Below are 230,686 nucleotides of genomic sequence, written 5' to 3' on the forward strand. Positions count from 1 at the left end.
TGAAAGAGTGCTTTCCCTATAAAACGTATTGGTTTAGCAGAAACACCAAAAACAAGAAAAATAAAAACTAAAGAAAGAATGCCAACAATAATAATTGTAGAATTCATTTTTTCCTCCTTATGAATGACCTATACATATCCATTTGTATGGGACAAGACAAGAAAAAAGAACATCTATAACATAACTCCTACCACTTCATCTTCATAACCTTTAATCAGTAATCTTTCTTCTAAGCACTAGCAATTAGATACAACTAATTCCATTCCCATTTTTTCTTTCTCCTCTTTATATCCCAAAAATAAAGTAGCCCTATTACTCACAAATAAATCGATAAAAAGTAAAAGGTCCCGCTTTAAAGCGGGACCTTTTACCATTGTTCCATTTTCACAGGACGACGTTTTGCTTCTTTTAACAAGAAAAAATATTTCGCCTCTGCTATTTTTAAAGAACAAAGTACATCTTGAGACGGCTCAACACTTTGTTCAACCAGTCTCTTCTGACGTAGCCATTCATTCTTTACCTTTTCTAATAATACAATTAACTTATCGTCATACTCTTTACGCAACTTACCCTTTTTTTGAAAGAACATTTTCCCTTCTCCTCTTATATCTCTCTACGGCCTTCTAAAGCTTTCGATAGTGTTACTTCATCTGCATATTCTAAATCTCCACCAACTGGCAGACCATGTGCAATACGAGTTACTTTAATTCCTGTTGGCTTTAAGAGGCGGGATATGTACATCGCTGTGGCTTCCCCTTCAATATTAGGGTTTGTTGCTAATATCACTTCTTGTACTGTTTCATCTTGCAGTCTCTTTAATAACTGCGGGATATTAATATCCTCTGGTCCAATTCCCTCCATTGGAGAAATGGCACCTCGCAAAACATGATATACACCTTGATATTCTTTCATTTTTTCCATCGCAATTACATCTTTCGGCTCTTGTACTACACAAACAACCGATTGATCCCTATGCGAATCGTCACAAATATAACAAGGATCGCGGTCAGTGATATGTCCGCACACAGAACAATACGCTAAATCTCGCTTTGCATTCACAAGTGCTTTCGCAAAACCTAGTACATCATCCTCTTTCATATCTAACACGAAGAATGCCAATCGAACCGCTGTTTTCGGTCCAATTCCTGGCAACTTCATAAAACTATCGATTAATTTTGATATCGGTTCTGGATAATGCATATATCAATATCCTCCTAGAACATTCCACCTGGTAAGTTCATGCCTTTTGTAAATTTGCCCATTGTAGAGTTTGAAAGTTCATCAACCTTTTTAAGTGCATCATTCGTTGCAGCTAATACTAAGTCTTGTAACATTTCGATATCTTCTGGATCTACAACTTCTTCTTTAATTTTCACTTCAAGAACTTGCTTATGACCATTTGCAATAACAGTAACCATTCCGCCGCCAGCTGTACCTTCAACTGTTTTTTCGCCAAGCTCTTCTTGCGCCTTCGCCATGTCCTTTTGCATCTTTTGCATTTGTTTCATCATATTATTCATATTTCCCATTCCGCCACGCATCATAATTAATTCCTCCTCATTATTATTACTCTTTTATTTCAATAAGTTCTTGCCCTACTAATTTTACAGCCTCTTCTATAAGAGGATCTTCTTTTTGTTCAGGGCTTTCTTCAGAATCCCCGCCTTCGCGTTGTAAAAAGTCTTCACGAATTTTACCCCATTCACTTTTTGGGATAGCAATCATATTTAACCTTTTACTTAACAATTCAAAAAGAGTTTGTTCCAATGTATCCATCGCTTCTCGATTTTCACTAGCCATTTTGCAATGAATCTCATATTGAAATGCTAACACATAGGTATCATCCGAAGCCGCAACTGGTTCACTATTTTCTAATAAAACAGCAAATGCTACTTTGTTATGTGACTTGAGCCTTCCTAATAATTCGCCCCATACAGCTTTTAACTGTTCTAAATCTTGACGCTTCGCTTGCTTTAACACTTCATTCACACGTCCAACAGGAATTTTCATACTTCCTGTTCGTACTGGTTTTGGTGTTGCCCGCGTCTCTCTTACTTCCTGCTGCACACCAGCTTGCACGCCATTCTTTTTAACTTGCTCTAACTCTTTCTCCAACTGCTGCATCCTGTTCATAATCGCTTGTAAACGATCTGCGCCGTTTGCTTGCATCATAAACTGCTGACACAGTTGCACCATAACAACTTCCAAGAATATTCTTGGATGGTTTGTCCACTTCATCTCCTGTTGTCCCTTACTAAGGGTATGAATAATTTCATAGATTACTTCCGGTTGCATTTCTTCACTTAACGTACGGAATTGATCATCTACAATTACCCGTTCCAACATATGTTCTAATTTTGGTGAAGTTTGATATAAAAGCATATCACGATAGTAGTAAATGAAATCCTCCATAAAGCGAACTGGATCTTTCCCTTTACTCATCATCTCATCTATAATACGTAACGCTCTTGATACATCATTTTCACGTATACATTCTACCAGGTCACCCAAATATCGCTGAGATACAGATCCTGTTACAGCTAAAACATCTTCACTCGTCACCGTCTCATCACTATAAGAAATAGCTTGATCAATAAGACTGAGCGCATCACGCATACCACCTTCGGCGGCACGCGCTACGATTTGTAACGCTTCATCTTCTACTTGCGTACCTTCATTTGTCACGACCGTCGATAATCTCTCAACGATATCATTTACTGATATCTTTCGAAACTCAAAACGCTGACAACGTGAAATAATTGTAGCTGGAATTTTATGCGGTTCTGTTGTCGCCAGAATAAAAATAACATGTCCTGGCGGCTCTTCTAAAGTTTTCAAAAGCGCATTAAAGGCACCCATAGAAAGCATGTGAACTTCATCAATAATGTATACTTTATATCCTACAGCACTTGGAGCATATTTTACTTTATCTCTTATATCTCGAATTTCATCTACACCGTTATTTGAAGCCGCATCAATTTCTAATACATCTGAAATAGACCCTTGTGTAATTCCTAAACAAGAAGGACATTCATTACAAGGTTCAGCTACCGGGGCGTGTTCACAGTTAATTGCCTTTGCAAATACTTTTGCAATTGTCGTTTTCCCTGTTCCCCTCGGACCCGAAAACAAATAAGCATGTGAAGCTTTCTCTTGAAGAAGGGCATTTTGCAACGTTTTTGTCACGTGCTTTTGACCGACTACATCTTCGAATTTTTGCGGTCTCCATGTTCGGTATAACGCTTGGTATGACACGAAAATACGGCCTCCCTCAAAGGTTATTATCTCATTTATTATAACCCATTCTGTTTATAGATTCCAAAAGTTATTTTCCATACAAAAAACTCACCTTTATATAAAGGTGAGTTTTGTATACATATATAACTGCCGTGCACCTTCTGTCGATTACGTACCATAAGCGTTACTCAAGCAGTTAGCTCGGTTCAGGCACTCCTGCGGCACACGAGAAAACCCGCTTATTGCTGCTTCCTTCCGGACCTGACAAGGTTCACGGGGTCCCGTTGCGCAGGACCCAAACGTCAACACCACTTACTTAAGGCAGACCTTACAGCAACATAACCTCGAGAAGGGATTCAGCCTCGCTAGAGCGGATTGCGAGTATAGGGCACCGCTACCTCCCCGCTTAGCACGGCAAAGTTAAAACCAATATTCGGTTGCCTTGGATAAGGCATTATCAGTATAACTTGTTTTTTTACAAAATGCAAATACGTTAGTTACCATTACTTTTCTCTAGTTTTTTCACTTCTTTTCTTTTCTTACGAAGCTCCCTAAAAAAAATCGTTAACAACGTACCACATTCTTCTTCAAGTACACCAGGCACTACTTCACACTGATGATTAAAACGCTCATCAGTTAAAAGATTCATCAACGTACCTGCACATCCACCTTTCGGATCGCTCGCACCATATACAACCCGTTTTATACGCGATAAAACAATTCCCCCTGCACACATTGGGCAAGGTTCTAATGTTACATATAACGTTGCATCTTCTAAACGCCATGTCCCTAATTTTTTGCAAGCTTCATCAATAGCCAAGAGTTCGGCGTGAGCTATTGATCTCTGTTCAGTTTCTCTTAAGTTATGTGCGACACTAATCACTTCACCATCTAGCACAATTACAGCACCAATTGGTACCTCTTGTATCGCCTCCGCCTTCTTCGCTTCCTCTATTGCTAACTGCATAAAATATATATCTCGCTCCATATTATAGTCCTTTCACCAAAAATAAAATACACTTTTTCATTTCTTGCAGGTGGGATAACTTTTACAAATTCAATCCAACCTAAAGAAGAAAGAGAGGGAATTACATATGAAAAATACTGCCTTACTCATTATCGATATGATTAATGATTTTCAATTCTCCCACGGACCCATCCTGGCACAGAAATGTGAAATTATAAAGAACCCCATTTTACAATTAAAGGACACCATGAAGTCATTGGGCTATCCAATAATTTATATCAATGATCACTATCAACTTTGGAGATCTGATATTGATCAACTTATCACCCATTGTACAAATGAGTATAGTAAAAATATTATCGAGGCCATTGCTCCGCATACTGACGATTACATTTTTATTAAACCACATTACTCTGCTTTTTATGAAACACCTTTGAATTCTTTATTAGGTTATTTAAAAATCGAAAATCTCATTTTAACCGGAATTGCCGGGAACATATGCATCCTTTTTACAGCTAATGATGCCCATATGAGAAATTATACACTTTATGTACCACGGGATTGTATCGCTTCTAATAACGAGCAAGATAATGAACATGCTTTAAAAATAATGGAAGCCACATTAAAGGCAAATATTGTACCGTCATCCCAAATAAAATTTAATTAATACATATCTATTTTCTAACTTTTTATATCAAATTAGTCCGCTCGCTCCCCTCTTGTGCTACAATAATTCTGTTTTGTGTTTTTAGTAGTCACGGTAAATCACTGATTGAAAGGAGGAAACAGCGTGACCGGAGTACCATTTATCACGGTTGAAGGACCAATTGGTGTTGGAAAAACTTCACTTGCGAAGGAACTTTCAACTCACATGCAACTCCACTTACTAAAAGAGATTGTTGATGAAAATCCTTTTTTAGGAAAATTCTACGAAGACATCGACGAATGGAGTTTTCAAACAGAGATGTTCTTTCTTTGTAATAGATACAAACAACTAGAGGATATTAACATAAAGTATTTGAATCAAAGAAAGCCTGTAGTAGCAGATTATCATATATTTAAAAATTTAATTTTTGCATCCCGTACATTAAAAGATTCTCAATATGACAAGTACATGCAAATTTATCGCATTCTTACGCAAGATATGCCTGTGCCAAATGTCATCGTTTATTTAACAGCGAGCCTAGAAACATTACAAAAACGAATTGCCATGCGCGGAAGAGAATTCGAAAAAAATATGGATCCAAATTACTTGCTACAGCTTACAAAAGATTACGAAACAGCAATGGATGCTTTCAAAAAGGACCATCCAGATATTCCAGTATTGAAATTTAATGGAGACGATATGGATTTTGTAAGAAATCCTGATGATTTAAATGTCATCTTATCAGCTCTTCAAAATACTCTCTTGAAGGAGTCGAAATAACAATGAATTTAAGGCAAAAATATGATATACCAAATGATGCAGTTATCACTATTGCTGGAACAGTAGGTGTCGGTAAATCAACTATGACAACTGCATTGGCTAACGCTTTAGGTTATCGTACATCTTTTGAAAAAGTAGATTCCAACCCATATTTGGACAAGTTCTATGCTGATTTCACACGCTGGAGCTTTCACTTACAAGTGTACTTTTTAGCAGAACGATTTAAAGAACAAAAAAGAATTTTCGAATATGGTGGCGGTTTTGTTCAAGACCGTTCTATATATGAGGACACTGGTATTTTCGCAAAAATGCATTACGAAAAGGGTACAATGACTGAAACTGATTATGAGACATACAAAGGGTTATTTGATGCTATGGTCATGACTCCTTACTTCCCTCATCCAGACTTATTAATTTACCTAGAAGGTTCTTTTGATGATATTGTCGATCGTATTCAAGAACGAGGACGTCCCATGGAGCAGCAAACACCAATTGAATATTGGAAAGAGATGCATGGACGTTACGATAACTGGATTAATAACTTTAATTCATGCCCTGTTTTACGATTAAACATTAATGAATACGATATTTTAAAAGATGGCGATTCAATCGAACCAATCATTAAAAAAATTGGACATTTTTTAAAACAAACACGTAAACTTGTAAAATAAAAAACCCGTGCATATGCACGGGTTTTCCTATGAAATTACTTTTTCTTTTTTGTCGGAGCAATAATTTCACTCTCTGGCTTTCCAGCATTAATACGCTGACGAACAGTACTCGTACTAATATCATATGTTTCAGCAATCTCTTTAACAGTCAATTCTTTCCCATTAATTACTGCTGTTAGTAATTTCCCTGTACGTTTTGAAGTTACTTCTTTTTGCACAGCTGGTTTTTCAGCTTCTTTTGGTACCTCTACTTTTTTTGCAACCTGTTTTACATCACAAGTGCAACCACAAAGTTTACGGAATGTATCATCACTTATAATGCGCGACACATTTGCACCACTGTTTAAAATTCTATTGTTCTTACAGACAGGACATTGTACATAATATAAAGTTTTTCCATCTAAAGGAAACGTTTGTATAATAAGATCCATGTTAACTCCTTTCATATCTATGAAGATAATCATCGGAATATGAGTGTGTAATAAGGACACTATATCCTTACATCATACTTTATGATTGGTTTTAAAATAAAAACTCGTTACGTGTTGGTAACGAGTTCTCCAATCTCCACTTATATGCGCTGTTGTCAATTATATCTGGAGGAGGTAGAGGGATTCGAACCCCCGCGCGACTCTCGCCGCCTGTCGGTTTTCAAGACCGATCCCTTCAGCCAGACTTGGGTATACCTCCATATTGACATCAAATATAATATCAAAAGAAAAACAGTTAGTCAACCCTACTATAATAAATTATGAGGAAAGGGAAATTTTACTTCCCCTCTCCTTTATGACACTGCTGACAACGTCCATAATTACCAATCACTCATACCGATGAATGTTTTAACTTATTTAATAACTGTTTTTCCTCCCATATAAGGGCGAAGAACTTCTGGAATTATAATTGTACCATCTTCTTGTTGGTAGTTCTCTAAAATAGCTGCCACTGTACGTCCAATTGCAAGACCAGATCCATTTAGTGTATGAACATGTTCCGGTTTACCATTTGGCTCACGACGGAAACGGATATTCGCGCGTCTCGCTTGGAACGCCTCAAAATTACTACAAGAAGAAATTTCACGATATGTACCATAGCTTGGAATCCATACTTCAATATCGTATTTCTTCGCTGCTGTAAATCCTAAATCTCCTGTACACATGCTCATAACGCGATATGGCAACTCTAATAATTGTAACACGCGCTCTGCATCATTTGTTAATTTTTCTAACTCTTCGTAAGAATCTTCTGGTTTCACGAACTTCACAAGTTCAACTTTATTAAATTGGTGTTGACGAATTAAACCACGTGTATCACGACCAGCTGAACCTGCTTCAGAACGGAAGCATGAGCTAAACGCAGCATATCGTATCGGCAATTGCTCTTTACTCACAATCTCATCACGATGCATATTCGTTACAGGTACTTCAGCTGTTGGGATTAGGAAATAATCTTCACTTTCAATACGGAATGCATCTTCTTCAAACTTTGGAAGTTGTCCTGTTCCTGTCATACTTGCACGGTTTACCATATAAGGAGGCAATACTTCCTCATATCCATGCTCATCAGTATGAAGGTCAAGCATAAAGCTAATCAAAGCACGTTCTAATCTTGCACCAGCACCTTTGTAAAATACAAATCGGCTTCCTGTTACTTTCCCAGCACGTTCAAAATCTAAAATCCCTAAATCAGTAGCAAGGTCCCAATGTGGTTTTGGCTCATAAGTAAATTCTTTCACTTCTCCCCAAGTACGTGCTACTACGTTATCATCCTCTGTTTCGCCTATTGGGGCAGATTCATGAGGGATATTTGGGATAGATAGCATTAATCTTTCTAAATCTTCTTCAACTGTACGAAGCTCATTATCAAGATCTTTTACTTTTTCCCCAACTTCACGCATTTCTAGAATTAGAGCTTCCGCATCTTTCTTTTCACGCTTTAATACTGAAATTTGTTGAGATACTTCGTTACGTTTACTTTTTAGTTCTTCTGTTTGAACAAGTAGCTCTCTTCTTCTCGTATCAAGTTCTTCAAAGCGACCAAAATCCGTTAAATCTTCGCCTCTATGCTGTAATTTTGCTTTTACTTCTTCAAAATTCGTACGTAAAAATTTAATATCAAGCATTATATACTCCTCCTTTTATTTTATAAAACACAAAAAACTCCCGTCCCTATACAAAGGGACGGGAGTTAACCCGCGTTGCCACCCTAGTTGAAAGCATTACCGCTTTCCTCTCAAGTAGAAATAACGGCTCTTCACCGGGAATGTTTACTAATCAAAAGATATTCCACATTCCATTCCAGGATGGATTCACAAACTGTTTCTATCGATTTCCACCAACCATCGACTCTCTATAAGAAACAACATTTGTTACTACTTCCTATCAACACGCTTATTTTATAAAATTGTTATCATCAATTTACTATAATCTTATACAAGTTGCAAGTTACTTATACAACTTTTTTCATTTTCGCTTCTTTTACCATTTCTACAAAGTATGCTGTTACACGATGATCATCCGTTAATTCCGGATGGAAAGAAGCAGCTAAAAACGGCCCTTGCCTTACCGCTACCATTCGCTCGCCATGCATAGAAAGTACTTCAACATCATCAGCTACATTTACAACATACGGAGCACGGATAAATACACCAACAAAGTCTTCTCCCACACCTTTAATTGAAAGTGCAGCTTCAAAACTATCTTTTTGGCGTCCGAACGCATTGCGCTCAACCGTAATATCCATAGCACCAATATGTGCTTCTTCATAGCCAATAAGTGTTTTCGCAAGAAGAATCATTCCTGCACATGTACCAAACATTGGTTTACCAGACTTCGCAAATGTACGAAGAGGCTCCATGAAAGCATACTTATCAATAAGACGGCGCATTGTTGTACTTTCACCGCCTGGTAAAATAAGACCATTAATCTCTTCAAGTTGCTCTATACGCTTTACAACAACAGCTTCTGCACCACTTGCCTCAACTGATTTTACATGCTCACGAACTGCACCTTGAAGACCTAGTACACCGATTTTCACCATTTTAAAGATCTCCTTTAATTACCATCCACGCTCTTGCATGCGTTGTTCTGGTAATAACGTTGAAATTTCGATACCTTTCATTGCATTACCTAATCCTTTAGAAAGGCTTGCAATTAGTTCGTAATCTTCATAATGAGTCGTTGCTTCAACGATTGCACGTGCAAATTTCTCTGGGTTCTCTGATTTGAAGATACCAGATCCAACAAATACACCATCAGCACCAAGTTGCATCATTAACGCTGCATCTGCTGGTGTTGCTACACCACCTGCTGCAAAGTTTACAACTGGCAGGCGACCAAGGCGTTTAATTTCAAGTAGTACTTCATAAGGAGCACCAGTATTTTTTGCATATGTCATTAACTCATCTTCACGTAGACTTGCAACTTGACGGATTTCTGCATTGACTTGGCGCATATGACGCACTGCCTCTACAATGTTTCCTGTTCCAGGTTCACCTTTTGTACGAAGCATAGCTGCACCTTCTGCAATACGACGTGCAGCTTCTCCGATATCGCGGCAACCACATACAAACGGAACTGTGTAATCACGTTTATTTAAATGGTATACTTCATCAGCAGGAGTCAATACTTCACTCTCATCGATATAGTCTACCCCTAATGATTCTAATACACGTGCTTCTACAAGGTGACCGATACGACATTTTGCCATAACCGGAATTGATACAGCACCCATAACTTCTTCAACAATTGTTGGATCTGCCATACGAGAAACGCCACCTGCTGCACGAATATCTGCAGGTACACGCTCTAATGCCATAACAGCAACTGCGCCTGCCTCTTCTGCAATCCTTGCTTGCTCAGCGTTAACTACGTCCATAATAACGCCGCCTTTTTGCATTTCTGCCATTCCACGTTTTACACGTTCTGTCCCTGTTACATTTGTCATGTACAAAAACCCCCCTAGGTGAATTGCTTTCCCCGTTAAAGAAGAAAATTAAGAATACTCTTACATTCTACCACTAACTATCTGATGCTTGTCTACTACTTTTTCATAAAGTCGGTATGAAAAATAGGAATAAGAAAAAGCTCCTACGATGAGGAGCTTTTAAAACCAACCTTTTACTGTATCAATAGCACCATTCCACATACCACTAAAGAAAGAACCAATTCCGCGCATAGAACGTGTAAACCAGCTTGCCTCTTCTACTTCAGATTTTGTTACAAGGTCTACTTGTAATGATTTTCCTGATAAAAATCCAGGATCATTACTATCTTTAGACGTTACAACCATTTGTCCAAGTGCAACTCCCTTTTTCAGAGGTGCTTCTTGTCCCTTATTTCCTTCTTTAAATTCTGTTTTATAAACGTCTTTACTTCCCTTTGGTACCGGAAGTGAAACAGCTTGCTTCGTTTGAACTGCTACATCTTTATCTTTCGCATTTTCAACTCTTACTGTTTCTTTTCCTTTGACCGAAGAACCTTTTTCATACATTTTCTTCATTTCAAAGTTAGCAAAGCCATAATCATATAATTTCTTCGTCTCATCGAAACGCGCTGTATGAGAACTTGTTTTAATAACTACAGAAATAAAACGCATACCGTTTCGTTCAACAGTACCAGTGAAGCAGTCCCCTGCTTCTGGAGTTGATCCTGTTTTTAGACCATCTACTCCGTCATATTCTTTAACTAAACCCTTTAACATCCAGTTCCAGTTCGACATCCCAAATTTCTCTTTTTCTGGACGGAAAACTTTTTTCGGGATTTTTGCTGTATCTAACACTTTTGGATAATCTTTAATTAAATGTTGCGCTAAAGTTGCAACATCCTTCGCAGACATTTTATTTTCTTCATCCGGTGTTGTACCTTCAGGATGCATCCCTTTTAAATCTTTGTTCGTTAAACCCGTAGAATTAACAAATTTATAATTTTTCAATCCTAGTTCTTTCGCTTTATCATTCATCATTTTTACGAAATCTACTTCTTTACCTGCAATTGCTTCTGCTAATGCAATTGTTGCACCATTTGCAGAAAAGATTGCCATTGCCTCGTATAACTCTTTTACTGTATACAGGCCACCATTTTCTAATGCAACATTTGATAATGAAGCATCTTGTGAAATCTTATATGCATATTCGGAAACCTTAATTTTTTGATCCCACTTAAGTTTTCCTTTATCCACTGCTTCATGAACTAAATATTCACTCATCATCTTTGTCATACTAGCAATTGATAATAATTCATCTGCATTCTTTTGATATACAATTTTTCCAGAATTCGCTTCAACTAAAATCGCTGCACCTGCTTCAATGTTTAAAGCAGCTCCTGTTTCTGCTGATGCATTGCTATATGGTGCAAACACGCCAAAAGCTAGTGTAAGCACTGTTACCAACGCAATGAATCTTTTGCAAAACATACCTTTCACTTTTGCTACCCCCAATATCTATGTACTCACATAACCGTTATTCTAACATAATCAAAAAAAAATAGACAGAGATATCAAATCTCTGTCTATTTGTATATAAGACATTACAATGAGTAGTTTGGGGCCTCTTTTGTAATCTGTACGTGATGAGGATGGCTTTCACGTAAACCTGCACCTGACATACGAATGAACTGTGCATTCTCACGTAAGAATTCTAAATTCTGCGCTCCGCAATATCCCATACCTGCACGTAATCCACCAACTAATTGATGAACTGTATCTGCTAAAGGTCCTTTATATGGTACGCGTCCTTCAATACCTTCAGGAACAAGTTTTTTGTTTCCTTCTTGGAAGTAACGATCTTTACTTCCTTTTTCCATCGCTCCAACAGAACCCATACCACGATATACTTTAAATTGGCGACCTTGGTAAATTTCAGTTTCTCCAGGGCTTTCAGCAACACCAGCAAACATACTACCTAGCATAACAACGTGTGCTCCTGCTGCTAAAGCTTTAACCATATCACCAGAGTACTTAACACCGCCATCAGCAATAACTGGAATACCGTGTTTACGAGCTTCTGTTGCACAATCATAAACTGCTGTTAATTGTGGTACACCAACACCAGCTACAACACGCGTTGTACAAATAGAACCTGGTCCAATACCAACTTTAACTACGTTTGCACCAGCCTCAATTAATGCTTTCGTTGCTTCAGCTGTAGCAACATTTCCAGCGATAATATTTAGTGCTGGATATTTCGCACGAACTTCTTTTACTTTTTCCATAACACCTTTAGAATGCCCATGAGCTGTATCAAGTACAATTGCATCTACGCTAGCTTTTACTAATGCATCGATACGAAGCATAGCATCAGCCGTTACACCAACAGCTGCTCCAACTAATAAGCGTCCTTGCTTATCTTTGGCAGAGTTTGGGAATTCAATTACTTTTTCAATATCTTTTATTGTAATAAGCCCTTGTAATACACCGTTATTATCAACAAGAGGGAGCTTTTCAATTTTATACTTTTGTAGGATTTTTTCAGCTTCTTCCAGTGTAGTACCAACTGGAGCTGTAATTAACTGTTCTTTTGTCATTACGTCAGAAATTTTGATTGAGTAGTCTTGGATGAAACGCATATCACGGTTTGTAATAATACCAACTAATTTTCGCTCATCTAAATTATTTACAACTGGTACACCTGAGATACGATATTTTCCCATAAGATGTTCTGCATCATATACTTGATGTTCTGGAGTTAAGAAGAAAGGATCTGAAATAACGCCGCTTTCAGAGCGCTTTACTTTATCAACTTGCTCTGCTTGTTGCTCAATAGACATATTCTTATGAATAATTCCTAAACCGCCTTGGCGAGCCATTGCAATAGCCATGTCAGCTTCTGTTACTGTATCCATTCCTGCACTAATTAACGGGATGTTTAGCTGTAAGCTTTCAGATAAAACTGTTTTAACACTTACTTCTCTTGGTAATATATCTGACCTCGCTGGTACAAGTAATACATCATCAAAAGTCAAACCTTCTTTAACAAATTTAGATTCCCACATAATTGTTCCCCCCATGATACCAGAAATTATTATTAGTAGCTTATCAATTGGTTAAAATACTGTCAAGGACGTATATATATGTTAGAATTTTTAGACAATAAAAGGAGCGTAATATATGCATCAAACACATTGTACTTGGCAGCAATTAAGTTTCTTTTTTTCATCTCAAAATGTACAACGTTATCTTGCCCGTTGTTATGAAAAATCCTCCATACAAGATGCTGAAAAAAAAAGTTTTGAAAACTGTTATCCCTTTATTTACTACTTAGAACACGGGAGAAATTATTATGAATTATATAAGGTGGCCCCCTTTTCGATTCAGCCGATGTTGTTATTTTATGGAATTAGCCAACTATTTAAAGCTTGCTTGTTAACTATTGATCCTAACTACCCAGAATCAACTACTGTTTTAGCTCATGGCGTTACGACTCGTAAACGGAAAAAACAGGGGTATCAATTTTTAGAAGATGAGGTGAAAATACAGAAAAACGGATTGTTTACTCACGTTGCAGAACAACTGTTTCACATGAAACACTTAGAAGCGGAGAAGTTTAATATGTTAGAGCTAATGGGGAATATTCCTGAATTACAAAATTTGTTGCGCTATAGTCAAAAAGTATCAACTTTATATAAGATCGATTCAACAAATAAAAATGAGCTCTCCTTTTCAGTCAATATATTAGATCGACTACATATGACTAAAGAGCGATTTTCTCGTTACATCGAAACAACTTGTAAGCATTTATCAATACAACACGTACCTGAGAAAAATAATGAATTAAATTTGTTTTTTTCGGCACCTATTCAATCATGGAATCCTATGTATAGTACACCTTTATACTATGAGCATCTTACTGACACTTATTATTTACCACTTACGACTGACCCTAGAAACTCTAAGCCAGTGTTGCCTGAGCTTCTTGTTCATTATTTATTACTCTATAATTTAAGTATGATTTCTAGGTATGAAACGGATTGGTGGTATGACTTACTTGGAAGTTATGGATCTGAAGATTATCCGTTTATTTATCAATTTCTCAATATTTCTGCTCAAAAAATCCCTTACTATATTTCAGCATTTTTACTAACGGAATCCAACCTATTTCATGGGAAATAAAAAAACACGAGTCAAATGACTCGTGTTTTTATCTTGCTTGGCGACGTCCTACTCTCACAGGGACAAGGTCCCAACTACCATCGGCGCTAGAGAGCTTAACTTCCGTGTTCGGTATGGGAACGGGTGTGACCTCTCTGCCATCATCACCAAACTATGAAGGTATATTCCTTCAAAACTAGATAACATTTGCTTCATATTATATGGTTAAGTCCTCGATCTATTAGTATTCGTCAGCTCCACATGTCACCATGCTTCCACCTCGAACCTATCAACCTGATCATCTTTCAGGGATCTTACTAGCTTACGCTATGGGAAATCTCATCTTGAGGGGGGCTTCATGCTTAGATGCTTTCAGCACTTATCCCTTCCGCACATAGCTACCCAGCTATGCCCTTGGCAGAACAACTGGTACACCAGCGGTGCGTCCATCCCGGTCCTCTCGTACTAAGGACAGCTCCTCTCAAATTTCCTGCGCCCACGACGGATAGGGACCGAACTGTCTCACGACGTTCTGAACCCAGCTCGCGTACCGCTTTAATGGGCGAACAGCCCAACCCTTGGGACCGACTACAGCCCCAGGATGCGATGAGCCGACATCGAGGTGCCAAACCTCCCCGTCGATGTGGACTCTTGGGGGAGATAAGCCTGTTATCCCCGGGGTAGCTTTTATCCGTTGAGCGATGGCCCTTCCATGCGGAACCACCGGATCACTAAGCCCGACTTTCGTCCCTGCTCGACTTGTAGGTCTCGCAGTCAAGCTCCCTTATGCCTTTGCACTCTACGAATGATTTCCAACCATTCTGAGGGAACCTTTGGGCGCCTCCGTTACACTTTAGGAGGCGACCGCCCCAGTCAAACTGCCCACCTGACACTGTCTCCCGGGTCGATAAGACCCGTAGGTTAGAATTTCAATACAGTCAGGGCGGTATCCCACCAGCGCCTCCACCGAAGCTAGCGCTCCGGTTTCAATGGCTCCCGCCTATCCTGTACAAACTGTACCAAAATTCAATATCAGGCTACAGTAAAGCTCCACGGGGTCTTTCCGTCCTGTCGCGGGTAACCTGCATCTTCACAGGTACTATAATTTCACCGAGTCTCTGGTTGAGACAGTGCCCAAATCGTTACACCTTTCGTGCGGGTCGGAACTTACCCGACAAGGAATTTCGCTACCTTAGGACCGTTATAGTTACGGCCGCCGTTTACTGGGGCTTCAGTTCAGAGCTTCGCTTACGCTAACCCCTCTCCTTAACCTTCCAGCACCGGGCAGGTGTCAGCCCCTATACTTCGCCTTACGGCTTCGCAGAGACCTGTGTTTTTGCTAAACAGTCGCTTGGGCCTATTCACTGCGGCTTTCCGTTAAGAAAGCACCCCTTCTCCCGAAGTTACGGGGTCATTTTGCCGAGTTCCTTAACCAGAGTTCTCTCGCACACCTTAGGATTCTCTCCTCGCCTACCTGTGTCGGTTTGCGGTACAGGCACCTTTTATCTCGCTAGAAGCTTTTCTTGGCAGCGGGGAATCAAAGACTTCGCTCCATAAGGAGCTTCCCCATCACAGCTCAGCCTTCACGATAAGCGGATTTGCCTACTTATCAGCCTAACTGCTTGGACGTGCACAACCAATCGCACGCTTCTTCTATCCTTCTGCGTCCCTCCATTGCTCAAACGATAAAGAGGTGGTACAGGAATATCAACCTGTTGTCCATCGCCTACGCCTGTCGGCCTCGGCTTAGGTCCTGACTAACCCTGAGCGGACGAGCCTTCCTCAGGAAACCTTAGGCATTCGGTGGACGGGATTCTCACCCGTCTTTCGCTACTCATACCGGCATTCTCACTTCTAAGCGCTCCACCAGTCCTTCCGGTCTGACTTCACTGCACTTAGAACGCTCCCCTACCACTGATACCATTGGTATCAATTCGCAGCTTCGGTGGTGTATTTAGCCCCGGTACATTTTCGGCGCAGAGTCACTCGACTAGTGAGCTATTACGCACTCTTTAAATGGTGGCTGCTTCTGAGCCAACATCCTAGTTGTCTAAGCAACTCCACATCCTTTTCCACTTAATACACACTTTGGGACCTTAGCTGGCGATCTGGGCTGTTTCCCTCTTGACTACGGATCTTATCACTCGCAGTCTGACTCCTAAGGATAAGTCATTGGCATTCGGAGTTTGACTGAATTCGGTAATCCGATGAGGACCCCTAGTTCAATCAGTGCTCTACCTCCAAGACTCTTACACTTAAGGCTAGCCCTAAAGCTATTTCGGGGAGAACCAGCTATCTCCAGGTTCGATTGGAATTTCTCCGCTACCCACACCTCATCCCCGCACTTTTCAACGTGCGTGGGTTCGGGCCTCCATTCAGTGTTACCTGAACTTCACCCTGGACATGGGTAGATCACCTGGTTTCGGGTCTACGACCACGTACTAAACGCCCTATTCAGACTCGCTTTCGCTGCGGCTCCGCCTCTTCAGCTTAACCTCGCACGGGATCGTAACTCGCCGGTTCATTCTACAAAAGGCACGCCATCACCCATTAACGGGCTCTGACTATTTGTAGGCACACGGTTTCAGGATCTCTTTCACTCCCCTTCCGGGGTGCTTTTCACCTTTCCCTCACGGTACTGGTTCACTATCGATCACTAGGGAGTATTTAGCCTTGGGAGATGGTCCTCCCAGATTCCGACGGAATTTCACGTGTTCCGCCGTACTCAGGATACATTCAAGAGAGAACGAAGTTTCGACTACGGGGTTATTACCCTCTGTGACGGACCTTTCCAGGTCGCTTCGTCTACCTCGTTCCTTTGTAACTCCGTATAGAATGTCCTACAACCCCAAGAGGCAAGCCTCTTGGTTTGGGCTAGATTCCGTTTCGCTCGCCGCTACTCAGGAAATCGCATTTGCTTTCTCTTCCTCCAGGTACTTAGATGTTTCAGTTCCCTGGGTCTGTCTTCCATACCCTATGTATTCAGGTAAGGATACCATACCATTACGTATAGTGGGTTTCCCCATTCGGAAATCTTCGGATCAAAGCTTACTTACAGCTCCCCGAAGCATATCGGCGTTAGTCCCGTCCTTCATCGACTCCTAGTGTCAAGGCATCCACCGTGCGCCCTTTCTAACTTAACCAAACTAAAATTAAAAAATATGAGCTACACTGTTATCTAGTTTTCAAAGAACATACCATTTGCTATATAAAATAGCTTTTTGGTGGAGCCTAGCGGGATCGAACCGCTGACCTCCTGCGTGCAAGGCAGGCGCTCTCCCAGCTGAGCTAAGGCCCCGTAAAATGTATGGTGGGCCTAAATGGACTCGAACCATCGACCTCACGCTTATCAGGCGTGCGCTCTAACCAGCTGAGCTATAGGCCCATACAAATTGCGGAATTTATTTATATCATATTCCTATTTAAGAGTCAATACTTATATTGAACTCTCAAAACTAAACGAAAACGAAACACGGAAACTTATATTGATGAACTGCGTTCATCAATTCTCCATAGAAAGGAGGTGATCCAGCCGCACCTTCCGATACGGCTACCTTGTTACGACTTCACCCCAATCATCTGTCCCACCTTAGGCGGCTGGCTCCATAAAGGTTACCCCACCGACTTCGGGTGTTACAAACTCTCGTGGTGTGACGGGCGGTGTGTACAAGGCCCGGGAACGTATTCACCGCGGCATGCTGATCCGCGATTACTAGCGATTCCAGCTTCATGTAGGCGAGTTGCAGCCTACAATCCGAACTGAGAACGGTTTTATGAGATTAGCTCCACCTCGCGGTCTTGCAGCTCTTTGTACCGTCCATTGTAGCACGTGTGTAGCCCAGGTCATAAGGGGCATGATGATTTGACGTCATCCCCACCTTCCTCCGGTTTGTCACCGGCAGTCACCTTAGAGTGCCCAACTTAATGATGGCAACTAAGATCAAGGGTTGCGCTCGTTGCGGGACTTAACCCAACATCTCACGACACGAGCTGACGACAACCATGCACCACCTGTCACTCTGCTCCCGAAGGAGAAGCTCTATCTCTAGAGTTTTCAGAGGATGTCAAGACCTGGTAAGGTTCTTCGCGTTGCTTCGAATTAAACCACATGCTCCACCGCTTGTGCGGGCCCCCGTCAATTCCTTTGAGTTTCAGCCTTGCGGCCGTACTCCCCAGGCGGAGTGCTTAATGCGTTAACTTCAGCACTAAAGGGCGGAAACCCTCTAACACTTAGCACTCATCGTTTACGGCGTGGACTACCAGGGTATCTAATCCTGTTTGCTCCCCACGCTTTCGCGCCTCAGTGTCAGTTACAGACCAGAAAGTCGCCTTCGCCACTGGTGTTCCTCCATATCTCTACGCATTTCACCGCTACACATGGAATTCCACTTTCCTCTTCTGCACTCAAGTCTCCCAGTTTCCAATGACCCTCCACGGTTGAGCCGTGGGCTTTCACATCAGACTTAAGAAACCACCTGCGCGCGCTTTACGCCCAATAATTCCGGATAACGCTTGCCACCTACGTATTACCGCGGCTGCTGGCACGTAGTTAGCCGTGGCTTTCTGGTTAGGTACCGTCAAGGTGCCAGCTTATTCAACTAGCACTTGTTCTTCCCTAACAACAGAGTTTTACGACCCGAAAGCCTTCATCACTCACGCGGCGTTGCTCCGTCAGACTTTCGTCCATTGCGGAAGATTCCCTACTGCTGCCTCCCGTAGGAGTCTGGGCCGTGTCTCAGTCCCAGTGTGGCCGATCACCCTCTCAGGTCGGCTACGCATCGTCGCCTTGGTGAGCCGTTACCTCACCAACTAGCTAATGCGACGCGGGTCCATCCATAAGTGACAGCCGAAGCCGCCTTTCAATTTCGAACTATGCAGTTCAAAATATTATCCGGTATTAGCCCCGGTTTCCCGGAGTTATCCCAGTCTTATGGGTAGGTTACCCACGTGTTACTCACCCGTCCGCCGCTAACTTCATAAGAGCAAGCTCTTAATCCATTCGCTCGACTTGCATGTATTAGGCACGCCGCCAGCGTTCATCCTGAGCCAGGATCAAACTCTCCAATAAAGTTAGTTTGTCTAGCATCTAAAAATAAAAATTGACGTTTCACGTTGTTTGTTTCGTTTAGTTTTCAAAGTTCAACATCGCGTTTCAGCGACTTTCATAATATATCATAGTATATTATTTTCGTCAACAAGTTTTTTTCGATAACTTGTATCTCTCATTTGCTGACTTTTCCTATTATATACACTTTCCTATTGCTATGCAAGTATTATTATAAAAAAATAAGAGGGGGAGAAATCCCCACTCTTACTCTTCAGAAGAATCCTCTTCATTAGATTCTTCTTCTTCATCTTTTTGCGCTTTTGCTACTGTCGCTACCTCTTGCTCATCTTCTAATCGAATTAGACGAACACCTTGTGTATTACGTCCCATTTGAGAGATTTGATCAACCGGCATACGAATAATAACGCCTGCTGCTGTAATTAACATAATGTCTTCTTCGCCTGTTACAGACTTAACCGCTACTAACTTACCGTTTTTATCTGTAATATTACAAGTCTTCAGACCTTTACCACCACGACTTTGCAGACGGTATTCATCAATCGGTGTACGCTTTCCATAACCATTTTTGGTTACAATTAGAACATTTACATCCTCTTCGACAATTTCCATACCTACAACTTGATCTTCATCACCTAATGTAATTGCTTTTACACCAGCCGCATTACGTCCCATTGAACGCACATCTTGCTCATTGAAACGAATTAACATACCGTTACTTGTCCCAACGATAATATCCTTATCACCAGATGTTAAGCGTACAGAGATTAATTCATCCTCTTCACGAAGAGAAATTGCAATTAAACCATTTGTACGTATATTGGCAAATGATGAAAGTGGTGTTCTCTTAGAGATACCTTGTTTCGTTGTAAAGAATAAGAACTGGTCGTCACCAAATTCACGAATTGGAATAATAGCGTTGATCCACTCACCCTTATCTACCCCTAATAGATTAATAATCGGTATACCTTTTGCTGTACGACTATACTCTGGAATTTCATATCCTTTTGTACGGTATACTTTACCCTTGTTTGTGAAGAATAAAATATGATCATGAGTAGACGTTGTTAATAAATGTTCGACAAAGTCATCATCATTCGTACCCATTCCTTGTACACCACGTCCCCCACGGTTCTGTGTTTTGTACGTAGAAGCCGGTAACCTCTTAATATAACCATTATGAGTAAGTGTAATTGCGATATTTTGTTCTGGGATTAAATCTTCATCCTCTATAGCTTCCATACCGCCAATTGTAATTTCTGTTCTTCTCTTATCATTAAAACGCTCTTTTACTTCAGCTAATTCCTCGCGAATAATTTCAAGAACTTTTTCTTCGTCTGCTAAAATTGCTTTTAACTCTGCAATTATCTTCATTAAATCTTGATATTCTTGTTCGATTTTTTCGCGTTCTAATCCAGTTAAACGTTGCAAACGCATATCTAAAATCGCCTGCGCTTGTTTCTCACTTAAGCCGAAACGTTCCATTAAACCTTGTTTTGCAATATCAGCTGTTTTTGAACTACGGATTAAAGTAATAACCTCATCAAGATGATCTAAGGCAATTCGTAAGCCTTCTAAAATATGAGCACGCGCTTCTGCTTTCTCTAATTCATAAGCAGTACGTCTACGAATCACTACCTTTTGATGCTCTAAATAATAATATAGATTTTGTTTTAAATTTAAGACTTGTGGCTCTCCATTTACAAGAGACAACATATTAATACCGAAGCTAGTTTGGAGTGCTGTATGTTTATATAGATTATTTAATAGTACATTGGCATTGGCATCACGACGTACTTCCATAACAATACGCATACCATTTCGATCTGATTCATCACGTAAATCTGTAATACCTTCAATTTTCTTATCACGAACTAGTTCTGCGATCTTTTCAATTAATCGCGCCTTATTAACTTGATAAGGTAGTTCTGTTACGATAATAGTTTGTTTACCATTTGCTTTCTCTTCAATTTCAACTTTAGCACGAAGTATAATAGAACCGCGACCTGTTTCGTAAGCTCTTCGAATTCCACTTCGCCCTAAGATTAAACCTGAAGTTGGGAAGTCTGGCCCAGGAATATATTCCATTAATTCCGCGATAGTGATATCAGGGTTATGACTTAATGCCAACACACCATCAATTACTTCTCCAAGTTGATGCGGTGGAATGTTTGTTGCCATACCAACCGCAATACCCGTCGTACCATTGACTAATAAGTTAGGGAAACGCGCTGGTAATACAACTGGCTCTCTTTCAGAACCATCGTAGTTATCTTGATAATCAATTGTATTCTTTGTAATATCGCGTATTAATTCCATAGAAATCTTAGACATTCTTGCTTCTGTATAACGCATTGCTGCCGCTGAATCTCCATCAACAGAACCGAAATTACCATGTCCATCAACAAGCATGTAACGTTGACTAAAATCTTGTGCCATACGTACCATTGTTTCATAAACAGCTGAATCACCGTGCGGGTGATACTTACCAATTACTTCGCCGACAATACGCGCCGACTTCTTATATGCTTTATCAGCTGTAATTCCTAAATCATTCATCGCATATAAAACCCTACGATGAACTGGTTTTAATCCATCACGAACATCTGGTAATGCACGAGACACGATAACACTCATTGCGTAATCTAAAAATGAGGTACGCATTTCATGACTAATATTAATTTCTCGAATTCGTGCTTGTTGTTGATTGTCTGACATCAACGAGCACCTCCTCTTACATTTCCGTTACACATACATTGATTTATATGTAGAAGACAGGAATACTTAGATTCCTGTCATTACTCACTTAAATATCAAGGTTTTTCACGTATTTTGCATTTTCTTGGATAAAGTTACGACGCGGCTCTACTTTATCACCCATCAAAATTTCAAATGTTTCATCCGCTTCAATTGCATCTTGAAGGGAAACTTGAAGTAACGAACGTACTTCTGGGTCCATTGTCGTCTCCCACAGCTGAGTTGGATTCATTTCCCCTAGACCTTTATAACGCTGAATCCCAGGCTTAGGTTGAGCTGGTAATTCAGCTAGTATTTTTTCAAGTTCTTTATTGTTATAAGCATATTGAATTTTTTTACCTTGTTGTACTTTAAACAACGGTGGCTGTGCGATATATATATATCCACACTCAATGATTTGACGCATATAACGATAGAAGAACGTTAATAATAGGGTACGAATATGTGCACCATCAACATCGGCATCTGTCATAATAATAACTTTATGATAGCGAGCTTTTTCAATAGCAAAATCCCCACCAATATTTGTACCAATTGCTGTAATAATTGTACGAACTTCATCATTTGATAAAATCTTATCTAAACGTGCCTTTTCAACGTTAATAATTTTACCCTTCAGTGGTAAAATCGCTTGAAAATGACGATCGCGTCCTTGTTTTGCAGATCCGCCCGCAGAGTCACCCTCCACGATATAAATTTCGCTAATTGCTGGATCTTTAGAAGAACAATCAGCTAGCTTCCCTGGTAAACTTGAAACTTCTAGAGCACTCTTTCGGCGCGTTAGTTCACGAGCCTTTTTAGCCGCTACACGTGCACGCGCTGCCATAGTCCCTTTATCTATAATTTTACGTGCAACATTGGGGTTTTCTAGTAAGAACTTTTCAAACGCCTCTGAGAATACAGACTCTGTAATCGTTCTCGCTTCACTATTTCCAAGTTTCGTCTTTGTTTGTCCTTCAAATTGTGGATTTGGATGCTTAATTGACACGATTGCTGTTAAGCCTTCACGAACATCTTCACCAGTTAAATTACTATCCGCATCTTTTAAAATATTATTTTTACGACCATAATCGTTAATTACACGCGTTAGAGCAGTCTTAAAACCTACCTCATGTGTACCGCCTTCATACGTATGAATATTATTTGTAAATGAATAAATATGATTTGTATAGCCTTCGTTATATTGAAGAGCAACCTCAACCTGAATCCCATCTTTTGAACCGTCAACATATACAGGTTCTTCATGAATCGGTTGTTTTGAACGATTTAAATGTTCAACATATGATTTAATTCCACCTTCATAATGGAATTCTTTCTTTTGCTTATGTTCACGCTTATCTTCAATTGTTAATTTAATATTACGATTTAAAAACGCCAACTCACGCATACGAGTCGCTAATGTATCAAATTCGTATTCTGTCGTCTCTGTAAAAATTTCTGAATCTGGCTTAAAGCGTGTGATCGTTCCTGTACGATCAGTTTCACCTATTACTTTTAAATCCGCAGCCGGGACCCCGCGTTCATATTTTTGATAGTGTATTTTTCCATCTCGATGTACAAATACCTCTAATTCTGTTGATAAAGCATTTACAACAGATGCACCTACACCATGCAAACCACCAGAAACTTTATAACCACCACCGCCAAATTTACCACCGGCATGTAGTACCGTCATAATAACTTCTACAGCAGGACGTCCCATTTTTTCTTGTATACCAACAGGGATACCGCGACCATCATCTGTTACAACAATACTATTATCTTCTTCAATACTGACATTAATTTCATCACAATATCCTGCTAAAGCTTCATCAATACTGTTATCAACAATTTCCCACACGAGGTGATGAAGACCTTTTCCACTTGTAGAACCAATATACATACCAGGACGCTTTCGAACTGCCTCCAGTCCTTCTAACACCTGAATCTGACTTTCATCATATGCATTTTCCTGCATTTGCTTTTGTTCCATTGACACAAAGATCACCTACTTTTCCATTTAAACAGAAATTATTTTCTGTCTATTTCACAATCTACCGTGCCGTTCGTTACATGAATTGTTTTCGCTTCTTTCAATGTTTCGTGTTCAATTCCCTCGACACTCGTCGTTGTCACAAAGGTTTGTACTTTTCCTTGAATTGTATTTAGCAGATGCGATTGACGATAATCATCTAATTCTGATAACACATCATCTAGTAAAAGAATTGGATATTCCTTAACCTCTGAGTATATCAATTCAATTTCAGCCAATTTTAGGGATAGTGCGGTTGTTCGTTGTTGTCCTTGTGAACCAAAGACTTGAACATTTTTACTATTAACGAAGAATTGTAAATCATCACGATGAGGACCAAGTAAAGTTGTACCCCGAAAAATTTCACGTTGTTTCACAGATTGAAAACTTTCATAGTATACTTCTTTTATTTTCGACAAATCCATTGATTCTGATACATCTACACTTGGTTTATAAACGATTTCTAACTCCTCTAATCCCCTGCTAATTCCGCGATGAATTGGAGCAGCCCATTCTTGTAGTAAATGCAAAAACTCAAAACGTTTTCGCAAAATTTTTGCACCATGCTCAATAAGTTGAAGTGTAAATACATCCAACATCGTTTCCTCATTTTTACTATTCCCTTGCATCTTCTTAAGTAAATGATTTCGTTGCGTGAGTACCTTTTGATATTGACTTAATTCATACAAATAGACCGGAGCTATTTGTCCAAGTTCCATATCCAAAAAGCGTCTTCGTACTTGAGGGCTTCCTTTTACAAGATTTAAATCTTCTGGGGCAAACATAACAACATTCATTTCACCAATATACTGGCTCAATTTTTGTTGTTCTAACTGATTTAACTTTGCCTTTTTACCTTTTTTTGAAATATTTAATTCTAAGGATACTGAACTATTTCGCCTTTGTAATCTACCTTTTATATTACCATAATCCTCATCCCAACGAATGAGTTCACGATCGTTCGAAGTTCTATGAGATTTCGCCATCGCCAATACATAAATAGCTTCCATCAAATTCGTTTTCCCTTGCGCATTTTCACCAATAATTACATTGACTTTATCCTCAAAGGAAAGCTCTAAATGCTCATAATTGCGATAGTTTTTTAATTGTATTTCTGTAATAAACAAAGGGATCCCCCTTTATGCCTGAACTTGGAAAGTTCCGCTTCCCGGAATTTCAACAATATCATTTGCATATAACTTTCGGCCTCTTCTATTTTCAAGTTCTTGATTCACGTATACTTCATATTCTTGTAAGAACCATTTCACAGCGCCACCTGTATCAATTACATCAGCTAACTTTAAAAATTGTCCTAGTGTAATGTATTCTGTTGAAATCTTAATAAGTTTCATAAAATCGCTCACTTTCTGAAAGTGTTCATTCTTTCATTGTACTAAATAAACTAGCATTAGGAAAGTAATACCCCACAAATCAAATAAGGGTCACTAGTACCTTTACACTAGCAACCCTTAATCCTTACTTAGTAAGTACGGACTGGTAAAATTAATTGGATAATGGAATCATCATTTACTGTGCGAATTAAAAACGGTCTCATCGCTCCAGTAAAACTAACTTTAATTTCTGTACTATCTAAAGCCTTTAATGCGTCCATCATATATTTTGCACTAAAAGATATTTTTAATTCTTCTCCATCTACATTTTCACATTGAACCTCTTCTACTACTTTTCCGATTTCTGGTGCATTCGAAGAAATCTCTAACATCTGTTGTTCTAATGTCGATAATTTAACAACGTTGTTACGACCATCTCTTGCTAACAGCGACGCACGATCAATCGCTTGTAAAAATTCCTTTGTATTTACAAATATATCAGTTTTACTTTCAGCTGGAATTAAACGCGTTGTATCTGGATAATTTCCTTCTAATAATCTTGAGAAGAATAATAAATGTTTTGTACGGAATAATACTTGATACTCCGTAATAACGATATCTACCATTTCTTCAGATTCATCTAGAATTTTACTTAATTCACTTAAGCTCTTACCAGGAATAACGACATTCGCTTGAAATTCATCGGCAATATTATACCCTTCGATTTTTGCTTTACGAAGTGCTAGTCTGTGACTATCTGTTGCAATACAAGTTAGCTCGCTGTTATATACCTTCCAGTTTACACCTGTCAAGATCGGTCTTGTTTCAGAACTTGAAACTGCAAATACTGTTTGACGAATCATGTGCTTTAGTAAATCTGTTGGAATCTTAAATACATGATGTTCTTCGATTTGTGGTAATAACGGATATTCAGCAGCATCTAAACCATTTAAGTTGAACTCTGATTTTCCAGATTTTATTTTTGTCATAAAATGATTTTCCACAGAAATTTCGACAGTTTCTTTAGGTAATTTTTTTACGATCTCACTAAAATATTTTGCTTGTAAAATAATACTTCCTGATTGTTTAATTTCCACAATTTCTTTTCCAGCATCTTCGACTGGGATAAATGATTCGATAGAGATGTCTGCATCACTACCTGTTAAAGTAACTCCTTCTTCAGTTGCTACAACTTTAATCCCTGTAAGAATTGGAATTGTTGTACGAGAAGAAACTGCCTTCATTACATCTTGTACACTTCTTACAAGATAGTCTTTTTGTATTGTAAAACGCATAACGAAAAACCTCCGGTAAGTATAAGATTTTATTTATTTAATAAAGATAAAAAAGTAGTAGTAATAGTACTAGGGCTTGTGGATATGTGGATAACCCTGTTTAAAGATGTAAAAACAGTCTATCTACATGTGGATAGACTGTGCGTAAAATAAGCTAAGTTATTCACACTATTCAGCTACTACTATTTTAAAATATCCTTAACTTCTTCAACGTGTTTTTGTAATTGAGTATCCGTTTTTAATAGCTTCGAAATTTTTTCGTGAGCATGGATTACTGTTGTATGATCGCGGCCACCAAATTCTTCACCTATTTTTGGCAAAGATGAGTCCGTAAGTTCACGTGATAAATACATCGCAATTTGGCGAGGGAATGCAACGGATTTTGTCCGTTTTTTTGCTTTGAAATCTTCTAATTTTACTTGATAGACGCCCCCAACAGCCTTTTGAATATCAGAAATAGAAATAATTCTAGGTATAGAGTTTGGAATAATATTTTTAAGCGCTTCAGCCGCTAAATCAGCATTCATATCTTTATTAATTAAAGATGAATAAGCTACAACTCGAATAAGTGCACCCTCTAGTTCACGAATATTTGAATCGATTTGATTTGCGATATAAAGCATAACTTCATTTGGTATATCAAGACCTTCTGCTTTTGCTTTTTTACGTAAAATTGCGATTCTAGTTTCTAAATCTGGTGGCGTAATGTCCGTAATTAACCCCCATTCAAAGCGAGAACGAAGGCGATCTTCTAAAGTTGGGATTTCTTTTGGTGGTCTATCGCTTGAAATCACAATTTGTTTACTTTCTTCATGTAACGCATTAAATGTATGGAAAAACTCTTCCTGTGTTTGTTCTTTTCCAGCAAGAAATTGAATATCATCTATCAATAAGACATCTACATTACGATATTTATTACGAAAATCGACAGCTTTATTATCACGAATTGAATTAATAAATTCATTTGTAAATTTTTCAGATGATAAATATACAACTTTTGCATTTGGGTTGTGTTCAATTACATAATGCCCAATTGCGTGCATTAAATGTGTTTTTCCAAGTCCAACGCCCCCGTAAATAAAGAGCGGATTATAGGCTTTAGCTGGTGCTTCAGCTACAGCTAAAGAAGCAGCATGTGCAAAACGATTACCAGAGCCAATAACAAATGTATCAAATGTATATTTTGGGTTTAACATACTCTGTGGTAAGTGATTAGACTCATCATGTGCGTGTTTTTGCTTAACAGAAGGGAGATCTATATCCTCTTCTGCCTGACTTTGGGGAATGATAAAACGAATAGCTAGTTTTGCCCCTGTTAAATCATAAAGTGTTTCGGAGATTAGTTCCGAATAATGAGATTCTAGCCAGTCACGAGCGAATTCATTTGGAGCTGTAATAGTTAATACATCTTTTTTTAAGTTATGAGCAGTTGTTGATTTTAACCAGGTTTCATAACTTGGCTTGCTTACCTTTTTTTCTAATTCTTTTAAGGCACTATTCCATAAATCAGAGATATTTTCCAAAGGTGTCCCTCCTTTACAAAGATGGTAAAAGAATAAGGTTGCGCAACAATTGTACAACCTGTAAATATTTCTAATGCATATTTATACGAAACGTATTTTAAAATATAAAAACGTCGTTAGTATCCGAGATAGAGTTTTCGACAAAATAACACATGTGGACAACTATTTACTCACATGTGATTTAAACTATCCACATGTTATACACAAATTGTGGATAAAATAAAGGTGTGAAAAACTTATTCAAAGTGAAAACACAACTATAATATCAAAAAAAAGCAGCTATAGCAATGAATTTAAGAAAGTTATCCACAAAATCAATACCTTGTGGAATAAACTTGTCCACAACACGATATACTGTGTAAAAGTAAAAAAAGAGTTTGTGGATACAAAAAAGAGAAAATATATTTATCCACAAGGAAATATAGGTACTGTGAAAAAGTTTGTGAATAGGTTAAAAATGAATATTTGATGAAAATTTCGAGAACCATTGACATTTTCCTATTTGATTTACTATAATTTATTAGACTGTCTTTAACAGATATTCCTCAGGGAGGTGTCATATAATGAAAAGAACTTACCAACCAAATAAACGTAAGCGCAGCAAAGTACATGGTTTCCGCAGCCGTATGAGCACAGCAAACGGACGTAAAGTGCTAGCAGCTCGTCGTCGTAAAGGAAGAAAAGTATTATCTGCGTAGACCACTGATCGTTCAGTGGTCTTTTTTTCTAATAATAATGAGTTTCCGCTGATGAAATACAGGAGTGTCAAATGATATGAAGAAAAAAAACCGTATAAAAAAGAATGATGAATTCCAGGCTGTTTTCCAAAAAGGACAATCGAATGCCAATCGCCAGTTTGTTGTATACAAATTAGATAAAGAAAAACAGCCGCATTTTCGCATTGGTCTTTCTGTTAGTAAGAAAATAGGCAATGCAGTAGTGCGTAATCGAATTAAGCGTATGATTCGCCAATCGATTATAGAATTAAAAGATGAGATAGATTCTGGAAAAGATTTTGTTATAATAGCAAGGAAGCCTTGTGCAGAGATGACATATGAAGAGTTAAAGAAAAGCTTAATTCATGTCTTTAAACGCTCTGGTATGAAAAGAATAAAAAAGTAGCGTAAGGAAATGAATTACACTATATACATACCGAAACAAGGAGGAGCAGGCTTTGAAAAAGAAAATAGGTTTATTAGCCATGGTTATTATGCTAATGGCAATTGCTACCGGCTGTAGTGAAACAAATCAACCGATTACACCGAAAAGCACTGGGATTTGGAATGAATATTTCGTATACCCGCTTTCTCAGTTAATCACGTATTTTGCAGAATTATTTGGTAGTAATTACGGTTTAGCAATCGTTGTTACAACTCTTATCATTCGTTTTGCATTATTACCATTAATGATTAAACAAACGAAGAGTACGAAAGCAATGCAGGCGTTACAACCAGAAATGGTGAAATTAAAAGAGAAATATAGTTCTAAAGATCAAGCAACACAGCAAAAACTACAACAAGAAATGATGCAGTTATATCAAAAGAATGGTGTAAACCCATTAGCAGGATGTTTACCAATATTTGTTCAGATGCCTATTTTATTCGCGTTTTATCATGCGATTATGAGAACAACAGCAATTAGTGAACATACATTTTTATGGTTCGATTTAGGACAGGCGGATCCGTTCTATATCCTTCCAATTGTTGCAGCTATTACGACGTTTATTCAGCAAAAGCTTGCAATGGCAGGAACGGCTGGACAAAATCCGCAAATGGCAATGATGATTTGGCTTATGCCAATTATGATTTTAGTCTTTGCAATTAACTTCCCAGCAGCACTATCATTGTACTGGGTAGTTGGTAATATCTTTGGTATCGCTCAAATGTATATGATCAAAGGGCCTGACATTAAGGCTAGTAAGGCAGGAGGATCAAGCAAGTGAGTATGATTACTGCTAAAGGACAAACAGTCGAGCTGGCAGTACAAGATGCTTTAAGACAATTAAATGCTTCGAAAGATCGAGTAGATATAAATATTATCGATGAGGGTAAGAGGGGGTTCCTAGGTTTATTTGGGAATCGCCCCGCTGTTGTAGAAGTTGTATTGAAAAAAGATCCAATCCAAGAATGTGAAGAATATTTAAAAAATGTTATTCAAAATATGGGTGTGGAAGTTGAGATTAGAAAAATTGTAAAAGGACGCGAAGTTGAATTTACAATTTCTGGTGAAAATATCGGTGTTTTAATTGGTAAAAGAGGGAATACGTTGAATTCTTTACAGTATTTAACAAAACTTGTTGCGAACCGTAATACAAAGCAATATATTGGTATTACACTGGATGCTGAAAACTATCGTAGTAAAAGAAAAAATACGTTAGAATCTCTTTCCTATCGATTAGCAAAACAAGTAGTGAGTACTAAAAAAAGAGTTGTTCTAGAACCAATGCCTTCTTTCGAACGAAAAATTATTCACCAAGCATTATCTAATCATCAAAATATCATTACAACTTCTGAAGGAAAAGAACCACATCGGTATGTTGTAATATCTTCCAAGTGACCGGTTACTCAATTGAGTGCCGGTTTTTTTGAGGAGAAAATAAATGTGGATAACTAAAAAACACTAAACTTATCCACTGTGAATAAGTTTAGTGTTTTTTACATAAGGACATAATAAAATGAGTTATTATTCTTTTGTAGATAGGTTCGTTATGGTATCCTAATAATTTAGTGACGGAAAAAATTCATGTTGAAATAGAGATAAATAAGCAAGTGAGGTGAAAGGACATGGAATTTGATACAATTGCCGCAATTTCCACAGCACTTGGGGAAGGTGCAATTGCCATTGTTCGAGTAAGTGGGGATGATGCGATTGAGAAAGTCGATCGTATTTTTAAAGGGAAGGATTTAACACAGGTTTCTTCTCATACAATTCATTATGGTCATATTGTCGATTTAGATACAAATCAAGTTATTGAAGAAGTTATGGTGTCCATTATGCGTGCACCAAGGACTTTTACGCGTGAAAATATAGTAGAAATTAACTGTCATGGTGGACTTGTTTCGGTAAATAAAGTATTACAGCTTATTTTAGCGCAAGGAGTACGACTGGCAGAGCCTGGTGAATTTACAAAACGTGCTTTTTTAAATGGACGTATTGATTTGTCACAAGCAGAAGCTGTTATGGACTTAATCCGTGCGAAAACAGATCGTGCTATGAATGTAGCGATTAACCAAATGGAAGGACGATTATCTAAATTAATCGGCCATCTGCGTCAAGAAATATTAGAAACATTAGCTCATATTGAAGTGAATATAGATTACCCAGAATATGATGATGTAGAAGAGATGACGCATAATATTTTAATTGAGAAAGCTACACATGTCCGTGCTGAAATTGCAAAGATATTAGAAACATCGAAGCAAGGAAAGATTTTACGTGAAGGCATTTCTACCGCAATTATCGGTAGACCTAACGTTGGGAAATCATCGCTATTAAATAGTCTTGTTCAGGAGAAAAAGGCAATTGTAACTGATATTGCAGGAACAACTCGTGATGTTATTGAAGAGTACGTTAATGTGCGTGGTGTACCACTTAAACTTATAGATACAGCCGGAATTCGTGAAACGGAAGATATTGTTGAACGAATTGGTGTAGAGCGTTCGAAGGAAATGATGAGCCAAGCAGACTTAGTGTTAATTGTAGTGAATTATAGCGAGGCTTTAACAAATGAAGATGAGGATCTATTCCGTGCCGTACAAGGAAAAGATTTCATTGTTATTGTAAATAAGACAGATTTACCGCAAGAAATTGATATGGAACGTGTTACAGATTTAGCGGTAGGAAATCGTGTTATTACAACATCTTTAATTGAGGAGCAAGGAATAGATGAGCTTGAAAAGGCGATAGCTGATTTATTCTTTGAAGGAACAATTGATTCTGCGGATATGACATACGTGTCTAATGCGAGACATATCGGATTATTAACACAAGCAGGAAGAACAATTAACGATGCAATTGAAGCGATAGAAAATGGTGTTCCGATTGATATGGTTCAAATTGATTTAACAAGAGCGTGGGAAATACTTGGTGAAATTACTGGTGATACTGTCCATGAAAGTTTAATTGACCAATTGTTCTCTCAATTTTGTTTAGGAAAATAAAGTAAAACTTTAATCAGAGATGATTTAGTAAGATAGAGGTTATTAGGAGGAATAAACAATGGGATACAATGCCGGTTCATATGATGTCATAGTAATCGGTGCAGGTCATGCAGGATGTGAAGCTGGTCTTGCGGCAGCACGAATGGGCTCAAAAACATTAATGTTAACAATTAACTTAGATATGGTAGCGTTCATGCCATGTAACCCTTCTGTTGGTGGACCAGCAAAAGGGATTGTTGTTCGTGAAATTGATGCATTAGGCGGAGAAATGGGACGCAATATTGATAAAACACATATTCAAATGCGTATGTTAAATACGGGTAAAGGACCAGCTGTACGCGCGCTTCGTGCACAAGCTGATAAATTCGCTTACCAGCATGAATTAAAGAAAACAATTGAAGAAACACCAAACTTAACGTTGTTTCAAGGTCTGGTAGAGCGTTTAATTATTGAAGATGGTGTATGTAAAGGGGTAATTACGCAAGCTGGTGCTGAATACACAGCGAAAACAGTTGTAATTACAACGGGAACATTTTTACGTGGTGAGATTATTATGGGAGATTTAAAATATTCAAGTGGTCCAAATAATCAGCAACCATCTATTACATTATCTGAACACTTAGAGGAACTTGGTTTTGATCTTGTTAGATTTAAAACAGGTACACCTCCGCGTGTAAACAGTAATACGATTGATTATAGTAAAACAGAAATTCAACCAGGTGATGATAAGCCACGTTCTTTCTCTTTTGAAACGACAAAATTTATTATGGATCAAATTCCATGTTGGTTAACGTATACAAGTACAGAAACACATCGTTTAATAGATGAAAACTTACATCGCTCAGCTATGTATTCTGGTATGATTAAAGGAACAGGGCCTAGATATTGCCCTTCAATTGAAGACAAGGTAGTAAGATTTAATGATAAACCACGTCATCAAATTTTCTTAGAGCCAGAAGGACGTAATACACAAGAAGTATATGTACAGGGCTTATCGACGAGCTTACCAGAAGATGTACAGCGTGCAATGCTTAGAACAATTCCTGGCCTGGAAAATGTTGAAATGATGCGTACGGGTTATGCAATTGAATATGATGCGATCGTACCAACTCAACTATGGCCAACACTTGAAACGAAAAAAATTAAAAATTTATATACAGCAGGACAAATTAACGGAACTTCTGGTTACGAAGAAGCAGCAGGACAAGGGCTTATGGCTGGGATTAATGCAGCGTGTCGTTCTTTAGGTAAAAAAGAAGTTATTTTAGGTCGTGCTGATGCTTATATTGGTGTCTTAATTGATGACCTTGTAACGAAAGGTACAAATGAACCATATCGTTTATTAACGTCTCGTGCAGAATATCGCCTATTATTACGCCATGATAATGCTGACCTTCGTTTAACTGAAGTTGGTCGTGAAATTGGCTTAATTAAAGAAGATCGCTATGAGCGATTTACAAATAAAAAGTTACAAATTGAACAGGAGAAGGAACGGTTAGAGAGTATTTTTATTAAACCGCGTCCTGAAGTTCAAGAATTAATTCGTAGTATTGGTGGAAGTGAATTGAAAGATGGAATACGTGCAAGTGACTTATTACGTCGTCCAGAGGTGACATATGAGCATATTCATCTTTTAGTACCAAGTGAAGTAGCATTAAGTGATGAAATTACGGAACAAGTTGAAATTCAGACCAAGTACGAAGGATACATTGAAAAATCTTTACAGCAAGTAGAACGTATGAAGAAAATGGAAAACAAAAAAATTCCTGTGGATATTGATTATGATGCGATTTCTAGCCTTGCCTCAGAAGCGAGACAGAAATTGAAAGATGTTCGTCCGCTTTCAATGGGGCAAGCTTCACGTATTTCTGGCGTAAATCCAGCTGATGTTTCCATTTTGCTTATTTACATTGAACAAGGAAAAATTGCACGAGTATCGAACCAATAACATAGTAAGGAGATATTGCTAGATGAACATAGAACAATTTCAATCTATGCTAGAAGAGAAGGGTATTTCCCTCTCTTCTAGACAGTTAGAGCAGTTCGGAATCTATTTTGAAACATTAGTAGAGTGGAATGAAAAAATGAACTTAACGGCTATTACGGAGAAAGAAGAAGTATACTTAAAACACTTTTTTGATTCTGTTACAGCGGCTTTTTATTATGATTTTTCGAAACCATTTTCTATTTGTGATGTTGGGGCAGGAGCTGGATTCCCAAGTATCCCTTTAAAAATCTGTTTCCCGCACTTAAAAGTAACAATTGTAGATTCATTACAAAAACGTATTAATTTCTTAAATCACTTAGCGCAAAAGTTAGAATTAAGTGATGTTGCATTTTGTCATGATCGTGCTGAAACATTTGGAAAAAAAGAAGGTGTACGTGAAGCATACGATATTGTAATGGCACGTGCAGTTGCACGTCTTTCTGTATTAAGTGAGCTATGTTTACCACTTGTAAAAGTAGGGGGAACATTCATTGCAATGAAAGGTGCAGCGGCGAACGAAGAAATCGAAAATGGCAAATATGCTTTAGAGGTACTTGGCGGAGAATTGAAAGAAATGTCTACGTTCCAATTACCGTTTGAAGAAAGCGAGCGTAATATTTTATTAATCGAGAAAAAGCGCAAGACACCAAAGAAATATCCACGCAAACCGGGAACGCCCAATAAATTACCTATTGAAAAATAAATCTTATTAGACGTAAGATTAAATTATATAAATGAAAACGTAAATGTTTCATAGGAAACATTTTATGTAGAACAGTCAATAGGCCTAAAAGGTGGTGGAATATGTATGAAAAATACGTTTTCTCGTTTATTTGGCTTTGGAGATAAAGAGAGCGAATTCGAATTACAAGACGAAAGCCATGAAGAAATAGCTAAAAAGGTATATGAAGAAATACAGGAAATTCCGATAGTAAACATTACCCCTAACCGTTATCAACCACGAACAGTTTTTGACGATGCACGTATTGAGGAGCTAGCATTAACGATTCGTACACATGGGCTTATCCAGCCGATTGTTGTGAGACAGTATGAGGATGATAAGTACGAGATTATTGCCGGGGAAAGGCGTTTCCGCGCAGCAACAAAGTTAGGGTGGGAAAAAGTTCCTGCAATAATAAAGAATTTAAATGATACTGAGACAGCTTCTGTAGCGTTAATTGAAAATTTGCAACGTGAGGAATTAACAGCAATTGAGGAAGCTGTGGCATATCAAAAGCTGATTGAGTTACATAATTTAACACAAGAAGCATTGGCACAACGACTTGGAAAAGGACAATCGACAGTCGCAAATAAATTGCGATTATTAAAATTGCCTGAAGAAATCAAAAGTGCATTATTAGAAAAAAGTATTACAGAACGGCATGCTCGCGCCCTTATTCCTTTGAAGAATGAGGAATTACAACTGAAGGTTTTACAAGAGATTGTGGAGAAGCAATTGAATGTAAAGCAAACAGAAGAACGAATTGCAAAGTTATTAGAAGAAGTAAAACCAAAGCGTAAAGCGAAGCAAAAAGCAGTAAGTCGAGATGCGAGAATTGCTATGAACACGATTAGACAATCATTACAAATGGTTGCTAATAGTGGTTTGAATGTTAATTCTGCGGAAGAAGAGTTTGATGAATACTATCAAATTACGATTAAAATTCCGAAGAAAAAATAATTACGTGCTAGAGACCTTATCCTATTGGAGAGGTCTCTTTTACTATATTTTCTTGTTAAAGCAAGAAGGAGTTTAGAAATAAATTTTGAAGTTTAATAAGGACGTAAAAGAAAAACTTTTATTTCATGTTACAATAAACGTAATTGTTTCTAGAATAAGAAAGAAAGGTTGAAAGTAGGTGACATCATGGGAAAAATCATTGCTATTGCTAATCAAAAAGGCGGTGTTGGAAAAACAACAACATCCGTTAATTTAGGGGCTGGATTGGCACAAGTAGGAAAAAAAGTCCTTCTCGTAGATATTGATGCTCAAGGAAATGCAACGACTGGTGTAGGGATTGAAAAGTCTGAATTAGATCAATGTATTTATAATGTTCTTGTAGAAGATGCAGATGTTCAAGGTGCCATACGGAAAACCGCAACTGAAAACTTAGATGTTCTACCCGCTACAATTCAATTGGCTGGTGCTGAAATTGAATTGGTACCAACCATTTCCCGGGAAGTACGCTTGCAAAGAGCGTTACAGCCGATTCGTGATGAATATGAGTATATTATTATTGACTGTCCCCCATCCTTAGGGTTATTAACGATTAATGCATTAACAGCAGCAGATTCTGTTATTATTCCTGTACAGTGTGAATATTACGCGCTGGAAGGGTTAAGTCAGCTATTAAATACAGTTCGACTTGTGCAAAAGCATTTAAATAAAAATTTAGCAATTCAAGGTGTATTGTTAACGATGTTGGATGCTCGTACAAATTTAGGAATTCAAGTTATAGATGAAGTGAAAAAATACTTTAGAGATAAAGTATATCGTTCGATTATTCCTCGTAATGTTCGCTTAAGTGAGGCACCAAGTCATGGAAAACCAATTATGCAGTATGACGCTAAATCAAGAGGAGCAGAAGTATATTTAGATTTAGCAGAGGAAGTGATTGCAGGTGGCTAAGGGATTAGGAAGAGGAATCAACGTGTTTTTTCCAGATTTAGATGTGAAAGAAGAAGAAACAATTCAGGAGATTATAGTAACTGAATTAAGGCCGAATCCATATCAACCACGTAAATATTTCAATAAAGAAGCGATTCAGGAATTAGCGGCTTCTATTAAAGAGCACGGTATATTGCAACCTTTAATTGCTCGAAAGAGTATTAAAGGATATGAAATAGTTGCAGGTGAAAGAAGATATCGTGCTGCTAAAGAGGCCGGACTTGAGAAAGTGCCTGCTGTCGTAAGGCAATTAAATGAGCAGCAAATGATGGAATTTGCTTTGCTTGAAAACTTACAACGAGAAGATTTAAATCCTATGGAAGAGGCAATGGCATATCAGATGTTAATGAACGAGCTAAATGTAACACAAGAACAATTAGCAAAACGTCTTGGTAAAAGCAGGCCTTATATCGCAAATTATACTCGTTTGTTAAGCCTCCCTTCATTCGTTCAAGATATGATTGCAAACGGTCAACTTTCAATGGCTCATGGAAGAACTTTACTTACAATAAAAGATGAAGAACAGTTGAAATCTTTATTGAAGCGAATTGAAAAAGAGGGACTGAACGTTCGCCAATTGGAACAAATTGTCCAGGAAATTAATCAACGTGTTTCACGTGAAACACAACAAGTGAAAAAAGAAAGAAATATATTTTTTGTAGAGCGCGAAACGTTTTTAAGAGAAAAGTTTGGTACGGATGTAAAAATTAAAGAAACGAAAAAAGAAAAAGGTAAAATCGAAATCGAATTTTTTAATAAAGAAGATTTAAATCGAATTTTAGAATTATTATCAAAGGGAAATTAAAAAGCAAACCATCTTATTGTTTATAGATGGTTTGCTTTTTTTAATGCAGATAATTTTTGATCGGTTTCTTTTATACTTTGTGCAATTACATCGGCCATCTTCATAACTAAACTTAGTCTTGTATTTTGAAGTACGAAAAACTCCATGAAACCATTTAAATTTACGATGCCATGAATATGCAAATCACCAATTTCAGGTAATTTCTTATTCATCGCAGCTCCAGGTTTACTGGGACCCTTTCCGGTAGTTATAGAACCGATACTTTGAGATTTTCCTAAACATGCATCAACAGCAATAATAAATGAAGTAGGGTTTTCTTTCTGTATATTCTGAATTTTTTCCTCTAGATTTAGTGCATGTATTGGTTCGTCTAGTGTGCCGAATACTTGAAGGTTTTTGATTTCAATTTGTTCTAGTTTAGTACCAACTAATGGACCAAGTGCATCACCGGTGGAACGGTCTGTTCCGATACAAACGAGAATGAGTGGCATATTAGTCTTAATGGGAATATGGGAAAGTAAGAAATTACTGATTGTCTCAGAGGCTTCTAAGTCATGATGCATAACATTTTGAGTTTCTTTTTCAAAAAAAGGTAAGCGAAAACTTCTAATATTCATGAAGCACCCATCCTTTTAATAAATTTTCACAATATGTTATATGGTGTGTGAAATGGAAAATTATAAGTGCATACTTTCTACAAACTGTGAATGAAAATGGAAATAATAGTACTAGTATATATATATTCGTTTCATTTTATACCTGAATGGAAGTTAACAAATGGAATTAAAGTCATAAATTTTTTTCAGAAATCAGAGAGAGTTCTGATACAATAATAAGGATAACTAAAAAGAAATTTTAGCTAGAGAGGTAGAGGGACATGGATTTAGCGTTGAAATGGTTTGAGTCCATTGATTGGACGAATATAGGTGTGAAGTCACTAAAAATAATCGTTATTTTAATACTTGGTGCAATCGTTGTGCGAGTTGCAAGGGCAATTGTACGAAATGCGTTTCGTATGGGAAGCCGTTCGCCGATTCAAATTTCAGAACGTCGTACAGTTACGGTAGCGAAGTTGCTTGAAAATATTGTGGCATACGTTGTTATGTTCATTATGTTAATTGCGATTTTAGGTGTGTTTGATATTAATGCATCAGGTCTATTAGCCGGTGCTGGGGTAATTGGTTTAGCAGTCGGTTTTGGTGCACAAAGTTTAGTTAAAGATGTTATTACAGGATTATTTATTTTGTTAGAGGATCAATTTTCAGTAGGTGATTATGTAAGAATAGGGCAATTTGAAGGAACTGTTTTGGAAATTGGACTACGTACAACGAAGATGAAAAGCTGGACAGGTGAAATTCATATAATACCAAATGGTAGCATTGTACAAGTAACGAACTTTTCCGTTAGTAATAGTGTAGCATTTGTTGATGTATCTATTTCTTATGAAAGTGATATAGTACGAGCGGAGCAAGTTATTGAAGATTTATTAGTAGAATTACCAGGAAAATATGAGAAAATGGTAACAACACCTCAATTGCTAGGTGTTCAAACATTGGCAGCGTCTGAAGTTGTATTACGTGTTATTGCTGAAGTTGAGCCGATGCAGCATGCAGTTATTGCGAGGGCTCTTCGCAAAGAGATTAAAAATCGTCTTGATTTACATGGGATTGAAATTCCATACCCACGTATGGTTTTATATAGTCGCGAAGAATTAGTTAGTGAAAAAGCAATTTAATAGTGGGAGGGATTTAGAGAATGGAGCAAAAGCAATATAACTTGTACGATGTTGTGGAAATGAAGAAAGCCCATCCATGTGGTGAAAATCGCTGGAAGATTATTCGTATGGGAATGGATATCCGCGTTAAGTGCGAGGGGTGTGACCATTCGGTAATGATTCCTCGAAGAGAGTTTGATCGCAAGGTGAAAAAAATACTTGTGAAGCACGAAGAATAGTGAAAAAGCAACGGCTGCAGTAGACAGCCGTTGCTTTTTTTCATTTGGTGGAAACTTGTCATTTTTTTCGTTACTATCTATAATGATGAAAGATTGAGACATAGGAGTGAAAAATATGGGATTAACGGCTGGGATTGTTGGATTACCTAACGTAGGTAAGTCCACTTTATTTAATGCAATTACACAAGCAGGAGCAGAATCTGCGAACTATCCATTCTGTACAATCGATCCAAACGTAGGGATTGTAGAAGTACCAGATGAGCGTTTAAATAAATTAACGGAATTAGTAGAACCGAAAAAAACTGTTCCGACTGTATTTGAATTTACTGATATTGCAGGTATCGTAAAAGGTGCGAGTAAAGGTGAAGGGTTAGGAAATAAATTCTTATCTCACATTCGTCAAGTAGATGCAATTTGCCAAGTTGTTCGTTGTTTTGAAGATGAAAATATTACGCACGTTTCAGGAAAAGTAGATCCAATTGATGACATTGAAACAATTAACTTAGAACTAATCTTAGCGGATTTGGAATCTGTTGATAAGCGTATCGAACGAGTTGCGAAGTTAGCAAGACAAAAAGATAAAGAAGCTGTATATGAGCATGAAATTTTAGTTCGTTTAAAAGAAGCTTTTGAAGAGGGAAAACCAGCTCGTACTGTTGAATTTACAGAAGAGCAAATGAAGATTGTTAAAGGCCTTCATTTACTTACAACGAAAGAAATGCTATATGTAGCAAACGTAAGTGAAGATGATATTATGGATCCTTCTGACAATAAATATGTACAAATGGTAAAAGAATTTGCAGCAAATGAAAATTCTCAAGTAATCGTTGTATGTGCAAAAATCGAAGAAGAAATCGCTGAGCTAGACGAGGAAGAGAAAAAAGTATTCCTTGAAGAACTAGGCATTGAAGAATCTGGTTTAGATCAATTAATTCGTGCTGCATATGATTTATTAGGACTTGCTACTTACTTCACAGCTGGTGTGCAAGAAGTACGTGCATGGACGTTTAAACAAGGTATGAAGGCACCACAATGTGCTGGCGTAATTCATACAGACTTTGAGCGTGGATTTATTCGCGCAGAAACAGTTTCTTATGATGATTTAATGACAAACGGTTCTATGACAGCTGCAAAAGAAGCTGGAAAAGTACGTTTAGAAGGAAAAGAGTATATCGTAAAAGACGGAGATGTTATGCACTTCCGCTTCAACGTTTAATTTAATATTTCCTAGGAAAAATAAAGATATGAGCTTGGCAAATATATTATGTGTTTGCCAAGTTTTTTACGTATTGGTGAGTTGATTCATATAACTTACTATGATATAATCTAAACTCGTGAGTAATTACTATAAATTAATTGCTCCTTGCCCATTATGGGCCGTTTAGACCAAAAGGAGGTGAAAGTGTAATGAGAAAGTACGAAATTATGTACATCATTCGTCCTGGCGTTGAAGAAGAAGCTCAAAAAGCTTTAGTTGAACGTTTTGCAGGTGTTTTAACAAACAATGGTGCAGAAATCATTAACACGAAAGAGTGGGGTAAGCGTCGTTTAGCTTACGAAATCAACGACTTACGTGAAGGTTTCTACATGATCTTAAACGTGAACTCTAACTCAGAGGCGATTAACGAATTCGACCGTTTAGCTAAGATCAACGAAGATATCCTTCGTCATATCGTTGTTAAAGAAGAAGAAAAATAATTGATATATAAGGGAGAGTGGTTCGATTGATGAATCGTGTTATCCTCGTTGGTCGTTTAACTAAGGACCCTGACTTACGTTACACGCCCAATGGTGTTGCAGTAGCTACTTTTACGTTAGCTGTGAATCGCGCATTTGCGAATCAACAAGGTGAGCGTGAAGCTGACTTTATTAATTGTGTAATATGGCGTAAACAAGCAGAAAACGTGGCAAATTATTTGAAAAAAGGTAGCTTAGCAGGCGTAGACGGACGTCTTCAAACTCGTAATTACGATGGACAAGATGGTAAACGTGTATATGTAACAGAAGTTCTTGCGGAGAGCGTACAATTTTTAGAGCCGCGTAATGGCGGTGGGGAGCAACGTGGTTCATTCAATCAGCAACCATCAGGAGCTGGTTTCGGTAACCAAAGCTCTAACCCATTTGGTCAATCTAGTAATTCAGGTAACCAAGGTAATCAAGGTAACTCTGGATTTACGAAGAATGACGATCCATTTTCGAATGTTGGTCAACCGATTGACATTTCGGACGACGATTTACCATTTTAATGGTGTGAATCGGCTATTTTTAACAAAGAATGGAGGGAATAGACATGGCAGGACGCAAAGGTGGACGTGCGAAGCGTCGTAAGGTGTGTTTCTTCACATCTAACGGCATCACTCGCATTGACTATAAAGATGTTGATTTATTAAAACGTTTCGTTTCTGAGCGCGGTAAAATTTTACCTCGTCGTGTAACAGGAACAAGCGCGAAATACCAACGCAAACTTACAGTTGCAATTAAACGTGCTCGTCAAATGGCACTTTTACCATATGTTGGTGAATAATAGCGTATGAAATGCACAGTAGAGTCGGACTCTACTGTGCATTTTGCTATGCTTTTCTTTTTTTGAAAGAGAGGTTAGATGATGAAGAATACGAAATTTATTACTGAGGGTGCAGCACTGTTAGCGATATATGCAATGTTATTGCTTATATCTATGTATGTTCCACTTTTAGGTACAGTTGTAACGTTTGCGTTGCCATTGCCATTTATATTGCTAACGATAAGATATAGATTATCTAACGCCTTTATAGTTTTTACTGCGGCGCTTTTTATTACTGTTATTGTCAGTCAGCCGATGAACCTAGTAAAGACAACTATGTTTGGATTGATAGGTATCGTTTTAGGATATATGTATAAAAAACGAAAAAAGCCGGTAGAAACTTTAATGGCGGGGACGCTTGTGTACTTAATTGGTATTATGCTCATTTATGTTGCGAGTATAAAGTTTTTTAACATAGATTTAATGAAGCAAATGCAAAATATGTTTAATGAAAGTATGGCGCAAAGTGAAAAGATAGTTACTGCTGCGGGTATGCCTATTAGTAAAGAGCAAAAAGAATTATTTACACAATTTAATGATGTGTTACAAACGTTATTCCCAAGTTTGCTTGTAATGGTTTCTGTATGTTTTTCTTGGATTACAGTTATGATATCAGGTAGTGTTTTGAGAAAACTAAAGCATGACGTTATACCATGGCCTAAATTTAAAGATATACAATTACCAAAGAGTATTGTTTGGTATTACGTTATATTTATTTTGCTATCAACTTTTATAAAAGTAGAACCGACATCATATTTACATATGGTATTTTCTAATTTATATGTCATATTTGCTTTACTACTAGTACTGCAAGGTCTGACATTTATCGCTTTTATAGCGCATAGCAAAGGTTTTACGAAAGGTGTTCCTATTATTAGTTTTATTGTCTGCATGTTTATTCCGATGATGTTTCCTCTTGTAACAATCTTAGGTATAATTGATTTAGGGATTTCATTACGTTCTAAAATAGGGGAATAAAATAATATTCCTTACACTATTTTAATTTGTTTAACTAACTGGAAAGTGAGTTAGTTTTACTTTATAGGAGTTGTATACATGCCTGAATTTTATAAGAAACAGTGGTTTTTATATCCTGTTTACGTATTGGCATTTTTTGTATTCGTGCTAATTTCACTCCTCTGTTACTTTCATTTAATTATGGGGATATCAGCCTTCTTTATCTTTTGTATTGTACTTTTTTTCGTTATACGATTCGAACTTACTTTTCAAAGGAATTTTGAAAAACATACGACAGATATGATTACAAGGGTAAAGAAAGTGAGTAATGAAGCATTTAACCAAATGCCAATTGGTATTTTGTTATACAATAAGGATTATGGGATTGATTGGGCGAATCCTTATTTATCATCATGTTTGGGGCAGCATGCATTAGCTGGTTGGCACCTTTACGATGTATCAGAAACATTACTCCTTTTTATTAAGGGGGAAACTTCTGACGATATAGTTTCTTTAAATAATCGTAAGTTTCGTGTTTTTGTAAGGAAAGAAGAAAAACTAATTTATTTCTTTGATGTAACGGAACAAACAGAAATTGAAAAGATGTATGAAGATCAACGCACTGTTTTAGCTGTTATTTATTTAGATAACTATGATGAAGTTACACAAGGATTAGATGACCAATTACGTACGAATATAACAAGTCTTGTGACGTCACGTCTAAATGAATGGGCTGTTAAGTATGGTGCATATTTGAAACGTGCATCTTCAGAAAGATTCTTCGTTGTACTAAATGAAAGTATTTTAGCGCAAATGGAGAAAGGGAAATTTAGTATTTTGGATCAAGTGCGTGAAGAAACATCAAAAAGGAATATACCACTTACATTAAGTGTTGGTGTTGGCTCAGGTGATTTACCTTTATCAGAGCTTGGAGCGATGGCCCAATCTGGTTTAGACCTTGCATTAGGACGAGGAGGAGACCAAGTAGCTATTAAACAAGCAACGGGTAAAGTTAAGTTTTACGGTGGTAAGACGAATCCGGTTGAAAAGCGTACTCGTGTACGTGCTAGGGTTATTTCGCATGCATTAAAGGATTTAGTATTAGAAAGCAGTAATGTCATTATAATGGGGCATAGAGCTCCTGATATGGATGCGATTGGTGCAGCGATTGGTATTTTAAAGGTAGCTCAATTAAATGAGCGCAAAGGATATATTGTATTAGATGAAAATGATTCTGATAAAGGAATCAAACGTTTGATGGATAAAGTGAAACAAAATGAAGAGTTATGGTCACATTTTATTACACCAGGGCAAGCGATGGAATTTGCAAATGATGATTCATTACTTGTTGTTGTTGACACGCATAAACCTTCAATGGTGATGGAGGAAAAACTGTTACACAAGATTGAAAATGTAGTAGTTATTGACCATCATCGCCGCGGGGAAGATTTCATTGAAGATCCATTACTTGTTTATATGGAGCCATACGCTTCTTCAACGGCAGAGCTTGTTACAGAATTACTTGAGTATCAACCGAAAAATTTAAAGATGACAATGTTAGAAGCAACGGCATTGTTAGCTGGTATTATTGTTGATACAAAAAGTTTTACATTCCGTACAGGCGCTCGTACATTTGATGCCGCTTCTTATTTACGCTCGCATGGCGCAGACACTGTACTTGTACAAGAGCTTTTAAAAGAAGATATGGGTCAGTATTTACGAGTTGCAAAAGCCATTAAAAATGCGTACATTTATAAAAATGGAATTGCGATTGCTAAAGTTGATGGTGATGAATATTATGACCAAGTACTTATTGCACAATCAGCAGACACATTATTGACAATGACAGGTATCATTGCAACGTTTGTTATTGCAAAACGTGGAGAAAATTTCATTGGAATTAGTGGTAGATCTTTAGGTGAATTGAATGTACAGCTAATTATGGAGAATTTAGGAGGTGGCGGGCACTTAACAAATGCAGCCACACAAATGAAAAATGTTACAGTAGATGAAGCGGAGGAGAAGCTTCGATTTGTTATTGATGACTATTTACAGGGAGGCACACAATCATGAAAGTAATTTTTCTAAAAGACGTAAAAGGTAAAGGTAAAAAAGGAGAAATAAAAAACGTACCAGACGGTTATGCAAATAATTTCTTACTAAAACAGGGGTTAGCTGCCGAAGCGACAAACAGCAGTATGAAAACTTTAGATGCTCAAAAGCGCAAAGAGGAAAAAGATGCAGCAGCAGAAGTTGAGAATGCAAAAGAGCTGAAAGAAACATTAGAGAAATTAACTGTAGAAGTAAAGGTGAAATCTGGAGAAGGTGGCCGCTTATTTGGTTCTATCACGAGTAAACAAATTGTAGATGTAATGCAAAAGTCACACAAGATTAAACTTGATAAACGTAAATTTGAAATGGATGATGCAATCCGTGCATTAGGTTATACAAACGTCAATGTGAAATTGCATCCGCAAGTAACAGCAACAGTAAAAGTTCATGTTAGTGAACAATAAAAATAAATTAAGCAAGGAGGATTGCGCATGAGTGATGTAATGGCTGATCGTACCCCTCCGCATAATATAGAAGCTGAGCAGGCAGTCTTAGGTGCCATATTAATTGATCAGGATGCGTTAACGTCAGCATCGGAACTATTGGTACCTGACTCATTTTATCGAACGAAACATCAAAAGATTTTTGAAGTCATGCTTGGGTTGTCTGATAAGGGAGAACCAATCGACTTAGTAATAATGACATCAGCGATGGCTGATCAAGGATTACTAGAAGAAGTTGGTGGGGTTTCTTATCTAGCAGAGTTAGCAGAAGTTGTTCCAACAGCTGCTAACGTAGAATATTATGCACGCATCATCGCTGAAAAGGCACTTTTACGTCGTTTAATTCGAACGGCGACTCATATTGTATCGGATGGATACGAGCGAGAAGATGATGTGGATGGCCTTTTAAATGAGGCTGAGAAAAAAATATTAGAAGTATCTCACCAAACAAATGCAAAAGCATTCCAAAACATTAAAGATGTTCTTGTAGATGCTTATGATAAAATTGAACTTTTGCATAATCAAAAGGGTGAAGTTACCGGGATACCAACTGGATTTACTGAATTAGATAAGATGACCGCAGGTTTCCAGCGAAATGATTTAATCATCGTGGCGGCGCGTCCATCGGTAGGGAAAACTGCATTTTCACTAAATATCGCACAAAACGTAGCGACGAAAACTGATGAAAATGTAGCGATTTTTAGTTTAGAGATGGGCTCTGATCAGCTTGTTATGCGTATGCTTTGTGCAGAAGGAAATATTGATGCACAAAGACTTCGTACCGGTTCATTAACTTCTGATGATTGGGCGAAATTAACAATGGCGATGGGTAGCCTTTCTAATGCTGGTATATATATTGATGATACACCAGGGATTAAAGTAAATGAGATTCGAGCAAAATGTCGTAGATTAAAGCAAGAGCAAGGTCTTGGGATGGTTTTGATTGACTATTTACAGCTTATTCAAGGAAGTGGGAAATCAGGAGAAAACCGTCAGCAGGAAGTATCTGAGATTTCTCGTACATTAAAAGGGATTGCACGTGAATTGCAAGTACCTGTTATTGCCTTGTCGCAGTTATCTCGTGGTGTAGAATCTCGTCAAGATAAACGTCCGATGATGTCTGACATTCGTGAATCAGGAAGTATCGAGCAGGATGCTGACATTGTAGCCTTCCTATATCGTGAAGATTACTATGATCGTGAAACAGAAAATAAAAATACAATTGAAATTATCATTGCAAAGCAACGTAATGGTCCGGTAGGTTCAGTAGAGCTTGCGTTTGTTAAGGAATTTAATAAATTCGTCAACTTAGAACGCCGCTTTGAGGATGGACATGCACCGCACGCATAAAGGCAGTATAAAAAAGAAACACATTTCTTATAATAAGATGTGTTTCTTTTTTTTTATATGAAAGATAGGGCTTTCATAAGGTGAATATGTAATTCTTACGAACGAAAACGTTTTTCGATAAAAAAATGTTCGCTTTTTGGTTGACTTCTCTTTCTGTTTTGGTACAATTATATTGTTTGAATAGATCGTTTGAAAATTGCGGAGGTGCTTTAATAATGTCTTCAGTAGTAGTTGTAGGAACACAATGGGGCGACGAAGGAAAAGGTAAAATCACTGATTTTCTTTCTGAGCATGCGGAAGTAGTTGCAAGATATCAAGGTGGAAATAACGCGGGACATACAATTGTTTTCGGCGGAGTTAAATATAAATTACACTTAATTCCATCTGGTATTTTCTATAAAGAGAAAATTTGTGTAATCGGAAATGGCTTAGTAGTAGATCCGAAAGCATTACTTGAAGAGTTGAAATACTTACACGATCGTGGTGTAAGTACTGATAATTTACGTGTAAGTAACCGTGCGCACGTTATTTTACCTTATCACTTAAAACAAGATGAATTAGAAGAAGCGAGTAAAGGTGATAACAAGATTGGTACAACGAAAAAAGGTATCGGTCCTGCATATATGGATAAAGCTGCTCGTATTGGTATCCGTATGGCTGATCTTTTAGACCGTGAAGCATTTAAAGAGAAGCTTGAGCGTAATTTAGTGGAGAAAAATCGTTTGTTTGAAAAAATGTACGATACAGAAGGTTTCAGCGTAGAAGAAATCTTTGAAGAGTACTTCGAATACGGACAACAAATCGCACATTACGTATGCGATACATCTGTCGTATTAAATGATGCACTAGATAACAATAATCGTGTATTATTTGAAGGTGCACAAGGTGTTATGCTTGATATCGACCACGGTACGTACCCGTTCGTTACATCTTCTAACCCAATTGCTGGTGGTGTAACAGTTGGAACTGGAGTTGGTCCTGCGAAAGTTACTCGCGTTGTAGGTGTATGTAAAGCATATACAAGCCGTGTTGGTGATGGTCCATTCCCTACTGAACTTAATGATGAAATCGGTCACCAAATTCGTGAAGTTGGTCGGGAATACGGAACAACAACGGGTCGTCCACGCCGTGTAGGTTGGTTCGATAGCGTTGTTGTAAGACATGCACGTCGTGTTAGTGGTTTAACAGATTTATCATTAAACTCTATCGATGTATTAACAGGTATTCCAACTGTTAAAATTTGTGTTGCTTACAAATGCAATGGCGAAGTTATCGATGAAGTTCCAGCTAACTTAAACATTTTAGCGAAATGTGAGCCTGTATATGAAGAGCTTCCAGGTTGGACAGAAGATGTTACTGCTGTGAAATCACTGGATGAGCTTCCTGAAAATGCAAGAAAATACGTAGAGCGTGTTTCTGAATTAACAGGAATCCAATTATCTATGTTCTCGGTTGGACCAGATCGTAATCAAACAAATATCGTTCGTAACGTATACGAAGCTTAATTGATATAAAAAATTGATTTTTTTAAGAAAAAACTCATATTTTTATGAGTTTTTTCTTATTTTTTATAAAAAAATAAAAAAAGGTATTGCAAAAATGAAAGATAGCATGTTATGATATGTCTTGTCGTCACGAAAATATGACGTTGGTGAGTATGAGCCATTAGCTCAGTTGGTAGAGCATCTGACTTTTAATCAGAGGGTCGAAGGTTCGAATCCTTCATGGCTCACCATTTTATTTTTCGTGGCCCGTTGGTCAAGTGGTTAAGACACCGCCCTTTCACGGCGGTAACACGGGTTCGAATCCCGTACGGGTCATGTTTTTTTATGTTCATTTTTGGTCCCGTGGTGTAGTGGTTAACATGCCTGCCTGTCACGCAGGAGATCGCCGGTTCGACCCCGGTCGGGACCGCCACTTTTGTTTATACCACCATTAGTGGTTTTATATATAGTTTTGGCTCGGTAGCTCAGTCGGTAGAGCAGAGGACTGAAAATCCTCGTGTCGGCGGTTCGATTCCGTCCCGAGCCACTCTCAGGATATTAAGTGGGCCCACTTAATATCCTTTTTATTTTGTCCAGTTTTACAAATGTGGGTAGTTATTTTACAATAGAATGAGGAGCCTCTAGCAGTTGAAGCTAGAGGTTTTTCTATAGATCGTATAGGATTCCGTGTAAAAGTGGATGATACATGAGTCTATGAGAATAGAGGAGAAATACTTAGACTAAGATTGTTGTCATATAGGAACATACTATAGAAACACCAATATGTTTGAGGATTATTGATCATATTTTTATAAGGAGGAAATAGACGATGATGGGAAAGAAAATTTTAGTAGTTGATGATGAAAAGCCAATTGCGGATATTTTGAAGTTCAACCTAGAAAAAGAAGGTTTTGAAATTGTAATGGCGCATGATGGTGATGAGGCGATTGAAAAAGCAAATGAAGAACAGCCAGATATGGTTTTATTAGATATTATGTTACCGGGAAAAGACGGTTTAGAGGTATGTCGTGAAATACGTAAAAGCTCAGAAATGCCAATTATTATGCTTACAGCAAAAGACTCTGAAATTGATAAAGTATTAGGGCTTGAGCTTGGGGCAGATGATTATGTAACGAAGCCATTTAGTACGAGGGAGTTACTTGCTCGTGTGAAAGCGAATTTACGTCGCCATCAGCAGGGTGGTGCTGCAGAGAAAGAAGAAAATACCGAAATGGTTATTGGACCAATCGTTATCAATTCGAACGCTTATAGTGTAACAAAGCGTGAAGAAAGCATTGAGCTTACACATCGTGAATTTGAATTACTACATTATTTAGCGAAGCATTTAGGTCAAGTTATGACTCGTGAACATTTATTACAAACAGTTTGGGGTTATGATTATTTTGGAGATGTACGTACAGTAGACGTAACAGTACGTCGTTTACGCGAAAAAATTGAAGATAATCCAAGTCATCCTACTTTAATTGTAACTAGACGTGGGGTAGGGTATTACTTGCGTGACCCAGAACAGGAATAGTATATGAAGAAAGTTGGTTTTTTTCAATCTATTCATTTAAAATTTGTGCTCATATATATGCTGTTAATATTAATAGCAATGCAAGTAATTGGTGTATATTTCGTCAGGGAATTAGAAAAAAGCCTTGTAAAAGGCTTTCAAGATTCCTTAACGCAGCAAACAAATCTACTTTCTTATAACCTGAAGCAAGAGTTTGTAAAAGAACGTCCTAAAACAGAATCAGTAGATAAAGCTATTAATGATTCGATTCAAAAATTCGCATCAGATCGTAAGAAAGATATTCAAGAAGTAAGTGTAATTGATTCTACTAAAAAATTAATGGCAATTTCAGACGGGTCTAAGCAAAATAAGGTAGGAAGAACGTCAGCAGATACAGCTGTACAACGGGTAATGGTACAAAAGAAACCAGAGTCAAAGATTGAGAAAGATGGAAATACAGGTCATCGAGTTCAAGTTATGATTACCCCTATTCTAAAAGATCCAGGCGGAGAGGTACTTGGTGTCATTCATATCGTTGCATCTATGGAAGATGTGTATAAACAAATGAAGGACATCAACCAAATCTTCGCAACGGGTACAGTAATTGCTTTATTAGTAACAGCTGTACTTGGAATTTTATTGGCTCAAACAATTACGAGACCAATTTCAGATATGCGAAGACAAGCAATTGAAATGGCGAAAGGAAATTATTCGCGAAAAGTAAAGGTGCATAGTCACGATGAGATTGGACAATTAGCATTATCTTTTAACAATTTATCTAAAAAATTACAACAAGCTCGTTCCTCCACAGAAAGTGAAAGACGAAAATTATCATCCGTTTTATCACATATGACAGATGGAGTAATTGCTACTGATCGAAAAGGGGATATCATTTTATTAAATGATCCTGCGGAAAAGATGTTAAATGTTTCGCGTGAAACGGCGCTAGATCAATCAGTGTTAGAAGTGCTAGGAATACAAGAAGAATTTACACTGGATCATTTATATGAAGAGCCTGATTCAGTTTTATTAGATTTTAGTACGAGAAATGAACCATATATTTTACGTGCTAGTTTCTCTGTTATTCAAAAAGAAACAGGGAAGGCAAATGGTTTAATTGCTGTATTATATGATGTAACAGAGCAGGAGCGGATAGAACAAGAGCGCCGTGAGTTTGTTGCGAACGTATCTCATGAGTTAAGAACGCCGTTAACAACGATGCGCAGTTACTTAGAAGCACTTACTGATGGAGCATGGCAAGATCCCAATATTGCACCGCAATTTTTAACAGTTACACAAGAAGAAACGGAAAGAATGATCAGGCTTGTAAATGCATTGTTACAACTATCTAAACTAGATAGTACAGAACATCGCCTAATGAAGGAATGGGTCGACTTTACTGATTTCTTTAATAACGTTATCGATCGTTTTGAAATGTCTAAAGAGCAAAATGTAAGCTTCAAACGATCTTTCTCTAAAAAATCTCGATTTATTGATATGGATACAGACAAAATTACACAAGTTTTATATAACATTATTTCCAATGCACTAAAATATTCGCCAGAAGGTGGTACAGTAACATATCGCCTACGTGACCGCGGGGAGTTATTAGAGATTAGTGTGAGTGATCAAGGAATGGGAATTCCGAAAGAAAATGTAGATAAAATATTTGAACGTTTTTATCGTGTAGATAAAGCGCGTTCGAGACAAATGGGTGGTACAGGTCTTGGGTTAGCCATTGCGAAAGAAATGATTGAGGCACATGGCGGCTCGGTTTGGGCGAAAAGTGAGGAAGGAAAAGGGACAACTATTTATTTCACATTGCCAATGGCGACAGATGAAGAGGACGATTGGGAATGAGTATGGAAAACTTTAAAACGATAGTTCTAATTAATTTGGTTGTCATTAGTCTATTTCTTACTTTTAACTTGTGGACATATGTTCCTGATTCTACTTCTATGCAAAATACAAAGTTCGTTCAAGGTAACGAAGAGATAAATACGATAAAGATTTCGGAGGTTGTTCGCCCATCCTCTGTCGTTATTCATAAAGAGAAAAATCATTATGTAAGCGAAAAAAAGGAAAATGTGGATTCGATCTATAAAATTCTTGAAAACGGAGAATTACATAATTTCGAGGAAATAACGGGGACAGTCCCTAAAGGTGATTTTCTGTCTTATGTACACGGAGAAGAAAAAATTGAATTTGTTTTTCCTACAAATATCCCATTAGATACGATTAAAAATATGTTTAATATTAAAGATAAAAACATAGAAAGTAACAGAAGTTTTAATCGTATTATAATTGATCCTTCTAGAAGTAAGGACCAAGAAATTAAAGTTAGCTTTGTTTCCTATGATACTCCTCATAAAATATATCAAGCAACATTGAGTGGTGCTTATATAAAGGATATTATAAATGCTCAAAATCAACTTATAACAGTAGCAAGACCATATTTTGAGTATCAAATAAATGATACAAAAAAACTTTTTTTACCAGAGGGGATTACGGAATTAAGTAAGGCAGAGTATATTACAGCTAAACTAGAAGTGGATCCATTTAAAAATGCTTTATTTAGTGATCCACGTTATTTAAGTCCTATTTCTGAGAAAACAAAGGAAACATTTACAGATGGCATCCGTTCTATGGAAATTGATAAGTCGGATGCAATGTTGAAATATAAAAATTCCGCTGTACATGGTGATAAATCTACGGATAATGCGGTAATTTTACAAAAAAGTTTTGACTTTGTAAGTGGGCATAGTGGGTCCTTGAAGTCCTATCGTTTTGATTATATTAATGGGAGGAAAACTTCATTCCGTTTATATGAGGATGGTTTGCCTGTATTTAATGCAAATGGAATAGCGGAATTAAAACAAGTATGGGGTTCAGGTGAAATTATGCAGTATGAAAGACCCTTTTTTGAGTTCAGTATTACTTTGCCTAGTAAACAACAAACAACTTCTCTCGCATCAGGTCGTACAGTGATGACATCATTAGAGAATAATCCAGAAATTGATAAAAAATCAATTCAGGATGTTGGTATTGGTTATAAAATGTCATTGGAACCGTCCATCAGTGATGTGAGAATCGCTGTCTTACAGCCGATATGGTATGTAAAATGTGAAGAAGATGGTAAGCAACAAATATATGAGTGGAGTGAGGGGGGACTAAATGGATTGGGATCGAATTAAAACCATATTTATTGTGACCTTTTTTGTTTTAGACCTCTTTCTTATCTTTCAGTTCATTCAGAAGCAAGATAGTAATCAATTAGAACTTGTGACGGAAACGAAAATCGATCAACAATTAAAAGCTGAAAAAATTACTATGGGAAATTTCCCTAAAGAACCGAAAAAAGAGTCATTTATAATGGCAAAAAATAAGGGTTTCAAAGAAGAAGATGTGCAATCTTTAAAAAATCAGACAGCGCATGTGCAAGAGGAATATCAAATAGAGGGTAAATTAAAAGAGCCTTTTTTAAATACAAAATCATTGTCAAAAGATAAGTATAATGAGTTTTTGAAAAATTATGTGCTGGATGGACAAAAATATGAGTTTGGAGCAATAAAGGACTCAAAAATTTACTTCTTTCAAAAGTATAAAGATAAACCAATCTTCTACAATAATCGTGCGATGATTGTTGTAGATTTAAATGAAAAAAATGAGCTTATTTCATATACACAAACAATGTTAACGGATTTGAAGGAAATGGGCGAAAGCGAAAAGACGAAAGAACAAGAAATTATTACTGCTCAAACAGCTTTAGAAAATATATATTTGAAAAATAAAATTGCAGAAAATACGCACGTGAAAGAGGCGCAGATTGGATATGCGACTCTTGCGGAGTCTTCTTCTAATATACAAGTGCTTGCTCCAACATGGAACTTAAAGACAGAACAAAAAAAGGATTTTTTTGTGAATGCAATTGAAGGACAAGTTATGGAATTAGGGGAAACTCAAGTGCCGGAAGAACATAATGGAGTGAGAAAGAATGAGCATGCATTTTAGTGTACTTGCAAGTGGAAGTACAGGGAATATGCTATATGTAGGAACAGATGAAAAAAAACTGCTTGTCGATGCAGGTTTAAGTGGTAAAGCGACAGAGGCTTTATTTAAACAAGCTGAACTGAATATAAATGACATATCAGGTATTCTTGTAACACATGAGCATAGTGATCACATTAAAGGATTAGGTGTATTGGCGCGTAAATATGATTTACCTGTTTATGCGAACGAGAAAACATGGACTGCAATGGAACATTTAATAGGTAATATCCCAACTGATCAAAAATTCATTTTCTCAATAGGAGACGTGAAAACATTTGGGGATATTGAAGTTGAATCATTTGGTGTTTCTCATGATGCGGCGGAACCGATGTTTTACGCTTTTCATAACAATAATAGAAAGTTAGCTCTTATTACAGATACGGGCTACGTAAGTGACCGTATGAAAGGTGTTATTAAGGGAGCAAATGCTTTCGTGTTTGAAAGTAATCATGATGTGGAAATGCTTCGTATGGGACGCTATCCATGGAGCATTAAGCGACGTATTTTAAGCGACGTTGGCCACGTTTGTAATGAGGACGCTGCATTAGCGATGGCTGATGTTATTACAGATGAGACAAAACACATTTATTTAGCACATTTAAGCTTAGATAATAACATGAAAGAATTAGCGCGTATGTCTGTATCACAAGTATTAGAAGAAAAAGGTTTTGGGGTTGGAGAATCCTTTGAAATACATGATACGGATCAAAAAATGCCTACGAAAATTCAATACGTATAATTCTTCATTTTAGTAAACAATAAAGGTGAATATAGTTGTTTTCAGGAAGATAGGTGAACAAATATGTCCTTTATTGATGAAGAAAAATATCGTATTAAACGTGCAGGAAAAAAGAAACATAAAGGTATTGTCATTTCTAGCATAGCGGGGACAATTGTAGGGGCTTCATTATTTGCATTTGGAGCTCCTTTATTTTCAAATCATGCAGGTAAGCTTCCGCAAGCTGAAGCAAGTGAAAAAAATATGGCTGAAGCTCAAAGTGGAAATGTTCCTGTTAAACAGATTAGCTTTGTAGACGCTGTTGATCGTGCTTCAGAGGCTGTTGTTGGTGTTATTAATATTCAACGAGACAATTTTTCGGAGGCTGATTCGGAAGCTGGTACAGGCTCTGGTGTGATTTATAAGAGAACAGATGGACATGCGTATATTGTAACGAATAACCACGTTGTTACTGGGGCGAATCGTATTGAAGTGAGCTTAAGTGACGGTAAGAAAATTCCAGGTAAAGTATTAGGAACCGATGTAGTCACGGACTTAGCTGTACTAGAAATAGATGCGAAGCATGTGAAGAAAGTGATTGAAATTGGCGATTCTAATACCGTTCGTAGAGGAGAACCAGTTATTGCGATTGGAAATCCACTGGGGTTACAATTTTCCGGAACTGTCACACAAGGTATTATTTCGGCTAATGAGCGTATTGTTCCTGTAGATTTAGATCAAGATGGACATTACGATTGGCAAGTAGAAGTATTGCAAACAGATGCGGCAATTAATCCAGGTAATAGTGGTGGAGCGCTTGTAAATGTAGCGGGACAATTAATAGGTATTAACTCAATGAAAATTGCAGCAAAAGAAGTAGAAGGAATTGGATTAGCTATTCCAGTTACGAGAGCTGTTCCTATTATGAATGAACTAGAAAAGTACGGTAAAGTAAGAAGACCTTACGTTGGGATTGAACTAAGATCATTAAATGAGATTCCGAGTTACTATTGGTCAAAAACATTACACTTACCAGGTAACGTAACAGAAGGAGTCTGCATTTTAGATGTGAAAAGTCCTTCGCCAGGTACGGATGCGGGTCTTAGAGAACATGATGTTATTGTGGCGGTAGATGGAAAAGCGGTGCACGATATTATTGGGTTCCGCACGGCCTTATATAATAAAAAAATTAATGATAAAATGACTCTTACGTTTTATCGTGGTACAAAACGAGCGACAACAACGGTGAAATTAGGCATTCAAAAGTATTAAAAACAGGAGGGCCTACCTCCTGTTTTCTATTGTAGAAAAGTGAGGTGAGGAATATGAATTTACCTTGTTGTTTAGAACATGTTGAATTAGCATTAGATATCATTGTGGATGAGTGTGAAGTCGCACCGGTTATTAACAATGTGGATAACTCTAAAGAAGAGAAAAAAACATGTGAATTTTGTCAAAATGAGGCGACATATGTTGTATCGAACACAGATTCTCACACAATATGTGGGTAACATTTGTGGATATGTGGATAAGTCCTGTGGATAACGTGTTTGTAAGGTGGGGAATAAATGTGAATATCTCGATTATTTCAATCGGAAAATTAAAAGAAAAATACTTAAAACAAGGTATAGCAGAATACTTAAAACGATTATCTTCTTACGCAAAAGTAGAAGTAATTGAATTGCCAGATGAAAAGGCACCAGAAAATTTAAGTGCAGCAGAAATGTTAATTGTAAAAGAAAAAGAAGGTATTCGTATACTGGATAAAATTTCTGATGATACGCATGTCATTGCGTTAGCTATAGAAGGAAAACAAAAATCATCAGAAGAATTTGCGGTAAGTATAGATCGCCTTGCTACATATGGAAAGAGCAAGATCACATTTGTAATTGGTGGATCACTGGGGCTTAGTTCTGAAGTAATGAAGCGTTCAAACGAATCTCTTTCTTTCTCAAAGATGACATTACCACATCAATTAATGCGTCTAGTATTGCTTGAGCAGGTGTATAGAGCGTTTCGGATTAATCGTGGTGAACCGTACCATAAATAAATTTTTCATTTGTATATAAAGAGTAAAAAAGACCATTGGACAAAAATCACCGATGGTCTTTTAAACATTAATAGATGGTATGTAGATTTCCTAAAATAAGTATGTTTCTATTTCTAAAAAAATATGCTGTAATATGAAGAGGGAAAAAGTATAAGTAGTCATAGAAGTGAGGAATTAAAGGTGAAGAAGTTTAAGAAGTTTTACTTGGAGATTACGAGTGTATGTAATCTTGCGTGCAGCTTTTGTCCGCCGACGGAAAGGCAGAAGCAATTCATTTCTGTAGAGGATTTTGCTAAAAGATTAGACCAAATTAAACCTCACACAGACTACATTTATTTGCACGTGAAGGGTGAGCCGTTGCTCCATCCGAAAATAGATCAACTATTAGATTTAAGCCATGAAAAAGGGTTTAAAGTTAATATTACAACGAACGGAACGTTAATTAATAAGAGAAGGCATAGACTGTTAAATAAGCCTGCGTTAAGACAAATGAATTTTTCACTGCACAGTTTTGATGGACACCCAGGTTCGCAAGATAAAGAGGGCTATGTAAGGAGTATACTTTCTTTCATTAGAGAGGCAACAAGTCAATCGGACTTAATCGTTTCACTAAGATTATGGAATTTAACTCAGGATAATAAAACAAATGCTGAAATCCAAAAAAATAGGGATTTATTATCTATAATTGAAAATGAGTTTGATCTATCTTATCAAATTGAAGAGAAGCTTACACCGGGAAAAGGTATAAAAATTGCGGAACGTGTCTTTATTAATCAAGACTATGAATTCCAGTGGCCGGCATTGCATGAAGAAGAGGATGATGGAAAAGGATTCTGTCATGGTCTTCGAAATCAGGCTGGAATCTTAGCGAACGGAACGGTTATTCCTTGTTGTCTAGATGGTGAGGGAATTATTAATCTTGGAAATATTAATAATGATTCATTCTCTAATATTATTGAAGGCGAAAGAGCGAACAATATTGTAGATGGATTTTCAAAAAGGGTTGCAGTAGAAGAACTATGTAGAAAGTGCGGATACCGCAAAAGATTTGGAAAGTAAATATAGAATAAGCCCTCATAAAGCGAGGGCTTATTTTTATTCTTGATAAGAACGTTCTAATTCATCAATTAAGGAGCCTACGTAAGAAACAGCTTTACGGATTGCATCTGGTTTTGACATGTCTACTCCAGCGTGTTTCATTAATTCAAGTGGTTTCATTGTACCGCCTGCACGGAGTACATCAAGCCAGCGATCAACAGCAGGTTGTCCCTCTTCTTTAATCATTTGAGCTACAGCGGTAGAAGCAGTTAGTCCCGCAGAATATGTGTAAGAATATAAGCCCATATAATAGTGAGGTTGACGCATCCATGTTAAACCGGCGCCTTCATCAATTTCTACGGAATCTCCCCAGAATGTCGAAAGGACCTTCGTTTTTATTTCAGTTAAAGTTGTAGCTGTGAGTGCTTGCCCTTCTTCTGCTAGAGCGTATACTCTTCTTTGATATTCTCCCTCAAGTAGATGGGTAACGAAGTTGTGGTAATATGTGCCGAGTAGTTGCAGAATAACCCATCTGCGCATTCTCTTATCTTCAGTAGTCGCAAGTAAATGCTGGGCTAATAGTAATTCATTCATCGTTGATGGAGCTTCAATGAAGTACATAGATGGACGCACATTCATAATACGCTGATTTTTATTTGCTAAATAAAAATGACCAGCATGTCCAAATTCATGAGCTAATGTGAAACACCCGCGCATCGTACCCTGCCATGTAATTAAAATATAAGGGTGAGAACCGTATGGGCTAGAGCAGAAGGCACCTGTTGATTTTCCTACGTTATCTGCAAGGTCTACCCATCTTTCTTTGAAGCCCTTTTCGATAATGGAACTATATTCATTTCCTAATACTTTTAAAGAATCTTGAATGAGTTTGCCAGCTTCTTCGTAAGTGATTGTTGGATTAAATTCAGGATCTAACGGTGCATGTAAGTCACAGAAAAGCATTTGATCAAGCCCTAATACATTCTTTTTTAAATCTGCAAAACGGCGCATATGAGGCGCTAATTCGTTATAAATAATATCTAGTTGGTTGTTATACATTTCAAGTGGAACCTTTTGAGGTTCTAAAAGCATATCGGTAACGGACTCGTACTTGCGCAAACGAGAAAGCGCCACTTGTTTTTTTACTTCAGTAGCATATGTTGTTGCAACTGTATTTTTATATCGTTTCAATGTGGAAACAAATGATGAATATGCTTTTTTACGTATATATGCGCTTGGAGAAAATTCATATTTGCTTTCGAATAATGCAAACGATACAGGCAAATCATTTCCCTGTTCATCTTGTATAGAAGGGAAATCCATATCGGCTAATTTAGTCATGCCGTAAATTTTGTAGGGTGAACTATGAACTTCGCCGAGTGCAGCAAGAGCTTCTTCTGTTTCAGGAGAGAGTGTGTGCTGCCTCTTTTTGAGTATCTCTAGTAATGATTTACGGAAAGGTTCAAGTTTTATTTCCTCAGTTAAATATTTTTCAATTGTTCCCTCCTCAAATGAGAGAATTTCGTTATGAATAAAGGATAGTGCGGTATGTACATTCGTTCCTAGAGCGGAAATTTTGGAAGAGTTCGCTTGAATAACTGAATCTGTACGATCAGCGGATTCTTTTAAATTTGCATATGCGCCGAGTTTTGTTAGCTTCATTAAAAGTTCTTCTTCTAAAAGTAGGCAATTTAATAAGGTAGCGGGGCTAGTGTGTAATTGTCCTTTAAATGCATCAAGTTTTTTTATATCGTCTGTTAATACACGTAATGCAGTTTCCCACTCTTTATCAGATTCGTATAAATCAGAAAGGTCCCATGTCAATTCAGTAGAGACTTCCGCGCGAATAAGGCGTTTCTCAATTACATTTTTCATTTGTTATATCCCCCTTATTATAAGTATCTAAAAACATGATACTAGAAAATTCAGTGAAATGAAAATATTTTACATTTTTATACATGAAAAAGAAGGACAATCATAAAAAATGCTTGTCCTTCTAGTTAAATTTATAAATTAATATACTTTGTCCCCGTTGAAAATAGAGTTTTTCACGACTACATAATCTACAGTACGAATTGCGTCTAATTTTGTTCCACCAGCGTAAGAGATAGAAGATTGAAGATCTTGTTCCATTTCGATTAAAGTGTCTTCTAAAGAACCTTTATGCTCAACGAACATTTTCTTACCTTCAACGTTTTTCTTCTCACCTTTTTGGAATTCAGAAGCTGAACCGAAGTACTCTTTATAAAGTTTGCCATCTTTTTCGATTGTTTCCCCTGGAGACTCTTCATGACCTGCGAATAGAGAACCGACCATAACCATAGTTGCTCCAAATCGAATTGATTTAGCCACGTCGCCATGTGTACGAATACCACCGTCAGCGATAATTGGCTTACTTGCAGCTTTTGCACACCAGCGAAGTGCAGCTAGCTGCCAACCGCCAGTTCCAAAGCCTGTTTTAATTTTAGTAATACAAACTTTACCAGGTCCAATGCCAACTTTTGTTGCATCAGCGCCAGCGTTTTCTAATTCTCTTACCGCTTCTGGAGTTCCAACGTTTCCAGCGATAACGAAGCTTTCTGGTAAATGTTTTTTAATATGTTGAATCATGTTGATCACAGCGTTAGAGTGACCATGTGCGATATCGATTGTAATGTATTCAGGTGAAAGTTGCTCAGCAGCTAATTGTTGTACGAATTCGTACTCGTCTTCTTTAACACCAACGCTGATTGAAGCAATTAATCCACGTGATTGCATATCTCTAATGAATGAAATTCGTTTCTCTGGTTGGAAACGATGCATGATATAGAAGTAATTATTTTCAGCTAAATAAGTTGCGATTCTTTCATCAATAATCGTTTGCATATTTGCAGGTACGACAGGTAATTTAAATTTATGTTTTCCTAAAGTGACAGTTGTATCACATTCAGATCGGCTATTTACAATGCATTTTGCAGGAATTAATTGAATATCTTCATAGTCAAATACGTTTTCCATCATTTACACCCCTAAAATACGAATATTTTATTTTTATTAATTGAAAATGTTCGCCTATAGGATAATTTACATCATTTTCAGTAAGAAGTCAAAGATTTTCTTAACGTTTTTTTGAAAAGAAGCCAATACATTTTAAAAATAACGTTAAAAACGAATTTAAATAGATTTATTATGCATAATGTTCGTTTATAAAAAAGTAAGGAAAGTTGCGATAATTGCATAAGATTGTATGTATGCTTCTTATTTTGAGCGAGGGAGCTGGGGAAATACTATGAAAAAGTTAATACTAATAATAGGAATAACTTTGTTGGTTACTGCCGGATGTAGCAATAATGATGCATTTGATAAGGCAGAGAAACAAGGAGATTTAGCATTGGAAAATGAAGAATACGATAGAGCAGTCGTATCTTTTGAATTAGCGTTAAAAGAAAAGAAGGATGATCGGGAAATAAGGTTGAAGGTGAATCAAACAAATAAATAAAATGATTGAAGCATTACAGGAAAGTAATATAGACCGAGCAATTTCGTTATTGAGGGAAATTGAAAATGATTCTGCTAGTTCAGTTATATTAGCCAAACAAGCAAAAGAAAAACGAGAAGTTTTAGCTAATCAAAAAGATGAGGAAGAAAAATATAAGCAAATGCTAGTTAAAGTAGAGGAGTCGAAAAACGAGCAGAAGTTTGCGGATGTAAAAGAGCAACTTAACGTAATTATTAGGGAAACGAAAGGGAAAGAACAGTTTAAAATATATTATCAAAATGCGAATGAACAAATTATACAGAGTGTGCCGAGGGAAGTAGATGTAGATAAAACAAAAGATGAGAACCGTAAGGAAGAAAAAGTAATAGAAGAGAAGCCGAAGAAAGAAAGTGTTATTACCGGTCAGAAGGCAGAATAATATGGAATAATATTTTTAAAAAGTTTTTAAAATAGAAGATCCTTTTGTTTAGTCAGGCGAATCACGAATGATTCGCCTTTTTATGTGAGCTTTCAAGTATAATGAATAAGGTGATAATAAGGTATATGATGATTCATTGATAGAAAAAGCGAAAAAAGAAAATAATACAGAATAAAAAGAGGTTAATATATGAGTAAAAAAAGTTTTACCGATTATGCATTAAGTAAAGAAATTGTAAGAGCACTTACTGGTTTAGGATATGAACATCCAACGGAAGTGCAAGGAGAGGTTATTCCAGTTGCCTTGCAAAAGAAAGACCTTGTCGTGAAATCACAGACTGGAAGTGGAAAAACCGCTTCATTTGGCATACCACTTTGTGAAATGGTGGAGTGGGAAGAGAATAAGCCACAAGCTTTAGTTTTAACACCGACGAGAGAGCTTGCGGTGCAAGTAAAAGAAGATATTACGAATATAGGTCGTTTCAAAAGAATTAAGGCCGCTGCAGTTTATGGTAAATCTCCATTTGCACGTCAAAAATTAGAGTTAAAGCAAAAAACACATATTGTAGTTGGGACTCCTGGCCGTGTGTTAGATCATATTGAAAAAGGTACCCTTTCTTTAGAGTGTTTGAAGTATTTAGTTATTGATGAAGCGGATGAAATGCTGAATATGGGTTTTATCGATCAAGTAGAGGCAATTATTGACGAATTACCTAAAAAACGAATGACAATGCTATTTTCAGCAACACTTCCAAAAGATGTTGAAAAGTTATCTCGTACGTATATGGATTCGCCAACGCATATTGAAATTAAGGCTACCGGGATTACAACAGATAAAATTGAACATACACTTTTTGAGATGAGAGAAGAGGAGAAGCTTTCACTTCTTAAAGATGTAACAACGATTGAGAATCCAGATAGTTGTATTATTTTTTGCCGTACGCAAGAAAATGTAGATCACGTATTTCAGCAGTTAAAGCGGGTTAACTATCCTTGTGACAAAATACATGGTGGTATGGTACAAGAAGATCGTTTTGAAGTTATGGACGATTTTAGAAAAGGAAAGTTCCGTTATTTAGTAGCGACAGACGTAGCTGCTAGAGGAATTGATATTGATAATATTACACATGTTATTAACTATGATATTCCATTAGAAAAAGAAAGTTATGTACATCGTACGGGAAGAACGGGACGAGCTGGTAATAACGGGAAAGCTATTACATTCATGACGCCGTATGAAAATAGATTTTTAGAAGAGATTGAGGAGTACATTGGCTTTGAAATTCCAAAGGCACTTGCACCTTCAAAAGAAGAAGTTATGAAAGGGAAAGCAGTATTTGAGGAAAAGATACATGCTAAACCAATTATAAAGAAAGATAAAAATGCAGACCTAAACAAAGGAATTATGAAATTGTACTTTAATGGCGGGAAGAAAAAGAAAATTAGGGCGGTAGATTTCGTCGGTACAATTGCTAAAATTAAAGGTGTTACAGCAGAAGATATAGGAATTATTACAATACAAGACAATGTTTCTTACGTTGAAATATTAAATGGAAAAGGACCACTTGTTTTAAAAAATATGAAAAACACAACGATTAAAGGGAAACAATTAAAGGTTCATGAAGCAATTAAGTAAACAAAAAACTATCCACCTCTAACAGGTGGATAGTTTTTTTGTTTAAGTTTCTTTGAGGTCATCAACTAGTTTCTCTGCTAAACGTCTATACATATTACTCATAGTCACGAAGGATGTTAGTAATAAAAACTTTTCTAGCTTTGGATCTTCTAAGGAAGAAACCTCGTTTACTTCCTTAACACGGTTATTCACGTCTTGCTTAAAGCTTTCCACATTGGTGTCAGTAAGAGAAAGGTAATCTTTATATAGAGTATTTAATTCGAATGTATCGTCGTTTATTAACGGTGCATTTATATTTTCTAAGGAGCTTTTTATATCATTAATGGAAAGAGCTCCTTTTAATTGATAAATTAAGCTGATTAAAATCATATGTTCTTTTGAATACTTTTTATTTTTGATAGGGATGAATACTTTCCCTTTTGCGTAATTGTTAATCATTGTTTTTGTTAATACTTTTTCATCATCAGTTCTTGTTGTATCCGCATAAGTATTCTCAAATAGTTGGACAACTTGGTCTACATATAAGTCGACATTTGGGATATCCTCAAGTTTAATACTTTTTTCTAAATGTAATGATTCAAGTAATTTATTTATATTTTCCACGTAGAACCCCTCACTTTTATAACTTAGTGGAACTTAATGTTTAGTATATCTTTAAATATGGTATTACGAAACAAATGAATTGTAAATGTTGACCCGCAAGGATAATATGTATATAATTACATGTAGTTATGAAAACTACATGTAATTATATGAGGGGTGTTTATATGAATGTTTATGTAAGAGAACCGGTTAATGCATTTACTCACTTAGGAGGAGCTGTATTATCATTTATTGCATTATTAGCTATGCTTGTGAAAGTTTCTGTTAAGATGCCATCTGTTGCTGCAATTACAGCTGTTATTTTATTCGGTATCGGGATGATGGTCCTTTATATGGCATCAGCTGTGTATCATAGTGTCGTAGCCAGTGAACGTGTTATTTATTTCTTTAGGAAGCTAGATCATTCTATGATTTTCATATTAATTGCAGGTACATATGCACCCTTTTGCTTAATTACATTAAATTCGGCAAATGGTTTACTATTATTTTGTTTAGTTTATGCAACGGCAATTTGTGGTATTGCTTTTAAAATGTTTTGGTTTAATTGTCCAAGATGGTTATCGACAGCAATTTATCTTCTGATGGGTTGGTTAATTGTTCTATTCTTTGCACCGCTAGCTGAGAATCTAAGTACAGGAGGTATTATTTTCTTAGTACTTGGAGGCATTTTTTATACAATTGGTGGGTTTATTTACGGTGCGAAGCCAAAATGGTTGGAGTTTAAATATATGGGACACCATGAAATTTTTCATGTTTTTGTATTGTTAGGTAGTCTTGCGCATTTTCTAAGTGTATATTGTTACGTAATTTGATCAAAAAACGCCACGCGATGTCTGTTATGTGGCGTTTTTTTATTACCTGATTTGAATCGTGTATTGTACAAAAAATCATGGGATAAAATGTAAGTTTCTGTGTTCGCATAATAAACATATGATAAGAAATATGTGATATACTTTGAGAAGTTTATAATGAATGAAATATGGAGGACTATAATTATGGCAATACTTGTAACAGGTGGAGCAGGATATATTGGTAGTCATACATGCGTAGAATTACTAAAAAACGGTTACGAAATTATAGTAGTAGATAATCTTTCGAATAGCTCAGTAGAGTCTATAAATCGAGTGACAGAGATAACAGGAAAACAGTTTAAATTTTATAAAGAAGATATTTTAAATCGAGAAGCACTTGATACGATTTTTGAAGAAAATACAATTGAAGCTGTTATTCACTTTGCAGGCTTTAAGGCTGTAGGGGAATCAGTAGAAATTCCGTTAACGTATTATCATAACAACATTACAAGCACATTAGTGCTATGTGAAGTGATGCAGAAGCATAATGTGAAGAAGATGATCTTCAGTTCATCTGCAACAGTGTATGGTATCCCAGAAACATCACCAATTACGGAGGAGTTTCCATTAAGTGCAACAAATCCATATGGTCAAACGAAATTAATGATTGAGCAAATTATGCGTGACGTAGCATTTGCGGATGCAGAATGGAGTATTGCATTACTTCGTTATTTCAACCCATTTGGTGCACATGAAAGTGGACGTATTGGAGAAGATCCAAACGGAATTCCAAATAACTTAATGCCATATGTAACACAAGTAGCAGTAGGGAAGTTAAAGGAATTAAGTGTATTTGGAAATGACTATCCAACAAAAGATGGCACGGGTGTCCGTGATTATATTCATGTTGTAGACTTAGCAAATGGCCATGTAAAGGCGCTTGAAAAGGTACTTGGCACTACTGGGATAGATGCATACAATCTCGGTACAGGTACTGGTTATAGTGTGTTGGAAATGGTTGAAGCATTTGAAAAGGTTTCGGGCAAAGAAGTTCCTTATAAAATTACGGAGCGTCGACCTGGTGATGTGGCAGTATGTTTTGCAGATGCATCGAAAGCGAAGCGTGAATTAGGATGGGAAGCAAAACGCGGATTAGAAGAGATGTGTGCAGACTCTTGGAGATGGCAATCAAATAACAAAAATGGCTATCTAGAAGTTTAATAACCAGATAAAAAAATGACCTTTTGCGGGAGCAAAAGGTCATTTTTATTTATTTATTTATTTCCATTAAGTTTATTAGCAAATTTAGTAAAGAAAGTTCGCCGTTTTATAGGAGTATTTGACTGACAAAACGTATAGTAATCAATATCTTTAATGTAAGTAAAGAGTCTAGAAATAGCATATAAGAATGTAATAGAAGATCCAAGTGCAAAACTAATACCGTAACCATTGAACCCAAATGGAAGTAGAAGAAGACTTAATAACAAATTTGCAGAAAAGAACAGGGCTGATGTTCGAAATGCCCCTTTACGATCTTCAAAATATAAGAGTAGTAACGTGATAACAAGGACCATCCCGTTTGCATAAGCACCAATTATAGTCAGCTGCAAAATAGAGTATTCAAGTGTTACGTTTCCAGATTGTGAACTAAACATCCATATTATAAAAATAATAAGTAAAGAAAAAATACCTTGATTACGAAGTATTCGTTCCATTTCTTGCTTTAGGACAAAGTTCATTGATTCTTTTAATTGTAAAATTGTATTTAATGTCGCCCCATTGTTAACTGAACCGAAGAATTTCTTATACCGTTCATAAAACCTTGTTTCAATGGATACTACGAAGAAAATATAGGTTGGGATAATGCTTAAATAAGCCCAGAAAACAGATGTATCATAAATTTGATGATAAATAAACGTGTTTTCAATATTTCCTCGCCCTTCTCCGAACCAAATAACAAAGTTACATACCCAAATGCCAATATTGTAAAGTAAGCTTGACCAAAATAGTTCTGGATATTTATCTAAATAAGAAAGAAAGGTAAATTGTTCAGTAGCATCACTATTTGGAAACATTCGTACAATAACTATACTTAACCACACTAATGTAATGAAAGTCCCGATTGTAAAAGAAATTAAAAGTAATAGGGCCAATCCGTGTTCTATTCCAAGTGTTGGATGCCAGTAAGCGATAAGCGCAATTCCAGATAAGGAGAAAATGGAACCAATTAAAAATGCAAGAGCGATGGACTGATAATCTTTAGCTGCTGTTAAATAAATGGATTGAATCCAAATGATGTTTAAAGCTAAAAATAAAAATAGCATCACAATTTTATAATACAAGGCTAATGGTTGTCCTTCAGATATACTTGTTAATACGAGAATATCTGTTTGTTTTAAGTAATCTTTAATATTTACTTTGCCGGTCATTATTACATGCTCTTCTAATCCTAATTGTTGAATTAAATCACGACATTCCTGAGCATATTCTGCTTCTTCTGTATCAGGACCTAGTAAGTAAAATATAAATGGAATATTTTTTTCTAATAATAATTTAGCTGCATAAATCATTGTTTTTACATCTTTAATTGGCACAACTCGTATAATAGCGGAAATGATGAGTTTATCCGAATTGTATTTTGGTTTACGTAACCCTTTATAGTCAGATAAAGTAACGCCATTTGGAACGATTTTTAGTTTATGGGCCGGAGCACCTAATTCTTTTTGATATGCACTATTTCGGCCGAACAACGTAATTACATCAGCGGCTTGTTCATATGCTTGATGAGACAAGTGATGAAAGAAAGAAACCCATCTTTTTTTATATTCAATTGGTATCCAAGTAGATTGTAGTATTTCTTCTTCACGCTCCCGAGAATAAATACCGTGTTCAGTTAGAATAAATGGTATATCGGACTTGGCACTAATTGCAGCACCAAGCAATCCACCATACCCTGTCGATACAGAATGAATAAGATCTAATTCAGGAAAATCAATTTGTAAAATTTGAATTATTGGTGTGAACATAGATCTCCACATCCAAAAGTAATTTAAGAAGGATCCACTACTTTCTTCATATAAATAGCAAGTGTTCAAAATGAGAAACTATCAAGATTGACTATCACGCTTTAGGTCAGTAATAAGATTATCTTATAAAGATAAATGTATTACTGACCAGCCCCTTTCACATAATAGGGGGAGATTTAATGAATTCGAACGAGTTGTTTATGGTATACTGTATTACCTTCTTGGCTTGTATATGGCGGGATACTTCGCCCAAAACAATTTGCAACAATATTGGAGTGGCCAGGATAAGAAATACGAATTTCATACAAATCAATAGAGTCATCTAAATCAGCATAAAAAACTGCTAAGTGGTTGCCTTGTAAAATATATGGGAATGCTACTTCCGTATTTTCACCAAGTAGTACAGGTAATTTTATAGGATTAGAATAGTTAGACCAATCCCAAACCTCTATAGTTACATGGTGTGTGTAATATGCATCTAAATTTACAATGTTTACTACTGCTGAAACAGTTGCGGGCTCTCTTGTTAATACACCTGTGGAGTGAAAAACAAAATGATTTGGATAATGAAGAGGCATAAATATCAAACCTTTCTAAATTAATATGAGTGTACGATATTCTATGCAAAAAATTAATAGAATGAGATAGGGAAAATGTATCATTCTACTAATTTTTTATAGAAATTCAAAACGTAGTATTGAAAAGTATTCCAACACTTGTATCATTGTTAGAGTACGTTTATAATCAAGGAATCCTATTTCATGTTTTGATAGGGTTATTTATTATTGAAAGCGTTTTAAATTTGTTGTTTTTTAAGGTAGGAAGTCTAACTTATTCAGATTAAAAATTATGTATGTAGTTTTAAATAGGAAGAAAAATAATAAAGTGAAACTTTAATCAGTGGGTGGGGGTTGTTCATCCACACTGATTATTAGCTTTCACCAATCGGGCTTTACGGGCAGTTGATCTCCCACTTAACTTCTTTGCTCTAGCTGAATTTTGAGGTGGGGGTTTTACTGCTCGTTAATGCAGGATAAAGTATCACTTTATATTGTGGGGAGGTTAAAAGTGTGAAAGGGAAAGATTTTCACACGAATATATATGGGTTACGTAGGATTATTACTTTCAGGTGCAGCTTTATTTTTAAATAGTCTTGTCATATTAGGCAAAGTAGAGATGAAAAGTGCAGGTGTTTTTAATTTATTTGTAGGAGCGTTACAAATTATTATACCGTTTTATTTAATTATGATTTCTGATCAAAGTAATTGGACGGTATATTCATATGCAGCTACTTTTTTATTTGGTTTAACTTATTTATATGTAGGCGTTACTTTTATTAAAGGAATGGATAGTAGTGGACTAGGCTGGTTCTGTATTTGGGTAGCAATTATTGCTTTATTCTATATGGTTGTTTCATTTGTTCAATTCCACGATGTTGTTAATGCGTTAACATGGTTTATGTGGGCATTACTTTGGTATTTATTCTTTGTATTAAATGCACAAAAAAAGAATATCAATCAATATCTTGGCAGAATTGCTTTTGTACAATCGTGGGTAACATTGACGTTGCCTTCACTCTTTTATTTTATGGGAGTATGGGGCGAGGGATTCATATATGAACTATGGGTTTATGTATCAGTAATTTCTATTTTATATTGCTGCTATTGTATTTTTAAATATCGAGTACGTTAATGTATCGTGTGTAGAAAAAACATGGAATCGTTAAACTGATTCCATGTTTTTTTATTTTAGCGTTTATAATAATAGAGGTAGTATTTTACAATTTGTAAAAACGGGGATGATGAAGGTGAAAAAAGTATTGGTGCTAGGGGGAACAAGATTTTTTGGTAAACATTTAGTAGAAGTACTGTTGCAAGCTGGACATGATGTAACGATTGCGACGAGGGGAGTTACTGAAGATCCCTTTGGAAGTGCAGTAAAAAGACTGATTGTAGATAGAGAAGATGAGAGGCTACTAGAAGAGCGTTTTGAAGGTAAAAGTTATGATATCGTATACGATAATTTATGCTATAGCTCGAATGCAGCGAAGATAATATGTGAAGTGCTAAAAGGAAAAACGAAGAAATACATTATGACATCTTCAATGGCTGTCTATGAGCCTGCGCTAGGCCTGTTAGAAGAAAACTTCAATCCGTACGAGTATACAATTACGTATGGAGGTAGGAATGATTTCAATTATAGTGAAGGTAAGCGATTAGCTGAAGCAGTTTTATTTCAACATGCAACATTCCCAGTCGTTGCGGTAAGATTTCCCGTCGTTATTGGAGAAAACGATTATACGAAAAGATTACAATTTTACGTTGAACATGTTGTGAAACAAGAGTCTATCGTTGTGGATCATGTAGATGGAGAGTTGTCATTTATACATGAAAAAGAAGCAGGGGAATTTTTAGCTTGGTGCGGGATGAAGGACATAGAAGGGCCAATTAATGCTTGTAGTAACGGGGTGGTTTCTACCAGAGAAGTTATTCGTTTCATAGAAGAGAATACCGGGATAAAAGCGCTCATTCAAGAAGTAGGAGATAATATAGCTCCTTATAATGGAGTGATTAATTGTACGTTACATAATGGAAAGGCTCGTGAATTAGGATTCCCGTTCCGAGAGTTGAAATTAGAGACGGAAAAAGTTTTACTTTATTACATAAATACAATGAAATAATCATAAATCCCCCGGTGGCAATCCGGGGGATTCTGGAGGATTTCGACAATACTAATTTTACATTACCAAATTTACCTTATACGCACGACTAATGTGTTTGTGATTGAATTGCTTGTAAATACTTTTCATTTACCCGGTCCCAGTTCACCGTATGCCACCAGTTGGTAACAAATTCTGGACGCCGATTTTGATACTTTAAATAATAGGCGTGTTCCCATACATCGATGACGAGTAATGGAATTTTACCTTCTTGCAAAGGTGTATCTTGATTGGGTGTACTCATAACGGAAAGTTCCTCACCGTCCAGAACAAGCCATCCATAGCCACTTCCAAAACGACTAATAGCTGCTTTGGAAAGTTGATCTTTTAAGTTGTCAAAGGTATTGAAATAATAATCAATTACTTTTGCAACGTCTCCATTAGGCTCACCGCCACCTCGCGGGCTCATTAATTCCCAAAAAAGACTATGACAATAATGTCCACCACCGTTATTTCTGACAGCTGTAACAATTTCTTTTGGTAAAGTTTTTAAATTACATAGTAACTCTTCTAAAGATTTATTATGTAATTCCGTATAGTTTTCTAAAGCGGCATTCAAGTTATTTACGTATGTCGCATGGTGCTTTCCATGATGAATAGAAAGCGTGTTGCCATCGATATATGGCTCTAGTTCATCATAGTCATATGAAAGCTTTGGCAATTGAAATGAAGACATAACATTCCCTCCTTTCTTATTAAAAAAGTTGGTCTAGGTAAAAATAATTTACCTGAGTCAAAAATACACCTATTTTTTATACAAGTCAATAGTAATCTCTTTAATTTTCTGAAAAATATTACAATAAAAGTAACACTTCGACTTTCATTTGTGACTCTTATTCTTTTTGCTTATACTGTAAAGTAGTAACGTTTTGTTGAAATAGAAGGAGATCGTTTATGAGTAAAACGAAACAATTAATAGAGGAAGCGAGTCATTTTATTACGGTTTGCTATAAAGAGCTTAATAAAGAACAATTCATGGAAGAGAGAATAAAAGAAATTCAAATTGAAATAGAGAAGACGGGGACGTATGAGCATACATTTGAAGAACTTGTTCATGGATCACGAATGGCATGGCGCAATAGTAATCGATGTATCGGAAGACTATTTTGGAGTAAGATGCACATATTAGATGCACGTGAAGTAAATGATGAGGAAGGTGTATACAATGCATTAATTCATCATATTAAATATGCAACGAACGATGGGAAAGTTAAACCGACAATTACAATTTTTAAGCAATATCAAGGTGAAGAAAATAATATACGAATTTATAATCACCAATTGATTCGGTATGCAGGATATAAAACAGAAATGGGAGTGATTGGTGACTCTCATTCCACTGCGTTTACAGATTTTTGTCAGGAACTTGGCTGGCAAGGAGAAGGTACGAATTTCGATGTATTGCCACTTGTGTTTTCTATAAACGGGAAGGCACCTATATATAAAGAAATTCCGAGAGAAGAAGTAAAAGAAGTGCCAATTGAACACCCAGAATACCCGATTTCGTCACTTGGAGCAAAATGGTATGGGGTTCCAATGATTTCAGATATGCGCTTAGAAATTGGCGGTATTTCTTATACGGCAGCCCCGTTCAATGGATGGTATATGGGAACGGAGATTGGGGCTCGTAACTTAGCGGATCATGATCGCTATAATTTACTTCCGGCTGTTGCGGAGATGATGAAGCTCGATACATCGAGAAACGGTACGTTATGGAAAGACAAGGCGCTAATTGAATTAAACGTGGCTGTTTTACATTCTTTTAAAAAACAAGGAGTTAGTATTGTGGATCACCATACAGCTGCACAACAATTTCAACAATTTGAGAAGCAGGAAGCGGCATGTGGACGGGTTGTAACAGGTAATTGGGTGTGGCTCATTCCACCGTTGTCGCCAGCTACCACTCATATTTATCATAAACCGTATCCAAATGAAATTTTGAAGCCGAATTTCTTTCATAAATAATAGCTAGTATAGTTTTTTTTTCTGCAAAATATAATTTTTTTTAATTACTGTTACGTAGCAAATGGAAGCCTTTACTATCGGTTATTTTTGGAAAGGACTTTTTGAACCAAGGAGTTCCTTATGTTATAATCAAATTTCTGTTTCGAAGACCTTATAGAAATATAAGGTCTTTTGTTTTGCTTTTTTATGTAATAGGAATAGAAATTTTCTTTTAAATAAGGGATTTAGCATATTTTTAGGGACAACATAAGTGTGTAGGAAATTGATGAATTATTATTCTTATATAATCATTGTGTTTTGGGTGTAAACAAGAAAACATAATAAAGTTGTTTTTTTAGATTGCTGAGGAAGGAGGAAGTGTAAATGAGGATGAAGAGTCGAAAAACGGATTGGCCTGTATTTCTTATTAGTGGTGGCTCACTTTTATTATTTGTAATTGCAGTTATTTTAAATAAAAGTTACGTAGAGGGAGCCATTAATAGCAGTTTTGCAGCTTCAATTAAATATTTTGGTGCCTTTTGGCAGGTTTTATTAATTGGTACATTTGTTGTTGCAATGTGTATGGCGTTTTCAAAATATGGGAGAGTTAAACTTGGGGGGCTAGAAAAACCTGAGATTAGTACGACAAAATGGCTCGCTATTATTATGTCTACATTACTTGCTGGAGGTGGCGTTTTTTGGGCAGCCGCAGAGCCGATGTACCATTTGATGACGGTGCCACCAATACATGAAGGTATAACTGCTGGAACGCAAGAAGCAGTCATGCCTGCTTTAGCACAAAGTTATATGCACTGGGGTTTCCTGGCTTGGACGATTTTAGGTACAATTAGTGCGGTAGTTATGATGTACGGACATTATCATAAAGGTATGCCGTTAAAGCCTCGAACGCTTTTATATCCTATTTTTGGAGAGAAGTTGCGAAAGAGTTGGCTTGGAACGATGATTGATGTATTTGCCATTATTGCAGTAGCTGCAGGGACGATTGGTCCAATCGGATTTTTAGGACTACAAGCAAGTTATGGGTTACAAGCATTGTTTAACATTCCTGATGTGTTTACTACTCAATTAGCCATTATTGTTTGTGTAGTAGCTGTTTCTACTATATCTGCGGTAACAGGAATTGATAAAGGGATTCAAATTATAAGTAATTTAAATGTTAGGTTAGCAGTTCTATTAATGGTATTTGTATTACTATTTGGACCAGGTGGATTTATTATCGATTCATTTGTTTCTTCGTTTGGATTTTATATAAATGAATTTATTCCAATGAGCACATATCGTGGTGATACAGCTTGGTTAGGATCGTGGACAATCTTTTTCTGGGGATGGTTTATTGGATATGGACCGATGATGGCAATTTTAGTGAGCCGAATTTCAAGAGGAAGAACAATCCGAGAAATCATCGTTGCAATTGGAATTATTGCACCTATTATTACAACGTTTTGGTTTACTATACTAGGGGGATCAGGTGTGTTTTATGAGTTAATGAATCCTGGTTCTATCTCGACCGCATTAAGTGAATCAGGTATGCCAGCGGCTATGATTGCAATTACGCAGCAGTTGCCATTATCTAATATTATTGGACCTGCATTTCTTTTATTAACAATTTTATTTGTAGTGACAACAGGAGATTCAATGGCTTATTCGATTTCAATGGCAGTGACTGGAGATGGAGATCCTAGAATTAGTTTGCGAGTTTTTTGGTCGCTTATTATGGGCGCAGTTGCGGCAATTCTTTTATATATGGGTGAGGGAAGTATTAACGCCTTACAATCCTTCATTGTAGTGACGGCTGTTCCGGTATCTATTCTGTTATTCCCAATGCTATGGCTAGCGCCTAAAGTCGCAGGGGAATTAGCGTTAAAACAAGGTATTGTAAAAGAAGAAGATAAAACTAGCTTCTTGTTCCAAAAAGCTAGTAAATCAAAATAAATAATTGTATGTATATAAGAAGAGGAAGCATTTCATTTGAGATGCTTCCTCTTTGCTATTTATCCAAATACTTTTCCTGAGGGGACAGTATTTGGATAAGCATTTCGTACAGTTTCAATCTATTCTAATACTTTATCTTTCGTCTCTGGGACACATAATAGCATTGTAACTAAACCTATTGGATAGATAATGAAGATGAGAGATAATGCTCCCATTAAATTACCACCTGCAGCAAGTAAGCCGATAATAACAGGTCCAAATCCAGCTAACCCACGTCCTGTACCGAAAATAAAGTTCTCTGCTGTCGAGCGAGCTTCAGCAGGATAGTTTTCAGCTAAAACTGCTCCGAATCCCCCCATCATGCCATTGGCAAAGAATCCAAGCAGTGCACTTCCCCATAACAATGATGTTGAGTCTGTGAATAAGAAGAAGTAAATGAGACAGTATATAGTACCACCGACATAATAGATTGTAAAAGTTTTACGGCGGCCAATTTTATCGGCTAGAATACCAAAAGTTGCAATTCCAATTAGCATGCCGATTGTAGAGATGAACATCCAACCGCTCGCTTTTGCTAATGTGTAGTTATATTTATTCGCTAAAATAGTTGGCATCCATGTGAAAATTCCATAATATCCGAAGTTTTGGATGAATGACATAATAATAAGACCAATTGTTGTTATCGTTACTTTTTTATTGGCAAATAACTTTCGAAGTGGGAACTTTTTCATTTGCTTTAGTTGTTCTGCCTCAGTAGTTGTTAAATTACCTTTAGCTTCTTTTTGTAACAATTCTTTTTTGTATCGTTGTTTTTGTTCCCATATTTTCGGTTCACTTAAACTTTTGCGGACGTAAACAGCTAGTAGAGCGGGAATGAGTCCAAATAAGAAAACAGCTCTCCATCCGAAATGTGGGACGATAAATGCCGGAAGGAGTGAAGCGACTAGTACGCCAAATTGCCATCCAAGTGCAACAACGGATGTCGCCTTAGCGCGCATTTCTTTAGACCATGTTTCAGTTACGATGGCCATACCAATCCCGAATTCACCACCAACTCCCATTCCAACTAAAAAGCGAAGAATTAATAATTGCCAATAATCTGTTGCGAAATAAATAAGTGCTGTTGCTAGTGAGAATAGTAAGATTGTGAAGGCCATCGTACGGATACGCCCAAATAAATCAGCAATAAATCCAAATAAATAAGACCCGATTAGCATTCCTATTGTGGTAGCTAATGTTAAGTTTCCACCTTCAACAGGGCTTAAATGAAATTCTTTTAAAATGTAGACGAGTACGAAAGATAAGAGCAACATGTCTAAACCTTCTGCTGCATATCCTAGCGCAGAACCAAACAATGTTTTATATCTTTTCTCTTTCGTCTCCTCTGTTGTTGATTGTACATCAGTAGTGACGTTCATCATTAATCCTCCTTATTTTCTTCTACAGTCGCTATGGAAGAATAACAAAAGGCCTTCTCACCTGATATGATGAGAAGGCCAAAAAAGCATACGTATCCCTAAAAAAGATCATACGTATAGTATATTCCGACTTCCTTCTCAACCTCACGGGGTTGGGTTAAAGGACTGTATTATATTACTTTATTTTTAGCACTCTTCTGTTAGATTGTCAAATAAAGAGGGGATAGTTATGTGTAAAATATTTCAAAAAACATTTCATTCTCCTTGACGCACGCTTCATTATTTTCCCATAATAAAACTAACTACTAATATAAAAAGGAATGAATCACAGATGCTAAATTTAGTACTTATGATGATTGAACGCGTCGGGCTTATTGTTATTTTAGGATTTTTACTCTCTCATATTAAAACGTTCCGGCGTCTTCTTCATAAGCAAGACGGATATGTAGATAAGTTTAAGCTTATTTGTATTTTTTCAGTGTTTACAATTGTAAGCAATTACACAGGGATTGAAATAGCAGGAAATACTATTATGAATGAAAATTGGTTACAAGGTGTTTCATCATCCAGCACAATTGCGAATACACGAATCATGGGTGTTGGAATTAGTGGATTGCTTGGCGGTCCTATTGTCGGAATTGGAGTAGGTTCTATTGCGGGTATTCATCGTTATATGCTTGGTGGGACGACGGCAGTAAGTTGTGCAATTTCATCAATTTTGGCTGGGATTATAACAGGTTATATTGGATACATTTTCAAAAAATATAACCGTACTATTACTCCTAAATTTTCTGCGATTTTAAGTGTTTTTATCGTTACTTTAGAAATGCTTATGATTCTATTAATTATAGAAGATGGACTTAGTGTTGTGAAAACAATTGCGCTACCGATGATTCTTGTAAATAGTTTTGGCAGTTTCATTTTACTTTCGATGATACTAGCTATTTTACGACAAGAAGAAAACGCAAAAGCTTTGCAAACGCATAAAGTATTACGAATTGCTGATAAGACGTTACCATATTTCCGCCAAGGGCTAACAGAAGAGTCTTGTAAACATGTGGCACAAATTATTCACCGCTTTACGGGAACAGATGCGGTATCCTTAACAGATACAGAGGAAATCTTAGCTCACGTTGGATTAGCATCAGATCATCATATTCCTTCACACAGTTTAATAACAGGTTTATCAAAAGAAGTATTAAAAACAGGGAAAATAATGAAGGCAAAATCACGTGAGATTATTAATTGTCAACATGAAGGGTGTCCATTACAAGCGGCAGTTGTTATTCCATTAACTTCACATGGAAATACGATAGGAACATTAAAACTTTATTTTAAAAACCCTAATCAATTAAGTCGTGTTGAAGAAGAGTTAGCGGAAGGGCTAGCGAAAATATTCTCCACACAGCTTGAGTTAGGTGAAGCTGAGTTACAAAGTAAGTTATTGCAAGATGCCGAAATAAAAGCGTTGCAAGCACAAATCAATCCGCATTTTTTATTTAATGCAATTAATACAGTATCAGCTTTATGCCGAACAGATGTAGAGAAAGCGAGAAAATTATTATTGCAGCTTAGCGTTTATTTTCGTTGTAATTTGCAAGGGGCACGACAATTACTTATTCCATTAGAACAAGAGTTGAATCATGTACATGCATATTTATCGTTAGAGCAAGCGAGGTTTCCGAATAAGTATGAAGTGAAGATGTACATTGAAGAGGCACTAAAGGTGACTTTAGTTCCACCATTTGTGCTTCAGCTATTAGTTGAAAATGCATTGCGCCATGCTTTTCCGAAAAAGCAGCCAGTGTGCCAAGTCGAGGTACATGTGTTTGAAAAAGAAGGGATGGTTCACTTTGAAGTAAAGGATAATGGACAAGGGATTGAGAGTGAACGTCTAGAGCAATTAGGAAAAATGGTAGTTCCATCAAAGAAAGGGACGGGAACAGCCTTATATAATATTAATGAACGACTTATCGGGTTATTTGGGAAAGAGACAATGCTTCAAGTTGAAAGTGAATTAGAGCAAGGGACAAAGATCCTCTTTGTGATTCCGAAAAAAGTAGAGGAGGAAAAACGGAGTGTTAAAAGTATTAGTAGTTGATGATGAAATGTTAGCACGGGATGAATTGAAATATTTATTAGAGAAAACAAAAGAAGTAGAGATAATTGGTGAGGCGGATTGTGTAGAGGATGCATTAGAAGAATTAATGAAAAACAAACCAGATATTGTTTTTCTAGATATTCAGTTATCTGATGATAATGGATTTGAAATCGCAAATATATTAAAGAAAATGAAAAATCCACCTTCAATTGTGTTTGCTACTGCATATGATCAATATGCGTTGCAAGCATTTGAAGTAGATGCGTTAGACTACATTTTAAAGCCATTTGATGAAGAACGTATCGTACAGACATTAAAAAAATATAAAAAACAAAAGCAAATAAAGTTAGAAACAAAGCAAGATGTAAAGAGTGTAGATGTAACGGCCGAGATGCATAAATTAGCATTACCAATTGAGGAATCAATTGTACTTGTTAACATTGAAGATATTATTTATGTAGGGCTTGTAGATGGGAAAGTAACTGTAAAAACAATGAAAGAAACATATGTAACACATGATACGCTTGTCATTTTGGAAAAGAAATTACCACAAACAATTTTTATGCGTGTTCATCGTAGTTTCGTTGCTAATATTAATCATATTTCTGAGATACAGCCGTGGTTTAATTCGACTTATAACTTAATTATGAAAGAGGGATCCAAAGTCCCGGTTAGCCGTACATATGCAAAAGAACTTAAAAAGCTGCTTCGTATTTAAGAAGTAGCTTTTTGTATTTCGTCTTCCTATTTTTGTAACTAATTTTGTATATTTGACGTTCTGTTATGTAAACGCTTACAGTTTTGTTTTTATCTTATACAATAAAGGTACCAAATCGAAAGAGGTGGCCAAAATGAGTACGAAAAAAGTATATAGTTTCTTATCACAAGCATTCATATTTTCAGCTATTATGTTAGTTTCTAATATTATTGCAACGCATTTACCAATTCCAATGCCTTCATCGGTAATCGGATTAGTTATTTTATTTAGCCTATTATGTTTAAAAGTTATTAAATTGGAACAAGTTGAATCACTCGGAACGGCTTTAACAGGTATTATCGGATTCCTTTTCGTTCCATCAGGTATTTCGGTTATTAATTCTCTCGGTGTAATGGGACAATATTTTGTACAAATTTTAACTGTAATTGTTGTCGCAACAATTATTTTACTCGCTGTAACAGGATTATTTGCACAATTTATTTTAGGAAAAGACGATAAAGAAATAGAAGATACGAAAGAATTGAAAGTAGTAAATAAAGGACGCAAGCACGGAAAAGTTGCGTAACCAATTTAGTATATATTGTTAGGAGGGAATGAACATGGCAAGCACAATGACTCCATATTTCGGAATCGTCGTTTCATTAATCGCATACGGAATCGGAACATTATTATTTAAGCATTCAAAAGGATTCTTCTTATTCACACCATTATTCGTAGCGATGGTATTAGGGATTGTCTTTCTAAAAGTAGGTAACTTTACTTTTGAAGAATATAATACTGGCGGAAAAATGATTAGCTTCTTCTTAGAACCAGCAACAATCGCGTTTGCAATTCCATTATATAAACAAGTTGATAAGTTAAAAAAATATTGGTGGCAAATTTTATCGGCTATTGTGGTTGGATCTATTTGTTCAGTGGTTGTTGTGTACATTGTCGCAAAAGCAATTGGTCTAGACACAGCTGTAATGAACTCAATGTTACCGCAGGCAGCAACAACAGCAATTGCATTACCAATCTCTGAAAGTATCGGTGGTATTCCAGCAATTACATCATTTGCAGTTATCTTTAATGCTGTTATCGTATACGCATTAGGAGCTTTATTCTTAAAAACATTTAGAGTTAAACATCCGATTGCTAAAGGTTTAGCGCTTGGAACAGCAGGACATGCGTTAGGGGTTGCAGTAGGTATCGAAATGGGTGAAGTAGAAGCAGCTATGGCCAGTATCGCTGTGACAGTGGTTGGTGTCGTAACAGTGGTGGTTATTCCAATGTTCATGCCGTTTATTGGATGATAAAACTTACTAAAAAAAATATAAAAGCAAGTTATTTGTAGGACGGATTTCTACTGATAGCTTGCTTTTTATGTTACAGTAGTGGTAAGACCTATTGAAGGATAAAAGTTTCCTTAAATCTTCATTAATACTACGTATAATGCGTTCTGAAATAGGTCATTGTATTGTAAAATAAGAAGTAACATAATATATAGCACAATTAACGGGTGGTTAGGGTTGAATATAAATTGCTCGCAATGGCTTTAATATTAAAGGATAATTATAAGTAGAGGATAGAGAGAGATCTACTTGTTAACGTTTTACTTTATAGGACAGGAGAGAGTACTCGTCGATTATGCAAATAAAAAACCTGTTTCAAAGCAAAGGATTTCAGAGGTTAATCGTATTAGTATTACTTGCTCTCATATTGTATGGGATGCAAAGTATGTTAAATTTAATTTTAATTACGTTTATGTTGACGTATTTAATGGATCGATTCCAAAAGTTTATTTCTCGTAAATTAGATCATTTCATGCCAATTAATCGAAAAATTATTATAGCGCTTTTATATGTAATGTTGGTGGCAGGAATTGCCATTACGCTATTTAAATATTTACCGGTATTAACAATACAAATTTCACAATTGATTTATCAATTTAATGTATTTTTAAGAAATCCACCTGATAGTGAATTAATTAAGTATGCAGTTAATGCTGTTAATCATATGGAGCTTTCTAAATATGTGGGGCAAGGCGTAGACATTTTGTATAAATCTATTACGAATGTTGGGAAATTTGGCCTTCAAGTTTTACTTTCTGTAATTTTAAGCTTATTTTTCTTACTTGAAAAAGCACGTATCGTTGCTTTTACTTCGAAATTTAAAGAAAGCCGACTTGCAATTTTCTATAACGAAATAGAGTATTTCGGAAAGAAATTTGCACGTTCATTCGGAAAAGTAATCGAAGCACAATTTTTAATTGCAATTGTTAACTGTGTTTTATCTGTTATTGCATTATGGATATTAGGATTCCCGCAATTACTAGGTTTAGCGTTAATGATTTTCTTGCTTGGTTTAATTCCAGTGGCGGGTGTTATTATCTCGTTATTCCCACTTTGTATGATTGCTTACAATATTGGCGGTATTATGTATGTCGTTTATATTGTAGTTATCGTAACAGTAATTCATGCACTTGAGAGCTATGTATTAAATCCGAAGTTTATGTCTCAAAAAACAAACTTACCAATCTTCTACACATTTATGATATTAATTTTCTCTGAGCATTTCTTAGGTGTGTGGGGACTTATTATCGGTATTCCAATCTTCATTTTCTTATTAGATGTCTTAGATGTGACAAGTGATGAAATGGAGAAGGACGTTGGAAAAAAATAAAGTGAAGTAAAGAAAAAGCATCGATGTTCGATGCTTTTTCTTTTATAACATGACGTTCCTTATGCCATACTGTAAGGAGAAGATAGAATAGGGGTGAAATAATGGCTGTAAATGAAAAGATAGAGTTAGCTACGTTTGCCGGAGGGTGTTTCTGGTGTATGGTTTCGCCATTTGAAGAGATGGAAGGGATTATACAGGTTGTTTCAGGCTATACAGGTGGCCATCAAGAGGATCCAACGTATAAAGAAGTGTGCTCGGAAACAACTGGGCATTATGAAGCAGTACAAATTACATTTGATGCAAATAAAATGCCGTATGAAGAGTTGTTAAATATATATTGGAGACAAATTGACCCGACTGATATAGGGGGACAATTCCACGACCGTGGACAGTCTTATGAAACGGTGATTTTTTATCATAATGAAGAACAACATAAAAAGGCAGAGGCTTCAAAAGAAGAGCTCGAGAAAAGTGGGCATTTTTCGAAGCCAATTGCGACAAAAATATTGCCAGCTGCTACGTTTTATCCAGCTGAAGAATATCACCAAGGATATTATAAGAAGAATACATTTCGCTATGAGTTATATCGTAAAGGCTCAGGTCGAGATGCTTTTATTAAACAACATTGGCCAAAGAATAATGCTCATTTAAAAGAAAGATTAAACGAGATGCAGTTTTATGTAACACAGGAAAATGGGACAGAACCGCCTTTTCAAAATGAGTATTGGAATCATAAAGAAGAAGGGCTTTATGTAGATATTGTTTCGGGGGAACCATTATTTACTTCTTTCGATAAGTTCGATAGCGGCTGTGGATGGCCGAGTTTTACGAAACCAGTTATGTCAGCTAGTGTGAAAGAAAAAATGGATGTTAGCCATAATATGACGCGTACGGAAGTGAGAAGTAAAGAAGGAGATTCACATCTTGGGCATGTATTTCCAGACGGCCCAGGACAAAACGGCCTTCGTTATTGTATTAATTCGGCAGCGCTACGCTTTATTCAAAAAGAAGATTTAGGAAAAGAAGGATATGGTGATTTCCTAATCTTGTTTGGGAATAAAAAATAACCTCGCAGTCAGCGAGGTTATTTTTTTATTTTACTTTTTTCTTTTTAAATTTGCTTAATGCTTCATAAACGATTGGAACAATAAGAAGTGTTAATAACGTTGAACTTGTTAATCCACCAATTACTGTTACGCCAAGTCCTTTAGAAATTAAGCCGCTACCTTCAAATCCTAATGCAAGCGGGATAAGAGCCCCGATTGTTGCAATTGCAGTCATTAAGATAGGACGCAGGCGTGTTGTACCAGCTTCTAATAATGCTTCACGTGTTGATAGGCCGTCATTTTCTTTATGAATAACACGGTCAATGAGCACGATTGCGTTCGTTACAACGATACCAATTAGCATAAGAGCCCCAATCATCGCAGATACGCTTAACGTTTCGCCAGAGATTAATAAGGCAACGAGTGCACCAATGATTGTGAATGGTAGCGAGAATAAAATTGCGAATGGTGCAAGGGCACCGCCAAATGTAACAACAAGAACGAAGTATACAATGGCAATCGCAGCTAACATCGCTAAGCCAAGTTGTTTGAATGATTCTTGAATATCTTGTGTAACACCACCCATAGAAACATCTATACCAGAAGGAAGATCCATTTTATCTACTTCTTTTTGAACAGCGGCAGATGCTTTTGAAACGTCATCAGATGTTAGTTTTGCACTAACTTCCGCATAAACACGGCCATCACGATGTGTTACTGTGTTAGAAGTTTCACCTTCTTTTACAGTCATAACATCTTTAACAGCAACTTCATTACCAAGTGGTGTTGTAATTTTACGATTTGTTAAGTCATCGATCGTTTCATAGTTTTGTTTTTCAGTTTCTACATATACATTTATATCTTTATCATCTTTTTTAATTGTTGTAAGAACAGGGCGGTCATGTTGATTAGAAAGTCCCATTCCAATTTGAGCAGCAGTTAGCCCCATTTTACTTAACTTTTCTTGATCAGCGACTAAAGTATATTCTGCATATGTTTTTGCAACACTAGAGTCTATGTCTTTTAAATCTTTATTTTTCTTCATGATATTTTGAATGTCTTTCACGACAGGCTTAATTTCTTCAGAGCTATCTCCATAAACGTATAGCTTAATTTCGTTACTACCGCCACCTGCTCCGAAATCTTGGTTTTTCCATTCACCTTTTCCAGACATCTTTTGTAAATCTTTAACGACTTGTTCTTTCTCTTTTTCAAAGTTTTTCGTATCGTTATCATATTGAACGAAGAACATCGCTTGATTTGTTTGACCAGGGCTCATTGGGTTTTCGCCGCCTAATGAGAATTGAATCGTTTTGACGTCTTTTTTATCTTGGAAATGCTTTTCAGCTTTCGTTGCAATTTTTTCAACGTCGTCTAACGTTTGACCTGGCTCAGGTTTGTACGTTGCGATAATCATTTTTTCTTCTTCAGATGGTAAGAAGCTGACACCGATGATTGGTACAAGTGCAAGGCTGCCTACTAATAGGAGGACTGTGATACTTGATGTAATAATTTTATGGTTTAACGCCCATTCAAGTATACGTTTATAGCCGTTTGCTAATTTGCTTGGTTTTTCCTCATGATGTACTTCTTTTTCTCTCATGCTTTCCTTCTTAAATAAGGAATGTGCTAGCATCGGCACAATTGTAACTGCCACAAGTAAGGAAGCAAGTAGGGCAAAAACAATTGTTAAAGCAAATGGTAAGAACATTTCACCAATCATACCTTTTACAAGTCCAAGAGGTAAGAATACAGCGATTGTTACAATTGTAGAAGACATAATCGGGATAAACATTTCTTTCGTAGCTTCACGAATTAAATCTTTCCCACGTAATTTCTCTTCTGATAAAGACATACGTCGGTAAATATTTTCAATAACAACAATTGAGTCATCAACAACGCGTCCAATAGCAACTGTCATTGCTCCAAGTGTCATAATGTTAAGGGTAATATCCATTTGTTTTATTACTAAAACTGCAATTAATAAAGAAAGTGGTATAGAAACGACAGAGATTAGTGTTGTTCGAATGTTTCGCAGGAACAACATAATAATAACAATCGCAAAGATAGCACCGAAAATAGCTTTGCTAAGCATTGTTTCGACTGATTTTTCAATAGGCGCACCTTGATCGAATGTTGAAATAATCTCTAAGTCTTTATATTTTTTCTCAAGGTCCTTCACTTTATCTTTAACTGCATTTACAACATCAACTGTATTCGCATCAGCAGCCTTCACAATTTGAATACCGATTGCTTCTTTTCCATTCGTTCGAGAAATGGATTCTGCTTTTCCAACTTCTTTAATATCAGCAATCTCTTCTAATGTAACCGTTGGTATGCCATTCATAGCGGCCGGATTCATCTGTGGTGCTTTTGTTCCAGCACCAGCGTTTTGGCTACCTTGACCATTCGGTGATGAAGGGATAGCTGGAATTTTTAATTCTTTTAATGCTTTAATTGTTGTAATGTTACCATCGACAACAACTGATTTTTCCGTATCTTTAAATGTATATAAGCCAAGTGGTAACGATACGTCCGAACCTTTAATCATATTTTTTACAGTATCTTCACTTAAACCTAATTCTTTCATCTTATCTTTTTTGAAGACAAGCTGTACTTCGTCTACTTGTTGACCTGCGATTTGAACAGATGCGACACCATCAAGTCCTTTTAATCCAGGAACAACATTTTTTTCTACATTTTCTGTTAAGGCAGCTAAAGATTCATTTTTACTCGCTACGCTTAATGAAATAACAGGAAAGGCATTAAAGTTTACTCGTGAGACTTTCGGGTCTTTCACACCTTCTGGCAGTTTCACGTTTGCGAGCGATTCTTTAATTTCCGTTTCGGCTTTTTCCATATTTTTATCAAAATCATATTCTACCTGAATAGAAGATGCGTTTTGATAAGATGATGAACTAACAACGTTTACACCGCTTAAATTTTGGAGTTGCTCTTCCATTGGTTTTGAAATTTTATCAGCTACTTCTTCTGGTGTAGCACCAGGATAAACCGTAGTTACTGTTACAATAGGCGTTGTAATATCAGGAATTGTTTCTAACTTCATATTCATCCCAGAATAAATGCCTGCAATGGTAACAATAATGGTTAGTAGCCAAACCGCGAACTTATTTTTTAACGAGAAATTGATAAGTTTGTTCATGTTTGCGCTCCCTTTTTATTGTATTGACCAACTGGTCAGTCTAATACATAATATAACTGACTGATTGGTCAGTCGTCAATGAAAAGGGATGGTATAATAAAGTGAAACTGTAAGGGGAGAGATTTTTTACTGGTCCTTACTGAATCATTAGCTTTTATTAATTGAGCTTCTATATAGATAGTAGGCCTCGAAAAGAATTTTGTCTCGCTAAATTTTTGGGTAGGGATCTTGCTACTTGCTAATATAAAATTAAATTGAATTTAAATTTACATAAGATGCGAAATTAAGTTTAGGAGAGAAGATATGAAAGAAAAAGAGCGCTTAATTATAGAGATGGCTATGAAGTTATTTGCGACTAAGGGTGTAAATGCAACGTCAGTACAAGAAATTGTCACAGCTTGTGGGATATCAAAAGGGGCTTTTTATTTGTATTTTAAATCGAAAGATGAGCTTTTATTAGCAACACTTCGATATTATTATGACAAAATCCAAAAGAAAATGCTGGATATTGAAAAAGAATCGTTATTACCACGTGAAAAATTTGAAAAACAATTATATTTTCAGTTTACTGATGTGCAAAAACATAAAGAATTTATTATTATGCATGCAAGAGAAAATGCCATTCCATTTAATAAAGAAGTAGAAGAGTTTATGGTGCGGATGAAGTTAGAATCTCATGCATTTTATCGGAATAGCCTACTGTCTATTTATGGTGAAAAGATCAGTCCATACTTATTAGATTTGGTAATTATGGTGGAAGGGATATGCCACGGTTATTTACAATTAATTATTTTAAATACGCCAGAAATTGATTTGTCCTATGTCTCAGCTTTTATTTTAAAAAGGATAGACAATTTAGTAGAGGGGCTTCTAGAATCTTCGGAGGAACCTGTTCTACATGAAGAGAGACTTGGAGAATTTCTTTGCAGTTCCGAGCTTATTAAGGAACAGGTGAAGGAACATTTTTTAAGTGAAATTATTGTATTTAAACGAACATTAGCTGATCAATTAGAAAATGATGAATTGCTTGTTACGCTAGATGTTTTAGAGGCTGAAATACGGTTATCAAATCCAAGGATTCCAGTCATTAGAGGGATGTTAGCTAATTTAAAAAGTTACGACGAACTAACAGATTTTAGGTTAAGGTTGACTGAGTATTACAATGCGCGAAATTAAAACAGAAATAAATTGCCAAGATAAAAAGGGCACCATTTGTAATGGGCCCTTTTTATTATTTAGGTCTTTCATCTGAATTTATTAGTTTAGAAGTATCGAAATTCTTTATTTCATTAGAGAAATCAGTTAGCCTTTGGTCATAATCATTTTTATTAGTAATAGGCTCAATTGTCGCTAATTGTTTTACAATCCAATCATTTATATATCTGTAATAGTGCGTTTGATCGGACATATAATTAGAAAGATTATACGTAACTTCTTTTTGATCTTGGAAATCATAGAGTTTTACATTTTTTAGTTCTTTTAATTTATTGTATACTTCTTTCTTAAATAACATATTTTCTTCTGTATGCTTTGGATCGTTTTTATCCATAACTACGTGATATGTTACTGGATACGGTGCATAGAAAAATGTAAACTGTACTTCCGGGTTTTGTTTTACAAGTTCAATAATATTAGAATCAAAAGATTTAAGCATTTGTTCATGATACCAACCCTCAATGATTGGTTGATGCGGTGTTCCATCGACAACCTTTTTGGCTATATCTACTGAGAATTTTGGCTCGTCATCTCCAAATTTATATAGCCAATGAGGATCCTGTGGAGATTTTGTTGGATCTAAATTTAATTTCATGTTCTGTAATGCCGTTTTTCGAGAATATGGGCTAAGAAAATATTGGATATCATTCAATTTATTTGTATCATACATGTAAGTTGGGAACGGTGAAGTTCCTTCTGATACCCATTCAGGTTTTCCAGAGAATGAATATAAATTAAGCTCCCAAATAATGTTTTTAACAGTTTTTGAATGCGTAGCTAACTGAGCTGTCATATTTTGTTCCCTTGCTGTTGAACCTGGAAGAGAGCCGTTAAAGCTTGTAGTATGAAGTAATTTATCAACATCAGGTTCAAGGAAATTTCTGCCCATAGAAGTTCCTACAAATAAAGTGTCATAATCCATATTTTTAACAAGTCCAGGCATTTGATAGCGTTCAGTAGCATAAAAATAATCGTTTTTCTTAAATTTATATACGTACAATGGATCAAGCTTATAGACAATAGAGCAAACTATTCCAGATAAAATGAATAGGAATATAATAAACCAACATATAAAACGCTTATACATATTTTTCACCTACGGTTATTAGAAATTAAAGTATAAGAATGAACTTACACGATTTAAATACATTAAAGACAGTATAAACATGCTAGCTAATGCAAGAGCATAAATCGGTTTTGGACGAAAAGATTCTAATTTTTCTATAGAATTTTTCGTAAATAATACAATAACCATTCCAATTGCTAGGTATAAGATAGTTTGGAAGTTAAATTGACTACCAGTTACTTGGAATGGGAATAAATTAGCGATTGAATAAATTAAATTATCCAATGTAGAAACACCGGTTAATGTTTCTGGACGGAATTGGATAATTGCTGTTTGGAGGTGCAAGTAATTTACATTGAACATGCGATTTAACATAGTTAATGCATCTTCTACTGAAGTTGCTCTGAAAAATACCCACGTTACATGAACAAATCCCATTGTTAAGATCCATGCGAATACTTTAGGCATTTTTCCACCTAAGTTTTTAAATAATCGGTGTATTACAATAGCCAATCCGTGTAAAACGCCCCAAATAACAAATGTCCATCCAGCGCCATGCCAAATACCACTAATAAGGAAGATTGTAAATAAATTTACATAAGTTCGAACTTGTCCCTTACGACTGCCCCCTAATGGAATATATACATATTGAGTGAAAAATCGCCCTAATGTCATATGCCAGCGTCTCCAAAAATCTTGAATACTTAAAGATTTATAAGGAGAGAAGAAGTTAGTTGGTAATGTAATATTGAATAACAGCGCGGCACCTATTGCCATATCACAATATCCACTAAAATCAAAATACAGTTGTAATGTATATGCAAGCGATGAAATCCATGCATCAGTCGTAGATAGTTGATTTACGTTGCTAAAGCCAAAATCAGCCCATTGTGCTAGTGAGTCAGCAATTACTACTTTTTTAGTAAGACCGATTCCGAATATATAAAGGCCTTTTGCAATATTCTCAACGTTCAACTTTCTCTTGGATTCATCCTGGAATTGAGGTAGAACCTTACTATGATGGACAATTGGTCCTGCAATAAGTTGCGGGAAAAACGTTACGAATAAGCAAAAATCAATAAAGTTAAACTTTGTTAATTCTCTCTTATAACAATCTACTAAAAAACCTATCTTTTGGAAGGTGATAAAACTAATTCCTAAAGGCAATAGCAGCTTTAATAAAGGTATATCAGTTCCAAATATAGTATTTATATTGTCTAAGAAGAAATCGGAATATTTGAAATACCCTAGCAATGAAATGTTAAATATTAAGCCAACTGTCAATAATATTTTTCGAGTTTTTTTATTCGTTTTTTGTATGATTTGTTGGCCTATAAAGGCGTTTGTAAATAATGAAACTCCTATTAGTAATAGATATTTCGCTTCAAAATATGCGTAAAAGTAGAGGGACATGCCCACTAAGAAAATTTTCGCAATGTTTTGATTGAATTTTTGCAATATAAAATATCCAATTACTGCTACAGGTAAGAAATAAAGCATGAATTCATAAGAATTAAAAAGCATATTATTGCCTCCAGCGTAAATAAAATCTTGTCTCTATAAAAAGCGTGACAACAGAATAAGATGTCGTCACGCAAAGTATAGTATATCATAAAATCATGGTTAATTATCCCATGTATATTATTTTTTGTTTTGTGCCCATTCTTCTATGTTCCAAGTTTTTGTTATCCAGCCTTCATAAAATTCTGGTTCGTGACATACAAGAAGGATTGTCCCTTTATATGCTTTCAGAGCTTTTTGAAGTTCTTCCTTTGCTGTAACATCAAGATGGTTTGTTGGCTCATCAAATAGGATCCAGTTACTTTCTTCACCCATTAACTTACATAAACGAACTTTTGCTTGTTCGCCACCACTTAATTGATTTAGCGGGCGAGAGATATGCTCATTTTTTAATCCGCATTTCGCTAACATTGCACGAATTTGATGTTGGTCCATGCTAGGGAATGTGTTCCAAACATCATCAATTGGTGTTATATTATCCGCTTTTACTTCTTGCTCAAAGTATGCAGGCTCTAAGAAGTCACCAAGACTCGTTTTACCGCTTAAAGGTTTAATTTTTCCTAAAATTGTTTTTAGTAATGTTGATTTACCGACACCATTACATCCAACGATAGCAATTTTTTCACCGCGTTCAATTGTCATTGTTAGTTTTGGTAATAATGGATGTGTATATCCGATTTCTACATCTTCACCTTCAAAGACGAAACGGCTACTTGCACGACATTCTTTAAATGAGAACTCTGGCTTAATTGCTGTTTCAGGACGATCAATACGCTCCATACGATCAAGTTGTTTTTGACGACTTTTTGCACGACCTGTCGTTGAATAACGAGCTTTGTTCTTTGCAATAAAGTCTTCCTGCTTTTTAATAAACTCTTTCTGTTTTTCATAAGCATTTATATGTTGATTTTTATTAATTTCGGCTAACTCTAGGAATTTTTCGTATGTCGCTGTATAGCGCGTCATTTTTGTAAATTCTAGATGGAAAATAACATCAACGCATTTGTTCATAAATTCCGTATCATGAGAAATTAATAAGAATGCATGTGGATATTCTTTTAAATAATTAGTTAACCAATGAATATGTTCAACGTCTAAATAGTTAGTAGGCTCATCGAGTAATAACACTTCTGGTTGCTCAAGTAATAGCTTTGCAAGTAATACTTTTGTACGTTGTCCACCACTTAGTGCTGAAACATCACGATCTAAACCGATTGCATCAATTCCAAGACCTCTTGCTGCCTCTTCGATTTTCATATCTAGTAAATAGAAACCACCTGCTTCGAGAGCATCTTGGATTTCTGCCATCTGCTCAAGAAGGTCCTCTAATTCTTCCGGTGTTGCCGTTCCCATTTTTTCTGCAACTTCATTTAAAGCTTTTTCTTTTTCAAATAAAGGTAAAAACGCGTCAGCTAATACATCACGAATTGTGCGACCAGGTGTTAAAATTGTATGCTGGTCTAAGTAACTGTAATTTGTACCAGGTGTCCATTCTACACGGCCTTCATCATGGATAAGTTGACCAGTAATAATATTCATAAATGTTGATTTACCAACACCGTTTGCACCGACTAATCCGACATGTTCTCCTGCTAGTAAACGCATGGATACATCTTTAAATAATGTGCGATCGCCAAATGTATGGCCTAGTTTTTCTACTGTTAATAAGCTCATAGTATCCTCCGTCCAACTTGAAATAGTACCTTGAATCATGATACTAAATTCTTGAGTATAATGCTATCCTTTCAAAAAGGTACATTATTCATTTTCCAGATCTTTATGGATAAAATACAGAAGATCGGCGTGGTTATTATGTTTTTATAGGTGTACAGGAGGAATTCATTAATTGGAACAATGCGTTAATACATACCGGAACGAATAAATAAAAAATAAGTATATTGACACTGATTAGGTTACTGGATAAGTTGATGAAAGAATTTGTAGAGATGCTATATTTAATAAGGGAACCTGTTATACTAAGTGAAGACAATTATGGAAAATACACTGGAAAAATACAAAGAATTTCATATTTGTGGTTTACAGGATACAGGTTATATATATGGGAAATAGATGTATTCGATTTAAATGGAAAGGTGAGGAGCCTTTCTTGAATGGTGTAAAGTATCTATTATATAATATGAAAAAATTTAAAATCTTTTTTTGGAGGTCAACGATGCCTAAAATTACGGTGCTAATGCCTGTATATAATGGTGAGAAATACTTAAGAGAGTCTGTTGATAGTATTTTAAACCAAACTTTTACAAATTTTGAATTGCTGATTATAAACGATGGATCAACAGATAGTAGTATGGAGATTTTGAATTCTTATAATGACGCACGAATAAGAATAGTGACAAATGAAGAAAATTTAAGATTGATTAAAACGTTAAATAAAGGAATCGATTTAGCAACAGGAGAGTATATTGCTAGGATGGATTGTGATGATATAGCAGATCCAAAACGTCTAGAAATTCAATTGCAGTATATGGAGAAGCACCCTGATGTTGCGGTTTGTGGAACTGGCGTTAAGGTTATAGATCAGAATCGAAAACCGTGGCAAATTTCAGGTTCACCAGATTTAATTAGAAATTGTTTATATGTTCGAAGCTGTATGATTCATCCATCTGTGATGATGCGTACGGAATTTTTAAAAGAAAATAACATTTACTATGATTTGAATTATTTACATGCTGAAGATTATGAGTTGTTCCAGAGACTAAGTGAGAAGTATAAGGTAGTTAACTTAGAGGAACCACTATTGAATTATCGATGGTCAGAAACAAGTGTAAGTAGTCTTAATGCTTCTGATCAAGAGGTTATGGCCGCAAAGATTTCTACAGAGGCTCTATCTCGCATTGGAATTGAATTTGATCGTGTACCATATGCAAGAAATACATTAACAAAAGAAGAACTACTAGAAGTAAAACGCCAATTAGAAGAACAATATTGTAAGGCCAACAGAGAGGATCAAAATATTAAACAAGTATTTCAATTTCTATGGCTTGATATGATTCTGAAAGGAACGCATCATGGTTTATGGAATATAAAAATACTGTTTTCTCCTAAGTTTTGTTCTGTTTCATTGATGGATAAAGGCCTTCTGACACGTATAATTGCGAAAAGTTTACTGAAAAAGTAATTGGAATGCAACTCAATGTTGATATATTACAATGAGAATAGTTTTTATAAGGTTAAAAATCAGAAAAGCGACGTGCTATTCAAGAGTGAATGGTACGTCGCTTTTTATTACGTCTTTAAGATTTTTTTAATTTGGATGTAAATTTGGAAAGAGCCATGAATAAGATTTCATCTTTTGTCAGGAATAACAATAGAGTATATGCAAGTCCATTTGCGAAAACTAATGCTAGAAATAAAGGAATTGTTCCTGACACGTATAGTTGAACTACATAAGAAATTGGTAAGAATGTAAGGGAGTATAATAAATATTTAAAGTTGGCCATCGTAAATAGACGATAGTTTACCTTTAAGGATTTTCTGATATAAAAATATATATACGCAACAAGCAATAGAGTTGCAATTGTTGTTGTCAAAGTTGCTGTCGTTGGTGTGAATAAATTGGACTTCAGCAGTATTACTTTAAGTATAATATTTATAACCCCAAATACTAATAGCGCACGTACTAGTATATGTTCCTTACGTTTGATATACATAATTTGGTTTCCGAGAATGGATTGAATACCTAACACAACCATATAAACAGAAAAAATAGCCAATGTAGGTCCAGCGGCTGCATATTGTGCTCCACCATAGATTACAACAATTAAATTCGAGACAATGATAAGTCCGATTGCTGCTGGGAATAAGGTAATGAAATAAAGTTGAGATATTGTATTTAATAATTTATCGTATGCTTTTCCATCATCACTTTCAGATAAGTAAGAAAGTCTTGGTAAGGTTACTTGTATAACGCTTAACATGAGTAAGTTAATAATAGACATAATTTGAAAAGCCATTACATAGAAGGAAACATATTTTTCACCTACGTATTCTCCAAGGAAGAAGCGATCCAAATGAGTATAAAGTATATGTGCATTTGAAAAAATGGCAATTAATAATAATGGTTTTAAATGTTTTTTGATAGTGATATTTGAAAAATCAAATTTTACAGTACGCCTTATATATACGTAACTAATAATATTGTTTAAGAAATTAGAAAGTACTAATAGTCCTGTAAATTGATAAAAATCTTGAGAAGTTTGTACAAAGATAAAGAGCATTACGACGTAAATTAATTTTACAATGATGGTTTTCAATGTAATAAAGTCGAAATTTTCGTAGGCTTCATTTAACCATTCTACATAAAAAATATTTGCAATAAAGTTAAATCCGAATATAAGGAGGATATAAAACAATCCTTTGTCCGCATATCCGAAGTAACTAAATAGTAAGTATGCCCCAAATGTTAATAAATTCGTAAAGATACTTAATATAAATAAACTAGTAAATAATTGTTCAGACTTCTTTTTATTATCTTTAATTGCACTAATTTCTCTTAATCCATATTGATGAATGCCGAATACAGCAAAAATAAAGAAGTAAGTAAAAATTGTTTCAGAGAAGTTCACTTTTCCCATCGAAGAGGCACCTAGTGTACGATAAGCATAGGGGCCAACAAGAATTGGAAGTATGACATTGAAAACGTTTAATAAAATTTTGTATATAATATTTTTAGCAATTGATTTTTGCATAATAAAACCCTTCTAAATATATTTTTTATTTTTGTAATAGACCAAAATATTCGGTCTTAAAGGTTAAAAGTAAGAACAAGAACATCTGTATAAGTTTACCGCATATAAACTTTGTAAATCAACTTTTTATATTATTTATAATGTGGATAAAAGGTAGTTATTTCGTGTGAAGCTTTATACTGTGGATAAAAGGTAAGTCTATTACTGGAGGTTTTGATCAATAATATAATTATTGGTTATTTATATCGCTACATGGAGTGGCTTGCTATAGTTTAAATAGCGAGTAGGATGTAAGGAGCGCGAACAAATGTATGTTTAAAAACGATTAAATTTATAAAAAAGCCTCTTGATTGTCAAGATGAAATTAAGAGGCTTTTTTAATGTTAGATTTTTGAAAGATAAGTTCTAATGGATGAATCTTACTCTTTATCCTTTATTTTTAACTTTTGCTTTAATAAAGCATAATCTTGCGTTAATGTTACAAGTTGATGGTGTAATTTAGAGATTTTTTTCGTTAGGTCAAAAATTAAAATAAAACAGAATAATAGTCCGAATAAGAATAAAATGGACGGAGGATATTCTACTTTTAATAGTTTTCCAATCCAATTTATAATTTTATCCGTAGAACTTAAAATAGCCATTGCAACACAAACAAAAATCCATAAAATAGCATATTTTGTTTCTAAAGTCCCACGACGAATGGAATTAATAATTAAGAAGAATAGTAATAAAATAAAGATAAATGAAAAGGTAATTATATGCATTTATTATCAACCTTTCACGATTTTTTGCATCAATATAGCAAGGCTTACCTTAACCATGTAATATGCAGATTTAAGGGGAGTGATGGAAGATTGTCCACCTTGTCGCTCTTGCATATTTACAGATATTTCATTAATGCGAAGTTTTTTCTTTTTTAAATGAATAAGGACTTCTGGCTCCGGATAATCTTTTGGATAATTGTGTGCAAAAATCTTAATTACTTCTCGATTGATAGCACGATACCCAGAAGTTGGATCCATAAATGTTTGTTTTGTTAGTACTTTCAATAGAGCGGTAAAATAAAAAATACCGATTCTTCGGGAAATACTACCTTTATATGCTGTTTTTTCTGTAAAACGTGAACCAAGCACCATATCGCATTGATCCTCGGCAATAGGCTGTATGATTTTGTATAAATCATCAGGATTATGTTGTCCATCAGCATCGAACTGAATCGCAATATCATATCCGTTCTCATAAGCGTATTTATATCCAGTTTGTACAGCTGAACCGATACCTAGATTGTATGGTAAATTAACAAGATGAACAGGGAAATCTTTTACGATTTGAGCTGTTTTATCTTTTGATCCATCATTAATAACGCAAATGCTTAATGCTGTAAAATGCTGTTTTAGTTCTAATAATCTTGTTAATGTATCTGTAATTGCTTCTTCCTCGTTATACGCTGGAATAATAATTAACGTTTTTGGTATTGAAATTGGTACCTCAATAGACATTATCGCACCATCCCTTATATACTTAATCATACTATGGTTATTTTTAAACGAACATTATTTAATATACCATTAATAGTATAACAAAATAAAGGAAAAGCTGATGGGTGATTTTAGGAAACAGGCATCGAATAAAAATGCTAAGGCGTAACACTTTATTATAATAAAAAATACATGCAAGGAAGAAAAAACCTGTGCATGTATAAGATAAAATCCTAATGTTACATATTCCAAGGCTTACTTAAAGTTAACACTTCAGCCATTTCTTTACTTTTTAAACGTCCTTTTTTTCTATTTTCTGCACGCTCTGAACCAGTTGTATGTAGCCAATGTTCTTCCTCTGTTTCAGGGATTACTTGTGGTACAGATGAAGGTTTTCCGTCTTTTAATGCGACAAATGTAATGAAACACGTTGCGGCCATTCTACGCTCGCCTGCTAGTAGATCCTCTGCAATTACTTTTACGAAAACTTCCATTGAAGATTTTCCTGTATAACATACGAATGCTTCATAACAAACAGAATCTGCTTGGTGAATTGGAGTTAAAAAATCAACGGAATCGATAGATGCTGTTACGCAATGTTTGCGGCTGTGTCTCGCAGCTGCAATTGAAGCTATACTATCAATTTCTGCTAATAATTTCCCACCGAAAAGTGTTTGGTGATTATTTAAATCGTTAGGAAAAACACGTGTTGTTTTAATTGCTTTTGATTCTCGCATGAATTTCTTTTCCATATATTCATCCCCTATTTTCTGTTTTCAATCAGAGTGACATGTGTAAGTGGAGTACCCATATTAGATATTTAATGAAGTAAAGTGTTCCAAAAGAGGATTATCCCACTATTTGCGGGCTAATAGTCAGTGGGGGATGAACAAAACCCCCGTGGATTAAAGTTTCACTTTATTGAAATTTCTGTATTTGTATTCATGTAACTGAAAGAAAATTTATCATATATAAAATGTAGTGTAAAAGAGGATTCGCTTACATTGCAAGTGAAAAAGTAATGACTATGTATTTGTCATAGAAATTCCCTATTAACCTTGTGCTTATTCATGATAGAATCGTTTTGTTATGAATGGAAATAGAGGTGCAATGGACATATGAATCATATAAGAACAAATTTTTCGTCTTTCTTCAGTAAAATAATGATTGGTGCGATGCTCGCATTTTTTGCCTATAGTTGTTGGTCGGCTTTTGAAACAAGTAAGCAATTTTTTGGAGGAAGTACAACAAGTATAACAATTGTATTAGTGATTTTTGTTATTCTTATTTTGTTAGTAGCATCAATTTTGCAATATCGTTTTACAGATAAACAATTTCTTGTTTTTCTTATAAGCATATCTACAGTTGTAAGACTTATCACAGTTCTATTTGTAGATGTTCCAATGATAGGTGATATGAAAGCTATGTATGAGTCTGCAAAGCAGATTGCAATTGGCAATAATATAGAAAATATAGCACAGTTACCTTTTATTATTTATGAATCGATCATCATTCGTATATTTGGTGATACGGTATTCGCTTTACAATTATTTAATATTTTATTTTGTACAGGAACTGCATTTTTCATTTATCGCATTGCGTCAATGGTCTTTGGAGAAGAGTGTGGTCGTATTGCATCAATGTTTTACGCTTTATATATTCCAAATATATTTATAAGTTCTGTATTAACGGCGGAATCACTCGCAATATTTTTATTTTATTGTGCTTGTTACATATTTTTATATAAGGGATTAGACCATCCTTATATGTGGGTAATTTCAGCCATTTTATTTGCGCTTAGCAATATGATTTTCCCAATGGGGTTATTTTTACCTATTTTTATAGTTGTATATGTGCTGTTAATTGAATTATTTCAATCAGCAACGAAACAAAAATTACTATTAAAAGTGATGGGAATACTTATTCTGTTTTATAGTACTCATTTTGGTGTGAGCTATGGTATCAAGATGATGGGAATGTCACAGTATACGATTTCTAATCAGACTTATGTTCAATCTGTTTTAATTGGAAAAAGTCAAAATGAAGAAAAAATATCCAAAAATAAAAGTGTAAAAGAGCACATTGATCAAGAGTTAACAGAAATGGAAGTAGAAAGATTTAAACTGTTAAAACCAGTTATTAACCAGCTTTCAGACGAGGGAATAAATTCTATTATTTTTAAATGTGAAAAGCTTATATATATAGTGGTGACATTATTTATGGCCATAGCTTTATTACATTTTCTAATTAAGAAACAGCAAAATGAAGGATATATGTTGTTTGTATTATTAATTACCGGATACGTGTCGTTAAGGCTCTTCCGAGTAGATATGGCATATTATAATATTATTATGCCAGCTTTGTTTATTTTACAAAGCTTTGGTGTTTATATGAGTTATTTTTACTGCCAAAAAATATTTTTCAGAAAATAAAAGAATCCATTTTGGATTCTTTTTTTGTAGATGGATGATAAGGATGAATGTAAAGCGGAGATGACGAATCTCCACTTTATATCGATTCGTCTTATCGGTTTAGTTCTAGTTGTAAATTATCCGCTGTTAAGGCCATTGTTGAGGAATCGTCTTGAATACTCTTCATTACTTGTGAGATAGTCTCTAATTCATTTTCAATTTTTTTATTTTGTTCTTTAGAGTTAGACATATCTTTTACGATTTCTTGGAAATATTGATCTGTCGCATGCATACTATCTGTCCCTTCAGATACGAGAGAGCTTATTTGTTCCACGGAAGAAGAGACGTGTATAATTTGTTCATTAGTTTTTTCAACGAGTTTTGTAACGTTGGAAATTGATTCTTTCGTTTGCTCTGATAACTTTCGGATTTCTCCCGCTACGACTGAAAAACCTTTACCAAATTCGCCAGCACGTGCAGATTCAATAGCAGCATTTAATGCTAGTAAATTTGTTTGCTCGGCGATTGATTTTACAATATCAATGATTTCGTTAATTTTGTTAGAAATATCAAGAAGTTCATGAGTATCAGTAATGATAGTTTCCATATTCGTTTGGATGCTTTCCATTCGTTTGTTTTGCAGATTTAATTGTTCTTTTCCTTTATTGGCCTTTTCTTCTGATGTCGTAGCTAATGATGTACCTGTTTTTGCAATTCCTACGATACTTTCTGATTTAGATGTTAACTGTTGAATAGAAGAGCTTGTTTTTTCAGATACTGCCGCTAGTTCTGTTGCAATATGTGTAATCGTCATAGTTGTCAGTTCTTTTTCTTTTTCATGTTCTTTTTGGATTCTTTCATATTCGGATTCATAAGCTGCAATAACAAGTTCTTGTTCTAATGTGAATAATTTATTTATTACGTTTATAGAATAAGAAAGATCTTCTATCGTTGAAATTTTCGTTTGCAAAATCTTTATGACGGAGCGGAATAATTCTTGATAAGCAGCGGTATACCATTTTCTATGTAAACCAATTTGTACGTGCCTTTTTGCAATTTTAACACGTTGTTCAATAAAATCTTCATTCATATTCCCGCTGAACAATTCTTTAATATGTGTCTTTAAAGTTTGTTTTAATTTGGGAATAGAGCTGTAGCGTTCAATAACAGCAATTAAATTAGGTTGTTTTGTGATGTTGGTGTAGAATTTTTCTGTTATCCAATCTATTTCCTCAAAAATAAATGGCTGTAATACTTTAACAATTTGTAAATCTTCCTTTGAAATATGTAGCATATCCATTTGAGTTTTTAGTTCAGAATTAGCAGGCACGTTAAATATGATTTGTTGGCCTTTGCTTAATTCAATTATACTGGTGTTTGTTTTATTTTTTTTAAAAACCCCAAGCATCATTCTTCCCCCTGTTTATAAAACGTTTTCATTTTTTTGTTCTAATGTAATTATATATTTTTATATACAATTACTCTATAGTATATGGAATTGTATATAAATTAAGAGAATTCTATGTAGAATTCTCTTAATGGCCTTTATTAATTTTTGCATGTGTTTTAAAGAAAACTGGGAAATGTACATTATATATTACGGTGACTACACGAATAACGAATGTTATTAATAAACAGACATAGAAAGCTAATATGTGTGCCCCCATTGCATGTGTAATTAAGAAACTAACTGCTCCTAGAATAGAAGCAATTGCATATATCTCTTTTCGGAATACATACGGGATATCTTGAGCGCAAATGTCACGTAAAATACCGCCCCCAATACCTGTAATAACTCCCATTGAAACGACTAAAAACGAGGCGTCAACGTGATGTGACATTGCTGCATTTGCACCAATAGCTGTAAATACCCCTAAACCAACAGCATCAGAAAGCATAATAACGACTTGAAGTTTATTAATGCGCTCAAAAAACATACATGTGAATAATGCTGATAGTACACTTACGAAAAAGTAAATGGGTTTTACAAATGCGACAGGAGGCAGGTTACCAATCATAATATCACGAATAATACCGCCGCCGAGCGCAGTAGCTACAGCTAAACAAAGGACACCAAATAAATCTAGATCTTTTTTTAAACCAACTAATGTACCAGAAATGGCAGCGGCGATAATGCCAAGAAACGTAAATATATCGATTAATAACATGGCTTTAATTCCTTCCTCTTAAAGATGTTCCAGAGAAAAAATATACACTAAAGTTTTGGAAATAACAATTACTTTTCGCTACATGTAGAAAAATGGATGAAATAGCTAAAGAAAGCGTTTGAAAATGCTTGATAAGTAGCAATAAAGTAAAGCGAAAAAGTGTGGAAAGATTAATAGTATAGTTTTTTGATGTAGCTTAGTTGGAGGGATGGTACAATAAGATAAGTCCGATTTGTACATTTGTATAAAGTGATAAAGGAATATTTATGTACGGTCGAAAATAAGTGCATATGTGTTAGATAGTTTTTATAGGGAGAGGGAAGGATAGCTAAAGGACAATGTTTTCGGTTACTAATAATGCTGGACTTGACTAGTTTCGGCATGAAAAATAGTTCTCAATTTAAATATGAGTTATGTTATAATTGCTAGGTGTGTTTAAACAGTAGAAAACTATGATTAAAAGATAATGTGAAGATTTTGTATGGAGGTCTTGGAATGTTAGCAAATCAAGCTAGGGTTAGATTTGAGCATTTTTTGCTCTTTTTTATTATTTTACAGCCTGTTTTAGATTTATTAACGTCTCTTAGCATTGAGTTATTAAAAGTAAATGCGACAGTTGGAATTATGGTGAGATTCCTCATTATGGCAATGGGCGGTATCTATATTTTAATTCAGGCAAAAGAAAGAGAAAATAGGAAGTTTTTGATTTATCTTGTATTACTAGGAGCTGCATTAGGAATAGGGTTTATTAATAACAAGTTAATCAAGAGTCCTATTGTACTCGCAGAAGAAGTTAAATTCATTGGAAAAGCATTGTATATATATATTATGCTTGGTTCATACATTTTAGCTTTAAAATCACTAAAGAAAACAGTAAATATTAGCGATAAAGTTAGAAATAACATTATGTATTCAACATTAATTATTAGTGCTGTTATGGTTATTTCTATTACGACAGGTACAGATTTCGGTAGTTATGAATGGATGAAAGTTGGTTCCCGAGGATGGTTCTATGCAGGTAATGAACTAGGGTCAATCTTAGCTATTATTTTCCCTATCGTGGTACTATATTCTATTCAAAAAACAAAGAGCGTGAAAAACGTTTTATATTGGATTCCATCGCTTTTAATGATTTACTCGTTAATTCAAGTTGGTACGAAAGTAGGGATGGGCTCAATTGGTGCTACGTTAGCAGCAGCAATCGGGATTATCGTACTACAATTATTATTTGATAGAAGAAATCCAAACAAAAGGTCTCTTGTACTTAATGGATTAATCGCTATTGTCCTATTAGCTGGTGTTGTCGGAACGTTTAAAATGACGCCATTAGCACAAAATATGGGTATTCATAACAACTATTTATCAGAACAAAATGTAGCGCAGCAAGGTCAAAAAGAAAAAGAAATTAAAGAGAAAATTAAAAAAGAAGAAAAACAACATAAAGTTGAGAAACCAGAAGAAAAGGCGAAGGTAGAAGCGGAAGTTAAGAAAGAGCTTGAGAAAGAGCAAAAGAAAGAAAATCAAGAAAATCTTATTTTCAGCGGACGTCAAGTATATGAAGAGAGACATAAGCAATTCTTTAAAGAAGCGCCAACGTCACAAAAATTATTAGGAATGGGTTATGCAGGTAACTTTAAGTATAATGAACAAAAGCAACCAGATCCGAAGTTAATTGAAATGGACTTCCATGATTGGTTTTATGATTTCGGAATTATTGGTTTTGCGTTAATGATGATTCCATTTATTTATTACGGCGTAAGAATCCTACTAGCATTTGTTACAAGATTTAAAGAGATATTTAATATAAAATATGGAATGATTACAGCAAGCTTAGTATTAGCATTAGGTATTGCATATATTGCAGGACATATTTTGACAGCACCAGGAGTCGGGATTTACTTTGTAGTGTTGTTAGCTTATCTAATCGTAGATCTAGAAATTGAATGATAAAAATAAAAGCTAACTTTTGTTAGCTTTTATTTTTTAGTACAGTAAAATAAAGATAGATGGAAATGTAGCGAGGATTTAAAGGAGGAAAAAATATGAGGATATTGCATATGAATGCAGGGGCAGAAGATGGTGGAGGAAAAACACATATTATTTCACTGCTCGATCAGTTTCCGGATGGTGAAGTAGAATTAGCAGTATTTGAAGATGGAATTGTTGCGAAAGAAGCAAGAGAGCTAGGAATAAAAGTTCATGTGTTTTCACAAAAATCTCGCTATGATTTATCCATTTTAAAGAACATAAGTGAATTCATTAATAAAGAAAAATTTGATGTAGTTCATACACACGGTCCTAGGGCGAATTTCTTTGTTTCTCTAATGAATAAGAAATTCGCAGCAAAATGGGTTACGACAATTCATAGTGATCCATTTCAAGACTTTACTAAACAAGGCTTAAAAGGCTGGATTTTTACTAAATTAAATTTGAAAGCTTTAAAAAATATAGATTTATTTTTTGTTGTAACGAATAGGTTGAAAAAAAGCTTAGCCACATTAGGTATTTCAAATGAAAAGATGCATGTTATCTATAACGGGATTGAATATGATCAGGAAAAAGCAGATGGCTATAATAAAAAGGAAATGTTTAATATTGATGAAGATGTGTTTACGGCAATCCAAGTAGCGCGTTTGCATCCTGTTAAAGGACATGAAGTTTTATTCGATGCGTTACAACAAACAAAATTGGAGAAAATTAAAGTGTTATTAGTTGGTGACGGGCCGTTAGAAAGAGAACTAAAGGCGTTAGCTACTGAAAAAGGGATTAATGATAAAGTTGAATTTTTAGGGCATCGTCAAGATGTGAAACAATTATTTGCTTCATCACATGTCAATTTGTTAACTTCCCATAGCGAAGGATTTCCATTAGTTTTATTAGAAGCGGCAAATCAACGTGTACCATCAATTGTGACTAGAGCTGGAGAAATTGAACCGTTAATTGCAGATGAAACTTATGGGTGGATTGTACCAACTGGTGATGGAAAAGCATTGGCATCGGCATTAGAAGAGGCGTATGATAAGTGGAAAACTGGAGAGTTATCAGTAATGGGCAAGCATATTTATGAGCATGCTACTATGAACTTCTCACTTCAAAAATTATATGAAGATACGAAAGAAACATATAAGCAATTAATAGCGAAAAACCTTTAATGATAGAGAGGATAGTTAAATATGGCAGTACAAACGGTTGATATTCTAGGTGTTCCTTTTTCTACAATGACAATGGATGAAACGGTCCAATATTTAAAGGAACAACTAGAATTGGAGCAAACTCATACTTTTCAGGTAGTAACAGCAAATCCTGAAATTGTTATGTGTGCAAAAAAGGATGAAGAGTTCCATAAAACATTACTAAATACCGATTTAATTACACCTGATGGTATTGGGGTTGTAAAAGCAAGTGGTATGCTTGGTACACCTGTAAAAGAACGTGTAGCAGGTTTTGATTTAATGTGTAATTTATTTGCGAAGTTATCAGAAGAGAATAAACCAGTATCTGTTTTCTTATTAGGTGCAAAACCACATGTTGTACAAGCCGCGGCTGATCATTTAACGAAGACATATTCGGCTGCATCTATCGTGGGGATACAAGATGGATATTTTAAACAAGAAGAAGAAGAGAATATTGTTTCACGTATTCAAGAGGCAAAACCAGATCTATTACTTGTTGCACTTGGCTTTCCAAGACAAGAAAACTTTATCCAAAACAATAAGCATCGTTTAGAAACGAAAATGGCTGTTGGAGTAGGCGGTAGTTTAGATGTGTGGGCTGGAGAGGTAAAGCGTGCGCCAAAATGGATTCAATCTATTCATTTAGAGTGGTTTTACAGATTATGTAGTAATCCAACACGTTGGCGTCGTCAGTTAGTATTAGCTGAATTTTTAAAAGAAGTAATGCGTTCAAAAAAGTAGCGGAACATCGCTACTTTTTTTTATTTGTTTATTTTTGATAAACATTTTACTTTGTGGGAATGATGAAGGAGAATTTTTATAAGAAAGTATTTTACTTATGCAATACACACATGTAAAATGATGTGTAAAGACACCTGTGTAAGGAGGACTTCTTGTGAGCAAGGTAAAAGAAATTTCGAAGCGAAAGCTACTTGGTATAGCAGGGCTTGGCTGGCTATTTGATGCAATGGATGTTGGAATGCTTTCATTTGTAATCGTAGCACTCCAAAAAGATTGGGGATTAAGTACTCAAGAAATGGGTTGGATAGGTAGCGTTAATTCAATTGGTATGGCAGTAGGAGCGCTCCTTTTTGGGATACTATCAGATAAAATAGGACGGAAATCAGTCTTTATTATTACATTATTACTATTTTCTATCGGTAGTGGTTTAACTGCTTTAACGACGACATTCGCGATGTTCCTCGTTTTACGCTTTTTAATTGGTATGGGACTTGGCGGGGAACTTCCAGTTGCATCTACTCTTGTATCAGAAAGTGTTGAAGCGCACGAACGTGGAAAAATAGTTGTACTATTAGAAAGCTTTTGGGCTGGTGGTTGGTTAATCGCAGCTCTTATCTCATATTTTGTTATTCCTAAATACGGTTGGGAAGTTGCTATGGTATTAAGTGCAGTTCCAGCGTTATATGCTTTATATTTAAGATGGAATTTACCCGATTCTCCAAGGTTCCAAAAGGTTGCAAAAAGGCCATCTGTTATTGAAAATATAAAATCGGTTTGGTCTGGAGAATATCGTAAAGCAACAATTATGTTATGGATTCTATGGTTTTGTGTGGTCTTTTCCTATTATGGAATGTTCCTTTGGTTACCTAGTGTAATGGTACTAAAAGGCTTTAGTTTAATAAAAAGTTTTCAGTACGTACTCATTATGACTTTAGCTCAACTCCCAGGATATTTCACAGCTGCATGGTTTATTGAACGTCTTGGTCGTAAATTTGTATTGGTTACGTATTTAATTGGTACAGCATGTAGTGCTTATGTGTTCGGAATTGCGGATTCATTAACAGCATTAATAGTGGCGGGTATGTTACTATCCTTCTTTAATTTAGGTGCTTGGGGTGCATTATACGCTTATACACCGGAACAGTATCCAACAACTATTCGCGGTACAGGTGCAGGAATGGCAGCTGCATTTGGGCGTATTGGTGGTATTCTTGGACCACTATTAGTAGGGTATTTAGTTGCTTCACAAGCCTCACTATCGCTAATATTTACGATTTTCTGTGGATCAATTTTAATTGGGGCACTTGCTGTAGTTATACTTGGTCAAGAAACGAAACAGAGGGAATTAGTATAAAGAGAAACCTTAATCAGTGGTGTTTTGTCCATCAACCACTGATTATTAGCCCGCACCAATCGGGATAAAAGAAAAGGGGAACCAAAGTGGTTTCCTTTTTTCTGTTTTTTTAGATAAATAATGGTATAGTAAGAAAAAGGGAATGTTTCTTACTAAAGCGAATGTATACAACAAGACATATGGACAAAGGAATTAGGTGGCTGGATAAATGAAAATCTTACTTATCATGGAAGAAACAGAAGAGCGAAGAAAATTAGTTGAGAACTTTACTGAAAACATTCGAAATGTAGAATGTTTTGAAGCGAAAACTGGAACAGAATCTTTGCTAATAATGAAAAAACATACACCTGATTTTGTTTTTTTAAATTCGCAATTAATGGATGGTACTGGTTTTGAATATTCGAGTTTGTTACGAGAAGTGAATTGTTATACGAAATTTATTTTTATTGGTGAGGATATAGAAGAGGCAATTACAGCTTTTCGTTTCCAAGCATTTTATTATTTATTACGACCATTTCGTGAAGAAGATTTACAATTCATTTTATATAAAATGGGAAAAGAACAAGGTGAGAAAGCAAAGAGTCATCTGCGTAAACTGCCGATAGAAGGCCATGAGGGGATTAGATATATTCTCCCGAAGGATATTGTATATATTAGTAAAAATAAGGAAAATAAAACCGTTTCAATTTATACAACGAATAATCAGTATATTTCAACATACACACTCCAGGAATTAGAAAATAAACTAAATGCATATGATTTTTTACGTGTACATAAAAGCTATTTAATTAATATGTCATATGTACAAGAACTTAAACCTTATTATAATGGCACGTATAATTTGCATTTAGACAGGTACGATGAGCAACCGATTCCAGTAAGCCGTAATTATGTAAAACGGCTTCGAAATAAAATTGAGCTATGACAAGTAATGAGAGAATTTTAACATAATAGCCTAGAAATCCTTCATGATAAGGAGGATTTAAATTAAATATTCAGAAAATTTAGTACAATCTCCTCTAAGAAGTAGTAATGGGGGGATTGTACGTGAAAACATTGAAATCAATTTTACTTTGGGGAGTTATTGCAGCGGTAGGAGCATCTGCTTTTGGTGTAATAGCTTTATCACAAGGTGAGACAATTAATGCTGTATGGCTATTAGTTGCTGCTGTATCAGTGTATGCGATTGCTTATCGCTTTTATAGTAGATTTATAGCAAGGAAAGTTTTTGGCCTAGATAATAATAGGCAAACGCCTGCTCATACGTTAAATGATGGGAAGGATTATGTTCCAACAAATAAATGGGTTTTATTCGGACATCACTTCGCTGCGATTGCAGGGGCAGGTCCTTTAGTAGGACCAATTTTGGCGGCGCAGATGGGGTATTTACCTGGGACTATTTGGATTATTGTTGGGGTAGTTATTGCCGGAGCTGTACAAGATTTTGTAATTTTATTTGCTTCAATGAGACGTAATGGTAAATCATTAGGAGAAATGATTAAAGATGAAATTGGTCCTGTTACAGGATTAATTGCGATGATTGGTATTTTAGGTATTATGATAATTTTATTAGCAGTATTAGCTTTAGTAGTTGTGAAGGCACTTGTTGGAAGCCCATGGGGAATGTTTACAATCGCAGCAACAATTCCAATTGCTATTTTAATGGGAGTTTACATGCGTTACATTAGACCAGGGCGAGTAGGGGAAGGATCAGTAATCGGTATTGTTCTACTAGTCCTATCGCTCATTGGTGGACAGTATGTAGCAGAAAATCCAACACTTGCAAGTATGTTTACTTTTAGTGGTGAAACAATTGCTATTATGCTTATCGTATATGGATTCATTGCATCGGCATTACCAGTTTGGATGCTCCTTGCACCACGTGATTATTTAAGTACATTTTTAAAAATAGGAACGATACTTGGATTAGCAATTGGTATTTTAATTGTAGCTCCAGATTTGAAGATGCCGGCAGTATCTAAGTTTATTGATGGAACAGGCCCTGTCTTCTCCGGGAATTTATTTCCGTTCTTATTTATTACAATAGCTTGCGGTGCTGTCTCTGGATTCCACGCTCTCGTTTCATCAGGTACGACGCCGAAAATGATTGAGCAAGAAGGTCATGCACAGCCAATTGGTTATGGGGCAATGTTAATGGAATCATTTGTAGCGGCGATGGCTATGATTGCAGCTTGTGTATTAACACCAGGAACTTATTTTGCAATTAATAGTCCAGCAGCACTGATCGGAACAGATGTATCACAAGCGGCTCAAGTTATTTCTTCGTGGGGATTTGCTATTACACCGAATGAATTAAAAGAACTTGCTGTTAACGTCGGAGAACAGACCATTTTATCACGTACAGGTGGCGCACCAACATTAGCAATTGGTATGGCACATATATTTTCACAAGTAATAGGTGGAACGGCGATGATGGCATTTTGGTACCATTTTGCCATTCTTTTTGAAGCACTATTTATTTTAACAACGATTGATGCTGGAACACGTGTAGGACGATTTATGATTCAAGATATTTTAGGGCATGTGTACAAGCCGTTTGCGAAAACAGATTCCACAATAGCGAATGTGGTTGCTACAACGTTATGTGTATTAGGCTGGGGGTACTTCTTATATCAAGGGGTGGTTGACCCTCTCGGTGGAATTAATACGCTATGGCCACTTTTCGGTATTGCAAATCAAATGTTAGCGGGGATTGCACTATTACTTGGAACGACAATTTTATTCAAAATGGGGAAAAAGGCATACGTTTGGGTAACGCTTATTCCGACTATAGGATTACTTATTGTAACGATGACAGCTGGTTATCAAAAGTTATTTCATGAAAATCCTAAAATAGGATTTCTATCACATGCGAAAGTATTTCAGGGAGCATTAGATGATGGTAAGATATTAGCTCCAGCTAAAAATGTTGCGCAAATGAAAAAAATTATTTTTAATGACTATATTGATGCGGCACTTTGTGGAATTTTTATGATAGTTGTAATTGCTGTATTAATTTCTGCAATTCGAATTTGGATTCAAGTATTAAGAAATAAGCCAATGCCATTAAAAGAGGCACCATATATTCCAAAAGATGAAAGTGAGTCGAGGAACTATGCTTAAAAATTTACGGAACGTATGGGGAAAGAGAAAGCAATTTATTAGTTTACTTGTCGGAGTTCCAAGTTATGAAACGTATGTAAATCACATGAAAATAAATCATCCAGAAGAGAAAATTTTATGTCAAAAGCAATTTTTTGCTGAGGCACAAGAAGCTAGATTTAATGCAAAAGGCGGAAAAATATCACGATGTTGTTAATGGAAGGGGCGAAATTTCGTCCCTTTTTATTTTGTTGTTCCACGTGGAACAACAAAATAAAAAAGTTTGGGAATTATAGGGATTTCGTAATACAATAACATATGGAAAGGGATAGATGGAAAAGAAAAAGTAGGGAGATTATTTTATGTTCAGAGATCTATTTGTAAATATGACAATTATTCTTTCCTTTATCTTTGTAGGTGGTCAGCTTTTAAGAGATAAGCCGTTAAAAGAGGGATTCGCTGTTTGGCAAAAATGTGTAGTAGGTATTTTTACTGGGATATTAGGTGTATTATTAATGCATTTTGGTGTACATATTGAAGATAGTCTGTTGGATTTACGTTACTTGGCAGTTATTTTGGCAGTTATAATTGGGGGGCCGATAGCCAGTAGTATAACAGTTGCTATCATTTTAATAACTCGGCTACTTTTTACTGATTACTCTTTAGCCTCTGAATTGGCTTGCTATACCATCATAGTAACCGGAATTGGTATTGTCTTCATTTGGCGGATGAAAATTTCTATATTTACAAAGTGGATATGGCTTAATGTGTATAGCTTGTCTATTTTAATATTACCACTGTCTATTTTATTTAAGGATGTATCTGTAGTGGTATTATATTTTGTTTGTAGTATTGTTGCAGGATACATCACATTTGTAAGTGCAAGTTACGTATTGCAATCCAATGAATTATTTCAAACGATGAGGCATTATGCAACGATAGATGCATTAACGAATCTAGGAAATGTAAGACAGTTTGATTTAGAGATGAATCGTCATATTGGTAACAAACATATGAAGAATGATTCACTTTGTTTATTGCTTATAGATATTGATCATTTTAAGTATGTAAATGATACGTACGGTCATCCTGCTGGAGATGAAGTGTTAAAACAACTAGGGCGTATTTTGTTAGAAAATACACCATTCCCAAATTTAGTCTTTCGAAAGGGTGGCGAAGAGTTTGCTCTGTTGTTACCGAAAAAAATGATAGCATTTGGAACTCGTATAGGGGAACAAATTCGACTAGCAGTTGAAAAGCATTCATTTCAACTGCAAAATGGGGAAAAAATTAAAATTACAGTTTCTGTTGGGCTTTCAGAATATAAAAAATCACCTGAGCAATTTATTCAATCAGCGGATGATGCGTTATATTATTCAAAAAGAAATGGTAGAAACAAGGTTAGTTCAGCATCATAGGAATTTGGGGAGTACTTTAAAACATTTCTGTAAAGTAATTAAAACCCACAGAACAATAAATGTTCTGTGGGTTTTAATCTATTTTTAAATTTATTAATAAAAAGCTTTATGTTAGACAAGTTCTTTCGGTGCAACGAATTTGCGGTATGCACCGTGATGTGTTGGTCCTACATATTCGTTAATCTTAAATGAATGACGAATTGCAGCTGTGATGAATTCTTTCGCAGTTTTTACTGCTTCTTTCACCGTTTTTCCTTTTGCAAGTTCTGCTGTAATTGCAGCAGAATATGTACAACCTGCACCGTGTGTATTTGTCGTATCAATCTTTTCTGATTCTAGAAGATCGAATGTTTCGCCGTCATATAACACATCAATAGCAGTTTCTGTACCTAGTTTGCTACCACCTTTAATCAGTACATATTTAGCGCCTAAAGCATGGATTTTTTTTGCAGCTTCTTTCATGTCCTCAAGAGAATTAATTTTCACACCACTTAATTGATATGCTTCAAATAAGTTTGGCGTTACGACTAATGCCTTCGGAACAAGAACGTCACGTAAGCAGTCATTTGTTTCAGGATGTAACGCTTCATCCGCTCCTTTACATACCATAACAGGATCAACTACTACATTTTCGAAATTGTGCTTTTCAATTGTTTCCGCAACCATTTCGATAATTTCTAATGATCCAAGCATACCCGTTTTTAAAGCATCTACGCCAACGCCTTCAATTGTCGTTTCTAATTGTGGTTTTAATGTAGAAGCTGGGATTGGGAATACGTTATGTGCCCAACCGTTATGTGGATCCATCGTTACGATTGTCGTAAGAGATGTCATTCCGTATACACCAAGTTCTTGGAATGTTTTTAAATCTGCTTGTATACCAGCACCGCCACTTGTGTCAGAACCAGCGATAGTAAGTGCCTTATTCAATGTCATTATGAAAGCCCCCTCAAGTGATATAATGAAAACTATGTTTTCACCATTATATCAATGTTACGAATAAGTACAAAGTGAAAAGTAGATGATTTATGTTAAGTACTATTTAAAATCTTGTATGTAGGAGACGAATTATGTTTCAAGAGAATCGTACAAATGAATTAGTTATATTAAAAGAGATTGCAGAAACGTTGAATACCTCAAATGATACATATCACGTACTTCAAGCTGTGCTGGAAAAGCTGTTGAATGTAACGGGTTTAACGACAGGATGGATTTTCCTTGCGGATGAAAATGGTAGATATACAAAATTAATTGATTACCAATTACCAGAGGGATTGAAATTCGAAAATAAACGACCGATGTGTGAGGGGAATTGCTGGTGCTTACACCGCTTTGTGGAAGGAAAACTAGAGCGAGCAGTTAATATTATTGAATGTAAGAGAATTAATAATGCGATTGAATACAACTGGGGAGATACAGAAGGGATTGTACATCATGCGACAGTACCGCTAAAAGCGGGAGAAGATGAATTTGGCGTGTTAAATGTAGCTAGCCCAGGTAAAACGCATTTTTCGGAAGAAGAATTAGTACTATTACAATCAGTTGCCTTTCAAATTGGAACGGCATTAAAGCGTACAAAACTGTATGAAAATGAAAAGAGAAGAGCTCATTATTATGTAAAGTTAGAACGCTTTATTCAAGCTTTAAGGACAATTCATAAATTTAATGCATTACCAGAAGAGATTGTAATGCAAATAGGGAGCTTATTTCTATGGGAGCAAGTTGTATTCTTTATTAGAGAAGAAAATGAACTAGCTGTGAGAGCTTCTTATAAGAAAGGTGAACTACAAGATGATTTGAGGGCAGCAGCACAGGAAGCGTTGGAAAAAGAAGAGTCTGTCTTGTCAAAGCGTCAGGTTGGGAATATAGAGCATCCCAATAGGGCAGTTATCGCTATTCCGATACATATTCAAGATCATATATTTGGAGTATTAAGTGTAAGTTCTAATAATGGAGAATTTGATATAAATACGATAGATGTAGTACAAGCGTTAGCAAATCATATTTCATTAATGATAGAGAACTTAAGATTAAATGAAAAACGCCGCGAACTTGTACGAATGGAAGAGCGTAATCGTTTAGCTAGAGATTTACATGATTCTGTTTCACAAAAGTTGTTTTCATTAACGTTTATGACGAAAGGCGCTGAAGCTGTCTTAAAGGGTCAAAATGAAAAGGTAGATCAGTCTTTGTATGAGATGCGTGAATTAGCACAAGGTGCCTTAAAAGAAATGAGGACATTAATTTGGCAGCTCCGTCCGGCTGGATTAGAGAAAGGGTTATTACCAGCTTTAAAGCAATATGGTGAAAGTTTAGGATTGAAAATTCGGGAACAAGTTACAGGTGTACGTGATTTGCCGCGTGTAGTAGAAGAAGCGCTATGGCGAATTGGACAAGAAGCTTTAAATAACGTAAGTAAGCATGCGAATGTAAGAGAAGCGACGATTTATTTCAAAGTGACGGAGAAAAATGTATCATTAGAAATAGTCGATCAAGGAAATGGGTTTGTAGAAAAGGATATAAAAGAGAAGAAATCACTCGGTATGACTACGATGCGTGAAAGAGTAGAATTAGTTGGTGGAACAATTAAAATTGTAAGTAGTAAGAAACGAACGAGTATAAAAGTAAATGTACCATTATGATGTGAAAATGAGGGAAGTTTGTGAAAATAAAAGTATTGTTAGTTGATGATCATACAGTTGTTTTAAAAGGATTAGCATTTTTTCTAAGCACACAGGAAGATTTTGAATTAGTTGGTGAAGCAAATAATGGGAAAGAGGCGCTAGTGAAAGTAGGCGAAACAAGTCCAGATGTCGTATTAATGGATTTATATATGCCTGAGATGGATGGAATTGAGGCAACAGCTTGTATTAAAAAAGAATATCCAAACGTGAAAGTAATTGTATTGACTAGTTTCTCTGATCAAGCTCATGTATTGCCGGCACTAAAAGCTGGGGCGAGCGGTTATATTTTAAAAGATATCGAACCAGATCAGCTTGTTGAAGCTATTCGAAGCGCGTATAAAGGTAATATTCAATTACATCCAGATATAGCAAATGCCCTTCTTTCTCAAACATTACCACAGGAAGAGAAAGAAGAAGAACCTTCCGTTCAAGTGGATGTATTAACAGCGAGAGAAAATGAAGTATTGCAGTTATTGGCGAAAGGGATGAGTAATAAAGAAATTGCTTCTGTTTTAGTTATTACAGAAAAAACGGTAAAAGCTCATATGAGTAGTATTTTGAGTAAGTTACATTTATCCGATCGCACACAAGCAGCATTATATGCAGTGAAAAATGGAATCGTATAAGACAAAAGTCGTAAGACCTAGTTCGCCTTTAGAAGGTGGACTTTTTTTATGGAAAAATACGTCTATGTGAGGACGTAATTGTTTTGATATAAAGATAAAATGTATTTGTAAGCAACAATAATTATAAGGGAGTACCCTTTTTCGTAAGTGATATATAACAACATAAGAGTGAGTAGTAGGAGGAAAAACAATGGCAACAGTTTTATTTGTAAAAGCAAACAACCGCCCAGCGGAACAAGCAGTTAGTGTGAAATTATACGAGGCATTTTTAGCAAACTATAAAGAAGCGCATCCAAATGATACAGTGGTAGAACTTGATTTATATAAAGAAGAATTACCATATGTAGGCGTAGATATGATTAATGGTACATTCAAAGCAGGTAGAGGATTTGATTTAACAGAAGAAGAAGCAAAAGTGGTAGCAGTTGCTGATAAGTATTTAAATCAATTCTTAGAAGCTGATAAAGTAGTTTTCGGTTTCCCATTATGGAACTTAACGATTCCAGCCGTATTACACACGTATATTGATTATTTAAACCGTGCTGGTAAAACGTTTAAATATACACCAGAAGGTCCAGTTGGGCTTATTGGAGATAAGAAGATTGCATTATTAAATGCACGCGGCGGCGTATATTCTGAAGGACCAGCAGCTGAAATGGAAATGGCTGTAAAATATGTAGCGAGCATGATGGGCTTCTTCGGTGCAACAAACATGGAAACAGTAGTTATTGAAGGACATAACCAATTCCCAGATAAAGCAGAAGAGATCATTGCAGCAGGTCTTGAAGAAGCGGCTAAAGTAGCAAGTAAATTTTAATTAAAAATATAATCGTCACTCGAAAAAACAGCATTAACATTTACATGTTAATGCTGTTTTTTTATATTAATTTGTAGTTTCGTTATGTTTAGGAAGCGGAAATGCATTCCCAATCGCTGCTGCCCCGAGCATCGGTAATAATAAATTGAGCGGGAAAAACATGAGTAATAGTAATGTTATAGCTATTGGTTTTCTTAATGCATAGCTTGAAATAGCTGTCGTGACGATGGCTACAGAAGCTATTGGATCTATAGGGATAATAGAAGCTATAGCATATCCGATACTTGATCCAGCAAATATAATTGGGAAAATATGTCCGCCGCGCCAACCCGTATTTAAACAAACGGCAGTAATACATAACTTTAAAACTCCTGAAAGAAGTAGTACCGAGAAGGATAAATGGCTCCATTCAACGACTAAATCTTTTAATTGATGTTCCCCTGAAAATAACGTGTACGGGAGAAAAGTTCCTGTAACCCCTAATAAAATACCGCCTATAATTCCAAGTGACACCTTGTATTCCCTGAAGGGGTGGATTAATTTCTCTAATGTGAATTCTAATTTGAAATAAAAGAAACCAACTATAGCACCAATGCTAGCAAGTGGTAGAAAGGCGATCCATTCATTAAGAGCAAGAGACCCTTCCCCAAAATCAACAATAAAGGATCCACGATTATCGAGTTTACTAAGCAATAAGTAAACGGAAAAACCGGCAAAAGTGGTAGCTAAATATACAATTGCTTTTTTTCCTTTCGAAAATTCATTAATTTGTTCACCCTCATTTTCATTCGGAGCTAAGTAACCGAATAATGGTGCATTAAAAATTACACTTAAAGTAGCACCAATTCCAACCTCTGTTAGTTCATTCATTCCCTTTAAAGCAAAATTAAAGCGATCTCCTACCCATGTACAAAGTCCACCGATAATTCCAACAAGTGCTGCTTCTGGGCCTAAACTAGCTCCAAATATTAAAACGATAATCGCAGTTAAAGTAGCTTTATGTACAAAACTGTATTCGATTCTACCTGTTTTTTTATATTCAGCCATCACTTCGGGCATAAGACGTGGATATGTACCGAAGTATTTTTGTGTTAAACCAACGAGGATACCACCGATGATTGTTACACAAATGGTGTAATAAGGCGGAGAAGAGAAAATAGTAGGTAAGTATCCCCAAATAAAGTGAATTCCGATATTTATTGTAACTAAAAATAACCAGACTGTAGCTCCTACTATAGAGCCTAAAAGAATGCCATATAGGACGAGTATATAGTGCATGTCCTTTTTATTTGTCATGTTGTACCTCCGTTATGTAAATTTTCATGTAGAAAGGATTAAATATGCTAGTGTGAAATGAATTGAATATATATAGTATCTTTTTGAGGGTTTGGCTTATTCAATATATTGAAATCTCATGAAAATTTGAAACCAACGCGGTTAAACCACTTATTTAATTTTATATATTGATCGGAGTTTTTAAAAGGTCTTTTTCAAATGAATATGGAATATATTTCTTTTGTTGTTTATATTAAATTCCTCGCATTTAATTTAGAACATTCAGAAAAACCATTTGACATCAGGAAATTATTGCTATAAAATCAACGGTAATTGCATAGTCTTATCAAGAAAAGGTGGAGGGACAGGCCCGATGAAACCTTGGCAACAGCCGTATAACGGAATTGTGCCAAATCCTGCAGGTAATAATCCTGAGAGATAAGAAAGAGCCTTAGAGCGTGTTTTCAAACTGCTCCTTTCTTGTTTTCAGGGAAGGGGCAGTTTTTTATTTTGGATAAAGTGAAACTTTAATCAGTGGGGGCTTTGCCCCTCCCCCGCTAATTATTAGCCTTCATCAATCGGGCAGTTATCTCCCACCTAACTTCCTCGCATTTGCCGAATTTGGAGGTGGGAGTCTTACTGCCCGCAAATAGCGGGATAAAAGAAAGGAGAATGAGAGATGGGAGAATCATGGGGGAAAGGAACGATTTGTGTGCAAGGTGGCTATACGCCAAAAAATGGTGAGCCGCGTGTTTTGCCACTTTATCAAAGTACAACGTATAAATACGATACGTCAGATGATTTAGCAGCACTATTTAATTTGGAGGCAGAGGGATATATATATACGCGTATTGGAAATCCTACTCTAGCCGCATTTGAGCAGAAGTTATCAGATTTAGAAGGCGGTGTAGGGGCTGTTGCAACAGCTTCTGGGCAGGCAGCCATTATGCTTGCGGTTTTAAATATTTGCAGTAGTGGAGACCATTTACTTTGTTCTTCAACTGTTTACGGAGGAACGTTTAATTTATTTGGAGTGAGTTTGCGAAAGCTGGGCATAGATGTTACGTTCTTTAATCCTAATTTAACGGCAGATGAAATTGCGGCACTTGCTAATGATAAGACAAAACTCGTTTATGCAGAGTCGTTAGGAAATCCAGCAATGAACGTTTTGAATTTCAAAGAACTTTCAGCGGCAGCAAAAGAATTAGAAGTACCTTTTATCGTTGATAATACATTGGCGACGCCTTATTTATGCCAGGCGTTTGAACATGGGGCAAATATCATTGTCCATTCTACAACGAAATATATTGATGGCCATGCAAGTTCTCTAGGTGGGATTGTAATAGATGGAGGGAACTTCGATTGGACAAATGGAAAATACCCTGAGCTTGTCGAACCTGACCCGAGTTATCATGGCGTAAGCTATGTTCAAAATTTTGGAGCAGCAGCGTATATTGTGAAAGCACGCGTTCAGTTATTAAGAGACTACGGAAACTGTATGAGCCCATTCAATGCATATATTAGCAACATTGGCCTTGAAACATTGCATTTACGAATGGAGCGTCATAGTGAAAATGCTCTCGAAGTTGCTAAGTGGCTTGCCAATCATGATCGCATTGAATGGGTGAATTATCCAGGATTAGATAGTAATGAAAATTATTCGTTAGCACAAAAGTATTTGAAAAAAGGTGCTAGTGGAGTTTTAACATTTGGTATTAAGGGCGGATTAGAAGCAGCGAAAGAATTTATCGCAAATGTAAAGCTTGCAACTCTTGTAACGCATGTAGCTGATGCAAGAACTTGTGTAATACATCCTGCTAGTACGACGCACAGACAATTAAGCGCAGAAAATCAGCGTTTAGCTGGCGTTACATCTGATTTAATCCGTTTATCGGTCGGTATAGAAGATGTTTCTGATATTATTGCAGATTTAGAAGCGGCACTAGTCGGAGGCAAACAACATGCCGATCATAATTGATAAAGATTTACCAGCTCGCAAAGTATTGCAGAAGGAAAATATTTTTGTAATGACGAAGGAGCGAGCAGTAACACAAGATATACGTGCTTTGAAAATTGCTATATTAAATTTAATGCCTACAAAACAAGAAACAGAGGCGCAATTACTTCGTTTAATTGGAAATACACCGTTGCAATTAGATGTTCATTTACTTCATATGGAATCGCATCTGTCTCGCAATGTAGCGCAGGACCATTTAACGAGCTTCTATAAAACATTCCGTGATATTGAGAATGAAAAATTTGATGGACTCATTATTACAGGAGCACCAGTTGAAACTCTTTCTTTTGAAGAAGTAGATTATTGGGAAGAGCTTGGACGTATTATGGAGTATTCAAAAACGAATGTAACATCTACGCTTCATATTTGCTGGGGGGCACAAGCTGGTTTGTATTACCACTATGGTGTGCCGAAGTATCCTCTTGCGGAAAAAATGTTTGGTGTATTTGAACATGAGGTTCGCGAGCAACATGTGAAATTGTTACAAGGGTTTGATGAAGTGTTTTTTGCTCCGCATTCTCGTCATACAGAAGTACGAGAGAGCGATATTGAAAAAGTGAAAGAATTAACGTTATTAGCCAATTCTGAAGAAGCAGGCGTTCATCTTGCTATTGGGCAAGAGGGAAGGCAAGTTTTCGCACTCGGACATAGTGAATACAGTTGTGATACGTTAAAGCAAGAATACGAACGGGACTGCCAAAAAGGATTAAATATTGATGTGCCAAAAAATTATTTTAAATATAATAATCCAAATGAGAAGCCAATTGTTAGGTGGAGGAGTCATGGGAATTTATTATTCTCTAATTGGCTGAATTATTACGTGTATCAAGAAACCCCTTATATATTGTAAATGATTGTATAACACGTGGTAGCGTTTTATTTGTAAAGATTAACCTTTATTTTTCTCAATATTCAAAATACATTGTTTTTCAGATTTTTTGTCTATATAATGGCATCTAAACACAATTTTTGAGGGGTGGACAGTATTATGAAAGAAATTCAAGTGGGGTTATTAGGTCTTGGGACAGTTGGTAGTGGTGTAGTTCGTATTATTACAGATCATCAAGAACGACTTATACACCAAGTAGGTTGTCCAGTGAAAGTAACGAAAGTATTGGTGCAAAACATTGAGAAAGAGAGAGAAGTAGACGTGCCTTCTACTCTATTAACACAAGATGTGAATGAAATTTTAGATAATCCTAATATTGATGTTGTCATTGAAGTAATGGGCGGCATTGATGATGCAAAAGCATATATTTTACAAGCTTTAAAAAGCGGGAAGCACGTTGTGACTGCAAATAAAGATTTAATGGCGTTACACGGAGCGGAACTCTTAGCGGTAGCAAAAGATAATCAGGCTGATTTATTTTACGAAGCAAGTGTAGCTGGAGGGATTCCAATTTTACGAAGCATCGTAGAAGGACTTTCTTCAGATCTTATTACGAAAGTAATGGGAATTGTAAATGGAACGACAAATTTTATTTTGACGAAAATGTCAGACGAAGGGAGAGCATATAACGACGTGTTAAAAGAAGCTCAGCAGCTTGGATTTGCAGAAGCAGATCCAACATCAGACGTAGAAGGTTTGGATGCAGCAAGAAAAATGACGATTTTGGCTACTCTCGGTTTCTCTACAAATGTAGAGCTTGGAGATGTGAAGGTAAAAGGGATTACTTCTATTACAGCAGAAGATATTGAATATAGTAAGAGCTTAGGCTATACGATTAAATTAATTGGTCTTGCAAAGCGAGATGGCGAGAAATTAGAGGTTACAGTTGAGCCAACGCTACTTCCAAATGCACACCCTCTTGCGGCAGTGCAAAATGAATATAATGCTGTGTATGTGTATGGTGAAGCGGTAGGAGAAACGATGTTTTATGGTCCGGGAGCAGGAAGCTTACCGACAGCGACAGCTGTTGTTTCTGATCTAGTTGCTGTAATGCAAAATATTAGGTTAGGTGTAACAGGAAATAGTGCTGTAGTTCCGCAATATCAAAAGGTACTAAAAGAGCCAGATGAAATTATTGTGAAAAAGTTTTTAAGACTTCATGTGAAAGACGAAATTGGTGTGTTTGCAAAAATTACATCATTGTTCTCTGAGCGCGGTGTTAGTTTTGAAAAGATTATTCAAATGCCACTTGAAGAGAAAGGGAAAGCAGAAATAGTAATTGTAACGCATCGTGCTTCTCTTGCGGATTATGAGTACATTCTACATACATTGCAATCGTATGAAGAAATAGATTGTGTGAAGGCAAATTATCGAATTGAAGGAGATGCTAAGTAGTATCTTTTCTAATAAAACGAAAAAACCTATTAAGCGGCTTGCTTAATAGGTTTTTTTCTATTTAAAATTTGCGTACCAACTTGAATAAAAGCTTGAATAATCCAACCTGTTGTAAAGGATAAGATAATTGTTCCAAAATAGATTGGCCCATCTAATAAGAAGCTTAATGTTAAAAATAAAAAAGCTAATGAAATTTCTGTTCTTCTAAATGTCCATTTCTTTTTCTCAGCAACAGTTAAAACGAAAGCCTCTTGAGGTGCTGCGCAAAGGTTAGTAGAGACGTAAAGACCAATTCCGGCTCCGACGAATAGGTTTCCGCAAATAAGTGTTATATATTTTGGAAGAGAGCGGATAATGTCCATAATGGTCGTAATAGAACCAACCCAATCAACAAAAAGAGAAATAAGAATCATCGTTACAATTGTGCCGATTGTAATTTGTTTTTTGTCCCAAAAGAGTACGATCAGGGTAAAAACAAAGTTAATCATGAAAATCCAAAAACCAATACTTATCCCAAAATTTTGATATAGTGCAATAAAGAAGGAATCATAAGGGCTAAGTCCAAAGGAAGTAATTGTCGTCATCATATTAATACCGATGGCGAGAATGAGTAAACCGCCAATGAAAAATATATATTCTAGTTTGAATCGAAGCATAGTTGTATATCCTTTCAAAATGTATTTGCTAAGAAAGGATATACTGTGGAAAGCTTACCAGGTCAAGCGAGAATTTTTGAGGGGAAGGGGAGAATGAGATGACTAATATAAGAAAGATTGCTGAACTTGCTGGGGTATCTGTTTCAACTGTTTCACGTGTACTCAATAATCATCCGTATGTGAATGAACAGAAACGAAAAGAGATTTTAGCGATTATTGAAGAATTAAATTACACGCAAAATGTGAATGCGATTCATTTAGTGAAAGGAAAAACGAATGTAATTGGCGTTTTATTGCCGCACGTAAATGATCAATATTACAGTGCCATTATTGGGGGGATATCAAAGGAAACTGCAAAGAACAATTATAATATGATGCTTTGCCAGACAAATTATAGCGAAGAAAAAGAGCTTGAAATTTTACATATGTTAAAAATGAAAAAGCTTGATGGAGTAATTATATGTTCACGGACAAATAGTAAGGAAAAACTTGAAGAGTATACGAAGTTTGGTCCAATTGTGATGTGTGAAGAAATAGATTCGAATTTCATTTCGAGTGTACATATTGATTACTACAAAGTATTTTTGCGCGGGATGAAAAGCTTAATAGATGCTGGTCATACACGTATCGGATATTGCATTGGAAGAAGTAATAGTATTAATAGCCAGAGGCGAAAAAAGGCGTATGAGGATTCACTTCAACAGATTGTTGTAACACCGTTAGATGCCTGGAAGTTTAAGGGCTGTTTTACGGTGGAAGATGGGCGCAATGTAGTCAGGGAATGGGCTCGTATGTCTGTAAAACCGACGGCTTTTCTTGTATCTTGCAATCATATTGCTGCAGGAATGGTAACGGAGGCGAAAAAACAAGGAATTCGTATCCCAGAGGATATTACGATTATCGGATGTGATGATCAAGAGGTGGCAAATATATTAGGTATTACGACGATTTCGCATCCTAGTAAAAATGTTGGTGTAAAGGCATTTGAATTATTATATGAAAAGATTAATGATGAGGAAATAGATGTGAAACATGTAGAGTTATTACCAGATTTGGTAGATAGGGAAACGACATAATAGAGAAGGTGTGAAAATCGCTTTTCGAAAATTCGTTTGGTATAATTATGGACAATCTATAGGGGCTAAAAGGGGTTTTGATATGAGATCAAAATTAGTAAAAGTAATTCTACTCATTACAATTGCATCTTTCTGTTTATTTGCATACGGTTTTGTTTCGGGTGTAAATGATGTATTAAATCCGAAAGCTTCAAAATTAATTACGAAGACTGACGTAGTGGCAAAAGAGAAAAAGAAAACGGGAACGTTACAAGTAGTTAGTTTAGGTGATTCGTTAACGCGCGGCGTTGGTGATAAAGAAGGAATTGGCTATATTGGACGAATGAAAGAGAATTTACAAAAAGATTATAAACAAAAAGTTGCACTAAGCAATTTGGCAGTTAGTGGTGCGAAAATGCCTGATTTATTAAAACAAATCGAAAGCAGCGGAGCTCAATATTCAATTAAGCAAGCAGATGTAATTGTTTTAACAATTGGAGGAAATGATTTATTCCCAGGATGGGAATCGCTCGGAAAGATAGATTTAGAGACGTATCGTCCTGATACGGAAACGTTTCAAAATGAAGCGAAGAAAATTATAGAAGAAATTCGTAAATTAAACACAGATAGTCCTATTTTTTGGCTAGGTTTATACAATCCTTTTGAGGATGTAGAAGATTTAAGAGGTTCATCAAATATTGTTGTGGATTGGAATGCTTCTTTAGAGAAGTTAGCATTAAATGATAAAAATGTATATATTACACCGACATTTGATTTATTCCAAAATCGTGGAAAAGATTTATTATACTCCGATCATTTTCATCCGAATGAAGTAGGCTACACATATATGGCAGAGCGATTGGTCCAAAACGTCGTAAGCAAATTAAAACTAGAGCAAGGAGGGATAAAATGACGACAATACTTTCTGTACGAGACTTGAAGAAGGTAATTGGAAAGAAGACGCTTGTAGAGGACATTTCATTTGATGTAAAACAAGGAGAAGTGTTTGGCTTTTTAGGACCGAACGGAGCCGGGAAAACGACAACAATTCGAATGTTAGTCGGACTGATTAAAGCGACAGAAGGTACTATTTCTATCGGTGGTTATTCTATTAAGGAAAATTTCAGAGAAGCGATGCGTCAAATTGGAAGTATAGTTGAAAACCCAGAGCTTTATACATATTTAACGGGATGGGAAAACTTAAAGCAATTTGCGCGCATGCTTGGTGATATATCAGATGAACGTATTATTGAAATTGTAAAAATGGTTCATTTAGATGAGCGTATTCACGATAAGGTAAAAACATATTCCCTTGGTATGAAGCAGCGCCTTGGAATTGCACAGGCGCTACTTGGAAACCCGAAATTGCTCATATTAGATGAACCGACGAATGGTTTAGATCCAGCTGGGATTAGAGAACTTAGGGAATTTATACATAAGCTTGTAAAAGAAGAAAATATGAGTGTATTTATTTCGAGTCACTTGCTAAGTGAAGTGCAACTGATATGCGACCGTGTTGCTATTATTCATAAAGGAAAAATGATAACAGTTGCACCTATTGAAGAGTTGATCAAAACAGCGAGTGATCGTGTGGAATGGGTCGTTACACCGATTTCCAAAGCGAAAGACATGTTAGACGCTGCTGAAGAGATAGAGGAAGTTAGTGTAGAAGATGAGCGTTTATTATGTCGTATGGATGTTGCGTCTATTAATGTTTGGAATAAGCATTTTGTAGAAAACGGGATAGATATACATAGCGTCAAAGAGCTTGTATTTACGCTAGAAGATTTATTTATTGAACTCACAAGGGGTGAGCAACATGCGTGAATTTGCGAATCTAGTTTTAAATGAATCAGAAAAGATTTATCGTAAGAAACGAATTGTTGTTGTCATGCTTATTTTAGCAATCTTGATTCCACTTTTTGTGTATGCTCAGTATCGTGAAATAGAAACGACGCAAAAAAGGCTTGGTACGACCGATTGGAAAGTATCATTACAGCAACAAATTGTTGATTCACAAAACCGCTTGAACAATTCTAGATTGCCAGAAGAATGGCGGGATTGGTTAAAAGTAAGAGTGGAACAACAACAATATTATTTAGATCATAATATTAATCCGACTGCGCCAGGAGCACCGACATTTGTGAGGGCGTTTATTGAACAAGGAATAACGTTATTTATTCCATTGCTCGTTATGATTGTCGCCATTGATATTGTTTCAGGAGAACGAAGTGATGGTACGATGAAAATGCTTCTGACGAGGCCAATTAGGCGCTGGAAAATACTCCTTAGTAAATATGTGACGATGTTATTTTTCATTTCGCTCATATTGCTTCTTGTTGGTTTGTTTGCTTACGCATTATCAGGGCTTGTATTTGGATACTCTGGATGGAATTTACCTGTGTTAACAGGATTCGTCATTGATAAGGAAACGTTAAATACAAACTTTGTACACCTTATTCCGCAGTGGCAATACATTTTAATGGCGTACGGACTAGCTTGGTTTGTTGCTATCGTTGTTGGAACTATATCATTTATGGTCTCTGTTTTAATTCGTAATACACCAGCTGGTATGGGCGTTATGTTAGCTGCGTTAATTGCAGGCGGCATTTTAAGTTCATTCGCAACGTCTTGGGAAGGTGCGAAATACATTTTTAGTGTCAATTTATCGCTAACGGATTATTTATCAGGAAAACTTCCTGCATTACAAGGGTTATCAATGGGATTTTCTTTAATAAATTTAACGGTTTGGGCAGTAGTATCTCTTATCATTTCGTTTGTAGTATTTACAAGGCAGGATATGGTGAATTAATTGGATAGGAAGTGAAGGCATGGAAAATATTTTGCAGAACGATTGGGGACCATTACTGGGGCCAGAATTTGAGAAAGAATACTATCAAAATTTAGCTAACTTTTTAAAAGAAGAGTATGAGGAGCATGTGATTTATCCAAAGGTAGAAGATATTTTTAACGCTCTTCAGTATACAAGTTATGAAAATACAAAGGTCGTTATTTTAGGACAAGATCCATATCATGGACCGAATCAAGCGCATGGTTTAAGCTTTTCGGTACAACCTGGTATTAAAACGCCGCCATCATTGCTAAATATGTATAAAGAACTTCGAGATGAATACGGTTATGAAATTCCGAATAATGGTTATTTAGTAAAATGGGCGGAGCAAGGGGTTTTACTATTAAATACTGTATTAACGGTTCGTCAAGGTGAGGCGAATTCTCATAAAGGAAAAGGATGGGAGCATTTCACAGATCGCGTAATTGAGCTATTAAATGAACGTGAAAAGCCAGTTATTTTCATATTATGGGGACGCCATGCTCAGGCGAAGAAAAAGTTAATTACGAATACGAGTCATCGTATTATCGAGTCTGTACATCCAAGTCCATTATCAGCAAGACGAGGTTTCTTTGGAAGTAAGCCGTACTCTAAAGTAAATACGATTTTAGCTAATATGGGCGAAAGAGAAATTGATTGGGAAATTCCAAATTTATAAATAGAAAAGGTAGTTAACAGTTGTTAACTACCTTTTTATTATTGTTGTTCGTTCTTTAGTTTTGCATCTAGTACAAAAGTACCGAATGGGATAACTGATGAAACGAATGCCCCAAGTGCCCATAAAATTGATTTACGGTGTACGATTGTTACTTGAATTACTGCAAAGATGAATAGAATAAATAAAACGCCATGAGCCATGCCTGTAATTTTAACAGCTGTTGCAAAGCCTGCAAAATATTTTAATGGCATTGCTACAAATAATAGTAATAGGAAAGAAATCCCCTCAATTAAGCCGATTGCTCTTAATCTTCCGATTGGTGTAGATAACATGAAGTAGCCTCCTTTAATGTATGCTTGTATATAGTAAATTTGTATTCTTTTTCAAAATGAAATAGTCTATTTTGTTTAATTATATACAAAAAGAAAGTTTACACTACGAGAATAGTGCAAAGTTCAAAATATAGTCACAAAAGCATTGCAATTTAAATAAAAACCTATTTGAAGTATTTGACTTCAAATAGGTTTTATGAATGAAAATATTAAACAAGTACTTCCGTTTTTAAAACGAATTTCTCTACAACTTTTGCAACGCCATCGTTCATATTTGTATCTGTTACATAGTTTGCAATTTCTTTAATATCATCTGGTGCATTGCCCATCGCAACGCCAAGACCAGCAAATTCAATCATCGCTTGATCGTTATAGCTATCGCCCATTGCGATAACTTCTTCGCGCTTAATACCAAGTTTTTGGATTAATTGGTTTAAACTCGTTCCTTTCGTAACACCATGTTCAGTAAATTCTAAGAAGAATGGTTTAGAGCGCATAACGCTTAATTGACCTTCTAGTCGTTTTTGCAGTTTTGTTTCTACCACTTGTAAGTATTCTGGATTTTCTACCATTAGAACTTTTACAACTGGTTGTTGTACAGCATCTTTAAGGTTACTTACCTCTACGATTGGCATACCAGTAATTTGACCTTCAATTTCAGTATAAGAGTTATTTTCTTCAGTTATAATATCGTCACCAATGTATGTATGAATCCATACATTTTCTTCTTTACTGATATCATATAAACTGTGAACGATTTCAGGAGATAATGTACTGCTGAATAATTCTTCATCGGTTTTGCAGTTAATGATTTTTGCACCGTTAAATGAAAGAATAAAGCTTCCATATTCCGCTAAATGTAATTCCTTTGCAATCGCACGCATTGCGAACGTTGGGCGCCCAGAAGCAAGTACAACTTTAACTCCTTTTTCTTGTGCTGTCATTAAAGCCTCTTTCGTACGAGGTGAAATTGTATGGTCATCGCGTAATAAAGTATCATCTAAATCTAAAACAATCATTTTATAAGTCATATAGAAAATCCCTTTCTTTGTTGGAATAGAAATAAATTTTTATAAAGATAGTGGGGAATATATAGTAAGACATCGAACTTCTTTGCATGAAACTAGGAGAAGTTCTGCATTGTTAGTATAAATTATCATGAGCGTGTTGCCCGTGATAATTTATACCGCTATTTGCCGGGCAGTAAGACTCCCACCTCAAAATTTAGCTGGAGCAAAGAAGTTAGGTGGGAGATTAACTGCCCGTAAACGCCCGATTGGTGCGGGCTAATAATCAGTAGGGATGAACAAAAACCCCACTGATTAAAGTTTCACTTTATCATTATCGTAACAACTCTAAAGATAGAGTGCAATAATGGAAGTTTTCCAATTTAAGATGGTTGTTTTTCGTGCGAACGAGAAAATAATATTTCCAGCAAGATAGCCATTACAGATCCAAGAACAAGACCGTTACTTAAAAAAGATGCTAAAAATGGCGGCAGCGTAGAAAATGCTCCGGCTGGAACGAACATAACTCCGATTCCCGTAAAGATTGAAAGACCTGCTACTTTAAATAATTGTTCTTTATTTTGTACTGTGTCATATTCGCGAAAGGCGAGACCAATCATGCTTGCAAATACAGGGTAAATCGCAGCATACCCAACTGCGACGGGGATTGCTGCAAAGAATGAAGTAATCTTTGGGAATATACTAACAAGAATGATAAAGCTTGACCCTAACATAAATGGGAGGCGTTTATAAATATTTGTTGTTGCGATAAATCCTGCTGATCCAGAAATGGCAACAGGACCAATGGCTGAAAATAGACCGCCTAGCAATTGATTTATTCCTGTTATAATGCCAGCTTGTTTGAAGCGATTTGGAGCAGCATCTTCTTCATACTTAGAAACAACCTTTTGTACAACGCGAATACTTGCTAACATATTTGTTAGAAGTAATAGTGTGATGAAAACTACCGTAATTGCCATATTCCATTCAATGCGAGGCATTCCGAAAACAAATAGAGATGGAAGACGAATTATATCTGTCACAGGTGCTACTGGATTAGATAATCCGAAGCACGCAAATAATATCCAGCCGCAGACGATACTGAAAAGAACGGAATATCGTCCAATAATAGGTAGCTTCATAATGAAAAAAGATAGTAAAATAACAATGATTGAAAGAATAAATACCTTTGGCTGTACTTCCGTATGTTGTCCATCAAGGCCAAACATACCTTTTAAGAAGGAGCCACTAAGTTGTGCGACAAGAAGGAATAAATACGTTCCAATTACTGTAGGTGTAAAGTAGCGAACTAGTTTATCGATAAGTCCAAAAACACTAAGAATAATACAAATAATTCCGCTTAGTAGGAAAGCGTACTGAAGGACCTTAAGTGTTTCATTGCTTGATCCAAATAATACGACGCCTAAACTTGCATACAGGGAGAAAATTCCCCACCAAAGGCCTGCGGGACCTTCTTGAATAGGAAGTTTATGACCGAATATAGCTTGCAGTAGGCCGGCAAAACCGAGAACAAATAATGTCCTTTGTACAAACGCGATAGCTTCAGCGCCGTCGAGACCGTAACTAGTTGCAACACTAATTGGTACAATAAGACTTCCAGCTAAAATAAATAGTGCCCATTGTAAGGCAGAAAGAAATAGCTTCATTATATCAACCTCTTTCATAGATTCCGTTTCTAGTATATAGGTATTTCATTTCCTTTGGCAAAGATTGTAGATAGAGAAAAGAGTTGAAATATAATATGAATGCACGTAAGCAATTATGGATAGCAGTTATATGTATGACCTTTGTTGTAATTCTAGGAACGCTAGGATTTATGACAATTGAAGAGATTAGCTTGTTTCAAGCATTCTGGATGACGATGATTACTGTATTAACGGTTGGATATGGTGATGTAGTGCCTGTAACACAGGCAGGAAAATTTTTTGCGCTCCTTATTATACCTGTTGGCGTCGGTATCGTTACGTATGCAATGGGGGTAGTAGCAGCTATGATCATTGAGGGTAACTTATTTCATGCGGTGCGGAGGAAGAAGATGGATAAACAAATAGCACAGTTACAAAAGCATATTATAGTATGTGGTTGCGGAAGAGTAGGGCTTCAAGTTGTGCATGAATTACAGGAAAAGAAAATCCCATTTGTAGTTGTGGATAAAGATGAAAGTATATTCGAACAGGAAAAACTTTTATATGTACATGGGGATGCAACTGAAGATCAAGTGCTACATAATGCTGGAATTTCAAAGGCAGCTGGTCTAGTTGCCATCGTAGCAAACGATGCTGAGAATGTATTTATTACATTAACGGCAAGAGGGCTTAATGATGCAATTAAAATAGTAGCAAGAGCTGAAAAGCCAGAAACAGAGGAGAAATTACGACGCGCTGGTGCAAATAAGGTTGTTAATCCATCTAGTATGGCGGGAATTCATATAGCGAAAGGTATTGCGAATCCGTTGACAGTTCATTATATTGATACAGTGTTGTATGGAATAGACCAATCATTTGTAATTGAAGAAATTCAAGTTGGTAAAGATTCTATCTTAGTTAGTAAATCGTTACTAGAGAGCAATGTAAGAAATCAATTTGATGTAACGATTTTGGCGATTTTAAGAGATGGGAATATTATCCACAATCCAACAGGGCAGGAAAAATTACAAGAACATGATATGATAATAGTATTTGGTTCAGTAGAGAAACTGGGACAATTTGAGAAAGAACTACAAAGTAAGAGGTGACAAGGAATGCAAGTATCTAGCGATAAGATTTTAAATAAAATGGCGAATGAAATTGCAAAGGCAAAAAGTAGTGCAGGACAACAATCAAAAGAGCATTTATTAGTTGTGCGTGCATTATGTGATTTATTATTAGATGAACAAGTTGAGCCTTCTACGTATAGAGAACCACAAGTTCAATCACAAATAATCGGATCTCAGCCTATAACAACAGTTCAACCGGTTATGCCAGTTTCTGGAGAACCTGTGCATGTAAAAGAAGAAGGTGCAAATGGTAAATCTTTATTTGATTTTTAAGGATTAAATCGTTTGGATTATATGTGAAAATTGCTTATGATAAAAATAAAAAGGGGAATTAAGATGAAAATTTTCTTTTTACTAGGTTGTATTGCAGCGGGGCTATCTGTTGCATTAGGGGCTTTTGGAGCACATGGTTTAGAAAATAAAATTTCTGCAAAAATGTTAGAGGTTTGGAAGACGGGCGTTACATATCAAATGTTTCATGCAGGTGGCTTATTCGTAGTTGCTTTATTAATGGACAAAATGCAATCATCACTTTTAAGTACTGCTGGTTGGCTTATGGTAGCTGGGATTATTATGTTCTCAGGTAGCCTTTATGCTTTAAGTACAACAGGTATTAAATTCTTTGGCCCAATTACACCCCTTGGTGGTGTGGCGTTTATTGTGGCGTGGATTTTAGTCGGAACTGCAGTTGTAAAAGGGTTATAAAAAACAAAAGCTGGCATTTGCCAGCTTTTTTTTATGGTCTTGGAGCATAAGTCGCTTGTTGACCAGGTAAATACGTAATTTCTCCTGGGAATTCTACATAATCTAAATAAATCATTAGTAGTAAAAAGCGTTTTCCAGATTTCGGCTCACTAATTACGATATGATCACGGCCAGCTGCCTCGATGATCCCTGTATAAGATTGTGTACCGAGCGAGCTACCACGTTCATAAGTCATTACAACTGTAGCTGGTTTACCTTTGTTTAAACGAAGGATGTTTTCAATATACGATTGCTCTAGTGGCAACATACCTTGAGAAACTGCCAATTGAGCCTGAGCAGCTTGTTGTTGCATTGCTTGTTGCTGTTGCTGCTGTTGTGGGTTCATCTGTTGCGGTTGTACGTAAGTTCCAGATGGTTGATAAAAACCTGTTCCGTAGTACGGATTTTGTTGCTGTGCCATTCAAAAATCCCTCCTCATTTTCATTCCTTAATATACGCTTGGACAGTCTCCAGCAGATGGCTGGAAGAAGCAATGTTTTTTAAATCGTCCAGAGTTTTGTTGATCATACCAAGTTGGTGGGCAAGGACCTTCAGGTCTGAAAAACCATAAAGCGAAATTTGCAGGCCAAAAACGTTGTCCTTGAATAGTCCGCCTTGCTAAGGCAATGTCTTGTTCTCGTGCTCGTTGATAAAAATATCCCTTTTGGGTAGCCTCAAAACCACCAGGATTTTGATAAACCATCTGACGTAAGTTCCGTACTTTTTTAAAATCTAAACAATTTCCGAGGACACGATTTACACCGACATTTCCAACCATTAGCATGCCTTGTTGACCTTCTCCTTCAGCTTCGGCACGCATGAGTCTAGCTAACAACTTTACGTCTTCTTCTGTATGCGCGATAACACCCATTATGTGTCACCTCTCTTTTTGGAATACCTTTTGGAAAGAGGTTTATTTCTAGATGAAGTGTGGAACAATTACTAGTTCATACGTATGAGAAAAAGGACGCAGATATGACAACCAAACGAAGTTTTACATTTTGTGAGGGAATGAAAAAAAGCTAGCGTAGGCTAGCTTTTTTCATTAAAATACTTTAGACCATAAGTTTGAGAAGAAATCACCAACGGAGCGTATTGTTAACACGAACCAATTTGCTTTTTCTACTTCTTCATTCGTTTTTGCAGTAACTTTTATACTTTTATTTCCGTCTAAGAAACCATATTTATCAGTTGCTTCTAAGACGATTGAACCTACCTTTGCATCTTTCTTAATAGGAGCAACTAAATGCCCATCTTCAGCAAGTGATTTATCTGCTTCAGTAGAAATTTTGTAAGGTGATTTGCTACCCTTTGCAGTAACTACTGTCACTTCTTTTTCTGGTGCAACTGTTACGTAGTCTTCTTTTCCTTTTACTACAGAAATTTTGTTGTTTTTATCTATTTTTAATTTCTGTTTTTCGAAGTTATTAAATCCATATTCAATTAATGCGCGAGATTCTGTGAAACGTTCGTCCATTGATTTCGTTTTAATAATAACAGATATAAGACGTAAATCACCGCGTTTTGCTGTAATGGTAAAACCATACCCAGCTGTATCGGAACTTCCTGTTTTTAAACCATCTGCTCCTTCATAAGAGAAAGCAGCACCTGGTAACATCCAGTTCCAATTTTCCATACGAATTGGTTTTGGATGATTATCTGGGAAGTTTCTAAATCTTTGTTTTGTATCCTCTAGCATTTCTGGATACTTTGTAATAATTGTTTTTGAAAGAATACCCATATCGCGAGCTGACATGGAGTTTTCTCCATTCGGATCAGTTCCTTCAGGATGTTTTCCTTTTAAATCAGCGTTATTTAACCCAGTAGCGTTTACAAATTTATATTTCTTTAACCCTAGTTTTTTCGCATGTTCATTTGCGAGATTTAAGAAGTTCTTTTCACTTCCTGCAAGTAATTCTGCTAAAGCAATACTAGATCCATTTGCAGAGAAGATAACGATAGAATGGTATAATTCTCTTACAGTATATTGACGTCCTTTTTCGAACGGCACGTTAGAGAATTCATTATTACGTGAAACTTCATAAGCGTAATCAGAAATAGTTACTTTCGTATCCCAAGTGATTTTTCCTTCTTTAATTGTTTCTAATACGGCATAAATAACAATTAATTTTGACATACTAGCGATAGCTAGTAATTCATCTGGATTTTGTTCATGCAGTATTTTTCCTGTATCCGCATCAAATAGCAGTGCAGCAGCTGCCTCTATATGTATTTTTTCTTCTGCATGGGATGTTGTTACTCCTAAGGAAGAAATTGACAATAGAGACAATAGTAAAATAGACAAGATTTTCTTCATATACATTATCACCTTCGCATCGTTATTAGCATATAGCTCGTATCATTTTAGCATAAATTTGGATATAGAAAGGTTACAATTTTGTAAGGAAATTGAAAAGAATTTGTCGATTTTTGTTCAAATTTGCAGAGAAAAGAAGTTTTTTGTGGGTAAATATAGAGGATAATAAAAAAAGGAACGAAATTCGTTCCTTTTTCATTATTATATGTGTAAAAATTTCTCTACTTTTTCGTCTGGTAAAATGTTCCCAACGAAGAATGTACCGAATTCACCGTAACGGGCACTTACTTCATCGAAGCGCATTTCATATATAAGCTTCTTAAATTGAAGAACATCGTCAGCGAATAATGTTACGCCCCACTCGAAATCGTCGAATCCGACTGATCCTGAAATTACTTGGCGTACTTTCCCTGCGTATTGGCGACCGATTTTACTGTGACTGTACATCATTTTTTTACGTTCTTCCATAGGAAGCATGTACCAGTTGTCATCACCTTGGCGACGCTTGTCCATTGGATAGAAGCAAATATGATTTGCTTTTGGTAACTCAGGATATAAGCGAGCTAAGATTTGTGGGTTTTGGTATGGATCTTCATCAGCTGGAAGGTAGTTGCTTAGTTCAACAACAGATACGTAAGAATATGCAGGAACTAAATATTCAGCTAATGTTGTTTTATTTAATTCTGTTTCGATTTCATTTAACTCTTCCATTGTTGGACGTAAGATCATAAGCATAATATCTGCTTTTTGACCAACAACTGTATACATTGCATGACTGCCTTTTTTTGCAGTAGTTACTTCGTTCCATTTTTCAACGACATTTAAAAATTCAGACACTGCTTGTCCGCGTTCGTCACTAGATAATGTTTTCCATGCTGCCCAATCAATAGAACGTAAATCATGTAAACAATACCAGCCATCTAACGTTGTTGTTGCTTCACTCATTCTATTCACCTCAGTTAATGATATTTTACACGTTAACTATAGCATATATAGGATTAAAAACATCTACATAAAGTTTCAGCGCATAAAATTGTCACATTTAAATTTACTTGAAAATAGGAGGAGATAAGGCTTAAAGAGGCTTTATTTCTATGCTGAATTTTATGAAAATATAATCATTTTCATTTTATCTATTTTTTGGGAGCTATAAGTTTAAAATATAGAGGAAAAGCAGTATTCTTAAAGATAGAGTTTTTTAACATATGTAGGAGGGTTTATTCGTGAGCAACTTATTTACAACAGTAAAAGAAAAAGTTCAAGGAAAAGGCATTTCTATCGTACTTCCTGAAGGAACTGATGAAAGAATTTTAGGCGCTGCAGAGCGTTTAGCAAAAGAAGAGTTAGTAAAACCAATCTTAGTTGGTAATAAAGAAGAAATTAGCGCAAAAGCAGCTAGCATGAACTTAACATTAGCAGGCGTTGATATTTATGACCCAGCTACATACGAAGAAATGGATGCAATGGTAGCATCTTTCGTTGAACGCCGTAAAGGTAAAGCAACAGAAGAAGATGCTCGCAAAATCCTTAAAGACGAAAACTACTTCGGTACGATGCTTGTATACATGGGCAAAGCACAAGGTTTAGTAAGTGGTGCAGCTCACTCTACAGCTGATACAGTTCGTCCAGCACTTCAAATTATTAAAACAAAACCAGGCGTTACAAAAACTTCAGGCGTATTCATCATGGTACGTGAAGAAGAGAAGTATGTATTCGCTGATTGCGCAATTAACATTGCACCAAACAGCCAAGATTTAGCTGAAATTGGTATCGAAAGTGCGAAAACTGCTGAACTATTCGGTATTGACCCACGCGTTGCTATGTTAAGCTTCTCTACAAAAGGTTCTGCGAAATCTCCAGAAACAGAAAAAGTTGTAGAAGCAACTCGCATTGCAAAAGAAATGGCTCCTGAATTAACTTTAGATGGAGAATTCCAATTCGATGCTGCATTCGTACCATCTGTAGCTGAGAAGAAAGCTCCAGGTTCTACAATTAAAGGTGATGCTAACGTATTCGTATTCCCAAGCTTAGAAGCTGGTAATATCGGCTACAAAATCGCTCAACGCTTAGGTAACTTCGAAGCAGTAGGACCAATCTTACAAGGTTTAAATATGCCTGTAAATGATCTGTCTCGTGGATGTAACGAAGAAGAAGTGTACAAGTTAGCTTTAATTACAGCAGCTCAAGCACTTTAATTCTATAACGAATTAATATGAAAAAAGACCATCCTATTTCTTTTGAAATGAGGGTGGTCTTTTTGGGTTCTATTTTTCTAAACCAAGTGCCTTATTATTACGGTCAATAATACGTTGTAAATTCGTCTCATATAAAGGAACTTCATCTACTGTTAGCTGAGATGGTGTTAACTTTGGCGCGAATTGTTGCAACGTTTTTAAAAGGCGCATCATTAAATCTTGCACTGTAATTGTTTCGCCAAGTAATTCAGATAGTGAAGCCATCGTACTCGGTACAATTTCGGGATACGTAAATCTTGTTTCTTCGCCTTGAATTGCTACGTTGTAAAAATCACGAACGAGTGCGGCACGCTCAGATCCGCTTCCTGTCGCACATAAGTAAATTTGTACAGCAACGCCTCCGCGAATACGACGCTGAGAAATACCAGCAAATTTTTGATCGCGAATGCTCAAATCGTAGCTACCAGGACAATAAGAACCAACAATTTCTTTTGCTTCGATAGTAACATCGTAATCTTTTAACATTTCCTTAATTAAATGCCACATCGTATCGTATCCAAGGTCGATATCGATACCCTTTTCTGTTTCTTGGAATAAAAGTGATACGTTTAAAACACCTTCATCAAGTACGACAGCAAGTCCACCAGAATTACGAACGATAACATTGAAGTCGTTTTCTTTTAAAAAGGAAATACCTTCTTCTAAATGTGGTAGGCGTGAATCTTGAATGCCAAGAACAATTGTATTGTGATGAACCCAAGAGCGCATTGTTGCAGCGGATAGACCATTTCCAATACTTGTGCATAACGTGTCATCCATTGCGAATGACTGAAGTGCATGGAAAGTTGGTCCTAAACTAGACTGATCTACAATACGCCACTCTGGCTGAGATAAAATCGAACGGGAATTGCTCATATAACTAACCCCTTATTTTTAAAATGACAATCTCTATTATAGCAAAAAATGTAGAAAGGGGTTTTCTCATATATAAAGGGGAGTTTAGAGGTGAAAGAATAAAAAGGATGCATTGCATGCATCCTTTTTATTCTGCAATTTTTTCTAAGTTACCGTTTCGATCCATGCGGAAAGATGTTTGTGAGCGTTCCTCATCATCCATTACTGCTAATTTACGAGCACGGTTCATAATATTCATAAGTGTTTCGTAATCCTCTTGTACAGTATGAGATTGTTGTTCTAATTTTTCTAGTTTCTTTTCTAGTTCTTCATTTCGCAGGATTTGCGTTTTAATTTCTTGTTTCAATCTCGTATTCTCGTTTTCAAGAGCTGTTACTTTTATATTTGAAGATCCAACTGTTTGTAAAAAGTAAATAACATCTTGCATTGTTATTGAGCTTTTTGGAGCAGGGACAGTCGGCTTTTGATATGGAGTAGCTTCTGTATATTGAACAGCTGTTTCATACGGTACGTGTTCTTCATAATCAGTTATCGACGCCGCTGAAGCTGGTGGTGTGTAAAGCAAACGTTTTTTTGTCTGTTCACCGCCCGCAGCACGCATTTTATCTTTACGATGTTTTTTTGCTAGTTGAAGAGCTTGTTCATAGCTATAGCGAACAACAGCATTCCAGCGGAAACCACAAGCAGCAGATGTGCGATTTAACTGATCTCCTACTTCTTCAAAAGCATTTAATTGAGTACTTCCTTCTCGAACATGGCGAAGCACCGTTTCAGCAAGTAATAAATCGTCCTCGTCTGTCCAAGCATCTTGTCTTACTTTCATAGATTCAACTCCCTTTCTTTTTATGAACTTCCTATTTTTATAATGGGCAAAAAAATGAGCTTTTATACAAAGCTTTTAAAAATATGGTAGATTTCAATGAAGAGAAGAAATATGGCTATGAATGATGAAAGCTTTTGAAGGAGAAAATATAAAAAATAGGTAGCTTTATATAGGAATAGAGCTACGCCCGGGGACTTGCAACAAGCTTCAAAGAGCGGTAAAATACCATTTAGTGTTTATTTTTAAATGTACTTGTGAAAAGTTTAAAATAGAGGAAGTGTTATATATAATGGGAAACGAATTTCGTGTGTGTGATGATTGTCAGGCAACGAACGTTAAAACGTTGATTCCGAAGTTAAAAAAAGTAGATTCATGTGCAACGATTGAGGTTGCATGTCAGTCTTACTGTGGCCCTGGTCGTAAAAAATCATTCGCGTTTGTAAATAATCGTCCAGTTGCGGCTCCAACAGAAGACGAATTAATTGTAAAAATTGAAGCAAAATTAAATAAGTAAGAAAAAGAAGAGTGAACAGATTACTCTTCTTTTTTTATGTCCATAAGATAGCGTTTTGTATGAATTCGTATTTCAAAATAATGGTTGACAGTCTTTTGACGTGGTAGGTAGAATAGAAAGTGTCTGATTCTGATAATCATTATCATGAAAAAGGTCAATTCACCTAATTTTTTTATTATTATTTGAGAATAAATTTCATTTTATTAAATATATGTTGTTGGTTAGGATGGTTGAGGGATGGAAGCGAGCGCAAGGAGTATAGAACAGCAAGATGTGAATGTTAAAGAGATTAAGAGCAGACCGCTCGTTGCTTCTATTATTTTAATAGCAGGCACAATTTTGTTAGCTTTAAGTATGGCAGTTTCTATTTCGTTTGGTGCAGCAGATATTAGTTTAAAGACCGTTTGGCAAGCTGTATTTCAGTTTGATGGTTCCATAACGCACCATAACGTAATTCAAGAACTTCGCATGCCTAGAGCAATAGGGGGCGTAGTTGCAGGTGCTTTTTTAGCGGTATCAGGTGCAATTATGCAAGGTATGACACGAAATCCACTTGCATCTCCATCGTTAATGGGGATTACAGATGGTGCTGTATTCGGAATTGCAATTATGTATGCATTCTTCCCTAATTCACCTTATTTAATGTTTGTTATCGCATCTTTTATTGGAGCTGCGTTTGGAGCGAGCATTGTATATGGTATTGGGTCTTCTTCACCAGGTGGATTAACGCCTGTAAAATTAGCTTTAGCAGGTGCAGCAATTAGTGCTTTATTAGGGGCAATTTCATCTGGAATTGCATTGTATTTCAACCTTGCCCAAGAGGTAAGTATGTGGAATGCAGGCGGTGTTGCCGGAGTGAAATGGCAAAGTATTAATATGTTAGTACCGATTGGTCTTGTTTGTCTCATTATAGCAATTATGATGTCGAGATATATCACAATTTTAAGCTTTGGTGAAGAAATTGCGATTGGACTTGGTCAAAATACGACATTAATTAAATTTATCGGAACAGTACTTGTTCTTGTATTAACAGGTTCTGCGGTTTCTATGGCAGGATCAGTTGGATTTGTTGGACTTGTAATTCCGCATATGACTCGTTTCCTTGTAGGCTCAGATTATAGATGGGTTATTCCATGTTCTGCGGTCTTAGGTGGATTGCTAATTGAATGTGCAGATATGTTATCTCGCGTTATTAATCCACCATTTGAAACGCCAATTGGAGCAATTACAGCGCTAATTGGGGTGCCATTCTTCCTCTACTTAGCACGTAATGAAGGGAGAGGAAAGATGTGAGGACGAGCGTCTTAACAAAAAAGAACGTTTCTATTTTAACGATTTTAGTAGGATTAATTGTTGGTGTATTTTTAATAAGTTTAAATACAGGAACATTTAAAATTCCTCCAATAGATGTATTAAAGTCACTAGTTGGATTGGGTGCAGAAGATCAATCTGTTATTTTATTTGAATTTCGTATGCCGCGTATGGTTATTGCTATATTAGTTGGTTCTGCATTAGCTATGTCAGGTGCAATTTTGCAAGGGCTATCACGAAACCCACTTGCTGATCCAGGTATTATAGGTATTAACGCCGGAGCGGGATTAACAGTTGTTGTATTCGTCTACTTTTTCTTTGGAAAAGTTGGAACTGGTACATTTTTATCTGTATTTATCCTTCCATTCTTCGCGTTAGTTGGTGCGATATTAGCAGCGGTTATTATTTATTTACTAGCATGGAAAGACGGTGTTTCATCAACTCGATTAATTCTTGTTGGTATCGCTGTTGCAGCCGGATTTGGTGCGGTTAGTTTAATTTTCTCTATGAAGATGACATCTAACGACTTCCGTTTTGCAACGATTTGGTTGGCAGGAAGTTTATGGGGAACAGATTGGAAGTTCGTACTAAGTGTACTCCCATGGATGATTATTTTCTTACCACTTGCCATTAGTAAAGCGCACATATTAAATGTAATGAATTTAGGCGACTCTACAGCAGTTGGCCTTGGTGTAAACGTAGAAAAGGAAAGACGTAAATTATTATTTATTGCAGTTTGTTTAGCTGGTGCATCTGTTGCGGTGGCGGGAGGCATTGGTTTTATCGGTTTAATGGCTCCGCATTTAGCGAGACGCCTCGTTGGTGGTAAACATCAAATTATGTTACCAACGGCTGCATTAATAGGAACGTTCTTGCTTTTATTTGCAGATGTAATTTCAAGAAGTGTGTTACCAACTTCAGAAATACCGGTCGGTCTTGTTATTTCTGTAATTGGCGCACCATATTTCATATATTTACTTATGAGGACAAAATAAAGGGAGGCTTTTTGTATGGCAACTTTAGCAGTTGATGCGGTATCTGTTGGGTATAATGAAGGGTTAATTATAGATGGATTAACAGTTGAAATTCCGGAAGGACAAATTACAACGATTATTGGACCAAATGGTTGTGGGAAATCCACATTATTAAAAACGGCTTCTCGTATTTTGAAAGCAAAACGAGGTACTGTTTATCTTGATGGAAAAGCAATTGAGAAACAGCCAACGAAAGAAATCGCAAAGAAAATGGCGATTTTACCACAAACTGCAGAAGTGCCAACAGGCCTTACTGTGTTTGAACTTGTTTCATATGGACGTTTTCCTCATCAAAAAGGATTTGGAACGTTGAAAGAAGAGGATTATCGCTACATTCATTGGGCACTTGAAGTGACGGGGATGACAGAATTCGCAAATCGTCCAGCAGAAGCTTTATCAGGTGGTCAACGTCAACGTGTATGGATTGCGATGGCTCTTGCGCAAGGAACAGATTTACTTGTGTTAGATGAACCAACAACATACTTAGATATGGCTCATCAACTTGAGGTATTAAACTTACTGAAGAAGTTAAACAAAGAAGAAGGCAGAACGATTGTTATGGTTATTCACGATTTAAATCATGCTTCTCGTTTCTCTGATCATATGATTGCATTAAAAGCAGGTAAGTTAATGAAACAAGGAACGCCAGATGAAGTTATGACGAGTGAAACACTTCGTAACGTATTTGAGATTGAAGCGCAAATCGTTCCATGTCCAGTAAACTGTAAACCAATTTGTTTAACATACGATTTAGCGATGATTAATAATCAATTGCGTAAAAAAGCATAATTAATAGAATTTCCCCCTCTTAAAGAGGTGAGAGGGGGAGTTCTAATGGACGTTGAGCTTCTTACCCACGGATGGGAAGTTGAACGCCCGTTAGAACGGGTTATAAACAACAATTAATAAAAATATATTAATTAAATGTTGTTTCGTTTCTTATAGTTACATGCAAATTATAAGAGAAATACAGCTAGAAGGAGTCGGAATATGAAGAATTTTAAAATGGCACTATTAGCAATGGTACTAGTTGTTACTTCTGTACTATTTGCAGCTTGTTCTAACAAAGAAGAAGAAAAGAAAGCAGATGCGAAAACTGAAGAGCGCACTGTACAACACGCAAAAGGGGAAATTAAAATTCCTGCAAATCCAAAGAAAATTGCTGACCTTAGTGGTTCAACAGAAGAATTATTAATTTTCGGTATGAAACCGATTATTACTGCAAATACAACACAAGAAAAAATTGATTCACATATTGAGAAGAAATTGAAAGATGTAAAACCGGTTGGTTCTGCGTGGGGCGATAAAATTAACATCGAAGCAGTGGCTGCTGCAAAACCAGATTTAATTATTGTAAACAATCGTCAAGAAAAGATTTATGACCAATTATCTAAAATTGCACCAACAGTTATGTTAAAAACTCCATTAGACCAATGGCGTCCAAAATTCGAAGAAGTAGGTCAAATCTTCGGTAAAGAGAAAGAAACAAAAGAATGGTTCAAAAAGTATGATGAAAAAGCAAGCAAATTACATGACAAAATCGTTGCTAAAACTGGCGATGCAACATTCATGAAAATGGCTGCATATCCAAATGCATTCCGTGTATACGGTGACTACGGTTACGGTAGCGTAATCTTTGGTGATTTAAAATTACCAGCAGTTAAAGGTACACCAACTGATAAACCGTTAGTACAAATACAAAAAGAAGCTTTAATTGATTACAACCCAGATTACTTATTCGTATTTACAACTGGTGACGGTTCTCAGCGTCTAAAAGAATTCCAAGAAGAGTCAATTTGGAAAAATATGAACGCTGTTAAAAACAACCATGTATTTACAATCAGTAATGAAGATGTAAACAAAGGATACTTCCCACTAGGTAAAGAAATGATCCTAGACGAAGTTACTGAGTTCATTTTAGGAAAATAATATATAAAGAAAAATCACCTTTGTTTTGGTAAAGGTGATTTTTCTTTATATAACAGGAATTAATATAGTCTTTCATTTCTTTCTGTTTCCTATATCGTTTATAATATATAGTAAGAATGCAGTAAAGAAAGGGGGATGTCGGAAAGTGGTATATTTAAACGACAAACTCAGCGAAACAAAAGTGTTTAAAGACCCAGTACATAAATATGTACACGTGCGTGATCGCGTTATTTGGGATTTAATCGGAACGAAAGAATTTCAACGCTTGCGCCGTATTAAGCAGCTTGGTACGACATTTTTTACATTTCACGGTGCAGAGCATAGTCGCTTTACTCATTCGTTAGGTGTATATGAAATTATTCGTCGTATGATTGATGATGTGTTTGATGGCAGACCGAACTGGAATGCTGAAGATAGATTGTTATGTTTATGTGCGTCATTACTTCATGATGTCGGTCACGGCCCATTTTCTCACTCGTTTGAAAAAGTATTTTCGTTAGATCATGAGAAATTTACGCAAAAGATTATCGTTGGTGATACGGAAATTAATCGTGTGTTAAGCCGTGTGGATAAGGATTTCCCGCAAAAGGTAGCAGATGTAATTGCGAAAACATCTACTAATAAATTAGCGATTAGTATGATTTCGAGCCAAATTGATGCCGATCGTATGGATTATTTATTAAGAGATGCATATTTTACTGGTGTAAAGTATGGGAACTTTGATATGGAACGTATACTGCGTGTCATGCGCCCGTACGGTAATCAAGTTGTCATTAAAAATAGTGGTATGCATGCTGTAGAGCATTATATTATGAGCCGTTATCAAATGTATTGGCAAGTATATTTTCATCCGGTAACACGTAGTGCAGAAGTAATTTTAACGAAGATTTTACACCGAGCTAAATCACTGCATGAGAAGTATTATGCGTTTAAAAATCATCCTGTTCATTTCTATTCTTTATTTGAAGAAGAAGTGACAGTAGAGGATTATTTAAAGTTAGACGAGAACGTAATGTATTATTACTTCCAAGTATGGCAAGAGGAAGAAGATCCGATTTTAAGTGACTTATGCCGTCGTTTTATGAATCGAAATCTATTTAAATATGTGGAGTTTACAGATAAGCACGGTTTAGATAATTGGATGGAGCTAAGTAGCTTATTTAAAAAGATTGGACTCGATCCAGAGTATTACTTAGTTGTGGATTCAACATCGGATTTACCGTATGACTTTTACCGCGCAGGAGAAGAAGAAGAGCGTCTGCCAATCTTACTTCTTATGCCGAACGGGGAACTTAGAGAGCTTTCGCGTGAATCGGATATTGTTGAGGCGATTACAGGTAAGAAGCGAACGGATCAAAAGCTATTCTATCCGCATGATTTAATCTATGAAGATGGAAGAAAAGGAAAATATAAAGAGAGAATTATCGAGTTGTTAGAAGGAAAGAAATAAGAAGCAGCAAAGAGCTGCTTCTTATGAAAAAACTTGAAATTATTTGTCGCTTAAGCGTTTTCCGCCAACTGCATAATGGTTTTTAGACATTTCTTCGATGAAAACAACGATGTTTTCTTCAGGAGCACCAGTTGTTTCGCTTACTGCTGCTGTTACTTTCTCAGCAAGAGCTTTCTTTTGTTCTTCTGTGCGTCCTTCTAGCATTTTCACTGTTACGTATGGCATGTATAATCGCTCCTTTTATGTAAGTTACACTCTTATTATAGCGGATTATGAGGAAGAACAATCGGAAAAACAAATAATTTCTTTTTTTGACATATGGAAGAGGAGATGAGTTATGGATCAGTTATTTAGATACCCATTGCAACAAATTCCATTGGTAGCAATGGCGATTATTATTGCGCTATCTGTGCATGAATTTGCACATGCGTATGTTGCATATAAATTTGGAGACGATACAGCGAAAAAGCAAGGACGTTTAACATTATCACCGATGGCTCATTTAGATCCTATCGGTATGATTGCTGTACTAATTCTTGGATTCGGTTGGGCAAGACCAGTACCTGTTAATCCGTATAACTTTAAAAGACCGCGTCTTGCGGGAATATTAGTTTCTATTGCGGGACCGATAAGTAATCTTATCTTAAGTGCAATAGGTTTAATTATTTGGTATAGCTTAATAACGTTTGGTGTGTTAGATGCGATGCCACTTGCAGTAGCAGATACGCTGGATCAATTTTTCCAAATTTTTATTATGCTTAATATTGTTTTACTTGTATTTAATTTATTACCAATCCCGCCACTTGATGGGTATCGCGTTGTGGAAGATTTAGCACCAGCAAATATTCGTGCGAAAATGACACAGTATGAAAAGTATGGATCAATTGCGTTATTAATTCTTGTTATTACACCGCTTAGCAATTACACAATTCAACCTATTTTCAATGTTGTTATTCCATATGTATTAGTATTTTTACAAAATATCATTGCGCCTATTTTCAGGCTTTTTTAATCATTAAGCGAGGAGGAGTTTACATATGACAGAGAAAAAGAAAAAAATCGGTTTTAATATCGTGAAAAATGATTCAACAGATGGACATGGTGGTTTTGGCGTTGGGGCATTAAGTTTAGAAAATATTTCTCCTGTATTTGTTGATGTATTAGAGAAAACTGCGTTCGTTGATATCGGTGCGATGCATGCGCGTAGTACAGTAGAAAAAGGAATTAAGTTTTTAACAAATAAAGATGAAGTTCCAAACGGAAAACCGTTTTGGCTTGTTTGGGTAACAATTGAAAGAACACCAAACGGTGCTTATTACGCAGGTGCAACAGCCTGTGAAATGACAGTTGATCGTGAAATTCGCCGCGGATATAAATCACTTCCAGAGCATGTAAATAAAATGGATAAATCCCTAAAGCGTCACATCATGATTGATCATATGGATGAATCATCTAAAAAAGTACTTGGTACATTCTTAAAAGAGCATAATGAAGCAATTTGGAACGAATCTAGTGAAGAATTGCGCCACGCATTATTAGGCGAATAAAAATAGCTGACGGATTTCCGTCAGCTATTTTTTTACCACGGGAGATATTTTTTCCACCAACCCGTCTTTTTCTTCTCTTCACTAACCTTTTCGAACTCTTCCTTATCATCAACGTGATCCATACAATACTCTGTTGGCTCTGTACCTTTTGCGAAATACATTTTCACAGAAATGGGACAATTTTTTGTAGCAATCTTACCGTTTTCAGGATTAACATCGACTGCAACAACATCTGCTGGTTGTTTGAACTCTTGTTTAGGCTGTCCATCTAATCCTTTTTCCATTGTATCGGTCCATATTTTTTTTGCGTATCCTTGTTCTGCTACGTTTGAAATGGATTTAGGTTGATCGTATCCAATCCAAACCCCTGTTACGAGCTGCGGGGTAAATCCAATCATCCAACTATCAGTTTCTGTAGAACCAGACTTTCCAGCATATGTTCTTGATAGTTTTGATAACATCGATTGACCGGTCACAGCGGCATAACTGCTTAGTTTTTTATTAAACATACCTGCCATCATTTCTTCCATCACAAAGGCTTTGCTTTTATCTAGAACTTGTTTACTTTCTAAATGAGCATCGTATAGCATATTTCCTTCATGATCAACGATGCGCCTTATAAAGATTGGTTTTACTTCTTTCCCGCCGTTTGCAAACATGCTATAAGCATTGACCATTTCAATTGGTTTTACAGGAGATGTGCCGAGAGCAAGAGACGGAACATCTTTTAATGCGCTAGTAATACCGAATTGCTTCGCTGTTTTTGTAAGAATGTCTTCGCCTAAAAATAGATTTGTCTTCACAGCATATACGTTATCAGAAACAGCGAGTGCTTGTGCCATTGTCACAAAGTCGTCTGCATAATAGTTTTTATAATTTTTCGGTTTATATTTGGAAACACCGTCACCTAAAGTGAATACAGTGTATTCGCTTTTTAAGCGCGTAGCAGGGGTGAATCCTCGTTCTAAGGCTGCATAATATAGAAATGGCTTAAATGTAGAGCCGGGCTGACGAGTGGCTTGTGTAGCTCTGTTAAATTGACTCGTATTATAATCAGTTCCACCAACAAGGGCAGCCACTTCACCCGTTTTTGGATTCATAGAGACGAGGGCAGTTTGGATGTTTGTTGTTTCAGGTATATGATTTTTTACAGCTTGCTCTGCTACAGATTGTAATTTAGGGTCTAGCGTTGTATAAATACGTAAGCCACCTCGCTGCAAGGCTTGCTCATCTAATCCGATATCACGAAGAAGAGAAGCTTGTACAGCATCTTGGAAATAAGGCGCGACCTCTGCCACTTTTTTCGTATCTAATGAGGCGAAAGTTAGCGGTTCCTTTTTTGCCGAGGCAGCTTGCTGTTTTGTAATATAACCTTGTTCTACCATTTCATCTAGTATGAGAGATTGACGCCCTTTAGCACGCTCTTCTTTTAAAAAGGGAGAGTAGAAGCTAGGTCCTTTCGGAATGCCTGCGAGCATACTAGCTTCCGCTAATGTTAATTCTTTTGCAGTTTTATCGAAATACAGGCGAGAAGCAGCTTCGATTCCGTAAGCACCATGCCCGTAATAAATTGTATTTAAATATCCTTCTAAAATATGATTTTTATTATAGTTCACTTCAAGGCGAACGGTATACATTGCCTCTAATAGTTTACGCTTCCACGTTTTATCATGATCTAAGTATAGGTTACGAGCATACTGTTGTGTAATAGTACTAGCACCTTGTACTTTTGCCATTGCTTTTAAATCGGCAACAATGGCACCAACAATACGCTTTATATCAAATCCATGATGTTTGTAGAATCGTTGATCTTCAATAGATAGTGTTGCCTCTTTTACATAAGGAGAAATTTCATCAAGAGATACATTATAGCGCTTTTGTGTTTCATTACTTTGTCCTATAACAGTGTCATCATTAGCGTAAAAGACACTCGTTTGCGGCACTGCAACAGGGGGAGGCCCCATAATTTTTGCAGCTATAATGATAATAAAAAAGGAAAAAACGAAAAAAAGAACACAAGAAAACATTACGGTGAAGAAAAGACGTTTATATTTTTTAAGTTTTGGATTCATAGTTTGATCCATCTTTTTCAGCCCCTCATTAATACAAGCATTATTGTATTAGTATTGAGGGTTTTCGTTTATTTTAAACAATGAAATTTTGAAAACAAAAAAGCCCCTTCAATTAAGAAAGGAGCTCAAAGGCACGTGCTGGCCAATCGGTAATGATGACATCTACACCATAGTCAATCATAGTTTGTAAATCTTTATATTCATTAATAGTGTAAGGACGAAAAACGTATCCTTGCCCCTGTGCTAATTGGACAAACTCTTTCGTTAATAATTGAAAGTTTGGATGTAATCCAGTTGCCCCATGTTTTTTTGCTTCAGCAATAGGATCTGCAAGTGGTGTATCGTACAAAATCGCTCTTGGAATTTCTGGAGCAATTTCTGCTAATAATGAAACGGAATCGTGGTTAAATGATGAAAATACAATTTGATTGGATAGATGATATTCACGAACAAGAGCAACAACTTTTTCTTCAATATTTGGATAATGAAGAACATCTGTTTTTAATTCAATGTTAAGTTGTAAATTTGTTGTAGAGAGCCAAATAAATACTTCTCGTAATGTTGGGATTTTCGCCTCATGGAAAGAAGGATCTTTATGGCTACCAGCATCTAAAGCTTGTAATTCCTCTACAGTTTTCTCAGAAACAAGTCCCACGCCATTTGTTGTGCGGTCCACCGTTTCATCATGAATAACAACTAGTTCACCATCTTTTGATAGATGAACATCAAGTTCAATTCCGTGAGCACTAATGCGTTCAGCCTCTTGGAAGGCAATCATCGTATTTTCTGGGTGTGTTCCTTTTACCCCGCGGTGAGCGAAAATAAGTGGTTTATTCATGTGAAAATCTCCTTATCATCTCTTTTCTTTCATTATGAAACTGCTTTGAGAAAAATACAATTCATATGACAAACATTTACAAAAGTATAACAGTTGCACAAAAGTTAACGTTAACGTAAAATGTAATAATCGGTGAAGGGAGGAATACACATGTATAAAATTGATGAAGTAACAAAGCAAGTTGGTTTAACAAAGCGTACACTTCGTTATTATGAGGAAATTGGTTTAATTCATCCCCCAGAACGCAGTGAAGGGAACATTCGCCTGTATACAGACGAGGACATTGCGAGAATTAAAAGGATTGTGGAAGCGAAAGAAGTACTAGGAATTACGCTTCAAGAAATGCAACATTTCTTATCTTTAAAAGAAAGAATGGAACAAAGAAGAAATAGTGAGAATCCGCGTGACCGTGAAGTGATTCAAGAAATTAAAGAGATGCTTGAAAAACAAGTGCAAACGTTAGACGAAAAAATGGAGCAAATGCAGCGTGTTAAGGCAGAGCTAGAGGATAGTTTAAGCCGTGCGGTTACATTTTTAGAGAATACAAAAGGAGAGTAATCAAAATGGAGAGCAAACAAAAATTAGGGAGATTGATTACAGTGGTGGCTACCTTCCTTGCTTTTTCAGGTATAGGAGTAGTCGACCCAATTTTACCAAGTATTGCTGAACAAATTGGTGCTTCGCATTGGCAAGTCGAGATGTTATTTACAGCATATATTTTAACGATGGCAATTATGATGTTACCAGCTGGAATATTTGCATCAAGATTTGGTGATAAACGAATGATGACGATCGGTCTTGCGATTGTAACTGTATTTGCATTTATATGTGGTATATCGCAAACGATTGCTCAATTATCTCTTTTCCGCGCGGGGTGGGGATTAGGAAATGCGATGTTCTTCGCAACGGCGATGACATTATTAATTGCATTAAGTAAAGAAGTTCATGAAGCAGTAGGATTATATGAAGCAGCTATCGGTTTAGGGATGGCAGGTGGACCTTTATTAGGCGGTATATTAGGTGGACATTCTTGGCGTTACCCATTTTTTGCGACGAGTATTTTAATTTCTTTAGCATTTATTTTAGTTTTCTTTTTTGTAAAAGAACCGGAGCGAAAAGTGAAGCGTAAAGCGGCAGGCGTAGGAGAATTACTTAACCTGGTGAAGTATAAACCGTTTATGCAAGGTGCTATTTCTGGGATGTTATATTACTACGGATTTTTCGTCGTGTTAGCATATTCACCACTTATTATGCATTTATCTGCTATTCAATTAGGATTTGTATTTTGCGGATGGGGATTAGCATTAGCTTACGGATCAGCAATTTTAGCGCATAAGCTAGAAGGTAAATATGAACCAAAAACATTGTTAAAAGGTAGTTTACTTGTATTTGCGATTTTCTTAATTGCACTATTCTTCGTTAAAATCATGTGGTTACAAATCGTGTTAATTGTTCTATCAGGATTAGCATCAGGCTTAAATAACGCGTTATTTACAAGTTATGTAATGGATATTTCACCTTATGAAAGATCTGTTACATCAGGTGTTTATAACTTCGTTCGTTGGTTAGGAGGCGCGATTGCTCCAATTTTATCAGGGGTCATCGGTCATACAGTTTCACCACAAAGTCCGTTTTTAGTCGGTGGAATTGTTGTGTTAGTTGGTTGCGTAATGATCTTAATTCCGATTCGTAAACCGGTAGAAATAGAGACAAAAACCCTTTCTTAAGAAAGGGTTTTCTTTCCTATTACAGAGCAATCCCTTTTCACATATATGTTAGAACCCTCTGACTAAAATATATTTTCGGTATTTTTGTACTTTTAACTATACTTTTTGGATGTTTTGTTTTATTTTTGTTAGGGGACATTAATGATGTCCCTATTATAAATTTGCATTGAAAGGCGTGATTGTACGATGGAACTATGGTTCACTGAAAAACAAACAAAGCATTTTGGAATTACGGCGCGTATTAACCGCACATTACATACGGAGCAAACAGAATTCCAAAAACTTGATATGGTTGAAACGGAAGAGTTCGGAAACATGCTTATTTTAGATGGCATGGTTATGACAACAGAAAAGGACGAGTTCGTTTATCATGAAATGGTAGCGCACGTACCTTTATTTACACATCCAAACCCTGAAAACGTATTAGTAGTAGGTGGTGGCGATGGTGGTGTTATTCGTGAAGTATTAAAACACCCAAGCGTAAAGAAAGCAACTCTTGTTGAAATTGATGGAAAAGTAATTGAGTACTCTAAACAATACTTACCATCAATTGCAGGCGCATTAGATGATGAGCGTGTAGAAGTAAAAGTAGGAGACGGTTTCCTACACATCGCAGAAAGCGAAAATGAATATGACGTAATTATGGTAGATTCTACTGAGCCAGTAGGCCCAGCAGTAAACCTATTTACAAAAGGCTTCTACGCTGGAATTTCTAAAGCGTTAAAAGAAGATGGTATTTTCGTTGCTCAAACGGACAACCCTTGGTTTACACCAGAACTAATTACAACTGTGTTTAAAGACGTAAAAGAGATTTTCCCAACTACTCGTCTATACACAGCAAACATTCCGACGTATCCAAGTGGACTTTGGACGTTCACAATCGGATCTAAAAAACATGATCCATTAGAAGTAAGTGAAGAGCGTTTCCATGAAATCGAAACGAAATATTACACAAAAGAATTACACAATGCAGCATTCGCATTACCGAAATTTGTTGGCGATTTAATTAAGTAAGAGCGTTAAATTGAAATAAATAAAGTGTAAGTAACTCATTTAAGGTGTTTGTCTAGAAGGCTTGAACATGCTAGTTACTTACACTGCTACAAATGAAGTAGTCTTCTTGTGATAACAAGAAGGCCCAGGTAAATCGAGAAAGAGGAGCAATGCGCTCCAAATTTGAGAAATAGTGAAAGGTTGGGATACCTTAAGTTCCACATAAGGAGGAAAAGAATATGCGTTTTGATGAAGCTTATTCAGGTAAAGTATTTATTAAAAGTCATCCAAGTTTTGAAGAGTCAGAGGCAGTTATTTACGGGATGCCTATGGATTGGACAGTAAGTTTCCGTCCAGGATCTCGCTTTGGCCCTGCACGTATTCGTGAAGTATCAATCGGTCTTGAAGAATATAGTCCGTATTTAGATCGTGAACTAGAAGAGGTAAAATATTTTGATGCGGGTGATATCCCATTACCATTTGGGAATCCACAGCGTAGCATAGACATGATTGAAGAATATGTAACAAAACTATTAGATGCCGGTAAGTTTCCACTAGGTCTCGGCGGAGAGCACTTAGTGTCTTGGCCAATTTTTAAGGCAATGGCAAAAAAATATCCGGATTTAGCAATCATCCATATGGATGCTCATACTGACTTACGTGAGTCATATGAGGGAGAGCCTTTATCCCACTCTACACCAATTCGTAAAGTGTGCGATTTAATTGGTCCGGAAAACGTATATTCTTTCGGTATTCGTTCTGGAATGAAGGAAGAATTCGAATGGGCAAAAGAAGTAGGTATGAACTTATATAAATTTGACGTATTAGAACCGTTAAAGGAAGTATTACCGAAACTTGCAGGACGCCCAGTCTATGTCACAATTGACATCGACGTATTAGACCCAGCTCACGCTCCTGGAACAGGAACATTAGAAGCTGGAGGTATCACATCTAAAGAACTATTAGAGTCCATCGTAGCAATTGCAAATTCAAATATAAAAGTAGTCGGAGCAGACTTAGTAGAAGTAGCTCCAGTCTACGATCATAGTGATCAAACACCAATCGCAGCAAGCAAATTCGTGCGGGAAATGCTGCTCGGTTGGGTTAAATAAAAGCGTAGGCAGCTCGCTCAGAATGTGAGGGGGATGGAGCTTCAGACGTAGAGGCGTTTTTTGTCTCGAAGGAAGAAGCGAAGCCACCGATCATTCTAGCCGCTGTAGCTGGATAAAGTAAAAGTGAAGCCGACTCAAAAAGTGTTTTGAGCCGGCTTCTTTTATTAATAGGTAGGTTATTATTGTCTTATTTAGTAGTTAAGTCGATATATGCGGAGTTGTGTTCAATATAATTTCACTTACCGTCACGCGACATAAAAAAGAGCTATTCTCAAACGATGAGAATAGCTCCCTTTCTTTACGCAACTTTCTCTTCCGAAGTAATTCCGCGAATTTCATCAGCAGAACGGATTGGATATTTGCGGAACACAATGGAACCGACGTATCCAACAATAGTGGTAACGATTCCACATAATACGGCAGCAATCGTTACTTTTATTACATCATTAAATCCGAACAGTACGAGAAGTCCTGGAATTGGTGATGCTGTCCCTGGTGCATTATTAACGAGCTGGAATAGCGACGTAATAATACCGGCAAGCGCACCGCCAACAAAGTTTGTCATATAGATAGGAATTGGATTTGCTGAGACAACATCGGCCTGTGTTAACGGCTCGATTGCCACGGCGATTGTATCTTTCTTTGAACAGATTTTTAGTCGTTTAAAGAAAATGAAGTTCATTGGGGCAGAAGCTGCTACCGCAAGACTACCAATTGCCATTGGTAAACCAGTTAATCCAAGCATTGCAGTTAGTGCCATAGAACTTAATGGAGATGTAGAAATAACTGTTATTAATCCACCAAGCATAATACCCATAATGATAGGACTTTCTGTAGTCGCAACTGAAATCATAGAACCGATTTTACCGAGTGTTGCGTTAACGAGTGGATCCATAAGCATGGCCATTCCACGTGAAATTGGTGCGGCAATACATAGAATTGCTAAAAATTCTACACCAGCTGGTAATTTCTTTTCGAGAAATTTCACGACGAAAGCACAAACGTATCCAGCGAAAAATCCTGGTAATATACCGAATCCACTAGTAGCTATACCGATTAAAACAGCGTATACGGGTGAGACACCGATTGCTAATGCGACTAAAATTGCCGCTGCGACACCGCTCATGCTACCAGAAGCTACTCCTACTGATTGTAAAAAGTCATTATGAAACATTTCTCCACCAATATAACGATGAAATGCTTCAATAAGAAAACTTGCGATTGCTGCATTAGCTAAAGCGCCCATTGCTTTCATTCCGTAAGGCGCACGGTAACTGAAAAGTGTAAATAGACAAAGTACAACAAGTAATAGTGCTAAACCTTGCAAGATAGCCATTTGAAAATTGTCTCCTTTGATTTTTGTAATAAAAATTTGTATCATTCAATAATAATATAAAAGTTTGTTAAACGGAAAAATTTTTTATTGGGAAATTGCTGTAAGGTGAAAAACTCTTACAATAATGTAAGGAAAGTGTAAGGCATTTCGATAGAGTATAGTATGCCTTTTTTCGTATAATACAGGTATAGACATACGGCTAGTGAGAAAGCAGTGCAAACAGGAGGCGCATTTATGAAATTGGTAATTAAAGTTTTAGCTGTGTTCGCCATTATTTTAGGTGGAACAGCATATTATTTAAACACGAAAACAGAAGGTGTGCATGCTTTTGTAGACAACTTCTTTTCAAATAAAGAAATACAAGATTATTATGCTGTTATAGATAAAAGTGAGAAAAAAGACGATGAATATTTGTATACATTTAAAGGGTATACAGAAGATGGAAAGTTACAAGTTATTAAAAGAATGGTGAACCGTGAATTGCATACGGGTGCTTTTATAAAAATTTATGCAAAAGGTATGCAGGGAAAAGGATGGGCTGAAATCTCGAAAGAATCAATCCCGCAAAAAGCGTTGCAAAAAATAGAAAAACCATAAAAGGAGCGAATCGTTCGCTCCTTTTTTAGTGCGTTAAAATGGTGATAGCTGAACTTTCTTTATTAGAAATGATTTTTGCCCTTCCGCCAATTGGGAAAGTAAAAATAGGAGTTGTATGTCCGAAACTTGTATTTGCAATGATAGGTATATGTGTAAGTTCAGGCTTTGAAGCAATCATTTCTTGAATGTCCTCTATCATACATTCTGCTCCTTTTTGCATTCGTCCTATAACAATGCCTTTTACATGTTCAAAGTCAGGTTGATGCATAAGAGAATGTAAATATCGATCAAAAGTTTTTAGGGTAGATTTTCCTGTTAAACTATCCTCTTCAATAAATAAAATTTTGCCCTGTAAGCTTGGCATATATGGTGTACCTTGCAGTAAATTAAATGTGCTCATATTGCCACCAATAATATCTCCCATCGCTTCCCCTTCTTGAATTGAAACATATCCTTCATTTTTAATAAATTCTCGATTTTCTTGATCCATATACCAAGAGTCATCGCTCCAAGTTTCAGCTGGTAGTATTTCAATAGGTTCATGAGAAGTTAAGCACTTTAAAAAGTAATCGGTCGTATAATCGAGCCCTTTCTCCATTCCAAATGAAGAGAAGTGAGGACCTGAATATGTAACTAAGCCTGTTTTAGCATAAATCGCGTTACTTAAAGCGGTAATATCAGAATAACCGCAGAAAATTTTCGGATTTTCTCGAATTAAATCATAATCGAGATGTTTCAATAAACCATTAGAGTTGTATCCGCCAAGTGTCGTCAAAATGGCTTTTACATTAGGATTTCTAAATGCTTCGTGGAGGTCTTGAACTCGTGAAGAAATAGAAGAGGAGGCGAATCGATCTATCTCATCAGCATATTTTGAGAATGTAACTTGAAAGCCTATGTCGGTTAATCTTTTTATAGCAAGGTCTCTGTTTTCATTTGAGACAATACTTAAACTACAAGATGGTGAAATAACCCTTATTTCATCACCTTTTTTTAATTTTGTTGGTAGCACCAAATTCACCCCTCTAAATGAAAGAATATTTAGATTTAAAAAATATTTTAACATATGAAATAAAGTGAAGGTGAATTATTTTTTGAAAAGGAGTTTTCCTGATTTTTCAGCAGACAGACAGAGTCTTTTTTTGATATGATAGGAAAAGTGATTTATTATAAGTAGTATTTAATATCTATAACATTTGAAGGGTGTGCAAGACGTGAAGAAACAACTTGCAGGCTTGCCGGTACACGTTCATTTCGTAACAGAAATCCGTGAAGGGGCGAGGAAGGAAACCGTTGCTTTTGAAGCAAATGGTCAATACTATGTAAAAGGTCAAGGTACATATATAACATTCCAAGAGCCGAACGAACAAGGCGAAGTGAAAACAATTATTAAAATTCAAGATGAACAAGTTCTCATTATGCGTTCAGGTGCTATTTCTATGCGTCAGACGCATGTGAAAGGTGAATGGACAACTGGTACGTATACGAGTGAACTTGGTACGTTTGCATTGCAAACGAAAACTGATAACGTTCTTTTTAAATGGTCGGATGAAAAGAAAAAAGGACAACTCTTCTTAACGTACGCATTGCTTCTAAGTGAACAAGAAGCTGGCAGATATACAATTACACTTAATTTGAAGGAGGCAAAATAATGAATTCTTTAGAACAAGTAAAAGGATTGATTAAAGAAGAAATTCAAGCTGCTGTATTAAAGGCAGAACTAGCGACAGAAGAACAAATTCCAAACGTTGTATTAGAATCTCCAAAAGATAAAACAAATGGTGACTTCTCTACAAATATGGCAATGCAACTTGCACGCGTTGCGAAAAAAGCACCTCGTATGATTGCAGAAGACTTAGTTGCAAACTTCGATAAAGCAAAAGCTTCTATTGAAAAAATTGAAATCGCTGGTCCTGGTTTCATTAACTTCTACATGGATAATAGCTACTTAACAGACTTAATCCCAACAATCGTCAACGCTGGTGAAGCATACGGTGAAACGAATACTGGTAAAGGTGAAAAAGTACAAATTGAGTTCGTATCTGCGAATCCAACAGGTGATCTTCACTTAGGACATGCACGTGGTGCGGCAGTAGGTGACACTTTATGTAACGTATTAGCAAAAGCAGGATATGATGTATCTCGTGAGTACTACATTAATGATGCTGGTAACCAAATTCATAACTTAGCTCTTTCTGTTGAAGCTCGTTACATGCAAGCTTTAGGTTTAGAGAAAGAAATGCCAGAAGACGGTTACCATGGTGCGGACATCATTGGAATCGGTAAACGCTTAGCTGAAGAGTTTGGCGATCGTTATGCAAAAGCTGATGCAGAAGAAAGCTATGAATTCTATCGTTCATACGGTTTAAAATATGAGTTAGCAAAACTTCAAAAAGATTTAGCAAGCTTCCGTGTTAACTTCGATGTGTGGTTCTCAGAAACATCATTATACAAAAACGGAAAAATTGATCAGGCTCTTGCTGTATTAAAAGAGCGTGACGAAATCTTTGAAGAAGGCGGAGCAACTTGGTTCCGTTCAATGACTTACGGTGACGACAAAAACCGTGTATTAATTAAAAATGACGGTTCTTACACATACTTAACGCCAGATATCGCTTATCACCGTGATAAATTAGAGCGTGGTTTCGATAAGCTAATCAACATTTGGGGTGCTGACCACCACGGTTACATTCCTCGTATGAAAGCTGCTATTCAAGCACTAGGTTACGATAAAGAAACACTTGAAGTAGAAATCATCCAAATGGTACAACTGTACCAAAATGGTGAAAAAATGAAAATGAGTAAGCGTACAGGTAAAGCAGTTACACTTCGTGAGCTTATGGAAGAAGTAGGCGTGGACGCAATGCGATACTTCTTCGCAATGCGTAGCGGTGATTCTCATTTAGACTTCGATATGGACTTAGCTGTATCAAAATCTAATGAAAACCCAGTATACTATGCACAATATGCACATGCTCGTGTATGCAGTATCCTTCGTCAAGGTGAAGAGTTAGGATTAGCTACAGGCGGAGACGTGAATTACAAACTTGTTACTTCTGAGAAAGAAGTAGAGTTACTGAAAAAACTTGGTGAATTCCCGGCTGTAGTTGCGGATGCAGCGCAAAAACGTTTGCCACACCGCATTACAAGCTATGCATTTGAATTAGCTGCAGCATTACACAGCTTCTACAATGCAGAAAAAGTATTAAACCAAGATAACTTAGAATTAAGTAAAGCTCGTTACGAATTAATGAAAGCAGTACGCACGACACTTCAAAATGCATTAGCAATCGTAGGAGTATCTGCACCAGAAAAAATGTAATAAAGAAAAGCGGAGCCGACTGTTTAGTCCCGAAGGCTAAGGTTCTTTCCCACAGAAGATGCATTTTATCTTCTCGTGGGGAAGGTTCTTAGACAGAAGGGGCTAGGAGGCAGAGCTAGACATAAAGAAGAGCGGAAGCGGCTCGTTTAGAATAGGAGGTGGATGGAGCTCCTGACAGAGAGGCGTACTTTGCCTCGGAGGAAGGCGCGAAGCCACCGAGTATTCTAGCCGCTGGAGCTGGACATAAAGAAGAGCGGAAGCGGCTGTTTAGTCCCAAAGGCTAAGGTTCTTAGACGGAAGGGATTAGGAGGCAGAGCTCGCTTTAAATAAAAGGCAATCACACGATGTTGTGATTGCCTTTTTGTATGGAGATAATAAAAAAATTATCAAACAAAAGGAGAATTTGCGTCGTCTTATATAAATGACAGGGGGGTTAAGATGGAAGAAAAGGTAGAAGAATTAATTGATATATATATAAGCAAATATATTCCCTATGCTATAAATTAGCGAAAACGAAAGACAAGGGGAAGGGATAAAAGAGTTGAAGGAGATCTGTGAATCGAAAAAAGGTGTTTTTACAGTTACATTAAAAGCAAATGAAAAGTATGTGTTTAATATAAGTGGTGTAATGGTGAAAGATGGATTTGTAAAAGTAAATTGGAAAGAGAAATAAAAGAGGCCCTGTAAAGGACCTCTTTTCTATTGAATAGTATAAGTAACAGAAAAGCTAACAGGACTATAGTAAACGTAAGGTGCATGAAATTGAACGTACATATTTCCATCTGTTTTTGCAGTGAAAATTCGGCCGTAACCATCAGAATAACGCCCAATAAGGTTATGATTTGAGTCATAAACACTGTAACTAGGAGTTTTGCTGTTAGGTTGAATTGTTAGCTCTTGTCCCTTTTGAAGGAAAATAGGTTCTTGTTCAGAACTAGCTCCAGTTTGCAAAGAATAAAATTTTGTAAAGCTTTGTTCTTGAGCGGCAGCAGCGACTTTTGTTTCAGGAATAAACGCGGTAGCGCCAGTAATTCCTGTTAAAGTTAATGCGCCGGCTAAAATCATATTTTTCATAGTAGAAAAGCCTCCTTATTAGTTGTAATCATTTTTGTTACAGTTAATATTGTATACGATAATGAATAGGAAAAAATATGCTTTTATGCATATATATTTTTTCTCAATAAAAGACCACTAATTAAATCAGTGGTCTTTTAAATGATTAAGCCGCTTTTTGCCCTATTTGAGTAACAGGTTTTTGAAGAGTGTTATAAACACCAGTTCCGATAACTTCTAATGCCATTTTCATACGTTCTGGTGAAATGTTCTCAAATACGTTATCTTGCGGCGTGTGATATACCTTTTCGATATGATAGATTAATGGATTCCAACTATCGACGCCCATCCAAATAAAGAGTGCAGAAGGAATACCCACTTCAGCAAATGGTACGTGATCACTAGAGCCAAATTTCCCTTGAAGAACGAGATCATTATTTAATTGTTTACCTGCATGTAAGGCAGCATCTGTTACAAGGTTTGTTGAGCCATCAGGAGTCATTGCATATAAATTTTTTGCTTTATCATAATTTGTTGCAACCATGTCTGCGTTAAAGACACCTAAAATTCGATCACGTTCCTTTTGGGACAGACTATTAACATAATAATCAGAGCCAAGTAAGCCAGTTTCTTCAGAACCAAAAGCAATGAAACGAATTTCTTTATCAGTTTCTACATTTTGAAAAGCACGAGCCAGTTCTAATACTAATCCTGTACCAGAAGCATTATCATTTGCCCCAGGTGCTCCAACGACACTATCGTAGTGTGAACTTACAACGACGGCCTTTTCATTACCTGTGCTATTTTTTGGTTTCTTTTTAGCGATGACATTTAAGGATGTTAAATTAGATTCATGTCTCGCTTTTAGGGAAAGAATTGTTGTCTCTTTTTTAGCAATTTCTTCTTTAAATGCATTTCCTTGAGCATAAGCAAGACCGAAGACAGGGATAGCCTGTTTTTTAGTTAAGCGAGGATTGAAAGTTTGTCCATAGTTTCCGCGTCCGCCAATTAAGCTGTATAAAAGAACACCTTTTGCCCCTTTACTAACAGCATTTTCAACCTGTTTATTATAATCTGCTACTGTTGCACCTCTTTCGAATAAAACAATTTTTCCGTTTACCTCATTTGGAATATCGTCTAATTTTGTACCACCTTGAACAAAGATAAGCGGAGCTGTAACAGCTTCTGTAGAAATTAGTGCATTTGGAGCAGCACCAGCTTGCCAATTACGCTTTGTCCCTAATGGTGATTCGATAAATCCAACGTATTGATCCGGCACTTGAAAGGGCTGATACTCTACTTCATATCCCATTGATTTAAGCTTCATACCAACATAGCGAGAAGCCCATTCTTCTGATTTTGTACCACCCGGACGGGGACCGATTGTTTCGGATAAGAAACGGATATGCTCGATGGCGTGGCTTGCATCAACTTGTTTTGTAATAGGTGGAGTCTGTGTAATTTCTGACGTGGAATCAGCTTTTGCTTGCCCGATTGGAGCTAAGCTAACGGCGAGTGATACAGCAAGCAAGGAGCTTACTATTTTTTGTTTCAGTGATTTTCTCATTTTTTCCTCTCCCATTCTTCTATTCTCTCTGACTGACAAAAGAAGACGGATAACGACTATATCCCGCATTAACGGGCAGTAGAACCCCCATCTCAAAATTCAGCTGTAAAGCAAAGAAGTTAGATGGGAGATCAACTGCCCGTAAAAGCCCGATTGGTTCAACTAATAATCAATGAGGGATGGACAAAACCCTCACTGATTAAAGTTTCACTTTATCTTACCTTTATATATCTGAATTTTCAATAAATATATGTTGAGAAATAAAAAAACGCTATATGCACATTTGCATATTTTCAGCAGATATATGTATGCTATCATTTTAAATGAAGGTTCGCTTTCTGTTCTGAAGGCTCCTACATTGCATGAATCTAGTGTACCCAAACTTTAGATTATGTAGGGAAAAGGGACCCGTTATAGGGTTTCTTTTCTTTTGTTTTGTTTCAATCATGTGATGGTAACTATGTTTCCGCATTTCATAATTGTCATCAGTGATATATGTAAGGCATCCATATGAAAATACGAGGCTGTTCAAGAGTTTTCCGTACTTTTGGACAGCCTCACCCCGTTAAAAAGACGATACTTTGTGTATCGTCTTTTTTGCACAAAAAAAACAGCCAATCAACTAATAAATTGATTGGCTGTAAAACATATTATTTATAATGTTTTTTACGTTTTGTGGCTAAAATACTTAACAATCCAGCTAGTAGAAGAACGATACCTGCTGCTTGTGTATGATCTTTTTTATGACCTGTATTTGGAAGTTTTTTATCTATATTTCGATCATCTTGCTGTTTGTTTGTCTGTGTTTCAGGATTTCCTTTTTCTAGTTCCTCGGAAGTTTCTTTTCCGTGAGTCTCAGGATTTCCTTTTTCTAGTTCTTCGGAAGTTTCTTTTCCTGGTTTCTCCTCTTTATTTGGAGGAGTAATTGGTTTATCATCTCCACCTGGTGAAGATTCGATCTTCTTATTTGAAACTGTAATTTGTAGTGGTGTAGCTTGAGCTTTTTCAATTGTAAAGCTTATCGGTGAAGCATCTAATTGATAGCCTTCAGGAGCCTTTGTTTCCACTAATTGATAATTACCAGGTTTCAAATCATTTACGATTAATTTACCGTGTTGGTCTGTTTTTAGGCCTTCTCGGATTATTTTTCCATCGTGGTCTAAGATATTGAAAATGGCACCTTCAAGTGTTCCACGGTGATCAATATCAACTTTAGTTAACTCAATTGAACCTGTTGTTAAGCTATTTAAAGCTTTAACAGAGGTAACCCCAGATTGTCCCTTCGTAATTGTGAAAGGAATTGGCTTAGCACTTAAATCATAGCCAGTAGGAGCTTTCGTTTCAACGAATTGATAGTCTCCTGGACGTAAATCAGAAACGCTAATTTTCCCATCTTTATCAGTAGTTAAATCAGAACGAACATCATTGCCGCTTTGATCAACGATTTTAAAGATAGCACCTTCAAGAGTAGAGTTGTCAACGTCATCGACTTTCGTTAATTCAACAGCGCCCTTCGTTAAGCTATTAGTAGCGGTAACAGAAGCTTTAGCTGTTTGACTTTTTTCAACAGTAAACTTGATAGGGTTTTGATTTAAGTCGTAATGCAGAGGAGCTTTCGTTTCAACGAACTGATAGTCTCCCGGACGTAAATCAGAAACAGAGATTTTTCCATTTTTATCAGTAATTAAATCAGAACGGACGTCTTTTCCGTTCATATCAACGATTTTAAATACTGCACCTTTAAGGACAGAACCGTCAACGTCATCCACTTTGGAAAGTTCCACAGCGCCTTTTGTTAAGCTATTCGTAGCAGTAACGGAAGCGATTTTTTCTTGTCCTTTTTTAACTGTGAACTTAATAGGTGTTTCGTTTAAGTCATAGTGATTAGGAGCTTTTGTTTCGATAAACTCATAGTCTCCTGGTGGTAATTCATCCACAACTAAACGGCCGTTTTTATCAGTAGTTAAATCAGTACGGACGTCGTGTCCATCCTTATTAATAATTTTAAATACCGCACCTTCAAGTGTTGTGTTTTCTTCAACATCGTCAACTTTAATTAACTCCACACTACCTTTCGTTAAGCTGTTCGTAGCTGTAACGTAGACATGTTTTGTTTGACTTCTTTCAATTGTGAACTTAATCGGTTCTTCATTTAAGTCATAATGTTTCGGAGCTTTCGTTTCAATAAATTGATAGTCTCCAGGTTGTAAGTCTTTAGCGATGATTTTTCCATCTTTATCGGTAACTAAATTCGTACGAATGTCGTTACCGTTCATATCAGTAATTTTAAATACCGCACCTTCCAGCGTTTCTTTCGCATCTAAAGAGTCAACTTTCGTTAATTCCACGCCACCCTTTGTTAAGCCATTTTTAGCAGTAACAGAAACTTGAGTTGATTGGCTTTTCTCGATAGTGAAAGGAATCGGTGTTTTATTTAAATCATAATCTTTAGGAGCTGTCGTTTCTACGAATTGATAATCTCCCGGTCGTAAATTGGAAGCAGAAACTTTCCCGTGTTCATCAGTAGTTAAATTCGTGCGAACAACTTTACCTTTCGCATCAATGATGTTAAATACCGCATCAGAAAGTTTTGTATCGGGGTTTACATCATCTACTTTAATTAACTCTACAGCACCTTCAGTTAAGCTGTTAGTAGCAGTAACTTGCAGCTGTTCTTTTTGGCTTTTCTTAACTGCAAATTTAATTGGTGTATCATTTAATTTATAGTGTTCAGGAGCTTTCGTTTCAATAAACTGGTAGTCTCCCGGACGTAAATCAGGAACAGCAACTTTACCATATGCATCTGTCGTAAGATCAGTGCGAACATCATTACCGTTCATATCAACAATTTTAAATACAGCACCTTTAAGGACAGTACCATCAATATCATCTACTTTAGAAAGCCCTACCGCACCTTTTGTTAAACTATTTTTAGCAGTAACAGAAATCGGTTCAGCTTGTCCTTTTTCAATTGTGAATGGAATTGGTTCTTTATTTAAATCGTAGTGTTTCGGAGCATTCGTCTCGATGAATTGATAATCACCAGGACGTAAGTCAGAAACGCTAATTTTACCTTGTGAATTTGTAGTAAGCTTCTCGCGAATTACAGTACCCTTCATATCAACAATGTTAAATACTGCGCCTTCAAGAGTAGTACCATCGACGTCATCCACTTTAGTAAGGTCCACGCCGCCTTTTGTTAAACTATTTTTCATAGTAACAGTAGCGATATCTTTCTGGCTTTTCTCAACTGTAACTACAATTGGCTTTTTGTCTAAATCATAATGTTTCGGAGCCGTTGTTTCGACAAATTGATACGTACCAGGACGTAAGTTTTCAACAATGATTTTTCCTTCACTGTTCGTTTTTAAATCCGTTTTAAGTACTTTCCCGTTTTGATCTAGTAAATTAAACACAGCATCGGCAAGTTTTGTTTGATCGTTTAAATCATCAACTTTAATTAATTCGATACTACCTTGTTTTAAACTATTTTTAGAAGTTAAAGAAATAGTTTTTTTCTGTCCTTTTTCAATAGTGAAACCAATAGGCGTTTCATCTAAAACGTAATGCTTTGGAGCTTTCGTTTCGATGAATTGGTAATCACCGGGACGTAGGTCGTTAATTTCGATCTTCCCTTTACCATTTGTAACAAGGTCTTTATGAATTACAGTACCATTCATATCAACAATGTTAAATACTGCACCTTCAAGGGTAGTGTCATCGATGTTATCCACTTTAGAAAGTTCCACAGCACCTTTTGTTAAAGCATTTGTAGCCGTAACAAGAAGTGTTTCTGTTTGGCTTTTCTTAATTGTAAATACGATAGGTTTTTTATTTAAATCGTAATGTTCAGGAGCTGTTGTCTCAACGAATTGATACGTACCAGGACGTAGATTTTCAACAACAATTTTTCCTTCATCATTTGTTTTTAAGCCTTCTTCAACTAGTTCTCCGTCTGCATCTAATAAATTAAATACAGCGTTAGCAAGTTTTGTATCGATATCAATATCGTCAATTTTAGTTAATTCAACGCTACCTTTTGTTAAAGTGTTCTTACCTGTAACAGTAATCTTTTTCGTTTGACTTCTTTCAATTGTAAATGGAATCGGTGTTCCGTCTAACACATAATGTTCAGGAGCCTGGGTTTCAATAAATTGATAGTCTCCCGGACGTAAATCAGAAACAGAAATTTCGCCGTTGTCGTCTGTAACAAGGTTTGTATGAACTTCCTTACCGTCCATGTCAACGATTTTAAAGATTGCGCCTTTCAGCATCGTACGATCGATGTCATCGATTTTTGTTAAAGTGACAGCACCTTTCGTTAAGCTGTTTTTAGCAGTAACGGTAATATTTTCTTTTTGACTTTTTCCGATAGTGAACGGAATAGGGTCTTTGCTTAAGTCATAGTCTTTTGGAGCTTTTACTTCAATAAATTGATAATCTCCCGGACGTAAATCAGAAGCGGTAACTATACCGTTCTCATCAGTCGTTAAGCCTTTGCGAATTACCTTTTTAGTGTCATGAGCGTCAACGATTATAAATTCCGCACCTTCAAGTGTAGTGCCATCAACGTCATCTACTTTTGTTAAAGTGACGCCACCTGTAAGTAAACTATTTTTTACAGTGACAGGGATAGGAAGATCTTTCTTGCTACCTTTTTTAATCGTGAACTTAATAGGTGTTTGATCTAATTTATAATGTTCAGGGGCTGCGGTTTCAATAAATTGATAATCTCCTGGTGCTAAATCAGGAATAACTAATATTCCGTGTTCATCTGTTGTTAAATCTTTCATAATTTCCTTGCCAGTTGCGTCTTGTAATGTGAATACCGCACCAGCAAGAGTTATATTGCTTTCCACATCATCTTCTTTAATTAGTTTGACTTTACCTTTCGTCAAGCTATTTTTAAATGTAAGTGGAAGGAGTTCTTTTTGACTCTTTTCAATTGTAAATTCAATAGGCTCTATATTTACATCGTAGTAAATAGGAGCTTTTGTTTCGACAATTTTGTATTTGCCAGGACGTAAATCTTTTACTACTAATTTTCCCTCTTTATCAGTAGTAAGGTTTGTATGAACGTCTTCATCTTTGTCGTTAACGATTTTAAATACGGCATCTTCAAGTTTTTCTTTATCGTTTAAAGAATCTACTTTCGTTAATTCGATACCGCCTTTAGTTAAGCTGTTTGTAGCTGTAATAGATTTTGTAGCAGTTTGACTTTTCTCGATAGTGAAATCAATCGGTTTCTTGTTTAAATCATAGTGTTCAGGAGCTTTTGTTTCGATGAACTGATATTTACTAGGACGTAGTCCAGAAACAGCTATTTTACCTTCTTTGTTAGTAATAAGGTTCATATGAACATCTTTTCCGTTTTCGTCAACGATCTTGAAGACTGCTCCTTCAAGAGCATTTCCATCCACATCATCCACTTTTAATAGTTCAACATTACCCGGTACTAAACGATTTTCTGCTGTAACAGTGATGATTTCTTTTTGGCCCTTCTCAATTGTGAAGTTGATAGGTTCTGTGCTTAGTTTATAATGCTCAGGAGCCTGTGTTTCAACAAATTGATATTTGCCAGGACGTAAATCAGAAACCTTAATTTTCCCTTCAGCATCTGTAGTTAAGTCAGTATGAACATCTTTTCCGTGTTCGTCAATAACCTTGAAGACTGCACCTTCTAGAGATTCTTTCTTATCAACGTTATCAACTTTTACTAATTCAGCGTCACCTTTCGTTAAACTGTTCTTTGCAGTAACAGAAACGAAGGAGGTTTGACTTTTTTCAATAGTGAAATCAATCTGTTCTTTATTTAATTCATAGTACTTAGGAGCTTCTGTTTCGATAAATTTATATTTACCAGGCTCTAAGTTTTTAACGATTAACTTTCCATCTGATCCTGTTTTTAAGTTTTGTTGAATTGTATCGCCTTTTTCATTGACTATTTTAAATACCGCACCTTCAAGAGTTACATTTTCTTCAACGTCGTCAACTTTCGTTAAAGTGACGCCACCTTTAATTAGGTTATTTTCTGCTTTGACAGATACCGCCTTTGTTTGTCCTTTTTCAATTTCAAACTTAATAGGTGTCGGGTCTGTAACGTAATGAAGAGGAGCTTGTGTCTCAACAAATTGATATTTGCCAGGACGTAAGTCTTTTACTTCAATATATCCATCTTTATTTGTTGTTAATTGTTCATAGCCAGGGATTACTTTACCTTTTTCGTCTTGTAAGCTAAAAATGGCACCTTCAAGAAGTTTCTTATTCTCATCAAATTTCGTTAAGATGACTGAACCCTTCTTCAGACTATTTTTAGCAGTTACATTAATTACTGTTGTTTGATCTTCTGAGACAGTAAACCAGATTGGTTGGCTATTTAGATCATAATGAACTGGAGCTTCGATTTCTTTTAATTGATAAGTTCCAGGTTTCAATGGATCTACAGTAATTTGTCCATTTTCATTAGTTGTTAATTTTTCGTAGCCAGGAATTACTTTGTTATTTCTATCTAGTAAGGCGAAAACTGCACCTTTAAGTGTTTCGTTATTATTCAGGTCATCAACCTTTGTAAGCACAGCTTTACCAACGAATTTCTTATTGCTAAGTTTGTATGTTGTCGTTTCTTGTGAACCAAGTTCAACAAGTCTGCCTTGCTTTAGATCCCAGCTAATTACATAGCCTGCTGGGGCCTTCGTTTCTTTTAATAAATATTTATCGCGTTTTAAGTTATTAAACTTAGCGATACCGTCTTTGTCTGTTGTTATTTTACGGATAACGGTTTTCCCTGTACGATCGTATAAAGTAAATTCTGCTCCGGCCAATGGTGCGTTCTTATTGTCGTTATCTACCTTTATAATTTCAAGGTTTCCGCGGCCTTTAGTAGCAGAGCCCCCACCGGAACCGGAAGACATTCGAACTTCAATCGTTTCAGTAGTTTCAGTATTTTTTACTGTTAAACTATTACCTGCGATTTTTGCTTTATTACTCACTTTTTCTTTATCGTCTGCATTAATAAATGAGCGGTATTCTAAAATATAAGCTCGATCAATTTTTTTCAAGAAGGCAATTTCGAAATGTTGCTTTCCGGTCTTATTGTCTGTTGTGATCGTTAACTTATAGTCTGTTCCTTTTTTTAATTCATTTGCTGTATCTTTTGTTAAATTTCCATATGGATCAACAGTAGTCGGGTATAAGTGGAATGAATCTTCCACAAGCACTTGATTATCTGTTGGATCGTCTGTTACAACCGCGTCTGCGATGGTTGATTGGCTTTCATTAATTGCGATACTCCAATTAATATAGTTGTCGTCTTGTACAGCTTTTTTTGTGACGAAGCTGCCACCTTTATTTACTTGAGTATCACCTTTAAGAGTGTTAACAATTTTAGAGCCATCTTTTAAATCGGCCTCGTTGTTGTAGGTAGCTTGGATAAGCTCACCATCAAGGCTTGTTTTAAAGATAATATAATAAGGTGAATTAATTGATTGTTTGAAATGAACCTTTAGGGTGTTGTTATTTTTATCTGTAGGTTCTTCAAGTTCATATTGCTCAGTTGGTACAGCATTACCAGGTCTTGCATTATCCGGGCTTCCATTTAAAATCATGTCACGTACTTCAATGGATCCTGGTACTAACTTTTGTTTATCTTTTATTACGTCTATAACATAAGGATCTTTAATCTCAACATTATTATAATTGAAGCCTATTATCCAAGTAATTTCCTTTGTTTGGGCGTTATAAGAACCGTATTTATACCCATTCGCCTTTGTGAAAGTATCAGGATCAAAATTCGCTGCATCTTTATTTGATTGTGGCTTAGAATCGGTATCTATCCAATATAAGTTACCTGTATTTTTAAATGAAGTTTGGCCACTTTCTAATTTTGTATAATCAAAGTCTGTAGTATATTTTACGACTAATGTCTTTGTCATATTAGACTGATATGTACCTATAAGAGTAATATTGAAACCTTTATCCGTCACATCTAAAACATAGTCAGTCCCAGCTTGAAGAGTATAATCTCCGTCTTTAATTTCTAGTTGCTTATCTTTTAATTGCAATCCACCATGATCAAAGGTATCCGTAATGGTCGCGTTGTTTAATGGATAGTTGTTATTATTTACTATAATTGTCCAAGTTGTTGTTTTGTCTTTGTAGTTTGTGTCAGCTTTATTATTAGATTTAATAATGTTTTGCTGCTTGAAGCTAGCCTCATTTTCTTTACTTGAACCATTATCTGCGGTAACTGTATTTTTGACTTTTCCATCTTTTATGACTTTATCAGTTGGCTTTGTTTTATAAGTGATTACATAAGCACTGTTAATATCTTCATTAAATTGTAAATCGAACCCATTGTTCTTTTTGTTTACAGTGTAATTATTAGCAGTATCACCAGTCACAAGTTTTCCTTTATCATCATAAGCAGCATTTTTTACGACAATAGAATTTTCATCAAGTTCATGTGTATTGTCAAAAATATCTTTTAAAAGCGCATCTGTTTTTTTGATATCTCTTTGATCGCCATTGTAAGTAATTGTCCATTCGATTGTTTGTGTCTTGGGATCATATTTACTTGTTTTATCTAAATGTGTACCACGAGATACAGTTACAGTGGCATTTGCTTTTTGTTGGGACTGATTATCGCTTGTTATCGTGACATCATTTCTGAAATTCGTTGCATTTTCATCGGTTATTTTTGTTGCATATTCAATTTGATACGCTTGATTGATTTTATCCTTAAAAGCAATCTCTAATTTTGAACCATCGGATGAAACGATTTTGTACTCACTTGGGTCAGCTTCCGCACCACGTTTTACGTTCCCGTTAATATCCACATCTAAATGATAAACTTTAATAGAGTCTTTATTTAGGCTTGTACCTTGTGGAATATTATCTTTGAAAACAGCGTTTGTAAGGGTATCCTTCGTTTTATTCATTTCTACTGTCCAATTAATTTCATTTGTATTAATTGGTCTATCAGGCAATCCTTTTTTGTTCGTAGCTGTTTCTATATTTGGTTTGAAATCAATTGTAATAGAAACATCTTTATCCTTAATTGGGAAAGGAATTTCCTGTGTTGTTGTCCCTTTGATTTCGTCTTTATTGAACTCTGTTTTTAATTTAAGATTACCAACAACATCTGGATGGGTTTCAACATATTCGTTAAATGTCATGGTGACTTTCCCATCTTTTGTAACGATAAATTCCCCAATCACATTATTTTTATCATCATATAAGGGGCTTTTAATTGTATTGTAAATCTTAAAATGTTTCGGAAGATCAAAAATATAGTAATCTCCACTTTTTACATTCATTGATTTTAACAGCTCCCATTCAAACTCAATGTTGGCAGGGGAATCTGTGCTCGGACGATTATCATCGTTATTAAATGGTTTCCCATCCTTGTCCGTCAATTTTACACTTGTTAAAATTTTCTCCGTTATTTGTTTGGGAGATGGATCCGGATTCTCAGTAGGGTTGTTAACTGACTCTTGTTCCGGATTCTCAGCAGGCTTGTTAGCTGTATTTTGTTCCGGATTCTCAGCAGTTTTGTTAGTTGGGTCTTGTTCTAGATTCTTAGCAGGTTTGTTAGCTGCGTTTTGTTCTGGATTTCCAGCAGGTTTGCTAGCTGTGTTTTGTTCTGGATTCTCAGCAGGTTTGTTAGCTGCATTTTGTTCCGGATTCTCAGTAGCAGGTTTAGCTACATCTTTTTCAGCTTCTTTAACCGGTTGTTCTTTATCTTTAGTATCTTCCAATTGAACAGGAACGGATATAGAATGAATCATCGTACCTAAAGGAAAAGCAATTTGAACTGATTTTGTATCGGATTTTAAAGTTGGATTAAATACAGTTTCAAGTTTAATTTTACCTTTAGCATCTTTTGAAGTTTCTACTTGATCATTAAATATTAGTTTCAGTTTGTTATCTTTAGCTGTCACAAAATATTGACCAATATGTTTTTGATCAACCACCAAATCTCCTTGCGTATCTTTAGATACTTTTAATGCAAGTGGTATTTGAAGCACTGCTGTATCGTTTGCATGTAAAACTTGAGAATCTTTTATTGACCAAGCATATTCTAACTGAATGGTGGATCCTATATTTATTAAGTTTTTAGGATTTAATGCTTCGTCAATAATATGACCAGTTGCATCTTTCATTTCAACAGTGTCAAATAAAGAAGTTTCCTTTAACGTTTCAGCTTTTGCTTGATTGTATGGGAAACTAATAAACTGTGAAAATAGTACAAATACAATTAAACATATATTTAAAAGTTTTTTCATTTTTCCTCCCTTGAACATTCATTTGTCCATTGGGGACTTATTCCATATGAACAAATGGAATATAAAAAAGTTATTTGTTATAAGCTATTTGTTTTTACTATCCCTCCGTTTCTATACACGTTCTCTGATAAAAACAAATTATGTTCAAAGTAATATTATGTATAACGTAAAACAAAATGCATATTCAAACAGTTATATGGAATGAAATATGCATAATTCGACAAAAAATGTCGAAAAAACACTGATAAAAGGAACGATATCAGCCCTTTATATGTGAGATGATTTTCATGTAAAGTTGGTAAAAAAGAATGGTTATAAAGGTAAGTTTTACGATACATGCTAACCAAAGTAATGTATCCCATTGTGAAGGCCAGTTTTTCGCCTTAAAGTTATGTGGAAATAAAAATCTAGATAGGGTTGATTTTGGTCAGGATGAAGACAATATGTACTTTGAACATAGTTATCTGTTTTGTCAAAAGAGAGTTGTACGCTTAGTGGACCGAAGTTTAGGTATTATTGTTCCTTACATATTAGACGAATATAAGGTGTTTAGAATATTCGACTAAATCATTTCTCCGGTCATTTTTGAAGTTATTTTACATAATAAAAAAGAAGGTATTTCAAACTATAGTGATATCATCTTTTGTTAAAGATAATGATGAATAACCTCCGCTAAAGATTATATACTTAAATGATAAAGAGTTCAATAACATTTCATATATTTTCCAAAAGTGAAAAAAACGACCGTTTTAGTAGAAGAAATCTACAAATCGATCGTTTTTTATTTTAGATTTCTGTTAGAATAATCGGTTCACCGCGTGTTACAACAACTGTATGTTCACATTGTGCAACAAGGCTTTTATCTGGTGTAACGAATGTCCAACCATCATCACCGCGCTCAATAATATGATCAGCTTTCATAGAAATAAATGGTTCTACAGCGATAACAAGGCCGTCTTTTAGAAGCGCATTATCCATTGGATCATAGTAGCTTAAAATGTGGTTTGGAGCTTCGTGTAAGCTAAGACCAATACCGTGACCAGTTAAGTTTTGAATAACGTTATATCCACTTTTATGTGCAAAATTAGAAACAGCACGACCAATTTGATTTTGTTTTGAGCCAGCTTTTACTTTTTTCATTGCTTCCCAAAATGAGTCTACTGCTGCTTGGCAAAGTTTTTCTTTTTCTTCATCGTCGCCAAGAACAAATGAGATACCTGTATCTGCATAATATCCGTCAAGTGCGGCCGATACGTCTACGTTTACTAAATCGCCTTCTTTTAATACGCGATCGCTTGGAATGCCGTGAGCAACTTCTTCGTTTACACTAATGCAAGTTACACCTGGGAATTTATATTCTTTTTCAGGCGCTGAAATAGCACCGTGCTCATCTAATACTTTTTTACCAATTAAATCAAGCTCTTTCGTTGTCATACCTGGCTTCGCTTGCTTTTTCATTTCTTCGCGTGCAAGTGCAACGATGCGGCCGATTTTTCGTAAACCTTCTAAATCTTGTTCATTACGAATAATCATGAAAACCACTGTCCTTCCTCGAATATATGTCTTATCCGATTGTATCATGTTTATTTTTGTACTGCTACTCGCGTGCGGTATGCGGGTTGATTCCTCTCATAAAGAATACATGACAATTGTCATATTGATGTCATGACGCATCATACTGTTTCCTAACTTTTCCAGAACATACAATGTAAATATAAGAAACGGCGGGGGTGGAGAGATGGAAAAGATTATTGAAGTAAATGGTGTTTCTAAAACATTTAAACATAAAAAAGCAGTAAATAACGTTTCATTTCATGTAAATAAAGGGCAAATAGTAGCATTACTCGGTCCAAATGGTGCGGGGAAAACAACGACAATTTCAATGATGCTCGGATTAAAAGATCCGACAGAGGGGAATGTCTCTATATTTGGAAAGAGTCCGAAGCATAGAGATGTTCGTAATAGCCTTGGTGCGATGCTACAAGAAGTAAGTGTAATTGATAGTATCACGGTAGAAGAGGCAATTGAGTTATTCCGTAGTTATTATACGAATCCTGTAGAGAAAGAAATATTACTGCAGTTGTCAAACTTAGAACCAGAAAGAAAGCAAAGATGTGAGAAATTATCGGGCGGTCAAAAAAGAAGGTTAAATTTTGCGCTGGCACTTGCAGGGAATCCAGAGTTGTTATTTTTAGATGAACCAACTGTAGGGATGGACATAACATCTCGAAAAACGTTTTGGGAAACGATTAGAAAATTAGCAAGTGAAGGGAAAACGATTATTTTAACAACACATTATTTAGAAGAAGCGGATGCGCTAGCAGATCGAATTTTATTATTTGCGAACGGAAAGATTATCGCAGATGGCACACCAGATGAGATGAAAGCGACGATTTCTCGAAAAACAATCTCGTTTTATTCGAAAGAGAAAATTCCTAAGAGTTTACTAAAGGAATTACCGCATGTAACAGAAGTACAGTCAAATGAAGGGCGCTTCACTTTAACGACGGAAGATACAGATGCCACTTTACAAGCAATTTATCAGAGGAATCTACCTGTAACAGACGTTTCAGTTGAACGTGGAAGCCTCGATGAAGCATTTGAACAGTTTGTTGCAAATCAGAAGGAGGGAATCGCATGAGAGCATTATGGATGCAATGTAAAATAGAGGTTTTACGTACGTTCCGCAATAAATTATTCATCTTTTTCTCATTATTAATGCCAGTTATGTTTTATTACATCTTTACAAATGTTGTTCAAGTCCCGCAAAACGGAGATGCATGGAAAGCACATTATTTAATTTCAATGGCGACTTTCAGTATTGTAGGGACTGCCCTTTTTAGTTTCGGTGTGAGACTTTCTCAGGAAAAAGGGCAAGGATGGACACATTTGTTAAAAATTACACCGCTTCCAGAGGGGGCATATTTAGTAGCTAAAATTATTGCTCAAACAGTAGTGAATGCTTTTTCAATCTTAGTTATTTTTATGGCAGGAATATTAATTAATAATGTTGAGTTAACGATAGGCCAATGGATTGGTGCCGGATTATGGCTATTACTAGGCGTGACACCATTTTTAGCCCTTGGAACAGTAATAGGTTCAATTAAGAAGGCGGATGCAGCAGCTGGTTTAGCCAATATTTTAAATATGAGTCTAGCTGTAATCGGTGGATTATGGATGCCAATTGAAGTGTTCCCGAAAATATTAAGATCTATCGGTGAATGGACACCAACATACCACTTTGGAAGCGGTGCATGGGACATTGTAGCTGGAAAATCGATTGGGTGGGAAAATATCGCGGTACTAGGAGGTTATTTCCTTATATTTGTTGTAGTATCAATATATATAAGAAAAAGACAGGAAGCGGTATAAATGATAGAGAAGAAGAGGTTTGAAGTTTTTCCGAAACAGATGGGTTTCTTCCCGTATATGTGGTTAGTGTATCTGTTATTTCCGATTTACCATCTAACGCAGGTATCAGGGTGGAAACTTGGGATAGGGAGCGGTATGTTGGTGCTTTTTATTATCACATACCGTCAACTTTATTTTGTTAATAAGACGTTCATTTTATGGGCATGTATCCAAATGGTACTCATCTTTTTATTTGCCTTATTTTATAATGCTTTTATGATATTTTTTGGTTTTTTCACGGCAAGTGCGATGGGCTTTGCGCCAAGTAAGAAAGTATTTCGAGTGTTGTTAGGACTGTTGATTACAATGCTTGGGGCCTTTATATTCGTATATTTTAAGCATTTAACAACTACAAATTTAGTGAATATAGTTCCAATGTTTATTTTAATGCTTCTTACGCCATTTGGAATGCGTAATTTTAATCAAAAAAAGATGTTGAAAAATCAATTAAACGAAGCAAATGAACAAATTAAAGACTTAGTAAAACGTGAAGAGCGCCAGCGAATTGCAAGAGATCTTCATGACACGTTAGGACACACATTATCTCTTATTACTTTGAAAAGTCAGCTCGTGGAGAAGTTAATTGTGAAAAATCCAGATCGTGCAAGTATGGAAGCGAAGGAAATTACACAAACATCTCGCACCGCTTTAAAACAGCTGAGAGAATTAATTTCTGATATGCGTATGATTACAGTGGAAGAAGAACTTGAGCAAATAAAAGCGATTTTGCAAGCTGCCAATATTGAATTAGAAGTAAAGCAGGAGGCTAATTCTAGCTCGTTATCACCAATTGAACAAAATATTTTAGGTATGTGTTTACGTGAAGCTGTTACGAATGTCGTGAAGCATAGTAAGGCAAAGGCATGTACAGTTTCTATATTAGAATCACAAGGTGAGTTGATTTTGAAAGTAGAAGATAATGGCGTCGGTTTGGAAAATCAAAGTCATGATGGAAACGGTATTCGAGGTATGAAGGAGCGGATTTCCCTTATTGATGGAGTAGTTGAACTGGATACGATCAATCCAGGGACACTGTTAACGGTGAAAGTTCCAATTGTAATTAGAACAGGAAAAGATGAGGTGAGGGCATGATTCGAATTATTATTGCAGAAGATCAACGAATGCTTCGTGGTGCATTAGGAGCCCTGCTTGATCTGGAAGATGATATTGAAGTAGTTGGGCAAGCTGCGAATGGTGAAGAAGCGTTAAAATTAATCGAATCGTTAAAGCCAGATATAAGTATTATGGATATTGAAATGCCGATCCAAAGTGGTTTAGATGTTGCTGAAATTTTAAAGAAAGAACAATCATCTTGTAAAGTAATAATTTTAACAACATTTGCGCGTCCTGGTTATTTTGAAAGGGCAATGAAAGCTGGTGTTCACGGATATTTATTAAAGGATAGCCCGAGTGAAGATTTAGCTTCAGCAATTCGAAATGTTATGAAAGGGAAGCGAGAGATTTCTCAGGAGTTAATGTTTGGCTTATGGCAGGAGAAAAATCCGTTATCAGAACGTGAAAAAGAAGTGCTTTTACTTGCGAAAGAAGGAAAGACTACAAATGAAATTGCTAAGATGCTTTATCTTTCACCTGGTACAGTACGTAATTATATTTCTGAAGTATTAGCGAAACTGGAAGCAAAAAATAGAATTGAGGCAATTACAATTGCGGAAGAAAAGGGATGGATATAAAAAGAAGTTTACCTATGAGTGGTAAACTTCTTTTTTGCTTATTTTCCTTGTTGTACTTCTACTACTTTACTAATTTTTGCTAGAGCCTTATATCCATGTGCTTGGAAAGCCTTTTCGAATTCTGTTGCTGTCATATTACCATATAAGTCTTTTGCAGCTTGTACAATGTGAGATTGAAGTGATTCAAAATCTTCTGCTGAAGTTGCGTAGTTTTGCAATGCACGCATAACAACTTTACTTACTTTTTCATTTCCTTGTCTTTGAACAGATATACCGTTATACGTTTTACCTTCAGCTAATTGATATAATACATGGCTGATAATTCCAGAATTCACGTGAGATTCTTGATCATTTCCATCATTATAGAAATCTTTTAAGTTTGTGTATAGTTTGTTGCCGCCGTCACCAATTTCCCCTGGGATGTCACGAATTGTTAGACCACCTAACGTATCACCCATAATCCAATTTCCTTTATCTTTCTTTACGTAATATTCTATTTGTGTACCCCAAAAATCTGCTAGACCTTCATTTAGCGCAGATGTTTCAGCACTTGGATATCGCACAATTTTATTTTTCGTCGTACCACTAAATACAGCATGTCCAAATTCATGAGCTGTTACGTCAAGAGCAGAGGTTAATTTTCCATTTAGCCCGTCACCAAAGACCATTTGATTCCAACCTGGATGCCAAAATGCATTTACATAGTTTTCTTTTACACCATCACTAACTTCAGTAGAATCAAATCCGTGGACGCTAGCAACAACTTTTGAGTCTTTATTATCGTAACTTTTCAGATTATGTTCTTTCTTAAAATAGTCGTAAATATCACTCATATTTTTCATAACACCAGCTGCTTCTTTATCTAAGAAGTTAGAGTTATCGCTTGAAATAAGTGTCCCTGGATAACCAGCTTGGCTATCGCCACCAAGGGAATCAGCGTAGTTTGCGTTGTAAATATAAATACCATTTCCGCGGGATAAATCAGCTAAATAAAATTTTCCATCAGAGCCTTTCGCAATATTAAATAATACATTTTCTTGTAGCGCATTTTTCCCAGTTCCTTGTTCTTTCGCTGGTGATAGTTTAGGTGCTGTTACTTGATTAATAGTTTTATTCTCTTTATTTTTAATAAACTTTTCTTGGAAAAGTACTTCACCAGTTTGTAAGTCCATGATTGCATTTCCGTTTATAACTTGTTCATTGTTTTCATAAGTAAATGTAAGGACCGTTGCGTATGTATAGTAGCCATCTTTTTTCTTATAAACTACCGTTTCGCTAGAAAATTCTGTTTCTGTCGCATCACTTGGAATTTGAAGTATATTGCGTAATTTAGATTTTACTTCATTTTTCGACAAAAAATTTGTTATAGTAAGATTAAGTTGTTGGTCTAAATTTTGGGCAACTTTACCACTAACAGTTGTAATTACTCCATTTTTATCTACTTTTACAATGAGATCTTGACCATATACTTTATAATTTTTGTATGTTTGTGCAAGGCGTAATTCGGTTTGATTTTCTTTTGTTTCTTTATTTGTAGGTTGAAAATCGACATTCTTTTCAGTAGTAACTTGCTCTTGTTGAGCTTTAGCCCCATTTACCTCACCTTTTAAATACTTTTTAGCAATATTCTCTTTTGTATCGTTTTGAGGTTGTGTTAATTTTCCGATTGTTAAACCAGGCTGAGCAATTTCAACTTTCACTTCATTTTTATCTAATTCTTGAGCGTGAATAGCTTCTGTTGATAAAGGACAAAGAAGACCGAATGTAACGACAGCACTAGCAAGTTTTCTATAATTCATCTATAACACTCCTAATCTTGTATTGTGTATGTGAGATGAATTGTATGAGGAATTTGCCGAATTTTATATATATTATGCATTATTTCATATCAAAAATTGTCGAATTCACATTATTGTAGTGGTATGACAACTTAAAAAAATTAGATTGTTATAATGGGATGGTGAGTAAGTATGCACGCAGAAAAATTAGGAAGTGAAATAAAGAAAATTAGGGTAATGAGAGGATTAACACAGAAACAACTCTCCGATAATGTATGTCATCAATCGGAAGTGAGCCGAATTGAATCGGGCGCGGTATACCCAAGTATGGATATACTGCAAGGTATAGCAGCAAAATTACAAGTTCCCATTATTCATTTTTATGAGGTACTCATTTATTCCGATATTGAGAGGAAAAAGTTATTTAAAGATAGAATTCAAATGTTGAGTAAGAAGAAACAATATGCTGAAATTTATAGCATTGTTTCAAATGAATTAAAAAAAGAAAAGTTTCATCCAGAATTTAATCAGTTTCTTCTTTGGTACTATTACTTATCTGCATATGTTTTACAGAAAATTAATTTTGAATATTGCATTTTAGAGTTAAAAAAAATTGTACATCAATCATACGGAGGGATAGATGTATTTCAAAATTTATATATTGAAAATTCTATTGCAAGTATTTGTGCAGAAAATAATCAATTAGATAGGGCAATAACTTCATTTCGAGCTATTTTAGAACGGTTAGAATCGCTACATAATAATGAGGCATTCACAGTTAAGGTTCGATACAATTATGCAAAAGCTTTATATTTGAGTGATCAGTTTGAAGAAGCATTGTATCAAGTAAATGAAGCGATTGAAGCTTCTCGGTATATGGGAAGTATGGAATTAATCGGTCAATTGTATTATCAAAAGGGCGAGTGTCTTGAGAAATTAGAGTATTCATCAGATGATATTAAAGAAGTGTATAAAAAAGCGTCTTTCTTCTTTGATTTATTAGATTTACATTCTTACAAAGAGACGTTATTAAAAAAAAAGGAGTATTTAAATTAAAATGATTTGGAATATGTATAGTGGTATATTTCGTAAGTTACATCCACAAAAAGTAATTAAATCTCCAAAAAATGGGTATGCATAATTGCATAAGTTGTGGATAAATTTTCATGATATATTAAAAGAAAACGATGTGGGTGATGGAATATGAAAAAACTACTTATTGGTAGTCTATTAACGTTAGCAATGGCATGGGGTATTTCATTAACAGATACGGCTTTAGAGAAAAGCCAAGTAATTTCTCATAATGATCAAGAGGTACAATTAGCTTCAGATTTACCATTTGAACATTAAAAAAACAACCGTCTTACTTAGACGGTTGTTTTTTTGTGGAGTAACCTCCAAACGTCTTTACTAGAAACAGGTTTGCTAAAGAGGAATCCTTGAATGTGGTCACAGTTTTGCTCGTGTAAAAACTTCCATTGTTCTTCTGTTTCTACACCTTCCGCAATAACCTCTAAATTTAATTCTTTTGATAGCGTAATAATGGAAGCGATAATGGCTTCTTCTAAAGGGCTATTTGTAATTCCACAAATAAATTCTCGAGCAATTTTTAATGTATTGATTGGATATTTCGTTAAATAAGCTAAAGAACTATAACCAGTTCCAAAGTCATCAATTGAAATTTGGATACCGAGATTTTGAAGTTCTTCTAGTTTAGCAATTACAGAATGATTTTGATTAATCGCGATACTTTCTGTAATCTCAATATCTAGCGCTTCCGGCTTTAGTTCGGTTTCTTCCAAGACTTTTGAAATAGTTGATATTAAATCTGCGTGATTGAATTGAACAACAGATAAATTTACACCAACCTTTAATTGAGAAAATCCTTGGTTATGCCACTTTTTTGCTTCTAAGCAGGCGGTATGTAAAATCCAATTACCAAGTTCAATAATAAATCCTGTTTCCTCTGCTAGAGGAATGAATTGGGCAGGCGATACAATTCCGAGTTTTGGATGTTTCCAGCGAATTAATGCCTCAAAACCGATAATTTGTTTTGTTTTTGTATTTACTTGTGGTTGATATTCAAGGAAAAATTCATTTTGTTGTAGAGCTTTTGAAAGTTCACCTTCTAGGAAGTGTATTTCATTTTGCGCAATACTCATTTCTTTTGAGAAGAAAATAAATCTATTTTTTCCATTAGCCTTTGCTCGATACATAGCCATATCTGCATTTTTCATTAATTCGGTTACATCGGTTCCGTAGTCAGGGTACATCGCAATTCCGATACTCGGTGTAACAGAAAGTTCTTCATCTTTAATAAAGTAAGGCTTATTTAAAATAGTTAAAATTTGTTCAGCCATAAAAGAAGCACTTTTTTCAGAGTACATATCTGGTAATAGAATCGTAAATTCATCTCCGCCTTGGCGGGCAACGATATCTTTTGAACGCAAACATCCACGTAATCTTTTTGCTACTTCAATTAATAATAAATCTCCGACATCATGGCCGAGTCGATCGTTAATTTTTTTAAATCGATCTAAGTCGAGGAACATGACCGCAACGTCATTAGTGGTGTTTTGAGCTGTATTTAAAATCGTTTTTAAATCTTTTTCGAATTTCCGGCGATTCGGTAGTCCTGTAAGTGCATCATGGAAAGCCATATGCTCTACTTGCTTTTGTTTTTCATATAAAGTTGTAATATCACGTGCTATACCAAACATCCCAACAACCTCTTTATTTATAAAAATAGGGATGAATGTAATGTGAAGGTGATAATAATATCCTTCTTTTTCTTTTGTACGAATTTCTAGAGTTTGTGGTCTACCTTCTTTTGTAATTTGTAAAGATTTCTTCAATAATTCATGATCTTGTGGATCAATGAAGTGTTGAAGAGAATAGCTTGTTACTTCACAATAATAGGCTGTAAATAAACTTTCACAAGCCTTATTAGATTGTTGAAAAATCCCATTCATATTTAAAGAAAAAACAGCATCAGGATGATCTTCGAATAAAGATTTATAACGTTGTTCACTTTTTGATAGGGCAGATACGCCTTCTTCAACTGCACCTTCTAGTTGTGTAGTCAACTGTTCATACGTATCGATTAATACTTGATTATCTTTCCACATGAAAAGTTGTCGTAGGAATAATAAGACTAGTGATAATACTAGACCGATTAGCATGAACTTATCATCCCAAGGTTGAATAACAGCAAAGGAAAAAGTAATGATTATACTAAAATAAGGTAATATAAAGCGTACATAATCGAATCGATAATATTTCGTTTTCGTTTCATGTTGTATTGGTTTATCCAAAATGTACAGTATGGACGATAAACCGATTAGTAAAATCGAAGCAGTATGTATTAAATAAGAGACTTCAGAAGAGGTTTCCATCCCTGAGTTTATCTGAAGCAAGTGTATATATCCGTAAACAAGTATGATAGTAAAGCCAATAATTAATGAGATTCTACTAGAAGAATACCGTTCTCTTCTATATAGGCTAATAACGGCATAAATTACTAATGATTGTGCAATAAAATACCCAATCAAAATCCACGCTTCCTTGGTTAACATACGAAAGCTTGAAATATCTAAAATAAAGGTTAAGGTAAAATAAATATTCATAATAACGATAAAGATGCTGTCGAATGAAAATTGAGCAAGGCCTCTAATAGAGTAATGTTTTATAAACTTTATAGCAAAGCCAGAAAAGAGCAAAATATATTGTATGATGAAAAAAGGCAATGCCTTATATGAGAATATGACTTGATCATATATAGAAAGTGAATGAAGAAATAAAGTTATCTCCATAGCTAATCCACATATACAAGTGCATAGTACTAGAACCCAAAATAGTTTGTCACCGTGCTTCATCTTCTTAATTGCTTTATATAGGCAATAGCAAGAAAAGAGTGTAGCAAAACAAAATAAGAAGAGAATGCCAATTTCTTTTATATTCAAGCTCTTAGGAATAAGGAATATCCAAAGAAAAAATATAATTATATACATCATGACAAAGTGTACATATTTTTTTTGATTAATCATATTATGACTCCGTTTCAATAAAGTTGAATCGCAGGTGGAAAATGCTAATTTCAATCATAGCATATAAAATAGGGTGTTTTTTACTAGAAAAATTACTTTTTTTGAAAAAAATAGCGCAACATTACAATTTACCATTGCAATGTTGCGCTATTTATTCTTTTTATTCCTCTTATAGAGGATAGTTCACATATTAATTGTAGCATTGCTAAATCTTTCTGTTTACTTTCAATCATAATATCAAAATTATGATTAATTTTTTTTGTAATGTGTAAAAAGGGTTTAATAAATTCTAAATCAATATAATCTGCGTGGGCCCTAAATTCTTTTTCTGATCTAGGAGAAGAAATATGAACTTTAGGAAGGACATTTGTATGTGACCAAGTTTTAAATATCATAGGAAGCAATTCTTCTAGCGGTTCATTACAAAGGTTCGCTATGTGATGATGATAATCGAACACGAAAGGGATTTTTTCTTTTTGACAAATAGCCAAAGTTTCAGAAGTTGTATACGTTTTATCGTCATTTTCAAGGGTCATTTGTCTTTTTATATGGTAAGGGAGTTTTTGTATGTTTTCATGAAAACGTTCGATTGCCTTTTCCTTATTCCCATACGCGCCACCTACATGGATATTAATGTAGGAAGAATCTGCAATTCCCATAGCATTTAACACGTTATAATGATAGGTCATATCTGTAATTGCATTAGTTGTAATATGTGGTTTGTCGCTTGTAAATAGTGTGAATTGGTTTGGGTGAAAACTTACGCGTAAATTGTGTTCTTGAATTAATGCTCCTATTTTACGCCATAGTGGAGCAAATATTTGAATGTAATCAAATTCAACTTCAGGATGTGTTGCAAGCGGGACGATAGAAGATGATAAACGATATAATGGAATTTCGTGTGCAATATTGTAATGAAGGATGCGTATTGTGTGTTCTAGATTTTGCAGTGTAACATTATATAATTTATCTTCACGCTCTTGTTTTTTTAGCTTTTTCCAGCTTGTAAATGTCATTGTTTTGGCAGGCGAACAGTCCCATAATGCCGTAGCATGTGAGACATATCCAAATCGAATTATCATATGTGATGCACCTCATTGGCCCTTGAAATTTCTCTATAAAAAGAACGCGAGTAGCGTTCCTATCCATTCCTTTCCTCTATCGATAATGGAGAGAGGATTGACATCTTCGAAGGAAAGTAATAAGGAGCGTTCCAAATCTTCCTCGAATTTACGTTTTACTTCTTGTATGAAATGTTTATCGTATAAAAGGCAATTGATTTCATGGTTAATATATATACTTCTCATATCGAAATTAGCAGTTCCGATATCACAAGTATGATCGTCTACTATAATAATTTTTGCGTGGAAAAATCCTTGCTGAAAAGCGTAAATATTACAACCAGCTTGTATTAACTTTCGGCAATATGGGAATTTTGCTTCTCGAACGAGGGCGTGATCAGCTTTTTGTGGAACGAGAATAGTTATTTGAACCCCACGTTTTCGCGCTTTTAATAATGCATTCATAATTTTTTTTCCAGGAATAAAATATGGTGTACCGATAAAGAGTTCTTTTTTCGCGCTTTCGATTAAATGTAAAAATGTATTTTGTAAATAGGCACCATCAGTAGGGATGAAACGATGTAGAATGGTCCCTGGTTGTTGCATAGGAAAATAAAGAGATGAATCTAATAAATTTTGGTCTGTATCGTCGAGCCAATCATGTAAAAATTGTTTTTGTAAATCTTGTATCCCTTCTCCTGTAAGACGTAAATGATAATCTCGCCATAACCCTAACCTTTGATTATGCCCTAAATATTCTTCGCCAATGTTAAATCCACCAATATAACCAATTTTCCCGTCAATAACTGTAATTTTTCTATGGTTTCTTTGATTTGCAGAAAAGAAAGGAAAAGGAAATTTCACTTTATGACAAAATGAAAAAGAGACACCATGCTTTTGTAGCGAGTAAATCGCTTCTTTTGATAAATAATGACTTCCAAACCGGTCGAGTAAAAGTCTTACCTCAATTCCTTCTTGTGCTTTATCGATAAGTAACTTTAAAAACGTACGACTTATATCATCGTTTTTTACAATAAAAAATAAAACGTGCACATGGTGTTTAGCTTGTTTTATATCAGTAAAGAGAGCATCGTATAGATCATTTCCGTATGTATAAAGGCGAAAATCACTTTGACGTAAAGGGAAAGAACGAGAACGTACACGCTTTAAATGAACAATTCTCCCATATGAAAGGTCGATTGTAATCCAGAGAGCGCTGCCTAATAACAAGAGAGATAAGAAAAACATAAGTAAATTCCCTCCTTCACGGTCTTTTCACCATCAATTTTTTACAAATCAAAATTTCACTGTATCCCGCTATTTGCGGGCAGTAAGACTCCCACCTCAAAATTGGGTTAAAGCAAAGAAGTTGGTTGGGATTCGGCCGCCCGTAAAAGCCCGATTGGTGAGGGCTAATAATCAGTAGGGAATAAACAGCTCTCTACTGATTAAAGTTTCACTTTATAGTTTCACCGAAATAAACAGCTTTATTAAAAAATGTGTTGTTGTATAACAAAAAACTGTTGACTGAATGCTCACTCATTATATAATGGGAATAGGGGATATAATTCAGAAAATTATATATTTTCGAAGATTCTAAAAAAGAAAGAGAGCTTACAAAGAGAGGGGTAGCATAAAATGAATAGCTTACTAATCATTAATTGGCTGGCTGCCATTGCTGTTATTGCTTATGCGGGGTATTTGTTTGTATATCTTATACGAACAAGGATGGCCTACATACAATTAGGAAAAAAGATTGAATTTGACCGTCGTTTTAAAGAGCGTTGGGATCTTCTTAAGGTCAATGTTTTCGGTCAGAAAAAGCTGCTGAAAGATAAAAAGAGCGGCATCATTCACGTTATGTTCTTTTACGGATTTATTCTTGTCCAATTTGGAGCAATTGACTTCGTTTGGAAAGGACTTGCACCAGGATCGCATCTTCCACTTGGACCACTATACCCTGCATTTACATTCTTCCAGGAAATTGTCACACTCGTTATTTTAATTGCAGTCTTTTGGGCTTTTCATAGACGCTATATTGAAAAGCTTGTTCGTTTGAAACGTAATTTTAAATCAGGCCTTGTTCTTATCTTTATTGGTGGCTTAATGATTTCTGTGCTACTTGGTAATGGGATGGGAATTATATGGCACGGCGAGGAGCTTTCATGGAGTGAACCAATCGCTTCTGCAATCGCTTACGTTTTCTCGGGATTAAATGAAACCGTAGCCATTTCAGTGTTCTATTTCTCTTGGTGGGTGCATTTACTAATTTTGTTAACGTTTTTAGTCTATGTTCCACAATCAAAACATGCGCATTTAATTGCTGGACCAGTTAACGTGTTTTTTGGTCGTCTTTCAAATCCGGGAAAACTTGAAAAAATTGATTTTGAAGATGAAACACAAGAAACATTCGGTGTTGGTAAAATTGAAGACTTTAGACAAAATCAACTTATCGACTTATATTCCTGCGTCGAATGTGGTCGTTGTACAAATATGTGTCCGGCAACAGGAACAGGGAAAATGTTATCACCGATGGATTTAATTTTAAAACTTCGTGATCATTTAACTGATAAAGGCGCAGCGGTAACATCAAAAGCACCGTGGGTTCCAGTTGTTGCTTTTAATAATACACAAGGAAATCAGTTAGCGATGATGGCAGCTGGAAAAGGACAACAAGAATCAGCGGCTACAGCGCTAGCGTACGACCCAAGTTTAATCGGAGACGTTATTACAGAAGAAGAGATTTGGGCATGTACAACGTGCCGTAACTGTGAGGACCAGTGCCCAGTTATGAATGAGCATGTTGACAAAATTATTGATTTACGCCGCTATCTCGTTTTAACAGAAGGAAAAATGGACGCGGAAGCGCAGCGTGCAATGACAAACATTGAGCGTCAAGGTAATCCGTGGGGACTGAACCGTAAAGAGCGTGAAACATGGCGCCAAGGTGACGATGAAGTAACAGTTCCAACTGTAAAGGAGAAATCAAAAGCTGGCGAAGAGTTTGAATACTTATTCTGGGTCGGATCAATGGGTTCGTATGACAATCGCAGTCAGAAGATTGCGATATCATTTGCGAAGCTAATGAACGAAGCAGGCATTTCATTCGCAATTCTTGGTAATAAGGAAAAGAACTCTGGTGATACACCGCGCCGCCTTGGAAATGAATTTGTATTCCAGGAAATGGCGACTAAAAATATTGAAGAATTTGAAAAAGCAGGAGTGAAGAAAATCGTTACGATTGACCCTCATGCTTATAACACTTTTAAAAATGAGTACCCGGACTTTGGCTTACAAGCAGAAGTCTATCATCATACAGAATTACTAGCCCAGTGGGTGAAGGAAGGTCGTTTAAAACCTGTCCATTCTATTGAAGAGACAGTTACGTACCATGATTCCTGTTACTTAGGAAGATACAACGAAGTATACGAAGCGCCGCGCGATATTCTAAAAGCAATTCCAGGTGTAAACCTTGTAGAGATGGCGCGTAACCGTGAAACGGGAATGTGCTGTGGTGCGGGTGGCGGCCTAATGTGGATGGAAGAAACGACAGGTTCTCGTATTAACGTTGCTCGTACAGAACAAGCGCTAGCTGTACAGCCGTCAATTATCGGTACAGGATGCCCGTATTGCTTAACGATGATTAGTGACGGCACGAAAGCGAAAGAAGTTGAAGAAACAGTTCAAACTTTGGACGTAACAGAGATTTTAGAACGCTCAGTTATCGGACAGAAGAAAGAAGCAATGTAGTTTGTAGGAATGCATTCAAATTTAGAAAGAGGTGCAATAATTGCACCTCTTCTAGGCGCAAGGATACCGAGCGAGCGCTCGGTGCTAAAAAAAGAAATGGGGGAAAGAAACATGAGTAAAACAGTTATTTTAAGTGCTGCAAGAACACCGGTTGGAAAATTTGGAGGAACTTTAAAAGACGTGAAAGCAACAGAGCTTGGAGGAATCGCAATTAAGGCAGCGCTTGAAAGGGCGAATGTTTCCGCTAGTGATGTTGAAGAAGTTATATTTGGAACGGTTATCCAAGGAGGGCAAGGACAAATTCCATCACGCCAAGCAGCAAGAGCGGCCGGCATTCCTTGGGAAGTGCAGACAGAAACAATAAATAAAGTTTGTGCATCAGGGCTTCGCGCAGTTACGTTAGCAGATCAAATTATTCGTACTGGTGATCAATCACTGATTGTAGCTGGTGGAATGGAATCGATGAGTAACAGCCCTTACATTTTACGAGGGGCAAGATGGGGATACAGAATGGGTAACAACGAAGTTATCGATTTAAACGTTGCAGACGGTTTAACATGCGCATTTTCAGGTATACACATGGGTGTTTATGGCGGAGAAGTTGCGAAGGAAGATGGAATCTCTCGCGAAGCACAAGATGAATGGGCATATCGTAGCCATCAACGTGCGGTTTCGGCACATAAAGAAGGGCGTTTTGAAGAGGAGATTGTACCAGTAACAATTCAGCAAAGAAAAGGCGATCCTATCGTCGTGGCTAAGGATGAGGCGCCACGCGCGGATACAACGATTGAAAAATTAGCGAAATTAAAGCCTGTATTTGATAAGACGTCAGCGGTGACAGCAGGTAATGCTCCGGGACTAAATGATGGCGGTGCTGCACTTGTATTAATGAGCGAGGGCAGAGCGAAGCAAGAAGGAAGAAAACCATTAGCGACAATTTTGGCGCATACGGCGATTGCGGTAGAATCGAAGGATTTCCCAAGAACGCCAGGTTATGCAATTAATGAATTGCTGAAAAAGACAGGTAAGACAATTGAAGACATAGATCTATTTGAAATCAATGAGGCATTTGCGGCTGTAGCAATTGCAAGTACAGAAATCGCAGGGATCGATCCGGAAAAATTGAATGTAAATGGCGGTGCTGTAGCAATGGGGCATCCAATTGGAGCGAGCGGAGCACGTATTATCGTTACACTTATCCATGCACTGAAGCAGCGCGGCGGCGGAATTGGAATTGCTTCTATTTGTAGCGGTGGCGGTCAAGGTGATGCAGTGATGATTGAAGTTCACTAATTAAGATTAGAAGATATATAGTTTATTAACAATTAAGGGGGAAGAAAAAATGAGTGTACAAAAGATTGTTGTAATTGGTGCAGGGCAAATGGGTTCAGGTATCGCACAAGTGTGTGCAATGGCAGGCTATGATGTGAAAGTGCAAGATTTAAAGCAAGAGCAATTAGATAGAGGGCTAGCTGTTATTTCAAAAAATTTAGCCCGCCAAGTAGAAAAAGGCCGTATGAAGGAAGAAGAGAAAGATGCGACTTTAAATCGTCTTACATGGACGCTCGATTTAAATAGTGTCAAAGAAGCTGATCTTATTATTGAAGCAGCTGTTGAAAAAATGGATATTAAAAAGAAAATTTTTGCGAATTTAGATGAAATCGCTCCAGAACACGCAATTTTAGCGACGAATACGTCATCGTTACCAATTACGGAAATTGCAGCGGTAACGAAACGTCCTGAGAAAGTAATCGGCATGCACTTTATGAATCCAGTTCCAGTTATGAAACTCGTTGAAATTATTCGTGGTTTAGCTACAGATGATGCAGTGTACGAAACGATTGAGGATATTACGAAAAAAATCGGGAAAGTGCCAGTTGAAGTAAATGATTTCCCAGGGTTTGTATCGAACCGTATTTTATTACCGATGATTAACGAAGCGATTTATACGTTATACGAAGGAGTAGCGACGAAAGAAGCGATTGATGAAGTAATGAAACTTGGTATGAATCATCCGATGGGACCTCTTACGTTAGCTGACTTTATCGGTTTAGATACGTGTTTATACATTATGGAAGTGTTGCATGAAGGATTAGGAGATAGTAAATATCGCCCATGTCCATTATTACGTAAGTATGTGAATGCAGGATGGTTAGGACGTAAAACAGGTCGTGGTTTCTACGTTTACGAATAAAGGCCTCCCTTTATTGAAGTAGTGGTCTTACCAGATTGTTAAAAAGATATATAGCAAACGGAGGCGAAGTACATGAATTTTCACTTTACTGAAGAGCAACAAATGATGAGGAAAATGGTTCGAGATTTTGCACAGAAGGAAATAGCTCCCTTTGTTCCTAGTATGGAACAAGGGGTGTTCCCGAAAGAGATTTTGCAAAAGATGGGTGAGCTTGGACTAATGGGTATTCCTGCGCCTGCAAAATATGGCGGGGCAGAAATGGATTTTATTTCTTACATTCTAGCAATTGAGGAAATTTCAAAGGTAAGTGCAACGGTTGGTGTAATTTTGGCTGTACATACGTCAGTTGGAATGAATCCGATTTTATACTTCGGAACAGAAGAACAGAAGCAGAAATATGTTTCTAAACTGGCGACTGGTGAATATTTAGGCGCATTTGCTCTAACAGAACCGAATGCAGGATCAGATGCAGGTAGTTTGAAATCAAGAGCTGTAAAAAAGGGCGATCACTACATCATTAATGGATCGAAAGTCTTTATTACAAATGGTGGTGAAGCAAGTACATATATCGTCTTCGCGTCTACAAATCCAGATGCGGGGAAAAGCGGGATTTCAGCATTTATAGTAGAGAAAGATACACCAGGCTTAATCATTGGAAAAGATGAGCATAAGATGGGTCTTCTTGGTTCTCGTACAGTGCAACTTACGTTTGAAGATATGAAAGTGCCGGCCGAGAATTTACTTGGTGAAGAAGGACAAGGATTTAAGGTGGCAATGGCGAATTTAGATGTTGGGCGAATTGGAATCGGAGCGCAAGCATTAGGAATCGCGGAAGCGGCGCTTGCATGTGCGATTGATTATGCGAAAGAGCGTGAGCAATTCGGAAAGCCAATTGCGGCGCAGCAAGGACTCGGATTCAAACTTGCAGATATGGCAACAAGTGTAGAAGCATCGCGATTACTTGTATACAGAGCAGCATCGCTAAGAGCACAAGGATTACCATGCGGTAAAGAAGCTTCTATTGCGAAATTATTTGCTTCTAAGACGGCTGTTGAAGTTGCGATTGAAGCGGTGCAAGTATTTGGTGGTTATGGTTATACGAAAGATTATCCAGTAGAAAGATTTTTCCGTGATGCGAAGATCACACAAATATATGAAGGAACGAGCGAAATACAAAAGCTTGTAATTAGTCGAGCTTTATAAAAAGGCAGAGGGGGAGACGGGAATGCATTTTAAATTATCAGAAGAACATGAAATGATAAGAAAAATGGTTCGGGATTTTGCGAGGAATGAAGTAGCACCGACAGCAGCAGAGCGTGATGAGGAAGAGCGATTTGATCGCGCTTTATTCGATCAAATGGCAGAGCTTGGTTTAACCGGTATTCCGTGGCCTGAAGAATACGGCGGAATTGGAAGCGATTACTTGGCGTATGTAATTGCCGTTGAAGAATTATCCCGCGTTTGTGCTTCTACAGGTGTAACGTTGTCTGCACATACTTCACTTGCTGGATGGCCAATTTTTAAATTTGGAACGGAAGAGCAAAAACAAAAGTTTTTGCGCCCAATGGCTGAAGGGAAGAAAATTGGTGCATATGGCTTAACAGAACCAAGCTCTGGATCAGATGCTGGTGGAATGAGGACGACTGCAAAACGAGATGGAGACCATTACATTTTAAATGGTTCGAAAATTTTTATTACAAATGGCGGTATTGCTGATATTTATGTTGTTTTTGCATTAACAGATCCTGATTCGAAGCAGCGCGGCACGAGTGCATTTATTGTGGAGAGTGATACGCTAGGATTTTCGGTTGGGAAGAAGGAAAGTAAGCTAGGGATTCGTTCTTCGCCAACAACTGAAATTATATTTGAAGACTGCCGTATTCCTGTAGAGAATTTACTAGGGGAAGAGGGCCAAGGATTTAAAGTTGCGATGCAGACATTAGATGGCGGCCGTAATGGTATTGCGGCACAAGCAGTCGGTATTGCACAATCCGCTTTAGATGCTTCTGTAGAATATGCAAGAGAACGTCATCAGTTTGGGAAGCCAATTGCGGCGCAACAAGGAATTGGCTTTAAACTTGCGGATATGGCAACGGATGTAGAGGCAGCGCGTCTTTTAACATATCAAGCGGCTTGGCTTGAATCTGAAGGGCTTCCGTATGGGAAAGAGTCAGCGATGTCAAAAGTATTTGCAGGTGATACAGCGATGAAGGTAACGACTGAAGCGGTACAAGTATTTGGTGGTTATGGTTATACGAAAGATTATCCAGTAGAGCGTTATATGCGCGATGCAAAGATTACACAAATATATGAGGGAACACAAGAGATTCAAAGGCTTGTAATTTCTCGTATGTTAACGAAGTAGGAACAAAAGCGTAGGTATTTTCCTACGCTTTTTACTTCCAAAAATAATAGAGAGAGGTGAAGGGATGGTTAAACATAATGTACATGCGTCAGTGAAAGATGAAAAATTAGTTGCGTTAAGACGTGAACAAATGATTAAAGGTGCGGTGCAGCTGTTTAAGCAAAAAGGATTCCCGCGTACAACAACGAGAGAAATTGCGAAAGCGGCTGGATTTAGTATCGGAACACTTTATGAGTATATTCGCACAAAAGATGATGTATTATATTTAGTTTGTGATAGTATTTATGAACATGTAAAAGAGCGGTTAGAGGAAGTAGTGTGTACAGAGAAGGGAAGTATAGAAAGCTTAAAGATAGCGATAATGAATTATTTTAAAGTAATGGATGAATTGCAAGAAGAAGTATTAATTATGTATCAAGAGGTACGTTTTTTACCGAAAGAATCACTCCCATATGTATTAGAAAAAGAGTTTCAAATGGTCGGGATGTTTGAGGATATTTTAGAGCAGTGTACGGAGAATGGGACATTTACACTAAATAAAAAGGAAATACAGCTTCTTGCACATAATATTTTCATACAAGGACAAATGTGGGGATTTAGACGTTGGGCCCTGCAAAAACTGTATACTCTCGAAGAATATACAGAAATGCAAATTAGGTATGTACTGCAAGGAGCACATATGTCTCCGAAATAAAGAATGGACAAATTATAATTTTATTGCCCGTAAATAGCGGGATAAAAGTTTCCCGTTTTTTTTGTAGCATATTTGTGCGACTTTTGTTTATAATGAATAGTATGGATTTTTTTAAGCAGACCGTTATATATAAGCTTATATTTGAAGAAAGGAAGTGCCGCATAAGTGGGTTTTAAGCAATATTCACCAGAAGAGCTAAAAGAATGTTCAATGATTGAAGTTGTACATAGTGTTTTAGGGAATAAAAGACAAGCAACGACATTCAACGAGTTGGTTCAAGAAATCGCTCAAGTGCTGGGACTATCTCAAGGGCAAGTTAATACGAAACTCGCACAATTTTATACAGATTTAAACATCGATGGACGTTTCATTAATTTAGGAGAAAATCGTTGGGGGCTACGTAGCTGGTACCCATATGAGCAAATTGATGAAGAAATTCTGCCTCAGCCAAAACCGAAGAAGAAACGCAAAGTTGAAGAAGACGGTTTTGACGACTACATTGAAGAAGATGATGTAGAAGAAGAAGAAGCAGAAGAAGTAGAAGAAGATGTAGTAGATTTGGACAAAGTTCTTGAAGACGAAGACGCAGATGATGAAGATGATGATCTTGATGATTTAGAAGAAGATAATGAAGACTTCGCAGAAGAAGAACTTGAGTATGATGAAACTGAAGAAGAAGAAGAGGAAGAGCGGTAGTTCTTGACTTTTCATTATCGTCCATGTAGAATCATTTTTGGGCTCTTTAAAAAAAGACGATAATACTTTTAAAGTGTAAATATAAAAGAAAATTGCTCCCTACTTATTACTTTATGTGATGAGGGGAGCAATTTTCTTTTTTGTTTTTTGTTTAGAAAATAAAAAGAGTCTAACAATAAGATGGATACAGTGTTATCTACATACGTTGCGCTTTGCAACGGTGATTATATAACAGCAAAATAGGAGGGAGCTTTTTCATGACTAAGTATATTTTTGTAACAGGCGGTGTAGTATCGTCTTTAGGTAAAGGTATTACAGCAGCATCTCTTGGAAGACTTTTAAAGAATCGTGGTTTAAACGTAACTATTCAAAAGTTTGATCCATACATTAACGTAGACCCAGGGACTATGAGCCCCTACCAACACGGTGAGGTATTCGTAACAGATGATGGTGCAGAAACGGACTTAGACCTAGGTCACTATGAGCGTTTTATCGACATCAACTTAAATAAATACAGCAACGTAACAACAGGTAAAATTTACTCTTCAGTTCTTCAAAAAGAGCGTCGTGGTGAATATTTAGGAGGAACAGTTCAAGTTATTCCTCACATTACTAACGAAATTAAAGAACGTGTATATCGTTCTGGTCGCGAAACAAATGCCGACGTTGTTATTACAGAAATCGGTGGAACTGTTGGTGATATCGAGTCTCTACCATTCTTAGAAGCAATTCGTCAAATTAAGAGCGACATCGGTCGTGACAATGTAATGTACATTCACTGTACGTTAATCCCGTACTTAAAAGCAGCGGGTGAAATGAAAACAAAACCAACGCAACATAGCGTTAAAGAGCTTCGCAGCTTAGGTATTCAACCAAATATTATCGTTGTTCGTACAGAACTACCTGTTTCTCAGGACATGAAAGACAAGCTTGCATTATTCTGTGACATCGATACAAAAGCAGTTATCGAAGCACGCGATGCAGATACTTTATATGCGGTTCCATTATCTCTTCAAGAACAAAACATGGACCAAATCGTTTGTGATCACTTGAAGTTAGATAATCCAGCTGCAGATATGACAGATTGGACTGCGCTAGTTAATAAAGTACGTAACCTTTCTAAGAAAACAAAAATCGCTCTTGTTGGTAAATACGTAGAGCTTCAAGATGCATACATTTCTGTTGTAGAAGCGCTTCGTCATGCAGGTTATTCATTCGACACAGATGTAGAAGTGAAATGGGTAAATGCTGAGCACGTAACAGCAGAGAACGTAAAAGAATTAGTTGGCGATACAGATGGTATCCTTGTACCAGGTGGCTTCGGCGATCGTGGTGTAGAAGGTAAAATCGTTGCAATTCAATATGCTCGTGAAAACAAAGTTCCATTCTTAGGAATTTGCCTAGGTATGCAACTTGCATCAATCGAATTTGCACGTAACGTATTAGGATTAGAAGGAGCTAACTCTTCTGAAATTAATCCTGACACACCTTATGCAATTATCGATTTATTACCAGAACAAAAAGATGTAGAAGATTTAGGTGGTACACTTCGCCTTGGTCTATACCCATGTAAGCTTGCTGAAGAAACAAATGCTTACAATGCTTACAATGAGCCGGTTGTATATGAGCGTCATCGTCATCGTTATGAGTTCAATAATCAATTCCGTCCAGATATGGAAAAAGCAGGATTTGTATTCTCTGGTACAAGCCCAGACGGTCGTCTAGTGGAAATTATTGAATTACAAAATCACCCTTGGTTCGTGGCAGCACAGTTCCATCCAGAACTTGTATCTCGTCCAAACCGTCCACAACCATTGTTCCATGACTTCGTAAGTGCTTCTATTACGAATAAAGAGAGCAAGTAATAAAAAAAAGCGCCTGAAATAGGGCGCTTTTTTTAATATTCGTTTAACATTTCATCAATTGTAAATTTCAATCCGTGATAAGCAAATAAAGCTATAATTAAACTTGGGAACCCATAGCGGTTACCTTCATCATCTGGAATAAGACCTTTTAACAGCTTTGTATCAATATGTACATCTGTATATTGTTCCAGTGATTCAACACCTTCTTGAATAGCCGAGATTCCAACGATAGATTGGCCTTCTTCATGAAGTTTTTTCGCGGTTTTTATAATTTCTTCATCTGTCGAAAAACGACTAATAAGAAGTACGCGGTCCGCAGAAGTCACTGCCGCCGGTTCACCGTTTTCTATTAAACGTTTTGCTTGTTTCATTGGTTCGGCGCCAAATAATGCTTCTGAAACAATACCTTCCATTTCGTTTGTACCATGCAAGTAAATGAAGCCATCGCCAACTAACGCCTGGGCAAGTAGACGAGCGCTATCTTCTATATTCATTTCCTCTTTTTGAGAAATTTTGGAGAAATATCCACTTAATTGAGTCGAGAAAATTTTTAACATGTTGTTGCTCCTTTCTTTCGTGCTAGCCGGTTCCCATTATAGCTCATTTTTTTTAGAAAGGGGAAATCGTAGGGTAGCATAACGAAATAGTAAACGGTAAAATAAGAAAGAATAGGAAGGGATTTGGCAAAGAGTAGCGAAAATAAACCGATAAGATATAAGAAGCTTTAAATCTTGTACTTACACAGAAAGGTTGGGAGTTATGGAAGGGAAAATTTTAATCGTTGATGATCAATATGGCATTCGTGTTTTATTGCATGAAGTGTTCCAAAAAGAAGGTTATCAGACGTTCCAAGCAGCGAATGGATTTCAAGCTTTAGATATCGTGAAAAAAGATAATCCAGATTTAGTAGTGTTAGATATGAAAATCCCAGGTATGGATGGTATAGAGATTTTAAAACATGTAAAAGAAATTGATGAGAGTATTAAAGTGATTTTAATGACTGCTTATGGAGAATTGGATATGATTCAAGAAGCGAAAGATTTAGGAGCTTTAATGCACTTTGCTAAACCGTTTGATATTGATGAGATTCGTCAAGCAGTGAGAGATCAGCTTGCTGTAGAGGCGTAAAAAGTGAATTTTTTATAAAAAATATGGAAAAAAGCGTTTACATGGACTATTGAGCAGGTGAATACAGTTGAGTTTTTGAGTACAAGTTGTTATCCTATTGAGTGTAGAAAGAAGTCCGGTATGTAAATATACATATTTTACCTTATTCTGGTCATACTACCAGCGATAAGAATTTATCGGATACAAAAAACGTTTTTTAGGAGGATTCACCATGCCTTTAGTTTCTATGAAAGAAATGCTAAACACAGCACTAGAAGGAAAATACGCAGTTGGTCAATTCAACATGAACAACTTAGAGTGGACTCAAGCTATCTTAGCTGCTGCGGAAGAAGAAAAATCTCCTGTAATCTTAGGTGTATCTGAGGGTGCAGCTCGTCATATGACTGGTTTCAAAACAGTTGTAGCTATGGTTAAAGCTTTAATCGAAGAAATGAACATTTCTGTTCCTGTAGCGATTCACCTTGACCATGGTTCAAGCTTCGAAAAATGTAAAGAAGCAATTGATGCAGGTTTCACATCTGTAATGATCGACGCTTCTCACCACCCATTCGATGAAAACGTTGAAACTACTAAAAAAGTGGTAGAATACGCACACGCTCGTAACGTATCTGTTGAAGCTGAGCTTGGAACAGTTGGCGGACAAGAAGACGACATCATCGCTGAAGGCGTAATTTACGCTGATCCAGCAGAGTGTAAGCACCTTGTTGAAGCAACAGGTATCGATTGCCTAGCTCCAGCTTTAGGTTCTGTACACGGTCCTTACAAAGGTGAGCCTAACTTAGGATTCGCTGAAATGGAACAAGTTCGTGACTTCACTGGCGTACCTTTAGTATTACACGGTGGTACTGGTATCCCAACTGCTGATATCGTAAAAGCTATTTCTTTAGGTACTTCAAAAATTAACGTAAACACTGAGAACCAAATTGAGTTTACAAAAGCTGTTCGTGAAGCATTAAACAAAGACCAAGAAGTTTACGATCCTCGTAAATATATTGGACCTGGCCGCGACGCTATCAAAGCAACTGTTGCTGGTAAAATGCGTGAGTTCGGTTCTAACGGTAAAGCGTAAGAATAAAATTCCGTTTTGGAAACCGTCTAGTCTTTTAGACGGTTTCCTTTCGTTGTATAATGAAAGCGCGAACAAGTCTAAAGATTTTATAAAGTGAATTTTTGGTTTGCGAATATAGAAAATAATGTGCATAGTCCTATTAATAAATGTGGTAAGTATCTGAATTGAGTAATTTGATTCGATGAATAGTTAATCTTCATCTATTTGTATAGCAGGGGAGCTACAGGTGATGGTTTTCTACTTATTGAGTTTCAGGATGGAAAGAGTGATTGAGATTCTTAAGGGGGAATCTTCTACTTCTTATCAAGAAGTAGAAGATAAATACATTCACAAGAAGGGAGCTCAATATGGAAAAGTTGCTAATTGAAGGCGGAAGAGCTTTAAATGGAACGATTCGTGTGAGTGGTGCAAAGAACAGTGCTGTTGCACTAATTCCAGCGACAATTTTAGCAGATACTCCAGTAACTATTGGCGGTGTTCCTAATATTTCGGACGTGAAAATGTTAGGAGACTTACTAGAGGAAATTGGAGGGAAAGTAACTTATGGGCAGGAAGAAGAGATGGTAGTCGATCCTTCTAACATGGTTGCGATGCCTTTACCAAATGGAAAAGTGAAAAAATTGCGCGCCTCTTATTATTTAATGGGTGCAATGCTTGGCCGTTTTAAAAAAGCTGTTATTGGGCTTCCAGGTGGATGTCATTTAGGGCCACGACCGATTGATCAGCATATTAAAGGGTTTGAAGCGTTAGGGGCATATGTTACAAATGAACAAGGTGCCATTTATTTAAGAGCAGACGAACTACGTGGGGCACGTATTTATTTAGATGTTGTTAGTGTAGGAGCTACGATTAATATTATGCTAGCGGCTGTACGAGCGAAAGGTAGAACTGTTATTGAAAATGCAGCGAAAGAACCAGAGATTATTGATGTAGCTACATTGTTAACGAGTATGGGAGCACGTATTAAAGGTGCTGGTACAGACGTAATCCGAATTGATGGTGTGGATTCACTGCACGGTTGTCACCACACTATTATTCCAGACCGTATTGAAGCTGGTACGTATATGATTTTAGGAGCAGCATCAGGAGGAGAAGTAACAGTTGATAATGTTATTCCTCAGCATTTAGAATCCGTTACTGCGAAGCTAAGAGAAGCTGGTGTTCAAATTGAAACGAACGATGACCAAATTACAGTGAACGGCAATAGAAGGTTAAAAGTAGTTGATGTAAAAACGCTTGTATATCCAGGGTTTCCAACGGATTTACAACAGCCGTTTACAACGCTTTTAACAAAAGCGCATGGAACAGGAGTTGTAACTGATACAATTTACAGCGCACGTTTCAAGCATATTGATGAATTGCGCCGTATGAACGCGCAAATTAAAGTAGAAGGCCGTTCAGCAATTGTGACTGGACCGGTTTTATTGCAAGGTGCGAAGGTGAAAGCGAGTGACCTACGAGCTGGTGCGTCCCTTGTTATTGCGGGTTTAATGGCAGATGGCATTACAGAAGTAACGGGACTTGATCATATTGATCGAGGTTACGAAAATATAGTAGACAAGCTTAAAGGGCTTGGTGCAAACATTTGGCGAGAACAAATGACAAAGCAAGAAATTGAAGAAATGAAGAATGCATAAAGTGAAACTTTAATCAGTATGGGGTATCCCACGTCGATTATTAACCCTCACCAATCGGGATAAGGTGGTGATACTTCCGTTAATGGGGAGCGAAGAATCACTACTAACGGAAGTACACTTTATAGAAAAATAAGGTTCACAAAATACGGCAGAAATATAAAGGCTTAAAGGAGAGGGATTATCGTGGAAAGAAGTTTATCTATGGAGTTAGTACGTGTAACAGAGGCTGCAGCATTATCATCAGCGCGTTGGATGGGGCGCGGAAAAAAAGATGAGGCAGATGGTGCAGCAACATCAGCTATGCGTGATGTATTTGATACAATTCCGATGAAAGGTACAGTTGTAATTGGCGAAGGTGAAATGGATGAAGCGCCAATGCTATATATCGGAGAAAAATTGGGTACAGGATATGGACCACGCGTAGACGTTGCAGTTGATCCTTTAGAAGGGACAAATATCGTAGCGGCTGGCGGCTGGAATGCGCTTGCTGTTATTGCAATTGCAGATCACGGCAATTTGTTACATGCTCCTGACATGTACATGGATAAAATAGCGGTTGGTCCAGAAGCAGTTGGTGCAGTTGATATTGACGCACCTATTATCGACAACTTACGTGCAGTTGCGAAAGCGAAAAATAAAGATATCGAAGATGTTGTAGCGACAGTTTTAAACCGTCCACGTCATCAAGCAATTATCGAAGAAATTCGTAAAGCTGGTGCTCGTATTAAATTAATTAACGATGGAGATGTAGCTGGAGCAATCAATACAGCATTTGACCGTACTGGTGTAGATATTCTATTCGGTTCTGGTGGAGCACCTGAAGGTGTGTTAGCTGCGGTCGCATTAAAATGCTTAGGTGGAGAAATTCACGGGAAGCTCTTACCTCAAAACGAAGCTGAACTAGCTCGTTGTAAAAGAATGGGTATTGAAGATATCAATCGTATCCTTCGTATGGAAGACTTAGTAAAAGGTGACGATGCAATCTTTGCAGCAACAGGTGTAACAGACGGAGAACTATTACGAGGCGTTCAATTTAAAGGTAGCGTCGGAACAACACAATCCCTTGTTATGCGTGCAAAATCAGGCACAGTACGCTTCGTAGACGGCCGCCATAGCTTAAATAAAAAACCGAATTTGGTTATTAAATAAAAAGCGTAAGCAGCTCGTTCAGAATGGGAGGGGGATGGAGCTTCAGACGTAGAGGCGCTTTTTGCCTCGCAGGAAGAAGTGAAGCCACCGACCATTCTAGCTGCTGAAGCTGGATTAAATAAAAAGCGTAAGCGGCTCGTTCAGAATCGCAGGACACTTCAAACTCCTGACGAAGAGGCGCTTTTTGCCTCGCAGGAAGAAGCGAAACCACCGACCATTCTAGTTGCTGGAACTGGATTAAATAAAAGCGGAAATGCCTTATTTATTCTGCCTTAAAATCAGGTGAGTAGAAAAAAGAAAGAAATATCAAAAGGCGAAGACAAATTTTCTTGTCTTCGCTTCTTGTATTTGTGTTTCAACGTATTGATTAAAACTAGATAAAAGGGTTACAATAGTGAATATTATCCTACTTGAACTTATTGCCTTTCATTATTATTTATTTGCCTTCCGTATTTTTCCCTTTACCCATGTGAAAAGAGAATAAAGTTAAAGTGTGGTGTCTGAATGAATTTGTCAATTGCAGCATTAGAAAACATGAAATTAAAAGAGTTATACGAGCTTGCGAAGGAATTTAAGATTTCGTATTACAGCAAGTTAACGAAAAAAGAGCTAATCTTCTCTATCTTAAAAGCTCGAGCAGAAAAAGAAGGTTTCTTTTTCATGGAAGGCGTATTAGAAATTATTCAATCAGAAGGATTTGGATTCTTACGTCCTATCAATTATTCTCCAAGCTCAGAAGATATTTATATCTCGGCTTCGCAAATTCGTCGTTTCGATTTACGTAATGGAGATAAGGTTTCTGGTAAAGTACGACCTCCGAAAGAAAATGAGCGCTATTTTGGATTGCTACAAGTTGAAGCTGTAAATGGAGATGATCCAGACTCAGCAAAAGAGCGTGTACATTTCCCTGCATTAACACCGTTATACCCAGATCGCCAAATGAAATTGGAGACGGAAACGAAAAAGTTACCGACACGCATCATGGATTTAATCGCACCAGTTGGATTTGGACAACGTGGTTTAATTGTTGCGCCTCCAAAGGCTGGTAAAACAAGTCTGTTAAAAGAAATTGCACACAGTGTCACAACAAATCATCCGGAAGCAGAATTAATTGTACTTTTAATTGATGAGCGTCCAGAGGAAGTAACAGATATTGAACGTTCTGTTAAAGGTGATGTTGTAAGTTCTACTTTTGATGAAGTGCCAGAGAATCATATTAAAGTAGCGGAGCTTGTATTAGAGCGTGCAATGCGTCTTGTAGAACATAAAAGGGACGTTGTCATTTTAATGGATAGTATTACCCGTTTAGCGCGTGCTTACAACCTTGTTATTCCGCCAAGTGGTAGAACCTTATCGGGTGGTATTGATCCTGCTGCTTTTCATAGACCGAAGCGTTTCTTTGGGGCTGCGCGTAATATCGAAGAGGGCGGTAGCCTAACGATTTTAGCAACAGCGCTTGTTGATACAGGATCTCGTATGGATGATGTAATTTACGAGGAGTTTAAAGGAACTGGAAATATGGAACTTCACTTAGATCGCTCATTAGCTGAGCGCCGTATCTTCCCAGCGATTGATATTCGTCGCTCTGGTACGCGTAAAGAAGACCTATTAATTCCGAAAGAACATTTAGACAAGCTGTGGGGTATTCGTAAAACAATGCGTGATACACCAGACTTTGTTGAAGGCTTCTTACGTAAACTTCGTCAAACAAAGACAAATGAAGAATTTTTACAAAACATTGTTGCAGACTCAAAAAGGTATGTAACCACTAAGTAAAGGGAAAAGATGGGGACTCGCTTATTTCGTAGTAAGCGAGTTTTTTATGTTTTTAAGGGAATATTAGAGAGAGTAATATATGGAAAAAATTGTTTTTTTAAGATGGAAATCATATTTGGATTGAGAGCTTGAAGTGCCCTACGATTCTGGGCGAGCCGCTTGCGCTTTAAGGTGTATCTAGTTCCATCTCCAGCGGCTAGAATCTCCGGCCATTTCGCTCTCTCGGTCGAAGCAAAAAGCGCTTCTTGGTCGAGAGCTTGAAGTGACCTGGATTCTGAACGAGCCGCTTTTGCTTTTAATTGATATCCAGTTCCGGCGGCTAGCTCTTCGTGTCTAAGAACCTCCGCTACTCAAGGTAAAAAGCACCTTTTGTGCGAGAGAACCTTAGCCAGTCAGAGCTGAGCGAGCCGCCTCCACTTTTAATTTTAAAAAGACAAAAACAGGTAGTTGCAAAATGGAGTTAGCCTTGTTATAATTTCATCATATGTGTTTCATCAATATAGTTGTGTAAGCAGCTGAAGATGAAAAACTCTGTTTCGAAAATGATTCAGGGCGGAAGGAGATGAAAAGAATGAAAGCAGGAATCCATCCAAATTACAATAAAGTTGTATTTATGGACACGAACACTGGCTTCAAATTCTTAAGCGGGTCTACAAAAGGCTCTAGCGAAACTGTTGAGTGGGAAGATGGTAACACTTATCCATTACTAAAAATTGAGATCAGTTCTGATTCTCACCCATTCTACACTGGACGTCAGAAGTTTGCTACTGCAGACGGACGTGTTGACCGCTTCAATAAGAAATACGGCATCAAGTAATAAAGAACATAAAACAGGCAAGTGTATGTATTCGCTTGTCTGTTTTTTTTGCGAAAATATTAAACCTTTACCCTACTTTGGATTAGGAAAGTAGATGAAAGGAGAGCTCAATGTACTTAATGAATCAAAATGGTTGGATTGAAGTGATTTGCGGGAGTATGTTTTCTGGGAAATCAGAAGAGCTCATCCGCCGTATACGCCGTACACAATTTGCGAAACAACATGCGATTGTATTTAAACCATGTATTGATAATCGTTATAGTGAAGAAGATGTTGTATCACATAATGGATTAAAGGTTAAAGCAGTTCCTGTTTCAGCTTCAAAAGATATATTTAACCATGTAACAGAAGAAATGGATGTTATTGCAATCGATGAGGTACAATTTTTTGATGGGGACATTGTGGAAGTGGTGCAAGTATTGGCAAATCGTGGCTATCGTGTCATTGTAGCTGGATTAGACCAAGATTTCCGTGGTCTACCATTTGGACAAGTTCCTCAGCTGATGGCGATTGCTGAACATGTAACTAAATTGCAGGCAGTTTGTTCTGAATGTGGATCTCCTGCAAGTCGTACGCAACGTTTAATCGATGGAGAACCAGCGGCATTTGATGATCCAATTATTTTAGTTGGGGCTTCAGAATCGTATGAACCACGTTGTCGTCATTGTCATGCAGTACCTACAAAACAAAGATAAGTGAAACTCGCTATGTAGAGCGGGTTTTTTTCGAAAATAGATGAAGATTGGTGGCAAGCTCTTCGTGTCTAAGAACCGCCGCTACTCAAGGTGAAAAGCACCTTTTGTACGAGAGAACCTTAGCCAGTCAGAGCTGAGCGAGCCGCTTGCGCTTTTAAATATTATCTAGCTCCAGCGGCTAGAATGGTCGGTGGTTTCGCTTCTTCCTGCGAGGCAAAGAGCGCCTCTCTGTCAGAAGCTCCAACCTCCTCCCATTCTGAGCAAGCCGCTTGCGCTTTTAAATATTATCTAGCTCCAGCGGCTAGAATCTCCGGCCATTTCACTCTCTCGCTCGAAGCAAAAAGCGCTTCAAGGTCGAGAGTTCCAATGTCCTGCGATCCTGAGCAAGCCGCTTACGCTTTTAAATATAATTTGCGTTTTTTTGATTAAGTACCATATACTATTTGTATTAGATACTAGGATGTAGAGGTGAATGGTGTGTTAGATCGTTTGCAAGCTGTAGAAGATCGTTATGAGAAGTTGAATGAGTTGTTAAGTGACCCAGAGGTTATTAGCGATACAAATAAGCTTCGTGAGTATTCAAAAGAGCAATCTGATATTCAGGACACGGTAGAGGTGTACCGTGAGTATAAAGATGTTCGTGAGCAATTACGAGATGCAAAAGCAATGTTAGAAGATAAGTTAGACGCTGATATGCGTGACATGGTAAAAGAAGAGGTTTCTGAATTAGAAGGACAAGAGAAAACATTATCAGAACGTCTGAAAATTTTACTTGTTCCAAAAGACCCTAATGATGATAAAAACGTTATCGTTGAGGTTCGTGGCGCTGCTGGTGGTGACGAAGCAGCTTTATTTGCTGGTGATTTATATCGTATGTATAGCCGTTATGCTGAGGTGCAAGGTTGGAAAACTGAAATTATCGAAGCGAGCTATACAGAGTTAGGTGGATATAAAGAGATTATCTTTATGATTAACGGTAAAGGTGCTTTCGCGAAGCTGAAATTCGAGAATGGTGCTCACCGTGTACAACGTGTTCCTGAAACGGAATCTGGCGGACGTATTCATACATCTACAGCAACTGTAGCTGTACTACCAGAGGCAGAAGAAGTAGAAATTAATATTCATGAAAAAGATGTTCGTGTTGATACGTTTGCTTCTAGTGGTCCTGGTGGACAAAGCGTTAATACAACGATGTCAGCGGTACGTTTAACGCATTTACCGACTGGTGTAGTTGTATCTTGTCAGGATGAGAAATCACAAATTAAGAATAAAGAAAAAGCGATGAAAGTATTACGCGCACGTGTTTATGATAAATTTAGACAAGAAGCGCAAGCTGAGTATGATCAAAACCGTAAACAAGCTGTTGGTACGGGAGATCGTTCAGAGCGTATTCGTACGTATAACTTCCCGCAAAACCGTGTTACAGACCATCGAATCGGTTTAACGATTCAAAAGCTAGATCAAATCCTACAAGGTAAGTTAGATGATTTCATCAATGCCTTAGTGATGGAAGATCAGGCGCAAAAGATGGAGGCAGCTGAGTAATGCGTGTCTATGAAGCCCTGAAATGGGCTTCTTCTTTTTTACAGGAAAATGGACGAGATGAAAATGCGGGAGAAATTGTCCTTTGTCATGTATTAAAGACGAACAGAACCGGGATGCTCATGAATATGCGTGAAGAAATAACTGCGGAACAAGAGAAAAGTTTTGCAGAGTTTATCCACAAGCATGTAGAAGGTATTCCGATCCAATATATGCTCGGTTATGAAATGTTTTATGGCCGATCATTCTTTGTAAATGAAGAGGTATTGATACCAAGACCGGAAACAGAGGAACTTATAGTTGGAGTGCTAGAGAGAATTGAGCGCCATTTCGGTAATGAGGAGCTTCACATAGCGGATATTGGAACAGGTAGTGGAGCGATTTCTATTACGCTCGCTTTAGAAAATAAAAATCTTCATGTGTATACAGTAGATATCGCACAGGAGTCGATTGAAGTTGCAAAAGAAAATGCAAAAACTTTAGGGGCGGATGTAACTTTCTATCACGGCGATTTACTGTCTCCGTTTTATGAAACAGGTCAGAAGTTAGATGTTGTTGTTTCCAATCCTCCGTACATACCAGAGGAAGATTGGCGTGGTCTTTCTACTGTTGTGAAGGAGCATGAGCCGAAGCGTGCGCTTGTTGGTGGGGAAGATGGACTAGATTTCTATCGTCGTTTTATGGAGGAATTGCCGAATGTATTACAGAACAAGGCGATTGTGGCGTTTGAAATTGGTGTAGGGCAAGGTGAAGATGTCAAAGCGTTATTACAGCAAACTTTCCCGCGAGCTCAAGTTGAAGTTGTATTTGATATTAACGGAAAAGATCGCATGGTATTTGCAGAGATGGAGTAAGGCATAAGCCTTACTCTATTTTTTGTATGAAAAATTCGCAACTACTCAGCCATACATTTCATTTAGAAGTTTGGTAAGGGGTATTATTTCAGCGAAAATACGCACCTTATTACCTATAGATTGCTGTCATAAAGATAAAAATGGACATACACCTTGTTGCCTGTCTTTGTTTTAAAACTTTGCGCGTGGCAGGAAAAGGCCCTGACCGCTTCTATACATAGCCAGTCCCTCTCGCCAATTAAAAAAATGCCTTTCTATCGGTTTTTTACATAGATTTTGAATTTAATAGTTTAGAAAGATGAAAGTCTGTCCACACTGTTTCTAGAGGGGACGGTGGAGGAAATGAAAAAACAAGTTATTGCTTACTTTCTTTTATTATTAATTGGTGCACAGTTACTTGTGCAGTTTGGATATATGAAAGCTGATGCAAAAGGGCCTACTGTTATTCCGAAAGAGGCCGTTCGATTACGTATTTTAGCTAATAGTGATTCCGATAAAGATCAGGCGTTAAAGCGTAAAGTACGCGATGAAGTAAAAGCGCAAATTGATGGATGGGTAGCGGATTTAACGTCATTTGAAGAAGCTCGAAAAGTAATTCAAAATCATATTCCTGAAATTGAAAAGACAGTGGCAAATACACTGAAAAGAGAAGGAAGTAAAGAGGCGTTTCAAGTGAAATTCGGTAAGAATGTGAAGTTTCCTACAAAGGTATATGGGAATTTTATTTATCCGGCAGGAGAATATGAAGCGGTACTTATTACAATTGGAAAAGGTGAAGGTGCAAACTGGTGGTGTGTATTATTTCCACCGATGTGTTTCTTAGATTTTTCAAGTGGTACAGCTGTAAGGAAAGAAGAACATGTTGTGAAAGCTGAATCTCCTGAAGAGGAGCAGGTGAGACAATTAGATGAGGAAGTAGTGGATGTACCGGAGAAGAAAGAGGATAAGGTGAAAGAAAAGAAAGTAGTAAAGCCGGAAAAAGCTGAAAAGGTAACAGCACAGGAAAAGAAAGTAGTAAAACACGAAACACAAGTAGAAGAACAGCCTGTAAAAAAAGTAGAAACAAAAACTGTGGAAAAAGTGGAGAAACCTGTGGAGCAAAAACAAGAAAAGCAAAATGAGTATGTAACAGTAGAAGAGGAAGAGAAACCAGAGGTTAAATTATTTATCGTCGAAGCTTTTACATCTTTATTCTCTAAATAGTGCTATTAATAAATCCTTCCTCATATATATCAATGAGGAGGGATTTACTATGAAGAACGTGTATTTTGCTACGAAAGCAGATGTAGAAAGATTACATTCTTTTTTCGGACAAGCTAATAAAAAAGATGATAAAATAAATGAGTTGTACGCACAATTTATGATCTTGGAAGAGGCGGGAGAAATACGAGCGGTAATTGGATATGAACAAAGTGGAGAAAATGCACTTATCCGTTCTTGTTTATTCACACCTAATGTGGATAAACAGACTTTCTTATATTTTTTCGAGATGTTTTTGCAGTATATGAAAGAAAAAGATATTCGACAATTGTACTTACTCACAAATCATCCACAATCTGTGACCATCTTTCAGTTTTTTAACTTTGTCATTATAGAGAAAGAGGAAGTGCCAGAGGAAATTCGACAGTTAGAACACTTTTGTAAAAATATAAAAGAGCTAAATGCAATAATACTAAATTGTCAGCTATTCACAAAGTTATCCACGGATTAACAAGGTTTATCCACATTTTGTGGATAAACCTTGTTTGTCTTTTGGATAAATCTCATAGTAAACTAAAAATAGACAAGTATTTCATGGTAGAAAAGGACGTGGGAAAAAATGCATACAAATATGTGGGTTGTGGATAATGTTGTGGAAAGAAAAAAATATTATCCACAATTAAAAGAAGCAGCGAGATTATTAAGAGAAAATGAAGCGGTGGCCTTCCCAACGGAAACGGTATATGGGTTAGGAGCAAACGCAATGGATGATGAAGCGATAGCGAAAATTTTTGAAGCGAAAGGGAGGCCGAGCGATAATCCACTGATTGTCCACATAGGAACAAAATCTCAGTTAGATGGTATCGTAAGAGAAATTCCGCCGGTTGCAGAAAAGTTAATGGAGCATTTTTGGCCAGGACCATTAACAATCATTTTACCGAGAAAAAAAGGGATTTCAGAGAGGGTTACGGCAGGACTTAATACAGTCGGAGTGAGGATGCCGGATCATCCAGTAGCGCTCGCCCTTATTGAAGAGGCAAACGTGCCTGTTGCGGCACCGAGTGCGAATCGTTCAGGACGCCCAAGTCCAACGTTAGCTTCTCATGTGTATGAAGATTTAAATGGGAAAATTGCTGGTATTGTTGATGGCGGGGCAACAGGAGTAGGCGTTGAATCAACTGTAATTGATTGTACGAGCGAGGTTCCGACGATTTTACGTCCAGGTGGGATTACGAAGGAGCAATTAGAGGCCGTGATAGGAAATGTTTCTTTAGATCCAGCTTTAAAGGATGAGAAAGAAAAACCAAAATCACCTGGAATGAAATATACACATTATGCACCGAAAGCACCACTTAGTATTGTTGAAGGGTCCCGTGAGTTTATTCAACGTATTGTGGATGAGAAAAAGAAAGAAGGATTTAAAGTAGGTGTATTAACGACAGAAGAGTATCAGCATGTGTATAGTGCAGATGTTGTATTGTCTTGTGGTGTGCGAAGCGATTTAGCCAGCGTTGCGACTAAGTTATATGATGTGCTTAGAACGTTTGATGCAAGTGAAGTAGATGTTATTTTTAGTGAATCATTCCCGAATGAAGGCATAGGAAATGCAATTATGAATCGTTTAACAAAAGCTGCGGGACATCAGATTATTATTGAATGATAATGTACCTTTAGCAAACAGAATATTTCTCCTCGGATAAGCATATTGTGAAGTAGCACGTCCGAGGGGGGATATGAATGACACTTGAACAATTAATACCTTTAATAATTATGGCATTTGCCCTGGGGATGGATGCATTTTCAGTGAGCCTCGGTATGGGGATGGTAACATTAAAGTTAAGACAAATCCTTTATATAGGTATGACGATTGGGATATTTCATATTATTATGCCATTTATCGGAATGGTACTAGGACGTTTTCTATCAGAGAGGTATGGAGATGTCGCAAATTTTGCAGGAGCTATTTTATTAATTGGGCTAGGGTTCTATATCGTATATTCGTCTATTTTAGAAGGGGAAGAGACTAGAACTGCTCCAATTGGAATTAGTTTATTTGTATTTGCATTTGGTGTCAGTATAGATAGTTTTTCAGTAGGTCTTAGTCTTGGAATTTACGGAGCAGAGACAATTATTACGATATTATTGTTCGGACTAATAAGTATGTTACTGGCTTGGATGGGTTTATTGCTTGGTAGCCATGCCAAAAATATACTTGGCACATACGGTGAAATAGTAGGTGGTATTATTCTTGTTGGGTTTGGATTGTATCTCCTTTTTCCTATATAATTTTATGTAGGAGGGAATTATGAACAAGCTATTGGAATGGTATGTTAAGCTTTTAACCTTCTTTCCTCGATGGCTAAGAAGACTTATAATATTGGGTGTTATTTTGCAAATTTCGATGTTAGGTTGGATTAAGTTAATTCGTGAATGGTGAGATAGTTCCTTTCTGTGCATAGTTTCGTTTGTACTATATTGATCACACTAAAAAATTACAAATATAGAAAGGATGAGATGAATGACGAGATTGAAGCAAGTTTTTGGTATTATTATTAGTTTTTTTGTTTTTTGGTTCAGTATGCTCGGTGTACAAATGTTTGCTGAGTTCTTAGATATTGAGTCATTGAAGTTTGTTGCAGGAAAATCGGAGGCGGCGCGTACTTTTTATTCTCCGTACCCATTTTTAATTGTTTTCCTTATTACGTTACTTTCCTTATATTTCTTTGTAATAAAGCTTGGTAGCTCTAAAAAAGAGAAATTCCCGGCATTAGAGGAGAAGAACGAAGAATTACGATAAAAAATCCCCCGCTTTCAGCGGGGGGTTATGTTTAGGTGATGGAAGTGAACGTGCCCCTTGCGCTTGTAGGGGATATATCCAGTTCCAGTGGCCAGCTTCACCTCCTAGGCCCTTGAGTCTAAGAACCTTCCCCACGAGAAGATAAAAAGCATCTTCTGCGAGGAAGAACCTTAGCCACCGGGCCTGGGCAGTCGGTTCCGCTTTTAAATGTATCCAGCTCCAGCGGCTAGAATGGTCGGTGGCTTCGCGCCTTCCTGCGAGGCAAAAAGCGCCTCTACGTCAGGAGCTCCATCCCCCTCTCATTCTAAGCGAGCCGCTTCCGCCTTTAGGGTGTGATATCCAGTTCCGGCGACTAGCTCTTCGCATCTAAGAACCTTCCGCCCGAAAGGCAAAAAGCGCCTTTAGGACGAAAGAACCTTAGCTGGTCAGAGCTGAACGAGTCGCCTCCACTTTTAGATAGGCCTCACTAATTCAAATTGTTCTCCTAGTTTTGCGTAGTTGTGTCCTGCTAGGCGGCTTATTGGTTTTAGTTCTTCGGCGTGAATTCGGCCGTTTTCGTATAAGTGTTCAGCGACGTGAAAGCGGACGACGCGGCCGATTAGTAGGTCACAAGCTGGCGAGTCTTCGGTTCCGCCGAGTGGGATAGCGCGTTCTAATATGCACTCCATTCGAATGTTTGCTTCTTTAACCCCTGGTACTGAAATGACATCACTGTCAATCGGTGTTAGTTTTGCTAATTCGATTTCACTTTCATTAGGAGGTAGGTTCGCTGCTGTTTCGTTGATTGCTTCTACGTAAGATTCATCAGAAATATGTACGACAAATTCCCCTTTTTCTATTGCGTTTCTGGAAGTGTCTTTCGGTTTTCCTTCTTTGCGTTGTACTGAAACTGAGATAAGTGGTGGATTGGCAGCGACGATATTGAAATAACTATATGGCGCACCGTTCAATATGCCATCTTTAGTTACAGAAGTAACGAATGCAACAGGACGTGGAATGATACTTCCTGTTAGTAATTTGTAATTATCTTTTTCAGTTTGTTCGTTTGGATTAATGGATAACATGTTGTAATCCCCTTTCTAAATATGAATACTTATTGTTCCTTTACAAGATATCAATGGGAATCTCCTGCTGAAAATAATATTTTTTTGATGATGTAAAAAAAAGAGATTACCTCGATTGTACTGAAGTAATCTCTTTTTTGGTAAATATCTTGAAATAGAGATAAATATTAAAGTAAAACGTAAGCGCCAGGTCCAATTAAAGCTACACCGATAGCGACAGCGATTAACATTAAATTATATTCGAATCCGTTTTGTGTTACCCAGTAACCATTTTTTCCGTGAACTGTGAAAATTGCTACTAACATTGTTCCTACGATAAATAATGAACCAACTACAGTGAAAATACCTGCTGCGAATAAGAAACCACCTAATAGTTCAGTTGCGCCAGCCATAAATGCCATAAATACGCCAGGACGTAAGCCGATTGACTCCATCCAGCCGCCAGTTCCCTTTAAGCCGTAACCGCCGAACCAACCAAATAATTTTTGAGCACCATGACCCATGAATGTAATTCCTATAATAAGACGAATAATAAGAAGACCGATATCCATCATTTTAAAAAACCTCCTAAAAGTTATTAACTTACCTTATATAAGCAACAATAAAATAGTTACTTACTTTAGTCAAGTGTATTTCAACAAAAATTTGAAAGGAATTTTACAAATTAACAACAAAAAATAAAATGTAGTAAAGACCTCTAGACAAGTAAGTGAAAAAAAGAGAAAATATAAGTAGAAGTTAACTTCTCATTGTTATTCAGACAATCAGAATTGACTGGAATTTTGTGAAGCGCTACAATAAGAGTCTAGTAGTAATGACATGATTTATTTCGAAAGAGTTTTTACAGTATAACATTCGAAGTATGAAGTCTTACGTGTATTTCGATCTTGAATAGAGATTGCCCTATAAACTTTTAGGTAAATTATAAGGAGGACTATCCTATGTTTAAAAAATTATTCGGTTTTGGTTCAAAAACAAATGAAGAAACAATCGTAGCTCCATTAACTGGAGCAGTGAAAAATATTGAAGAAGTACCAGATCCAGTATTCGCTGGTCGTATGATGGGTGACGGTGTTGCGATCGATCCTACTGAAGGTGTAGTTGTATCTCCAGTTGATGGTGAAATCGTACAATTATTCCACACGAAACATGCTATTGGAATTAAAGCGAAAAACGGTACAGAAATTTTAATCCACGTTGGATTAGAAACTGTAAAAATGGAAGGTGAAGGTTTCGAAGCTCACGTTTCTGAAGGACAAGCTGTAAAAGCTGGAGATAAATTAATCTCATTCGACTTAGAATTAATTCGTGAAAAAGCGAAAAGCACAATTACTCCAATCGTTATTACAAACACAGATGCAGCTGAGTCTATTAAGACAACTGTAGGTGTAACAGCTACAAAAGGTTCAACAGAAGTAATGAAAGTTACAATGAAATAATTATTTGATAGAAGGAATCCGTTTCATATGAAATGGATTCCTTATTTTGTTTCGTAGTGTGTTCATTATGTATGGTAAAATACTTTGGGCACTTGGAAATAGGGTTTCATATATGTGGATAAGGCGCATTTTTCTTAGAAAAAATATAAGAGAAATGCGCCTTTCGTATGTTCACATTTCTTTTGTTCTATTCTAATGTACGCTATGATAAAGTGAAACTTTAATCAGTGGAGGGTGTTCATCCCCCGCTGATTATTAGCCTTCACCAATCGGGATAAATGTAGGAAACAGAAAAAAAGGGGTGGGTTTAGATGAAACGGGTGTTATTTGTTTGCACTGGAAATATATGCCGTAGTCCGATGGCTGAGGCTTTGCTTCGTCATTATGGAGAAGGTAAATTTGAAGTGCAATCTGCTGGTGTTTTCGCCTATCCTGGAAGCGATGTGTCGATACATGCAAAGGAAGCTTTAGCTGAAAAAGGAATTGTAATCGATCATGCCGCGCAGCAGGTAAACGATACTTTGGTTGATTGGGCGGATATTGTAGTAACAATGACGGAAAATCATAAGCAAATTGTACTTGGGTATTATCCGAGCGTGGAAAAGAAATTGGATACATTATATGGATTAACTAAGGGTATAAGTAAGGATATTTCAGATCCATTTGGCGGATCGCTTTCTATTTATAAAGAAACGTTAGAAGAGATGGAAAAACTTGTACAAACTTTACTGAAAAAGCATTCAGAAGGTTGATGTTTCGTGTATAATACGATATTGGAGATCACTTTGTTCCATTAAGGTAGCGAGTGTGAAATGAAGATAATTGATTGAAACTTCGGAGGGGTAAAAATGAAAGTAGTAGTAGCATCTGATCACGGCGGTATGAATATCCGTAAAGAACTTGTAAGTTTATTAGAAGAGTTAAATATTGAATATATTGATTTAGGTTGTGAATGTGAAGCTGGTTCTGTTGATTACCCTGATTTTGCGTTTCCAGCAGCAGAAATGGTCGCGAATGGTGAAGTGGATCGTGGTATTTTAGTTTGCGGGACAGGCATTGGTATGTCAATCGCAGCAAACAAAGTAAATGGTATTCGTTGTGCATTAGTTCATGATACTTTCAGTGCGAAAGCGACGAGAGAGCATAATGACACTAACATGTTAGCGATGGGCGAGCGTGTAATTGGAGCTGGTCTAGCGCGTGATATCGCGAAAATTTGGCTAACAACTGACTATGAAGGTGGCCGTCACGAAAACCGAGTAGGAAAAATTAAAACGTACGAAACAAAGTAATAGATTCTAACTATAAGTAGTATGAAATATAATTTGGTGAACCAACCTGTGAAAGGAAGAGGCGTAATGACAGAAATCGTAAAGGTAAGAGAACAGCTACAAATGTCGCTTTCTGATTTCCAAGAACAAGCCACGCTGCAAAGTGGTCAAATTTTTGTAGTGGGGTGTAGCACGAGCGAAGTGCTAGGTGAAAGAATTGGAACATCAGGAACGATGGAAGTGGCAGAGGCGATTTTTTCTGAGTTAAAACAATTTCAAGAGAGAACAGGTATTGAATTGGCGTTTCAATGTTGTGAGCATTTAAATCGTGCTTTAGTAGTTGAGAGAGATGTAGCGATGAAATATCAATTTGAAATTGTAACAGTTACGCCTGTTAGATCAGCAGGTGGTGCATTAGCGACGTATGCGTATCACAATTTTAAAGATCCGGTAGTAATTGAGTTTATTAAAGCAGATGCAGGAATGGATATCGGCGATACATTTATCGGTATGCATTTAAAGCATGTAGCTGTACCGGTTCGTACAAGTGTGAAGGAAATAGGAAGTGCGCATGTAACGATGGCGAAAACACGTGGGAAACTAATAGGTGGAGCACGTGCCGTTTATGCGGCAAATGAAGAAGCTATTCCTTGCCGTTAAACATGAAAAATTATAAAGTCTTATAACAGCTGTATATCGAAAGGTAAAAGGTATGTGGTCTGACTTTATAATAGAAGAAAGAAAAGACCAATTTTGGTCTTTTTTTTTCTTTTATGATATAGAAAGTCATGTTAGAATGTAGTTGAAAACATGAAGGTTCGAAAGAATTACAACCTGAATTTTCGTTTTTTCTGAATAAATGAGAAAAAACTATTGGGAATTGATGTAATTCGTTCAGAAAAGGGGGATTTTGGTGAATCATTTAAAACGTCAAGATGAAAAGGTATTTGCTGCAATTGAGGCAGAACTAGGAAGACAGCGTTCAAAGATCGAGTTAATTGCTTCGGAAAACTTCGTAAGTGAAGCAGTAATGGAGGCGCAAGGTTCTGTTCTAACGAATAAGTATGCTGAAGGATATCCTGGAAAACGTTACTATGGTGGTTGTGAACACGTAGACGTAGTAGAAGATATCGCACGTGATCGCGCGAAAGAAATTTTTGGCGCAGAGCATGTAAATGTTCAACCACATTCTGGTGCACAAGCGAACATGGCAGTATACTTCACGATTTTAGAGCAAGGCGATACAGTACTTGGCATGAATTTATCTCATGGTGGTCACTTAACACACGGAAGCCCTGTTAACTTCAGTGGAGTACAATATAATTTCGTAGAATATGGCGTGGATGCTGAATCTCACCGTATTAATTACGATGATGTATTAGCAAAAGCGAAAGAACATAAACCAAAATTAATCGTTGCAGGTGCAAGTGCATATCCTCGTGTTATCGATTTCAAACGATTCCGTGAGATTGCAGATGAAGTGGGTGCATACTTTATGGTTGATATGGCACATATCGCTGGTTTAGTAGCTGCTGGTTTACATCCAAACCCAGTACCACATGCACATTTCGTTACAACGACAACACATAAAACATTACGTGGTCCACGTGGTGGTATGATTTTATGTGAAGAGCAATTTGCAAAACAAATTGATAAATCAATCTTCCCTGGTATTCAAGGTGGCCCACTTATGCACGTAATTGCTGCAAAAGCTGTTGCATTTGGTGAGACACTACAAGATGAGTTTAAAACATATGCACAACATATCATTAATAATGCGAACCGCTTAGCTGAAGGCCTTCAAAAGGAAGGACTTACACTTGTTTCTGGTGGAACAGACAATCATTTAATCTTAATTGATGTTCGTAACTTAGAAATTACAGGTAAAGTAGCAGAGCACGTATTAGATGAAGTTGGTATTACAGTGAACAAAAATACAATTCCATTTGAAACAGCAAGCCCATTTGTAACAAGCGGCGTACGTATCGGTACAGCAGCTGTAACATCTCGTGGTTTCGGTTTAGAAGAAATGGATGAAATTGCGGCACTTATTGCTTATACATTAAAAAATCATGAGAATGAAGTTGCATTAGAAGAAGCAAGTAAGCGTGTAGAAGCGTTAACGAGCAAATTCTCAATGTATACAGATCTATAATAGATTGAAAAAGACTGCTGAAACGTAATTGTTTTGGCAGTCTTTTTTGTGGACATATATTATTTTTAAAGTATGTATACAAATGATGAATAAATTTTGGCGATATAATGAAGGATACAGCTCCCATAATTGGTAAAGATACTAGATAGATTCATCGCAAAATCATGATTTTGCCAAATTTGCCCTTGAATATTAGTAGCGTTTTCTTTACAATCGTAAATAGTGTAAAGAAGCGTGTAAACGCATGAATATCATCTAAAGGAGAGATTCACATGGGAAAACTGTATGTATTTGATCACCCGTTAATTCAACATAAGATTACATATATTCGCGATAAGAATACAGGTACGAAAGATTTTCGTGAATTAGTGGACGAAGTAGCAAGCTTAATGGCTTTCGAGATTACTCGTGACCTTCCACTTGAAGACATTGAAATTGAAACGCCTGTAAGCAAAGCGACAACAAAAGTGATTGCTGGTAAAAAACTTGGTTTAATTCCGATTTTACGTGCAGGTTTAGGAATGGTTGATGGAATTCTGAAATTAATTCCAGCAGCAAAAGTAGGACACGTTGGTTTATACCGTGACCCTAAAACATTGCAACCGGTAGAATACTATGTGAAACTTCCAACGGATGTAGAAGAGCGTGACTTTATCGTACTAGATCCGATGCTAGCAACAGGTGGTTCTGCGGCTGAAGCAATTAATTCTCTGAAAAAGCGCGGTGCAAAGCAAATTAAATTAATGTGTATCGTAGCTGCTCCAGAAGGAGTAAAAGTAGTGCAGGAAGAGCATCCTGATGTTGATATTTATGTAGCAGCATTAGATGAGAAGTTAAATGACCATGGTTATGTAGTTCCAGGTCTTGGTGATGCTGGTGACCGTTTATTCGGAACGAAGTAAGACAACAGACGAGAGGGGGATTCCCCTCTCGTTTTTTTTCGCCCTCAGCGCACGGGGGAGGGGGAGATAAATATACAGGGTATATACAACATAAGTTATATACACATCACATATAATATAGAAGTCTTACGTCTCGGGGACACTATATTATGGAAGGAAAGCGCTATATCTTAAAAATATAATAGTGACAAACTTGTGAACATTTTCTTCTATTATAAAGAGAAAACTGTTAGAAATTGCATATCTCTAACCAGTATTTAGAAGGGGAACGTTTTCATTTTTGGGAGGAAATGCCTAATACTCAAATTTTTTGATTTTTTACGATTTCTCGTTGACACTGTTAATACCCTATTGTATGCTAACAACGGGGATAGATGGTAGGGCTTTCAGTGACAAAAATGCATCTATTCCGTGACGAAAATGTAAACTTTTTATTTTGTATAGAATTTATGCAGAAAAATGAGTTATTATTAACACATCGTGAATGAGGGTTACATATTGGAGGGATGAATCCTTGCAAAAAAACGATCGCAGCCATATAAAAGCGTATGCTTTAATGTCAGGAATACTTGCTCAGTTAGTTGGTTCTATTCTTATCGGAATCTTTGGTGGGCAATGGATTGATAATAAGGTTGGAACGTTTCCGTTGTTTCTTATTATAGGGTTATTACTCGGGTTAGGAACAGGGGTATACGCAATGATTCGACTCATTCAACATTACTATTCGGGAGAGCAATGATGATAGACGTACATGGACTTGTCCAACGACAAAAGAAATATATGTACTACTTGCTTGCGCTTCTAGTGCTAGGATGGGGAATTACCTCTTACAAGGATGTATTTCTTGGGCTGATTATCGGAACGATTTTCAGTTTTCTTAGTTTGCGCATCATTGCACGTAGAACAGACAAGCTATTAGATCGCGTAACAAATGGAGAAAACGTGAAGTTTAAGGCGACAGCGGTAAGTACATATTCAAGATTCGCCACGATTGGGTTATTAATTTTATTTGCAGCCAAATATCAAGAGTTAATTGCGATGTGGGGCTTAGGTGTAGGATTGCTGACAGGATACCTTGTCATGATCATAGATTTTCTTTATTTAGAGTATACGAGCAGGGAAGAGAGGTGAATTACTAGTGGAACACGGTAAATTAGTTGAATTTCTAGGTTTAACGTTCGATTTGTCATCAGTTATGATGGTTACTGTAGCAGCAGTTATTGTTTTCTTAATCGCTGTTATCGGAACTCGCAGCTTAGCGCTTCGCCCAACCGGGATGCAAAATTTCATGGAATGGGTGTTTGACTTCGTGAAAGGGATTATCAATAGTACGATGGATTGGAAAACAGGTGGACGTTTCTTAACGCTTGGCGTTACGCTCATCATGTTTATCATCGTATCGAACTTCCTTGGTTTACCATTCATGTATTCAACAGTTGAGGCTGGCGAACATATTGCATGGTGGAGATCACCAACGTCTGATCCAGCAGTTGCATTAACATTAGCCGTGATGGTAGTTACCCTCACCCATTATTATGGAATTAAGATGAAGGGTACGAAAGAATATGTTAAAGGTTATTTCCAACCTATGAAATTCTTATTCCCATTAAAGGTTATTGAGGAGTTTGCTAACACATTAACGTTAGGTCTTCGTTTATTTGGTAACATTTACGCAGGTGAAATCTTATTAGGATTACTTGCTAAGTTAGGCGGGGCATCATTCTTAGGAGCATTAGGTGCACTTGTACCGATGTTAGCATGGATGGGATTCAGCGTATTCGTTGGTTCAATCCAGTCATTTATTTTCGTAATGTTAACGATGGTTTATATGGCTCATAAAGTAAGCCATGACCATTAATATAATTTAAGTAAGAAAAAATTTATTTTTTTATAATACAAAGGAGGACAAATTAAATGAGTTTAGGTGTAATCGCAGCTGCAATTGCAATTGGTTTATCAGCATTAGGTGCAGGTATTGGTAACGGTCTTATCGTATCACGTACAATCGAAGGTGTTGCTCGTCAACCAGAATTAAAAGGCGCACTTCAAACAATTATGTTCATCGGGGTTGCATTAGTTGAGGCACTTCCAATTATCGGTGTAGTTATTGCTTTCATCGTAATGAACAAATAAGGGAGACTCCCCTTACATAGATGGCGAAGAGTGTTTTTCCGAACTTTCTTCGCCATTGCTTTATGAACGAAACGTATGTCTTTTTTTTTCATATGATCAATTTAGATATTTTGAAGGGAGTGAATCCTTGTGCCAACTTTATTATTAGGGGCTTCCATTCCATTTGGAACGATTGCTTATACATTGTTCATTTTCTTACTTCTATTAGTAATGCTACGCAAATTCGCGTGGGGTCCTTTAATGGGAATTATGAAAGAACGTGAAGAGCATGTTACTAATGAAATCGACGCTGCAGAAAGAAGTAATGCTGAAGCGAAGAAATTAGTAGAAGAACAACGTGAAATGTTAAAACAATCGCGTGTTGAAGCACAAGAGTTAATCGAAAGAGCGAAGAAACAAGCTGTAGATCAAAAGGATGTTATTGTTGCTGCTGCGAAAGAAGAAGCAGAATCAATTAAAACATCTGCTGTACAAGAAATTCAACGCGAAAAAGAGCAAGCGATTGCTGCTTTACAAGAACAAGTTGCTTCTTTATCTGTTCATATTGCTTCTAAAGTAATTGAAAAAGAATTAAAAGAAGAAGATCAAGTGAAGTTAATTCGCGATTATATTAAAGAAGTAGGAGAAGCGCGATGAGCAATGGGATTGTAGCAAAACGTTATGCTGTCGCTCTTTTCAAAATTGCAAAAGAAAAACACGTATTAGAAATGTTTGAAGAGGAATTACGCCTTGTACAAAACGTTTTTACAAAGAACGGAGAACTACATAGCTTTTTAACGCAACCGAACATTTCAAAAGAGCAGAAGAAAACGTTTCTTGCAAACGTATTCGCATCTGTTTCTGAATCTATTTTAAATACGTTATATATTTTAATTGATAACAAGCGTATTGATATCCTACCTGAAATTGCAAATGAATATGTTGTTCTTGCTAATGAAGAACGTAACGTAGCGGATGCAACTGTATATTCTATTCGTCTTCTATCGGAAGAAGAAAAACTTAACATTGCAGAAGCATTTGCAAAAAAAACAGGAAAAGATGCAATTCGCGTGAAAAATGTTGTGGATGAAGATTTACTAGGCGGCATTAAAGTACGTATTGGAAATCGCATTTACGACGGAAGCTTACAAGGAAAATTAGCACGTATTCAGCGTGAATTAATGAAGAATAGATAGGGGTGAAGCACATGAGCATCAGAGCTGAAGAAATTAGCGCACTGATAAAGCAACAAATCGAGAACTATCAGTCTGAAATCGAAGTTAGTGATGTTGGTACAGTTATCCAAGTCGGTGACGGTATTGCGCGTGCTCATGGTCTTGATAACGTTATGGCTGGTGAACTTGTAGAGTTCTCTAATGGCGTTATGGGACTAGCACAAAACTTAGAGGAAAACAACGTAGGTATCATTATTTTAGGACCTTACACAGAAATCCGTGAAGGTGACGAAGTTCGTCGTACTGGTCGCATCATGCAAGTACCAGTAGGAAAAGAACTAATCGGTCGTGTTGTAAACCCATTAGGTCAACCAGTTGATGGTTTAGGCCCAATCAATACAACAAACACTCGTCCAATCGAAAGTCCAGCACCAGGTGTAATGGATCGTAAATCTGTTCATGAGCCACTTCAAACAGGTATTAAAGCGATCGATGCTCTTGTACCAATTGGCCGTGGTCAACGTGAGTTAATCATCGGTGACCGCCAAACAGGTAAAACAGCAGTTGCACTTGATACGATCATTAACCAAAAAGATGAAGATATGATTTGTATCTATGTAGCTATCGGACAAAAAGAATCAACAGTACGTAACGTAGTAGAAACACTACGTAAGCACGGTGCATTAGATTACACAATCGTTGTAACTGCATCAGCTTCTCAACCAGCTCCATTATTATACCTAGCTCCTTACGCTGGTGTAACAATGGGTGAAGAGTTCATGTACAATGGTAAACACGTATTAGTAGTATATGATGACTTATCAAAACAAGCAGCGGCTTACCGTGAGCTTTCATTACTATTACGTCGTCCTCCAGGTCGTGAAGCATATCCAGGGGATGTATTCTACTTACATTCTCGCTTATTAGAGCGTGCAGCAAAATTAAGTGATGCAAGAGGCGGCGGTTCTTTAACTGCACTACCTTTCATCGAAACACAAGCAGGGGACGTATCAGCTTACATCCCAACAAACGTAATTTCTATTACGGATGGACAAATCTTCTTACAATCTGACCTATTCTTCTCTGGCGTACGTCCAGCAATCGATGCGGGTACTTCTGTATCTCGTGTAGGTGGATCAGCTCAGATTAAAGCGATGAGTAAAGTATCAGGTACACTTCGTCTTGACCTTGCATCTTATCGTGAGTTAGAAGCGTTCGCTCAGTTCGGTTCTGACCTTGATAAAGCAACACAAGCGAAATTAAACCGTGGTGCTCGTACAGTTGAGGTATTAAAACAAGGATTACACAAACCGTTACGTGTAGAGAAACAAGTTATCATTCTTTACGCTTTAACACGTGGATTCCTAGATGATATCCCAGTAGTAGATATCACTCGTTTCGAAGAAGAATTCCATGCTTGGTTAGATTCAAATGCAACTGACTTATTAAGCGAAATTCGCACAACTAAGAAACTTGCGGATGACGACAAATTTGCAGCAGCAATTAACGGATTTAAAAAAGTATTCGTAGCTTCTGAATAATAAATAAAAGCGGAAGCGGCTCGTTCTGAATGTGAGGGGGATGGAGCTTCTGACGAAGAGGCGGTTTTTGCCTCGTAGGAAGAAGTGAAGCCACCGAGCATTCAAGCCGCTGGAGCTAGATAATATAAAGGCATCTCAATCTTTGAGATTGCTGACGGTTATGTAAAGGAAAAGAGTAGGTGCACCTATTCTTTTCCTTCAATCATGAGCAAGAATATCTTGCAACGTAGATTAGGAAGAGGATTCTTACTAATCGTGCCAACTTCCGGAAAAAAGGTGGTGAAAACCTGTGGCATCTTTACGCGATATAAAAGCGAAGATTAACTCGACAAAGAAAACGAGTCAAATTACGAAAGCGATGGAGATGGTATCTGCATCTAAGTTAAACCGTGCAGAACAAAATGCTAAATCTTTCGTTCCGTATATGGAAAAGATTCAAGAAGTAGTAGCGAGCATTGCGCAAGGAAGTAAAGGGATTAATCATCCAATGCTAAATGCGCGTCCTGTAAAGCGTACAGGGTACATCGTTATTACATCTGATCGCGGACTAGCAGGTGGTTATAACAGTAACGTATTACGTACAGTAAGTAACGTAATTCGTGAACGTCATAATATGGATTCAAACCAATATTCAATTATTGTGCTTGGACGACTAGGACGTGATTATTTAAAACGTCGCGGCTTTAACATCATTGATGAAGTAGTTGGATTATCTGACCACCCGTCATTTACTGATATTAAAGATATTGCTTCTCGAGCAATTGCGATGTTCGCAGATGGTGCTTATGATGAGCTGTATATTTACTACAATCATTATGTAAGTAAAATTTCACAAGAAGTAACGGAAAATAAAATTTTACCGCTTACGGATGTGGCGTCTGATAAACCGACGACAGCTTATGAATTCGAACCTTCTGAAGAAGAAATTTTAAAAGTATTATTGCCACAATACGCAGAAAGCTTAGTGTACGGTGCATTACTAGACGGTAAAGCAAGTGAGCACGCGGCGCGTATGACAGCAATGAAGAGTGCTACAGACAACGCAATGGAAGTTATCGATTCACTTACACTTTCATTCAACCGTGCGCGTCAAGCAGCGATTACGCAAGAAATTACGGAAATCGTTGGTGGAGTAGCAGCGTTAGAATAGTATTAAAAAGCGTAGGTGGCTTGCTCAGAAGGGGTGAAATGACCGACCCTTCTAGCCACCGGAACTAGATTCAATAAAAAGCGGAAGCGGTTCGTCCAGAACAGGAGAGTCGCGTAAGCTATAAACTAATAAAAATTAAAAGCCGACTTCTCTTAGAAAGCTGGCTAATTAAAAGAAAGCTAGGAGGGAACCCGATGAATAAAGGGCGCGTTACGCAAATCATGGGTCCGGTTGTAGACGTTAAGTTTGATGGCGGAAAGCTACCAGAAATCTACAACGCCCTTACGGTAAAACAAAGCAACGAAAACGGAGCAAGCATTAACTTAACATTTGAAGTTGCACTTCATTTAGGTGATGACACAGTTCGTACAGTTGCAATGTCTTCCACAGATGGACTTGTTCGTGGCACAGAAGTAGAAGATACTGGTAAAGCAATCTCTGTACCAGTTGGTGATGTAACACTTGGTCGTGTATTTAACGTATTAGGTGATGCAATTGACTTAGATGGTGATGTTCCTGCGGATGTACGTCGTGATCCAATTCACCGTCAAGCGCCTGCATTCGAAGAGTTATCTACTAAAGTAGAAATTCTTGAAACTGGTATTAAAGTAGTAGACTTACTTGCTCCTTACATTAAGGGTGGTAAGATCGGTCTATTCGGTGGTGCCGGTGTAGGTAAAACAGTATTAATTCAGGAATTAATTAACAACATCGCACAAGAGCACGGTGGTATCTCTGTATTCGCTGGTGTAGGTGAGCGTACTCGTGAAGGTAACGACTTATACCACGAAATGAGCGATTCTGGCGTAATTAAGAAAACTGCGATGGTATTCGGACAAATGAACGAGCCACCTGGAGCGCGTCAACGTGTTGCATTAACAGGTTTAACAATGGCTGAACATTTCCGTGATGAGCAAGGACAAGACGTACTATTGTTCATCGATAACATCTTCCGTTTCACGCAAGCGGGTTCTGAAGTATCTGCCCTTCTTGGTCGTATGCCATCTGCGGTAGGTTACCAGCCAACACTTGCAACAGAAATGGGTCAATTACAAGAGCGTATTACATCTACAAATAAAGGATCTATCACGTCTATCCAAGCGGTATACGTACCAGCCGATGACTATACGGATCCAGCACCAGCTACAACGTTCGCTCACTTAGATGCAACAACAAACTTAGAGCGTCGTTTAACACAAATGGGTATTTACCCAGCCGTAGATCCATTAGCATCTACATCTCGTGCGCTTTCTCCAGAAATCGTAGGAGAAGAGCATTATGGAGTAGCTCGTCAAGTACAGCAAACTTTACAGCGTTATAAAGAGCTTCAAGATATCATCGCTATCTTAGGTATGGATGAGTTATCTGAAGAAGATAAGTTAGTTGTACATCGTGCTCGTCGTATTCAATTCTTCTTATCACAAAACTTCCACGTAGCTGAACAGTTTACAGGTCAAAAAGGTTCTTACGTACCTGTAAAAAATACAGTTAGTGGTTTCAAAGAAATTCTAGAAGGAAAATATGATGACCTTCCAGAAGATGCGTTCCGTCTTGTTGGTAGCATTGAAGAAGTTATTGAAAACGCGAAGAAAATGATGGCGTAAGGCCTTAGGAGGGACGAATTATGAAGACATTTCCAGTCAGTATTGTAACTCCTGATGGACCGGTTTACGAAAAAGAAGTAGAAATGGTAAGCGTAAAAGCAGAGAGTGGGGAAATGGGGATCTTACCAGGTCACATTCCAACTGTTGCACCTTTAAAAATTAGTGCGGTTCGTCTGAAAAATGGTGGGCACACTGATTATGTAGCAGTAAGCGGTGGCTTTATCGAAGTTCGTCCAGATAAAGTAACTGTGTTATCATCATCTGCTGAAGAAGCAAACCATATCGATATCCATCGTGCAAATGAATCGAAACGTCGCGCTGAGCAACGTATGCAAGATAAACAAGCGCATGTTGACTTTAGACGTGCAGAAATGGCTTTGCAGCGTGCTGTGAACCGTTTAAACGTTTCAGATATGAAGTAAAAAAATCCGTAAGGGCTCTTGCCTTTACGGATTTTTTGTTATGGATATAAATAAAAAGGGGAAAAAAATGCCTCTCTTTAGGTAGGAGAGAGCATTTAGCCGTCAGAGCCTTTTTTGCCCGATGCCAAGTGAAAATCAAGAAATAAAAAGAACTGCAGGTTCGTTTTTTGTTATGCATAGATGTGTTTTATTTAAATGTCGAAACTGAAACTCAATTTAATAGATAGAATAAACTGACAAAATTGGTATAATTATATTGTTGTTTGTATAAGTAGAAAATATATAACAATTTATATTTCATAAAGTAGATGAACAAATGATCGGTGAAATGAAACGAGAAGCATTGTACTCTTTAAAGGGAAAATGGGGACTAGGTGTTGGATCAACGATTTTACATATTATTTTAAGTTATGTTGTTTCAATGGCTGCAATGCTTATACTTTTAATTCCAGGAATTATTATATTTTTCTTAGTTGTTGGTTTAGCGGGTTCAATTGAAGAGGAAGCGATATCAGTCGGGGCAGGTATTACATTTGGAATTTTTTATTGCATAATGATCATTTTGAGTAATGCATCTTATGGTATTACATCATACGGTTATACGAATGTGTTGCTACAAATTAGTAAACGAGAAGATGCTAGAGTAGATTATTTATTTGAAGGATTTCGTGGCTTTAAAAGAGTGATGAAAACAATGTGGGCTATGCTTGCGATTTTGTTATATACAGGTACGTGGATTCCGATGTTGTTACTAGGTGTATTCGCGTTTTTTGGTGAGGAAGGGAATGTATCGTTAACAATTGCTTTCTTTGTACTATTAGCTATTTCGATTGTTGTAATGATTGTGATGTATTTTTCTTATGCGATGACGTATTATGTTATGGTTGAAAATCCAGATTATAGCGTTTCACAGGCGATGAAAGAAAGTAAGAACTTTATGAAGGGGCATAAACTAGATTTATTTCTTTTATGGCTTAACTTCATAGGATGGGCTATTTTAGCAATTCTTACTCTTGGAATAGGATTTCTTTGGCTTAGTCCATATGTAGGTACAACGACAGCACATTTTTATCGCTATATTGCAAAAGGTGAATTGCAGTAGGAACATGCTATACTAATAGAATTATTACGTATTGGAGGCTAATTATGATTAGTGATTTAAAAGGAGAAGCACTAGATTCACTAGAAGGAAAATGGGGCTTAGCTGTTGGGGCAACATTACTTATTTCGATTCTTATTTCAGCTTTTAGTTTTAGTGTTGATTTCATTTTCTCTCAGGTTTGGGATTGGAAAGAAGTAGATAACTCACTTTCAGTAGATGTTATTACAATATTGATGGTAGGTCCATTAACGCTAGGTGGTTATTGTTTAGCACTATATATAATTCGTGAAAAAGAAGCGCGTATTGGGCATATATTCAGATGGTTTACGGAAGGAAGTAAGTTTATAAAGTCATTTTTATTATATATAGTAGTAAACATTTATATTTTCTTATGGTGCTTACTATTTATTATTCCGGGCATTATTAAATCATTTTCTTATGCGATGACGTATTTTATTATAAATGATCATCCTGAGTATTCAATAAATCAAGCTATTACAGAAAGTCGTCGTATGATGGCTGGACATAAGATGGAGTATTTCATTTTATGTTTAAGTTTTATTGGTTGGTTTATATTAAGTTGTATTACATTAGGGATTGGATTTTTATGGTTGATTCCATATTTTTATACAACGACAGCAGCTTTTTACGAAGAGATTGCAGAAGAATATTACGAAAAAAGAATTCCGACACTTTAAAAAACACCCAGTGTGAACTATTGGTTCATACTGGGTGTTTTTTGTAGGAATTTTATAAACTGTTTACTTGTTAGAGGTTTACTGAAATAGTAACCTTGCATGTATTTACAGTTGTTTTTTTGCAGAAACTTAAGCTGCTTTTCTGTTTCAATTCCTTCAGCAACGACAGAGAGATTTAAAGTATTTGCAAGGGAAAGGATAGTGGAAACGATGGCTCTTTCTTCAGGCCGATGATCGGCTAGTTGTGTAAATTCTTTTGGTACTTTTAATGTATCGATAGGGAAAATTGATAAATAAGCAAGAGAAGAGTAGCCGGTACCGAAGTCATCAATGGACGTTTGAATACCATATTCTTTTAATTGCTTTAGTCTCGATAATGTTTCTTTTTCATCAATCATCGCAATTCGTTCTGTTAGTTCAAGTGTTACATCTTTCGGGTCAATTTTAACGTCCTTTAGTATTTGTGAAATATTTTCGATTAATTGATTTTGTTGAAATTCTTTCGCTGATAAATTGACACTCATTTTTAAGTTTGTGTATCCAAAACTTTGCCATATTTTTAGTTGACGACAAGACTCTCGTAGCACCCAATGCCCAAGTGGGATGACCTGCGGAGTCTCTTCCACAATTGGAATGAACTCACATGGTGAAATGTCACCTAATAGTGGATGTTTCCAACGGATTAAAGCTTCGGCACCGATGATTTTATTCGTTGTAATGTCAACTTGTGGTTGATAGACGAGAAAGAATTCTTTATTTACTAAAGCAAGTGGTAAATCTTTTTCAATTCTAGCTTTTCGCTCCATTTTTTTATATAACTCTTTCGTATAAAGTGAGCTACCATTCTTTCCTTTATTTTTGGTTTCGTACATGGCCATATCAGCATGTTGTAAAATAGATAACGGATCTTCGCCTGCTTCTGGGTATATTGCAATCCCGATACTTGGCGAGATTTGTAAATGTTGATTTTCAATTTCGAATGGCTCATTCATAGATAGTACAATCATATCAGCTATTTTTTGTACAGCTCTATCTTCTTTATAATCTTCTATAAGAATTGTGAACTCATCCCCAGCTAACCGAGCAAGTTTCATATTTGACGTCGATATTCGTTCTAGTCTTTTTGCTACAGCAATTAAAAGAAGATCTCCTACCCGGTGACCGAGAGTATCGTTAATAACTTTAAAACGGTCTAAATCGAGAAACATAACAGCAAAAGGTCTTTTTGATATTTTTGCTCGTGCAATTGCCTTTTCTAACTGTTGATGAAATGAACGGCGATTCGCAAGTTCCGTTAAAGTATCGTGATATGCTAGGAAATTAATTTGCTCTTGTTGCTGCTTGCTTTCTGTAATATCTTTAATCATTAAATAGGCCCCAGAAATATGTTCCTTTAAAAAGATGGGAACAGCTGTAACATGTAAGTAGTAAATATCTCTATTTTTATGATATGCCCGTATTTCTAAAGAAATAGATTTCCCTTTTTTCACGTGATGAAAGGCAGTAATGATTTCTTCTAAATCTTCTTCATACATAAGTGAATAGTATGGTTGGTTTAATAATTCATTCGTTTGATAACCGAGTAAAGTAGTTCCAGCGTTGTTCACATTGAGAAAATTACCGTACAAATCTAATGTGAAAATTGGATCTGGATGATGCTCGTATAAAGATTTAAACATTTGTTGGTTATGATATAACTCATTTTTTTGTTCTACTAAATCTTCTGTACGTAGTTCGATTTGTTTCTCGAGTTCTAAGCTGAATTGCATTTGTGCTAGCAATAATATTTTATTTTGTCTTCGAACTAACGTATGGCGTATGAGAACGAAGGCGAAAGTTACCATAAGTCCAATTACTACGATAGGTGCAAAAACATTTTCGACCAATATAAAAACAATAAGCATCACGACAGAAATATACGGTAATGATAATCGGATTGATTCACCAAATTGAGGTGTTAGTAATATTTGTTCTTGTTTTTCGGGCTCTTTTGTGTGAAGTATACAAGCGATTGCTACCAATAATAAGGTTACTTGATAGAATGGAGCAACTGTGAACATAGAGTGCTCAGGCTGGAAGTATTTTATATAAGCATAAATAGAATCCGTAGTAGCATACAAAATTAAAGCACTGCCAAGAAGAGCACCAACTTGCTTTGGTAGTAAGGATAATGGTCTGAATAAAAGGTTGATTCCTATTAAAAGAAAGAGTAGATCAGCCATTGGATACGTGAGTTGAACAAACATGTCGATATATGATGTTGTAAAAATATGAATGGTTCTTTCAATAAGTAAATAGTAGCTTAAAGTAAATTGAGCAGTAACAATAATACAAATATCACATATCGTAAAAAGCTGTTCCAATAAATCTCGGCCATAAATAATTTCATATAGAAAGGCAAATGCAAAGCTAATTAAAAATAATAAGTAAAAAAAGTCTGATGGATCAACGAATGTATAGTAGTCATGCAGAATTAAGCGTTGATAAGCAACTACTATATCGCCGATGAAATAAGAGAAGGATCCGATAGTTAATGTTATCCAAAACAAATGAGATAACCCTTGTTTTATATTTGAAAAATAAAATATATAACTGCAAATTGTAATATCAATTAATATGGTACTTATTCCAGTTAATATTTGAAATGGGAGTGCGTACTCATATAAAACGGACATTGATACGTAATGAATAGCTATATACAACAATGAAATGCTTATAAGAATACTTACATGTGTTTGTTTTTTCATTTATATCACCCACTGTATATACATAAGAACCACCTTTTTGTAGTTTATGTTTTTTATGATTGCTTGAAAACATATAGAATTTCTATATTTATTTTACACATTTATAATGAGTTGTAAAAATAGATTTGCTCAGCAAGTATTAATTGTTGTTTCTGTTCCCAATATATCGACATAGGAATTTGAAGTTTGCTATAATGAATTAAATAGTTGCATTATTTAGAAAAATTTAAAAATAATAAATAATGCAAGTAAGACATATTGTTTACTATGTGAACTTGTTCTTAATTCAGGGGGGAGGGTTTCACAATGGCAAGTGTATATGAAAATAGTTATATGATCGTTTTGATTTTCTTGCTATTAGGTATATTGCTGCCGGTAGTGGCTCTTACATTAGGGAAAATGCTGCGTCCAAACAAACCGAGTGCAGCGAAAGCGACGACGTATGAGAGTGGAATTGAGCCTTTTCATGATGCAAATATTCGGTTTCATGCTCGTTATTACATTTTCGCTTTATTGTTCGTCATCTTTGATGTAGAAACTTTATTTTTATACCCATGGGCTGTTGCATATGACAAGCTTGGTTTATTTGCACTGATTGAAATGCTCATTTTTGTTGTGATGTTGCTAGTTGGATTAGCGTATGCTTGGAAAAAGAAGGTGTTACAATGGTTATAAATTTTGAGGAATTACACCCACAGGAGCGAGCGGAATTAGAAAGGAATATCTTTTTTTCTACATTGGAACAGTTGAAGGGATGGGCGCGGAGCAACTCTTTATGGCCGATGACATTTGGACTGGCATGCTGTGCGATTGAAATGATGGGAGTAGGCTCATCACATTACGATTTAGATCGATTTGGGTCATTTTTTCGGACTTCACCAAGACAATCGGACGTCATGATTGTGTCAGGAACGGTAACGAAGAAAATGGCACCTATTGTTCGGCGCCTATATGATCAAATGCCTGAACCGAAGTGGGTAATAGCGATGGGATCTTGTGCAACGGCCGGTGGTCCGTATGTGAATTCGTATGCTGTTGTGAAAGGTGTAGATCAAATTGTACCAGTTGATGTGTATATTCCTGGATGCCCTCCAAATCCTGCTGCTTTAATTTATGGAATTAATAAATTAAAAGAAAAAATTCGTTACGAGGCGAGGACCGGGAAGCAGGTGACGAATAAATGAGTGATCCAAATAAAGACTTAGAAAGTATGAAAAGAGAAGCAGCCCGTCATGCGAAAGAGGAAGCGCTACCAAAAGATAAGGGGATTAATGTAGAAGAAGCAAAGGCGAAAGCTGCAGCAGCTGCAAAGGCAAAAGCAGCGGTATTAGCGAAGCAAAAGCGAGAAGGATCAGAAGAAGTAACGGACGAGGAAAAAGTTAAAGCAAAGGCGAAAGCTGCAGCAGCTGCAAAGGCAAAAGCAGCGGTATTAGCGAAGCAAAAGCGAGAAGGATCAGAAGAAGTAACGGACGAAGAAAAAGCCAAAGCGAAGGCGAAAGCCGCAGCAGCTGCCAAAGCAAAAGCAGCGGTATTAGCGAAGCAAAAGCGAGAAGGATCAGAAGAAGTAACGGACGAGGAAAAAGTTAAAGCAAAGGCGAAAGCCGCAGCAGCTGCAAAAGCAAAAGCAGCGGCATTAGCGAAGCAAAAGCGAGAAGGATCAGAAGAAGTAACGGACGAAGAAAAAGCCAAAGCGAAGGCAAAGGCCGCAGCAGCCGCAAAAGCAAAAGCAGCGGTATTAGCGAAACAAAAGCGAGAAGGATCAGAAGAAGTAACGGACGAGGAAAAAGTTAAAGCGAAGGCAAAGGCTGTAGCAGCTGCAAAAGCAAAAGCAGCGGCATTAGCGAAGCAAAAGCGAGAAGGATCAGAAGAAGTAACGGACGAAGAAAAAGTTAAAGCGAAGGCAAAGGCTGTAGCAGCTGCAAAAGCAAAAGCAGCAGCGTTAGCGAAGCAGAAAGCCTCACAAGGTGAGGGGGATTCTGGAGATGAGAAAGCAAAGGCAATTGCAGCTGCTAAAGCGAAAGCCGCTGCTGCGGCAAGGGCAAAGGGATCTGTAAATAGGATAGAAGACGAACTGCAGCAGGAAGAACCATCAGTTAACCAACCATATTTAAATCGCTATGTGGAGGTTGTTAAGGAGAGGGTAGGAGAATATGCATTAGTAGATTCCTATATTAATAAGCTTTCAAAAGATGTTCCAACGCTTGTGGCGGAGCCTTCGAAATATTATGAAGTGATGGAATTGCTAAGATTCCATGAGGGACTTGCTTTTGATTATATGTCAGAGCTACATGCGACGGATTTTGTGACACATATGGAAGTATACGTTCATTTATTTTCATATGGAAAGAAACAGTCAGTAGCAGTGAAGGTAAAGCTGGATAGGGAAGCGCCGCAAGTACAATCGGTGACGCCGCTTTGGAAAGGGGCAGATTGGCCGGAGCGCGAAGCGTATGATTTGCTCGGTATTGTATTTGAAGGTCATCCTAATTTATCTCGCATTTTAATGCCGGATGATTGGGTGGGGTATCCGCTTAGGAAGGATTATGAACCGTATGATGTGGAGGTGTAGCTTGTGATCCGTACGGAAGAGATGCTCTTAAATGTAGGGCCGCAGCATCCGAGTACACATGGTGTGTTTCGGCTTGTAATTAAGATTGACGGGGAAATTATTAAAGAGGCTACACCGGTTATCGGATATTTGCATCGCGGAACAGAAAAGATAGCTGAGAGCTTGCAATATACACAAATTATCCCGTATACAGATCGAATGGACTATTTATCAGCAATGACGAATAATTACGTCCTTTGCCACGCTGTAGAGACGATGATGGATCTTGAGATTCCAGAGCGTGCTGAATATTTACGGGTGCTTGCGATGGAGCTTGGGAGAGTTGCGAGCCATCTCGTCTGGTGGGGAACGAACCTGCTTGATATAGGAGCAGTTAGTCCATTTTTATATGCCTTTCGTGAACGAGAGATGATTATAAATTTATTAAGTGAATTGTGCGGTGCAAGGCTTACTTTCAACTATATGAGAGTCGGCGGTGTGAAGTGGGATGCGCCAGACGGCTGGATTGAAAAGGTGAAAGAGTTTGTTCCGTATATGAGAGAGCAGTTGGAAGGGTATCACGATCTTGTTAGCGGAAATGAAATTTTCTTAAATCGTGTGAAAGGCGTTGGCGTATATAGCGCGGAAGAGGCGATCTCGTATTCTTTAAGCGGCGCAAATTTGCGGTGCACGGGAGTCCACTGGGATCTTCGCAAAGATGAACCGTATTCTATTTATGATCGTTTTGATTTTGATATTCCTGTTGGGAGCACGGGAGATGCTTGGGACCGCTACGTTTGCCGGATGAAGGAAATTGAGGAGTCATTAAAAATTATTGAGCAAGCAGCCGAGCAGTTCCCACACGATGGAGCTGTTATAGCGAAAGTGCCGAAAATTATTAAAGCACCTAAGGGAGAAGCGTTCGTCCGTATAGAGTCACCGCGGGGAGAGATTGGCTGTTATATTGCTAGTGATGGAAAGAAAGAGCCGTACCGCTTGAAATTTCGCAGACCGTCTTTTTATAATTTGCAAATCTTACCGAAGTTATTGAAAGGTGAAAACATCGCCAATTTAATTACGATTTTAGGTGGGGTTGATATTGTACTTGGGGAGGTTGACGGCTAATGATTGAGACGCTCTTACAATCACCTTCAAGCTGGACGAATTTCTTCATTTTTTTCGGATTAGCGGTGCTTCTATTATGTGCAGTCCTTGGCTTCGTTACATACGGTATTTTGGCAGAACGGAAAGTGATGGGATTTATGCAAGGACGGATTGGACCAAACCAAGTTGGGGGCCGGTTCGGTTTACTCCAAACGGTAGCTGATGTTTTGAAACTATTATTAAAAGAAGATAGCATTCCGAAAGCTGCTGATAAACCGTTGTTTATATTAGCACCTGTTATTGCATTCGCACCAGCATTTATGGTACTTGCGGTTATCCCGTTTACTGATAAATTTCAGTTCGCGGATATTGGCGTAGGGTTACTGTATTACATTGCTGTTTCTGGGATTACGACGATCGGCGTCGTAACTGGGGGATGGGCATCAAATAATAAATATTCCCTTTTAGGAG

The 230,686-nt window shown here is 36.6% G+C and carries 210 protein-coding genes, 7 tRNA genes, 3 rRNA genes, 1 other RNA gene, 4 pseudogenes, 1 riboswitch and 1 other annotated feature (2 of these 227 cut by a window edge); of the genes and pseudogenes, 152 read left to right on the top strand and 73 right to left on the bottom strand.

All coding sequences use genetic code 11. The features are described from left to right. The 7 genes from JFU54_RS04370 to tadA form a co-directional block, all read right to left on the bottom strand. A protein-coding gene (locus tag JFU54_RS04370) for a pro-sigmaK processing inhibitor BofA family protein (protein WP_002009632.1) crosses the window boundary here: on the bottom strand, nucleotides 1–107 show its start. Its footprint begins 163 nt before the window's first position; the window shows 107 of its 270 coding nt (coding positions 1–107); it begins with the start codon at nucleotides 105–107; its stop codon lies beyond the left edge, outside the window. 260 nt (nucleotides 108–367) lie between these two features. Beyond that, nucleotides 368–589 (bottom strand): YaaL family protein, encoded by a 222-nt coding sequence (locus tag JFU54_RS04375; protein ID WP_002009631.1) that lies wholly within the window; start codon nucleotides 587–589, stop codon nucleotides 368–370. A gap of 14 nt (nucleotides 590–603) precedes the next feature. Beyond that, nucleotides 604–1,200 carry a recombination protein RecR gene (gene recR / locus JFU54_RS04380; RefSeq protein WP_002009629.1) on the bottom strand — a complete coding sequence of 199 codons (597 nt, stop codon included), beginning with the start codon at nucleotides 1,198–1,200 and terminating at the stop codon, nucleotides 604–606. 14 nt (nucleotides 1,201–1,214) lie between these two features. Further along, a complete protein-coding gene (locus JFU54_RS04385) occupies nucleotides 1,215–1,541 on the bottom strand; it encodes a YbaB/EbfC family nucleoid-associated protein (RefSeq protein ID WP_170935248.1) in 327 nt (108 codons plus the stop codon). A gap of 25 nt (nucleotides 1,542–1,566) precedes the next feature. After that, a complete protein-coding gene (dnaX, locus tag JFU54_RS04390; protein ID WP_201063800.1) occupies nucleotides 1,567–3,255 on the bottom strand; it encodes a DNA polymerase III subunit gamma/tau in 1,689 nt (562 codons plus the stop codon). A gap of 132 nt (nucleotides 3,256–3,387) precedes the next feature. Continuing rightward, an RNA gene (gene ffs / locus JFU54_RS04395) (signal recognition particle sRNA large type) lies at nucleotides 3,388–3,652 on the bottom strand. A 78-nt stretch (nucleotides 3,653–3,730) separates the two neighbouring features. Continuing rightward, a complete protein-coding gene (tadA, locus tag JFU54_RS04400; protein WP_002029304.1) occupies nucleotides 3,731–4,225 on the bottom strand; it encodes a tRNA adenosine(34) deaminase TadA in 495 nt (164 codons plus the stop codon). A 106-nt stretch (nucleotides 4,226–4,331) separates the two neighbouring features. Here tadA and JFU54_RS04405 point away from each other — a divergent pair, with 106 nt between their 5' ends. From JFU54_RS04405 to JFU54_RS04415, 3 genes are all read left to right on the top strand, one after another. Continuing rightward, on the top strand, nucleotides 4,332–4,871 hold the full coding sequence (locus JFU54_RS04405) for a cysteine hydrolase family protein (RefSeq protein WP_002009622.1): 540 nt from the start codon (nucleotides 4,332–4,334) through the stop codon (nucleotides 4,869–4,871). 123 nt (nucleotides 4,872–4,994) lie between these two features. After that, entirely contained in the window at nucleotides 4,995–5,630 is a 636-nt protein-coding gene (locus tag JFU54_RS04410) for a deoxynucleoside kinase (RefSeq protein ID WP_002009621.1), read from the top strand. Between the two features lie 2 nt (nucleotides 5,631–5,632). After that, on the top strand, nucleotides 5,633–6,301 hold the full coding sequence (locus JFU54_RS04415) for a deoxynucleoside kinase (RefSeq protein ID WP_002009620.1): 669 nt from the start codon (nucleotides 5,633–5,635) through the stop codon (nucleotides 6,299–6,301). 35 nt (nucleotides 6,302–6,336) lie between these two features. On the opposite strand, the gene JFU54_RS04420 is transcribed toward JFU54_RS04415, so the two are convergent. The 7 genes from JFU54_RS04420 to guaB form a co-directional block, all read right to left on the bottom strand. Beyond that, nucleotides 6,337–6,732, bottom strand: a complete 396-nt coding sequence (locus tag JFU54_RS04420) for a sigma factor-like helix-turn-helix DNA-binding protein (protein WP_201063801.1) — start codon at nucleotides 6,730–6,732, stop codon at nucleotides 6,337–6,339. A gap of 166 nt (nucleotides 6,733–6,898) precedes the next feature. After that, nucleotides 6,899–6,991 (bottom strand) — tRNA-Ser (locus JFU54_RS04425). Between the two features lie 154 nt (nucleotides 6,992–7,145). Next, nucleotides 7,146–8,420: a serine--tRNA ligase gene (serS, locus tag JFU54_RS04430; RefSeq protein ID WP_002009617.1), complete on the bottom strand. Its 1,275-nt coding sequence runs from the start codon at nucleotides 8,418–8,420 to the stop codon at nucleotides 7,146–7,148. Between the two features lie 51 nt (nucleotides 8,421–8,471). Then, nucleotides 8,472–8,692, bottom strand: a binding site (T-box leader). 54 nt (nucleotides 8,693–8,746) lie between these two features. Continuing rightward, on the bottom strand, nucleotides 8,747–9,337 hold the full coding sequence (pdxT, locus tag JFU54_RS04435) for a pyridoxal 5'-phosphate synthase glutaminase subunit PdxT (protein WP_201063802.1): 591 nt from the start codon (nucleotides 9,335–9,337) through the stop codon (nucleotides 8,747–8,749). An 18-nt stretch (nucleotides 9,338–9,355) separates the two neighbouring features. Continuing rightward, complete coding sequence (gene pdxS, locus JFU54_RS04440; protein WP_002009615.1) at nucleotides 9,356–10,243, bottom strand: pyridoxal 5'-phosphate synthase lyase subunit PdxS; 888 nt, start codon at nucleotides 10,241–10,243, stop codon at nucleotides 9,356–9,358. Nucleotides 10,244–10,402: 159 nt separating this feature from the next. Beyond that, complete coding sequence (locus JFU54_RS04445; protein ID WP_157381623.1) at nucleotides 10,403–11,710, bottom strand: serine hydrolase; 1,308 nt, start codon at nucleotides 11,708–11,710, stop codon at nucleotides 10,403–10,405. 113 nt (nucleotides 11,711–11,823) lie between these two features. After that, nucleotides 11,824–13,287 carry an IMP dehydrogenase gene (gene guaB, locus JFU54_RS04450; protein WP_201063803.1) on the bottom strand — a complete coding sequence of 488 codons (1,464 nt, stop codon included), beginning with the start codon at nucleotides 13,285–13,287 and terminating at the stop codon, nucleotides 11,824–11,826. A 115-nt stretch (nucleotides 13,288–13,402) separates the two neighbouring features. Between guaB and JFU54_RS04455 the strand changes: the two genes are divergently transcribed. After that, nucleotides 13,403–14,404: a YaaC family protein gene (locus JFU54_RS04455; protein ID WP_088038103.1), complete on the top strand. Its 1,002-nt coding sequence runs from the start codon at nucleotides 13,403–13,405 to the stop codon at nucleotides 14,402–14,404. Between the two features lie 35 nt (nucleotides 14,405–14,439). On the opposite strand, the gene rrf is transcribed toward JFU54_RS04455, so the two are convergent. The 11 genes from rrf to dnaA form a co-directional block, all read right to left on the bottom strand. Beyond that, nucleotides 14,440–14,555, bottom strand: a 5S ribosomal RNA gene (gene rrf, locus JFU54_RS04460). A 49-nt stretch (nucleotides 14,556–14,604) separates the two neighbouring features. Next, nucleotides 14,605–17,526 (bottom strand): 23S ribosomal RNA (locus JFU54_RS04465). Between the two features lie 79 nt (nucleotides 17,527–17,605). Then, nucleotides 17,606–17,681: transfer RNA gene (locus JFU54_RS04470), tRNA-Ala, on the bottom strand. A 10-nt stretch (nucleotides 17,682–17,691) separates the two neighbouring features. Further along, nucleotides 17,692–17,768, bottom strand: a tRNA-Ile gene (locus tag JFU54_RS04475). Nucleotides 17,769–17,899: 131 nt separating this feature from the next. Further along, nucleotides 17,900–19,451: ribosomal RNA gene (locus JFU54_RS04480) — 16S ribosomal RNA — on the bottom strand. The 16S, 23S and 5S rRNA genes sit together here with 2 tRNA genes alongside, the layout of an rRNA operon. Nucleotides 19,452–19,694: 243 nt before the next feature. Further along, complete coding sequence (gyrA, locus tag JFU54_RS04485) at nucleotides 19,695–22,166, bottom strand: DNA gyrase subunit A (RefSeq protein ID WP_002016488.1); 2,472 nt, start codon at nucleotides 22,164–22,166, stop codon at nucleotides 19,695–19,697. A gap of 88 nt (nucleotides 22,167–22,254) precedes the next feature. Beyond that, nucleotides 22,255–24,177: a DNA topoisomerase (ATP-hydrolyzing) subunit B gene (gyrB, locus tag JFU54_RS04490; protein WP_002034986.1), complete on the bottom strand. Its 1,923-nt coding sequence runs from the start codon at nucleotides 24,175–24,177 to the stop codon at nucleotides 22,255–22,257. 38 nt (nucleotides 24,178–24,215) lie between these two features. Further along, on the bottom strand, nucleotides 24,216–25,343 hold the full coding sequence (gene recF / locus JFU54_RS04495; RefSeq protein WP_002016486.1) for a DNA replication/repair protein RecF: 1,128 nt from the start codon (nucleotides 25,341–25,343) through the stop codon (nucleotides 24,216–24,218). Nucleotides 25,344–25,355: 12 nt separating this feature from the next. Further along, nucleotides 25,356–25,568, bottom strand: coding sequence for a S4 domain-containing protein YaaA (gene yaaA, locus JFU54_RS04500; RefSeq protein ID WP_002016484.1), 213 nt, complete (start codon nucleotides 25,566–25,568; stop codon nucleotides 25,356–25,358). A 128-nt stretch (nucleotides 25,569–25,696) separates the two neighbouring features. Further along, complete coding sequence (gene dnaN, locus JFU54_RS04505; RefSeq protein WP_002016482.1) at nucleotides 25,697–26,842, bottom strand: DNA polymerase III subunit beta; 1,146 nt, start codon at nucleotides 26,840–26,842, stop codon at nucleotides 25,697–25,699. A gap of 182 nt (nucleotides 26,843–27,024) precedes the next feature. Beyond that, nucleotides 27,025–28,365, bottom strand: a complete 1,341-nt coding sequence (gene dnaA / locus JFU54_RS04510) for a chromosomal replication initiator protein DnaA (RefSeq protein ID WP_002016481.1) — start codon at nucleotides 28,363–28,365, stop codon at nucleotides 27,025–27,027. 563 nt (nucleotides 28,366–28,928) lie between these two features. Between dnaA and rpmH the strand changes: the two genes are divergently transcribed. From rpmH to spo0J, 10 genes are all read left to right on the top strand, one after another. Next, the gene (rpmH, locus tag JFU54_RS04515) at nucleotides 28,929–29,063 is read left to right on the top strand and encodes a 50S ribosomal protein L34 (RefSeq protein WP_000831901.1); all 135 of its coding nucleotides are present in this window, start codon (nucleotides 28,929–28,931) and stop codon (nucleotides 29,061–29,063) included. 76 nt (nucleotides 29,064–29,139) lie between these two features. Beyond that, nucleotides 29,140–29,487, top strand: coding sequence for a ribonuclease P protein component (rnpA, locus tag JFU54_RS04520; RefSeq protein ID WP_002089963.1), 348 nt, complete (start codon nucleotides 29,140–29,142; stop codon nucleotides 29,485–29,487). 52 nt (nucleotides 29,488–29,539) lie between these two features. Next, nucleotides 29,540–30,307: a YidC family membrane integrase SpoIIIJ gene (gene spoIIIJ / locus JFU54_RS04525; RefSeq protein ID WP_002016477.1), complete on the top strand. Its 768-nt coding sequence runs from the start codon at nucleotides 29,540–29,542 to the stop codon at nucleotides 30,305–30,307. Further along, entirely contained in the window at nucleotides 30,304–30,921 is a 618-nt protein-coding gene (gene jag / locus JFU54_RS04530) for an RNA-binding cell elongation regulator Jag/EloR (protein WP_002166368.1), read from the top strand. The genes spoIIIJ and jag overlap by 4 nt, the downstream gene beginning before the upstream one ends. A gap of 227 nt (nucleotides 30,922–31,148) precedes the next feature. Further along, entirely contained in the window at nucleotides 31,149–32,525 is a 1,377-nt protein-coding gene (mnmE, locus tag JFU54_RS04535) for a tRNA uridine-5-carboxymethylaminomethyl(34) synthesis GTPase MnmE (RefSeq protein WP_002034990.1), read from the top strand. 58 nt (nucleotides 32,526–32,583) lie between these two features. After that, a complete protein-coding gene (gene mnmG, locus JFU54_RS04540; protein WP_201063805.1) occupies nucleotides 32,584–34,473 on the top strand; it encodes a tRNA uridine-5-carboxymethylaminomethyl(34) synthesis enzyme MnmG in 1,890 nt (629 codons plus the stop codon). A gap of 22 nt (nucleotides 34,474–34,495) precedes the next feature. Continuing rightward, entirely contained in the window at nucleotides 34,496–35,215 is a 720-nt protein-coding gene (gene rsmG, locus JFU54_RS04545) for a 16S rRNA (guanine(527)-N(7))-methyltransferase RsmG (protein WP_002016472.1), read from the top strand. A 105-nt stretch (nucleotides 35,216–35,320) separates the two neighbouring features. After that, nucleotides 35,321–36,193 carry a nucleoid occlusion protein gene (noc, locus tag JFU54_RS04550; RefSeq protein WP_002016471.1) on the top strand — a complete coding sequence of 291 codons (873 nt, stop codon included), beginning with the start codon at nucleotides 35,321–35,323 and terminating at the stop codon, nucleotides 36,191–36,193. Between the two features lie 186 nt (nucleotides 36,194–36,379). Further along, nucleotides 36,380–37,141, top strand: a complete 762-nt coding sequence (gene soj, locus JFU54_RS04555) for a sporulation initiation inhibitor protein Soj (RefSeq protein ID WP_002016469.1) — start codon at nucleotides 36,380–36,382, stop codon at nucleotides 37,139–37,141. Next, entirely contained in the window at nucleotides 37,134–37,985 is an 852-nt protein-coding gene (gene spo0J / locus JFU54_RS04560; RefSeq protein WP_170935246.1) for a stage 0 sporulation protein Spo0J, read from the top strand. The genes soj and spo0J overlap by 8 nt, the downstream gene beginning before the upstream one ends. A 20-nt stretch (nucleotides 37,986–38,005) precedes the next feature. Here spo0J and yyaC read toward each other — a convergent pair whose 3' ends face one another. Continuing rightward, nucleotides 38,006–38,602 carry a spore protease YyaC gene (gene yyaC / locus JFU54_RS04565; RefSeq protein ID WP_002089953.1) on the bottom strand — a complete coding sequence of 199 codons (597 nt, stop codon included), beginning with the start codon at nucleotides 38,600–38,602 and terminating at the stop codon, nucleotides 38,006–38,008. Between the two features lie 260 nt (nucleotides 38,603–38,862). Here yyaC and JFU54_RS04570 point away from each other — a divergent pair, with 260 nt between their 5' ends. The 24 genes from JFU54_RS04570 to JFU54_RS04685 all read left to right on the top strand — a co-directional run bounded on the left by JFU54_RS04570 (nucleotide 38,863) and on the right by JFU54_RS04685 (nucleotide 58,240). Continuing rightward, nucleotides 38,863–39,720, top strand: coding sequence for a mechanosensitive ion channel family protein (locus tag JFU54_RS04570; RefSeq protein WP_002016466.1), 858 nt, complete (start codon nucleotides 38,863–38,865; stop codon nucleotides 39,718–39,720). A gap of 20 nt (nucleotides 39,721–39,740) precedes the next feature. After that, complete coding sequence (locus tag JFU54_RS04575) at nucleotides 39,741–39,938, top strand: DUF951 domain-containing protein (RefSeq protein ID WP_000436054.1); 198 nt, start codon at nucleotides 39,741–39,743, stop codon at nucleotides 39,936–39,938. Nucleotides 39,939–40,053: 115 nt separating this feature from the next. After that, a complete protein-coding gene (gene ychF / locus JFU54_RS04580) occupies nucleotides 40,054–41,154 on the top strand; it encodes a redox-regulated ATPase YchF (protein WP_002089951.1) in 1,101 nt (366 codons plus the stop codon). A 191-nt stretch (nucleotides 41,155–41,345) separates the two neighbouring features. After that, nucleotides 41,346–41,636: a 30S ribosomal protein S6 gene (gene rpsF, locus JFU54_RS04585; RefSeq protein WP_001233782.1), complete on the top strand. Its 291-nt coding sequence runs from the start codon at nucleotides 41,346–41,348 to the stop codon at nucleotides 41,634–41,636. Between the two features lie 26 nt (nucleotides 41,637–41,662). Continuing rightward, nucleotides 41,663–42,184: a single-stranded DNA-binding protein gene (gene ssb / locus JFU54_RS04590; protein ID WP_000981963.1), complete on the top strand. Its 522-nt coding sequence runs from the start codon at nucleotides 41,663–41,665 to the stop codon at nucleotides 42,182–42,184. A gap of 44 nt (nucleotides 42,185–42,228) precedes the next feature. Continuing rightward, the gene (rpsR, locus tag JFU54_RS04595; RefSeq protein ID WP_000918874.1) at nucleotides 42,229–42,462 is read left to right on the top strand and encodes a 30S ribosomal protein S18; all 234 of its coding nucleotides are present in this window, start codon (nucleotides 42,229–42,231) and stop codon (nucleotides 42,460–42,462) included. Between the two features lie 81 nt (nucleotides 42,463–42,543). After that, nucleotides 42,544–43,479 carry a YybS family protein gene (locus tag JFU54_RS04600; protein ID WP_201063807.1) on the top strand — a complete coding sequence of 312 codons (936 nt, stop codon included), beginning with the start codon at nucleotides 42,544–42,546 and terminating at the stop codon, nucleotides 43,477–43,479. A 78-nt stretch (nucleotides 43,480–43,557) separates the two neighbouring features. Next, on the top strand, nucleotides 43,558–45,531 hold the full coding sequence (locus tag JFU54_RS04605) for a DHH family phosphoesterase (protein WP_201063809.1): 1,974 nt from the start codon (nucleotides 43,558–43,560) through the stop codon (nucleotides 45,529–45,531). Continuing rightward, complete coding sequence (gene rplI / locus JFU54_RS04610) at nucleotides 45,528–45,974, top strand: 50S ribosomal protein L9 (RefSeq protein WP_002143959.1); 447 nt, start codon at nucleotides 45,528–45,530, stop codon at nucleotides 45,972–45,974. The genes JFU54_RS04605 and rplI overlap by 4 nt, the downstream gene beginning before the upstream one ends. Before the next feature lie 27 nt (nucleotides 45,975–46,001). Then, nucleotides 46,002–47,363, top strand: a complete 1,362-nt coding sequence (gene dnaB / locus JFU54_RS04615) for a replicative DNA helicase (protein ID WP_002016457.1) — start codon at nucleotides 46,002–46,004, stop codon at nucleotides 47,361–47,363. Between the two features lie 215 nt (nucleotides 47,364–47,578). Next, on the top strand, nucleotides 47,579–48,868 hold the full coding sequence (locus JFU54_RS04620) for an adenylosuccinate synthase (protein WP_002034994.1): 1,290 nt from the start codon (nucleotides 47,579–47,581) through the stop codon (nucleotides 48,866–48,868). 154 nt (nucleotides 48,869–49,022) lie between these two features. Next, a tRNA-Lys gene (locus tag JFU54_RS04625) sits at nucleotides 49,023–49,098 on the top strand. A 13-nt stretch (nucleotides 49,099–49,111) separates the two neighbouring features. Continuing rightward, a tRNA-Glu gene (locus tag JFU54_RS04630) sits at nucleotides 49,112–49,183 on the top strand. A gap of 21 nt (nucleotides 49,184–49,204) precedes the next feature. Next, nucleotides 49,205–49,280: transfer RNA gene (locus JFU54_RS04635), tRNA-Asp, on the top strand. Between the two features lie 41 nt (nucleotides 49,281–49,321). Next, nucleotides 49,322–49,394, top strand: a tRNA-Phe gene (locus JFU54_RS04640). Between the two features lie 282 nt (nucleotides 49,395–49,676). Continuing rightward, nucleotides 49,677–50,384 (top strand): cell wall metabolism DNA-binding response regulator WalR, encoded by a 708-nt coding sequence (walR, locus tag JFU54_RS04645; protein ID WP_000971867.1) that lies wholly within the window; start codon nucleotides 49,677–49,679, stop codon nucleotides 50,382–50,384. A 3-nt stretch (nucleotides 50,385–50,387) separates the two neighbouring features. Continuing rightward, nucleotides 50,388–52,223, top strand: coding sequence for a cell wall metabolism sensor histidine kinase WalK (gene walK, locus JFU54_RS04650; protein WP_002143958.1), 1,836 nt, complete (start codon nucleotides 50,388–50,390; stop codon nucleotides 52,221–52,223). Then, nucleotides 52,220–53,557, top strand: a complete 1,338-nt coding sequence (locus JFU54_RS04655; RefSeq protein WP_002143957.1) for a YycH family regulatory protein — start codon at nucleotides 52,220–52,222, stop codon at nucleotides 53,555–53,557. The genes walK and JFU54_RS04655 overlap by 4 nt, the downstream gene beginning before the upstream one ends. Further along, a complete protein-coding gene (locus JFU54_RS04660) occupies nucleotides 53,538–54,374 on the top strand; it encodes a two-component system regulatory protein YycI (RefSeq protein WP_002143956.1) in 837 nt (278 codons plus the stop codon). The genes JFU54_RS04655 and JFU54_RS04660 overlap by 20 nt, the downstream gene beginning before the upstream one ends. Continuing rightward, nucleotides 54,358–55,152: an MBL fold metallo-hydrolase gene (locus tag JFU54_RS04665; RefSeq protein WP_201063810.1), complete on the top strand. Its 795-nt coding sequence runs from the start codon at nucleotides 54,358–54,360 to the stop codon at nucleotides 55,150–55,152. Before JFU54_RS04660 ends, JFU54_RS04665 begins: the two co-directional genes overlap by 17 nt. A gap of 63 nt (nucleotides 55,153–55,215) precedes the next feature. Further along, nucleotides 55,216–56,403, top strand: coding sequence for a S1C family serine protease (locus tag JFU54_RS04670; RefSeq protein WP_088293173.1), 1,188 nt, complete (start codon nucleotides 55,216–55,218; stop codon nucleotides 56,401–56,403). A 53-nt stretch (nucleotides 56,404–56,456) separates the two neighbouring features. Beyond that, nucleotides 56,457–56,642, top strand: coding sequence for a CxxH/CxxC protein (locus JFU54_RS04675; RefSeq protein ID WP_002035001.1), 186 nt, complete (start codon nucleotides 56,457–56,459; stop codon nucleotides 56,640–56,642). A gap of 59 nt (nucleotides 56,643–56,701) precedes the next feature. After that, nucleotides 56,702–57,181, top strand: coding sequence for a 23S rRNA (pseudouridine(1915)-N(3))-methyltransferase RlmH (rlmH, locus tag JFU54_RS04680; protein WP_002130178.1), 480 nt, complete (start codon nucleotides 56,702–56,704; stop codon nucleotides 57,179–57,181). Between the two features lie 180 nt (nucleotides 57,182–57,361). Then, nucleotides 57,362–58,240, top strand: a complete 879-nt coding sequence (locus JFU54_RS04685; RefSeq protein ID WP_002016446.1) for a radical SAM/SPASM domain-containing protein — start codon at nucleotides 57,362–57,364, stop codon at nucleotides 58,238–58,240. Nucleotides 58,241–58,276: 36 nt separating this feature from the next. Here the strand turns inward: JFU54_RS04685 and pepF are convergent, their stop codons facing one another. After that, on the bottom strand, nucleotides 58,277–60,094 hold the full coding sequence (gene pepF, locus JFU54_RS04690; RefSeq protein WP_201063812.1) for an oligoendopeptidase F: 1,818 nt from the start codon (nucleotides 60,092–60,094) through the stop codon (nucleotides 58,277–58,279). A gap of 138 nt (nucleotides 60,095–60,232) precedes the next feature. Beyond that, a complete protein-coding gene (gene guaC, locus JFU54_RS04695; protein WP_002068771.1) occupies nucleotides 60,233–61,216 on the bottom strand; it encodes a GMP reductase in 984 nt (327 codons plus the stop codon). Between the two features lie 271 nt (nucleotides 61,217–61,487). Between guaC and JFU54_RS30335 the strand changes: the two genes are divergently transcribed. From JFU54_RS30335 to JFU54_RS04710, 3 genes are all read left to right on the top strand, one after another. Beyond that, a complete protein-coding gene (locus tag JFU54_RS30335) occupies nucleotides 61,488–61,697 on the top strand; it encodes a hypothetical protein (RefSeq protein ID WP_242489417.1) in 210 nt (69 codons plus the stop codon). Nucleotide 61,698: 1 nt separating this feature from the next. Further along, the gene (locus tag JFU54_RS29680; protein ID WP_242489418.1) at nucleotides 61,699–62,115 is read left to right on the top strand and encodes a hypothetical protein; all 417 of its coding nucleotides are present in this window, start codon (nucleotides 61,699–61,701) and stop codon (nucleotides 62,113–62,115) included. 189 nt (nucleotides 62,116–62,304) lie between these two features. Continuing rightward, nucleotides 62,305–63,750 (top strand): DEAD/DEAH box helicase, encoded by a 1,446-nt coding sequence (locus JFU54_RS04710; protein WP_002191358.1) that lies wholly within the window; start codon nucleotides 62,305–62,307, stop codon nucleotides 63,748–63,750. Between the two features lie 42 nt (nucleotides 63,751–63,792). Here the strand turns inward: JFU54_RS04710 and JFU54_RS04715 are convergent, their stop codons facing one another. After that, nucleotides 63,793–64,353 carry a DUF1836 domain-containing protein gene (locus tag JFU54_RS04715; RefSeq protein WP_201063814.1) on the bottom strand — a complete coding sequence of 187 codons (561 nt, stop codon included), beginning with the start codon at nucleotides 64,351–64,353 and terminating at the stop codon, nucleotides 63,793–63,795. Nucleotides 64,354–64,517: 164 nt separating this feature from the next. On the opposite strand from JFU54_RS04715, the gene trhA reads away from it, so the two are divergent. After that, nucleotides 64,518–65,165, top strand: coding sequence for a PAQR family membrane homeostasis protein TrhA (gene trhA / locus JFU54_RS04720; protein WP_002016441.1), 648 nt, complete (start codon nucleotides 64,518–64,520; stop codon nucleotides 65,163–65,165). A gap of 183 nt (nucleotides 65,166–65,348) precedes the next feature. Further along, nucleotides 65,349–66,365 carry a UDP-glucose 4-epimerase GalE gene (gene galE / locus JFU54_RS04725; RefSeq protein WP_002191357.1) on the top strand — a complete coding sequence of 339 codons (1,017 nt, stop codon included), beginning with the start codon at nucleotides 65,349–65,351 and terminating at the stop codon, nucleotides 66,363–66,365. A gap of 53 nt (nucleotides 66,366–66,418) precedes the next feature. Here galE and pelG read toward each other — a convergent pair whose 3' ends face one another. Together pelG and JFU54_RS04735 are read right to left on the bottom strand one after the other, a co-directional pair. Continuing rightward, a complete protein-coding gene (gene pelG / locus JFU54_RS04730; protein WP_201063816.1) occupies nucleotides 66,419–68,239 on the bottom strand; it encodes an exopolysaccharide Pel transporter PelG in 1,821 nt (606 codons plus the stop codon). A 107-nt stretch (nucleotides 68,240–68,346) separates the two neighbouring features. Then, complete coding sequence (locus JFU54_RS04735; protein WP_061673852.1) at nucleotides 68,347–68,748, bottom strand: hypothetical protein; 402 nt, start codon at nucleotides 68,746–68,748, stop codon at nucleotides 68,347–68,349. A gap of 523 nt (nucleotides 68,749–69,271) precedes the next feature. Between JFU54_RS04735 and JFU54_RS04740 the strand changes: the two genes are divergently transcribed. Together JFU54_RS04740 and JFU54_RS04745 are read left to right on the top strand one after the other, a co-directional pair. Continuing rightward, a complete protein-coding gene (locus JFU54_RS04740) occupies nucleotides 69,272–69,862 on the top strand; it encodes an AmiS/UreI family transporter (protein WP_061673851.1) in 591 nt (196 codons plus the stop codon). Nucleotides 69,863–69,905: 43 nt separating this feature from the next. Continuing rightward, on the top strand, nucleotides 69,906–70,850 hold the full coding sequence (locus tag JFU54_RS04745) for an NAD-dependent epimerase/dehydratase family protein (RefSeq protein WP_172796691.1): 945 nt from the start codon (nucleotides 69,906–69,908) through the stop codon (nucleotides 70,848–70,850). An 88-nt stretch (nucleotides 70,851–70,938) separates the two neighbouring features. On the opposite strand, the gene sodA is transcribed toward JFU54_RS04745, so the two are convergent. Next, a complete protein-coding gene (gene sodA, locus JFU54_RS04750; RefSeq protein ID WP_201063818.1) occupies nucleotides 70,939–71,565 on the bottom strand; it encodes a superoxide dismutase [Mn] in 627 nt (208 codons plus the stop codon). 218 nt (nucleotides 71,566–71,783) lie between these two features. Between sodA and JFU54_RS04755 the strand changes: the two genes are divergently transcribed. Both JFU54_RS04755 and JFU54_RS04760 read left to right on the top strand, forming a co-directional pair. Beyond that, a complete protein-coding gene (locus JFU54_RS04755) occupies nucleotides 71,784–72,854 on the top strand; it encodes a nitric oxide synthase oxygenase (protein ID WP_201063819.1) in 1,071 nt (356 codons plus the stop codon). 363 nt (nucleotides 72,855–73,217) lie between these two features. Continuing rightward, on the top strand, nucleotides 73,218–74,786 hold the full coding sequence (locus JFU54_RS04760) for a BCCT family transporter (RefSeq protein WP_002143945.1): 1,569 nt from the start codon (nucleotides 73,218–73,220) through the stop codon (nucleotides 74,784–74,786). Between the two features lie 119 nt (nucleotides 74,787–74,905). On the opposite strand, the gene JFU54_RS04765 is transcribed toward JFU54_RS04760, so the two are convergent. After that, complete coding sequence (locus JFU54_RS04765; protein WP_002089901.1) at nucleotides 74,906–76,204, bottom strand: MFS transporter; 1,299 nt, start codon at nucleotides 76,202–76,204, stop codon at nucleotides 74,906–74,908. 331 nt (nucleotides 76,205–76,535) lie between these two features. Between JFU54_RS04765 and lytS the strand changes: the two genes are divergently transcribed. The 7 genes and pseudogenes from lytS (at nucleotide 76,536) to msrB (ending at nucleotide 82,751) form a co-directional block, all read left to right on the top strand. Continuing rightward, nucleotides 76,536–78,305 carry a two-component system sensor histidine kinase LytS gene (gene lytS, locus JFU54_RS04770; RefSeq protein WP_201063820.1) on the top strand — a complete coding sequence of 590 codons (1,770 nt, stop codon included), beginning with the start codon at nucleotides 76,536–76,538 and terminating at the stop codon, nucleotides 78,303–78,305. Next, a complete protein-coding gene (locus tag JFU54_RS04775; protein ID WP_002130151.1) occupies nucleotides 78,283–79,023 on the top strand; it encodes a LytR/AlgR family response regulator transcription factor in 741 nt (246 codons plus the stop codon). The genes lytS and JFU54_RS04775 overlap by 23 nt, the downstream gene beginning before the upstream one ends. A 133-nt stretch (nucleotides 79,024–79,156) precedes the next feature. Then, complete coding sequence (gene lrgA / locus JFU54_RS04780; RefSeq protein ID WP_000104908.1) at nucleotides 79,157–79,588, top strand: antiholin-like murein hydrolase modulator LrgA; 432 nt, start codon at nucleotides 79,157–79,159, stop codon at nucleotides 79,586–79,588. A 34-nt stretch (nucleotides 79,589–79,622) separates the two neighbouring features. After that, entirely contained in the window at nucleotides 79,623–80,315 is a 693-nt protein-coding gene (gene lrgB / locus JFU54_RS04785) for an antiholin-like protein LrgB (protein WP_002191346.1), read from the top strand. A gap of 334 nt (nucleotides 80,316–80,649) precedes the next feature. Further along, nucleotides 80,650–81,684, top strand: coding sequence for an AI-2E family transporter (locus JFU54_RS04790; RefSeq protein WP_002016425.1), 1,035 nt, complete (start codon nucleotides 80,650–80,652; stop codon nucleotides 81,682–81,684). Between the two features lie 101 nt (nucleotides 81,685–81,785). Then, nucleotides 81,786–82,253, top strand: a pseudogene (msrA, locus tag JFU54_RS30340) (peptide-methionine (S)-S-oxide reductase MsrA); the annotation flags it as partial. Between the two features lie 45 nt (nucleotides 82,254–82,298). Continuing rightward, nucleotides 82,299–82,751, top strand: coding sequence for a peptide-methionine (R)-S-oxide reductase MsrB (gene msrB / locus JFU54_RS30345; RefSeq protein ID WP_372421061.1), 453 nt, complete (start codon nucleotides 82,299–82,301; stop codon nucleotides 82,749–82,751). A gap of 25 nt (nucleotides 82,752–82,776) precedes the next feature. Here msrB and JFU54_RS04800 read toward each other — a convergent pair whose 3' ends face one another. Beyond that, nucleotides 82,777–85,893: an efflux RND transporter permease subunit gene (locus tag JFU54_RS04800; protein WP_201063822.1), complete on the bottom strand. Its 3,117-nt coding sequence runs from the start codon at nucleotides 85,891–85,893 to the stop codon at nucleotides 82,777–82,779. A gap of 303 nt (nucleotides 85,894–86,196) precedes the next feature. Between JFU54_RS04800 and JFU54_RS04805 the strand changes: the two genes are divergently transcribed. Beyond that, on the top strand, nucleotides 86,197–87,069 hold the full coding sequence (locus tag JFU54_RS04805; protein ID WP_063219262.1) for a TetR/AcrR family transcriptional regulator: 873 nt from the start codon (nucleotides 86,197–86,199) through the stop codon (nucleotides 87,067–87,069). 55 nt (nucleotides 87,070–87,124) lie between these two features. Here JFU54_RS04805 and JFU54_RS04810 read toward each other — a convergent pair whose 3' ends face one another. The 3 genes from JFU54_RS04810 to JFU54_RS04820 all read right to left on the bottom strand — a co-directional run bounded on the left by JFU54_RS04810 (nucleotide 87,125) and on the right by JFU54_RS04820 (nucleotide 91,369). After that, on the bottom strand, nucleotides 87,125–88,195 hold the full coding sequence (locus JFU54_RS04810; RefSeq protein ID WP_012262077.1) for a hypothetical protein: 1,071 nt from the start codon (nucleotides 88,193–88,195) through the stop codon (nucleotides 87,125–87,127). Between the two features lie 18 nt (nucleotides 88,196–88,213). Then, complete coding sequence (locus JFU54_RS04815) at nucleotides 88,214–89,698, bottom strand: MBOAT family O-acyltransferase (RefSeq protein ID WP_201063823.1); 1,485 nt, start codon at nucleotides 89,696–89,698, stop codon at nucleotides 88,214–88,216. Nucleotides 89,699–89,815: 117 nt separating this feature from the next. Then, the gene (locus tag JFU54_RS04820) at nucleotides 89,816–91,369 is read right to left on the bottom strand and encodes an ABC-F family ATP-binding cassette domain-containing protein (RefSeq protein ID WP_002191340.1); all 1,554 of its coding nucleotides are present in this window, start codon (nucleotides 91,367–91,369) and stop codon (nucleotides 89,816–89,818) included. A 254-nt stretch (nucleotides 91,370–91,623) separates the two neighbouring features. Between JFU54_RS04820 and JFU54_RS04825 the strand changes: the two genes are divergently transcribed. Further along, nucleotides 91,624–91,806 (top strand): hypothetical protein, encoded by a 183-nt coding sequence (locus tag JFU54_RS04825; protein WP_201063824.1) that lies wholly within the window; start codon nucleotides 91,624–91,626, stop codon nucleotides 91,804–91,806. A gap of 62 nt (nucleotides 91,807–91,868) precedes the next feature. After that, nucleotides 91,869–92,834 (top strand): glycosyltransferase family 2 protein, encoded by a 966-nt coding sequence (locus JFU54_RS04830; protein ID WP_012262075.1) that lies wholly within the window; start codon nucleotides 91,869–91,871, stop codon nucleotides 92,832–92,834. 115 nt (nucleotides 92,835–92,949) lie between these two features. Here the strand turns inward: JFU54_RS04830 and JFU54_RS04835 are convergent, their stop codons facing one another. From JFU54_RS04835 to JFU54_RS04850, 4 genes are all read right to left on the bottom strand, one after another. Beyond that, nucleotides 92,950–94,404 (bottom strand): oligosaccharide flippase family protein, encoded by a 1,455-nt coding sequence (locus JFU54_RS04835; RefSeq protein WP_012262074.1) that lies wholly within the window; start codon nucleotides 94,402–94,404, stop codon nucleotides 92,950–92,952. A gap of 419 nt (nucleotides 94,405–94,823) precedes the next feature. Then, on the bottom strand, nucleotides 94,824–95,168 hold the full coding sequence (locus JFU54_RS04840) for a DUF2304 domain-containing protein (protein ID WP_063219260.1): 345 nt from the start codon (nucleotides 95,166–95,168) through the stop codon (nucleotides 94,824–94,826). Between the two features lie 6 nt (nucleotides 95,169–95,174). Continuing rightward, complete coding sequence (locus JFU54_RS04845; RefSeq protein WP_002143936.1) at nucleotides 95,175–95,903, bottom strand: glycosyltransferase family 2 protein; 729 nt, start codon at nucleotides 95,901–95,903, stop codon at nucleotides 95,175–95,177. 218 nt (nucleotides 95,904–96,121) lie between these two features. Next, entirely contained in the window at nucleotides 96,122–96,634 is a 513-nt protein-coding gene (locus tag JFU54_RS04850) for an acyl-CoA thioesterase (protein WP_000412118.1), read from the bottom strand. 366 nt (nucleotides 96,635–97,000) lie between these two features. Between JFU54_RS04850 and JFU54_RS04855 the strand changes: the two genes are divergently transcribed. Further along, nucleotides 97,001–98,314 carry an ArnT family glycosyltransferase gene (locus tag JFU54_RS04855; protein WP_201063826.1) on the top strand — a complete coding sequence of 438 codons (1,314 nt, stop codon included), beginning with the start codon at nucleotides 97,001–97,003 and terminating at the stop codon, nucleotides 98,312–98,314. A gap of 91 nt (nucleotides 98,315–98,405) precedes the next feature. On the opposite strand, the gene JFU54_RS30350 is transcribed toward JFU54_RS04855, so the two are convergent. From JFU54_RS30350 to JFU54_RS04865, 3 genes and pseudogenes are all read right to left on the bottom strand, one after another. Then, nucleotides 98,406–99,107: a methyl-accepting chemotaxis protein gene (locus JFU54_RS30350; protein WP_002184479.1), complete on the bottom strand. Its 702-nt coding sequence runs from the start codon at nucleotides 99,105–99,107 to the stop codon at nucleotides 98,406–98,408. Nucleotides 99,108–99,206: 99 nt separating this feature from the next. Beyond that, a pseudogene (locus JFU54_RS30355) lies at nucleotides 99,207–99,704 on the bottom strand (protoglobin family protein); the annotation flags it as partial. 124 nt (nucleotides 99,705–99,828) lie between these two features. Next, complete coding sequence (locus JFU54_RS04865) at nucleotides 99,829–100,461, bottom strand: trimeric intracellular cation channel family protein (RefSeq protein ID WP_002016412.1); 633 nt, start codon at nucleotides 100,459–100,461, stop codon at nucleotides 99,829–99,831. Between the two features lie 495 nt (nucleotides 100,462–100,956). Between JFU54_RS04865 and JFU54_RS04870 the strand changes: the two genes are divergently transcribed. The 8 genes from JFU54_RS04870 (at nucleotide 100,957) to JFU54_RS04905 (ending at nucleotide 110,249) form a co-directional block, all read left to right on the top strand. After that, nucleotides 100,957–102,408, top strand: coding sequence for an O-antigen ligase family protein (locus JFU54_RS04870; protein WP_012262070.1), 1,452 nt, complete (start codon nucleotides 100,957–100,959; stop codon nucleotides 102,406–102,408). Between the two features lie 95 nt (nucleotides 102,409–102,503). Further along, the gene (locus JFU54_RS04875) at nucleotides 102,504–103,613 is read left to right on the top strand and encodes a glycosyltransferase family 4 protein (RefSeq protein WP_201063829.1); all 1,110 of its coding nucleotides are present in this window, start codon (nucleotides 102,504–102,506) and stop codon (nucleotides 103,611–103,613) included. Nucleotides 103,614–103,634: 21 nt separating this feature from the next. After that, nucleotides 103,635–104,375, top strand: coding sequence for a WecB/TagA/CpsF family glycosyltransferase (locus tag JFU54_RS04880; protein ID WP_002016406.1), 741 nt, complete (start codon nucleotides 103,635–103,637; stop codon nucleotides 104,373–104,375). A 154-nt stretch (nucleotides 104,376–104,529) separates the two neighbouring features. Continuing rightward, nucleotides 104,530–105,729 (top strand): MFS transporter, encoded by a 1,200-nt coding sequence (locus tag JFU54_RS04885; RefSeq protein WP_002016404.1) that lies wholly within the window; start codon nucleotides 104,530–104,532, stop codon nucleotides 105,727–105,729. A 208-nt stretch (nucleotides 105,730–105,937) separates the two neighbouring features. Beyond that, nucleotides 105,938–106,654: a LytR/AlgR family response regulator transcription factor gene (locus tag JFU54_RS04890; RefSeq protein WP_201063830.1), complete on the top strand. Its 717-nt coding sequence runs from the start codon at nucleotides 105,938–105,940 to the stop codon at nucleotides 106,652–106,654. A gap of 122 nt (nucleotides 106,655–106,776) precedes the next feature. Then, a complete protein-coding gene (cstA, locus tag JFU54_RS04895; protein WP_201063832.1) occupies nucleotides 106,777–108,852 on the top strand; it encodes a carbon starvation CstA family protein in 2,076 nt (691 codons plus the stop codon). Next, nucleotides 108,845–109,048 (top strand): YbdD/YjiX family protein, encoded by a 204-nt coding sequence (locus tag JFU54_RS04900; RefSeq protein WP_002130134.1) that lies wholly within the window; start codon nucleotides 108,845–108,847, stop codon nucleotides 109,046–109,048. Before cstA ends, JFU54_RS04900 begins: the two co-directional genes overlap by 8 nt. 145 nt (nucleotides 109,049–109,193) lie before the next feature. After that, complete coding sequence (locus JFU54_RS04905) at nucleotides 109,194–110,249, top strand: diguanylate cyclase (RefSeq protein ID WP_201063834.1); 1,056 nt, start codon at nucleotides 109,194–109,196, stop codon at nucleotides 110,247–110,249. 111 nt (nucleotides 110,250–110,360) lie between these two features. On the opposite strand, the gene pdxK is transcribed toward JFU54_RS04905, so the two are convergent. Continuing rightward, complete coding sequence (pdxK, locus tag JFU54_RS04910; protein ID WP_201063835.1) at nucleotides 110,361–111,185, bottom strand: pyridoxine/pyridoxal/pyridoxamine kinase; 825 nt, start codon at nucleotides 111,183–111,185, stop codon at nucleotides 110,361–110,363. Between the two features lie 134 nt (nucleotides 111,186–111,319). On the opposite strand from pdxK, the gene JFU54_RS04915 reads away from it, so the two are divergent. The 3 genes from JFU54_RS04915 to JFU54_RS04925 all read left to right on the top strand — a co-directional run bounded on the left by JFU54_RS04915 (nucleotide 111,320) and on the right by JFU54_RS04925 (nucleotide 114,376). Next, nucleotides 111,320–112,891, top strand: coding sequence for a GAF domain-containing sensor histidine kinase (locus tag JFU54_RS04915; RefSeq protein WP_002016395.1), 1,572 nt, complete (start codon nucleotides 111,320–111,322; stop codon nucleotides 112,889–112,891). Nucleotides 112,892–112,911: 20 nt separating this feature from the next. Continuing rightward, a complete protein-coding gene (locus tag JFU54_RS04920; protein ID WP_002016393.1) occupies nucleotides 112,912–113,559 on the top strand; it encodes a response regulator in 648 nt (215 codons plus the stop codon). A 190-nt stretch (nucleotides 113,560–113,749) separates the two neighbouring features. Further along, the gene (locus tag JFU54_RS04925; protein WP_002167303.1) at nucleotides 113,750–114,376 is read left to right on the top strand and encodes an FMN-dependent NADH-azoreductase; all 627 of its coding nucleotides are present in this window, start codon (nucleotides 113,750–113,752) and stop codon (nucleotides 114,374–114,376) included. 66 nt (nucleotides 114,377–114,442) lie between these two features. Here JFU54_RS04925 and JFU54_RS04930 read toward each other — a convergent pair whose 3' ends face one another. After that, complete coding sequence (locus tag JFU54_RS04930; RefSeq protein WP_201063837.1) at nucleotides 114,443–115,672, bottom strand: chloride channel protein; 1,230 nt, start codon at nucleotides 115,670–115,672, stop codon at nucleotides 114,443–114,445. A 319-nt stretch (nucleotides 115,673–115,991) separates the two neighbouring features. After that, nucleotides 115,992–116,096: riboswitch (SAM riboswitch) on the top strand. 234 nt (nucleotides 116,097–116,330) lie between these two features. Here JFU54_RS04930 and JFU54_RS04935 point away from each other — a divergent pair. The 3 genes from JFU54_RS04935 to JFU54_RS04945 all read left to right on the top strand — a co-directional run bounded on the left by JFU54_RS04935 (nucleotide 116,331) and on the right by JFU54_RS04945 (nucleotide 119,952). Then, on the top strand, nucleotides 116,331–117,629 hold the full coding sequence (locus JFU54_RS04935) for a bifunctional O-acetylhomoserine aminocarboxypropyltransferase/cysteine synthase (RefSeq protein WP_002068601.1): 1,299 nt from the start codon (nucleotides 116,331–116,333) through the stop codon (nucleotides 117,627–117,629). Further along, complete coding sequence (gene metA, locus JFU54_RS04940) at nucleotides 117,613–118,518, top strand: homoserine O-acetyltransferase MetA (protein ID WP_201063839.1); 906 nt, start codon at nucleotides 117,613–117,615, stop codon at nucleotides 118,516–118,518. The genes JFU54_RS04935 and metA overlap by 17 nt, the downstream gene beginning before the upstream one ends. A gap of 138 nt (nucleotides 118,519–118,656) precedes the next feature. Beyond that, the gene (locus JFU54_RS04945; RefSeq protein WP_002184491.1) at nucleotides 118,657–119,952 is read left to right on the top strand and encodes a homoserine dehydrogenase; all 1,296 of its coding nucleotides are present in this window, start codon (nucleotides 118,657–118,659) and stop codon (nucleotides 119,950–119,952) included. A gap of 29 nt (nucleotides 119,953–119,981) precedes the next feature. Here the strand turns inward: JFU54_RS04945 and JFU54_RS04950 are convergent, their stop codons facing one another. Continuing rightward, nucleotides 119,982–120,608, bottom strand: coding sequence for a YczE/YyaS/YitT family protein (locus JFU54_RS04950; protein WP_002089845.1), 627 nt, complete (start codon nucleotides 120,606–120,608; stop codon nucleotides 119,982–119,984). 98 nt (nucleotides 120,609–120,706) lie between these two features. Between JFU54_RS04950 and JFU54_RS04955 the strand changes: the two genes are divergently transcribed. The 5 genes from JFU54_RS04955 to JFU54_RS04975 are packed head-to-tail and all read left to right on the top strand — an operon-like array spanning nucleotide 120,707 to nucleotide 125,172. Then, nucleotides 120,707–121,684 carry a LacI family DNA-binding transcriptional regulator gene (locus JFU54_RS04955; RefSeq protein WP_201063841.1) on the top strand — a complete coding sequence of 326 codons (978 nt, stop codon included), beginning with the start codon at nucleotides 120,707–120,709 and terminating at the stop codon, nucleotides 121,682–121,684. Between the two features lie 10 nt (nucleotides 121,685–121,694). Continuing rightward, nucleotides 121,695–122,576 (top strand): SGNH/GDSL hydrolase family protein, encoded by an 882-nt coding sequence (locus JFU54_RS04960; RefSeq protein ID WP_002034946.1) that lies wholly within the window; start codon nucleotides 121,695–121,697, stop codon nucleotides 122,574–122,576. After that, entirely contained in the window at nucleotides 122,573–123,490 is a 918-nt protein-coding gene (locus JFU54_RS04965) for an ABC transporter ATP-binding protein (RefSeq protein ID WP_201063842.1), read from the top strand. Before JFU54_RS04960 ends, JFU54_RS04965 begins: the two co-directional genes overlap by 4 nt. Next, the gene (locus JFU54_RS04970; protein WP_002089839.1) at nucleotides 123,483–124,475 is read left to right on the top strand and encodes an ABC transporter permease; all 993 of its coding nucleotides are present in this window, start codon (nucleotides 123,483–123,485) and stop codon (nucleotides 124,473–124,475) included. The genes JFU54_RS04965 and JFU54_RS04970 overlap by 8 nt, the downstream gene beginning before the upstream one ends. Before the next feature lie 19 nt (nucleotides 124,476–124,494). Next, on the top strand, nucleotides 124,495–125,172 hold the full coding sequence (locus JFU54_RS04975) for a uracil-DNA glycosylase (protein ID WP_012262064.1): 678 nt from the start codon (nucleotides 124,495–124,497) through the stop codon (nucleotides 125,170–125,172). Between the two features lie 38 nt (nucleotides 125,173–125,210). Here the strand turns inward: JFU54_RS04975 and JFU54_RS04980 are convergent, their stop codons facing one another. From JFU54_RS04980 to JFU54_RS04990, 3 genes are all read right to left on the bottom strand, one after another. Then, nucleotides 125,211–125,504: a DUF3817 domain-containing protein gene (locus JFU54_RS04980; RefSeq protein ID WP_000953390.1), complete on the bottom strand. Its 294-nt coding sequence runs from the start codon at nucleotides 125,502–125,504 to the stop codon at nucleotides 125,211–125,213. Between the two features lie 209 nt (nucleotides 125,505–125,713). After that, nucleotides 125,714–126,535 (bottom strand): Cof-type HAD-IIB family hydrolase, encoded by an 822-nt coding sequence (locus JFU54_RS04985; RefSeq protein WP_193652217.1) that lies wholly within the window; start codon nucleotides 126,533–126,535, stop codon nucleotides 125,714–125,716. A 359-nt stretch (nucleotides 126,536–126,894) separates the two neighbouring features. After that, nucleotides 126,895–128,178, bottom strand: a complete 1,284-nt coding sequence (locus JFU54_RS04990) for a purine/pyrimidine permease (RefSeq protein WP_201063844.1) — start codon at nucleotides 128,176–128,178, stop codon at nucleotides 126,895–126,897. A 95-nt stretch (nucleotides 128,179–128,273) separates the two neighbouring features. On the opposite strand from JFU54_RS04990, the gene JFU54_RS04995 reads away from it, so the two are divergent. The 3 genes from JFU54_RS04995 (at nucleotide 128,274) to JFU54_RS05005 (ending at nucleotide 129,992) form a co-directional block, all read left to right on the top strand. After that, nucleotides 128,274–129,266, top strand: a complete 993-nt coding sequence (locus tag JFU54_RS04995) for a potassium channel family protein (RefSeq protein WP_193652215.1) — start codon at nucleotides 128,274–128,276, stop codon at nucleotides 129,264–129,266. 6 nt (nucleotides 129,267–129,272) lie between these two features. Then, entirely contained in the window at nucleotides 129,273–129,560 is a 288-nt protein-coding gene (locus JFU54_RS05000; RefSeq protein WP_201063845.1) for a YwdI family protein, read from the top strand. Between the two features lie 63 nt (nucleotides 129,561–129,623). Continuing rightward, nucleotides 129,624–129,992, top strand: coding sequence for a DUF423 domain-containing protein (locus tag JFU54_RS05005; RefSeq protein ID WP_002016371.1), 369 nt, complete (start codon nucleotides 129,624–129,626; stop codon nucleotides 129,990–129,992). Nucleotides 129,993–130,023: 31 nt separating this feature from the next. Here the strand turns inward: JFU54_RS05005 and gerQ are convergent, their stop codons facing one another. The 4 genes from gerQ to hemQ all read right to left on the bottom strand — a co-directional run bounded on the left by gerQ (nucleotide 130,024) and on the right by hemQ (nucleotide 133,293). After that, a complete protein-coding gene (gene gerQ, locus JFU54_RS05010; RefSeq protein WP_060750530.1) occupies nucleotides 130,024–130,452 on the bottom strand; it encodes a spore coat protein GerQ in 429 nt (142 codons plus the stop codon). A gap of 27 nt (nucleotides 130,453–130,479) precedes the next feature. After that, on the bottom strand, nucleotides 130,480–130,902 hold the full coding sequence (gene cwlJ, locus JFU54_RS05015) for a cell wall hydrolase CwlJ (protein WP_060633005.1): 423 nt from the start codon (nucleotides 130,900–130,902) through the stop codon (nucleotides 130,480–130,482). Between the two features lie 174 nt (nucleotides 130,903–131,076). After that, a complete protein-coding gene (locus tag JFU54_RS05020; protein WP_201063846.1) occupies nucleotides 131,077–132,354 on the bottom strand; it encodes a serine hydrolase in 1,278 nt (425 codons plus the stop codon). Nucleotides 132,355–132,549: 195 nt separating this feature from the next. Next, nucleotides 132,550–133,293: a hydrogen peroxide-dependent heme synthase gene (gene hemQ / locus JFU54_RS05025; protein ID WP_201063847.1), complete on the bottom strand. Its 744-nt coding sequence runs from the start codon at nucleotides 133,291–133,293 to the stop codon at nucleotides 132,550–132,552. A 278-nt stretch (nucleotides 133,294–133,571) separates the two neighbouring features. On the opposite strand from hemQ, the gene pta reads away from it, so the two are divergent. Then, nucleotides 133,572–134,543, top strand: a complete 972-nt coding sequence (gene pta / locus JFU54_RS05030; RefSeq protein ID WP_000067219.1) for a phosphate acetyltransferase — start codon at nucleotides 133,572–133,574, stop codon at nucleotides 134,541–134,543. Nucleotides 134,544–134,612: 69 nt separating this feature from the next. Here the strand turns inward: pta and lipL are convergent, their stop codons facing one another. Together lipL and JFU54_RS05040 are read right to left on the bottom strand one after the other, a co-directional pair. Further along, nucleotides 134,613–135,458, bottom strand: a complete 846-nt coding sequence (lipL, locus tag JFU54_RS05035) for an octanoyl-[GcvH]:protein N-octanoyltransferase (protein ID WP_002130109.1) — start codon at nucleotides 135,456–135,458, stop codon at nucleotides 134,613–134,615. Between the two features lie 127 nt (nucleotides 135,459–135,585). Beyond that, entirely contained in the window at nucleotides 135,586–136,281 is a 696-nt protein-coding gene (locus JFU54_RS05040) for an RsfA family transcriptional regulator (RefSeq protein WP_193652210.1), read from the bottom strand. A 289-nt stretch (nucleotides 136,282–136,570) separates the two neighbouring features. On the opposite strand from JFU54_RS05040, the gene JFU54_RS05045 reads away from it, so the two are divergent. From JFU54_RS05045 to JFU54_RS05070, 6 genes are all read left to right on the top strand, one after another. Then, nucleotides 136,571–136,795 (top strand): YuzB family protein, encoded by a 225-nt coding sequence (locus tag JFU54_RS05045; protein WP_000526075.1) that lies wholly within the window; start codon nucleotides 136,571–136,573, stop codon nucleotides 136,793–136,795. 237 nt (nucleotides 136,796–137,032) lie between these two features. Next, nucleotides 137,033–138,088, top strand: a complete 1,056-nt coding sequence (locus JFU54_RS05050) for a FecCD family ABC transporter permease (RefSeq protein WP_000388282.1) — start codon at nucleotides 137,033–137,035, stop codon at nucleotides 138,086–138,088. Next, nucleotides 138,085–139,101 (top strand): FecCD family ABC transporter permease, encoded by a 1,017-nt coding sequence (locus JFU54_RS05055; protein WP_060750525.1) that lies wholly within the window; start codon nucleotides 138,085–138,087, stop codon nucleotides 139,099–139,101. The genes JFU54_RS05050 and JFU54_RS05055 overlap by 4 nt, the downstream gene beginning before the upstream one ends. 15 nt (nucleotides 139,102–139,116) lie before the next feature. Continuing rightward, entirely contained in the window at nucleotides 139,117–139,929 is an 813-nt protein-coding gene (locus JFU54_RS05060; protein ID WP_000212073.1) for an ABC transporter ATP-binding protein, read from the top strand. A gap of 201 nt (nucleotides 139,930–140,130) precedes the next feature. Continuing rightward, nucleotides 140,131–141,069 (top strand): ABC transporter substrate-binding protein, encoded by a 939-nt coding sequence (locus JFU54_RS05065; protein ID WP_002138981.1) that lies wholly within the window; start codon nucleotides 140,131–140,133, stop codon nucleotides 141,067–141,069. Between the two features lie 145 nt (nucleotides 141,070–141,214). Beyond that, nucleotides 141,215–142,519, top strand: a complete 1,305-nt coding sequence (locus JFU54_RS05070) for an HD domain-containing protein (protein ID WP_002130105.1) — start codon at nucleotides 141,215–141,217, stop codon at nucleotides 142,517–142,519. Between the two features lie 39 nt (nucleotides 142,520–142,558). On the opposite strand, the gene JFU54_RS05075 is transcribed toward JFU54_RS05070, so the two are convergent. Next, a complete protein-coding gene (locus tag JFU54_RS05075) occupies nucleotides 142,559–142,744 on the bottom strand; it encodes a 2-hydroxymuconate tautomerase (RefSeq protein WP_001147171.1) in 186 nt (61 codons plus the stop codon). 112 nt (nucleotides 142,745–142,856) lie between these two features. Here JFU54_RS05075 and JFU54_RS05080 point away from each other — a divergent pair, with 112 nt between their 5' ends. Both JFU54_RS05080 and JFU54_RS05085 read left to right on the top strand, forming a co-directional pair. Then, the gene (locus JFU54_RS05080; protein ID WP_002016358.1) at nucleotides 142,857–143,531 is read left to right on the top strand and encodes a site-2 protease family protein; all 675 of its coding nucleotides are present in this window, start codon (nucleotides 142,857–142,859) and stop codon (nucleotides 143,529–143,531) included. 25 nt (nucleotides 143,532–143,556) lie between these two features. Continuing rightward, nucleotides 143,557–144,066 carry a YwhD family protein gene (locus JFU54_RS05085; RefSeq protein WP_002016357.1) on the top strand — a complete coding sequence of 170 codons (510 nt, stop codon included), beginning with the start codon at nucleotides 143,557–143,559 and terminating at the stop codon, nucleotides 144,064–144,066. Nucleotides 144,067–144,098: 32 nt separating this feature from the next. On the opposite strand, the gene JFU54_RS05090 is transcribed toward JFU54_RS05085, so the two are convergent. Then, nucleotides 144,099–146,150, bottom strand: coding sequence for a transglycosylase domain-containing protein (locus tag JFU54_RS05090; RefSeq protein WP_088040486.1), 2,052 nt, complete (start codon nucleotides 146,148–146,150; stop codon nucleotides 144,099–144,101). A gap of 100 nt (nucleotides 146,151–146,250) precedes the next feature. Further along, on the bottom strand, nucleotides 146,251–146,976 hold the full coding sequence (locus JFU54_RS05095) for a glycerophosphodiester phosphodiesterase (protein WP_061673825.1): 726 nt from the start codon (nucleotides 146,974–146,976) through the stop codon (nucleotides 146,251–146,253). Between the two features lie 150 nt (nucleotides 146,977–147,126). On the opposite strand from JFU54_RS05095, the gene JFU54_RS05100 reads away from it, so the two are divergent. The 4 genes from JFU54_RS05100 to speB all read left to right on the top strand — a co-directional run bounded on the left by JFU54_RS05100 (nucleotide 147,127) and on the right by speB (nucleotide 150,808). Continuing rightward, nucleotides 147,127–147,534, top strand: a complete 408-nt coding sequence (locus JFU54_RS05100) for a MerR family transcriptional regulator (RefSeq protein WP_002016353.1) — start codon at nucleotides 147,127–147,129, stop codon at nucleotides 147,532–147,534. Between the two features lie 5 nt (nucleotides 147,535–147,539). Then, complete coding sequence (locus JFU54_RS05105) at nucleotides 147,540–148,703, top strand: MFS transporter (RefSeq protein WP_002016352.1); 1,164 nt, start codon at nucleotides 147,540–147,542, stop codon at nucleotides 148,701–148,703. Between the two features lie 186 nt (nucleotides 148,704–148,889). Then, entirely contained in the window at nucleotides 148,890–149,717 is an 828-nt protein-coding gene (gene speE, locus JFU54_RS05110; RefSeq protein ID WP_201063848.1) for a polyamine aminopropyltransferase, read from the top strand. 218 nt (nucleotides 149,718–149,935) lie between these two features. Next, nucleotides 149,936–150,808 (top strand): agmatinase, encoded by an 873-nt coding sequence (gene speB, locus JFU54_RS05115; RefSeq protein ID WP_002016350.1) that lies wholly within the window; start codon nucleotides 149,936–149,938, stop codon nucleotides 150,806–150,808. Between the two features lie 298 nt (nucleotides 150,809–151,106). On the opposite strand, the gene JFU54_RS05120 is transcribed toward speB, so the two are convergent. Beyond that, on the bottom strand, nucleotides 151,107–152,144 hold the full coding sequence (locus tag JFU54_RS05120) for a PTS sugar transporter subunit IIC (RefSeq protein WP_002016349.1): 1,038 nt from the start codon (nucleotides 152,142–152,144) through the stop codon (nucleotides 151,107–151,109). 234 nt (nucleotides 152,145–152,378) lie between these two features. Here JFU54_RS05120 and JFU54_RS05125 point away from each other — a divergent pair, with 234 nt between their 5' ends. After that, a complete protein-coding gene (locus JFU54_RS05125; protein WP_002130097.1) occupies nucleotides 152,379–152,741 on the top strand; it encodes a YxeA family protein in 363 nt (120 codons plus the stop codon). 25 nt (nucleotides 152,742–152,766) lie between these two features. Here JFU54_RS05125 and JFU54_RS05130 read toward each other — a convergent pair whose 3' ends face one another. Then, nucleotides 152,767–153,807: a S66 family peptidase gene (locus tag JFU54_RS05130; RefSeq protein WP_201063849.1), complete on the bottom strand. Its 1,041-nt coding sequence runs from the start codon at nucleotides 153,805–153,807 to the stop codon at nucleotides 152,767–152,769. 148 nt (nucleotides 153,808–153,955) lie between these two features. On the opposite strand from JFU54_RS05130, the gene JFU54_RS05135 reads away from it, so the two are divergent. The 4 genes and pseudogenes from JFU54_RS05135 to JFU54_RS05145 all read left to right on the top strand — a co-directional run. Continuing rightward, nucleotides 153,956–154,393 carry a YwiB family protein gene (locus JFU54_RS05135; protein ID WP_002089794.1) on the top strand — a complete coding sequence of 146 codons (438 nt, stop codon included), beginning with the start codon at nucleotides 153,956–153,958 and terminating at the stop codon, nucleotides 154,391–154,393. Further along, the gene (gene argS, locus JFU54_RS05140; protein WP_002143903.1) at nucleotides 154,393–156,063 is read left to right on the top strand and encodes an arginine--tRNA ligase; all 1,671 of its coding nucleotides are present in this window, start codon (nucleotides 154,393–154,395) and stop codon (nucleotides 156,061–156,063) included. The genes JFU54_RS05135 and argS overlap by 1 nt, the downstream gene beginning before the upstream one ends. A gap of 349 nt (nucleotides 156,064–156,412) precedes the next feature. Then, nucleotides 156,413–156,584 (top strand): annotated as a pseudogene (locus JFU54_RS30190) (RNA polymerase sigma factor); the annotation flags it as partial. Then, nucleotides 156,578–156,736 (top strand): annotated as a pseudogene (locus JFU54_RS05145) (anti-sigma factor); the annotation flags it as partial. The pseudogenes JFU54_RS30190 and JFU54_RS05145, both read left to right, overlap by 7 nt. A gap of 26 nt (nucleotides 156,737–156,762) precedes the next feature. Here the strand turns inward: JFU54_RS05145 and JFU54_RS05150 are convergent. The 4 genes from JFU54_RS05150 to map all read right to left on the bottom strand — a co-directional run bounded on the left by JFU54_RS05150 (nucleotide 156,763) and on the right by map (nucleotide 170,547). Further along, the gene (locus JFU54_RS05150; RefSeq protein ID WP_000794128.1) at nucleotides 156,763–157,137 is read right to left on the bottom strand and encodes a hypothetical protein; all 375 of its coding nucleotides are present in this window, start codon (nucleotides 157,135–157,137) and stop codon (nucleotides 156,763–156,765) included. A gap of 145 nt (nucleotides 157,138–157,282) precedes the next feature. Next, nucleotides 157,283–158,683, bottom strand: coding sequence for a M28 family metallopeptidase (locus tag JFU54_RS05155; protein ID WP_201063850.1), 1,401 nt, complete (start codon nucleotides 158,681–158,683; stop codon nucleotides 157,283–157,285). Between the two features lie 650 nt (nucleotides 158,684–159,333). Beyond that, the gene (locus tag JFU54_RS05160) at nucleotides 159,334–168,966 is read right to left on the bottom strand and encodes a SpaA isopeptide-forming pilin-related protein (protein WP_201063851.1); all 9,633 of its coding nucleotides are present in this window, start codon (nucleotides 168,964–168,966) and stop codon (nucleotides 159,334–159,336) included. 786 nt (nucleotides 168,967–169,752) lie between these two features. Continuing rightward, on the bottom strand, nucleotides 169,753–170,547 hold the full coding sequence (gene map, locus JFU54_RS05165; protein WP_080001788.1) for a type I methionyl aminopeptidase: 795 nt from the start codon (nucleotides 170,545–170,547) through the stop codon (nucleotides 169,753–169,755). Nucleotides 170,548–170,704: 157 nt separating this feature from the next. On the opposite strand from map, the gene JFU54_RS05170 reads away from it, so the two are divergent. The 4 genes from JFU54_RS05170 to JFU54_RS05185 are packed head-to-tail and all read left to right on the top strand — an operon-like array spanning nucleotide 170,705 to nucleotide 174,068. Continuing rightward, nucleotides 170,705–171,607 (top strand): ABC transporter ATP-binding protein, encoded by a 903-nt coding sequence (locus tag JFU54_RS05170; RefSeq protein WP_016102315.1) that lies wholly within the window; start codon nucleotides 170,705–170,707, stop codon nucleotides 171,605–171,607. Continuing rightward, nucleotides 171,604–172,338 (top strand): ABC transporter permease, encoded by a 735-nt coding sequence (locus JFU54_RS05175; RefSeq protein ID WP_201063853.1) that lies wholly within the window; start codon nucleotides 171,604–171,606, stop codon nucleotides 172,336–172,338. Before JFU54_RS05170 ends, JFU54_RS05175 begins: the two co-directional genes overlap by 4 nt. Further along, nucleotides 172,339–173,469 (top strand): sensor histidine kinase, encoded by a 1,131-nt coding sequence (locus tag JFU54_RS05180; RefSeq protein ID WP_201053444.1) that lies wholly within the window; start codon nucleotides 172,339–172,341, stop codon nucleotides 173,467–173,469. Further along, a complete protein-coding gene (locus JFU54_RS05185) occupies nucleotides 173,466–174,068 on the top strand; it encodes a response regulator transcription factor (RefSeq protein ID WP_201063855.1) in 603 nt (200 codons plus the stop codon). The genes JFU54_RS05180 and JFU54_RS05185 overlap by 4 nt, the downstream gene beginning before the upstream one ends. 38 nt (nucleotides 174,069–174,106) lie before the next feature. Here the strand turns inward: JFU54_RS05185 and JFU54_RS05190 are convergent, their stop codons facing one another. Further along, nucleotides 174,107–175,867, bottom strand: a complete 1,761-nt coding sequence (locus JFU54_RS05190; protein WP_002143896.1) for a M4 family metallopeptidase — start codon at nucleotides 175,865–175,867, stop codon at nucleotides 174,107–174,109. 171 nt (nucleotides 175,868–176,038) lie between these two features. On the opposite strand from JFU54_RS05190, the gene JFU54_RS05195 reads away from it, so the two are divergent. After that, nucleotides 176,039–176,902 carry a helix-turn-helix domain-containing protein gene (locus tag JFU54_RS05195; RefSeq protein ID WP_193652197.1) on the top strand — a complete coding sequence of 288 codons (864 nt, stop codon included), beginning with the start codon at nucleotides 176,039–176,041 and terminating at the stop codon, nucleotides 176,900–176,902. 147 nt (nucleotides 176,903–177,049) lie between these two features. After that, nucleotides 177,050–177,196 carry a quorum-sensing peptide PapR gene (gene papR, locus JFU54_RS05200; RefSeq protein ID WP_000734740.1) on the top strand — a complete coding sequence of 49 codons (147 nt, stop codon included), beginning with the start codon at nucleotides 177,050–177,052 and terminating at the stop codon, nucleotides 177,194–177,196. Nucleotides 177,197–177,213: 17 nt separating this feature from the next. Here papR and JFU54_RS05205 read toward each other — a convergent pair whose 3' ends face one another. The 3 genes from JFU54_RS05205 to cls all read right to left on the bottom strand — a co-directional run bounded on the left by JFU54_RS05205 (nucleotide 177,214) and on the right by cls (nucleotide 182,201). Then, on the bottom strand, nucleotides 177,214–179,892 hold the full coding sequence (locus JFU54_RS05205; RefSeq protein WP_201063857.1) for a DUF4084 domain-containing protein: 2,679 nt from the start codon (nucleotides 179,890–179,892) through the stop codon (nucleotides 177,214–177,216). A gap of 128 nt (nucleotides 179,893–180,020) precedes the next feature. After that, complete coding sequence (uvsE, locus tag JFU54_RS05210) at nucleotides 180,021–180,974, bottom strand: UV DNA damage repair endonuclease UvsE (protein ID WP_002143890.1); 954 nt, start codon at nucleotides 180,972–180,974, stop codon at nucleotides 180,021–180,023. A 33-nt stretch (nucleotides 180,975–181,007) separates the two neighbouring features. After that, nucleotides 181,008–182,201, bottom strand: coding sequence for a cardiolipin synthase (gene cls / locus JFU54_RS05215; protein WP_012262052.1), 1,194 nt, complete (start codon nucleotides 182,199–182,201; stop codon nucleotides 181,008–181,010). A 390-nt stretch (nucleotides 182,202–182,591) separates the two neighbouring features. On the opposite strand from cls, the gene JFU54_RS05220 reads away from it, so the two are divergent. The 8 genes from JFU54_RS05220 to pyrG all read left to right on the top strand — a co-directional run bounded on the left by JFU54_RS05220 (nucleotide 182,592) and on the right by pyrG (nucleotide 192,517). Further along, a complete protein-coding gene (locus tag JFU54_RS05220; protein ID WP_002130078.1) occupies nucleotides 182,592–184,703 on the top strand; it encodes a (Fe-S)-binding protein in 2,112 nt (703 codons plus the stop codon). A 9-nt stretch (nucleotides 184,704–184,712) separates the two neighbouring features. Next, a complete protein-coding gene (locus JFU54_RS05225; protein ID WP_113770388.1) occupies nucleotides 184,713–185,996 on the top strand; it encodes an acetyl-CoA C-acetyltransferase in 1,284 nt (427 codons plus the stop codon). Nucleotides 185,997–186,045: 49 nt separating this feature from the next. Next, on the top strand, nucleotides 186,046–186,897 hold the full coding sequence (locus tag JFU54_RS05230; RefSeq protein ID WP_002016322.1) for a 3-hydroxybutyryl-CoA dehydrogenase: 852 nt from the start codon (nucleotides 186,046–186,048) through the stop codon (nucleotides 186,895–186,897). A gap of 72 nt (nucleotides 186,898–186,969) precedes the next feature. Beyond that, nucleotides 186,970–188,100: an acyl-CoA dehydrogenase gene (locus JFU54_RS05235; RefSeq protein ID WP_002016321.1), complete on the top strand. Its 1,131-nt coding sequence runs from the start codon at nucleotides 186,970–186,972 to the stop codon at nucleotides 188,098–188,100. Nucleotides 188,101–188,122: 22 nt separating this feature from the next. Next, nucleotides 188,123–189,262 (top strand): acyl-CoA dehydrogenase AcdA, encoded by a 1,140-nt coding sequence (gene acdA, locus JFU54_RS05240; protein WP_002016320.1) that lies wholly within the window; start codon nucleotides 188,123–188,125, stop codon nucleotides 189,260–189,262. Between the two features lie 64 nt (nucleotides 189,263–189,326). After that, entirely contained in the window at nucleotides 189,327–189,956 is a 630-nt protein-coding gene (locus tag JFU54_RS05245) for a TetR/AcrR family transcriptional regulator (RefSeq protein ID WP_002034889.1), read from the top strand. Nucleotides 189,957–190,121: 165 nt separating this feature from the next. Next, nucleotides 190,122–190,652 (top strand): DNA-directed RNA polymerase subunit delta, encoded by a 531-nt coding sequence (rpoE, locus tag JFU54_RS05250; protein ID WP_002016316.1) that lies wholly within the window; start codon nucleotides 190,122–190,124, stop codon nucleotides 190,650–190,652. Nucleotides 190,653–190,909: 257 nt separating this feature from the next. Next, nucleotides 190,910–192,517 (top strand): CTP synthase, encoded by a 1,608-nt coding sequence (gene pyrG / locus JFU54_RS05255; RefSeq protein ID WP_201063859.1) that lies wholly within the window; start codon nucleotides 190,910–190,912, stop codon nucleotides 192,515–192,517. A gap of 32 nt (nucleotides 192,518–192,549) precedes the next feature. Here pyrG and JFU54_RS05260 read toward each other — a convergent pair whose 3' ends face one another. After that, the gene (locus tag JFU54_RS05260) at nucleotides 192,550–193,074 is read right to left on the bottom strand and encodes a DUF2529 domain-containing protein (protein WP_002034892.1); all 525 of its coding nucleotides are present in this window, start codon (nucleotides 193,072–193,074) and stop codon (nucleotides 192,550–192,552) included. A gap of 202 nt (nucleotides 193,075–193,276) precedes the next feature. Here JFU54_RS05260 and spo0F point away from each other — a divergent pair, with 202 nt between their 5' ends. The 16 genes from spo0F (at nucleotide 193,277) to JFU54_RS05335 (ending at nucleotide 207,181) form a co-directional block, all read left to right on the top strand. Beyond that, on the top strand, nucleotides 193,277–193,645 hold the full coding sequence (spo0F, locus tag JFU54_RS05265) for a sporulation initiation phosphotransferase Spo0F (protein ID WP_000398592.1): 369 nt from the start codon (nucleotides 193,277–193,279) through the stop codon (nucleotides 193,643–193,645). A gap of 211 nt (nucleotides 193,646–193,856) precedes the next feature. After that, the gene (locus JFU54_RS05270; protein ID WP_002016312.1) at nucleotides 193,857–194,714 is read left to right on the top strand and encodes a class II fructose-bisphosphate aldolase; all 858 of its coding nucleotides are present in this window, start codon (nucleotides 193,857–193,859) and stop codon (nucleotides 194,712–194,714) included. Between the two features lie 347 nt (nucleotides 194,715–195,061). Further along, entirely contained in the window at nucleotides 195,062–196,351 is a 1,290-nt protein-coding gene (gene murA / locus JFU54_RS05275; RefSeq protein WP_002034893.1) for a UDP-N-acetylglucosamine 1-carboxyvinyltransferase, read from the top strand. A 183-nt stretch (nucleotides 196,352–196,534) separates the two neighbouring features. Continuing rightward, nucleotides 196,535–197,500, top strand: a complete 966-nt coding sequence (gene glpX, locus JFU54_RS05280; RefSeq protein ID WP_002016310.1) for a class II fructose-bisphosphatase — start codon at nucleotides 196,535–196,537, stop codon at nucleotides 197,498–197,500. Between the two features lie 78 nt (nucleotides 197,501–197,578). Next, a complete protein-coding gene (locus tag JFU54_RS05285) occupies nucleotides 197,579–197,776 on the top strand; it encodes a hypothetical protein (protein WP_242489419.1) in 198 nt (65 codons plus the stop codon). Between the two features lie 228 nt (nucleotides 197,777–198,004). Continuing rightward, complete coding sequence (gene rho / locus JFU54_RS05290) at nucleotides 198,005–199,276, top strand: transcription termination factor Rho (protein ID WP_002016308.1); 1,272 nt, start codon at nucleotides 198,005–198,007, stop codon at nucleotides 199,274–199,276. Nucleotides 199,277–199,847: 571 nt separating this feature from the next. Continuing rightward, nucleotides 199,848–200,093, top strand: a complete 246-nt coding sequence (locus tag JFU54_RS05295; RefSeq protein WP_000643447.1) for a type B 50S ribosomal protein L31 — start codon at nucleotides 199,848–199,850, stop codon at nucleotides 200,091–200,093. A 110-nt stretch (nucleotides 200,094–200,203) separates the two neighbouring features. Further along, on the top strand, nucleotides 200,204–200,788 hold the full coding sequence (locus tag JFU54_RS05300) for a thymidine kinase (RefSeq protein ID WP_002016305.1): 585 nt from the start codon (nucleotides 200,204–200,206) through the stop codon (nucleotides 200,786–200,788). A gap of 477 nt (nucleotides 200,789–201,265) precedes the next feature. Next, the gene (gene prfA, locus JFU54_RS05305) at nucleotides 201,266–202,333 is read left to right on the top strand and encodes a peptide chain release factor 1 (RefSeq protein WP_002113060.1); all 1,068 of its coding nucleotides are present in this window, start codon (nucleotides 201,266–201,268) and stop codon (nucleotides 202,331–202,333) included. After that, nucleotides 202,333–203,184: a peptide chain release factor N(5)-glutamine methyltransferase gene (gene prmC, locus JFU54_RS05310; protein ID WP_002139010.1), complete on the top strand. Its 852-nt coding sequence runs from the start codon at nucleotides 202,333–202,335 to the stop codon at nucleotides 203,182–203,184. Before prfA ends, prmC begins: the two co-directional genes overlap by 1 nt. Before the next feature lie 342 nt (nucleotides 203,185–203,526). After that, nucleotides 203,527–204,387 (top strand): stage II sporulation protein R, encoded by an 861-nt coding sequence (spoIIR, locus tag JFU54_RS05315; protein ID WP_002130069.1) that lies wholly within the window; start codon nucleotides 203,527–203,529, stop codon nucleotides 204,385–204,387. 49 nt (nucleotides 204,388–204,436) lie between these two features. Further along, on the top strand, nucleotides 204,437–204,895 hold the full coding sequence (locus tag JFU54_RS05320) for a GNAT family N-acetyltransferase (RefSeq protein WP_002016300.1): 459 nt from the start codon (nucleotides 204,437–204,439) through the stop codon (nucleotides 204,893–204,895). Nucleotides 204,896–205,003: 108 nt separating this feature from the next. Then, nucleotides 205,004–206,044 carry an L-threonylcarbamoyladenylate synthase gene (locus JFU54_RS05325; RefSeq protein WP_002016299.1) on the top strand — a complete coding sequence of 347 codons (1,041 nt, stop codon included), beginning with the start codon at nucleotides 205,004–205,006 and terminating at the stop codon, nucleotides 206,042–206,044. Nucleotides 206,045–206,121: 77 nt separating this feature from the next. Continuing rightward, nucleotides 206,122–206,670 (top strand): manganese efflux pump MntP, encoded by a 549-nt coding sequence (locus JFU54_RS05330; protein ID WP_002016298.1) that lies wholly within the window; start codon nucleotides 206,122–206,124, stop codon nucleotides 206,668–206,670. A gap of 19 nt (nucleotides 206,671–206,689) precedes the next feature. Next, a complete protein-coding gene (locus JFU54_RS30065; protein WP_002139014.1) occupies nucleotides 206,690–206,821 on the top strand; it encodes a hypothetical protein in 132 nt (43 codons plus the stop codon). 81 nt (nucleotides 206,822–206,902) lie between these two features. Then, nucleotides 206,903–207,181, top strand: a complete 279-nt coding sequence (locus tag JFU54_RS05335) for a DUF3935 domain-containing protein (protein ID WP_061690341.1) — start codon at nucleotides 206,903–206,905, stop codon at nucleotides 207,179–207,181. 452 nt (nucleotides 207,182–207,633) lie between these two features. Here JFU54_RS05335 and JFU54_RS05340 read toward each other — a convergent pair whose 3' ends face one another. Beyond that, on the bottom strand, nucleotides 207,634–208,245 hold the full coding sequence (locus JFU54_RS05340) for a flavin reductase family protein (RefSeq protein WP_088031720.1): 612 nt from the start codon (nucleotides 208,243–208,245) through the stop codon (nucleotides 207,634–207,636). Between the two features lie 167 nt (nucleotides 208,246–208,412). Beyond that, nucleotides 208,413–208,799, bottom strand: coding sequence for a DoxX family protein (locus tag JFU54_RS05345; protein ID WP_002068579.1), 387 nt, complete (start codon nucleotides 208,797–208,799; stop codon nucleotides 208,413–208,415). A gap of 387 nt (nucleotides 208,800–209,186) precedes the next feature. Between JFU54_RS05345 and JFU54_RS05350 the strand changes: the two genes are divergently transcribed. The 19 genes from JFU54_RS05350 (at nucleotide 209,187) to JFU54_RS05440 (ending at nucleotide 223,816) form a co-directional block, all read left to right on the top strand. Further along, nucleotides 209,187–209,684 (top strand): PTS sugar transporter subunit IIA, encoded by a 498-nt coding sequence (locus JFU54_RS05350; RefSeq protein WP_002016294.1) that lies wholly within the window; start codon nucleotides 209,187–209,189, stop codon nucleotides 209,682–209,684. 311 nt (nucleotides 209,685–209,995) lie between these two features. After that, nucleotides 209,996–210,436 (top strand): low molecular weight protein arginine phosphatase, encoded by a 441-nt coding sequence (locus JFU54_RS05355; RefSeq protein WP_201063861.1) that lies wholly within the window; start codon nucleotides 209,996–209,998, stop codon nucleotides 210,434–210,436. Between the two features lie 96 nt (nucleotides 210,437–210,532). Next, nucleotides 210,533–210,976 (top strand): ribose 5-phosphate isomerase B, encoded by a 444-nt coding sequence (rpiB, locus tag JFU54_RS05360; protein WP_000869917.1) that lies wholly within the window; start codon nucleotides 210,533–210,535, stop codon nucleotides 210,974–210,976. A 66-nt stretch (nucleotides 210,977–211,042) separates the two neighbouring features. Further along, nucleotides 211,043–211,615 carry a TIGR01440 family protein gene (locus tag JFU54_RS05365; RefSeq protein ID WP_002130064.1) on the top strand — a complete coding sequence of 191 codons (573 nt, stop codon included), beginning with the start codon at nucleotides 211,043–211,045 and terminating at the stop codon, nucleotides 211,613–211,615. Between the two features lie 253 nt (nucleotides 211,616–211,868). Next, on the top strand, nucleotides 211,869–213,110 hold the full coding sequence (gene glyA, locus JFU54_RS05370) for a serine hydroxymethyltransferase (protein WP_002143868.1): 1,242 nt from the start codon (nucleotides 211,869–211,871) through the stop codon (nucleotides 213,108–213,110). A 272-nt stretch (nucleotides 213,111–213,382) separates the two neighbouring features. Continuing rightward, nucleotides 213,383–214,012 carry a uracil phosphoribosyltransferase gene (upp, locus tag JFU54_RS05375; RefSeq protein ID WP_000517533.1) on the top strand — a complete coding sequence of 210 codons (630 nt, stop codon included), beginning with the start codon at nucleotides 213,383–213,385 and terminating at the stop codon, nucleotides 214,010–214,012. A gap of 374 nt (nucleotides 214,013–214,386) precedes the next feature. Further along, nucleotides 214,387–214,500 carry a DUF4024 domain-containing protein gene (locus JFU54_RS05380; protein WP_000232963.1) on the top strand — a complete coding sequence of 38 codons (114 nt, stop codon included), beginning with the start codon at nucleotides 214,387–214,389 and terminating at the stop codon, nucleotides 214,498–214,500. Between the two features lie 26 nt (nucleotides 214,501–214,526). Beyond that, on the top strand, nucleotides 214,527–214,751 hold the full coding sequence (locus JFU54_RS05385; protein ID WP_002089742.1) for an AtpZ/AtpI family protein: 225 nt from the start codon (nucleotides 214,527–214,529) through the stop codon (nucleotides 214,749–214,751). After that, nucleotides 214,751–215,143, top strand: a complete 393-nt coding sequence (locus JFU54_RS05390; RefSeq protein WP_002016288.1) for an ATP synthase subunit I — start codon at nucleotides 214,751–214,753, stop codon at nucleotides 215,141–215,143. The genes JFU54_RS05385 and JFU54_RS05390 overlap by 1 nt, the downstream gene beginning before the upstream one ends. Before the next feature lie 7 nt (nucleotides 215,144–215,150). Beyond that, entirely contained in the window at nucleotides 215,151–215,870 is a 720-nt protein-coding gene (gene atpB / locus JFU54_RS05395) for a F0F1 ATP synthase subunit A (RefSeq protein ID WP_000399874.1), read from the top strand. Between the two features lie 56 nt (nucleotides 215,871–215,926). Then, nucleotides 215,927–216,145 (top strand): F0F1 ATP synthase subunit C, encoded by a 219-nt coding sequence (atpE, locus tag JFU54_RS05400; protein WP_000052064.1) that lies wholly within the window; start codon nucleotides 215,927–215,929, stop codon nucleotides 216,143–216,145. Nucleotides 216,146–216,274: 129 nt separating this feature from the next. Beyond that, the gene (gene atpF / locus JFU54_RS05405; protein WP_002016287.1) at nucleotides 216,275–216,781 is read left to right on the top strand and encodes a F0F1 ATP synthase subunit B; all 507 of its coding nucleotides are present in this window, start codon (nucleotides 216,275–216,277) and stop codon (nucleotides 216,779–216,781) included. Next, on the top strand, nucleotides 216,778–217,320 hold the full coding sequence (gene atpH / locus JFU54_RS05410) for a F0F1 ATP synthase subunit delta (protein ID WP_002130060.1): 543 nt from the start codon (nucleotides 216,778–216,780) through the stop codon (nucleotides 217,318–217,320). Before atpF ends, atpH begins: the two co-directional genes overlap by 4 nt. An 11-nt stretch (nucleotides 217,321–217,331) precedes the next feature. Beyond that, complete coding sequence (gene atpA / locus JFU54_RS05415; RefSeq protein ID WP_002016284.1) at nucleotides 217,332–218,840, top strand: F0F1 ATP synthase subunit alpha; 1,509 nt, start codon at nucleotides 217,332–217,334, stop codon at nucleotides 218,838–218,840. 289 nt (nucleotides 218,841–219,129) lie between these two features. Then, the gene (atpG, locus tag JFU54_RS05420; protein WP_002016283.1) at nucleotides 219,130–219,990 is read left to right on the top strand and encodes a F0F1 ATP synthase subunit gamma; all 861 of its coding nucleotides are present in this window, start codon (nucleotides 219,130–219,132) and stop codon (nucleotides 219,988–219,990) included. Between the two features lie 194 nt (nucleotides 219,991–220,184). Continuing rightward, entirely contained in the window at nucleotides 220,185–221,594 is a 1,410-nt protein-coding gene (gene atpD / locus JFU54_RS05425) for a F0F1 ATP synthase subunit beta (protein ID WP_002016281.1), read from the top strand. A 20-nt stretch (nucleotides 221,595–221,614) separates the two neighbouring features. Further along, entirely contained in the window at nucleotides 221,615–222,016 is a 402-nt protein-coding gene (gene atpC / locus JFU54_RS05430) for a F0F1 ATP synthase subunit epsilon (protein WP_002016279.1), read from the top strand. 316 nt (nucleotides 222,017–222,332) lie between these two features. Next, entirely contained in the window at nucleotides 222,333–223,118 is a 786-nt protein-coding gene (locus JFU54_RS05435; RefSeq protein WP_201063863.1) for a DUF975 family protein, read from the top strand. A gap of 44 nt (nucleotides 223,119–223,162) precedes the next feature. Further along, nucleotides 223,163–223,816: a DUF975 family protein gene (locus JFU54_RS05440; RefSeq protein ID WP_002016276.1), complete on the top strand. Its 654-nt coding sequence runs from the start codon at nucleotides 223,163–223,165 to the stop codon at nucleotides 223,814–223,816. A gap of 17 nt (nucleotides 223,817–223,833) precedes the next feature. Here the strand turns inward: JFU54_RS05440 and JFU54_RS05445 are convergent, their stop codons facing one another. Then, nucleotides 223,834–226,563, bottom strand: coding sequence for a putative bifunctional diguanylate cyclase/phosphodiesterase (locus JFU54_RS05445; protein ID WP_201063865.1), 2,730 nt, complete (start codon nucleotides 226,561–226,563; stop codon nucleotides 223,834–223,836). A gap of 306 nt (nucleotides 226,564–226,869) precedes the next feature. Between JFU54_RS05445 and nuoA the strand changes: the two genes are divergently transcribed. The 5 genes in view from nuoA to nuoH are tightly spaced (at most 3 nt apart) and all read left to right on the top strand, a layout consistent with a single transcriptional unit that may run on beyond the window. Further along, nucleotides 226,870–227,238 (top strand): NADH-quinone oxidoreductase subunit NuoA, encoded by a 369-nt coding sequence (gene nuoA / locus JFU54_RS05450; RefSeq protein ID WP_000179270.1) that lies wholly within the window; start codon nucleotides 226,870–226,872, stop codon nucleotides 227,236–227,238. After that, on the top strand, nucleotides 227,229–227,747 hold the full coding sequence (gene nuoB, locus JFU54_RS05455) for an NADH-quinone oxidoreductase subunit NuoB (protein ID WP_002089729.1): 519 nt from the start codon (nucleotides 227,229–227,231) through the stop codon (nucleotides 227,745–227,747). The genes nuoA and nuoB overlap by 10 nt, the downstream gene beginning before the upstream one ends. Beyond that, nucleotides 227,744–229,132, top strand: a complete 1,389-nt coding sequence (locus JFU54_RS05460) for an NADH-quinone oxidoreductase subunit C (RefSeq protein ID WP_201063867.1) — start codon at nucleotides 227,744–227,746, stop codon at nucleotides 229,130–229,132. The genes nuoB and JFU54_RS05460 overlap by 4 nt, the downstream gene beginning before the upstream one ends. Before the next feature lie 3 nt (nucleotides 229,133–229,135). Further along, entirely contained in the window at nucleotides 229,136–230,236 is a 1,101-nt protein-coding gene (gene nuoD / locus JFU54_RS05465; RefSeq protein ID WP_201063869.1) for an NADH-quinone oxidoreductase subunit NuoD, read from the top strand. Next, nucleotides 230,236–230,686, top strand: the 5' end (the start) of a protein-coding gene (gene nuoH / locus JFU54_RS05470) for an NADH-quinone oxidoreductase subunit NuoH (RefSeq protein ID WP_201063871.1). The gene runs 551 nt beyond the window's last position; 451 of the gene's 1,002 nt are visible here — the first part of the coding sequence; the start codon lies at nucleotides 230,236–230,238; its stop codon lies beyond the right edge, outside the window. The genes nuoD and nuoH overlap by 1 nt, the downstream gene beginning before the upstream one ends.

Origin of the sequence: Bacillus sp. TH19 (assembly GCF_016651075.1) — a bacterium.
GTDB classification, from domain to species: domain Bacteria; phylum Bacillota; class Bacilli; order Bacillales; family Bacillaceae_G; genus Bacillus_A; species Bacillus_A mycoides.

Excerpts from the sequence above, each read along its gene's own strand:
- JFU54_RS05205 (WP_201063857.1), bottom strand. The coding sequence starts at position 179,892 with ATGATTAATCAAAAAAAATATGTACACTTTGTCATGATGTATATAATT.
- ychF (WP_002089951.1), top strand. The coding sequence starts at position 40,054 with ATGGGATTAACGGCTGGGATTGTTGGATTACCTAACGTAGGTAAGTCC.
- JFU54_RS05150 (WP_000794128.1), bottom strand. The coding sequence starts at position 157,137 with ATGAAAAATATGATTTTAGCCGGCGCATTAACTTTAACAGGAATTACT.
- JFU54_RS30350 (WP_002184479.1), bottom strand. The coding sequence starts at position 99,107 with ATGACGATTACACATATTGCAACAGAACTAGCGGCAGTATCTGAAAAA.
- JFU54_RS04830 (WP_012262075.1), top strand. The coding sequence starts at position 91,869 with ATGCCTAAAATTACGGTGCTAATGCCTGTATATAATGGTGAGAAATAC.
- JFU54_RS05120 (WP_002016349.1), bottom strand. The coding sequence starts at position 152,144 with ATGGCTATCTTGCAAGGTTTAGCACTATTACTTGTTGTACTTTGTCTA.
- JFU54_RS30335 (WP_242489417.1), top strand. The coding sequence starts at position 61,488 with ATGAAAAAGTTAATACTAATAATAGGAATAACTTTGTTGGTTACTGCC.
- JFU54_RS05080 (WP_002016358.1), top strand. The coding sequence starts at position 142,857 with ATGGATCAGTTATTTAGATACCCATTGCAACAAATTCCATTGGTAGCA.
- rpsR (WP_000918874.1), top strand. The coding sequence starts at position 42,229 with ATGGCAGGACGCAAAGGTGGACGTGCGAAGCGTCGTAAGGTGTGTTTC.
- JFU54_RS05435 (WP_201063863.1), top strand. The coding sequence starts at position 222,333 with ATGATCGGTGAAATGAAACGAGAAGCATTGTACTCTTTAAAGGGAAAA.
- JFU54_RS04930 (WP_201063837.1), bottom strand. The coding sequence starts at position 115,672 with ATGACAAATAAAAAGGACATGCACTATATACTCGTCCTATATGGCATT.
- atpA (WP_002016284.1), top strand. The coding sequence starts at position 217,332 with ATGAGCATCAGAGCTGAAGAAATTAGCGCACTGATAAAGCAACAAATC.
- uvsE (WP_002143890.1), bottom strand. The coding sequence starts at position 180,974 with ATGATAATTCGATTTGGATATGTCTCACATGCTACGGCATTATGGGAC.
- JFU54_RS05020 (WP_201063846.1), bottom strand. The coding sequence starts at position 132,354 with ATGTATATGAAGAAAATCTTGTCTATTTTACTATTGTCTCTATTGTCA.
- JFU54_RS04900 (WP_002130134.1), top strand. The coding sequence starts at position 108,845 with ATGCTTAAAAATTTACGGAACGTATGGGGAAAGAGAAAGCAATTTATT.
- JFU54_RS04455 (WP_088038103.1), top strand. The coding sequence starts at position 13,403 with ATGCATCAAACACATTGTACTTGGCAGCAATTAAGTTTCTTTTTTTCA.
- guaB (WP_201063803.1), bottom strand. The coding sequence starts at position 13,287 with ATGTGGGAATCTAAATTTGTTAAAGAAGGTTTGACTTTTGATGATGTA.
- JFU54_RS04675 (WP_002035001.1), top strand. The coding sequence starts at position 56,457 with ATGAATTTACCTTGTTGTTTAGAACATGTTGAATTAGCATTAGATATC.
- JFU54_RS05330 (WP_002016298.1), top strand. The coding sequence starts at position 206,122 with ATGACACTTGAACAATTAATACCTTTAATAATTATGGCATTTGCCCTG.
- prmC (WP_002139010.1), top strand. The coding sequence starts at position 202,333 with ATGCGTGTCTATGAAGCCCTGAAATGGGCTTCTTCTTTTTTACAGGAA.
- JFU54_RS04735 (WP_061673852.1), bottom strand. The coding sequence starts at position 68,748 with ATGCCTCTTCATTATCCAAATCATTTTGTTTTTCACTCCACAGGTGTA.
- JFU54_RS05180 (WP_201053444.1), top strand. The coding sequence starts at position 172,339 with ATGATAGAGAAGAAGAGGTTTGAAGTTTTTCCGAAACAGATGGGTTTC.
- JFU54_RS29680 (WP_242489418.1), top strand. The coding sequence starts at position 61,699 with ATGATTGAAGCATTACAGGAAAGTAATATAGACCGAGCAATTTCGTTA.
- JFU54_RS04950 (WP_002089845.1), bottom strand. The coding sequence starts at position 120,608 with ATGCTTCGATTCAAACTAGAATATATATTTTTCATTGGCGGTTTACTC.
- JFU54_RS05460 (WP_201063867.1), top strand. The coding sequence starts at position 227,744 with ATGAGTGATCCAAATAAAGACTTAGAAAGTATGAAAAGAGAAGCAGCC.
- tadA (WP_002029304.1), bottom strand. The coding sequence starts at position 4,225 with ATGGAGCGAGATATATATTTTATGCAGTTAGCAATAGAGGAAGCGAAG.
- guaC (WP_002068771.1), bottom strand. The coding sequence starts at position 61,216 with ATGGAAAACGTATTTGACTATGAAGATATTCAATTAATTCCTGCAAAA.
- yyaC (WP_002089953.1), bottom strand. The coding sequence starts at position 38,602 with ATGAATATTAGAAGTTTTCGCTTACCTTTTTTTGAAAAAGAAACTCAA.
- JFU54_RS05345 (WP_002068579.1), bottom strand. The coding sequence starts at position 208,799 with ATGATGGATATCGGTCTTCTTATTATTCGTCTTATTATAGGAATTACA.
- JFU54_RS04760 (WP_002143945.1), top strand. The coding sequence starts at position 73,218 with ATGAGGATGAAGAGTCGAAAAACGGATTGGCCTGTATTTCTTATTAGT.
- JFU54_RS05195 (WP_193652197.1), top strand. The coding sequence starts at position 176,039 with ATGCACGCAGAAAAATTAGGAAGTGAAATAAAGAAAATTAGGGTAATG.
- JFU54_RS05095 (WP_061673825.1), bottom strand. The coding sequence starts at position 146,976 with ATGAATAAACCACTTATTTTCGCTCACCGCGGGGTAAAAGGAACACAC.
- serS (WP_002009617.1), bottom strand. The coding sequence starts at position 8,420 with ATGCTTGATATTAAATTTTTACGTACGAATTTTGAAGAAGTAAAAGCA.
- JFU54_RS05065 (WP_002138981.1), top strand. The coding sequence starts at position 140,131 with ATGAAGAATTTTAAAATGGCACTATTAGCAATGGTACTAGTTGTTACT.
- JFU54_RS04935 (WP_002068601.1), top strand. The coding sequence starts at position 116,331 with ATGGGAGAATCATGGGGGAAAGGAACGATTTGTGTGCAAGGTGGCTAT.
- pepF (WP_201063812.1), bottom strand. The coding sequence starts at position 60,094 with ATGAAAAATGTAATTGAGAAACGCCTTATTCGCGCGGAAGTCTCTACT.
- murA (WP_002034893.1), top strand. The coding sequence starts at position 195,062 with ATGGAAAAGTTGCTAATTGAAGGCGGAAGAGCTTTAAATGGAACGATT.
- rnpA (WP_002089963.1), top strand. The coding sequence starts at position 29,140 with ATGAAGAAAAAAAACCGTATAAAAAAGAATGATGAATTCCAGGCTGTT.
- JFU54_RS05125 (WP_002130097.1), top strand. The coding sequence starts at position 152,379 with ATGAAATTGGTAATTAAAGTTTTAGCTGTGTTCGCCATTATTTTAGGT.
- JFU54_RS04890 (WP_201063830.1), top strand. The coding sequence starts at position 105,938 with ATGAAAATCTTACTTATCATGGAAGAAACAGAAGAGCGAAGAAAATTA.
- JFU54_RS04955 (WP_201063841.1), top strand. The coding sequence starts at position 120,707 with ATGACTAATATAAGAAAGATTGCTGAACTTGCTGGGGTATCTGTTTCA.
- JFU54_RS05000 (WP_201063845.1), top strand. The coding sequence starts at position 129,273 with ATGCAAGTATCTAGCGATAAGATTTTAAATAAAATGGCGAATGAAATT.
- JFU54_RS04925 (WP_002167303.1), top strand. The coding sequence starts at position 113,750 with ATGGCAACAGTTTTATTTGTAAAAGCAAACAACCGCCCAGCGGAACAA.
- JFU54_RS05295 (WP_000643447.1), top strand. The coding sequence starts at position 199,848 with ATGAAAGCAGGAATCCATCCAAATTACAATAAAGTTGTATTTATGGAC.
- JFU54_RS05340 (WP_088031720.1), bottom strand. The coding sequence starts at position 208,245 with ATGTTATCCATTAATCCAAACGAACAAACTGAAAAAGATAATTACAAA.
- JFU54_RS05270 (WP_002016312.1), top strand. The coding sequence starts at position 193,857 with ATGCCTTTAGTTTCTATGAAAGAAATGCTAAACACAGCACTAGAAGGA.
- hemQ (WP_201063847.1), bottom strand. The coding sequence starts at position 133,293 with ATGAGTGAAGCAACAACAACGTTAGATGGCTGGTATTGTTTACATGAT.
- gyrA (WP_002016488.1), bottom strand. The coding sequence starts at position 22,166 with ATGTCAGACAATCAACAACAAGCACGAATTCGAGAAATTAATATTAGT.
- cwlJ (WP_060633005.1), bottom strand. The coding sequence starts at position 130,902 with ATGGGTGTTATCGCGCATACAGAAGAAGACGTAAAGTTGTTAGCTAGA.
- JFU54_RS04670 (WP_088293173.1), top strand. The coding sequence starts at position 55,216 with ATGTCCTTTATTGATGAAGAAAAATATCGTATTAAACGTGCAGGAAAA.
- JFU54_RS04605 (WP_201063809.1), top strand. The coding sequence starts at position 43,558 with ATGCCTGAATTTTATAAGAAACAGTGGTTTTTATATCCTGTTTACGTA.
- JFU54_RS05045 (WP_000526075.1), top strand. The coding sequence starts at position 136,571 with ATGGGAAACGAATTTCGTGTGTGTGATGATTGTCAGGCAACGAACGTT.
- JFU54_RS04820 (WP_002191340.1), bottom strand. The coding sequence starts at position 91,369 with ATGAGCTTATTAACAGTAGAAAAACTAGGCCATACATTTGGCGATCGC.
- argS (WP_002143903.1), top strand. The coding sequence starts at position 154,393 with ATGAATTCTTTAGAACAAGTAAAAGGATTGATTAAAGAAGAAATTCAA.
- atpD (WP_002016281.1), top strand. The coding sequence starts at position 220,185 with ATGAATAAAGGGCGCGTTACGCAAATCATGGGTCCGGTTGTAGACGTT.
- JFU54_RS04945 (WP_002184491.1), top strand. The coding sequence starts at position 118,657 with ATGAAAGAAATTCAAGTGGGGTTATTAGGTCTTGGGACAGTTGGTAGT.
- JFU54_RS04995 (WP_193652215.1), top strand. The coding sequence starts at position 128,274 with ATGAATGCACGTAAGCAATTATGGATAGCAGTTATATGTATGACCTTT.
- JFU54_RS05190 (WP_002143896.1), bottom strand. The coding sequence starts at position 175,867 with ATGAATTATAGAAAACTTGCTAGTGCTGTCGTTACATTCGGTCTTCTT.
- JFU54_RS04415 (WP_002009620.1), top strand. The coding sequence starts at position 5,633 with ATGAATTTAAGGCAAAAATATGATATACCAAATGATGCAGTTATCACT.
- JFU54_RS05365 (WP_002130064.1), top strand. The coding sequence starts at position 211,043 with ATGACAGAAATCGTAAAGGTAAGAGAACAGCTACAAATGTCGCTTTCT.
- lrgA (WP_000104908.1), top strand. The coding sequence starts at position 79,157 with ATGAGTACGAAAAAAGTATATAGTTTCTTATCACAAGCATTCATATTT.
- JFU54_RS05090 (WP_088040486.1), bottom strand. The coding sequence starts at position 146,150 with ATGGATCAAACTATGAATCCAAAACTTAAAAAATATAAACGTCTTTTC.
- JFU54_RS04975 (WP_012262064.1), top strand. The coding sequence starts at position 124,495 with ATGGAAAATATTTTGCAGAACGATTGGGGACCATTACTGGGGCCAGAA.
- JFU54_RS05220 (WP_002130078.1), top strand. The coding sequence starts at position 182,592 with ATGAATAGCTTACTAATCATTAATTGGCTGGCTGCCATTGCTGTTATT.
- JFU54_RS05175 (WP_201063853.1), top strand. The coding sequence starts at position 171,604 with ATGAGAGCATTATGGATGCAATGTAAAATAGAGGTTTTACGTACGTTC.
- atpE (WP_000052064.1), top strand. The coding sequence starts at position 215,927 with ATGAGTTTAGGTGTAATCGCAGCTGCAATTGCAATTGGTTTATCAGCA.
- trhA (WP_002016441.1), top strand. The coding sequence starts at position 64,518 with ATGAATGTTTATGTAAGAGAACCGGTTAATGCATTTACTCACTTAGGA.
- JFU54_RS04745 (WP_172796691.1), top strand. The coding sequence starts at position 69,906 with ATGTTTTTTTATTTTAGCGTTTATAATAATAGAGGTAGTATTTTACAA.
- JFU54_RS04835 (WP_012262074.1), bottom strand. The coding sequence starts at position 94,404 with ATGCAAAAATCAATTGCTAAAAATATTATATACAAAATTTTATTAAAC.
- noc (WP_002016471.1), top strand. The coding sequence starts at position 35,321 with ATGAAAAATACGTTTTCTCGTTTATTTGGCTTTGGAGATAAAGAGAGC.
- JFU54_RS04755 (WP_201063819.1), top strand. The coding sequence starts at position 71,784 with ATGAGTAAAACGAAACAATTAATAGAGGAAGCGAGTCATTTTATTACG.
- metA (WP_201063839.1), top strand. The coding sequence starts at position 117,613 with ATGCCGATCATAATTGATAAAGATTTACCAGCTCGCAAAGTATTGCAG.
- JFU54_RS04620 (WP_002034994.1), top strand. The coding sequence starts at position 47,579 with ATGTCTTCAGTAGTAGTTGTAGGAACACAATGGGGCGACGAAGGAAAA.
- recR (WP_002009629.1), bottom strand. The coding sequence starts at position 1,200 with ATGCATTATCCAGAACCGATATCAAAATTAATCGATAGTTTTATGAAG.
- speB (WP_002016350.1), top strand. The coding sequence starts at position 149,936 with ATGCGTTTTGATGAAGCTTATTCAGGTAAAGTATTTATTAAAAGTCAT.
- nuoB (WP_002089729.1), top strand. The coding sequence starts at position 227,229 with ATGGTTATAAATTTTGAGGAATTACACCCACAGGAGCGAGCGGAATTA.
- JFU54_RS04790 (WP_002016425.1), top strand. The coding sequence starts at position 80,650 with ATGCAAATAAAAAACCTGTTTCAAAGCAAAGGATTTCAGAGGTTAATC.
- JFU54_RS04840 (WP_063219260.1), bottom strand. The coding sequence starts at position 95,168 with ATGCATATAATTACCTTTTCATTTATCTTTATTTTATTACTATTCTTC.
- JFU54_RS04810 (WP_012262077.1), bottom strand. The coding sequence starts at position 88,195 with ATGTATAAGCGTTTTATATGTTGGTTTATTATATTCCTATTCATTTTA.
- JFU54_RS05235 (WP_002016321.1), top strand. The coding sequence starts at position 186,970 with ATGAATTTTCACTTTACTGAAGAGCAACAAATGATGAGGAAAATGGTT.
- JFU54_RS05105 (WP_002016352.1), top strand. The coding sequence starts at position 147,540 with ATGGAGAGCAAACAAAAATTAGGGAGATTGATTACAGTGGTGGCTACC.
- JFU54_RS04575 (WP_000436054.1), top strand. The coding sequence starts at position 39,741 with ATGGAGCAAAAGCAATATAACTTGTACGATGTTGTGGAAATGAAGAAA.
- JFU54_RS05060 (WP_000212073.1), top strand. The coding sequence starts at position 139,117 with ATGGCAACTTTAGCAGTTGATGCGGTATCTGTTGGGTATAATGAAGGG.
- JFU54_RS04710 (WP_002191358.1), top strand. The coding sequence starts at position 62,305 with ATGAGTAAAAAAAGTTTTACCGATTATGCATTAAGTAAAGAAATTGTA.
- JFU54_RS04655 (WP_002143957.1), top strand. The coding sequence starts at position 52,220 with ATGAGTATGGAAAACTTTAAAACGATAGTTCTAATTAATTTGGTTGTC.
- JFU54_RS04765 (WP_002089901.1), bottom strand. The coding sequence starts at position 76,204 with ATGAACGTCACTACTGATGTACAATCAACAACAGAGGAGACGAAAGAG.
- mnmE (WP_002034990.1), top strand. The coding sequence starts at position 31,149 with ATGGAATTTGATACAATTGCCGCAATTTCCACAGCACTTGGGGAAGGT.
- JFU54_RS30065 (WP_002139014.1), top strand. The coding sequence starts at position 206,690 with ATGAACAAGCTATTGGAATGGTATGTTAAGCTTTTAACCTTCTTTCCT.
- lrgB (WP_002191346.1), top strand. The coding sequence starts at position 79,623 with ATGGCAAGCACAATGACTCCATATTTCGGAATCGTCGTTTCATTAATC.
- JFU54_RS04660 (WP_002143956.1), top strand. The coding sequence starts at position 53,538 with ATGGATTGGGATCGAATTAAAACCATATTTATTGTGACCTTTTTTGTT.
- JFU54_RS04985 (WP_193652217.1), bottom strand. The coding sequence starts at position 126,535 with ATGACTTATAAAATGATTGTTTTAGATTTAGATGATACTTTATTACGC.
- JFU54_RS05100 (WP_002016353.1), top strand. The coding sequence starts at position 147,127 with ATGTATAAAATTGATGAAGTAACAAAGCAAGTTGGTTTAACAAAGCGT.
- rpmH (WP_000831901.1), top strand. The coding sequence starts at position 28,929 with ATGAAAAGAACTTACCAACCAAATAAACGTAAGCGCAGCAAAGTACAT.
- walK (WP_002143958.1), top strand. The coding sequence starts at position 50,388 with ATGAAGAAAGTTGGTTTTTTTCAATCTATTCATTTAAAATTTGTGCTC.
- pyrG (WP_201063859.1), top strand. The coding sequence starts at position 190,910 with ATGACTAAGTATATTTTTGTAACAGGCGGTGTAGTATCGTCTTTAGGT.
- JFU54_RS05390 (WP_002016288.1), top strand. The coding sequence starts at position 214,751 with ATGATAGACGTACATGGACTTGTCCAACGACAAAAGAAATATATGTAC.
- JFU54_RS05350 (WP_002016294.1), top strand. The coding sequence starts at position 209,187 with ATGTTTAAAAAATTATTCGGTTTTGGTTCAAAAACAAATGAAGAAACA.
- JFU54_RS04990 (WP_201063844.1), bottom strand. The coding sequence starts at position 128,178 with ATGAAGCTATTTCTTTCTGCCTTACAATGGGCACTATTTATTTTAGCT.
- JFU54_RS04965 (WP_201063842.1), top strand. The coding sequence starts at position 122,573 with ATGACGACAATACTTTCTGTACGAGACTTGAAGAAGGTAATTGGAAAG.
- JFU54_RS05380 (WP_000232963.1), top strand. The coding sequence starts at position 214,387 with ATGGTAGGGCTTTCAGTGACAAAAATGCATCTATTCCGTGACGAAAAT.
- lytS (WP_201063820.1), top strand. The coding sequence starts at position 76,536 with ATGCTAAATTTAGTACTTATGATGATTGAACGCGTCGGGCTTATTGTT.
- JFU54_RS05130 (WP_201063849.1), bottom strand. The coding sequence starts at position 153,807 with ATGTTAAAATATTTTTTAAATCTAAATATTCTTTCATTTAGAGGGGTG.
- JFU54_RS05325 (WP_002016299.1), top strand. The coding sequence starts at position 205,004 with ATGCATACAAATATGTGGGTTGTGGATAATGTTGTGGAAAGAAAAAAA.
- JFU54_RS05335 (WP_061690341.1), top strand. The coding sequence starts at position 206,903 with ATGACGAGATTGAAGCAAGTTTTTGGTATTATTATTAGTTTTTTTGTT.
- JFU54_RS04870 (WP_012262070.1), top strand. The coding sequence starts at position 100,957 with ATGTTAGCAAATCAAGCTAGGGTTAGATTTGAGCATTTTTTGCTCTTT.
- JFU54_RS05225 (WP_113770388.1), top strand. The coding sequence starts at position 184,713 with ATGCATTCAAATTTAGAAAGAGGTGCAATAATTGCACCTCTTCTAGGC.
- pdxT (WP_201063802.1), bottom strand. The coding sequence starts at position 9,337 with ATGGTGAAAATCGGTGTACTAGGTCTTCAAGGTGCAGTTCGTGAGCAT.
- JFU54_RS05320 (WP_002016300.1), top strand. The coding sequence starts at position 204,437 with ATGAAGAACGTGTATTTTGCTACGAAAGCAGATGTAGAAAGATTACAT.
- JFU54_RS04375 (WP_002009631.1), bottom strand. The coding sequence starts at position 589 with ATGTTCTTTCAAAAAAAGGGTAAGTTGCGTAAAGAGTATGACGATAAG.
- JFU54_RS05440 (WP_002016276.1), top strand. The coding sequence starts at position 223,163 with ATGATTAGTGATTTAAAAGGAGAAGCACTAGATTCACTAGAAGGAAAA.
- JFU54_RS05075 (WP_001147171.1), bottom strand. The coding sequence starts at position 142,744 with ATGCCATACGTAACAGTGAAAATGCTAGAAGGACGCACAGAAGAACAA.
- JFU54_RS04405 (WP_002009622.1), top strand. The coding sequence starts at position 4,332 with ATGAAAAATACTGCCTTACTCATTATCGATATGATTAATGATTTTCAA.
- mnmG (WP_201063805.1), top strand. The coding sequence starts at position 32,584 with ATGGGATACAATGCCGGTTCATATGATGTCATAGTAATCGGTGCAGGT.
- JFU54_RS04805 (WP_063219262.1), top strand. The coding sequence starts at position 86,197 with ATGAAAGAAAAAGAGCGCTTAATTATAGAGATGGCTATGAAGTTATTT.
- pdxS (WP_002009615.1), bottom strand. The coding sequence starts at position 10,243 with ATGACAAATGTAACAGGGACAGAACGTGTAAAACGTGGAATGGCAGAA.
- rpsF (WP_001233782.1), top strand. The coding sequence starts at position 41,346 with ATGAGAAAGTACGAAATTATGTACATCATTCGTCCTGGCGTTGAAGAA.
- JFU54_RS05245 (WP_002034889.1), top strand. The coding sequence starts at position 189,327 with ATGGTTAAACATAATGTACATGCGTCAGTGAAAGATGAAAAATTAGTT.
- papR (WP_000734740.1), top strand. The coding sequence starts at position 177,050 with ATGAAAAAACTACTTATTGGTAGTCTATTAACGTTAGCAATGGCATGG.
- JFU54_RS04445 (WP_157381623.1), bottom strand. The coding sequence starts at position 11,710 with ATGTTTTGCAAAAGATTCATTGCGTTGGTAACAGTGCTTACACTAGCT.
- map (WP_080001788.1), bottom strand. The coding sequence starts at position 170,547 with ATGATACAATCGGATAAGACATATATTCGAGGAAGGACAGTGGTTTTC.
- cls (WP_012262052.1), bottom strand. The coding sequence starts at position 182,201 with ATGTTTTTCTTATCTCTCTTGTTATTAGGCAGCGCTCTCTGGATTACA.
- rsmG (WP_002016472.1), top strand. The coding sequence starts at position 34,496 with ATGAACATAGAACAATTTCAATCTATGCTAGAAGAGAAGGGTATTTCC.
- dnaB (WP_002016457.1), top strand. The coding sequence starts at position 46,002 with ATGAGTGATGTAATGGCTGATCGTACCCCTCCGCATAATATAGAAGCT.
- JFU54_RS05185 (WP_201063855.1), top strand. The coding sequence starts at position 173,466 with ATGATTCGAATTATTATTGCAGAAGATCAACGAATGCTTCGTGGTGCA.
- JFU54_RS04815 (WP_201063823.1), bottom strand. The coding sequence starts at position 89,698 with ATGCTTTTTAATTCTTATGAATTCATGCTTTATTTCTTACCTGTAGCA.
- JFU54_RS04420 (WP_201063801.1), bottom strand. The coding sequence starts at position 6,732 with ATGGATCTTATTATACAAACGTTTCCTTTAGATGGAAAAACTTTATAT.
- JFU54_RS05085 (WP_002016357.1), top strand. The coding sequence starts at position 143,557 with ATGACAGAGAAAAAGAAAAAAATCGGTTTTAATATCGTGAAAAATGAT.
- JFU54_RS04980 (WP_000953390.1), bottom strand. The coding sequence starts at position 125,504 with ATGTTATCTACACCAATCGGAAGATTAAGAGCAATCGGCTTAATTGAG.
- galE (WP_002191357.1), top strand. The coding sequence starts at position 65,349 with ATGGCAATACTTGTAACAGGTGGAGCAGGATATATTGGTAGTCATACA.
- spo0F (WP_000398592.1), top strand. The coding sequence starts at position 193,277 with ATGGAAGGGAAAATTTTAATCGTTGATGATCAATATGGCATTCGTGTT.
- spoIIR (WP_002130069.1), top strand. The coding sequence starts at position 203,527 with ATGAAAAAACAAGTTATTGCTTACTTTCTTTTATTATTAATTGGTGCA.
- atpC (WP_002016279.1), top strand. The coding sequence starts at position 221,615 with ATGAAGACATTTCCAGTCAGTATTGTAACTCCTGATGGACCGGTTTAC.
- JFU54_RS04845 (WP_002143936.1), bottom strand. The coding sequence starts at position 95,903 with ATGTCTATTGAGGTACCAATTTCAATACCAAAAACGTTAATTATTATT.
- JFU54_RS05170 (WP_016102315.1), top strand. The coding sequence starts at position 170,705 with ATGGAAAAGATTATTGAAGTAAATGGTGTTTCTAAAACATTTAAACAT.
- JFU54_RS05155 (WP_201063850.1), bottom strand. The coding sequence starts at position 158,683 with ATGAGAAAATCACTGAAACAAAAAATAGTAAGCTCCTTGCTTGCTGTA.
- JFU54_RS04915 (WP_002016395.1), top strand. The coding sequence starts at position 111,320 with ATGTTTCAAGAGAATCGTACAAATGAATTAGTTATATTAAAAGAGATT.
- rpiB (WP_000869917.1), top strand. The coding sequence starts at position 210,533 with ATGAAAGTAGTAGTAGCATCTGATCACGGCGGTATGAATATCCGTAAA.
- JFU54_RS04875 (WP_201063829.1), top strand. The coding sequence starts at position 102,504 with ATGAGGATATTGCATATGAATGCAGGGGCAGAAGATGGTGGAGGAAAA.
- JFU54_RS05230 (WP_002016322.1), top strand. The coding sequence starts at position 186,046 with ATGAGTGTACAAAAGATTGTTGTAATTGGTGCAGGGCAAATGGGTTCA.
- JFU54_RS04855 (WP_201063826.1), top strand. The coding sequence starts at position 97,001 with ATGAATCATATAAGAACAAATTTTTCGTCTTTCTTCAGTAAAATAATG.
- JFU54_RS05050 (WP_000388282.1), top strand. The coding sequence starts at position 137,033 with ATGGAAGCGAGCGCAAGGAGTATAGAACAGCAAGATGTGAATGTTAAA.
- walR (WP_000971867.1), top strand. The coding sequence starts at position 49,677 with ATGATGGGAAAGAAAATTTTAGTAGTTGATGATGAAAAGCCAATTGCG.
- JFU54_RS04600 (WP_201063807.1), top strand. The coding sequence starts at position 42,544 with ATGAAGAATACGAAATTTATTACTGAGGGTGCAGCACTGTTAGCGATA.
- JFU54_RS05445 (WP_201063865.1), bottom strand. The coding sequence starts at position 226,563 with ATGAAAAAACAAACACATGTAAGTATTCTTATAAGCATTTCATTGTTG.
- JFU54_RS04385 (WP_170935248.1), bottom strand. The coding sequence starts at position 1,541 with ATGCGTGGCGGAATGGGAAATATGAATAATATGATGAAACAAATGCAA.
- sodA (WP_201063818.1), bottom strand. The coding sequence starts at position 71,565 with ATGTCTTCATTTCAATTGCCAAAGCTTTCATATGACTATGATGAACTA.
- JFU54_RS05355 (WP_201063861.1), top strand. The coding sequence starts at position 209,996 with ATGAAACGGGTGTTATTTGTTTGCACTGGAAATATATGCCGTAGTCCG.
- soj (WP_002016469.1), top strand. The coding sequence starts at position 36,380 with ATGGGAAAAATCATTGCTATTGCTAATCAAAAAGGCGGTGTTGGAAAA.
- JFU54_RS05005 (WP_002016371.1), top strand. The coding sequence starts at position 129,624 with ATGAAAATTTTCTTTTTACTAGGTTGTATTGCAGCGGGGCTATCTGTT.
- upp (WP_000517533.1), top strand. The coding sequence starts at position 213,383 with ATGGGAAAACTGTATGTATTTGATCACCCGTTAATTCAACATAAGATT.
- JFU54_RS04970 (WP_002089839.1), top strand. The coding sequence starts at position 123,483 with ATGCGTGAATTTGCGAATCTAGTTTTAAATGAATCAGAAAAGATTTAT.
- lipL (WP_002130109.1), bottom strand. The coding sequence starts at position 135,458 with ATGAGCAATTCCCGTTCGATTTTATCTCAGCCAGAGTGGCGTATTGTA.
- JFU54_RS04800 (WP_201063822.1), bottom strand. The coding sequence starts at position 85,893 with ATGAACAAACTTATCAATTTCTCGTTAAAAAATAAGTTCGCGGTTTGG.
- JFU54_RS04740 (WP_061673851.1), top strand. The coding sequence starts at position 69,272 with ATGGGTTACGTAGGATTATTACTTTCAGGTGCAGCTTTATTTTTAAAT.
- pdxK (WP_201063835.1), bottom strand. The coding sequence starts at position 111,185 with ATGACATTGAATAAGGCACTTACTATCGCTGGTTCTGACACAAGTGGC.
- JFU54_RS04865 (WP_002016412.1), bottom strand. The coding sequence starts at position 100,461 with ATGTTATTAATCGATATATTTACGTTTCTTGGCATTATCGCCGCTGCC.
- JFU54_RS04665 (WP_201063810.1), top strand. The coding sequence starts at position 54,358 with ATGAGCATGCATTTTAGTGTACTTGCAAGTGGAAGTACAGGGAATATG.
- yaaA (WP_002016484.1), bottom strand. The coding sequence starts at position 25,568 with ATGAAACTTATTAAGATTTCAACAGAATACATTACACTAGGACAATTT.
- gerQ (WP_060750530.1), bottom strand. The coding sequence starts at position 130,452 with ATGGCACAGCAACAAAATCCGTACTACGGAACAGGTTTTTATCAACCA.
- JFU54_RS04570 (WP_002016466.1), top strand. The coding sequence starts at position 38,863 with ATGGATTTAGCGTTGAAATGGTTTGAGTCCATTGATTGGACGAATATA.
- acdA (WP_002016320.1), top strand. The coding sequence starts at position 188,123 with ATGCATTTTAAATTATCAGAAGAACATGAAATGATAAGAAAAATGGTT.
- gyrB (WP_002034986.1), bottom strand. The coding sequence starts at position 24,177 with ATGGAACAAAAGCAAATGCAGGAAAATGCATATGATGAAAGTCAGATT.
- speE (WP_201063848.1), top strand. The coding sequence starts at position 148,890 with ATGGAACTATGGTTCACTGAAAAACAAACAAAGCATTTTGGAATTACG.
- JFU54_RS05260 (WP_002034892.1), bottom strand. The coding sequence starts at position 193,074 with ATGTTAAAAATTTTCTCGACTCAATTAAGTGGATATTTCTCCAAAATT.
- atpH (WP_002130060.1), top strand. The coding sequence starts at position 216,778 with ATGAGCAATGGGATTGTAGCAAAACGTTATGCTGTCGCTCTTTTCAAA.
- JFU54_RS04825 (WP_201063824.1), top strand. The coding sequence starts at position 91,624 with ATGAAAGAATTTGTAGAGATGCTATATTTAATAAGGGAACCTGTTATA.
- JFU54_RS05160 (WP_201063851.1), bottom strand. The coding sequence starts at position 168,966 with ATGAAAAAACTTTTAAATATATGTTTAATTGTATTTGTACTATTTTCA.
- JFU54_RS04905 (WP_201063834.1), top strand. The coding sequence starts at position 109,194 with ATGTTCAGAGATCTATTTGTAAATATGACAATTATTCTTTCCTTTATC.
- nuoA (WP_000179270.1), top strand. The coding sequence starts at position 226,870 with ATGGCAAGTGTATATGAAAATAGTTATATGATCGTTTTGATTTTCTTG.
- rplI (WP_002143959.1), top strand. The coding sequence starts at position 45,528 with ATGAAAGTAATTTTTCTAAAAGACGTAAAAGGTAAAGGTAAAAAAGGA.
- JFU54_RS05040 (WP_193652210.1), bottom strand. The coding sequence starts at position 136,281 with ATGAAAGTAAGACAAGATGCTTGGACAGACGAGGACGATTTATTACTT.
- JFU54_RS04850 (WP_000412118.1), bottom strand. The coding sequence starts at position 96,634 with ATGGAAAAGAAATTCATGCGAGAATCAAAAGCAATTAAAACAACACGT.
- rho (WP_002016308.1), top strand. The coding sequence starts at position 198,005 with ATGAATTTGTCAATTGCAGCATTAGAAAACATGAAATTAAAAGAGTTA.
- dnaN (WP_002016482.1), bottom strand. The coding sequence starts at position 26,842 with ATGCGTTTTACAATACAAAAAGACTATCTTGTAAGAAGTGTACAAGAT.
- JFU54_RS04880 (WP_002016406.1), top strand. The coding sequence starts at position 103,635 with ATGGCAGTACAAACGGTTGATATTCTAGGTGTTCCTTTTTCTACAATG.
- JFU54_RS05300 (WP_002016305.1), top strand. The coding sequence starts at position 200,204 with ATGTACTTAATGAATCAAAATGGTTGGATTGAAGTGATTTGCGGGAGT.